General features: G+C 43.2%; 198 protein-coding genes and 6 pseudogenes (2 of these 204 cut by a window edge). 121 read left to right on the top strand and 83 right to left on the bottom strand.

The features are described from left to right. A protein-coding gene (gene nhaR, locus GSF13_RS04525) for a transcriptional activator NhaR (protein ID WP_010603946.1) crosses the window boundary here: on the bottom strand, positions 1–669 show its 5' portion. Its footprint begins 222 nt before the window's first position; only the first 669 of its 891 coding nucleotides appear in the window; it begins with the start codon at positions 667–669; its stop codon lies beyond the left edge, outside the window. Positions 670–847: 178 nt separating this feature from the next. On the opposite strand from nhaR, the gene GSF13_RS04520 reads away from it, so the two are divergent. Both GSF13_RS04520 and GSF13_RS04515 read left to right on the top strand, forming a co-directional pair. Continuing rightward, entirely contained in the window at positions 848–1,153 is a 306-nt protein-coding gene (locus GSF13_RS04520) for a hypothetical protein (protein WP_227388010.1), read from the top strand. Between the two features lie 126 nt (positions 1,154–1,279). After that, entirely contained in the window at positions 1,280–1,705 is a 426-nt protein-coding gene (locus GSF13_RS04515) for a hypothetical protein (protein ID WP_010603944.1), read from the top strand. On the opposite strand, the gene GSF13_RS04510 is transcribed toward GSF13_RS04515, so the two are convergent. Further along, entirely contained in the window at positions 1,697–2,596 is a 900-nt protein-coding gene (locus GSF13_RS04510; RefSeq protein WP_010603943.1) for a response regulator, read from the bottom strand. The two genes, GSF13_RS04515 and GSF13_RS04510, sit on opposite strands and share 9 nt — an antisense overlap. 92 nt (positions 2,597–2,688) lie before the next feature. Between GSF13_RS04510 and GSF13_RS04505 the strand changes: the two genes are divergently transcribed. From GSF13_RS04505 to arfB (GSF13_RS04480), 6 genes and pseudogenes are all read left to right on the top strand, one after another. Beyond that, positions 2,689–3,492, top strand: a complete 804-nt coding sequence (locus GSF13_RS04505) for a chromosome partitioning protein ParA (RefSeq protein ID WP_206471724.1) — start codon at positions 2,689–2,691, stop codon at positions 3,490–3,492. A gap of 242 nt (positions 3,493–3,734) precedes the next feature. Next, entirely contained in the window at positions 3,735–5,006 is a 1,272-nt protein-coding gene (locus tag GSF13_RS04500) for an efflux RND transporter periplasmic adaptor subunit (protein ID WP_010603941.1), read from the top strand. Between the two features lie 11 nt (positions 5,007–5,017). Then, on the top strand, positions 5,018–5,707 hold the full coding sequence (locus GSF13_RS04495) for an ABC transporter ATP-binding protein (RefSeq protein ID WP_010603940.1): 690 nt from the start codon (positions 5,018–5,020) through the stop codon (positions 5,705–5,707). Positions 5,708–5,716: 9 nt separating this feature from the next. Continuing rightward, positions 5,717–7,048 (top strand): ABC transporter permease, encoded by a 1,332-nt coding sequence (locus GSF13_RS04490; RefSeq protein WP_010603939.1) that lies wholly within the window; start codon positions 5,717–5,719, stop codon positions 7,046–7,048. Between the two features lie 10 nt (positions 7,049–7,058). Next, positions 7,059–8,267 (top strand): FtsX-like permease family protein, encoded by a 1,209-nt coding sequence (locus tag GSF13_RS04485; RefSeq protein ID WP_010603938.1) that lies wholly within the window; start codon positions 7,059–7,061, stop codon positions 8,265–8,267. A 78-nt stretch (positions 8,268–8,345) separates the two neighbouring features. Next, positions 8,346–8,570 (top strand): annotated as a pseudogene (gene arfB / locus GSF13_RS04480) (alternative ribosome rescue aminoacyl-tRNA hydrolase ArfB); the annotation flags it as partial. A gap of 125 nt (positions 8,571–8,695) precedes the next feature. Here the strand turns inward: arfB (GSF13_RS04480) and arfB (GSF13_RS04475) are convergent. Beyond that, positions 8,696–9,109, bottom strand: coding sequence for an alternative ribosome rescue aminoacyl-tRNA hydrolase ArfB (gene arfB / locus GSF13_RS04475; RefSeq protein WP_010603936.1), 414 nt, complete (start codon positions 9,107–9,109; stop codon positions 8,696–8,698). A 373-nt stretch (positions 9,110–9,482) separates the two neighbouring features. Between arfB (GSF13_RS04475) and GSF13_RS04470 the strand changes: the two genes are divergently transcribed. The 3 genes from GSF13_RS04470 (at position 9,483) to GSF13_RS04460 (ending at position 11,084) form a co-directional block, all read left to right on the top strand. Further along, positions 9,483–10,361 (top strand): hypothetical protein, encoded by an 879-nt coding sequence (locus tag GSF13_RS04470; RefSeq protein ID WP_211865354.1) that lies wholly within the window; start codon positions 9,483–9,485, stop codon positions 10,359–10,361. Between the two features lie 88 nt (positions 10,362–10,449). Continuing rightward, the gene (locus GSF13_RS04465; protein ID WP_211865352.1) at positions 10,450–10,617 is read left to right on the top strand and encodes a hypothetical protein; all 168 of its coding nucleotides are present in this window, start codon (positions 10,450–10,452) and stop codon (positions 10,615–10,617) included. A 131-nt stretch (positions 10,618–10,748) separates the two neighbouring features. Then, positions 10,749–11,084: a hypothetical protein gene (locus GSF13_RS04460; RefSeq protein ID WP_206471730.1), complete on the top strand. Its 336-nt coding sequence runs from the start codon at positions 10,749–10,751 to the stop codon at positions 11,082–11,084. Positions 11,085–12,499: 1,415 nt separating this feature from the next. Here the strand turns inward: GSF13_RS04460 and GSF13_RS04455 are convergent. The 5 genes from GSF13_RS04455 to GSF13_RS04435 are packed head-to-tail and all read right to left on the bottom strand — an operon-like array spanning position 12,500 to position 17,526. Continuing rightward, positions 12,500–13,549: a sulfate ABC transporter ATP-binding protein gene (locus GSF13_RS04455; protein ID WP_211865350.1), complete on the bottom strand. Its 1,050-nt coding sequence runs from the start codon at positions 13,547–13,549 to the stop codon at positions 12,500–12,502. Beyond that, positions 13,546–14,385, bottom strand: coding sequence for a sulfate ABC transporter permease subunit CysW (gene cysW / locus GSF13_RS04450; protein ID WP_202947504.1), 840 nt, complete (start codon positions 14,383–14,385; stop codon positions 13,546–13,548). Before cysW ends, GSF13_RS04455 begins: the two co-directional genes overlap by 4 nt. A gap of 44 nt (positions 14,386–14,429) precedes the next feature. Continuing rightward, the gene (cysT, locus tag GSF13_RS04445) at positions 14,430–15,278 is read right to left on the bottom strand and encodes a sulfate ABC transporter permease subunit CysT (RefSeq protein ID WP_206471837.1); all 849 of its coding nucleotides are present in this window, start codon (positions 15,276–15,278) and stop codon (positions 14,430–14,432) included. Between the two features lie 5 nt (positions 15,279–15,283). Then, a complete protein-coding gene (locus tag GSF13_RS04440; protein WP_206471731.1) occupies positions 15,284–16,297 on the bottom strand; it encodes a sulfate ABC transporter substrate-binding protein in 1,014 nt (337 codons plus the stop codon). A 26-nt stretch (positions 16,298–16,323) separates the two neighbouring features. Continuing rightward, positions 16,324–17,526, bottom strand: coding sequence for a porin (locus tag GSF13_RS04435; protein WP_211865348.1), 1,203 nt, complete (start codon positions 17,524–17,526; stop codon positions 16,324–16,326). A gap of 186 nt (positions 17,527–17,712) precedes the next feature. Between GSF13_RS04435 and GSF13_RS04430 the strand changes: the two genes are divergently transcribed. After that, positions 17,713–19,200 (top strand): sigma-54 dependent transcriptional regulator, encoded by a 1,488-nt coding sequence (locus tag GSF13_RS04430; protein ID WP_211865346.1) that lies wholly within the window; start codon positions 17,713–17,715, stop codon positions 19,198–19,200. Positions 19,201–19,524: 324 nt separating this feature from the next. Here the strand turns inward: GSF13_RS04430 and GSF13_RS04425 are convergent. Further along, a pseudogene (locus GSF13_RS04425) lies at positions 19,525–20,446 on the bottom strand (ISAs1 family transposase). 70 nt (positions 20,447–20,516) lie between these two features. Between GSF13_RS04425 and GSF13_RS04420 the strand changes: the two are divergent. Beyond that, positions 20,517–20,714, top strand: a pseudogene (locus GSF13_RS04420) (aminoacyl-tRNA hydrolase); the annotation flags it as partial. A gap of 19 nt (positions 20,715–20,733) precedes the next feature. Here the strand turns inward: GSF13_RS04420 and GSF13_RS04415 are convergent. Then, on the bottom strand, positions 20,734–21,093 hold the full coding sequence (locus GSF13_RS04415) for a hypothetical protein (RefSeq protein WP_010603927.1): 360 nt from the start codon (positions 21,091–21,093) through the stop codon (positions 20,734–20,736). A 912-nt stretch (positions 21,094–22,005) separates the two neighbouring features. Here GSF13_RS04415 and GSF13_RS04410 point away from each other — a divergent pair. The 10 genes from GSF13_RS04410 to GSF13_RS04370 all read left to right on the top strand — a co-directional run bounded on the left by GSF13_RS04410 (position 22,006) and on the right by GSF13_RS04370 (position 35,023). Then, positions 22,006–25,224: a TonB-dependent receptor gene (locus GSF13_RS04410; RefSeq protein WP_211865338.1), complete on the top strand. Its 3,219-nt coding sequence runs from the start codon at positions 22,006–22,008 to the stop codon at positions 25,222–25,224. 106 nt (positions 25,225–25,330) lie between these two features. Then, a complete protein-coding gene (locus tag GSF13_RS04405) occupies positions 25,331–26,221 on the top strand; it encodes an alanine racemase (RefSeq protein WP_249122640.1) in 891 nt (296 codons plus the stop codon). Then, a complete protein-coding gene (locus GSF13_RS24590; RefSeq protein ID WP_249122639.1) occupies positions 26,209–26,556 on the top strand; it encodes a hypothetical protein in 348 nt (115 codons plus the stop codon). The genes GSF13_RS04405 and GSF13_RS24590 overlap by 13 nt, the downstream gene beginning before the upstream one ends. Before the next feature lie 13 nt (positions 26,557–26,569). Further along, complete coding sequence (locus tag GSF13_RS04400) at positions 26,570–27,442, top strand: MurR/RpiR family transcriptional regulator (RefSeq protein ID WP_211865336.1); 873 nt, start codon at positions 26,570–26,572, stop codon at positions 27,440–27,442. Further along, entirely contained in the window at positions 27,442–28,908 is a 1,467-nt protein-coding gene (locus GSF13_RS04395) for a D-aminoacylase (RefSeq protein WP_211865333.1), read from the top strand. Before GSF13_RS04400 ends, GSF13_RS04395 begins: the two co-directional genes overlap by 1 nt. A gap of 29 nt (positions 28,909–28,937) precedes the next feature. Next, complete coding sequence (locus GSF13_RS04390) at positions 28,938–29,324, top strand: RidA family protein (protein WP_010603922.1); 387 nt, start codon at positions 28,938–28,940, stop codon at positions 29,322–29,324. 37 nt (positions 29,325–29,361) lie between these two features. Next, on the top strand, positions 29,362–30,792 hold the full coding sequence (locus tag GSF13_RS04385) for a sodium:solute symporter family protein (protein WP_211865331.1): 1,431 nt from the start codon (positions 29,362–29,364) through the stop codon (positions 30,790–30,792). Beyond that, on the top strand, positions 30,789–31,742 hold the full coding sequence (locus GSF13_RS04380; RefSeq protein ID WP_211865329.1) for a sugar kinase: 954 nt from the start codon (positions 30,789–30,791) through the stop codon (positions 31,740–31,742). The genes GSF13_RS04385 and GSF13_RS04380 overlap by 4 nt, the downstream gene beginning before the upstream one ends. Positions 31,743–31,746: 4 nt before the next feature. Beyond that, the gene (locus GSF13_RS04375; protein WP_249122638.1) at positions 31,747–34,116 is read left to right on the top strand and encodes a family 20 glycosylhydrolase; all 2,370 of its coding nucleotides are present in this window, start codon (positions 31,747–31,749) and stop codon (positions 34,114–34,116) included. A gap of 7 nt (positions 34,117–34,123) precedes the next feature. After that, positions 34,124–35,023 carry an SMP-30/gluconolactonase/LRE family protein gene (locus tag GSF13_RS04370; RefSeq protein WP_174169671.1) on the top strand — a complete coding sequence of 300 codons (900 nt, stop codon included), beginning with the start codon at positions 34,124–34,126 and terminating at the stop codon, positions 35,021–35,023. A 294-nt stretch (positions 35,024–35,317) separates the two neighbouring features. Here the strand turns inward: GSF13_RS04370 and GSF13_RS04365 are convergent, their stop codons facing one another. From GSF13_RS04365 to GSF13_RS04350, 4 genes are all read right to left on the bottom strand, one after another. Further along, positions 35,318–35,743, bottom strand: a complete 426-nt coding sequence (locus GSF13_RS04365) for a hypothetical protein (protein ID WP_174169670.1) — start codon at positions 35,741–35,743, stop codon at positions 35,318–35,320. A gap of 251 nt (positions 35,744–35,994) precedes the next feature. Next, positions 35,995–36,408, bottom strand: coding sequence for a hypothetical protein (locus GSF13_RS04360; RefSeq protein ID WP_211865327.1), 414 nt, complete (start codon positions 36,406–36,408; stop codon positions 35,995–35,997). Between the two features lie 126 nt (positions 36,409–36,534). Further along, positions 36,535–37,167 carry a hypothetical protein gene (locus GSF13_RS04355; protein WP_174169668.1) on the bottom strand — a complete coding sequence of 211 codons (633 nt, stop codon included), beginning with the start codon at positions 37,165–37,167 and terminating at the stop codon, positions 36,535–36,537. Between the two features lie 300 nt (positions 37,168–37,467). After that, positions 37,468–38,427, bottom strand: coding sequence for a DUF3137 domain-containing protein (locus tag GSF13_RS04350; protein ID WP_211865325.1), 960 nt, complete (start codon positions 38,425–38,427; stop codon positions 37,468–37,470). Between the two features lie 1,496 nt (positions 38,428–39,923). Between GSF13_RS04350 and GSF13_RS04345 the strand changes: the two genes are divergently transcribed. Then, positions 39,924–40,835: an AraC family transcriptional regulator gene (locus GSF13_RS04345; protein WP_206471740.1), complete on the top strand. Its 912-nt coding sequence runs from the start codon at positions 39,924–39,926 to the stop codon at positions 40,833–40,835. Between the two features lie 70 nt (positions 40,836–40,905). On the opposite strand, the gene GSF13_RS04340 is transcribed toward GSF13_RS04345, so the two are convergent. From GSF13_RS04340 to GSF13_RS04270, 15 genes are all read right to left on the bottom strand, one after another. Beyond that, a complete protein-coding gene (locus GSF13_RS04340; RefSeq protein WP_206471741.1) occupies positions 40,906–42,783 on the bottom strand; it encodes a hypothetical protein in 1,878 nt (625 codons plus the stop codon). Next, positions 42,780–43,916 carry an NAD(P)H-binding protein gene (locus GSF13_RS04335; protein ID WP_211865323.1) on the bottom strand — a complete coding sequence of 379 codons (1,137 nt, stop codon included), beginning with the start codon at positions 43,914–43,916 and terminating at the stop codon, positions 42,780–42,782. Before GSF13_RS04335 ends, GSF13_RS04340 begins: the two co-directional genes overlap by 4 nt. Before the next feature lie 96 nt (positions 43,917–44,012). Continuing rightward, positions 44,013–46,163 (bottom strand): TonB-dependent receptor, encoded by a 2,151-nt coding sequence (locus tag GSF13_RS04330; protein ID WP_211865321.1) that lies wholly within the window; start codon positions 46,161–46,163, stop codon positions 44,013–44,015. A gap of 269 nt (positions 46,164–46,432) precedes the next feature. Continuing rightward, entirely contained in the window at positions 46,433–49,762 is a 3,330-nt protein-coding gene (locus tag GSF13_RS04325) for a hypothetical protein (RefSeq protein ID WP_206471744.1), read from the bottom strand. A gap of 9 nt (positions 49,763–49,771) precedes the next feature. Next, positions 49,772–50,647 (bottom strand): ABC transporter ATP-binding protein, encoded by an 876-nt coding sequence (locus tag GSF13_RS04320; RefSeq protein WP_206471745.1) that lies wholly within the window; start codon positions 50,645–50,647, stop codon positions 49,772–49,774. A gap of 23 nt (positions 50,648–50,670) precedes the next feature. Continuing rightward, positions 50,671–51,501, bottom strand: a complete 831-nt coding sequence (locus GSF13_RS04315) for an ABC transporter ATP-binding protein (protein WP_206471746.1) — start codon at positions 51,499–51,501, stop codon at positions 50,671–50,673. 8 nt (positions 51,502–51,509) lie between these two features. Beyond that, positions 51,510–52,583, bottom strand: coding sequence for an iron ABC transporter permease (locus GSF13_RS04310; protein WP_206471747.1), 1,074 nt, complete (start codon positions 52,581–52,583; stop codon positions 51,510–51,512). After that, positions 52,580–52,852 (bottom strand): iron chelate uptake ABC transporter family permease subunit, encoded by a 273-nt coding sequence (locus GSF13_RS24895; protein WP_282961444.1) that lies wholly within the window; start codon positions 52,850–52,852, stop codon positions 52,580–52,582. The genes GSF13_RS04310 and GSF13_RS24895 overlap by 4 nt, the downstream gene beginning before the upstream one ends. A 35-nt stretch (positions 52,853–52,887) precedes the next feature. Beyond that, positions 52,888–53,592, bottom strand: a complete 705-nt coding sequence (locus GSF13_RS24890; RefSeq protein WP_211865319.1) for an iron ABC transporter permease — start codon at positions 53,590–53,592, stop codon at positions 52,888–52,890. 19 nt (positions 53,593–53,611) lie between these two features. Next, positions 53,612–54,568: an ABC transporter substrate-binding protein gene (locus GSF13_RS04295; protein ID WP_206471749.1), complete on the bottom strand. Its 957-nt coding sequence runs from the start codon at positions 54,566–54,568 to the stop codon at positions 53,612–53,614. 182 nt (positions 54,569–54,750) lie between these two features. Next, a complete protein-coding gene (locus tag GSF13_RS04290; protein ID WP_206471750.1) occupies positions 54,751–55,533 on the bottom strand; it encodes an alpha/beta fold hydrolase in 783 nt (260 codons plus the stop codon). After that, positions 55,526–60,055 (bottom strand): non-ribosomal peptide synthetase, encoded by a 4,530-nt coding sequence (locus GSF13_RS04285; RefSeq protein ID WP_206471751.1) that lies wholly within the window; start codon positions 60,053–60,055, stop codon positions 55,526–55,528. Before GSF13_RS04285 ends, GSF13_RS04290 begins: the two co-directional genes overlap by 8 nt. Next, complete coding sequence (locus tag GSF13_RS24885) at positions 60,052–61,452, bottom strand: non-ribosomal peptide synthetase (protein ID WP_211865317.1); 1,401 nt, start codon at positions 61,450–61,452, stop codon at positions 60,052–60,054. The genes GSF13_RS04285 and GSF13_RS24885 overlap by 4 nt, the downstream gene beginning before the upstream one ends. Further along, positions 61,449–69,743 (bottom strand): non-ribosomal peptide synthetase, encoded by an 8,295-nt coding sequence (locus tag GSF13_RS04275; protein WP_211865315.1) that lies wholly within the window; start codon positions 69,741–69,743, stop codon positions 61,449–61,451. The genes GSF13_RS24885 and GSF13_RS04275 overlap by 4 nt, the downstream gene beginning before the upstream one ends. Positions 69,744–69,805: 62 nt before the next feature. Next, the gene (locus GSF13_RS04270; RefSeq protein ID WP_206471753.1) at positions 69,806–72,802 is read right to left on the bottom strand and encodes a salicylate synthase; all 2,997 of its coding nucleotides are present in this window, start codon (positions 72,800–72,802) and stop codon (positions 69,806–69,808) included. Positions 72,803–73,320: 518 nt separating this feature from the next. Here GSF13_RS04270 and GSF13_RS04265 point away from each other — a divergent pair. From GSF13_RS04265 to GSF13_RS04250, 4 genes are read left to right on the top strand one after another with little or no spacing between them, the layout of a single operon-like run. Next, positions 73,321–74,832, top strand: a complete 1,512-nt coding sequence (locus tag GSF13_RS04265; RefSeq protein ID WP_211865313.1) for an ABC transporter ATP-binding protein — start codon at positions 73,321–73,323, stop codon at positions 74,830–74,832. A gap of 23 nt (positions 74,833–74,855) precedes the next feature. Continuing rightward, positions 74,856–75,134, top strand: coding sequence for a hypothetical protein (locus GSF13_RS04260; RefSeq protein ID WP_211865305.1), 279 nt, complete (start codon positions 74,856–74,858; stop codon positions 75,132–75,134). Continuing rightward, positions 75,135–76,886, top strand: a complete 1,752-nt coding sequence (locus GSF13_RS04255; RefSeq protein ID WP_211865303.1) for an ABC transporter ATP-binding protein — start codon at positions 75,135–75,137, stop codon at positions 76,884–76,886. 36 nt (positions 76,887–76,922) lie between these two features. After that, positions 76,923–78,125 (top strand): MFS transporter, encoded by a 1,203-nt coding sequence (locus GSF13_RS04250; RefSeq protein WP_211865301.1) that lies wholly within the window; start codon positions 76,923–76,925, stop codon positions 78,123–78,125. A 125-nt stretch (positions 78,126–78,250) separates the two neighbouring features. Here GSF13_RS04250 and GSF13_RS04245 read toward each other — a convergent pair whose 3' ends face one another. The 4 genes from GSF13_RS04245 to GSF13_RS04230 are packed head-to-tail and all read right to left on the bottom strand — an operon-like array spanning position 78,251 to position 81,440. Next, positions 78,251–79,489, bottom strand: coding sequence for an ATP-binding protein (locus GSF13_RS04245; RefSeq protein WP_211865299.1), 1,239 nt, complete (start codon positions 79,487–79,489; stop codon positions 78,251–78,253). Positions 79,490–79,496: 7 nt separating this feature from the next. Continuing rightward, entirely contained in the window at positions 79,497–80,186 is a 690-nt protein-coding gene (locus tag GSF13_RS04240) for a response regulator (protein WP_010603913.1), read from the bottom strand. Then, entirely contained in the window at positions 80,186–80,575 is a 390-nt protein-coding gene (locus GSF13_RS04235) for a DUF3019 domain-containing protein (RefSeq protein ID WP_102058268.1), read from the bottom strand. Before GSF13_RS04235 ends, GSF13_RS04240 begins: the two co-directional genes overlap by 1 nt. Further along, on the bottom strand, positions 80,565–81,440 hold the full coding sequence (locus GSF13_RS04230) for a MipA/OmpV family protein (RefSeq protein ID WP_227388037.1): 876 nt from the start codon (positions 81,438–81,440) through the stop codon (positions 80,565–80,567). The genes GSF13_RS04235 and GSF13_RS04230 overlap by 11 nt, the downstream gene beginning before the upstream one ends. A 210-nt stretch (positions 81,441–81,650) precedes the next feature. Between GSF13_RS04230 and GSF13_RS04225 the strand changes: the two genes are divergently transcribed. Beyond that, positions 81,651–83,654: a beta-propeller domain-containing protein gene (locus tag GSF13_RS04225; RefSeq protein ID WP_211865297.1), complete on the top strand. Its 2,004-nt coding sequence runs from the start codon at positions 81,651–81,653 to the stop codon at positions 83,652–83,654. Between the two features lie 91 nt (positions 83,655–83,745). Here the strand turns inward: GSF13_RS04225 and GSF13_RS04220 are convergent, their stop codons facing one another. Genes GSF13_RS04220 through GSF13_RS04205 form a run of 4 tightly spaced genes read right to left on the bottom strand, consistent with a single transcriptional unit; the run spans position 83,746 to position 86,873 of the window. Then, positions 83,746–84,999: an ATP-binding protein gene (locus GSF13_RS04220; protein ID WP_211865295.1), complete on the bottom strand. Its 1,254-nt coding sequence runs from the start codon at positions 84,997–84,999 to the stop codon at positions 83,746–83,748. Next, positions 84,999–85,691, bottom strand: a complete 693-nt coding sequence (locus tag GSF13_RS04215; protein ID WP_211865293.1) for a response regulator transcription factor — start codon at positions 85,689–85,691, stop codon at positions 84,999–85,001. The genes GSF13_RS04220 and GSF13_RS04215 overlap by 1 nt, the downstream gene beginning before the upstream one ends. An 8-nt stretch (positions 85,692–85,699) precedes the next feature. Continuing rightward, on the bottom strand, positions 85,700–86,071 hold the full coding sequence (locus tag GSF13_RS04210; protein WP_102058272.1) for a DUF3019 domain-containing protein: 372 nt from the start codon (positions 86,069–86,071) through the stop codon (positions 85,700–85,702). Between the two features lie 10 nt (positions 86,072–86,081). Then, on the bottom strand, positions 86,082–86,873 hold the full coding sequence (locus tag GSF13_RS04205) for a MipA/OmpV family protein (protein WP_010603906.1): 792 nt from the start codon (positions 86,871–86,873) through the stop codon (positions 86,082–86,084). A 250-nt stretch (positions 86,874–87,123) separates the two neighbouring features. Here GSF13_RS04205 and GSF13_RS04200 point away from each other — a divergent pair, with 250 nt between their 5' ends. Further along, positions 87,124–88,281: a serine hydrolase domain-containing protein gene (locus tag GSF13_RS04200; protein ID WP_102058273.1), complete on the top strand. Its 1,158-nt coding sequence runs from the start codon at positions 87,124–87,126 to the stop codon at positions 88,279–88,281. Between the two features lie 46 nt (positions 88,282–88,327). On the opposite strand, the gene GSF13_RS04195 is transcribed toward GSF13_RS04200, so the two are convergent. Continuing rightward, the gene (locus GSF13_RS04195) at positions 88,328–91,363 is read right to left on the bottom strand and encodes a TonB-dependent receptor (RefSeq protein WP_211865291.1); all 3,036 of its coding nucleotides are present in this window, start codon (positions 91,361–91,363) and stop codon (positions 88,328–88,330) included. Between the two features lie 336 nt (positions 91,364–91,699). Between GSF13_RS04195 and GSF13_RS04190 the strand changes: the two genes are divergently transcribed. The 3 genes from GSF13_RS04190 to GSF13_RS04180 all read left to right on the top strand — a co-directional run bounded on the left by GSF13_RS04190 (position 91,700) and on the right by GSF13_RS04180 (position 95,326). Beyond that, positions 91,700–93,757 (top strand): winged helix-turn-helix domain-containing protein, encoded by a 2,058-nt coding sequence (locus tag GSF13_RS04190; protein ID WP_227388040.1) that lies wholly within the window; start codon positions 91,700–91,702, stop codon positions 93,755–93,757. Positions 93,758–93,825: 68 nt separating this feature from the next. After that, complete coding sequence (locus GSF13_RS04185) at positions 93,826–94,299, top strand: peroxiredoxin (protein ID WP_010603902.1); 474 nt, start codon at positions 93,826–93,828, stop codon at positions 94,297–94,299. A gap of 280 nt (positions 94,300–94,579) precedes the next feature. Beyond that, on the top strand, positions 94,580–95,326 hold the full coding sequence (locus GSF13_RS04180; RefSeq protein WP_174169645.1) for a phytanoyl-CoA dioxygenase family protein: 747 nt from the start codon (positions 94,580–94,582) through the stop codon (positions 95,324–95,326). Between the two features lie 59 nt (positions 95,327–95,385). On the opposite strand, the gene GSF13_RS04175 is transcribed toward GSF13_RS04180, so the two are convergent. From GSF13_RS04175 to GSF13_RS04160, 4 genes are all read right to left on the bottom strand, one after another. Continuing rightward, entirely contained in the window at positions 95,386–95,793 is a 408-nt protein-coding gene (locus GSF13_RS04175) for a hypothetical protein (protein ID WP_174169644.1), read from the bottom strand. 12 nt (positions 95,794–95,805) lie between these two features. Next, complete coding sequence (locus GSF13_RS04170; protein WP_211865287.1) at positions 95,806–96,222, bottom strand: hypothetical protein; 417 nt, start codon at positions 96,220–96,222, stop codon at positions 95,806–95,808. A gap of 880 nt (positions 96,223–97,102) precedes the next feature. Beyond that, entirely contained in the window at positions 97,103–97,543 is a 441-nt protein-coding gene (locus GSF13_RS04165; protein ID WP_206471839.1) for a GNAT family N-acetyltransferase, read from the bottom strand. A 162-nt stretch (positions 97,544–97,705) separates the two neighbouring features. Beyond that, positions 97,706–100,450 (bottom strand): methyl-accepting chemotaxis protein, encoded by a 2,745-nt coding sequence (locus tag GSF13_RS04160; protein WP_211865285.1) that lies wholly within the window; start codon positions 100,448–100,450, stop codon positions 97,706–97,708. Between the two features lie 197 nt (positions 100,451–100,647). Between GSF13_RS04160 and GSF13_RS04155 the strand changes: the two genes are divergently transcribed. Then, complete coding sequence (locus GSF13_RS04155) at positions 100,648–101,373, top strand: YebC/PmpR family DNA-binding transcriptional regulator (RefSeq protein WP_010375669.1); 726 nt, start codon at positions 100,648–100,650, stop codon at positions 101,371–101,373. A gap of 70 nt (positions 101,374–101,443) precedes the next feature. Here the strand turns inward: GSF13_RS04155 and GSF13_RS04150 are convergent, their stop codons facing one another. Continuing rightward, positions 101,444–102,262 (bottom strand): hypothetical protein, encoded by an 819-nt coding sequence (locus GSF13_RS04150; protein WP_249122637.1) that lies wholly within the window; start codon positions 102,260–102,262, stop codon positions 101,444–101,446. A 173-nt stretch (positions 102,263–102,435) separates the two neighbouring features. Here GSF13_RS04150 and GSF13_RS04145 point away from each other — a divergent pair, with 173 nt between their 5' ends. The 9 genes from GSF13_RS04145 (at position 102,436) to GSF13_RS04105 (ending at position 106,172) form a co-directional block, all read left to right on the top strand. After that, the gene (locus GSF13_RS04145) at positions 102,436–103,362 is read left to right on the top strand and encodes a hypothetical protein (RefSeq protein WP_102058280.1); all 927 of its coding nucleotides are present in this window, start codon (positions 102,436–102,438) and stop codon (positions 103,360–103,362) included. Between the two features lie 18 nt (positions 103,363–103,380). Beyond that, positions 103,381–103,752: an SH3 domain-containing protein gene (locus tag GSF13_RS04140; RefSeq protein WP_211865281.1), complete on the top strand. Its 372-nt coding sequence runs from the start codon at positions 103,381–103,383 to the stop codon at positions 103,750–103,752. A gap of 573 nt (positions 103,753–104,325) precedes the next feature. Then, positions 104,326–104,547, top strand: a complete 222-nt coding sequence (locus GSF13_RS04135) for a calmodulin (protein ID WP_010375679.1) — start codon at positions 104,326–104,328, stop codon at positions 104,545–104,547. Positions 104,548–104,606: 59 nt separating this feature from the next. Continuing rightward, positions 104,607–104,828 carry an EF-hand domain-containing protein gene (locus GSF13_RS04130; RefSeq protein ID WP_010603892.1) on the top strand — a complete coding sequence of 74 codons (222 nt, stop codon included), beginning with the start codon at positions 104,607–104,609 and terminating at the stop codon, positions 104,826–104,828. A 73-nt stretch (positions 104,829–104,901) separates the two neighbouring features. After that, the gene (locus GSF13_RS04125; RefSeq protein WP_010603891.1) at positions 104,902–105,123 is read left to right on the top strand and encodes an EF-hand domain-containing protein; all 222 of its coding nucleotides are present in this window, start codon (positions 104,902–104,904) and stop codon (positions 105,121–105,123) included. A 68-nt stretch (positions 105,124–105,191) separates the two neighbouring features. Continuing rightward, complete coding sequence (locus GSF13_RS04120; protein ID WP_017218753.1) at positions 105,192–105,413, top strand: calmodulin; 222 nt, start codon at positions 105,192–105,194, stop codon at positions 105,411–105,413. Between the two features lie 50 nt (positions 105,414–105,463). Beyond that, positions 105,464–105,685, top strand: coding sequence for an EF-hand domain-containing protein (locus tag GSF13_RS04115; RefSeq protein WP_010375683.1), 222 nt, complete (start codon positions 105,464–105,466; stop codon positions 105,683–105,685). Between the two features lie 49 nt (positions 105,686–105,734). Then, the gene (locus tag GSF13_RS04110) at positions 105,735–105,956 is read left to right on the top strand and encodes a crotonobetainyl-CoA--carnitine CoA-transferase (RefSeq protein ID WP_010375684.1); all 222 of its coding nucleotides are present in this window, start codon (positions 105,735–105,737) and stop codon (positions 105,954–105,956) included. Positions 105,957–105,965: 9 nt separating this feature from the next. After that, entirely contained in the window at positions 105,966–106,172 is a 207-nt protein-coding gene (locus tag GSF13_RS04105; protein ID WP_010375685.1) for an EF-hand domain-containing protein, read from the top strand. A gap of 103 nt (positions 106,173–106,275) precedes the next feature. Here the strand turns inward: GSF13_RS04105 and GSF13_RS04100 are convergent, their stop codons facing one another. Both GSF13_RS04100 and GSF13_RS04095 read right to left on the bottom strand, forming a co-directional pair. Further along, complete coding sequence (locus GSF13_RS04100) at positions 106,276–106,791, bottom strand: hypothetical protein (RefSeq protein WP_010603889.1); 516 nt, start codon at positions 106,789–106,791, stop codon at positions 106,276–106,278. Positions 106,792–106,878: 87 nt separating this feature from the next. After that, positions 106,879–107,322: a GNAT family N-acetyltransferase gene (locus GSF13_RS04095; protein WP_211865278.1), complete on the bottom strand. Its 444-nt coding sequence runs from the start codon at positions 107,320–107,322 to the stop codon at positions 106,879–106,881. 166 nt (positions 107,323–107,488) lie between these two features. Here GSF13_RS04095 and GSF13_RS04090 point away from each other — a divergent pair, with 166 nt between their 5' ends. The 5 genes from GSF13_RS04090 to GSF13_RS04070 all read left to right on the top strand — a co-directional run bounded on the left by GSF13_RS04090 (position 107,489) and on the right by GSF13_RS04070 (position 112,212). Further along, the gene (locus GSF13_RS04090; RefSeq protein ID WP_211865276.1) at positions 107,489–108,520 is read left to right on the top strand and encodes a nitronate monooxygenase; all 1,032 of its coding nucleotides are present in this window, start codon (positions 107,489–107,491) and stop codon (positions 108,518–108,520) included. Positions 108,521–108,677: 157 nt separating this feature from the next. After that, positions 108,678–109,640 carry a phosphatidylinositol transfer protein gene (locus GSF13_RS04085; RefSeq protein WP_206471768.1) on the top strand — a complete coding sequence of 321 codons (963 nt, stop codon included), beginning with the start codon at positions 108,678–108,680 and terminating at the stop codon, positions 109,638–109,640. A gap of 242 nt (positions 109,641–109,882) precedes the next feature. Continuing rightward, the gene (locus GSF13_RS04080) at positions 109,883–110,800 is read left to right on the top strand and encodes a triacylglycerol lipase (protein ID WP_174169637.1); all 918 of its coding nucleotides are present in this window, start codon (positions 109,883–109,885) and stop codon (positions 110,798–110,800) included. Next, positions 110,797–111,645 (top strand): lipase secretion chaperone, encoded by an 849-nt coding sequence (locus tag GSF13_RS04075; RefSeq protein ID WP_102058287.1) that lies wholly within the window; start codon positions 110,797–110,799, stop codon positions 111,643–111,645. Before GSF13_RS04080 ends, GSF13_RS04075 begins: the two co-directional genes overlap by 4 nt. A gap of 111 nt (positions 111,646–111,756) precedes the next feature. After that, entirely contained in the window at positions 111,757–112,212 is a 456-nt protein-coding gene (locus GSF13_RS04070) for a hypothetical protein (RefSeq protein ID WP_206471770.1), read from the top strand. Between the two features lie 78 nt (positions 112,213–112,290). Here GSF13_RS04070 and GSF13_RS04065 read toward each other — a convergent pair whose 3' ends face one another. After that, positions 112,291–113,223: a LysR family transcriptional regulator gene (locus GSF13_RS04065; RefSeq protein WP_206471771.1), complete on the bottom strand. Its 933-nt coding sequence runs from the start codon at positions 113,221–113,223 to the stop codon at positions 112,291–112,293. A 111-nt stretch (positions 113,224–113,334) separates the two neighbouring features. Here GSF13_RS04065 and GSF13_RS04060 point away from each other — a divergent pair, with 111 nt between their 5' ends. Continuing rightward, on the top strand, positions 113,335–114,447 hold the full coding sequence (locus tag GSF13_RS04060) for a VarG family subclass B1-like metallo-beta-lactamase (protein ID WP_206471772.1): 1,113 nt from the start codon (positions 113,335–113,337) through the stop codon (positions 114,445–114,447). Positions 114,448–114,738: 291 nt separating this feature from the next. Here the strand turns inward: GSF13_RS04060 and katG are convergent, their stop codons facing one another. The 3 genes and pseudogenes from katG to GSF13_RS04045 form a co-directional block, all read right to left on the bottom strand. After that, positions 114,739–116,961: a catalase/peroxidase HPI gene (katG, locus tag GSF13_RS04055; protein ID WP_211865274.1), complete on the bottom strand. Its 2,223-nt coding sequence runs from the start codon at positions 116,959–116,961 to the stop codon at positions 114,739–114,741. A 331-nt stretch (positions 116,962–117,292) separates the two neighbouring features. After that, positions 117,293–118,065: pseudogene (locus GSF13_RS04050) on the bottom strand (class I SAM-dependent methyltransferase). A gap of 102 nt (positions 118,066–118,167) precedes the next feature. Next, a complete protein-coding gene (locus GSF13_RS04045) occupies positions 118,168–120,186 on the bottom strand; it encodes a S9 family peptidase (protein WP_211865272.1) in 2,019 nt (672 codons plus the stop codon). A 166-nt stretch (positions 120,187–120,352) separates the two neighbouring features. On the opposite strand from GSF13_RS04045, the gene GSF13_RS04040 reads away from it, so the two are divergent. Continuing rightward, positions 120,353–120,766: a VOC family protein gene (locus GSF13_RS04040; protein WP_174169629.1), complete on the top strand. Its 414-nt coding sequence runs from the start codon at positions 120,353–120,355 to the stop codon at positions 120,764–120,766. A 119-nt stretch (positions 120,767–120,885) separates the two neighbouring features. On the opposite strand, the gene GSF13_RS04035 is transcribed toward GSF13_RS04040, so the two are convergent. From GSF13_RS04035 to GSF13_RS04020, 4 genes are all read right to left on the bottom strand, one after another. Continuing rightward, positions 120,886–121,416 (bottom strand): GNAT family protein, encoded by a 531-nt coding sequence (locus GSF13_RS04035; RefSeq protein ID WP_174169628.1) that lies wholly within the window; start codon positions 121,414–121,416, stop codon positions 120,886–120,888. A 62-nt stretch (positions 121,417–121,478) separates the two neighbouring features. Continuing rightward, positions 121,479–122,207: a 5-oxoprolinase subunit PxpA gene (locus tag GSF13_RS04030; RefSeq protein WP_174169627.1), complete on the bottom strand. Its 729-nt coding sequence runs from the start codon at positions 122,205–122,207 to the stop codon at positions 121,479–121,481. A 9-nt stretch (positions 122,208–122,216) separates the two neighbouring features. Beyond that, positions 122,217–123,017 (bottom strand): DUF1445 domain-containing protein, encoded by an 801-nt coding sequence (locus GSF13_RS04025; protein WP_174169626.1) that lies wholly within the window; start codon positions 123,015–123,017, stop codon positions 122,217–122,219. A gap of 12 nt (positions 123,018–123,029) precedes the next feature. Beyond that, positions 123,030–124,826 carry a glycoside hydrolase family 3 N-terminal domain-containing protein gene (locus GSF13_RS04020; RefSeq protein ID WP_211865271.1) on the bottom strand — a complete coding sequence of 599 codons (1,797 nt, stop codon included), beginning with the start codon at positions 124,824–124,826 and terminating at the stop codon, positions 123,030–123,032. Between the two features lie 483 nt (positions 124,827–125,309). Between GSF13_RS04020 and GSF13_RS04015 the strand changes: the two genes are divergently transcribed. From GSF13_RS04015 to GSF13_RS03960, 14 genes are all read left to right on the top strand, one after another. Beyond that, positions 125,310–125,654 carry a VOC family protein gene (locus GSF13_RS04015; RefSeq protein WP_010603872.1) on the top strand — a complete coding sequence of 115 codons (345 nt, stop codon included), beginning with the start codon at positions 125,310–125,312 and terminating at the stop codon, positions 125,652–125,654. 348 nt (positions 125,655–126,002) lie between these two features. Further along, the gene (locus tag GSF13_RS04010; RefSeq protein WP_249122636.1) at positions 126,003–128,228 is read left to right on the top strand and encodes an EAL domain-containing protein; all 2,226 of its coding nucleotides are present in this window, start codon (positions 126,003–126,005) and stop codon (positions 128,226–128,228) included. A 194-nt stretch (positions 128,229–128,422) separates the two neighbouring features. Next, on the top strand, positions 128,423–129,337 hold the full coding sequence (locus tag GSF13_RS04005; RefSeq protein WP_211865269.1) for an alpha/beta hydrolase: 915 nt from the start codon (positions 128,423–128,425) through the stop codon (positions 129,335–129,337). 52 nt (positions 129,338–129,389) lie between these two features. After that, a complete protein-coding gene (locus GSF13_RS04000) occupies positions 129,390–130,325 on the top strand; it encodes an alpha/beta hydrolase (RefSeq protein WP_211865268.1) in 936 nt (311 codons plus the stop codon). An 18-nt stretch (positions 130,326–130,343) separates the two neighbouring features. Next, on the top strand, positions 130,344–131,240 hold the full coding sequence (locus tag GSF13_RS03995; protein WP_211865267.1) for an AraC family transcriptional regulator: 897 nt from the start codon (positions 130,344–130,346) through the stop codon (positions 131,238–131,240). 99 nt (positions 131,241–131,339) lie between these two features. After that, positions 131,340–131,828, top strand: coding sequence for a Plug domain-containing protein (locus GSF13_RS24580; protein ID WP_249122635.1), 489 nt, complete (start codon positions 131,340–131,342; stop codon positions 131,826–131,828). A 95-nt stretch (positions 131,829–131,923) separates the two neighbouring features. Next, positions 131,924–133,867: a TonB-dependent receptor gene (locus GSF13_RS03990; protein WP_249122634.1), complete on the top strand. Its 1,944-nt coding sequence runs from the start codon at positions 131,924–131,926 to the stop codon at positions 133,865–133,867. An 86-nt stretch (positions 133,868–133,953) separates the two neighbouring features. Further along, positions 133,954–134,370, top strand: a complete 417-nt coding sequence (locus GSF13_RS24575) for a glycoside hydrolase family 20 zincin-like fold domain-containing protein (protein WP_249122633.1) — start codon at positions 133,954–133,956, stop codon at positions 134,368–134,370. A gap of 8 nt (positions 134,371–134,378) precedes the next feature. Then, positions 134,379–136,238, top strand: coding sequence for a family 20 glycosylhydrolase (locus GSF13_RS03985; protein WP_249122632.1), 1,860 nt, complete (start codon positions 134,379–134,381; stop codon positions 136,236–136,238). Between the two features lie 142 nt (positions 136,239–136,380). Beyond that, positions 136,381–139,125 carry a family 20 glycosylhydrolase gene (locus GSF13_RS03980; protein WP_211865265.1) on the top strand — a complete coding sequence of 915 codons (2,745 nt, stop codon included), beginning with the start codon at positions 136,381–136,383 and terminating at the stop codon, positions 139,123–139,125. Between the two features lie 87 nt (positions 139,126–139,212). Further along, positions 139,213–139,788: an RNA polymerase sigma factor gene (locus GSF13_RS03975; protein WP_010375741.1), complete on the top strand. Its 576-nt coding sequence runs from the start codon at positions 139,213–139,215 to the stop codon at positions 139,786–139,788. A 23-nt stretch (positions 139,789–139,811) separates the two neighbouring features. Continuing rightward, entirely contained in the window at positions 139,812–140,855 is a 1,044-nt protein-coding gene (locus GSF13_RS03970) for a FecR domain-containing protein (protein ID WP_206472692.1), read from the top strand. Between the two features lie 74 nt (positions 140,856–140,929). Continuing rightward, positions 140,930–143,602, top strand: a complete 2,673-nt coding sequence (locus tag GSF13_RS03965; protein ID WP_211865263.1) for a TonB-dependent receptor — start codon at positions 140,930–140,932, stop codon at positions 143,600–143,602. A gap of 109 nt (positions 143,603–143,711) precedes the next feature. Then, complete coding sequence (locus GSF13_RS03960; RefSeq protein WP_039496335.1) at positions 143,712–144,227, top strand: hypothetical protein; 516 nt, start codon at positions 143,712–143,714, stop codon at positions 144,225–144,227. A gap of 187 nt (positions 144,228–144,414) precedes the next feature. Here GSF13_RS03960 and GSF13_RS03955 read toward each other — a convergent pair whose 3' ends face one another. The 4 genes from GSF13_RS03955 to GSF13_RS03940 form a co-directional block, all read right to left on the bottom strand. Beyond that, positions 144,415–145,203 (bottom strand): hypothetical protein, encoded by a 789-nt coding sequence (locus GSF13_RS03955; protein WP_211865261.1) that lies wholly within the window; start codon positions 145,201–145,203, stop codon positions 144,415–144,417. A gap of 2,824 nt (positions 145,204–148,027) precedes the next feature. Beyond that, complete coding sequence (locus GSF13_RS03950) at positions 148,028–148,390, bottom strand: hypothetical protein (protein WP_102058308.1); 363 nt, start codon at positions 148,388–148,390, stop codon at positions 148,028–148,030. 8 nt (positions 148,391–148,398) lie between these two features. Continuing rightward, positions 148,399–148,941 carry a peroxiredoxin-like family protein gene (locus tag GSF13_RS03945; RefSeq protein WP_017217775.1) on the bottom strand — a complete coding sequence of 181 codons (543 nt, stop codon included), beginning with the start codon at positions 148,939–148,941 and terminating at the stop codon, positions 148,399–148,401. Positions 148,942–148,950: 9 nt separating this feature from the next. Next, a complete protein-coding gene (locus GSF13_RS03940; protein WP_017217774.1) occupies positions 148,951–149,547 on the bottom strand; it encodes an NAD(P)H-dependent oxidoreductase in 597 nt (198 codons plus the stop codon). 143 nt (positions 149,548–149,690) lie between these two features. Between GSF13_RS03940 and GSF13_RS03935 the strand changes: the two genes are divergently transcribed. From GSF13_RS03935 to GSF13_RS03925, 3 genes and pseudogenes are all read left to right on the top strand, one after another. Then, positions 149,691–150,047 (top strand): helix-turn-helix domain-containing protein, encoded by a 357-nt coding sequence (locus tag GSF13_RS03935; protein WP_017217773.1) that lies wholly within the window; start codon positions 149,691–149,693, stop codon positions 150,045–150,047. Between the two features lie 11 nt (positions 150,048–150,058). Continuing rightward, positions 150,059–150,229 (top strand): annotated as a pseudogene (locus GSF13_RS03930) (DUF479 domain-containing protein); the annotation flags it as partial. 620 nt (positions 150,230–150,849) lie between these two features. Further along, positions 150,850–151,743, top strand: a complete 894-nt coding sequence (locus GSF13_RS03925) for an alpha/beta hydrolase (protein ID WP_211865259.1) — start codon at positions 150,850–150,852, stop codon at positions 151,741–151,743. Between the two features lie 211 nt (positions 151,744–151,954). Here GSF13_RS03925 and GSF13_RS03920 read toward each other — a convergent pair whose 3' ends face one another. The 5 genes from GSF13_RS03920 to GSF13_RS03900 form a co-directional block, all read right to left on the bottom strand. Next, complete coding sequence (locus tag GSF13_RS03920) at positions 151,955–152,266, bottom strand: cupin (protein ID WP_211865257.1); 312 nt, start codon at positions 152,264–152,266, stop codon at positions 151,955–151,957. 300 nt (positions 152,267–152,566) lie between these two features. Next, positions 152,567–153,349, bottom strand: a complete 783-nt coding sequence (locus tag GSF13_RS03915) for a hypothetical protein (RefSeq protein WP_211865255.1) — start codon at positions 153,347–153,349, stop codon at positions 152,567–152,569. 274 nt (positions 153,350–153,623) lie between these two features. Beyond that, positions 153,624–153,992, bottom strand: coding sequence for a VOC family protein (locus GSF13_RS03910; protein WP_211865253.1), 369 nt, complete (start codon positions 153,990–153,992; stop codon positions 153,624–153,626). A 128-nt stretch (positions 153,993–154,120) separates the two neighbouring features. Then, positions 154,121–154,933, bottom strand: a complete 813-nt coding sequence (locus GSF13_RS03905) for a response regulator transcription factor (RefSeq protein ID WP_211865252.1) — start codon at positions 154,931–154,933, stop codon at positions 154,121–154,123. A 719-nt stretch (positions 154,934–155,652) separates the two neighbouring features. Further along, positions 155,653–156,996 (bottom strand): sigma-54-dependent Fis family transcriptional regulator, encoded by a 1,344-nt coding sequence (locus tag GSF13_RS03900; RefSeq protein WP_211865249.1) that lies wholly within the window; start codon positions 156,994–156,996, stop codon positions 155,653–155,655. Positions 156,997–157,253: 257 nt separating this feature from the next. On the opposite strand from GSF13_RS03900, the gene GSF13_RS03895 reads away from it, so the two are divergent. From GSF13_RS03895 to GSF13_RS03860, 8 genes are all read left to right on the top strand, one after another. Further along, positions 157,254–158,828, top strand: a complete 1,575-nt coding sequence (locus GSF13_RS03895; protein ID WP_010603850.1) for a cytochrome ubiquinol oxidase subunit I — start codon at positions 157,254–157,256, stop codon at positions 158,826–158,828. Beyond that, positions 158,825–159,958, top strand: a complete 1,134-nt coding sequence (gene cydB / locus GSF13_RS03890) for a cytochrome d ubiquinol oxidase subunit II (RefSeq protein ID WP_010603849.1) — start codon at positions 158,825–158,827, stop codon at positions 159,956–159,958. The genes GSF13_RS03895 and cydB overlap by 4 nt, the downstream gene beginning before the upstream one ends. Before the next feature lie 10 nt (positions 159,959–159,968). Continuing rightward, a complete protein-coding gene (gene cydX, locus GSF13_RS03885; RefSeq protein ID WP_010603848.1) occupies positions 159,969–160,085 on the top strand; it encodes a cytochrome bd-I oxidase subunit CydX in 117 nt (38 codons plus the stop codon). Further along, positions 160,078–161,739 carry an ABC transporter transmembrane domain-containing protein gene (locus GSF13_RS03880; RefSeq protein WP_211865247.1) on the top strand — a complete coding sequence of 554 codons (1,662 nt, stop codon included), beginning with the start codon at positions 160,078–160,080 and terminating at the stop codon, positions 161,737–161,739. The genes cydX and GSF13_RS03880 overlap by 8 nt, the downstream gene beginning before the upstream one ends. Continuing rightward, positions 161,729–163,348, top strand: coding sequence for an ATP-binding cassette domain-containing protein (locus tag GSF13_RS03875; protein WP_211865245.1), 1,620 nt, complete (start codon positions 161,729–161,731; stop codon positions 163,346–163,348). Before GSF13_RS03880 ends, GSF13_RS03875 begins: the two co-directional genes overlap by 11 nt. Beyond that, a complete protein-coding gene (locus GSF13_RS03870; protein WP_211865243.1) occupies positions 163,341–163,970 on the top strand; it encodes a hypothetical protein in 630 nt (209 codons plus the stop codon). Before GSF13_RS03875 ends, GSF13_RS03870 begins: the two co-directional genes overlap by 8 nt. 419 nt (positions 163,971–164,389) lie before the next feature. Next, on the top strand, positions 164,390–164,602 hold the full coding sequence (locus GSF13_RS03865) for a cold-shock protein (RefSeq protein WP_211865241.1): 213 nt from the start codon (positions 164,390–164,392) through the stop codon (positions 164,600–164,602). Between the two features lie 341 nt (positions 164,603–164,943). Next, on the top strand, positions 164,944–165,147 hold the full coding sequence (locus GSF13_RS03860) for a hypothetical protein (protein WP_102058312.1): 204 nt from the start codon (positions 164,944–164,946) through the stop codon (positions 165,145–165,147). 221 nt (positions 165,148–165,368) lie between these two features. Here GSF13_RS03860 and GSF13_RS24570 read toward each other — a convergent pair. The 5 genes and pseudogenes from GSF13_RS24570 to GSF13_RS03835 form a co-directional block, all read right to left on the bottom strand. Further along, positions 165,369–165,530: pseudogene (locus tag GSF13_RS24570) on the bottom strand (transposase); the annotation flags it as partial. 140 nt (positions 165,531–165,670) lie between these two features. After that, on the bottom strand, positions 165,671–166,825 hold the full coding sequence (locus GSF13_RS03850) for a glycosyltransferase (RefSeq protein ID WP_211865239.1): 1,155 nt from the start codon (positions 166,823–166,825) through the stop codon (positions 165,671–165,673). 27 nt (positions 166,826–166,852) lie between these two features. Beyond that, positions 166,853–168,427, bottom strand: coding sequence for a hypothetical protein (locus tag GSF13_RS03845; protein WP_211865237.1), 1,575 nt, complete (start codon positions 168,425–168,427; stop codon positions 166,853–166,855). Between the two features lies 1 nt (position 168,428). Further along, on the bottom strand, positions 168,429–169,607 hold the full coding sequence (locus GSF13_RS03840; protein ID WP_010603837.1) for a radical SAM protein: 1,179 nt from the start codon (positions 169,605–169,607) through the stop codon (positions 168,429–168,431). 69 nt (positions 169,608–169,676) lie between these two features. After that, the gene (locus GSF13_RS03835) at positions 169,677–169,916 is read right to left on the bottom strand and encodes a hypothetical protein (protein ID WP_010603836.1); all 240 of its coding nucleotides are present in this window, start codon (positions 169,914–169,916) and stop codon (positions 169,677–169,679) included. A gap of 418 nt (positions 169,917–170,334) precedes the next feature. Between GSF13_RS03835 and GSF13_RS03830 the strand changes: the two genes are divergently transcribed. Continuing rightward, positions 170,335–170,601: a LuxR C-terminal-related transcriptional regulator gene (locus GSF13_RS03830; protein WP_211865235.1), complete on the top strand. Its 267-nt coding sequence runs from the start codon at positions 170,335–170,337 to the stop codon at positions 170,599–170,601. Between the two features lie 195 nt (positions 170,602–170,796). Here GSF13_RS03830 and GSF13_RS03825 read toward each other — a convergent pair whose 3' ends face one another. Next, positions 170,797–171,672, bottom strand: coding sequence for a trypsin-like serine protease (locus GSF13_RS03825; RefSeq protein WP_249122631.1), 876 nt, complete (start codon positions 171,670–171,672; stop codon positions 170,797–170,799). Positions 171,673–172,069: 397 nt separating this feature from the next. Here GSF13_RS03825 and GSF13_RS03820 point away from each other — a divergent pair, with 397 nt between their 5' ends. The 14 genes from GSF13_RS03820 (at position 172,070) to GSF13_RS03755 (ending at position 183,805) form a co-directional block, all read left to right on the top strand. Next, positions 172,070–172,564: a hypothetical protein gene (locus tag GSF13_RS03820; RefSeq protein ID WP_211865233.1), complete on the top strand. Its 495-nt coding sequence runs from the start codon at positions 172,070–172,072 to the stop codon at positions 172,562–172,564. A 207-nt stretch (positions 172,565–172,771) separates the two neighbouring features. Then, positions 172,772–174,190: an MFS transporter gene (locus tag GSF13_RS03815; protein ID WP_211865231.1), complete on the top strand. Its 1,419-nt coding sequence runs from the start codon at positions 172,772–172,774 to the stop codon at positions 174,188–174,190. Positions 174,191–174,300: 110 nt separating this feature from the next. Further along, positions 174,301–174,939, top strand: coding sequence for a thermostable hemolysin (locus GSF13_RS03810; protein ID WP_211865229.1), 639 nt, complete (start codon positions 174,301–174,303; stop codon positions 174,937–174,939). Then, positions 174,932–176,407 (top strand): AMP-binding protein, encoded by a 1,476-nt coding sequence (locus GSF13_RS03805; protein WP_206472389.1) that lies wholly within the window; start codon positions 174,932–174,934, stop codon positions 176,405–176,407. Before GSF13_RS03810 ends, GSF13_RS03805 begins: the two co-directional genes overlap by 8 nt. 13 nt (positions 176,408–176,420) lie before the next feature. Further along, complete coding sequence (locus GSF13_RS03800; protein ID WP_211865227.1) at positions 176,421–177,104, top strand: iron-containing redox enzyme family protein; 684 nt, start codon at positions 176,421–176,423, stop codon at positions 177,102–177,104. A gap of 73 nt (positions 177,105–177,177) precedes the next feature. Next, positions 177,178–177,894, top strand: a complete 717-nt coding sequence (locus tag GSF13_RS03795) for an SDR family oxidoreductase (protein WP_211865225.1) — start codon at positions 177,178–177,180, stop codon at positions 177,892–177,894. After that, a complete protein-coding gene (locus GSF13_RS03790; RefSeq protein ID WP_010603827.1) occupies positions 177,891–178,547 on the top strand; it encodes a hypothetical protein in 657 nt (218 codons plus the stop codon). The genes GSF13_RS03795 and GSF13_RS03790 overlap by 4 nt, the downstream gene beginning before the upstream one ends. After that, positions 178,544–179,206 carry a response regulator gene (locus GSF13_RS03785; RefSeq protein ID WP_010603826.1) on the top strand — a complete coding sequence of 221 codons (663 nt, stop codon included), beginning with the start codon at positions 178,544–178,546 and terminating at the stop codon, positions 179,204–179,206. The genes GSF13_RS03790 and GSF13_RS03785 overlap by 4 nt, the downstream gene beginning before the upstream one ends. Next, a complete protein-coding gene (locus GSF13_RS03780) occupies positions 179,206–180,537 on the top strand; it encodes an ATP-binding protein (RefSeq protein WP_174169586.1) in 1,332 nt (443 codons plus the stop codon). Before GSF13_RS03785 ends, GSF13_RS03780 begins: the two co-directional genes overlap by 1 nt. Next, positions 180,524–180,883: a cupredoxin domain-containing protein gene (locus tag GSF13_RS03775; RefSeq protein ID WP_010603824.1), complete on the top strand. Its 360-nt coding sequence runs from the start codon at positions 180,524–180,526 to the stop codon at positions 180,881–180,883. The genes GSF13_RS03780 and GSF13_RS03775 overlap by 14 nt, the downstream gene beginning before the upstream one ends. Next, complete coding sequence (locus GSF13_RS03770; RefSeq protein WP_102058325.1) at positions 180,873–181,604, top strand: hypothetical protein; 732 nt, start codon at positions 180,873–180,875, stop codon at positions 181,602–181,604. The genes GSF13_RS03775 and GSF13_RS03770 overlap by 11 nt, the downstream gene beginning before the upstream one ends. Beyond that, positions 181,594–182,301: a hypothetical protein gene (locus tag GSF13_RS03765; RefSeq protein ID WP_174169585.1), complete on the top strand. Its 708-nt coding sequence runs from the start codon at positions 181,594–181,596 to the stop codon at positions 182,299–182,301. The genes GSF13_RS03770 and GSF13_RS03765 overlap by 11 nt, the downstream gene beginning before the upstream one ends. A gap of 112 nt (positions 182,302–182,413) precedes the next feature. Next, positions 182,414–183,244 carry an alpha/beta hydrolase gene (locus tag GSF13_RS03760; RefSeq protein ID WP_206472395.1) on the top strand — a complete coding sequence of 277 codons (831 nt, stop codon included), beginning with the start codon at positions 182,414–182,416 and terminating at the stop codon, positions 183,242–183,244. A 351-nt stretch (positions 183,245–183,595) separates the two neighbouring features. Continuing rightward, positions 183,596–183,805, top strand: coding sequence for a cold shock domain-containing protein (locus GSF13_RS03755; RefSeq protein ID WP_010603820.1), 210 nt, complete (start codon positions 183,596–183,598; stop codon positions 183,803–183,805). Between the two features lie 128 nt (positions 183,806–183,933). Here the strand turns inward: GSF13_RS03755 and GSF13_RS03750 are convergent, their stop codons facing one another. Next, the gene (locus GSF13_RS03750) at positions 183,934–184,377 is read right to left on the bottom strand and encodes a hypothetical protein (protein WP_174169583.1); all 444 of its coding nucleotides are present in this window, start codon (positions 184,375–184,377) and stop codon (positions 183,934–183,936) included. A 178-nt stretch (positions 184,378–184,555) separates the two neighbouring features. Here GSF13_RS03750 and GSF13_RS03745 point away from each other — a divergent pair, with 178 nt between their 5' ends. Next, positions 184,556–184,897, top strand: coding sequence for a zinc ribbon domain-containing protein YjdM (locus tag GSF13_RS03745; RefSeq protein ID WP_010603818.1), 342 nt, complete (start codon positions 184,556–184,558; stop codon positions 184,895–184,897). Here GSF13_RS03745 and GSF13_RS03740 read toward each other — a convergent pair. Beyond that, the gene (locus GSF13_RS03740) at positions 184,894–185,886 is read right to left on the bottom strand and encodes an integron integrase (protein ID WP_206472397.1); all 993 of its coding nucleotides are present in this window, start codon (positions 185,884–185,886) and stop codon (positions 184,894–184,896) included. The two genes, GSF13_RS03745 and GSF13_RS03740, sit on opposite strands and share 4 nt — an antisense overlap. 418 nt (positions 185,887–186,304) lie before the next feature. Here GSF13_RS03740 and GSF13_RS03735 point away from each other — a divergent pair, with 418 nt between their 5' ends. The 6 genes from GSF13_RS03735 to GSF13_RS03710 all read left to right on the top strand — a co-directional run bounded on the left by GSF13_RS03735 (position 186,305) and on the right by GSF13_RS03710 (position 193,894). Further along, positions 186,305–189,085, top strand: coding sequence for an ATP-binding protein (locus GSF13_RS03735; protein WP_211865223.1), 2,781 nt, complete (start codon positions 186,305–186,307; stop codon positions 189,083–189,085). 239 nt (positions 189,086–189,324) lie between these two features. Beyond that, positions 189,325–190,863, top strand: coding sequence for an IS1182 family transposase (locus tag GSF13_RS03730; RefSeq protein WP_211865221.1), 1,539 nt, complete (start codon positions 189,325–189,327; stop codon positions 190,861–190,863). A gap of 208 nt (positions 190,864–191,071) precedes the next feature. Then, the gene (locus tag GSF13_RS03725; RefSeq protein ID WP_211865219.1) at positions 191,072–191,338 is read left to right on the top strand and encodes a hypothetical protein; all 267 of its coding nucleotides are present in this window, start codon (positions 191,072–191,074) and stop codon (positions 191,336–191,338) included. A gap of 169 nt (positions 191,339–191,507) precedes the next feature. After that, on the top strand, positions 191,508–192,800 hold the full coding sequence (locus GSF13_RS03720; protein ID WP_017216662.1) for an AAA family ATPase: 1,293 nt from the start codon (positions 191,508–191,510) through the stop codon (positions 192,798–192,800). A 20-nt stretch (positions 192,801–192,820) separates the two neighbouring features. Then, the gene (locus GSF13_RS03715) at positions 192,821–193,327 is read left to right on the top strand and encodes a hypothetical protein (RefSeq protein WP_211865217.1); all 507 of its coding nucleotides are present in this window, start codon (positions 192,821–192,823) and stop codon (positions 193,325–193,327) included. Between the two features lie 84 nt (positions 193,328–193,411). After that, positions 193,412–193,894, top strand: coding sequence for a hypothetical protein (locus tag GSF13_RS03710; RefSeq protein ID WP_211865215.1), 483 nt, complete (start codon positions 193,412–193,414; stop codon positions 193,892–193,894). Positions 193,895–194,072: 178 nt separating this feature from the next. Here GSF13_RS03710 and GSF13_RS03705 read toward each other — a convergent pair whose 3' ends face one another. Then, a complete protein-coding gene (locus GSF13_RS03705) occupies positions 194,073–194,390 on the bottom strand; it encodes a RidA family protein (RefSeq protein ID WP_226899045.1) in 318 nt (105 codons plus the stop codon). 174 nt (positions 194,391–194,564) lie between these two features. On the opposite strand from GSF13_RS03705, the gene GSF13_RS24880 reads away from it, so the two are divergent. After that, positions 194,565–195,659, top strand: a complete 1,095-nt coding sequence (locus GSF13_RS24880; RefSeq protein WP_052258321.1) for a methyl-accepting chemotaxis protein — start codon at positions 194,565–194,567, stop codon at positions 195,657–195,659. Positions 195,660–195,667: 8 nt separating this feature from the next. Here GSF13_RS24880 and GSF13_RS03695 read toward each other — a convergent pair whose 3' ends face one another. After that, a complete protein-coding gene (locus tag GSF13_RS03695) occupies positions 195,668–196,393 on the bottom strand; it encodes a transporter substrate-binding domain-containing protein (RefSeq protein ID WP_211865213.1) in 726 nt (241 codons plus the stop codon). Positions 196,394–196,412: 19 nt separating this feature from the next. Continuing rightward, positions 196,413–197,153, bottom strand: coding sequence for a transporter substrate-binding domain-containing protein (locus GSF13_RS03690; protein WP_249122630.1), 741 nt, complete (start codon positions 197,151–197,153; stop codon positions 196,413–196,415). A 246-nt stretch (positions 197,154–197,399) separates the two neighbouring features. Here GSF13_RS03690 and GSF13_RS03685 point away from each other — a divergent pair, with 246 nt between their 5' ends. From GSF13_RS03685 to GSF13_RS03650, 9 genes are all read left to right on the top strand, one after another. Next, positions 197,400–198,074 (top strand): GntR family transcriptional regulator, encoded by a 675-nt coding sequence (locus GSF13_RS03685; protein WP_174169697.1) that lies wholly within the window; start codon positions 197,400–197,402, stop codon positions 198,072–198,074. 14 nt (positions 198,075–198,088) lie between these two features. Further along, the gene (gene prpB / locus GSF13_RS03680; protein ID WP_010603812.1) at positions 198,089–198,967 is read left to right on the top strand and encodes a methylisocitrate lyase; all 879 of its coding nucleotides are present in this window, start codon (positions 198,089–198,091) and stop codon (positions 198,965–198,967) included. 78 nt (positions 198,968–199,045) lie between these two features. Then, a complete protein-coding gene (gene prpC, locus GSF13_RS03675; RefSeq protein WP_017217742.1) occupies positions 199,046–200,167 on the top strand; it encodes a 2-methylcitrate synthase in 1,122 nt (373 codons plus the stop codon). Positions 200,168–200,241: 74 nt separating this feature from the next. Further along, entirely contained in the window at positions 200,242–202,836 is a 2,595-nt protein-coding gene (acnD, locus tag GSF13_RS03670; protein ID WP_211865211.1) for a Fe/S-dependent 2-methylisocitrate dehydratase AcnD, read from the top strand. 2 nt (positions 202,837–202,838) lie between these two features. Beyond that, a complete protein-coding gene (prpF, locus tag GSF13_RS03665; protein ID WP_211865209.1) occupies positions 202,839–204,014 on the top strand; it encodes a 2-methylaconitate cis-trans isomerase PrpF in 1,176 nt (391 codons plus the stop codon). 148 nt (positions 204,015–204,162) lie between these two features. Then, a complete protein-coding gene (locus GSF13_RS03660) occupies positions 204,163–204,579 on the top strand; it encodes a LysE family translocator (RefSeq protein WP_249122629.1) in 417 nt (138 codons plus the stop codon). Next, entirely contained in the window at positions 204,558–204,761 is a 204-nt protein-coding gene (locus tag GSF13_RS24555; protein WP_249122628.1) for a hypothetical protein, read from the top strand. The genes GSF13_RS03660 and GSF13_RS24555 overlap by 22 nt, the downstream gene beginning before the upstream one ends. 84 nt (positions 204,762–204,845) lie before the next feature. Next, the gene (locus GSF13_RS03655; RefSeq protein WP_010603808.1) at positions 204,846–205,451 is read left to right on the top strand and encodes a GNAT family protein; all 606 of its coding nucleotides are present in this window, start codon (positions 204,846–204,848) and stop codon (positions 205,449–205,451) included. Positions 205,452–205,475: 24 nt separating this feature from the next. Then, a complete protein-coding gene (locus tag GSF13_RS03650) occupies positions 205,476–205,823 on the top strand; it encodes a 2OG-Fe(II) oxygenase (protein WP_010603807.1) in 348 nt (115 codons plus the stop codon). 5 nt (positions 205,824–205,828) lie between these two features. On the opposite strand, the gene GSF13_RS24550 is transcribed toward GSF13_RS03650, so the two are convergent. From GSF13_RS24550 to adhP, 3 genes are all read right to left on the bottom strand, one after another. After that, on the bottom strand, positions 205,829–206,158 hold the full coding sequence (locus GSF13_RS24550; protein WP_249122627.1) for an ATP-binding protein: 330 nt from the start codon (positions 206,156–206,158) through the stop codon (positions 205,829–205,831). Next, a complete protein-coding gene (locus tag GSF13_RS03645) occupies positions 206,131–207,429 on the bottom strand; it encodes a sensor histidine kinase (RefSeq protein WP_249122626.1) in 1,299 nt (432 codons plus the stop codon). Before GSF13_RS03645 ends, GSF13_RS24550 begins: the two co-directional genes overlap by 28 nt. Positions 207,430–207,606: 177 nt before the next feature. Beyond that, positions 207,607–208,620, bottom strand: coding sequence for an alcohol dehydrogenase AdhP (adhP, locus tag GSF13_RS03640; RefSeq protein WP_102058341.1), 1,014 nt, complete (start codon positions 208,618–208,620; stop codon positions 207,607–207,609). A 93-nt stretch (positions 208,621–208,713) separates the two neighbouring features. Here adhP and GSF13_RS03635 point away from each other — a divergent pair, with 93 nt between their 5' ends. The 14 genes from GSF13_RS03635 (at position 208,714) to GSF13_RS03570 (ending at position 221,505) form a co-directional block, all read left to right on the top strand. Continuing rightward, positions 208,714–208,881 (top strand): hypothetical protein, encoded by a 168-nt coding sequence (locus tag GSF13_RS03635; protein WP_174169572.1) that lies wholly within the window; start codon positions 208,714–208,716, stop codon positions 208,879–208,881. Positions 208,882–209,035: 154 nt separating this feature from the next. Then, positions 209,036–210,325: a class I SAM-dependent methyltransferase gene (locus tag GSF13_RS03630; RefSeq protein ID WP_174169571.1), complete on the top strand. Its 1,290-nt coding sequence runs from the start codon at positions 209,036–209,038 to the stop codon at positions 210,323–210,325. 44 nt (positions 210,326–210,369) lie between these two features. Beyond that, positions 210,370–210,729, top strand: coding sequence for a GNAT family N-acetyltransferase (locus GSF13_RS03625; RefSeq protein ID WP_239422047.1), 360 nt, complete (start codon positions 210,370–210,372; stop codon positions 210,727–210,729). Continuing rightward, positions 210,729–211,328 (top strand): Crp/Fnr family transcriptional regulator, encoded by a 600-nt coding sequence (locus GSF13_RS03620; protein WP_174169570.1) that lies wholly within the window; start codon positions 210,729–210,731, stop codon positions 211,326–211,328. Before GSF13_RS03625 ends, GSF13_RS03620 begins: the two co-directional genes overlap by 1 nt. A gap of 70 nt (positions 211,329–211,398) precedes the next feature. Further along, positions 211,399–211,845 (top strand): isoprenylcysteine carboxylmethyltransferase family protein, encoded by a 447-nt coding sequence (locus tag GSF13_RS03615; protein WP_174169569.1) that lies wholly within the window; start codon positions 211,399–211,401, stop codon positions 211,843–211,845. Between the two features lie 24 nt (positions 211,846–211,869). Beyond that, positions 211,870–212,031 (top strand): I78 family peptidase inhibitor, encoded by a 162-nt coding sequence (locus tag GSF13_RS03610; RefSeq protein ID WP_010603803.1) that lies wholly within the window; start codon positions 211,870–211,872, stop codon positions 212,029–212,031. Positions 212,032–212,102: 71 nt separating this feature from the next. Further along, positions 212,103–212,387 carry a hypothetical protein gene (locus GSF13_RS03605; RefSeq protein ID WP_211865207.1) on the top strand — a complete coding sequence of 95 codons (285 nt, stop codon included), beginning with the start codon at positions 212,103–212,105 and terminating at the stop codon, positions 212,385–212,387. 20 nt (positions 212,388–212,407) lie between these two features. Next, positions 212,408–212,611 carry a DUF1289 domain-containing protein gene (locus tag GSF13_RS03600; RefSeq protein WP_211865205.1) on the top strand — a complete coding sequence of 68 codons (204 nt, stop codon included), beginning with the start codon at positions 212,408–212,410 and terminating at the stop codon, positions 212,609–212,611. Between the two features lie 200 nt (positions 212,612–212,811). Further along, on the top strand, positions 212,812–214,062 hold the full coding sequence (locus GSF13_RS03595; RefSeq protein ID WP_206472571.1) for an HlyD family efflux transporter periplasmic adaptor subunit: 1,251 nt from the start codon (positions 212,812–212,814) through the stop codon (positions 214,060–214,062). Between the two features lie 12 nt (positions 214,063–214,074). Then, positions 214,075–214,791 carry an ABC transporter ATP-binding protein gene (locus tag GSF13_RS03590; RefSeq protein ID WP_211865203.1) on the top strand — a complete coding sequence of 239 codons (717 nt, stop codon included), beginning with the start codon at positions 214,075–214,077 and terminating at the stop codon, positions 214,789–214,791. A gap of 1 nt (position 214,792) precedes the next feature. After that, the gene (locus GSF13_RS03585) at positions 214,793–217,189 is read left to right on the top strand and encodes an ABC transporter permease (protein ID WP_211865201.1); all 2,397 of its coding nucleotides are present in this window, start codon (positions 214,793–214,795) and stop codon (positions 217,187–217,189) included. Between the two features lie 4 nt (positions 217,190–217,193). After that, on the top strand, positions 217,194–218,576 hold the full coding sequence (locus GSF13_RS03580; RefSeq protein WP_206472566.1) for a sigma-54 dependent transcriptional regulator: 1,383 nt from the start codon (positions 217,194–217,196) through the stop codon (positions 218,574–218,576). Between the two features lie 13 nt (positions 218,577–218,589). Continuing rightward, positions 218,590–219,846 (top strand): ATP-binding protein, encoded by a 1,257-nt coding sequence (locus tag GSF13_RS03575; RefSeq protein ID WP_206472564.1) that lies wholly within the window; start codon positions 218,590–218,592, stop codon positions 219,844–219,846. A 144-nt stretch (positions 219,847–219,990) separates the two neighbouring features. Further along, on the top strand, positions 219,991–221,505 hold the full coding sequence (locus GSF13_RS03570) for a cell surface receptor IPT/TIG domain-containing protein (RefSeq protein ID WP_211865199.1): 1,515 nt from the start codon (positions 219,991–219,993) through the stop codon (positions 221,503–221,505). Positions 221,506–221,594: 89 nt separating this feature from the next. On the opposite strand, the gene GSF13_RS03565 is transcribed toward GSF13_RS03570, so the two are convergent. From GSF13_RS03565 to GSF13_RS03535, 7 genes are all read right to left on the bottom strand, one after another. Then, positions 221,595–222,803 carry an MFS transporter gene (locus tag GSF13_RS03565; protein WP_211865198.1) on the bottom strand — a complete coding sequence of 403 codons (1,209 nt, stop codon included), beginning with the start codon at positions 222,801–222,803 and terminating at the stop codon, positions 221,595–221,597. Between the two features lie 472 nt (positions 222,804–223,275). Then, positions 223,276–225,309: a S9 family peptidase gene (locus tag GSF13_RS03560; RefSeq protein WP_211865196.1), complete on the bottom strand. Its 2,034-nt coding sequence runs from the start codon at positions 225,307–225,309 to the stop codon at positions 223,276–223,278. A gap of 352 nt (positions 225,310–225,661) precedes the next feature. Continuing rightward, the gene (locus tag GSF13_RS03555) at positions 225,662–226,651 is read right to left on the bottom strand and encodes a sensor domain-containing diguanylate cyclase (RefSeq protein WP_174169560.1); all 990 of its coding nucleotides are present in this window, start codon (positions 226,649–226,651) and stop codon (positions 225,662–225,664) included. Between the two features lie 28 nt (positions 226,652–226,679). Then, positions 226,680–227,765: a 5-methyltetrahydropteroyltriglutamate--homocysteine methyltransferase gene (locus tag GSF13_RS03550; protein ID WP_211865194.1), complete on the bottom strand. Its 1,086-nt coding sequence runs from the start codon at positions 227,763–227,765 to the stop codon at positions 226,680–226,682. Positions 227,766–228,291: 526 nt separating this feature from the next. Continuing rightward, positions 228,292–228,915, bottom strand: a complete 624-nt coding sequence (locus GSF13_RS03545) for a hypothetical protein (RefSeq protein ID WP_211865192.1) — start codon at positions 228,913–228,915, stop codon at positions 228,292–228,294. A 298-nt stretch (positions 228,916–229,213) separates the two neighbouring features. Beyond that, on the bottom strand, positions 229,214–230,254 hold the full coding sequence (locus GSF13_RS03540; RefSeq protein WP_010370114.1) for a methionine synthase: 1,041 nt from the start codon (positions 230,252–230,254) through the stop codon (positions 229,214–229,216). Positions 230,255–230,282: 28 nt separating this feature from the next. Next, positions 230,283–230,686, bottom strand: partial view of a DUF1852 domain-containing protein gene (locus tag GSF13_RS03535; protein WP_211865190.1) — the end only. It continues 574 nt past the right edge of the window; the window shows 404 of its 978 coding nt (coding positions 575–978); its start codon lies beyond the right edge, outside the window — the gene reads right to left on this strand; the stop codon is at positions 230,283–230,285.

Below are 230,686 nucleotides of genomic sequence, written 5' to 3'. Positions count from 1 at the left end.
ACCAGCCACTTTAATTTCTATATTTTGCTCTTGGAGCCAAAATTGAATCGAGTTAGTTACAGGGCTGTGCTTTGCTGGAAGAATGAGCGACTGATCTTGTAACGATTTTGGATAATTTGCACTGAGTTGCTCACTGTTTGAAGCTGAACCATATAAGCCAATTTGACTTTTTCCAATCTCGTGGCAAAAAACATTAAAAGGAAGGTGACTATCAAGTGGCTTATCTGCAAGCACGATATCGAGCTTATGCATGGCCATCTGAGCTAGCAATTCTGATTGTTGACCGTCAATACAATGTAAATTGGCAACTTGCTCATTTTCTATCAGTGGAGCAAGCCACTTTGAAACCAATGATTTTGGAATCGCATCAGAAATACCAACTTTTAATGTACGATGTATGGCTGTTGCGCCATCTTGTGTTGTCTCCAACCACTCTTTTGCAATCGAAAACATATCATCCGCATACTGTTTGGTTAAAATGCCGAAGTCAGTCAATCTGAGACCTCTTCCTTCTCTTATGAATAGAGGTTTCCCAAGGCGTGCTTCCAAACTAGATAGTTGCGCACTAATTGTTTGAGGTGTCAAATGAAGGACTTTGCTTGCACCAGCAATACTGCCTTCATTGCTTACTTGCCAAAAATAGTAAAGGTGATTGAAGTTTATATTCATATTGTTCGTAAAAATCTTACTTTAGGTTAGATATAATCAGCTTTTCTCTTTTGGTGAACATTAGTAGATTTGATCTCACGGCGCAAGTATAAGTTGAGAGAATGTAGCGAAAACGCTTTGATATTCGAGTCATTCTAAGTTTTCAATACAGTAATATTTGATGCGATTGTCTGAGGTAATGATGAAACTGAATCTTGTTGGTGTAAATGAACCTATAGCGGTGTCAAGTAAAGTGGTTTTCACTAAAGCGATAAATGCAGCGTTAAGTGGTTATACAAACAATATTCGAAAGATAAATGTACGAATTGAAAAACAGGTGGATAAGCAGGTTGGCAGGCTTACCTTATGCCAAGTTGAGCTTTTGTTACCTGGATTACCGACGTTAAAGGTTAAGACCAAAGGTAAAACCCTGCTGCAGGCGTTAAACCGTGCATTAAGCAATTGTAAGCAAATCTTAAAACAGAATTATTTTAAGCTCAGTTAGTTTTTGAGGCTGAGTGATTCCATTCCCAAGCACTTGCAGCGGCAAGGATGCCGCGCAATTTTTTACTAAAGATATTCGATAAATTACCGATATGTAGGTCAAAGGAATCATGTTGGCCAAACAACAATGAACGTTAACTTTTTAATTCACTCCCCAATTCAATCAGCTACGAGTCAGAATGAGCAGGAAGCCAAAGTTGAAGAGACGAACTCGCCCAGGCCTCTTAGGTTATCTGAAGAAGATATGTCTAAATTGTCTGGAGAAGAGGTAAAGGAAGAGCAAGAAGAAGCCGCACTGCCTCCGCATATCCAAAAAATGGTTGAAAAGCTCGAAGAGTTAAGAGAAAAAATTAAAGAGGAACAAAAATTACTTGATGAATTAAAGGCAAGTGACTCTTATTCCGATGAAATGAAAGCTGAGTTGGTGACACAAAAACTTGAATTTATACTGCGCATGCAGAGCCAAGTTGTTGAGTTGACGAAAAATATTCAAGAAGCGCTAAAAGAAGCCGGGATCAGCGATCCGGGGGTCTTGTTAAAAGCACTAGCTTAAAAGTCCGACCAATAGGATTTTCCCTTGCGCCATGTTTGGGCGTTGGCAGCATATATCTATCCTCATATTTGAAGCAGTTTTATACAGACGCTTCAATTTAGGAAAAGGTTTAGTGACTAGCTGTAGGGCTTTTACTCTTAGACTTCTTCTTGTTATTCCATCCAAAAACGCATAAGAAGTTGAGTTTAATGCTGAGTGGCAAGCGGTTAACATGTGCTCTGTGATCTGGTGTTGATGAATGGCTTCAAATCCTGCCTGATCTGTTAAATTTCCAGTGGAAGCGGCGAGCACACAAACTGAATACACATCAAATATCCCTATTGCGCGTACCTTCTGACTACTAGGATCCTCGTATGCAACCATGACGCAAGGCAGGTTATCAGGATCATACTCCATTTGATTAATCTGATAGAGCCTCAGTTCAGTGTCGATATGTTTATTCATAAGTTTTTCAAGTTGTCCAACTTGAGGCAAAGGAACGCCTTTGTGCAGAGTATGAATTTCCCTTGTTTTTGAGCTTTCCTCTGCGGCTTTGACCAAGGGCATGATTTTATTGTGGAGGTCATCATCTGCAAATGGTTTAGACAGCACAAATGCCGCTCCGTAATCAAGGGCTAGCTTTATTTGCTCGCGGTCGTCGACAGTGGTTACCATTGCCATGGTCACACCCAGTTGTTTCTGTTTGATAGCTTTAACTAATGCGAGTCCCGAAATATCAGGCATATGCCAGTCAGTTAATACAATATCAGGATGCCAAGAGCCGATGATTTTCAGGGCTTCTTTTGCACTTTGTGCTTTCTTTATCAACAACTTGCGATATCTAAAACGTACTAAACCGCGACGAATAATCTCAAGTGTTGCCGCACTGTCATCCACGAGCAATATCTTCACAAATTACCACTTTATTGAAAAATATAGATTTATTATAGGCACGATTTTTAACCAATACTAAAATGAAAGTAAGAAAATAATGAGTGTGCAATATGTTTCTAGGTAAACTACCAATTGATGTATTTATCTATATGACGGTAAATATCGGGCTGCTGATATTGGCTTTTTGGTTCTATATTTTGCTGTTAATCCTCCGAGAGTTTAGGCTCTTTGCAAAGGCTGCTGGTGGATCTGGGACATCCAACCCAGAGCAACAGTATCTACTCCAACATTGTCGCGAAGCGATAAATAAGTCGATGAAGTTTGTTGAAGATAATCAACATACCATTCAAGAGTTGGCTAATTTACAAGTCCATTTAGAGCAGCAATTAGCAGAGGTTAAACGCTCTACACAGGATCATATCTCGACCGAAGAACAAACTCGCATGGACGATTTAAACAGTAAGCTACTTAAGTCGCATCGATTAATAAAGAAACTTAGGGGGGATCTGTCGAAGAGTTTAGAGCGACTGAAGCAAACAAGAAGAAAACTTTATGACCAATATGAATCTACAGAGGAATTACAAAAAGAAAATGACACATTAAAGCAGCAGTTGGAAGCTTCTAAAGCGATGGGAGGTACGTCCGAGCAAGAATTGGAGCAATTGGTCGCTACCTTTGAGAAGGAGCGTCAAGATATGTCTCTAACGATTAATGAATACAAACGACAAATAGCCGAACAAAATCAGGCTTTGCAACAGCTAATGGTGCAAGAGCAAGAAGTAGAAGATGGGCCAAAGCTTCAGGCTATCCAAAAAGAGTTGGAACAAACGCGAGAAGCATTAGAGCACTTGTCTAAAGAAAAAAAGTTTATCGAGAGTCGGTACTTAGAGGTTGTCAAAAATCAAACCAAATAGTTAACAAAATGTTTTATTTCTCGTGACATTAGTCTTGGCTTTGTGTAAGGTTTAGGCACTCAGGTTACCAGATTTGTTTTAAGCTTTTGAGGTCTACTTCGCTAGATAATTCATGCTTTGGTATTAAATTGTTGGCTTCTAATAATTAAACGAAGAGATGTGATTGTGGTGGAATAGTTAGTAATAATGCTCCAAAAATACATAGTACTCAATAGCTAAGGCAGTGGTAAAAGGATTATTTCATGGCCTATATTCCAGATACGAGCGCTCAAGACTCGGTGGTTGAAAGACCAAAGAAAAATAGATTATTCATAATAGTAATTGGTATTTTTATATTAATTGCTGTTTTTTTTATGACCCCCATTTTTACACAGTGGGCAAGCGGTCAAACAGCTGTTTCTAGCGATAAAGTTCACATAGCATCAGTGAAGCGAGGTGACTTCATCCGCGATATTTCTGTTCAAGGTAAAGTCGTGGCAGCGCGGCGCCCCACTATATATAGCCCTGCTCAGGGAACGGTTACCTACTTGGTAGAGTCTGGTGACAGTGTGGTGGAAGGACAAGTCCTCGCCGTTCTAGATAGTCCTGAGTTGAAAAGCGAATTTGCACAACATCAAGCACAGTTAAACAAGTTAGAAACGGAACTTCAAAGGCAAATTATTCAAGCCAAAAAGCAAGACTTAGCACAAGAGAATTATTTAGGTAAAGCGACTGTTGTGTTAAATGCAGCAAAGCGGGAGATGCGCCGTTCTGAGAACGGTTTGAAAACGCAAGTTGTAAGTGACATTGACTATCAAAAAGCCAAAGATGATCTCGAAAACGCAGAGCGTGAATATCGCCTAGCAATTAAAGAAGTGGAGTTACAAAAAGAAAGCCAAAAATTTGAGATCCGTACCAAAGAGTTAGAGTTTGAGGCGCAAAAAGTAAAAGTGGTGGAGCTTCAGAGGCAAGTTGCTGCTTTAAAAGTACTTTCGCCGGTAGGTGGATTAGTTGGTAACTTGACGGTAGAGCAAAAAAATACAGTCGCCAAAAATCAGCCATTACTTAGTGTGGTGGATCTCTCAAAGTATGAGATAGAGGTGCAAATCCCAGAAAGCTATTCAGACGACCTTGCGCTGGGAATGTTGGCTGAGATAAGTCTTAATGGAGAAGTGTATAGTGGAGAAATAGTTGCTATCTCTCCAGAAATTGAAAATGGTCGAGTTGAAGGGAAAATTCGATTTAAAGACGACACCATTCAGGGGTTAAGGCAGAACCAAAGGTTAACGAGTCGAATTGTGATTGAACAAAAGCAAAATATTGCCTATCTACCACACGGGCAATACATAGAAGCCTATAACGGACAGTTTGCTTACGTAGTAAAAGAGGGTTCTGCAATAAAAACACCAATACAAATCGGATTAAGAAGTATTGGGCAAGTAGAAGTACTTTCGGGGCTTAATGTTGGCGATCAGGTGATTACCTCTGACGCGCGAATCTTTAAAGACGCTCCCAGTGTGAAAATAATTCAATAAGGAGCTGTAATATGCTATCCATGCGTCACTTATCCAAAGCTTACTATACCGATACAATAAAAACTCAAGCCTTACAGCCATTTGACTTACGTATAGAGCAGGGGGAGTTTGTTTCAGTAGTCGGCCCATCGGGTTCAGGAAAAACGACTTTTTTAAACATTACAGGTCTGTTAGAGGATTTTTGTGACGGGAGTTATGAGCTAGATGGCATCAATGTTGAAAAGTTAAGTGATAAAGCTAAATCTAAACTACGTAATGAAAAGATCGGTTTTATTTTCCAGAGCTTTAACTTACTTCCGGACCTCAACCTTTACGACAATGTTGATATGCCTCTTCGCTATCGTAAATTATCTTCAAAAGAACGTCATGAAAGGATCATGGATGCGTTGAATAAGGTGGGCCTTGCCTCACGTAAGGAGCATTACCCATCGCAACTATCAGGAGGTCAACAGCAAAGGGTCGCGATTGCTCGTGCAATAGCTGGTAAACCTTCATTTTTACTTGCTGACGAACCAACGGGTAATTTAGATAGCAAAATGGCAGATAGTATTATGGAATTGCTCATGGATATTAATACACAAGGAACGAGTGTAGTGATGGTAACGCACGATACGCATCAAGCAGCCAAAGCACAGCGCATTATTGAGATCCGTGATGGCGTGATAATTGAGCGTAAACACTGTAACAAAGCGATTGCTTAGGGATAAGTTATGTTTGGCTACTATCTTAAATTGGCACTTATTTCATTGCGAAAAACGCCGTTTTTATCATTTTTAATGGTGGTCACAATTGCCGTTGGAATAGGTGCTGCAATGACGACTTATACGGTTAGTTATTTATTGGCAAAAGACCCTATTCCTTCTAAAAGCGACAAACTGTTTAATGTTCGCCTAAATAGTTATGGACCTGATAAACCTTTCAATATTTCTCAAGGAAAGGAAGTCCCGCCTTTTATTCTTAGCTACCAAGATGCGATAAATTTGCAAAATGCTAAACGTGGTGTGAGGCAAACACCTCTTGCTAGTTTCAAGATGATGTCTCGAGCGACCGAGCAGCCTATTACTGATGCAAAGATGACGTTAATAAGAAGTGCTTATCGTGACATGTTCGGTATGTTTGAGGTGCCATTTAAATTTGGAGGTGCATGGGATGAGACTGCTGACAAAGACGGTCTGCAAGTTGCTGTAATAAGCAATGAATTAAATAACAAGTTATTTAATGGAGAAAACTCAATAGGTAAGTCGTTGCTGATAGGTGATTTGCAATACCGCGTCGTTGGAGTGACTGACGATTGGTATCCAGTTCCCAAATTTTTTGACAACAGGACCCGTGCCTTTAATAAACCAAGGGACATTATTATTCCATTTCAGGCACAGATAAATAATCAACATTGGACTAGCTCTGATGTTTCTTACCAGTGTTGGAAAGAACCCGCTGATGACTCTTTTTCGGCTATTTTGGCATCTGAATGTGTTTGGGTCTCATATTGGGTAGAGTTAAGCTCAGCCGCAGCGAGAAATCAATATATGGACTTTTTGGTTAACTATTCGATGGAACAAAGAGAATATGGCCGGTTTTTACGAGAACCTCTACATCAACTATTCAATGTTAAAGAGCAGCTTATTGAAAGAAAAATCATTAAGGATGATGGCAATGTGGCGGTTTGGTTGGCATTTGCATTTCTGATTGTTTGTTTACTGAACTGTATGGCTATGATGGTTGCCAAGTTCCATGCTAGGTCTGGCGAGGTTGGGCTTCGCAGAGCTGTTGGTGCTTCAAAGCAACATATTATCGCTCAATTTACTGTTGAAACCTTCATTATTGGCTTAGTGGGAGGGGTGTTAGGCTTGATATTGGCTCAGATTGGGTTGAGTATAACTGCGCAGTTGTATAGTCACTTATATGCTGAAATGTTGGAAATGACACTAAGTATTGTTGTTATGACGATTGTACTTGCGGTAATAAGTGCGGTTACTTTTGGCTTGCTACCGACGCTACGTGCGGCAAAAGTTCAGCCATCAAGTCAGCTGAAATGCCTGTAGGAGTCTTCCAATGAGAGATTTATTGCCAATTTTAAAAACTTTAAGCAAAAATAAAGCATCGCCATTGTTGCTCGTCCTGCAGATTGCGCTGACATTTACCATTCTAGTAAACACCATATATATGATGGTAATTAAAGAGCAAGAACTGACAAAGCCTACTGGGCTTACGGAGCAGCAGTTGTTTAGTTTTAGCACTAATCTTGAAGGTACTGATGAAGAAAAAAATGCGGCGCTTGATACTGATCTTGCAGACATTCGTGCGTTAGCCAGTGTTGAGAGTGCAAGTACGATTACTAGTATGCCGCTTACTAATTGGGGTCGCTCACTAGATGTTGGTTTCACCCCTGAGGAAGATGAAAGGATAACTCACGCAGGCTACTATGGTTCGGATGACACCATCGTTGATACACTCGGATTGCGTGTCGTAGCAGGAAGAAATTTTAAATATAATGACGTGATACACAAATACTTTGATGGTCACTCTGAGTCCGCAAGTGTTTTAGTCTCGCAAGCTTTAGCGCATAAAATTCGCCCGAACGATTGGCGTAGCGTGGTTGGAGAAACTATTTATGTTGAATCGGTACCGCAAAAGGTTGTGGGTATCGTTGAAACTATGAAGTCTCCTTGGCGGTTCTGGTATGCGTACGATATGACTGTGATTGGATCTATTAGAGAGCATTATGAAGAAACAATTATTGTTGTTAGAGCGAAACCAGACCAGCGAGAAACAGCAATGGCTGAAGTTCAAGCATTATTACTTAAAAAGCCTGGTCGCCAGGTTGATGCGTTTAAGTCCTTTGAACAAATAAAGACAGAGAACTTGCAGGCCGATTATGCAGTGAGCCAAACATTAAAGGCGGTAATTGCTGCGTTGGCATGCGTTACTATGTTAGGAATATTTGGTCAGGCAAGATACACCGTTCATAAACGTCGCAAGCAAATCGGTACTCGACGCGCGCTCGGGGCGACTCAGGCCGATATTCTACGCTACTTTATGATTGAAAATGCGGTGGTGTCTTTATTTGGTATTACTCTGGGTATAATCATCGCAATCACTGCAAATATTTACTTGGTTAATTACTTTGGGCTCACCAGTGTACCCGGTGATTATTTGATTGTTGGTGCGATTATTATGCTCGTTGCTGGTCAGTTAGCTGTTACTTACCCCGCAATGGTTGCTGCAAAAGTACCACCTGCTATTGCAACTCGTACAGCATAATCAGTTTCAGTGCTCGTTGCTGCTATTTCAAGCCTTCAGTTACTTTGCTAAAATGGCAAACGGAGGCTTGAAAAGACTATGCTTAAAATCTCAAATAACGTCACGCTTGCAGAGTGGGAAATCGATATTTCCGCTATTCGCGCACAAGGTGCGGGTGGACAAAACGTCAATAAAGTCTCCAGTGCCATTCATCTTAGGTTTGACATCAACCGCTCAACATTGCCTGATTTTTACAAATCGCGGCTACTTGCACTTAAAGACTCAAGAATTACCAAAGAAGGTGTCATTGTGCTTAAAGCACAATTTCCCAGATACCAATGAAATACCCTTTATCTTGTCAATAACCACAAATCAAAAGTCTACCATGTCAATTTTCCTACTGTACTGGCTATCACATTTTAAGTAACAATCGAAAATAAACCTGTAAATTAAAAATTCACTTTTTTTCTTAGAGCTTTAGCAGCCCCACGTTTAGTTTTACTATCTACACGACGTCGCTGAGAGGCTTTTGTTGGTTTCGTAGCTCTTCGAACTTTTTGCACAATTGTGGCTGATAAGATTATTTCTTTTAATCGCTCTAAAGCAGCCTCTTTATTTTGTAACTGAGTTCTATATTCCATAGACTTTATGATGATAACGCCATCAGAAGTAATGCGACTATCCGAAAGTTTTAATAACCTCTCTTTATGAAATGTAGGTAGGGTGGACCTTTTAATATCGAACCTCAGGTGTATTGCGGTTGCAACTTTATTGACATTTTGTCCTCCATTACCAGCCGATCTTATCGCATTGAGTTCAATTTCCCAATCTGCAAGTGTTACTGAGTTTGAGATTGTTAACATGATTTCACCTGATCAATTCGATTATTTTGGGGTTTATCAACTCGACGCTAGTCGTGATTAGAAAGATTTTAAGAATAACAAATTAGTCTCTGCAAACATACTGACATCTAACAAAGTGCTATGTTTTTCAAATTGAAATTCAGGAAGTATCGACCCAAAAATTTCAAGGCAGGTTCGCTCACTTCAAGTCTTTTAATCCCGAGCCTCGCACTCGCTGCGCTTTTTGTAACTGAACGCGTGTAACTGTAAAGTTAATATTGCCCCAGTTGGTAAGTGTTGATATTTTGAACAAGTGCTTTTCAGAGTACTGATGGCGCAACACAATCTCACTTAATAATGCTTTGGCTGAGTGCCAATGTGCTAAGGAAAAAATATGAACATACAATCAATTGAGTTGGTGTTAGCTAACACCAATGCAACTGTCGTTCGACAAAAACTTCCTCGTACCACCTACGGTTCCAAAGACGCCATAATTCAAATCATTCGCGATGCAGTTGATATGGAAGAGTCCATACGAAACATTTATGCCTTTGCTTTAGAAGGGAGACCTGGTGCCTGCCGTGATAGTTATCTGGCATTTCTGGTTGAATATCAAAATGACCATTTTGATTTTTTTGATGACAGCGAAATGAACATGGGGAATACATCAAGAGAGTACGAAGTCATATCAATAGTGCAGCATATGTCACTGTTGGCAAATCCTAACCATCTGCTTTATTCAGTCAAGCGTCTGTCATATCAATTAAGAGATTTGCCGCCACTTCAAGCCGCTTGCTTGGTTAAGAGCCAGTCATTCAAACCCTTATTGCCTAATTGGCAAACATTTCTGGCTACTTTCAATAAAGGCCAGCAATTATCTCCCAAATCATCTTATCAAGCGGGTGATTGGGAAGCTCTTTATGATGAATCAAAAGCTGCATTGAGAAGTATCAATGTGTGTTCTATTCACCAATTTATCGGAAACTTACCAGAATATGAGCAGCTAAATCTAGGGATGATACGAGGCCATGAGTTTCGAGTGTTTATCAGCACCAAGGGAAATGAATGCCAGATTTGTTTTGTGCCCGTTGATAGTGCTTACACTGTTTATCAGCAAATAGAAAACCATTTAACTGAATTTGTATACGGTGATTTTTTACCAGAGTCTATCGTTCGCAGCGCTGGTCAAAGGCTGTTGTCTCTTAATAAAACAGAACTAATACCCGCTAGCCAAGATAATTTGCATTGGGTGTTTAGGAAATATCCAGCCTGAATTTGATTTTCAAAGTTACCAAAACAATACCTTGTTGCCAGGTTGGCTTTTGCAGCAAGGTGCTTAAGTTTTACTAGGAATAATAAAAATGAAATTAGAAGCAGCCCTTATTGGTCTTGTAGGTGTCATTATTGGTGCTATATTAGCCACAATAAAGGATTGGTGGTTTCATCGCGCAAAAGAAAAAAGAAGACCAGACTTACTTAGCCATTCAGGTCAGCTGCTTATTGGAACGTTTTACTTCAGGATGCCTTGAGGTAGCATACGATGATGGCCTTTTCCAAGCTCAAAGAGATGAAAAAGGTTGCCTTTCGCCTCAGGTAAAAACACCTAATTTTGAGCCGCTAAATAAAAGTCGATGTTAACTGGAAGTCTTTACCAACAAACTTGATTAATAAAATATTAAGATTATCTGGCCAAGTTGATGATGCAATTGCCTATATCAGAGCCGCGTGGGAGTACGCTTCTTATCCTCCTGACTTTGAAGAGCTTTTTGAAGCTCGAATAGAAAAGTATGCAGAACTTGGCTTAATAGCAATAGCACTCGTAGAAGAGCTTCAAGGGTTAGCCAAATTTACTAGCTCGACAGATGCAGATGACTGGGATCCAAAATCTCTACTACAACAAGCTTATAATAAAGTAAAAGATGAAATTAATGCCAGAAATCAGCATTATCAGCTTGTTGCTCAACAAATGTCAGAGCATCTTAATGTCAAAAGTTAAAATGCGATAAACGACTCTAAACAGGCATAAAAGAAGAATCCTATTCCTAAAAACAACTGATAGTACTTTACTGTTCAAGGGCTTAGAAGCAGAATATATTCTGATAGCCGATATTAACTACATAAATAACCTGAGCTGCGGATAATTAATGCCTTTCTAGCAGCCAGTTTTAGCGCTAACTGCGTTGAATTCACTTCCAATAGCCAGCTATTGGTGCGTAAATTCGCCTTGCCTACAGGATGTAGGTACCTTAGCGAGAGCAGGACGCGGAAGCGGTGTTTTCCCTAAAACTCTCTGGCTAGACAAGGAAAAAACTAAGTTGTGCTTTAGAAACAATGAGTTGGAACATTCCTTATCCAAACCTCAGGTTAAATAGTAAAATTGGTATATAGCCTTATCAAGAGGTGCTAAAACTATCACTATAGTAAGCTCAGTCACAATACTTCCATAACACAGTGTATTTTAGATTAGCGAATTTTCAGCAGATCGAATTACAACTGGGGCGTATTTAGCGACACAGTATTAAAGCCATATCTGCGCTCATATTCATCTACACTTGCTACCAATAAGAAGCATACAGTTATGTGAAATACTGTTGCCGGTGCAAAGTGTAATGGAAGACTTATCAGGGAGACCTAGTTAGAGATATTATTCAATACAACTAAAGAGATTGAAATGCCAAGAAAAATTACACTAGAATTTAAATGTGAATATGCGGGAAATGGAGGTAGTGCACGAACGTGCCATCATTTTAGGGAGGATTAACGCTGTCGCGGGACAAGGCTCTGGGGTGGACTCATTGAAAATAGAAAGCCAATCAGAAGCCAACAGTTATTGACTGCCGGTCTTGTACGTATTCAGACATTGGATAACACCATTACGGGTGGCCATCTACCAAGCGCTAGACACAACCTATTGTTGGGTGAAAGGCCCATATGGCGTGGCCAGACTACTTGGATTAAACGCCAATACGGTTTTTCTGATTAAAATCTACGATCTCTAAAATGGTAGACCGGTTTTATTGGTGAGCCCCGGTCAGCTAGTCATAATAGCCTCAATCCAGTCTTTTCAGGCCGCGCACCACGACTTTGGCGAATGTATGTGCATTGCCAGAAGTCTGTGTTCGATCCTTGATTCCTGTACTTCTGCATTGCCTTGCATTTAAAACAGCTTATCTGAATGAGTAAACCACAATGAAACAAACACAAGCCGTGATTATTGGCGACAGCCTGGTAGGGCTTTCCGCATCGTTATTTCTATCGTACCGCAATGAACAATAGCTTATTTCTTAGCTGCACCGCGTAACAGTAAATTAAGGTATCCGAATACCCCTCTTTCTATAGGGTAATTTAAAGGTATTGAATAAGTATCAATGAGCAGGCACATAACCTGCCCTTAATTGGTACCTCAATTTTTTATGGGAAAGAGGTTAGAAGCGGTAATTCTAACCACACCTGATCGCCACTTTTAAGCCCTTTTAATTGATATTCATGCCTAGGTAACTCAACTTCTATTAACTCATCTAACTGTGGGATCCTTATTTCAAGTCTCGTTAATGGACCAATCGATAAGGACCGTTCAATTTTGGCACTAAGCGAATTATCTTCTAAGCAGTGAGTCAATAATGTGATTTCATGAGGCCTAGCATATACTGTTTGCATGTTTTCTTGGTCAAATATAGATGACACGATCGGTTTTCCACCTGCATCTGTTAAACCTTTCAAAGCAGTCGCATTAAATCGATTTGAAGAGCCTAAAAATCGGTATACAAATTCTGAAGCTGGTTTATCATATACTTCTTCAGGCGTACCGATTTGCTCAATCCTTCCTTCATTCATTAAAACAACTTTATCAGCCACTTCAAGCGCTTCTTCTTGGTCATGTGTGACAAATAAGCTAGTTATATGTAATTCATCATGTAACTTACGTAACCACCTTCGCAACTCCTTGCGCACTTTAGCATCTAATGCCCCAAATGGTTCATCCAAAAGTAAATATTGAGGTTCAATAGCAAGAGCTCTTGCCAGTGCTACACGTTGCCTTTGACCTCCCGATAATTGTGCAGGATAACGATCTGCTAACCAATCAAGTTGAATTAATTCTAATAATTGCATTACCCGCTTTTGAATTTCCGACTCGGATACTCTTTGACTTCGAGGTTTAGCACGTAAACCAAATGCCACATTTTCAAACACGCTCATGTGCTTAAATAAAGCATAATGTTGAAAAACAAACCCTACCTGCCGTTCACGGATACCTTTGCTTTCAACATCTTCTCCGTTTAAATACACTTGTCCAGAATCAGGTGTTTCTAAACCTGCAATGACGCGCAGTAAACTTGTTTTACCGCAACCGGAAGGCCCTAACAGAGCAACCAACCCTCCTTCAGGAAACACCACTGATACGTCATTTAATGCAGTAAAATTGCCAAAATGCTTAAATAGGTTTTTTACTTCTATACTCATGACTTCACACCTTTATAATTCAAGTTTCCTTTAAATATTTCTTTTAATACGAGGGTTATAATAGCTAGAAGCGCCAAAAGAGATGCGCATGCAAATGCAGCCGTAAATTGGTATTCGTTATAAACAACTTCAACATGCAGCGGTAAAGTATTCGTTAATCCTCGAATGTGTCCTGACACCACAGATACAGCACCAAAGTCACCCATTGCTCGGGCATTACACAATATAATGCCGTATAAAAGAGCCCACTTTATATTTGGTAGTGTGATCCTATAAAAAATAGTCCATCCAGAACCGCCTAATACACGTGCTGCTTCTTCTTCATCACTGCCTTGGCTTTGCATAAGTGGAATTAATTCCCTTGCAACAAATGGGAACGTAACGAACAAAGTTGCAAGCACAATACCAGGAACTGAAAAAATAATTTGAATACCCCACTTTGATAAAGTATCACCAAACCAACCTGAAGACCCAAATAGCAGAACGAAAACTAAACCTGCGATAACCGGGCTAACTGAAAAAGGTAAATCAATCAACGTTAACAAAAAGCGTTTACCCGTGAATTCAAACTTAGCAATACACCATGAAGCAGCGATACCAAACACAACATTTAATGGTACGACAATAAGTGCAACCAATAATGTAAGCTTTATTGCTGAAAGCGCATCTGGCTCAGTGATTGATGCAATATACAAAGACCATCCATCTCTAAACGCCTCTAGTAAAACCATGCCTAATGGAAGTAATAGACAAAACCCGATGAATATAAGTCCTATTGTGATCAATAATCGTCGAATATAAATAGGCTCTGTAGTCGCACCTTTATTTACCGTCATTGAGGGTCTATCTATTACAGCAGGATGGTTAATTTCATTAGCCATTATTCTATTACTCCACTTATGCGTTTTTCTCGATATTCAATCCACCCTTGAAATACGTTGATGAATAAAAGCATGACTAATGAAAAGCTCAACATTGCACATGCAATTGCCGTCGCCCCTGCATAATCATATTGCTCCAATTTCGTCACAATGAGTAAGGGAGTTATCTCCGTGAGATAAGGGATATTGCCAGCAATAAAAATGACCGAGCCATACTCTCCCACACCGCGTGCAAATGCTAGTGAGAAGCCTGTTAAGAGTGCCGGAACGATGTGAGGTAAAATTACTCTACGAAAGGTATAGCCGCGATGTGCACCTAACGCAGCTGAAGCTTCTTCAAGTTCCTTCTCGAAATCTTCTAATATTGGCTGTACTGTTCTTACAACAAATGGGAAGCCAATAAAGACTAGTGCGAGAGTAATTCCTATAGGGGTGTAAGCGACTTTAATTTCCCACTCTAATAACCGACTGCCGATGGCTCCATTTGGTCCATAAATAGCTACCAAGGCGATCCCTGCTACCGCTGTAGGTAAAGCAAAAGGTAAGTCTATAAACGCATCAATAATACGTTTTCCCTTAAAGTCATAACGTACAAGTATCCACGCTACCAGGGCACCAAACAGTAAATTAATTAGTGCGGCAACTAACGATGCCCCAAAAGTTAACTTATACGATGCGACAACCTGAGGATCAGTCACAACAGACCAAAATTGTGTCCATGTTAATGTCATCGTCTTGGCGAGAAGTGCCGCCATAGGTAACAGTACGATGACACTTAAATACATCAGCGTGTATCCCAGGCTTAAAGAAAAGCCTGGAATGACTGAGTGCTGTTTTAAACGACTCATTTTCATTATTTAACACGCTTATAAATCTGATCAAAAACGCCGCCATCACTGAAATATGTTTGCTGTGCTTTTTGCCATCCACCGAATGCATCATTTACATTTATGAGAGACACATTAGGAAATAACGCTAAGTCAGCCGGATCAGCATATTCAGGCTTCACTGGACGATAGAAGTGCTTAGCAGCTAATCGTTGAGCAATAGGACTATAAAGAAAATCGAGATAAGCTTTGGCTTCATTTGCGACACCATGGTTTTTAGCATGTTTATCAACAACAGTTACGGGAGGTTGAGCTAAGATACTAATTGATGGCACGACAATCTCAAACTCGCTCGCATCTTTTAGATTATGCGTTGCAAGTAATGCTTCATTTTCCCAAGCCAAAAGTACGTCCCCAATACCATTACGCACAAATGTATTTGTGGAGCCTCGCGCACCAGAATCAAGAACGGGAACGTTCTTATAAAGCTTACTGACAAAGTTTCTCGCCGACTCATCATCACCGAAGTGTTTCTTTGCAAACGCCCACGCGGCTAAAAAGTTCCATCGTGCGCCGCCTGAAGTTTTAGGGTTAGGTGTTATAACGGATACTGAAGACTTTATTAGATCAGGCCAGTCCTTAATATTCTTTGGATTCCCTTTACGAACAAGAAATACAATACTGGAAGTATAGGGTGCACTATCATTCGGTAGCTCTTGTTGCCAATCAATATTAAAAAGCCCTGTTTTTTCCGATATGGCATCGATGTCATAAGACAGAGCTAATGTAAGGACATCTGCTTGTAGGCCATCGATCACAGCCCTAGCTTGTTTTCCAGCACCGCCATGGGATTGCCTAATGGCAACATCTATGCCTGTTTTTTGTTTATAGTCTGCTATGAAAGCTTGGTTAAACTCTTTATAAAATTCACGTGTTGGATCATAAGAGACATTCAGCAATGTCTTTGTTTCTGCTTGAACTTGGCTAATAAACAGTAGGCTGATCAATCCTGATAGTTTTAGAAATGACTTTAAATTCATAATTTTATCCCTTTATTGTTTGTAGTTTAATAATTAAGTTGCAGCCGTGCTGATAGCAGTTTTTCGGTATCTCGATCACCGCCACTAGCGCCTGCCCTAAAGCGGGTATGCTCATAATTGAAAAGTAGCTTCAAGTTATTGTGTGCATACCAGCTTAAGCCGATTGCCGCAGAGTCTGCTTGTTGTATAGAACGAGAAAGGTCAGCATGATATGTAAATACATCATCATCTATATCAAGAGAGCTAAGGCGACCTATAACCTCCCATGCTCCATAAGAAGAGGTGGGTTTAATGCCTTTCCAGCTATTTTTTTCACCTGTTAATGACCAACTTGTAACCCATTGCCAACTTCGGTTATGAATAGACTGCTGTTGCCCGAGGTCATTATTAAGTTCTGAATTTGAAAGGATGTACTCAGCAAAGCTACCAAAACGACCATTAAAATAAGTCAGGTGAGGTGCAAATCGTCTTTCGTGTCCATCCCTAAAGCTATTCTCCTTATAGCGGAAAATAGTACGTCGGCTCGAAGTTTTATAGGTTGATAAATCAGTGTTATCTGATGTTTCACTTAAACTAGCCGCAACACCAACCCCTAATCCTCTAAATGATTCTGGTTGCCAATGAGCACGAATAGTAACCGCTTTGCCACTATCAGAGTCACTACTGGTATCCTGCCTATCACCGGCATTGTTACTAACACCGATACTATATTCGCTATGTTTTGTTTGATAATTCCATGCCACACCAACATCACGGTTTGGTACCAAATTATCTGTCAAACCGCGTTCAATAAATAACAACCGAGATCCTGATTGCACTCTTTCTAGGCCAATAGGCGATTTAAATTTACCAATTCTCCAAAAGCTGTTTTCTCCAGCCCTCCAATCAATGTAGGCATCTAATAAACTTCCATTATTACCATCCCCAAATTCAGGTAATATTCTGAAACTAATACTGTCAGTTAGCTGGCCTTTAGCATCAATTCGAGCTCGTCTAATTAAAAATGAGCTCTCATCTACATCGTCATCAAAAATAAAGCGACCATCAGCTTGGATTAATGCCCCAACTTTAATTTTTTTGCTCCAATCACTTACTGATTTGCTCTTTAATTCAGCCAGTTGTTCTTGTATTTCTTTAATTTGATCGGATTGGCTTGCGGGCGCACTGTTCGCTGATGCTGAATTAATGATCAGCAACAACGAAACGATAGCTACTAAAGGTTTTGTCATTGTTATTCCTATACTTGTTTAATTGATTTCATTAAAAACATTGCATAGAACTGACCAACATATAACTTATTGATATTAAAGCTTATAACTAAAAGTTTATTTTTGTGTGTTTATATATAACCGCAAATTCGTTATATTTAACGAAAACGTGTAATATAAAACCATAATTTAAATTTGAATATTGCTATGTTACTTTCACAAAACTCCCTACTCATGCTTTGGAAACTAGTTGCGAAACAACCTAAACTTTCGCAAGTCATGCCAGAATTGCTTAGACAAATACAGCAAGAGATCCCCATTGCCGGGTTGAAAGTGTTATACATAGAACAATATCCAGTGAAGCTTCGCTTTTTAGGGAGTGCTGGATCCAATGAAAATATAGATAAATATCTAATAGATAACGTAGAAGGATGGCTAATTTCTGATAAGAAGTTGCATATTCTTCCAGCAGCTGAGATGGAAATGCAAATCTTAGTTTGCACAATGATGACTGAAAGTGGCAAAACGATTTTGCTTACCTTGAGATGTAATTCATCACTCACACTTGAAGTACACAATAACTTATCGGAGATTTTATCCATTTTCCTTGCGGCGGCGGAAAATGAATTAAGACTGGATGATTTGAATCAACTTAAAAATATTTCGGAATCAGATAAATTATCATTATTACAGCGCACTGGCCGTGACTCAGTCAAAGACCATATCGTGGGGATATCTCATGGACTGGCCGAAACAATGCATAAAGTCAATTTAGTCGCGCCGTCAGATTCTACAGTATTAATTTTAGGTGAAACTGGTTCTGGAAAAGAAGTGATAGCCAGAGCAATACATCAACAATCATCAAGAAAAGATCAACCGTTTATTCGTGTTAACTGTGGTGCTATTCCACCTGAGTTAGTTGACTCAGAGCTTTTTGGCCATGAAAAAGGTAGTTTTACAGGTGCCTTAGAAAATAAGAAAGGCTGGTTTGAAAGAGCAAATCGCGGAACGCTATTTTTAGATGAAGTAGGTGAACTTCCGTTATTTGCTCAAGTAAGACTGTTACGCGTTCTTCAAGAAGGAACATTGACTCGGGTAGGAGCGGAAAGCGAAACATGGGTTGATGTTAGGATTATTGCTGCAACCCACAGAGATTTACAACAACATGTGCATAAAGGGCTGTTCCGAGAAGATTTATGGTACCGCTTGCATGTCTTTCCTATTTTTATACCGCCTCTAAGGGAGAGAGTTTCAGATATTCCTGAGTTAGCAACGCACTTTATCAAGCGAGCCTCTAAAAAACTTGGATTGCCAATTCCCTATATTACTGAGTCACAGCTTCAACAATTGTGTGAATATTCATGGCCGGGAAATATTAGAGAGATGCAAGTAGTGATTGAGCGAGCCGTAATTCTCGGTGAAGGTAATCGTCTCGAGTTAGTAACAGCATTAGGCAACATCAAAACTAATAAGCAAACGACAGCCCTCGAACCTATACTTTCTATCGAAAATGATGCCAGTCAACTTTCGCTTGATGAAACAATCATAAAGGTGATAAAAGAAGCCTTAAAACAATCCCAAGGTCGAGTTGATGGTTATTTCGGAGCAGCTAAGATACTTAATATTAATCCGAATACACTACGCTCAAAAATGCGAAAATATAAAATCACTATAGAAAAGAAGGCATCTAATTAACGAAGCTTTCTTAGATTATTTACAGAGGCAAAATAAAAACTTACATACATAGAAAGACACAACAAAATATCTCCGTAAATTGCAATTGTCTTCCACCATGGAAAAATAGCTAATATAGGATAGAGACTAAGCCAAAACAATGTGTATAACGCAAAGATTAACAGAGTAGATATAAGCATACTTGTTACAAGGCGGTGCTTTTCTTTTACAAGAAAAATTCCAATGGAGATATAAAACGATGCATTAAAAATAGCTAATAGTCCCCTAAAGTTCCATGCTGATATCCCTAACCACCAACCCAGGGGCGGAGCGTACTTTGATTACTTATAAGCCAAAGAACACCTGTGCCCTAAATTTGTCGTTCCAGCCAGCAGTTTTCAATTTGCTACGTTGACTCGGTAAGCCGCATTCACACTGCTTGAGCATATTCATTACAAAACGCCTGAATAGGGCCATATTTTCCACCGCACCATCGAGACAAATTCTTGATGAATCCTCTTTAAAAACAACATCTAATACATAGTGCTGATAGTTCTCTATACGCCAGTGTTGACGGATGTAGTGGCCTAGCTCCTTATTTTTTGGTGACATTGAGCTGACGTAGTAGCTGGTATCAATACTGGTTTTACCGCCGCAGGTTCTGCGTTGTTCTACCGCAATGATGCTGCGAATTGTCGGCCAACTCACCGCTAACGCTTCGTCTAATTTTGGCTTGAGTTGATACACTATCCGCGTCTCTGTGCGACCATGTGCTTGCTGCTTTACCTCGGTTACGACATGCTCTTTACCAGCATCGAATACGCGTTGAAATTGATCGGTTACAGCCTGATATAGCTTGGGCTGATTCTTTTTAACCTGCACCACAACATCGGCTTTTTTCGCAGCGATCATTTCAAGTGTTTGCCGTTGACAATGTAGCGCATCCACTGTGATAACACTGCCCTTAATATCAAGCACTTCAAGCAATTGCCGCACAACACTTATCTCGTCTTGCTTGGTTTCAGTGGACTGTTGTGACAGTACTAACCCTGACTCTGTATCGTATGCAGTAAGAAGTTGTAACGCCGTCTTTTTATCGCCGCAACCAATCCTCCTTTGACTCGCCATAGAGCTGGATATCTTGCCAACCTTCAGCACCTGCCATGATGGCACTAATAACAAGGAAAATGACATCAACTAAGTCGTGCTTTTTGTTAATATCAGAGCGAGTTTCTTCTACAACTGTAAGGTGTTCAATCAGGTTCATTGGTTGCGCCTAGCAATGGGATTGGCACTATTTGATCATAAATTAGCTAACAGTGCGATCCCGCCCTGGGAAAGCACAGAGCTTTCGCACCCAAGAGCAAAACAAAGAAGATGCCTTGGAGCGGCTAAAAACACTGATCCTCGCGGCCACCAAAGTTGAAAAAACACGCAGAGCCACCAAGCCAACAAAAAGCTCGCAAAAGAAACGCCTGAATCAAAAGACCAAACGGGGCCAAACCAAATCATTGAGGGGGTCGGTCAATTGGTAAGGGTTTAATTGAACTTAGCCTAGTTGTTGAGGATGGTTTTGTTTTTCTTGTATCTAATAAAAGCAAGGTTTGCCATCAAAATTAAAAACCCAATACTTAAATAACCCAAAAACAATATGAAAGTAAATGAGGTGATTTTTAAATCAACACTGGATGCTATTAGTAGAAGTATATTGGAAAGAATACTCGACACAAAGATGGTTACAGCTACTGTATTAGCATGTTTTAATCGCTCAGAAGAGGCTGACAGTGATATTAGCGCTACTATAAACCAATGATAATTTGAAAAGGCTTCCTCTTTCACAACAATGGTGTAAATCATTGTTACGATGAAACCAAGCATCGGTAACAAAGCTACAGAATTTAAAAATTTACTCATAATGTCCTCTTGAGTGTATATCGCTAAGCAGATTGCTCTTCCCCAAAAGTAACACCGTTTGGCGTTTTTACTGGGATCCTAAATCTAAGAATAATACTACAATTATTGGTGCTAATTTGGCAAAACATGTTTTGCCGACAGATCATCTCAATAAATAACCTGAGCTTCGGATAATTAATGCCTTCCTAGTAGCCAGTTTTAGCGCTAACTGCGTAAATTCGCCTTGCCTACAGGAAGTAGGTACCTTAGTGAGAGCAGGACGCAGAAGCGGTGTTATCTCTAAAACTCTCTGGCTAGACAAAGAGGTAAATTAACCTGAGCTGCGGATAATTAATGCCTTTCTAGCAGCCAGTTTTAACGCTAACTGCGTTGAATTCACTTCCAATAGCCAGCTATTGGTGCGTAAATTCGCCTTGTTTTCCCTAAAACTCTCTGGCTAGACAAGGAAAAAACCAAGTTATTCTTTAGAAGCAATGAGTTGGAACATTCCTTATCCAAACCTCAGGTTAAATTAAGTTGCGCGTTAACAGCAATGAGTTAACTCATTCCTTTTCCAAACCTCAGGTGAAATAGATTCATAGTTATTTGTCTCGAAGGGGGTGCTGATTTACTTTGAAGTCGCTCTGAGTGGTCCCCAAGCTCGTTACTTTCCTCCGAAGAAAAATCTATTTTATTGCTTTTTATTTCAATGCAATAGCATATTTCGTCAATGTTTTCATAAAAAGTGTTTGCTTTTTAGTCTGTAATGTTAAAAAGTAACAGTGTAATCTTTAGTTTTTGTTAGTAAGTAACATGTGATGTGTTAGGGGCGTTTAGAGCACGTCACTGTGTGGTAGGTTTTTGGGCTGTGGTGCTAGAGATGGCATTGCTGGCTTTTTCACTGGTTTTTAAAAAGAAGAAAGGAACAAAAAAATGTCAAAACTAGTCACCGGTATTGGTAAACATAACCCTAAACGAAGCAAACTGAGCCTTGTGGTTTCATCTGTACTTCTTGGGTTTTCTCCACTTTGGGTTGCCGCCGAAACTGTGGGTCAAAATGACAGCGATGTCAAATCTGCGACTGAGAACGAAGCAGTTGAAGTCATTGAAGTTCGTGGGATCCGAGGCAGTATCAATAGTGCCCAAAACATCAAGCGCTTCGCTGATACGGTCAAAGACGTGATCACGGCGTCGGATATCGGGGCATTACCAGACAAATCGGTGACTGAAGCGCTGCAGCGTGTGCCGGGTGTTACGATTGAGCGATTTGCATCGTCCGATGACCCTAAACATTATGCTGATGAAGGTACAGGCGTGTTGGTTCGTGGCCTAGACAGGGTTCGCTCTGAGGTGAATGGCAGAGACGCTTTTAGTGCAAATCCGTCAGGCGGTCTGAGCTATGAAGACTTTCCTGCTGAATTGCTAGGTGCGGTAGAAGTGGTTAAAAACCAAACTGCGGATCTTATTTCAGGCGGTATATCTGGCACGGTGAACCTTATCACCCGCAAACCATTCGACTCTGATGAGCGGCTTATCTCGTTCAATGCAAAGGCCAACTATGGCGACTTTAGAGAAGAAGTGACGCCTTCGTTTTCAGCGTTGTTTTCCGACAGTTGGGAAACCAGTGCAGGTAAGTTCGGATTCTTAATTGCGGCTTCCTCATCAGAATATCAGACTCGAGGAGATGGTGTTGGCCTTGGCAATTTCCACTCTCGAGGCGATTCCTTTATTCCTACCTTGGATCAATGGGGTGGCATAACCGGTGTTGATCCATCATCGCCTGTGGATGGCCCCGCTTTACCAGGGCAACCAGCTGGCAGTGTATGGCATGTGCCTGTCGCTATCCATATGAGCACGGCAACTAATGACCGTGAACGTACCGGCTTAACCTCTTCACTGCAGTGGGCAAATGCTGATGAGACCATAGTTGCGACATTAGAGCACATTCGATCAGAAGCGTCTCTTGAGTGGAACGAGCGCCAAATAGGACAAGCAGCTCAAGGCTTTAAAGGTTTTATGGGGTCTTCACAAAATTGGAGTGAAAGTACGGAAAGTGGCCATCCTCTCACTACAGATGATGGTTTTGTGACTTCCGGTATTGCACTTGGCGTGAGCCCCGAAACGCCATTCTTTTATCGTAGCCGCTGGAATTACAACGAAAATACCGTGAAGGACACTTCATTTAAGCTAACGTTAAAACCAATAGATAGGTTGACTGTCGATTTTGATTACCAGCGGATCGACTCCGACAAAGAGGTGCAAAACTACAGTATGTCGGGTCAAACACGGGGAAACCATGTTCATGTTGTCTCGCCTTATTTCCTCGATATGCGTGGCTCAAGGCCGACAGTAGAGTTTCTCAGTGACAATATTCTAACGGCAGGTTGGTCACCCAATGAAGATTGGAATGGACCTGTGCCTAACCTGTTTTTGGGCAGCGGTATGGAGCAGGTTGAGCACAATACCGCAGAATCAGACAGCGTTAAACTGGATTTTAAGTATGAGCTAGACGGTCATTTCACGAGTGTCAGTTCCGGTTTTTATATGTCAGATAAAGACCTAACGGTGCGAGATACCGCTTACGAGGGCTGGTCTGCAATTGGCACCCCTTGGATCCAAGATGACCGAAATGCCGCCGCGGCGGTAAATCGTCCAGAATTATTTGAGCGCGTTGATTTTTCAGATTATTACAATGGTCAGGTGTTACAGGGGCCGGTCAATAACTTCTTGTTCCCAAGTATGGATCTGGTGAAAAACTACGCCGACTCTTTGCGTCAAGGTTGTCGTGATGGTTGGCACAATGCCACCAACAGTGCGGCAAACAACGGCACATGCTCTGGCACTTATGTACCTTATGCAGACAAACCCAATCGCGTTGAAGGCCCATTCGCCGCACACAATATAAGTTCGACCAACGAGAAGCGTACTGAATTTTACATTCGCGGTGATTTTGACTTCGAGTTTCAAGACATTCCAGTGGTGGGCAACATTGGCCTGCGCTACGTAAACTATCAACTTGAGTCTACGGGCGCTTTGGTGCAACCCGCCCTCATCAAACGTGGTGAAGAGGGGACATCACTTAATAATGTGATGCAGCAGGCAGAATATAAGCGATATTACGACATTGCAGGGGGAGAGTCCGAACTCAGTACCGTTGATGGCACAGATTATAGCACTTTGCTTCCGAGCTTAAATTTGAGTTTTGGTGTATCAGAAGACGTAGTGGTGCGATTTGGTGCATCAAAAGCGTTGTATTACCCAAGTTTAGTTGATGCCAGAAATATCAGTATTCTTAACTTGGATTACACTCGCGTGCTACAAACTCCCGGCGCTGATTACGACGAGGCAACTAACCCCGTTGTTGGGCTAGACGATATCAGTCTAACGGCGCTTTCTGGGAATCCATATTTAGAGCCTGAAGAAGCAATTAATACTGATTTAACTACCGAATGGTATTTCGCGTCCGCAGGTTATGTGACGGTAGGACTATTTCACAAAAAGCTAGATAATATAATCCGTAGCCGCGCCTTTGATCTTGATGTGTCTTATGGCGGCGAAGATTATGATGTCTCTGCTTATGGCCCTGCTAACACTGGCTCTGGCACCATTCGTGGGATGGAGTTTTCCTACTCACAATTCTACGACATGTTACCGGGTGCATGGAGCGGTTTAGGTTTGCAACTTAACTTTACCTATATCGATCAAGATGGACTTGAAGACCCAAATGAAGTCTCTAAAGGCACGCTTGGTTTCGATGAAAATGGAAACCCGCTAACCGATAATCGGAATACCTTCCGAGTGTTTGGAGGTTTGCCGCTACAAGGTTACTCTGACCAAAACTTTAATATCATTGGTATGTATGAGTACGAGGATATTTCTTTTCGCCTTGCATACACTTGGCGCTCTGAGTATTTGCTCACACTTAGGGAATCTGAAGAGTACGTCCCTGCCTATGCAGAGGCGTCAGGTATGATGGATGCAAGCTTGTATTACACCATCAACGACCATTGGAAAGTGGGTTTTGAAGCCAGCAATTTATTGGATACGGAAACCAAAACCAAGTATCAGATGGACCAAGCTGGGACAAAAACGCAGGCACTTAACTTTACCACGGATAGACGTTTTGCATTGAGCGTCCGTGCGACTTTCTAACGTCAGCAAAGGCCAAGTGCAGCTTGGCCTGATACCAATCGCAGTAAGTCAATGCGCTATTTTGACGTGGAGAATTAATGTTTAAACTCAAGGATTTGAATAAACGATGACAATATTAGCGAAAGGCACTGGCGACCCACTGCAACTAGAAGAGAGCGGCTGGGATATTCTCGCAGAGCAGGTCAGTTTGCCAGTTGCAGTGATAAAGCAAGACGCCATCAACCACAACGCGAATTGGATGGCGAATTTTGCAAAGGAAAGCCAAGTATTATTGGCACCCCACGGCAAGACGACGATGTCTCCAGCGCTATTTACACTACAGCTTGAACATGGCGCATGGGCCATCACGGTAGCGACCGTACCACAAGTTTCCGTAGCCATAGTTGCGGGCGCAAAACGAGTGATCTTAGCGAATCAACTTGTTGGCGAATATCATATGAAGCAAGTTGCTAGCATGCTTACTGATACTGACGTTGAGCTCTATTGTTTTGTTGACTCTATTGCAAATGCCCATGCCTTAGGCACATTTTTTACTCAGCATTCGCTGTGTATTTCCATTTTACTCGAGGTGGGAGTTGAAGGTGGTCGCGCTGGTTGGCGCAATCTTGCAACGATAGTGCAGCTAGTCAATGTATGCCAACAGTATGCTAGTTTAGAGGTAGCTGGCATTGGGTTTTATGAAGGCGTGATCCACGGCCATAACGCCGAGCAAAGGATTGCCGCATTCGTTGACTCAGTAATAAAAACGGCGGCAGATTTACGACAAAAAAACGTGTTTTCAAAGGCGTTACCTATTATCACGGGGGCGGGGTCTGCTTGGTACGATGTTGTGACAAAGACACTAAACAAAAGTGAACAGGCTCAGCAATTTCGTTTTGTGATCCGTCCCGGTTGCTATCTTATTCACGATACCGGGATCTATCAGGATGCGCAGCAAGCCGTGTTATCACGGAGCAATCTCGCTTGCGGTTTGGGGAAAGTTTGGTGTCGAGCTTAAGTATATGGGCTTACGTGCTTTCGACTCCAGAGCCGGGCGTCGCGATAGTTGGTATGGGTAAAAGGGATGTCGCATTTGATGCTGGCATGCCCACACCAGAGCTGATTTACTCTCCGCCGTCAAAGCAGCTGTGCTCATTAGGCGGCGCGGTAAAGGTCGAAACAATCATGGATCAACACGCTATGGTAAGTATTGCATCTGGGTGCGAGGTACAGATTGGCGATATGATCTGCTTTTCGACTTCTCATCCTTGTTTGACCTTTGATAAGTGGCGACAAATTGGTGTTGTCGAGCGAGATTGGGTGATCACCCAAACCATTTCTACCTATTTTTAATTGAGGCGAAGCTGTGGACATTATTAGCAAAATTAAGGAAGGTTTGGGGCACTTTAGCCCTGCGGAAGAAAAAGTCGCTCGGCTTATTTTGGCTGAGCTTAACTTTGCCGCAAGCGCATCCATTAGTGAGTTAGCTGAAAAAGCACAGGTCAGTCATGCCAGCATCACACGGTTAGCGCGTAGCTTAGGCTGTACCAATGTACGTGACCTTAAGTTTCAGCTGACACAATCAGCCGCAATTGGTGAGCGTTTTACAAATCCTGAGCCAATTGAAAAAGAAAAGATTTCTCATGTTTATACCTCTATTCAGGAGATCCTTACGCTCAATGCGGGACTCATCGATGAAGCGGTTGTGGAGCAGGCGAGTGAAGTGATTTGCGCCACACGTCATTGCTTAATTTTTGGGGTTGGTGGTGGTAGCAGCCTGATGGCACAAGAATGTCAAAATCGCTTATTTCGCTTGGACGTACTTAGTAATGCTCACTCCGATCCTATGATGATGCGCATGGTTGCCGCAACGGTGAACAAAGGGGATGTGGTGATTTGCCTCTCGCTTAGTGGTGTTTCTCCTGATGTGAAAGCGGCGGCGCTTATCGCCAAAGAGTATGGTGCTGAGGTTATTGCTATTTGCCCAGTGAGCGACTTGGCGGACATTGCCGATCACCACTTAGCCATCAAAACTCAAGAAAGTGATTACATCTTTAAGCCCAGCGCTGCACGCTATGCCATGATGGCAGCGGTGGATATCTTGTCGAGCGAAGTTGCCATGCGTAATCAAAAGCGCTCAAGAGAAAAGCTCCGACGGCTTAAAACCCAGTTAGATCAGCATCGCGATAAAAACAGCAATATGCCACCTGCCGATAAACGCTTTCCTTTGGGGGATTAATGCTGAGCTCATCTCTTTATGTTGATACCCTCATTCAAGGCGCGACGGTGTATTTTGAACCAGGCTCTGAAGCACAAGTGGTGGATGTCGCGATTAGCAAAGACAAAATTGTTGCGCTTGGCAACTGTAGCCATTTGCAAGCACAGCAATGCATTGATGCCACGGGCTTAGTGCTCGCGCCGGGTTTTATTGACGTACATACCCATGATGACCTTGAAGTGCTGCGAGGCCCACATATGCTGAGCAAAGTGAGCCAAGGTGTCACCACCGTCATTGCCGGTAATTGTGGCATTAGCGCAGTGCCTTATTGTGCAGATCAAGCGCCGCTTGACCCCATTAACTTACTCGGGGAGCAGCCAGAATTCGCCTATCGTGAACTACAGGATTATCAACACGCCTTTAATAAGGCTGCACCGAGTGTCAATTTAGCCATGTTAGTTGGTCATACAACGCTCAGAGCGCAGGTCATGACAGATTTATCTCAAGCCGCCAATGCGCAAGAACTTGAACAGATGAAGACCTTGCTGCATCAAGCGATGGCGCAGGGGGCGATAGGATTTAGTACAGGCCTTGCTTATTACAATGCTAAGGGGGCAAGTCAAGCCGAAGTGAATGCGTTGGCCGAGGTTGTTACACCATTTGATGGTATCTATACCACGCATTTACGCACGGAATTTCAAGGAGTCATCCGAGCTATGGACGAAGCCTTTGCGACGGCAGAGCATGCCAAACTGCCGCTGGTTATTTCACATATAAAATGCGCAGGTAGAGAGAATTGGGGCAGAGCGTCTGAGGTATTAGCGCATTTTGAACAGCATAGGCAAACACACCTAGTGAGCTGCGATTGCTATCCTTACGCCGCGAGTTCAAGCACCTTAGATCTTAATCAAGTGACGGAGGAGACGGACATTTTTATTACTTGGTCGGAGTCTCATCCAGAACTTGCACAGCAAAGCTTGGCAAACATTGCCACGCAATGGCAAGTGTCTCAGCGTGATGCTGCAAAGCGCTTGCAGCCAGCGGGCGCTGTGTATCACTGTATGCTGGAAGATGATGTGCAGCGGTTTGTAAGTTATGAACACAGCATGGTGGGGTCTGATGGTTTGCCGTGCGATCCGCATCCGCATCCGAGACTGTGGGGGACATTTCCGCGGGTGCTTGGACATTACTGTAGAGAACAACAATCGCTGCCGTTGGCATTGGCTATCCACAAAATGACAGCGCTGCCAGCGGCGCGCTTTAAGCTGCGGCAACGTGGCAATATTCAAATTGGTTATTTCGCCGATCTGGTGTTATTCGACCCCAACCGGGTGTTAGACCAAGCAAGTTACAGTAATCCAAAACAACTTGCCTCAGGCATTGTGAAGGTTTGGGTGAATGGCAAGCTCAGCTATGTTGAGGGCGCGAATGCAGACACCATTGTCGATTTCGGCCGAGCAGGACGATTTTTAACGCGTCAAAACTAATAAAAATCAAAAATCATCAAGAGGTTAACATGACAATAAGAAGAATAGGTGCTGAGGGCGGCACGGGCACTGGTGGACAACACTTACCCTTTGCGCGAGCAGTTGAAGCTGGCGGTTGGTTAAAGGTCTCTGGGCAAACGCCAATGCGAGATGGTGAAGTGGTTGAGGGTGGCATTGTTGAGCAGTCGCGTCTGGCCATAGAAAACTGCATCGCGATTATGACCGAAGCAGGTTATGGCCTTGAGCATGTTACGCATGTCTCTGTGGTATTAACTGACGCAAGATATTTTCAGTCCTTTAATAAGGTTTTTGCAGAGTATTTTTCAGCGCATCCTCCTGCGCGAATTTGCATGGTGGCCGACTTAGTCGTGGATTGTAAAGTTGAGGTTGATGTCACCTGTTACAAAGGCGAATAGACGTTATACGAACAACAATGTTCACAGGAGGAGAAGCATGACGGATAGTCAGCAAGTGTATTTGCTTATTTTTCTGTTGTATTTGTCTGCCATGATAATGGTGAGTTGGCTAGCATCTCGGTGGCAACGGTCAAATTGCGACTATTTATTAGCTGGGCGAAAAGTACCGCTGATGCTGACGCTAGGCACCACCGTTGCCACTATGGTCGGCACCGGCTCGTCGATGGGAGCGGTCGGCTTTGCCTATCAACACGGTTGGGCGGGCACGCTTTATGGCATTGGTGGCGCGCTAGGTATTTTATTGCTAGCTTGGTTGTTTGCGCCGGTTAGGGCTGAGCGCTTCGCGACAATGAGTGAAGAGTTAGCAAGCTATGTAGGTAATCACCAAGTCGTTAAAAAGCTCTTAGCAATATTGATTTACGCGTCAAGTGTTGGCTGGCTGGGTGCACATTTGATTGGCGGGGGCATGTATTTAGCTTGGCTCACAGGGCTAGATGAGCCCAGTGCAAAGCTGATTATTGGATTGGGACTTGCGGTATATGTGACCTTAGGCGGATATTCGGCGGTAGTCTGGACGGATGCTATTCAGGCCGTTATTTTGTTTTCGGGCTTTTTGTTGATGACCTACTTTGTAGTCGAGGTGGTCGGTGGTTGGCAAACGCTAACCCGTGCTTCGGTTGCAGCGGGAGCTGGGCTCTTTTCATATCAAAATATTGGTTTGTTGCCTGCTATTTCAATGGCGCTGGCAGTGCTGGTGGGCGTATTGGCAACACCATCGTTTAGGCAGCGGATCTACTCCGCCAAAAGCATAAGCAGTATTCGTACGTCGTTTATTATCTCGGGATTACTTTATTTAGGGTTTTCATGTATTCCTGCTGTGATTGGTATTGGTGCTTATGCAGTTAACTCGAGTTTAGACAACCCTTCATTTGCTTTTCCCTATTTGGCGTTAACGGCGATGCCGGTGTTGATTGGCGGCTTTATTTTATTGGCGGGTATTTCCGCAACGCTTTCTAGTGCCAGCTCCGATGCCATTGCTGGAGTCAGTGTGTTGGTTGCTGATATTTATCTGACTTGGTGTAAGGGAAATATTGCGCCACACAATCCGCTTTTGGTCTCTCGTATTGCCATGTTGACTACCGTATCGCTGGCATTATTTATGGCGGTGCTGTCGAGCGACATTATCAGCTATATCACCAAAATGATTTCCGTTATATTAGCGGGGCTTTGTGTGATGGGGTTATTGGGGCGCTTTTGGCAAGGTTATACTTGGCAAGGCAGTTTAGTCACCTTGATGGCAGGTTCAGTGGCTGCCCTGCTTGTTGGTATGAATGACGATTGGCTGGCTTATTTTGGTAACCCGATTATTCCTGCGCTGATCAGTGCTTTGGTGTTTGGTGTATTGACGAGTGTGGTGACAAAACCCAGTGTTACCGCATCGTCCGAAAAAACGGAAGTGACATCATGAAAGGCGCAATAAAACAGTTGGTGTGCTTTGGTGAATGTATGGTGGAGCATAGAGCTGACGGTACTAGCTCGTTTGGCGGTGATACCTTTAACACGGCTTGGTACATGGCTCAGTTACTCAAACAAAGCAACGATAACCACATCGCAGTCAGTTTTGCCAGCGCCATTGGTACGGATAAGGCCAGTACAAACTTGCTTGATATGTTATCAAACACCAACATCAGACAAGACTATATTTCGCTTGAACCACATAGCGCGCTTGGCGAGTACTGGATTACGCTCGATGAGAAAGGAGAGCGACGCTTTACCTTTGCCCGTGAACACAGCCCTGTAAGGCATTATTTTAAGCGTGATGAGACCTTAACTCAGGCACTTCACAACAAGCTTATTGATGCGATTTATCTCTCTGGAATAAGCCTTGCTATCTTATGTGAGTCGCAGAGAAAGCACTTATTTGAGGCGTTAGTTGCGTTTAAAAACCGAGGTGGGCTCATATTTTTTGATAACAACTATCGCCAAACCCTTTGGCGTAGTGATAACCCAAAATTGAGTTATCAGGCTGTAATGGCGCTGGCAGACATCGCATTTTTAACCGACGAGGACGAATATGCAGTGTATGGCTCCGCAAATGTGGACGAAATAATCGCAGAGCATAAAAAGCAAAGCTCACAACTCTTAGTTATTCGCCAAGGTGCTCAGCCATGCGTGATCGCGCCACCTAATAATTCTTCACCTATTTATATCGCGGCGCAAAACATAGCGCCGCAACTTATCTTAGATACCTGTGGTGCAGGAGATGCATTTGCGGCAGGGTTTTTAGCGCATTGGCTGAAAGGTTGCGATTTGCAAATGGCTGCGTGCTTTGCACACCAAGTTGCCGCCGAGGCTATTCAGCATCACGGCGCGCTGATATCCGCCGACTTTCTGCCAAAGCTTGTTACTCAGGAATAGTGTAATGATGAGAATGTATTTTAGTCTTTTTTTATTCACCGTGTTGTTGCCGATTTTAACTGCAAAAGCAACGCCACTGTCGCTTATGCCCATGCCGCAACAAGTGAGTATGACCGAAGGCTCGCTGGTATTTGAAAACGAAATCAAGGTTGCGATACACGGCTTTAGTGCGCAGAGGCAGGCATTTCTGCTCCCCAGAATGCAGCAATACATTGAGCGCATTACTGGAAAACCTATCCCTTTACGGGTAGTAAAGCGTGGCAAAGCGGACTTAACCATTCGCGTAGAAAATATCGAAACCGAGTTACAGTTTCCTCAGCTGAATATGCCAGAAGACTACCAGCTTCATATTGAAAAGGGTGGAATAGTGCTTAGCGCAACCTCCGTTTTCGGCGTGCAGCACGGTCTTGCTAGCCTATTACAATTGGCTCAGAGTAATACATCGAGTCAATTCATACTCCCCTATACAACGATCAGCGATAGTCCCCGCTTCCCTTGGCGTGGGCTACTTATTGATAGTGTTCGCCACTTTATGCCAATTGCGACAATAAAGCGCCAACTCGATGGTATGGCCGCGGCAAAGCTAAACGTTTTGCATTGGCACTTAACTGATGACCAAGGCTGGCGAATGGAAAGTAAGGTGTTTCCTAAGCTGACTCAACTGGCCTCAGACGGATTGTATTATCGTCAATCAGAAGTGAAAGAAGTGATTGAGTATGCAAGCCTTTTAGGGATCCGCGTGGTGCCTGAATTTGGTATGCCGGGGCATGCAAGCGCGATTGCCGTCGCTTATCCAGAGCTGATGACTAAATCGCAACCTTATGAGATGGAGCGCCATTGGGGAGTATTTAAGCCACTGCTAAATATCGCAAGGCCTGATGTGTACGCCTTTATCGACGATTTACTGGCTGAGATGACGAGTCTATTTCCAGACGGCTACCTGCATATTGGGGGTGACGAGGTAGAGCCTGAGCATTGGTTGGAAAGCCCTGAAATACAGGGGCTAATGGAAAAACATGCGTTGAAAGACGGTCATGACCTGCAAAATTACTTTAATACTCGTGTACAAAAGATTATCGCTAAGCACCAACGTGTGATGATGGGGTGGGATGAAATTTTTCATCCGGCGTTGCCTAAAGATACTGTCGTGCAGTCTTGGCGTGGTCATGATTCGCTAAATGCAATTGCAGAAGCAGGTTATCAAGGCATTTTATCAACCGGGTTTTATATTGATCAGCCGCAGTATTCATCATTTCATTACCGTAACGACCCACATCCGGTTTTACCGACAGTGGATCTCACTCAGCCGCGAGTATTAAGCTTAGCCTTTACGGTCCCACGCCTAAAAGGCAGCGCAGTCAAAGGCGAGCTTGTGGTGTTGGGTGGACAAGTGCTTATAAAGCTTAATAACAATCGCCATCAGTTAGTACAAACAGATAGGCCAATTACTAGCAAGACTCAGCAATTTACCGCAGCCATGGATAGTTGGATGGGACCGTTACAGTTTGAGTTTAATACAGCGCAGCAACAAGGCGCGGCAATGATTGGTAATAGCCGTTATCCGCTCACACTTGAGGCGCTTGAAAAACCACAGCCTGTCGAGGTTTCAACACCGTTAAGCCAAGTAAACGACGGGCGTATTTTAGGTGGTGAGGCGACCATTTGGAGCGAAATGGTCACCGAACATAATCTTGATATCAGAATATGGCCGCGACTTTTTGTGATTGCCGAGCGTTTATGGTCTGCTAAAACGCTTACGGATAGCAAGCAGATGTACGCGCGATTGGATCATATAAGCGATTTTGCACATAACGTCATTGGCTTAGGTCATAAAACGCAGCAACAAGCGGGTTTTAGTAGACTTATCAGCACAACCTTGGATGAGCCAAAGCGCAAGGCTACGCTTGAATTACTCACTCATCTTGCAGAGCTTGTAGAGCCAAGTCACTATTACACGCGTCACCATATTAAGTTCTCAAACGACGAGTATCACCAGTTTGCAGCGCTTGATAAATTTGTCGACTATGTTGCGGTTGAAAGCCGGCAGGTGAGGCTACTTGAGGAGCGAGTCGCAAGCTATATCGCTGGTGATAACACTGCGTTAGCGCACATTGGCGCGATATTGCAACGTTGGCAAGCGGGGCTTGAGGCGTTAACACTGTTACAGCAAAGTCCCAAACTTACAGAAGCACACTCAACGGCGTTAAAGGTGACGCAGTTTATTGAATTGAGTCAGCAAGTGCTTAAGGTTTGTAAAGGGGCTTTACAGGCTCCGCACCTAGATAGCCATCTGCTAGCGCTGCAAAATTTAACGGATGAAGTGGTTATAACTGGAATATATCCAGTTCGAGCGCTTTACCTTCATTGTAAATAGGAAAGTCATGAGAAAAGTCATATTCAGTTTATTTTTGCTACAGAGCAGTGGTTATGTAGCTGCCAACACGGTTGTAGATACACAAGATTGGATAACGGATGGGGTTTTCACGCAAGGTATTGAGGGACCTGCGGTGGATGCTGCTGGCGTGTTATATGCGGTTAACCATCAACAGCAAGGCACTATTGGTAAAGTGACTGCGCAAGGCAGAGCGGAAACCCTGCTGACGTTAAAAAATGGCTCTATTGGTAACGGTATTCGCTTTGATAAGCAAGGAAATATGTATATAGCCGATTACGTCAATCATAACGTGCTCAAAGTCACCAAAGCAGCTCTTGCACAAGGTGGTGATTTGTCACAATCCGTGTCGGTATTTGCTCACGATAATCGCATGGATCAACCTAATGACCTTGCGATCATGGACAACGGAATTCTTTTCGCCAGCGATCCTAATTGGCAAGCCAGTAGCGGTAAACTTTGGCGTATAAATACAAACGGAGCAGTAACCCTATTAGAAACGGATATGGGCACCACCAATGGCATTGAAATTAGCCCTGACAATAAAACACTTTATGTGAATGAAAGCGTGCAGCGTAAAGTATGGCGCTATGAGTTAGACGAACAAGGCAATATTAGTAACAAACAATTATTTATCTCGTTTACCGATTTTGGCTTAGATGGTATGCGCACGGACAACCAAGGCAATCTTTATATCGCCCGTTATGGCGCTGGTGTGGTCGCTGTAGTTTCACCTCAGGGCAAGCTAATTAAAGAAATTAAACTGAAAGGCAAGTACCCGACCAATGTGGCTTTTGGCGGCGAGGAAGGTAAACGCTTATTTATTACCATGCAAAAACGCGGCGCTATCGAGATGGCTGAGGTAGAGTTTGCAGGGAGAAAGAAATAGTTGGGTTACAGGTGCATATATTTTTCTCCTTGTTACAACAATATTGCAAAGAAGCGCCCATCAATATCTTTACATGTACGCAAAAAGCTTTGCTTTATATAGGAAGTTTATAATGAATAGATAAGTGTTTTTGTATATTCCGCTGTTCTATATATTTCATAAAAATTTCCTGTTTAGGCAAGTGTTTAAAATTCATAGTGAGCGTTACAGTATTTTACTCACTATGAATTATAGGTTTTAAAGTCAGGGTGTACTGCGTTATAATCGAACGCCAATGCCATCAATCTAATTAAACTAAGCTGGTTGAACCAAAATACTATAATTCTTCCTCATGGCATCCACAATAAGCTCAATTAACATCACAAATAGTTTTTGTTCGACCCACTCTGGAAGATATGGTATGTCGAATTTGCCATTCATACGTGATCCAAGCACTGATGCCAATTCCTTTGCATCTTCATCAGAGATACCATCCGAAGTATCTTTAACCAAACCATAAAGTTCATTAGGTAGGTTTTGATATAATAAGCGGTCAACCAGCTTTACAATTTTTACGAAGATAGTTTGCTCGGTCCCTTCTTTAATAAAGGGTATATTAATCTTTTCGTTTAATTTTGTAGCCAACACTTCAATTTCTTCATCGGATAGCATTTCTATTTTATTATCCATTTCTGCTTTAACTATTTCGCGTTGTTCAGTGGTTAATGTAATGGTTGTCATGGCTCTCTCCTTTCGTGCTCCATTAGTTATAGAAGGCAGGTATTGGAGCAACGTATCTGCCTTTAGGAAGCTAATCTACTAGTGATAGCAGTACGATGTTGTAAATTAATTGATGAAGCATGGTCTACTAGGCTTTCCTTTGACCTTATTACTTTATTCTGTAGCAACACGAAAGTATTTTTGTACACTCTAGGCCGGAGAATGTTAATTCTGCTCATTTAAATCTCCCAATTCCTGTTTTGTTACTATATCTAAAACATCCTTTGGTGTTTCTGAGATAAAAAATCGAAATATAAACCTGGATCATCAACAATAGTAAAGTATATGATTTTTGTGGTAACTTCAGGGTCAACTGAAGTAGAGGTTAAATCTCTTAAAGCATCAAAAGTAATTTTATTGTATGGTTTCGTTGTATAAACATTTTTTACTTCCCTTAGGTTTTCTGATTCTAAATTTCCAAATCGACTTAACGTAAAGACTTCGTTATCAGAAAGGTTTACGTCAACGGGTCTAATTCCGTTGTTTTTTATTGATATTATGACTTCAATACCGTACTTATTCATTTGAGCTACGCTTAATTGATAAATATCAATTACAAACTCTAATGCTACTTGTTTTGATTCAACTCGGTGCAGTTCTTTCAATGCCCAAAGAACTGCAATCATAGTTACCTAGTTGTGCCATACTTCAGAGTTAATTTTTCTTCGTTCTATCTTGTCCAAAACTTATCCTCCAATAATGAAAGTAGTCTCAAATCGTAACTTTTAACTATTTTCAAGCTGAGATGAAAATCAGTCGATATCATCACTGTCACAAGAGTGAGGCATCTTTCTGTTTTTTAAACTGGTACATAGAGCTTGACACATGGGCTTACTTAATTGATAGGTATCGAGGTTGTGCATACTTACTAGGATAGACTCGGCTAAGTCCCCAGAAATATAACTGAAGTCACATTTATTGCTGGAACGGGTTTGGTCTCTAGGGTGTATCAATCCAAAGGAATGATTTCTTTCGTGAATAAGCGTATTTGCAATTGCGATTGTTTTTCGGTCTAATCGCCACTTATTGAGGGTTGTGGTGTTTGTGTTAGGCGTCGTTTTTGCCGTTGTTGAAGACCACGGGTTCCATTTCCACCAGAATCTAATCTCCTCTTCGCTGTATGGGCCGTCATTTTCAAATTTATATAATAGCCATTCAGTGGGAGTGCTATGAATTGAAATTTCTTCCATATTAGTGGGAGTCCGTTTATCCCACTCTATGGCACTTTTGCTTTCAAGCTCTCTTAGTATCTCTTTGAAAAGGGGGTTGCTTAAAGCAGATTTTTGCATTGCAACCGCATCAGAGACTTTTGAAGGAAAGTTTTTCGTTCCTGTCGTTGTGCACCCTGTTATTATTATCACAAGTGTCATTAAAGCTCGTTTCATCTCTAACCCCAATCGTTAATTAGTAACATTACAATTTAATACTGACCGACATAGCCATCTTTCTGCTGCATTTAGATTCGTTCATTCAGAACATTAAAAATTTGTTAGTGTAAAAAGACGACGAGTATTCATAGACTCTTAAAATCTTAAAACGTAACTGAACCTGTTTATACGGCTTGCATGCAGCCCAAGAAACCCGATGGTATAGATATTAGCCTAGTTACTGGGAAATTAAATTACACTAAATTACACTTGTGGTAAGTGATTGATTTTTTTGTGGTTACAATAAAAAGCCTGCTGCTAGCGAACCAGACTTTTTGCTAGGTTTTCAATCAGTAAGAATTGTTTGGCTATGTCTTCGGCCCAGCTGGGATCGTATTCTTTTTGTAGCTTTTTAGGGCTAAATAGGTTGGCTCCATAGTCAAGAGAGATCAGTATATCGCTACCTTCTATAAACATTTGGGCTTTTACTTCGGGGATTTTTAACCCTTTTGGTAGGTGACTGGATGAGAAGAACGTTTTGACTTGCGACAATTGCGCCATATATTCTGGCGTGAGTACTTCGCGGCAGGTTTCTTCATCTTTAGCATAGACTTGATACTCTTTTTCAAAGTCTTTTTGTTCAAATTTAACTCGCTGTAATCCTTTTAAAGATTGACTTCGATTTATCAGCATGTTCCAAAGCCCCGCATCTTGTAACACTACGATTGGAGTATCTACAGGTTCAGGCATACTCAGTTTTATAACTGCACCATTAAACAAACGTTTGCTGTCATTGTTCTGGTGATGCGTGCGTATATGCACTTCAGTAAAGTAAAAGGGAATGCCATTTACTTCGCCGTTAAATCCATCTTCAGCCACAGCTCGGCCTCCTTTGGCTAATATACCTGCACTGATAGCTTCCTCGCAGATAAGTAAATTACCGCCGACTGAATATTCTAAGTTAAGTGCTGAAGCAATTGGCGCCATCATATAAGCTCTAGTTAACACACCCTTAGTGAAAGACTTAAGAGAATGTTTTAACAAAAAGCAAATAGGAATTATTGAGATTAAGAGAAAAGGCGCAAGAAATAGTAAGGGGATTGCAATACCAACCGCCCACCATTTATAGCGCTTAAACGACTTCAATTTATTGTCAAGATCGCTATCAAAGCTGGATGTGGTTTTATCTAAATTGTAATAGGCCTCTTTTAACTGCATCTCAACGCCAGCTAGGCGTGGATCAATATGATGCAGAGACCTCTGTTCTAATAATGGCATAACTTTTCCTTGTAAGTCGCAATGGAGATTGAGAAAAAATTGTACCTTGTAATACTTTATAAAGTAAGTGATAAGAGTGGTGAATATAATAAAAGGCGAGTTCAACTTTTTACGTGACGTCTTTCACTAGGGCGTTTTGACCTTTGCTGTTTGATTTTTATTCTTCTGAGTGTGTTTTGGTCACGACACTCGACTTGCAGGGCATAAACCAGTTCGTACGCAAGCTTTGGCCTATTTAACTCAAACCCATGTCGAACATAAATTGAGTATCCGAATACCTGAGTGTTGTTTACTATCGTCTCGTCAATAAAACCTCGGGATTCCCCGTTGCTTTTAATGGCTTGTTCGCGATAGGAAATGGGACGGTATCAAGATGAATGACGCAAATTTTTCTGGATGCTTAATCCCTTTTTATTATTATCAATGGTCAAGTGAGGTTTGATTTGGCACTTCGACACAGGCAGCGAAATCTATGATCACAAAAGTATCTGAAAAAGTCATCATCTCACATTGGCATATGGTTCTAAGGTCGTTATTTTCCTTGCCTATTGTTGTTAAAAACACTCTATGGTCAATCTACACCTTATAGAAGCGTCATGGTAAAGGGCCAAAATTTCATAAGGAAATATTAAAAACCCGCATAACTTTAGGTGCGTCGGGCTTTTAGTTTATTTATATAAATTGGATAAGATTAAAAATGATAACTGACAAATACCGCGGTGTTACTAATACTACTTTTGAAACAAACTAATGGTTGTAGTCAACACTCAAGGCGATAGTGTCGCTCAAATGCCAGTAGGCTATTACTAAAACAATGCACAGCATCCCACCTTGGCTTAGATACACGACTTATTTAACCTCTGGCCTATTGCAACAAATTTAACGCAGTAGAAAGGGATAACAGCTGCTAGAAAACATATTGTTATCCCGAGTTCAGGTTATTTATCAAGGCTGGCAGTCAAATTACCGCTTATTATACAGGTGCACACAGTCTTTTAGTTTGGGTAGTCGTGACTATGGATAACTAACTCATTTATAGCAGCCTGTTTCGGCGCCAACAGCTGAAATTGGTATAACACCTCAGATTTGGTACCTAGACTTTGGCAGGACACGAGAGCGAAACTATCCCTAAAACTCTCTAGTAAAAGAAGGAATGCTCTAACTCTTTCCTTATGCAAATCTCTGGTTGAAAATTGTATTTTTTGGAATTTCTTATTGAGAATGATTTTTATTAGTGTTAACTTCTTAGGGAACATAACTCAGAATTTGTTTTTATCGTTTTTCATTTGTTAATATTTTGTTGTTCTGATGCGGTTAATAATGGGTGATGTAATAGATAGCTATATACGACTGAATAACTAAAAGTGAAATTCATTCTTATCTGACTTGTTGATATGGTGAAACATCCGGCTGTTCTCGGTAACTTACATGTTTCTCTAAAGGAAGTATTAGCTACAGATGCCTGAGTGATACGGGGATTGGAAGGGGGGTTAAAAATGACTATGTGTAGTGACATTGAAATAAGTACAGCGAATAAACAGCAGCATATTGATAATGTGGTTGGGCAGAATTTTGTGCAGTTGATGCCAGGGCTTTCTGTGAGCCTATCTTCAGCGCAGGATTTGGGGGCGGCAGATACTAAACATGTATTTCCTGGCGATGACCAATATATTCACATTAACAATGTTCTTGCGGGGAAGTTTGAAGCGACGGTCGGTAATACGCTTTTACAATGTGAGTGCGGAGACTTTAATATTGGTTTTTCGGGTGGGGAGAATTTTTGTGCTTACCATAGTAATGATTTTAGTAACTTAGAGATCATGATAAAACCCGAAGTGCTTAATGAGCTTGCTGGTGAAGAGCTCAGTGGGGTAGATCTAGGGAAAAGTATGTCATTCTTTGTGAAGCAAAGTGGCCCCAGTAGAAAAGTCAGCACATGTGCGAACCGTATTCATAAGTTGATAAAAGATCAAGAAGCCAACCCTCTGCTGCTGCATTCCGCTACGTTAGACTATCTATATTGGCATCTCACTGCACTGAAATCAGTTGACACGAGCAACCAACTTCCGCTTCGAGAGAAAAAGCAGCTTATTGCAGCTAGAGATTTTTTATTATCCGATCTTAGTTGCCCACCTACCATTTCAGATGTGGCTAAGGTGGTTGGATTAAACCAGTGTAAGCTAAAAAAAGGTTTTAAGGTACTATTTAACAATACGGTTTATGGTTGTTTCCAAGAAGAAAGAATGCACAAAGCAATGAACCTATTAAAAGACAATAATGTAACCGAAACAGCCGTCTCGCTGGGTTATAGCAATGTAAGTCATTTTAGCGTGGCTTTTAGAAAACAGTTTGGGGTGTTGCCTAAAGAAGCGAGACTGAACCTCGCTCCCAGTATTGTTTGTGGTTAATCACTTTTGAGAGTATGTCCTGCGGGCTTTGCCCGCAACACATAAATCCATTCTTCATCGCCTTTTTCCGTTAGCCCATGGCTTGGAGCGTTAGCGTTTTACTCAAAGTGATGTCAACAACACCTTCACCTTTAAAGTTCCAAGTTATGTTCAAATTACTCTGACTGGCTAAAAAGGCTAGTGCTTCTTGCTCCATTTCTCTCACCATGTCTGCAAGCTCAGGGCAACCGAGCTCTTTAAACATAGCAGCATACGCACAGTCGGTGATAGAAATGCAAATCGTTGTGGAGTCAGCCTGTGATTCGCTTAGTGTAAATAGGCCAAGTTTGGCGTAGTTTCTAAGCCAAGTGAGCCAGTACTCTAAAATCACATCCTCTTTGTTTTCGAATATATTAAAGGATTCAGGATTAGGCCATAGCCAGCGCATTTCCATTTTGCCTGTCTCTAGAAACATGTCACGATATAATCGGTAGGCTTTATCCTGCCCTAGTAGTTTCCTCGCGTTGCCATAACCTGAGCTAAACATACTCATATCTTTAGTGATGGACTTCCAGATTTCGGTATATTCTCCTTGGTGTCTATCGCGCCAGTGCTGTAAGCCTTTATTATCTCGACGCCATGCTAACAGCGTAGAAATTACAAACTTTGCAAAGCTATACCTACTGGTGGCCTCTTTAAGTGCTCGCCATATCTCTGATTTATAGAGATATTCTTGTTGCCTTTTGGCCATTTTTGGATGTTGCTTTGTTACTGTATACCAATTTAACCCCAAATTTCTGAGACTATTGATGTCTGATGATACGCTGTCTACCCAGCCAAACTCTTGATCTGCTCGATGTGTGTTCTGGGTGTTTGCAGGTTTTGCCGTGACACCATATAAAGCCAATGTTTGCAGTAGCTTTTGGCGCGTTTTATAAGACAAATGCTCTACGGCTTTGACGCCATAGCTGTCAAAGAACACATTGTTTAGCCAACACTCAACCACAACACATGCCATCTTGGCGGTTAGTTCATAAGAAGAAATAACCCCGTGTAACATTAGCCCTGATTGCGGATTATTGTCTGGGTAAACCCATAAACAAGTATCGGGATCTGACTCTTTTTTGGTTTTGAGCTTTTGCCCATTGTTAAAAAACATCTTGGAGAAAAATGTATTTTTACGTTCGCCTAAGCGATATTTACTCATAAACTTTGCAAATCCAAGCGTTAGGTGTTGGATGTGATAACGACTATCTAGGTGCTTTATGTCTAGGTCTTCAGCAACATACTCACAACCAAGCCCAGCGACTTCAGGTGTTGCAAATGGAATTAGGTCGGCTGGCTTTTTCAATGCTGGAAAAGCAAACTGGTGTTGTGCGTCCTGCCAAGGCGTCTCAACCTGCTTGCGAGTCCCTTCTCGCCAGCAGGTTAAGTGATTGGTAAAGCTTGCTAAAATCGCTTGTGGACTGGTCTCGCCGCCACCATAGGCTGCGCCCATATACAAACGACATTGATAATAGCCCGTTGCAGATGCTTTTTTATGCGCAAGCTCAGTTAACAGTAGTGTTGAAATACCAGGGGAGAAGCCCATACCTGTGAGTAGCAAACGTTGTTTTGATTGGGCCTCAGTATTCAGTGCGTGTATTTGATCTGCAGCCTGTAGGCTATCATTAATGTCGAGGGCATCTATATTCGCGTTCAAGCACAGTTGATGCGCCTGTAGGGCAAATTTATCCATTGGACCCAAAGCAATCACAGCTAAGTCGAACTTTTTGAGTGTTTCAATGCTTTTGGCTTTGTCATTTATATCAAAAGGAACAAAGTTAATATGCTCTGGCAATATGCCCGCTTTTGGTGTTCGCCGTGCCGCACAGCTTATTTTCAAATCTGAGAGGCGTTCACTGAGTAAGTTGATAATGCGCCTGCCCGACTCACCTGTACCTCCCAAGACGATGATATTTTTACTCATGCAGCCTCCTGTTTGGTGTTGTTGTCTGATTTAGAAAGAATAAGCCCTGCAACGACACCTGCTTGTTCGAGATCTTTTATAAAATGATTGGCATCAACAGCTTCATGTAGCATCATTGGACCTGTTTTGGTGATTTGATTGTTTAATAATTGCTTAGCCGTTATGCCGATGATAAAGCCTGTAGCCTGATAGGTATCTTCTAGAATGATTTGGCCATGGTGTACGCGGTTGTCAGCACATTTAATTTGGGCATCGACGGCGTAAATTGGGTCGAGCTTACGCATATCTTTAGCTGAGGCCTTACATAACCATCGCGCCGCACGAGCGATAGTTTTATGGTTTTTGTACATCTTGAATATCTTGGCAATCATGCAAACAAACATAGCGCGTGGTCCTAGATTAGCACCGTAGACTTTAGCTGTTTGTATGTCATGTTCGTTGGCGAGTTGCACAATTTCTTCTGCATAAATCAACATAGTAGATGCGGTGCCTATGGGAGCAGGAAAGTGTGCTTTAGTACCAGCTTTTGAGAACTTTTCACGTTTAACTTGCTGGTTTTCCAAGTAGCAAAAGCCACGTTCGTGACCAAAGTCTCCTAACCCATTTATAATGTCCCATGCCGAATTGTAGCTCCAAGCGTCTCGGCCAACGTATTGCACTTCTAAGGATTTGATGTCCGCTCCACGGCTACATTGTTGAATAAGATAGGCGGGGAATACGCCTGATAAGCCCGGTAGCAAACCGACGTTGATGATGAGCGGTACTTCACTACTGTGCTTCTTTTCATGCTCGTGGAGAGACGCGTACACTGGATCGTAGCCACCAGCATCAATAATTGGTACGCCTAACTCTTTACAGGCCAATACTATTTGATCGCCAATAATGCCTGAGGGGCCAACACAGGCGACGACCAGATCTGTATTCTTTAACTGAGTTTTTAAATCGTCGGTGTTTTGGATATCTAGTTGTACTGTATTTATTCGGTCTTGATGTTGCGAAATTGCACTGGGTAATGAGGCTTTTCTACGTGAAGCAAACGTAAGTGCGGCTTGTGTATGCTCAAGTAAATACTCAGCTGCTTTTAAGCCTACTTGACCTGTACCACCGAGCAATAACACGGATTGAGCTTGCATGGTAACTCCCTTAATAAGCGTATCAACGCATTGATATTATTTATACAACGTCACGGTGGCGCTTAGTGCGTGCGCCACTTTCCACTCGTCATTGGTTTAGAAATTAGTACCTACAGTGAGGCCTATGGTTCTCGGGTTTCCTGCTTCTGCCGTGACACCGAAACCAAAGTTAAATTCAACTTTTGAGTAATATTCATCAAGCGCATTCTTCACCCATAAGTGCGCGTACCAGCTTTCGCTTTCAAGTCCTACTTTGGCATTTAAAAGGTGATATGCAGATTGCTTCATTTGGTTACCTGCATCAAAGTAGTGATCGCCCATATAAATGTTTTCTAACTGTGTGAATAAGGTGAAGTCGCTGTTGAGTTCTGTACGATTGCTAATGGACAGGTTGGCACTGATCTTAGGCGTGTTTGGTAAACGATTATCGGAATAATCTTCTATTGCACCAGTTGCAAAGTTCACACTTTCATACTCGCTATAAGTGGCGTCAACATAACTACTTGAGAAGCCAATGGTCCAATCCGGGTGAGGCTGGTAGCGCGACTCAAATTCAACACCCCGGCTGGTACTTTCGCCAGCGTTATCAGTGATAATGGTTGTGTTTTCTAACATCTGTTGCACTTGTTGGTCGTCTAAAGAAACGTAAAATGCAGTGATTGAAAAGCTCAGTTGGTTTTCTAGCGCTAGTGCTTTATAGGCGATTTCATAGTTATTACTGTATTCAGGCTCAAAGCTAGGCTTGCTTAAGTTGGGATATAAAGTGTCAAATCCTCCTGCTCGGTAACCTTTACTCCAAGACGCGTAAACAAGGTCATTATTGGCAGTTTGATAAGAGAGGGCTAATTTGGGTAGAACTTCGCTGAATTCTTCCTTGCCACCGTGTTGCGAGGTTACTCCAGTGGACTGAGAGTCGATGTTAATATCGGCTTCTCGCTGTTCTTTATGGTAGCGTAAACCTGCAATGACGGTAATATCCTGAGTGATTGCGTAGTCAACCTGGCCAAATACTGCCCAAGCTTGGTCATCTTTCCCGATAATCGAACGATCAATCATGGGTCCACTACCTGGGTACATAGAGGAGAAGTTTAGATCATTTCTTGTCGTACTCTGGGTATCTGATTGATAGGCATAGAACCCGACTAGCCAATGGTAGTCTTCAGTATTTTTAGAGCTCCAACGCATTTCATGGGAGAGCTGATCAAAGTCGTCCTCAGAGTGACTATGGAACTGATATCCTGCGTCATTGCCTGTATCTTGATCCGCGGTGTTCAGGTTATCCCAGTCACGCCAGCTTGTGATCGAGATGAAGTTTACATTGTCACCGCTATAATCCAGTGTAACCGAAGCCCCAAGTGCATCGCGATCGTCAACTCCTTCAAAATCATGTTCTATGTGATCTGGGTTGGCTTTGATACGCTCAAGTTGTCCCATCGCATACGAATCGCCACGAAAACGTTCATAATCCACCACAAAATTGGCTTCAAGATTGTCTGACGCGATCCATCTAAGTTTAGCTCTTGCACTCAGATCGTCGCGTGCACCAAAGTCTTTATCTAAGTAGGTATTTTCAAGATGTCCATCGGTGTTGTATGCCGAAGCTGATAAGCCGAGAAATAGATTATCCGCAGTCAAGGGGGTATTCACACCTAATCTAACCCGCTTTGAGCCAAAGTTATCTGCAGAAAAGGCGCCTTTGAACTCCGGCATTTCGTCTGGTTGTTTGGTGATGATATTAATAACACCAGCCAGAGAATTGCCCCCATATAGTGTGCCTTGAGGGCCCCTTAGGACCTCAATACGCTCTATATCCACAAGGTCCAAATCAAAAATACTATTGCTACTATAATTCACGCCATCGACGTAAAAACCTATGGTGGGTTCGGTGAATAAACCCGGGCCTATGCCACGAATAAATACATTACTGTCTCTTCGGCCACCCCAGCTATAAACGTGAACACTCGGGATCGCTTGTCCAAGATCTGTGATTGAATAGGCTTCAGAGTCGACTAGTTCTTGTCCAAAAATAGCCGTTACGCTAGAAGCAACTTCCATAATATTCACGGTACGCTTTTCAGAAGTAACCTCAATTCGTTCCAAGTCGATATGTTTGGCTTGATCATCAGCAAATACTGCTGAAGAGAAAACGCCTAAACTCATTGCTAACAAGGTACGCGAAATGTGATAGTTGAGTTTAGAAGTGGAGAAGAGAGATTTGGCCGCAGACGTCAGCTTATAACGAAACATAGTAATTTAGCTCCTAGTAACAACGAATAGTAGAGTAGTTGGGCATTGAGTTATGCTGCGCTAGAAATGGGTTTTTAGGCTTACTTCTCGTCAGCGTTGACCATTTGGTCGGCCCTGTTTTTATTGCCCGTTATTGTCTGAATAAGCAAGGAAAGCCACTACCCGAAAACGGCCATTACCCCTCTGTGCGGTTTTTTTTAAAGGTAGCGAACAAGGCTGATAGTAATTAGGGCGCTTATGTGGCAGCCCTAATCGTTTGTAATGGGGGTTTACAGAGATAGATTTTGCACTTTTGCGTCATGTAGCGTCATTTGGTGAAATAATATATCTAGTTGTTTTTCATGTTTAGGTTGATTTACGGCTTGCAACAGCTTCAGGTACAACTGTTGTGCCGATATGGGCTGTGAAGCACTCTGCACTCGATAATGTGCTAGGGTATCATTGATCACATTGCTAAATTGCTCATTATCAATGAGCTGTGACACTTCATAAACAACAAGCTGCGATTTACTTTTGGCGTATGGTTGGTGCGTCAATGCTAAGGCGTTTTTCTCCACACCGGACTCTTTAGTACGTGCTAATAAGTAGTCATTTTTAATGCTAGCCAATAGTTGTTGTGTTGCTTTGCTACTCAATCTTGATTTGGTCAGCGCAAACCAAGTTGGCACTCCCTCAGACAGTATGGGGTAACCTGCGGTGTTTGCGATTGCGATATTCTGCCACCAAACCTGAGCAACTGCATCGTGTACGGTGTATTCTAACCAGTCGGAACTGGATGGATCATGATAATTGTGTTGCCAAGCGGACATTTCGGGGATAAGCACTAAATTTGCGCTAACCGTTTGTTCTCCCATACCCTGAGGTAACGCTGCTATTTTTAAGCTGTTGTATGGGTAGGTTCCAAATATTGCTTCGCCTTGTTCAAGTGCATGTTTTGCTCGTTGTGTCATGGAATGTAGAATGGCTTCATCGGTGTTAAGATAAAACAGTTCTATGGGAATATCTTTGCCGGTTTTTGCGCTTGTCCATGTAGACTGGTGAATTTTGTATCCGGCGCTCACAATGACAGGATCCCAATGACTCGCGGTCATTGTTTGAAATTCATAGCTGTGGCGCTGTCCTTGTGTTTGGTGTTTCTGCAGATCCCCCGGCGCCACAACTACTTGATTGTTGGGGGCGTCAATTTTTAGTTTATAGGTGAGCAGATCGGCGTCGTCGTGTTGGTACAAGTCTAGTGTTTGTGATTGGCTGAAAAAGTCTGGTGCCAGCGGGTCGAGGTTAAACTTCTCTCGTAACACGTTGTCTTTGATGATGTTGTTTTTCTCGAACCCAATGGAGGGCCAAAAACTTGCATCAATATAGCTGGCATTTTTTGTCACTTTGCCAATGTAATCAGTTGCGTGATTACTATAGCCTTGATATTTGACTGAAGCCGTAAAACTGAGCTGACTTTGTTGCTCATGAATGAGAGGCGTACTCAAGCCCCAAACCGAGGCATGATGCGTTTTGTCTAAAGCGAGCAGTGAAAGCGCTTGACCAGAAAGTAAGATTTCATCAAAAGCGGTATAGTTGTTGGTGTTGAGTAGCAACTGCTCGATTGCATTCTGGTGTGAATTAACCAGCGTTAAGTTGGCCGTGTATTGTATAGCGCGCTGATTTGGGTGTAGCGATATGGCAATTTCAGCGTGGCGAATTTTAGGCTGCGGTTGTGTATCGAATTGCCGGTATTGGTTTTCGTAGTCGGCTTGCACAGCATAACCATCGGCTTGTGTTTCAAATTGACCGTTAATGATCATCTCTTGATGAATTGAATAGGCTTGATAGCCAAAAACTGTGCCTGACAACAGCATAATAGCCAGTGATCGCGGTGTAACCTTTTGTGGTAAAGCTATTAATCTTTCTTTAAAAGGTGCAAGCACTCCTCGTGTCCACAGCCAGCTACTTAATACTAGCAATACACAATAAAAACTGAGCCAGTAGAGCATAAGATTGAGATCTCTGATGATAAATTGCTCGGTAGATGCAATTTCGGAGAGTTGAGCAATAGATGGCCATGCCCATAAATACATAAAGTTCTCTATCGCGTGAGTTTCATTGAATATCGCAGGAGAAATACAGAGCACCACGGCACATACCTGTGCGGCAACTTTAGACTGCAATAGCCCGTAACTAATGATGGCTATAAACACGTAAGCGAGCATTAATGGCAGCAAAACAAGCGTACTCAAATGCAATAAACTTTGCCAATCGGGGTCAAAATAACCTTGTATAAATTGTGTACCCAATAAGCCTGAAATAGGCACTAGCATTAATACGAACGCAACAAGAACAGCGCAGATTATATGGCTCAAAGGAGCTTGCCAATCGGGCGTTGGGCACACAGCGACCAGCTGTGCGGTATTTAGCTGGTGGTCTTTGTGGCACTGATCAACTATAAAAAAAGCGGCGGCAAGCATGGTAAAAATCAAACTGGGATAAATTAACACGGGAAGCAGCGTGTGCGTTCTTGGCAAAATAGCTGCGCTGCCCTCCATGCCCGGCAAACGGTAGCTTAAACCGGCGATGATCAGCATCAACGAAAGCGTCAACATTGATAGGTAAAACGCCTTATTAGTAATGATTTGGCGAGCTTGAAGATAACCGGAGTAGGCGCTGAATTTAAGCCAGTAGACTGTGGCTTTATTGGTTATCAAGGTTAATGGGTTCATATTTAGTTTGCTTGAACTGTGCGTGTGTTGTTGCGCTTTTGCAACGGGTTTTGCTGAGGCTTTTTTGTTGTTACTGGTTCTAAATTTCGTTAAATCGAAGCGCCACCATGCAAATACTAGCAAAGCTAATGCTAGTGCTAAATAAAGCAAACGATTGTAAAGTAACGCCCCATCTAAACTTAAAAACTGGGTCATTCTTTGCTGTGCCGTCCAGTAAAAGATTTGTCCTTCAACTGTAACCTTACCCAATGGATCAACAACTTGCAGCCAAGGGGCTTGTGGTGCGCCGTCACCAAACAAAGCGGTGATAATGACAAACGAGCCAACGGCTATCATCATCGCTGCATAAGCTGGTGTAGCGCGTCCAGTGAGTGCCGTGAGCGCAAACGGAATAGCGGTATAAACAATGCAAGCTGGGAGTACCCAAAGCAGTATAGCGTGTAAAATATGGGGCAATGAAGTTGCTATAAAATCACTATCTGGGTAGAGTCCAAAGAGGCTTGAGATCAGAGGTAAAGTCACCATGGCGATGACAACTGAGCTCATGACTAACAGCACAATAGCTAAACTCGCTAAATATTTACCGATAAAATAGTGTTTGCTATTGATATCAAAACTATACAAATAGTCTGCAGTTTTAGAATTAAGATCCCTGAGTAATGTTGGGACTACCAGTGCGCTACCCACCGTGGCAGCCCAAAATGTGTAGTACATAAACAAGTAGTAGATTGCATATGGCGAGTTGCGTGCAACCCTGCCACTTTGCATGAGTGTATCCCATTCACCGCCTAACATTTCTCGGTAGCCCATGGCTATCATGGCTATTAAACAACCCCAAGTGGCTATGGAGCGTAGTCGATATTTTAACTCAAACAAAAAACTGGTGAACATACATGCTCCTTAAACCGCAAGTTCAGGGACGTAGCTGAAGTAAAAGTCTTCTAGGTCCGCAGTGCTTTGAATAAAGTTTGCGGTGGGTGCGGTGTCGTTTTGGATAGTGGCTTGGATGTTGCCTTTAACAATACGTGTCGAAATCACTTTGTAATTGTCTCGTAGTGTTTTCAACTCATTTCTTGATACTGATTTGTGCCAAATCTGGTGCTCTATTGAGGCGACGAGCTCATCGGGCTTGCCGCGTGCCAGTAGAGTTCCTCGGTTGAGGATCCCCATATCATCACAAAGGTTAGTGACGTCTCCTACAATATGTGTGGAGAGGATCACGATGGCACTGTCAGTGAGTTGGTGCAAAATACTATAAAAGCGGTTGCGCTCTGCTGGGTCTAGTCCCGCGGTTGGTTCATCAACAATGATGACCTTAGGGTTGGTCAATAAAACTTGCGCTATACCAAACCGCTGGCGCATACCACCTGAGTATGTATCTACCGCTTTATGACAATGCTCTGTGAGGTTAACCAGCTCCAACAATTCATTAATTCGACTTTTTCGTTCCTTGGCATTGTGAATACCCTTTAAACGAGCGAAATAGTCCAGCATATCGGTGGCGGATGCATTTGCATAAACACCAAAATCCTGAGGCAAGTAGCCCAGTTGACGACGGAACTCAGCAGGGTTTGTGAAGATATCTTGCCCATCAAAATATATTTTGCCACTGTCGGGCGTTTGTAGGGTGGCAATGGTGCGCATAATACTGCTTTTACCAGCTCCGTTGGGACCAAGCAGGCCGAACATGCCCTTGCTTATGGTTAAATTGATATCTTTTAGTGCGTGAACACCGTTTGCATACGTTTTTGATACGTCACGAATTTCTAATTCCATTTCATTAGCTTCTGTTGTTGATTTTAGATTGCGACACTGCGCAGTGGTGCCGCTGAATTAGAGGTAAATTGATCCTCTGTTCCAAGTGGTAAGCACAGCGGCTTAGTTATCTGGCCATAGCACTGAGACACAATTGCAACATCAATGTTGAACAGCCGTTTAATGATTTGCTCTGTGACGACTTGTTGCGGTGTGCCATCAGCTATTATCGAGCCATTGTTAAGAGCGATAATTCGGTCACTGAATTGACTGGCTTGATTGATATCGTGTAGCACCATCACAATGGTTTTGTGTTCATGAATTTGTAACTGCTTAAGTAATTCTAAAAGCTGAAACTGATGACCTAAGTCTAGATAAGTCGTGGGTTCGTCTAGGAGTAAAATTTCAGATTGCTGTGCCAAGGCCATTGCTAACCATGCTCTTTGGCGCTCACCACCAGATAAATGCTGTAACGGCTTATGTTGCAACGCGTCAAGTTTGGTCTTTTTGAGCGCCCAAGTAATGGCATCCTGATCATGTTGCGATAATGTCTTGAACATTCCTAAATAGGGAAACCGACCATGACCAACAAGCTGTTTAACGAGCATACCACTTGGAGCTTGTGGACTTTGGCCAAGTAATGCGAGTTTCTTTGCTAGCGTTTTAGGGGACCATTGGTGAAGCGGCTGTTGCTCCAAAGAGATAGTCCCTTGCTGCGGTTGAATGAGTCCGCCAAGTAGTTTAAGTAAGGTGGACTTACCACTGCCATTTGGACCGACAATTGCGGTGATCTGATGACGTGCAATAGAGACCGACAAGTCTTTTAGCACCGGCCTATGTTGATAATGTAAGGTTATTTGATCTGCATTTAACATGATAAATCCTAATTTTGGCGGCGGATCAATAACAGCAAGATGGGAATGCCCATCAAGGTGGTTAGCGTGCCTGTGGGGATCTCCAAAGGAGAGATGAGCGTTCGGCTTGCAATGTCTGCCGCCAGCGTTAATGAAGCCCCAGCTAACATACAGACCACCATCAGGTGGGGGAGGCTGGTACCTAAGCCGAGTCGGTTAAGTAGCACTTTGGCAAAGTGTGGCACAATTAAACCAACGAATCCGAGTGGACCCGTGATTGCGGTGGCACTGGCCGCCAGTGCTACCGCAATCAATAAGCTAATTAAACGCCACCTAGTGACGTTTAGCCCTAAAGTTCGTGCGGCATCGCTATCTAATTGCAGTATCGACAAATACTTTAATAATGCGAAGCAACCAAGCACGCCAACAAATGTCCAAGGAAGAAGCAAAAACAATTGGCTAAAGTCCCTGCCATACAGGCTACCTGCCAACCAAATCAAACTGGTTTCTGTACGATTCCCTCCCCATGCCAAAATGGCCCACATAACTAAAGCATTCAATATTGCGCCTATCGCCACTCCGTTAAGTGCCAATTGATTAGGCTGTAGCTGCTGTCGCCAACTAAGTTTCAACACCAAAGCCGTAGCTAGTACCCCACCGAGCAATGCTACAGCGGGAAGCCAAGCAAAGTTAAAATTGAGATCACTGAAGCCGAATGCATGAAGTTGAATATAATCCACTACAAGTAAGCAAAGTACGATAGCTAAACTCGCGCCACCATTGACTCCTAATATACTAGGGTCGGCAAGAGGATTGCGGATCACGGCCTGTAAAATTAGTCCTGCCAGAGCAAAATGGATCCCAACCAACATGGCTAACAATGAGCGAGGTAAACGCAGCTGCCATAGGATATTCGAATCACTATTTTGTGGTATTGAGGTAATTAGTATCTGCCAAACAGATTGCATCGACAGTGGTACAGACCCCATACATAGCGCGGTAAAGAATAAGCAAATAAGTAGCGCGATGAGTGAGGTTAATAGACCATAAAAAGGCCAAGGCTTAATTTCTCGGCAAGCGGGCATAGTCATTGTTCGATTCATATAGACGCCTGCTGATAGCGAGATTGGATGAGCCAAACTAAGCTTGGTCCACCAAACAGCACGCATAGTATACCCACAGGGATCTCCTGATAATTTGCCAGTAAGTCGGACAGACTGACAAGCACAGCACCGCTTAGCGCGCTGCCAAATAAGACATAGCGGTACTCATAAGCCAAGTGCTTGGGCAGTAAAGTGCGGCACAAGTGAGGAGCAACCAGCCCCACAAAAGCGATGGGGCCCGTAACAGCCACGGTGGCAGATGTTAGCACAACGGCAACGGTGAGCGTTTGAATACGCCAGCGTTTTACACTTCCCCAATACTGTTTACGACATCGCTATCGAGTTGTAAAACGGTGAGCGGACGGGCTAAAAGTGCACATAAAATAACACCGAGTAATGCGATAGGAGCTAATAACGAGACATGTTGCCAAGTGCGATTTGCAACGCTGCCAAGCAACCAATAAAACAACCCTCTAGTGTCAGTGCTTACCGAGATTAGTAGCAAAGTTGTTGCGGCGGCGCAAAACAGAGAAACGCATAAACCAGATAGAATAAGATTCACAGGCTCTAGTTTTTGCTTCCAAGAAAGCCATAGTGTGACTGACATCGCCAAAGCACCGCCAAATATACCCGCTATAAATTGGAAGTAGGTACTTAAACCGGTAAAAGTGAGGACCAGTACAATAGCCAATGCGGCTCCAGAAGAAACGCCGACGAGGCTTGGGGATGCGAGCTCATTTTGTGTTACTGCCTGAATAATGGCTCCTGCTATGCCAAGTGTTGTACCTGCAATGATAGCCAATGTTAGACGAGGTAGTCTCAGCTCCCAAACGACAAAACTAGCTTGTGACTTTGATGGGTTAATAAGTACTGACCAAACTTCTTTTAATGTGAGCTGATAGTCGCCGATTGTTAAAGACAGCAGTAGGCTGAGTAATAACATACATACGCCGATTAGATATAAGCCAGTGGGCGTTGTAGCGAAGCGAGGTCTCTCTGAGTTAATCATAGCGTGCTTACATTACCTGCTATAAATGACCAAATTGCATTGGTGTGGCCCGTGCTTTATTAGCTAGGTCGCTTGGTGGGGCAAATTGGTCAGGGTGCAATAGATGCGCTAATTCTTGTAAGACGAGCCTTCTAGCAATTGGGCCGTGGGGCATCACGTAATGGTCTGCGACTCGGTAGGCGCGGCCATTGGTAACGGCTTTGAGCTGCTTCCAAACTGGATGTGATTTAAAGGGCCCAGGTTCGCCTTTGAAGGAAATAATTACATCAGGGTTAAGCTTTAGCAAAGACTCCATTGAGATCGGGGCGGAATCAAGTTTTTTTAAGCCCGGCTGTGGAGAGGTGCCGACGCTATTTTTACCTTTGAGAGTTGCCATCATTTCAACGGTAAAATGATGGTCGTAAAATGCATAAGGTACATCTGACCAATGCCACAAAAACACCACAGATTGTGCTTTTAGAGGTGTAGCTGCAAAATGCTTGAGCTGATCTGCAAATACTCGGTTTAATTCAGCACCTTTTGCTTCCTTGCCCAGCGCTTTAGCCGCAGAGATTATAGCCCGATCTGAGTCGGATTTGGTGACCAAGTCATAAGCTAAAAAGGGACTGATTTCCTCAAATTTGGCTTCAAATGGCTCGGTGTAGGTACGCAGTCCGATGGTGAGATCGGGTTTTAGCGCAGTCAACACTTCCAAGTTCGTCTCATGAATTTCACCAAGATCTAGCATATGTTTAGTTTGCTCACCGAGGTAGGGTGACATCTGATGATTGAGTGTTGAGATCGCTACAGCTTGCATACCTAGAGCACTGAGTAAATCAGCACCAAATACTGAGACCGCGGCGACCTTTTTGGGTGAAGTGTTAATAGTAACAAGTTTGTCGCGGTCATCTTTCACTACGACAGGAAACTGAGCATTAACGCTGAGAGACGATAATGTTGATAAACATGCACAAAATAGCAATATGAAGCGACGCATTAGCGTTTCCTTGCGAATAATTGGGTTGGTTTAATAGGTACATTTTGCAATGCTTAAAAACCCAGCACTACCCACATCGGATTTGTAATCCCCAAAAGAGATAATTTTTAACAGCGCTGGAAGAAGGAGCTGGGGGGCAGCTCCTAGTTTGAACAAACTTTATCCTCAAGGGGGATTGATTACTAAGGTGCACACAACCATGTTTTTTGTACAGGGAACAGCGTGCCCAAATGGGTCAAAATAGCCTCAACATGATTGGCTAAGTAGAAATGGCCACCTTCGTAGACCTTAATGTTGATGGGCTGACTACTCACTTGTTGCCAGGCTTGGGCTTCTTCGTAGGTGAGCTCGGTATCAGTTGACCCGAGCATCACGGAGATTGGAAGCTGCAATTTTGGTGCATTGAGGTTTGGTTGATAAGTCTCAATTAACTGGTAATCATTGCGCAGCAACGGCAACATCATCTCTAGTAGCTCTGGAAGGGCATTGAGATCAATCTCCGTACCATTGAGACGTTTAAGCTCATTAAGCATGACTTCATCGGGGGCTTTGTGTACTTCGGTCGCATGGTGGCAACTAGGTCCTTCAACAGCAGACACCACCAGTTGAGTTGGAGGCGGATAGCGATAGGCCTGAATGCGCTTGGCAAGTTCGTAAGCGATACCGCCGCCCATACTATGTCCAAACAAGATATAAGGCTTGTTGAGTATTGCTTTAAGACCTGTGGCCAAGTTGCCGACCAAACGATCCATGTCCGAAATCAAAGGCTCAGCCATGCGGTTTTCACGACCTGGATATTGTACAACCACGACTTCTAAATCTGAGTCGGCGATATTAGCCCAGTGACGAAAGTAGCTTGCACTGCCCCCTGCATGAGGCAAAATGATTAACCGTTTAGCGGCATTGGGGCGTGCTTTAAAAATGCGGTAACACGCACTGTTGTTGGTGTATGTGGTATTAAGCATTGTTGTACTTCTGTGTAAGTGGCTTTAGGTAATCGCGGCTGACCGCAAAGTTTGGGAGACTGAATTGGGCCAATATGGATTTTAGGTTATCTGTGGCGTATTGGTGGTGACCACCTGAGTCCATACCTTGCTTGAAGTAAAGCTCAACAAAGCTGCGCACAAAGTTGTCATTGAGTTTGTCTTTCCATGTTATAAAATCAAGTGGTTGAATATCGCAACCGAGTTCGTTAAACCAATTATAGATCTGTGCAACATCGGTACTTTGGTCTGACACTAAGTGGAAGTTACTGTTTTGGCCCGTCGCACCTTTCACTATGGCCGTGATGCAGGTTGCCACATAGTCTACGGGAACAATGTTTACCGCCAGCTCGGACGCAGGATAGGCGTGAATATTCAAGCAAGCACGATAAAATTTTAAGAATGCATCATCATTAATAAAGGGTGTTTCTGTGGTTGCCCAAGTGATGGTTCCGGGACGTAAAATATTGACTGGTACGCCGTGTCTTCTCGCTTCAGTAAATAAGGTTTCAGCCATAATTTTTGACTGCTCATACGTTAACTCCACTTCACGCCATGGCACCACTTGGGTATGTTCTACCACAGGCTGAGGTACATCACTTGGTAACGCGTGGTGTACTCCGATAGTAGAAATATAATGCACTGGCTTCACTTGATGCGAGCTTGCTAAGCGGATAATTTCACGGGCGCCTTCGACGTTGGTTGGGTAAAGAGCAGAAAGCGGATCCATGAGGTTAATGATCGATGCATTGTGAACTATCACATCCACTTGTGCACTTAGAGCTTGATAGTCTGTATTGCTTAAACCAAAGTAAGGCTCGGACATCGTACCGCTGATTATCTGAATACGCTCGTGAGGTATAGCTGTAGGCAGGCCTTTTTCTGCAGCGGCCTGCTCTAAGCGTGAGAATCCATGCTGAATATCATCACAGCGCATCAAGCATAGAATACGATAATCCGTAGTATCCAATATTTCGCGCAAAACATAGCTACCCAAATACCCCGTGCTGCCAGTCAAAAATAGGGTTTTTGGTTCGGAATTCGAATCATACGGTAGGGCATCTGCAAGGCCTTCGAGTGCTTCAGTAGCCATGCTGTTTAAATCAATACTCTCAAGCCATGCTTGTTTTGCTTCATTTGCTTTTGCCAGTGCTTCGGACATTTCGCTGAATACGGCATGATTGAAAATCAGGTCAATATCTGCATCAAAGCCTGCTGCTAGAAATGCGCTTAGCAGGTTGATGGCATTTAAGCTGGTACCACCAAGTTGGAAAAAGTCATCGTGACGCGATACCTCCGTCACGTTGAGTAAATCACGCCAGATTTGCGCCACGGTTTGCTCAACATGATTGTCAAATGGTGCTTCATATTGTGTTGTCAGTTGCTGCTGTAATTGCGTCAGTTGTACTTTAAGCTGTTTTCTATCAACTTTACTGTTTTGACTAAGAGGAAGTGTGTCTAAGGTAAAGAAATGCGTCGGTAACATGTATTTAGGCAACTTGTCATTAAGTAAGGTGCCCAACTCACTGAACATGATTTCGCTATCGGTTACTTCTTTGACAACCAGTGCCGCAGCTAAGTTACCATCAGTAGATAGATTGACCACCGCGACGTCTTTTACAGCTGGGTGTGCGGCAATAGTTGACTCTATTTCACCCAACTCAATACGATGACCATTGATTTTGACTTGGCCATCTTCGCGCCCTTGAATGGCAATGATGCCGTCATCCATAATGCAGCCTAAATCGCCAGAGCGATAAAGCCTTTCACCTGTTTGTGGATGTTTAATAAATAGCTCAGCAGTTTTTTGTTTATCGTTTAAATACCCTAATGCCAAACCATCACCTGCAATATACATTTCGCCGGTGACCCAAGTTGGGCAAGGCTCTAGTCGGTCATTTAAAATGTGAATTTGGTGGTTTGCTAGTGGCTTACCATAGGGTACTGAAGCAGCATCATCCGCGATGTCTTTGACAGTGTGCTGGACACACCAAATCGCAGTTTCTGTAGGGCCACCTTGGCTGTTCAGGTCAATATGAGGCAGTTGTTGGATTACTTGCTTTGCAAGTTGGACAGGGATCCAATCGCCAGAAAGCATGGCCAGCCTAAGTGTACTGAGCGTCTGATCTTCCGCCCATGGCAAACTGGTCATCAGCATTTGCATTTGCGCAGGCACCGAATTCCACAGACTGACCTGATGCTTGGCTATCACTTGATGCCAGTGGTTTGGATCTCCTCGCAGCTCTTGAGCTGGTAATACCAAAGTCGCCCCTGCTGAGAGTGTACCAAAGATATCCCAAACTGAGAGATCAAAGCCGTAGCTCACCAGTCCTAAGGTTTTATCTTTCGGGTTGATATCATACAGGCGATTAATTTCCAGCACGGTATTCAGTGCTGCGCCGTGCGATAGCTGCACCCCTTTTGGCTGACCTGTCGTACCGGAGGTGTATATTACATAAGCTGGCGCTTCGACAAAAATTTGCTGCTGTCGACGTTGCGTGAATATTTCCAATAAACCTTGAAGGTCCTGCTGCGGAATAGCCGGTAGTAATTGATCAAATGCAATAACAGTGACATCAGAGCCAAAGTCTAGGTTAGCATATTGCAACTCTGTGAGTACGATTTTGGCACCTGAGTTAGCGATGATTGATTGCTGACGAGCAAGCGGGTGTTTTGCCTCAATAGGTACATACACACAATCGGCAAACAATACAGCAAACACTGCTGCAATTTGTTGTGTGCTTTTGTCTGATACGATTGCAATATGGTCGTTCGGTTTTACCGAGTCGACAAAGGTGAGCCTGATTTGAAGTGCCAACTGTGCAAGTTGTTGGTAACTCATTTCGCCGTTTTGGTCGATCACCGCAATTTGATCAGGGGTATCTAGAACATGTCGTGCAAATCCAGAGTGCAAATATCCTTTAGCTTGTTCTGTTTTGGTGTCGTTTAGCGCGGTGATGTGTAGTTGCGTTTGCTTTGGCAAACTCACCGGGCTGGTGGACTGCCATAGTGCTTCATTATTAGCCAGCTCGTGTAATAGTTCACAAAATGCTTGATGTGCTTGCTCAATCACACCGGCTTGGAAAATCCCTTGGCGGATATCCCAATCTACGATCAGCTCTCCACTGCGCTCCGTTGCTTGACAATCAAGCCAGACTTGCGGCGTTTGAGTAATTCCGTAACGCAACTGTGCATCATGCATAAATTGGTTGCTGTCTAACTCATCACCTGACAAACCAAGGGTGCTAGTGTAGACAATTGGTACTATGGTATTGCTTTGCTGTATTTGGTTCATAGCTCGTAATACTTCAACGCCAGTAAAGTCGCTGTGTTCCAAATCACGCCAAAGTTGTTGCTGTAACTGACTTGCCCGCTTGGCGAAACCCGCTTGCGGATCTGGCGATACCCCTAACACGTTTACTGCGATAAAGTCGCCAACCACGCCACGGACATCTGGGTGCACATTGGCGCGATTCAACATAGTGAGGTTTAAACAAAAATTAGGATGGCGAGACCAGCGTCCAATTACCTCTGTAAATGCGGCTAATACAAGGCTAGAAGGTGTTAGTTTATGCCTTGCCGCTCGTTCGCCAAGGCGCTGCCAAAGGGTGGGGTCTAACTTAAAATGTAAGCGAGAAAACGCGACGCTTTCCTCGTTGCTTGTACTTTTTGCTCTTGGTAGCTCGGGAGGGGCTGGCAGCGTTTTAATGCGTTCTAGCCAATAGGCTTTGTGCTGTTCATAGCGCTGTGCTGTTTTAGGATGTTCTAACAAGGCTTTGCGTGCGATAACAATATCTCTGTACGAAACCCCCAGAGGCGCAAGAGCACGCTCTGGATGGTTATATAATTCACCGAGTTCGGCGAGCATAATTTGAATGCTAGCAAAATCGGCGATAAGCAAGTCGATAGAAAAATGTAGAATTGACCCTTCACCGGTTTGGCTAAGGTGTAAGTCATATTGTGGCCATTTATCCGGTTGATAGTGGCGGTGAGCCAACTGTTCACGCAGGCCTAATAGTTTTTGCTGACGAGTTTGCTGGTCAAACGCTGCAAATTCATGCACGCGGATCGCTTTTGGCGTAACCTGTGCGATAATTTGTTGAGTACCATCAAGGTTGATAATAGCGCGTAGCATATCGTGGCGCTCAACTAACTTGTGCCAAGCCGTTTGCAGGCGTTTTGCATCAATATTCGGTAGGTCCAACTCAATGTAACTATGACAGCCAACACCACCATACTCAACGGCATTGTTACGGCCAACTAAGTAAGCGACCTGTAAATCGGTTAGTGGAAACGGCTGATAGCGGTCTGCATAATTAGGCTCTATAGCTGCCATTACAGGGTCGCTTAAATAGTCGATAAGCGCTGCTTTGTTGTCTTGTAATTGTGTTTTTAGTGCCGCTGTCATTACTCCAGCAGGGGCCTTAAATTTTAAGTTGCCTTGATCGGCCCACAGGTAAACGCCGCGGCTTTCGAAGTCAGCGATAATACTGGCGATTGTCATAATGTACCCTCTTCAAATAGTTCATCTGTGTCAGAGGTTGTGCCGCTTAGGTCACGCCAAGCTTGTGTTATGGCATTAGCGAAGCTGGCAATACTTGGGGCGCTAAATAGTGCTGTAAGTGACACAGATGTTGGAATAATGTGTTGTTGTTGCAGTGTTTGGATAAGCTGTGTTGCGCTCAAGCTATCACCACCTATGGCAAAAAAGTCGTCGTGGCGAGAGAGCTGAGGGCGTTTTAAAAGTGATTGCCAGATTTTTGCAAGCTGTTCTTCAAGCTCACCTTCAGGCGCCTCGAACTCAGCTTGCTTTAGCTCCAATGCCATAAATTCATTGAGCAATTGCTTTCGGTCAATTTTACCGTTGGCGCTTAGCGGTAATGTCTCAAGTTCTAATAAATGGCTGGGCACCATGTATTCTGGAAGTTGCTGTTCCAGTTGTGCAGTAATTACCTGTGTATCTAGCGTGGCTTGGGCTTCCTTAACAAAGGCGGCAACGAGCTTTTTCGGCTCACCAATCGTTAGTGCAACACCGCGACTTAAGCCTTTAACCTGAGCCAAGGCGGCGTCGATTTCACCAAGCTCAATGCGATGTCCGCGAACCTTAACTTGGTGATCAATTCGGCCTAAGAACTCGAGGTTGCCATCCGGCCAGTAACGACCGCGGTCACCCGTGCGGTACCAACGCTTACCATCAGCCATCACAAAGCGCTGAGCTGTAAGTTTTTTGTCTCCTCGATAGGCAGTGGCAAGGCCCATACCGCCGATCCACAGTTCACCTGCAACCCAATCTGGACAATCACGGCCACATGGGTCTACCACACGATATGTTTGGTTCGGGAGCGGTTTACCGTATGGAATAGATGACCAATGTTCAGGCAACTCACCTTTTACCTCACAGCTGTTTGACCAAATGGCTGCTTCAGTGGCACCACCCATGGCAATTAATGGGATCTGTGAGTGAGTCTTGGCTTGTAATCTTGGCGGTAAATCTAGGCCAATCCAATCACCCGATAGCATCACTTGCGAAAATGGCAGTGGGCGTGCATCGTTTTCAGCAACGACCAGTAGCATGTCGAGCAATATCGGCACTGAATTCCAAGTAGTGACATGATGTTGATGCACTAGTTCAAGCCACGTAGCTGCGTCTCTACGGCTTGCCTCATTGAGTAATACAACACTGCCGCCAACGCTTAACAAGCCAAATAGATCGTATACCGAGAGATCAAAATCCAATGCAGAAACAGCAAGTACTCGGCTATTGCTGTTGATAGCATAGTGTCGATTTAGCTGGTCAATGGTATTTGCAGTCGCTTGATGACACATTTCGACCCCTTTGGGTTCACCGGTAGAACCTGAGGTAAAGATCACATATGCGGGTGCATCTGTTGCTACTGTCAAGGGGTTGCCAGTGGCGTAAAGTCCTCTGCATCCGTTACATTGAGGCGAGTGACACCCTGCTCAACGTCTTGGTTGATGTGTGCTTCGTTCGTAAGTATCCAACGGATCCCCGCAGTGCGATGAATTTTCGCTTGACGGCTGGTGGGTTGATGAATACCAATTGGCACATAGCAGCCTCCAGCGGCCATAATGCCAAATACGGCAGCAACCTGATCTACCCCTCTTGGCAAGCTCACTGCCACCGCTTCACTTAGCGATAATCCTCGTTGAGTAAGTAAGTGGGCGATACGCAGTGCTTTATCTGCCAATTGGCCATAGGTTACTATTTGCTCATCAGCTATCAGCGCAACGGTATCGGGGTGCTGACGGGCATAGTCAAACATCGCTTGGTGTAAAGTACGAGGCGTTTGTTCAGCGTTGGTGCTGTTTACTCGGTCTCGCACCAACTGTTGAGATTTGGGTAATGCGTGGCTAAATGCTGTATCCGTTGAAATAGATACTTCGTCCAGTAATGTTAAGAAACGGCTAAACATATTGTCTAGCAACTCAGCTGGAAACAGTGCATCGACGGCATCCCAAGATAGAATTAGCTCACCTCTGAACTCATACATTTGATGATCAAGCCAAACCTGTGGGGTTGCTGACAATCCGCCATCGGTAAATTGTGGTAAATCTTCATTGAAAGAGTCTGCTAGTAAGTCGTCAGCCATTCCTAATGTACTGGTAAAGACAATGGGCAATGCAGCTGCGGTGCGCCCCATAGTTCGGCTGCGCTCTCTTTGCACCCACACAGATGAGACTGCTCGGTGATCAAGTACATCAGCAAGTTGCTCTTGTAGTTGCTTTGCATGTTGAGCAATTGTGATGTGCTCGTCAGGGTGGTAAGCAAGGGGGGCCAGAGACGTAAAATCACCAACAATACTGCCAACTTCTGGATGTACATTTTGACGATCAAATAGAGTTAAATTTAAGGTATGTGGATGGCCACCACTGTACTGACTGAGTACTTCCGCATAGGCACTCAGCACTAAAATACTTGGTGTTACATTTTGCGAGCGAGCCGCTTGTTTAATGGCTTGCCACTTGGCTTTTGGCAATCTTGCACTGCGGCGAGAGAATTCGCTGTGTTCAATTTGCAGTGGATCTTGTGCCAGTGGTAGTGCCGCAGCATCCGGCAAGGTAGATAAACGTTCTTGCCAGTATGCTTGGGCTTCATCTATGGCTTGCTGGCTATGTTGAACTTGGGTGACATAGTCTCTAAAGGTTGAGGAAAGTGGCGTTAGCTCAGTATCTGGCGCTTGGTATAAAGCAGCGAATTCGCGCAATAACAGCATGATGCTATAGCCGTCTAATGTCATGTAGTTAAACATCAAAGCAAGACGCGTACGCTCAGTTTCACCCGCTTGATACCTTGCAACTTTAATCGTTATCGCATCATGTAAATGTTGGCTATTTTTAGTTTGCCACCATGCGTGAATTTGCGTTCGTGCTTGGTCTAAACAGGTGTAAGTCATTGGATCGATATCCAATTTTGGTATGCCGCTTTGCTGCAACACAACCTGTTGGTTATTATCGCTCACTTGGGCGCGCAACATATCATGGCGTGCATACAGCTTTTTCCATGCGAGCATCATTCGCTCGGTATCAAGCGTTAAACTATCGAGTTCGAGTAAGTAGTGAGTGCCGCAATTAAGCGGGAAGCCCGGGGTTTGGCCTAACCAATAAGCACTTTGTACTTCAGTCAGTGCAAATGGTTCAAACTGATGTTCGGGTCTAGCTACAATTTGCTTGCACTGTGTGGCTTCATGCATCTCAAGTGTTGCTGCAAATGCACCAAGCGTTGGGCTGGCAAACAAAGTGCGTAAAGGTTGCTTGGTCGACAACCCTTGTTGGGCGAGCTGAGTTAGGAATTGGGTCGCGACCAGCGAATCGCCACCGAGTGCAAAAAAGCTGCTTTCTAGGCCAACATTGGCAACCCCAAGTAAGTCTTTCCAAAGCTGTGCAACTTGAAGTTCGTTATCTGTTTGTGGCGCTGTTACAGCCACTTCAACGCTAAGTTGGTCGTCAAACTGGGTAGCAAGTTGTTTTCTATCTACTTTCCCATTAGCGCTTAGTGGCAGTGCATTTAAGGCTAAGAAGTGACTCGGTACCATATAATCTGGCAAAGAAAGAGCAAGTTCTGTTTTTACTGCATCGAGAGCCAGTTCTGTGCTTTCATCCATTACCAGTGCAGCAACCAACATTTTAGGCTCGCCAATGGTTAATGCCACTCCACGAGAAATGCCTTTAATACGGGCGAGAGCCGTATCAATTTCACCCAGTTCAATACGATGACCGCGTACTTTCACTTGGTGATCTATACGCCCTAAGAACTCAAGGTTGCCATCTGGCCAGTATCTACCTCTATCGCCGGTACGATACCAACGAGTACCTTCGTGGTTGACAAAGCGCTCAGCTGTGAGCTTTTGATCTCCCCGATACGCACTAGCAAGGCCTGCACCACCTATCCATAGCTCACCTGCAACCCAATCTGGGCAGTCGCGTCCGTAGGCATCGACGACACGGTAGGTTTGGTTCGGTAGTGGTTTACCGTAAGGAATGGAGTTCCAGTGAGCTGGAATGTCGCCCTTTACCTCACAGAAATTCGACCAAATAGCTGCTTCTGTTGCGCCACCCATAGCGATAAGTGGAACTTCGGCTTTGTTTTTGGCTTGTAAACGCGGTGGAATATCTAGGCCAATCCAATCACCTGACAACATCACTTGTTTGAAAGGCAGTTGCCTGTCATCTTGCTCTGCAACGATGAGCAACATATCCAGCAGGACGGGTACAGAGTTCCAGACAGTGATATTATGTTGGTGCACGAGCTGTAACCATTCGCTGGCATCGCGGCGGTTTTCATCACTGAGCAACACAACTTGGCCCCCCACACCGAGTAAGCCAAAGATATCGTATACCGACAAGTCGAAATCCACTGCAGACACTGCTAATACACAGCTATGTTTATCAATTTTATAGAGTTGATTGATTTGATCTATGGTGTTTGCGGTTGCCTGATGGCACATTTCCACCCCTTTTGGTTCACCAGTCGAGCCCGAGGTAAAAATAATGTATGCAGGTTGTTCTGGTGATACTTCTATAGGCATTGCTTGTGGTGTACTTGCTGTAGCCACGTCCAACCTTATCACTGACTCGATGGATTCGACTTCTAAGTGATCACTGTCAGTAAGCACTAATCGGATCCCTGCTATACGATGTATTTTTGCCTGACGACTCGCAGGCTGATGGATCCCGATTGGCACGTAACAGCCGCCCGCAGCCATAACTCCCAAAATAGCCGCAATTTGATCTATGCCACGTGGCAAAGTGACTGCAACAGGTTCTGCTAGTTCGAGCTGATGTTGCTGCAATAGCGCTGCAATACAGAGCGCTTGCTCACATAGCTGTGCATAACTGACATGCGAGTTTTCAAATACTAGTGCCGTGTCGCCGGGGTTTTGCTGTGCGTGCGCAAAAATAGCATGGTGCAAAGTGCGTGGTGTTTGTGGGCGTCCGGTGTGATTTACCGCGAGACGTGTATGCGCTTGTGCATCAGGTAATGGTAAGGACATCTCCTCTTCCCAACTGCTATGACACAGCTTTTCAAGCGCACCAACATAGCTGTTGAACATGTCATCAATCATACCGGCTGGGAAAAGTGCATCCACCGCATCCCAAGATAGAATAAGTGAACCATCAAATTCGTATAATTGATGGTCGAGCCAAACTTGCGGTGTTTGTGATAAACCTCCAGGTACAATCTTGGGGAAATCGCCGTTTGAGTTTTCAAACAAGCCGCCACCAAGACCCAAGGTGCTGGTAAATACCACAGGCAGCGCTGCTGATGTGAGTGTGCTATGGCGAGCTTGTTCGCGCTGGATCCAAATGGATGAAATTGCTTTGTGTTCAATGGCCTGTGCAATTTGCAGCTGCGCTTCCTGTGCTTGTACCAATAATGAGTTACCAACATTTTTACGAAATGCGATGGGGGCTAATGTGGTGAAGTCACCAAACACTTTATTGATATCCTCGTGCACGTCTTGGCGGTCAAACAGGGTTAAATTGAGCGTGTGATCACCTTCGCTCCAGCGTCTCAGCACATTGCTGTAGGCCGTTAATAGTAGTACTGAAGGGGTAATGCCATAGGATCTCGCTTTATTTTTAAGTGCTTGCCAAGTAGTCGCATCTAGTTGTGCTTCGCGGCGCACAAATTCAGGTTTAGTAATATTTTGTGGGTCTTGTGCCAGTGGTAATTGTGGCGCAGGTGGTAAGGTATTAATCTGTTCTCGCCAGTATGCTTGTGCAGCTATACGCTCTGCATCATTGTGTTGCACTTGGATCACGTAGTCTCTAAACGAAACATTAATCTCAGGCAAGTGATAAGCGGGATCGTTATAAAGGCTTGCAAGCTGATCTAGCAGCAATTTAATACTAAATCCATCGAGCGTTAAGTAATCAAAAATGATCCCTAAACGGGTCTTATTAGTACCATAATTTACGGCGCAAATACGGTGATTAGGTAACGTCACTGACTCATTTTGGTCGTGGCTTTGTAGCGCCTGTTCACAAACTCTACGCCAAAACTGGTGGAGATGATCCCGAGCAGCATTGGCGTGATTATTGGTTTCTGATTTCAAGCTCACTTGTGCAATAGACACCGCAGGTAAATGAGACAGCAGTTGTTGCTGACCATCTGATGTGATCACTGCTCGCAGCATCTCATGGTGCTCAACCAGTTGGTCCCAAGCTTTTGCCATACGTTGAATATCGACATTTTCTCCCTCCAACTCTAGCAAATACAAAGTGCTGCAGTTAAGCGGCAATCCCGGTGTTTGGCCCATCCAATAAGCACGTTGTACCTCGGTGAGAGAGAATGGTGCATAACGATTATCTAGATCTGCCACTATTTCGAGTTTTGTTATCGGCGCGATGCTTTCTAAACGCGCTGCGTAGGCGCTTAATTGAGGAGATGAGAATAAGTCGGGCAGTGGTTTTGGAGATGCCAAACCTTGTTGTTTGAGCTTTGCAATAAGCTGAGTCGCAATTAAGCTATCTCCACCTAACTCGAAGAAATGGCTTTGCTGACCGATTTGCTCAACCCCCAGTATAGACCGCCATATATTGGCAAGGCATTTTTCGTTGTCTGTTTGCGGCGCGGTTAAACTCAACGCACACTGCTGCTGCGTGGCAGCCAGCTGGTTGACAAGTGCTTTTCGGTCTATTTTACCATTGCTACTGAGTGGCAGCTGCGGTGCAAATTCGATATGGCTTGGCACCATATAATCTGGCAGTAGCTTGTGTAATTGGCGTTGTATGGCAGCGTTATCTAACGTGTTTTGAGCAGCTAAGACCACAACACTCGCTAGGCTTTTAGGCTCGCCAATGGTCACGGTAACAGCGCGCTGAACACCATTAATATTGGCAAGGGCTGTATCAATTTCACCCAACTCAATACGATGCCCGCGTATTTTGACTTGATGATCGATGCGTCCTAAAAACTCGAGGTTGCCATCAGGCCAGTAACGACCTTGGTCGCCAGTACGATACCAACGCTCGCCATGTTGCTCAACGAAGCGTGCTGCCGTTTGTATGCTATCACCACGATAACAAGTTGCTAGACCAATACCGCCAATCCACAGCTCACCAGGAACCCAGTCTGGGCAATCTTGACCGTGCTTATCAACAACGCGATATTTTTGGTTTGGCAGAGGTTTACCGTATGGGATTGAATGCCAATGCAGTGGCAGTGGTGAGCGAACTTCACATCGGTTTGACCAAATAGCTGCTTCTGTTGCGCCACCCATTGCAATAATAGGTGGATTGGTGGCGCTGATATGTTGTAGCCGAGGAGGAAGGTCTAAGCCTATCCAATCACCAGACAACATCACCTGCTCAAAGTGCAGTTGGCGGCTATCTTGTTCCGCCGTGGTCAAAAGCATATCTAGCAATATCGGAACAGAGTTCCAAATAGTTACCTTGTGTTGATGTACCAGCTCAAGCCATGCTTGTGCATCACGGCGCTGCTGCTCATCAATAACGACTAGCTGTCCGCCAACACTTAACAAACCAAAAATATCATATACAGAAAGGTCAAAATCAAGCGCTGAAACCCCGAGCGCACAGCTATCTTGGCCAATTTGATAGTCTTTATTGAGCTGATAAATGGTATTGGCAGTGGCCTGATGACTCATTTCAACCCCTTTGGGTTCACCTGTAGAGCCCGAGGTGAATATGATATAGGCGGGATTTGCAGGGTCTGTGATAACAGCTGATTCAAGTGGCTCAGCTAAAAGCGCTTGTTGAATATCAATACATTTTACTGCTGGGTCATGTTCTGGATCGTCACCAATAGCAATTGCTAGCTTGACCTCTGCGGTTCGATGGATCTTTTCTCGCCGTGATTGAGGCTGGTGAGGTCCTATAGGCACATAACAGCCACCGGCTGCCAGTACTCCAAGTATCGCTATGATCTGCTCAGCGCTTCTGGGTAATGTTACGGCTACAGGTTCTGCACCATTCAGCCCTTGTTGCTTCAAATAAGCGGCTATGCGTAGCGCTTTTTCAGCGACGGTGCGATAGCTTAACCGTTCGGTGTTGAATATTAATGCAGTCTTATCTGGGTGTACCTGAGCACCTCTAAAAAATGCTTCATGCAATGTATGTGGGGTATAAGGTGCATCGGTGTTATTGGCTGCTTTGCGTTGGATTTGCTGATACTCTGGCAGGTCAATAAGATGTAATGCGTGCCATGCGCTGCTATTTGCCGCTAGGTTTTCAAGTAATGCAACATAGCTTGCAAACATGGAATCAATTAGCGACTCTGGGAAAATCTCATCCACAGCATCCCATGCCAGCATCAAACCTTCATCAACTTCATACACTTGATGGTCTAACCACACTTGCGGCGTCTGCGAGATCATATAGTTAAATTGACCCAATACCGTGTCTTGTTGCGACAGAAGTGGGGTGCCTAAGTTACAGGCAAATACGATAGGTGCGCTCACACCCTGTGCATAACCGTGTTTTACTAAATCGCGTTGGATTTGCACTGCGGAATAATCACTGTGTGCAACGTTTTGGTGAAATTGGCTTTGTATTGCTTTTGTATGATCAATAAAACCTTTAGCTTCACTAAAATCACAATCTAAAAGCAATAGATTGGTGAAGTCGGCAACCACGTTTTCAATGCCTGGGTGCTGAGTCTTGCGATCAAAAAGTGGTAAGTTCAGTGTGAATTTCTGCTCGGTACTAAATTTGGCAAGTACGTACGCATAACTAGTGACGAGCAACATAGCGGGCGTCACTTGATGCTGTTGTGCGGTATTTTTAAGCGTCTTCCACTGGTACTGGCTCAAGGTGTGCAAACGGCGAGAAAATGTTGGTCGAGTGATCGCTCGAGGGTCGCAACGAAGGGGAAGCTGTGGGCCCGAAGGTAGAGTTGCTAAACGCGTTTGCCAATAAGCTTTGTCTGCTTCAAACTTATCTTTATTTTGTGCATTTTCAAACGCTAGATACTTTGCGAAGCTCCAGTGTGGATCCGTGTTGAGTGTACCGCCATGATAAAGCACCGCGAGATCTTTTAATAAGATATTTAAGCTCTGCACGTCAGCGATCAGTAGGTCTACATCAAAGTGGATCCGACATTTTCCTTCGGGAAGTAAACTCAATTCCAGCCCAAGGGTTTGACCATACTCAATACCTAATTTTCGGTGTGATAGACGGCTGCGGATTTGTTCTGCCGCTTTAGTTGCCTCATCAAGAGTTAGTGACCTAAAGTCGTTAATTGCAAGCCCCGGAGTGGGAAGCTGTGAATGCACTTGCTGGGTACCAGATTCAGTAAACTGCGCACGTAGCATGGGATGATAGTGATAAAGTGCATGCCAAGCTTGTTCGAGCCTAATTGGATCGATGTCTTGATTGTCTATTTCCAGATAGGCGTGACAACCGACGCCACCAAGCTCTTGCTCATCTTGGCGACCAATCCAATAGGCATATTGCACGTCAGTGAGCTCAAACTCTGCGTAGGGATCTATATCGGGTAGTTTAGGGGCTTCAGTAACTTCGACATCAGTATCAATTTGCGTACATAAAAGTGTTATCCAGTCGCTAAGAACTGGTTGTTCAATCAGTTTTGAAAAGGTCACTTTTGCGCCTTGTTTTCGCCACTGATTGACCAAACGCATCATATGCATTGAGTCTAAGCCAAGTTCAATAAGGTTGGCATCTAGCTTGTCTTCAAGCGGTGTTTGCACAAACGCTTGTACATGTTTTAACAGCTGTTTCTTATTTAGGGGGTCTTTACCTGTGCCATGTGTTAGCCCTGCGCCTCTTCTAACGTTTTTTCATCAATTAGGTAGTTGGCGATGCAACTGAGTTTTTCGATGGTTTCTGTCAATTCACGCTCAGGCTTAGATTGATCAATGACACCAGCGCCAGCTTGTAGCCATGTACTGTTATTGGCGCGATAAATTGAACGCAGCACTAAAGCTGAGTCTATAAACCCGTCATTATCTACAATCATTACACAGCCGCTGTACCAATCTCTGCTATTTGGTTCAAGGCGCAATATGGCTTCTATGGCCTCACGTTTTGGGATCCCTGACGCCGTAACCGCAGGGAAGAGCGCTTGAAATGCATGCCATGGGTTTTTACCATTACTTAGTTGACCGCAGACGCGAGAGGCTAGGTGTTGTACACTGCCGCGACGGCGCACAGCCATAAATTCACTTACCGAAATTGAACTGGGTTCACATATTTGCTCCAATTCTTCTTGGGCTAATTTTACTGATACAGCGTGCTCGGCTATTTCTTTGGTGTCGTTAAGAAGTTCTTCTCGCAGCTGCTGCTCTTCTTGTGGTGAGTTACCAAGTGAGCGAGTACCAGCTAGGGGCTGTGTGCTGATATATCCCTTGTTGCTGGCTTCAAGTAGGGTTTCTGGGCTGAAACCTGCAACTGAAAAGTCGTTTAGCTGGTAGAGGAATGAGCGTGCAGGCGAATTATGTAAACGGCCGTAGCGGAAGCTCTTATTCAAGCAAATGCTGTCTGGTACATGAATACGGCGAGACAAGATCACTTTTTGATATTGCCTGTTGCAAATTTCTTCGATGGCTTTAGCAACCGATGTTTTGTATTCATCTTTATATTGCGTGTTGATCTGTGGTGTTTTTAGAGGCTTAAGCGCAGCCGTACTTTCCGTTTGTAGGCATGATGTATCTGCTTTTAACACTAATGTTTCAAGCGCTTTGAGGTCAGCCTCAGTCAACGCGCGTAATGTCGCTTTATTTGCTTCAAGGCGTACCTCTAGTTTTGGCACAAATAATTGCAAAGACTTTTCATGCTCAGTACATGTTTGAATACCGTGAAATACGCTGGCTAGTTCAAACTTAGCTACGCCATATAAGCGCCAGTTTTCGAATTGAATACTTTGCAGGGCCTGCGCCATCAGCTCGGGAAAAGGCTTGCCATTAAAGTGTTTTGTCTTTTCACCTTGTTGTAAGGTTATTTCGTTGCCGTTAGAGTGCAGTTCAGCTACTTTGCCAAGGCCAACAGACCAAGCAGATTTACACTCGTATACGGCTTTAAATGGATGATTACTGAGCTCAGAAATACTCGGGGCTAACTGCGCTAAAGTTGACTGGACAGAGATGGTTTTTTCAACATAGGGTATTGGTTTTAACTGATTCATGGTGGTCTCTACATACTCATCTTCAGCACGTTTTATTAGTGCTTTTTTATTTATCTTTCCTATAGCAGTGAGTGGCCAAAAGCTGAGCGAAATGATTTGATCTGGATATTTAAAGCGCGCAACCTGCTGTTCTTGCAGTAGTTGATAAACTTCACTGAGGGTAACAGGCTGACTAGAAATAATGCAGGCACAGCTACGTTCGCCAAGATATGCGTCTGGTACGGGCACTAGTATGGCTTCATCAATATAGGGGTGGGAGAGCAGGCGTTGTTCTATTTCTGCGACAGCGATTTTTTCTCCTGCTCGGTTAATCTGTTCTTTGATCCGCCCTTCAACAATTAGGTTACCAGCTTGGTTCATACGTACTAAATCACCCGTACGGTAAAAGCCATCGGCGGTAAAGGTTGTTTGGTTATGTGCTTGTGCTTTGTAGTAACCCGCGATGGTATAAGGACCTTTGGTTTGTAGCTCACCAACGCTACCTCGTGCTACGGGGTTGTCTTGTTCGTCAACAATGCGTATTTGATCGAGGTCGCAAAGTGGACGACCTTGGGTATGCATCACTTCATTTAACGGATCATCCAGGCGGGTGAAACACAGTAATCCCTCGGCCATACCAAACACTTGTTGCAGTTGACAACCAAGTACATCAGGCACTTGTGTCGCTTGCTCGGTAGTGAACTTAGCACCACCCACTTGTAACAGTTTCAGGCTACTTATATCGGTTTCATCCCATTGTTTAGCCTCAAGCCATAGTTTCGTTAAAGCGGGTACCAAAGCGGTGTGAGTAACTTTGTGTTGTTCTATAAGTGGAAACGCTTCGTCTGGCCCAGGTGTTGGACACAGCACCACTGTTCCACCCTGACAAAGCGTGCCAATGATCCCGGGACATGCCAAAGGGAAATTATGGGCGATTGGTAAAACCGCTAAATAAGTGGTTTGCTCATCAAATTGACATAGCTTGGCAGAAGCTTTGGCATTGAAGTAATAGTCATTGTGACTGCGTGGAATAAGTTTAGGGGTACCTGTAGTACCACCAGAAAGCAACATGAGTGCCGTGGATGTTGGATCAATATTAGAAACCTGCATGGGCTCGGTGCTGTCTAACTGAGAAAGGGATGTATACGGGGTATCGCTTGGTGTATCACTCGTGACCAAGACATGCTCAATACTTGAACATTTGGACACAATACGTTGGGCCATGGCAATATAATCGTGACCCAAATAACTGCTTGGCACTACGTATGCTACAGGGTTACTGAGTTCACACAACGCTACAATATCGGACTCACGCTGCGCGGGCATGGCTAAAATTGGGATGACACCTAATTGGAACATTGCGAAGCAACTAATTACAAAATCGAGAGAATTAGGCAATTGCATCATCACGTGGTCGCCGGCTTTTAAGCCGATATTGCAAAATCCAGCACGGCGCGCTACCACGCGTTGCTCAAATTGAGCGTAAGTGAGCTCAGTTTCACCTTCAATCAGGGCGACGTTATCTGAAAATTGAGACCGCCAATCGGCGACAAGGGAACCAAGACTTTGTTGCTGCCAAATATTTTTTTCAATATAGAGGTCTTGCTCAACCTTCGGTCGGACTGGCGTATCAGTTGTTGTTTTCACTATTATTCTCCGGTTATGAAGCACGGTCGCGGTTTATTTTTTGAGTCGAGGCAACTGCGAGTGTTATTTGTCATGAAGTTTTCTTGCCCAAAAAATATGTTTTTGGACAATTTGTTCCCACCCCAAAAAGTTGTTGTATGCCCCTATCGGTAATTTTTTCGGGAAAATTTGCGTGGATATCAGAGAACTTATACTTATTTCCGATCTGGGGGATATTGAACGGATGAGGGGAGCGTTGTCAGGGTTGCTGCAATAGGCTTAGCGCTATTTTTTATTGTGCTTAGATAAATCACGGTGTGGTAAAAGTGGCAGCATAAACCAGAGATACAAACTAGGTATTTGTTCTAGTCTTTAATGATTGACTCTGCTGTTCAAGTTGCACGTTTGGTTGAAATAAACCTGATATCTCTAAAAGCTATGGGATCGGCAAGAGCATATTTGCGTTGTTGCACGATTTTAATACCGCTTAGGGTTAGTTTATACGACAGATTTTTAACCGCATTTAAAGGAGTAGGTATATGCGTGTTGAATCGCATGAAACCGAGGGACATTGCAGTCCCTGGTCAATTATTTTTGCTATCTGTGCACCTTATAAAGGCAAAATGTTGATAGCTTTTAGCCTAATGGTGCTTGTCACTTTGCTTGAAATCGTGCCTGTGTATTTGTTATTTCTTTCTATTCAAGCCTTACTTAATCCTTTATCGGCTTCGATTGAACAATTGTTATGGATTGCTGCAGGGATTTGTGGCGCGATTTTATTGAAATCTGGGTGTGCTATGGGCGCCTATTACTTCAGCCACCAAGTCTCTTTTAAGGCGCTCACTAAAGTTAGAATGACACTCGCAACCCAATTGGCAAATATGTCGTTGCTATGGCTCAGTGCTCAAAACCCCGCCGTTTTAAAACAAAATATATTGCAAGATGTTGAGCATATTGAAAACTTTATAGCCCATCAAAGTGTTGAGTTGTTTAACGCAATCCTTACACCTTGTGTCGTCTTTACGGTGATCGCATTTATAGATTGGCGGCTTGCACTCAGTGCGGTTGTTGTTGTGCCGCTAGCATTTTTTGTTAGTGGTTTATTTATGCATAAAACAGCAGGTCAGTACGAGCGGTTTAGCCTTGTGTCAGAGGATTTGACCACGACACTAAGTGACTACGTTAAAAATATGCCGTTGATGAAGCTATATAATTTAGACAGTAAACGATTTGCCGTTTTAAATCGAAAGTTGGATCAATACCAAAAGTTGGTACTCGAACTCACCGGCCAAACGGTACCTGGCTGGACGTTATACACCGCATTGCTGAGTGGATCTTTTGTTTGCTTGCTACCCGCAGCGATTAGTTTACATAGTGCGCAAAGTGTCACTACTGAGCAGGTTATTTTAAGTATATTATTGGCTGTTGGCATGCTTAACCCAATCATCAAAGTGAGTCGTTTTTTTATGGAAGCAAACGAGCTGCTCGCTGGCGTTAAACGGATCACGCCTATCTACATGGCGCGCTTTTCTAATTCAGCTAGCACACCTGTTAAAGTTGATAAAAGGTTGCCGCTGATGCAGTTTCATCACGTGGATTTTGCTTACCAATCTCATCAGGTTTTGGCGGGCGTGCACTTTAAGCTAGTACCCAATTCATTGAATGTTATAGTCGGTGCATCTGGTAATGGTAAATCCACGCTTGCGATGTTGGCATGTGGTTTATTGTCTCCTTCATCAGGTAAAGTGCAACTATTCGGGCAGGATGTGTGTTTAATGAGTGACAGTGTCCGATCACACTTTATGAGTGTGGTGACGCAAGAGTGTTATTTATTTGAGGGTACCCTACGAGACAATATTTTGTTTGGCCGTAACCATATTAGCTCCGATGCGATAGAGCGCGCCATTATGGTCGCTCAACTAAAGCTTTGGATAAGTCAATTGCCTGATGGCCTCGAAACCCAGGTACAAGTACGCGGACAAAATTTGTCTGGGGGAGAAAAACAACGTATTGCTATTGCACGTGCTTTGGTGGCCGAGCCCCTTTGGTGATTTTAGATGAAGCTGCGGCCGCAATGGATAATGTGACACAATCTAAATTCTATCAGGCTATTCAAACGTACTATCCAAACACCACTTTCTTGGTGATCACCCACAAGTATTTAGGTCTTGAAAATATCGGTCAGATCCTTGTCTTGAAAGAGGGGAAAATTGTCTCACAGGGAACTCATGGCGAATTGTTGTCGAATTGTGATTATTATCGTCACAGCTGGTTGCTACAACAAAGCGAAGGAGAGCAACAAAGTCCGATGAAAGACTCGTCAAATTTCCAACCTATACATTATGAGATTTAAATGGACAGACAAGCATTATTGAGTATTGGTCGTGTGATAGAGCATGCAAGCTCTGGCAAGTGGCGCTTTTATACTGGCGTTGTTTTTCGAGTGTTGGAACGTAGTGTGGCAATTGCACCGCTGCTGTTATGTTTCCACTGGCTACAACAGCAGTTTTTAACCACGCCAAAAATGATGCCTTGGCTTTCAACACCTGTGGATTATTTGATGGCGCTAGGTGGTTGCTTTGTGATGCAACTGATATGTGCATATATAGGCCAGTATCAGAGCTTTGTCGGCAGTTATCAGGTTGTTCATGCGTATCGTATTAAATTGATTAATCATGTACGACATCTGCCTCTTGGTCGTGTGCGACGCACCCATAGCAGTGAGTTTTTAGAAATGCTCACTGAGGATATAAAGAAAATTGAAGGTATTTTTTCCCATATCGCTCCCGATCTGATTTCTGCTTTGGTGACACCTGTGATTGGTCTAGTGGTGATGTTATTTATCAATCCTATTTATGCCCTTAGTGCATTGATACTATTGCCTTTAGCATTTTGGGTAATGGAGGTGTCGAAACGAAAGTTTGTGCAAGTCGCTAGCGCTAAGCAGCAATCATATCGGCAAAGTGCCAGCACTATTACCGATTATATTGAAGCGTTAAAAACCCTCAAGTTATATGACCAAGCACAAACATGGTTGTCCCATCTTGCCAAGCAGCTAGAGAAAACAAAGCAGCATAGCCTACAAGTGGAAATGTGGGGAGCCGGCCCCGTATTAACCTATCGCATAGTGCTAAATATGGTGCTCAGTATGTTTGTGATAATGCTAGCCATAGCCTTACCCGAGCAGCGTTTTTCAGGCGTAGATTTTACCACTATTCTATTTGCCCTGCTGCTAATCAAACTACTTGAACCCCTTCAAGAAGTTGGCGAATATCTAACGGTTTTACGTCTGGCTATGCAGTCTGAGCGCAAGCTTGAGGTTATTCTAAATGAGCCTGTGTTGGTAGAGCCAGATAGCCCCCAATTACCAAGCAATTTTGATATAGAGTTTGAGCGAGTATCGTTTCAACACGGGGCTAAAAAGGTCATAGATGATGTGAGTTTTTGTGTGCCACAAGGCACGACAATGGCCATTGTCGGTGCATCTGGTAGTGGCAAGTCTACATTATTAAATTTGTGTGCCCGCTTTTTTGACCCTAATTCAGGTTGTGTGAAAATCGGTGGCCTAGATCTTAAAGATATTGGCTCCAAGGGCGTGCATCAGTTAGTTAGTATGGTGTTTCAAGATATTCAGTTAATCGATGCCAGTATTGTTGAAAACATTCGTATTGGTCGGCTAGATGCCAGTGATGAAGAAGTAAAAGACGCGTGCAAAACGGCTAACTGCTTAGAGTTTGTTGATACGTTACCAAATGGCATAAATACCCGAGTAGGCGATAGTGGTTTATTGCTATCTGGCGGTCAAAGACAGCGTATTGCAATTGCCCGAGCACTATTAAAAGATGCACCTATTGTACTGCTTGATGAAGCCACAGCCTCACTTGATCCTATTACTCAATCAGAGGTAATCATCGCCATGAATAACCTGTTGCACAATCGTACCGTGGTGACCATTGCACATCGGCTTTCTAGTATAGAGGGTGCTGATCACATTATTGTACTTGAGCAAGGTAAAGTAGTGGAGTCGGGTTGTCACCATCGCCTGTTAGCGCAGAGGGGGCACTATACATATCTTTGGAATACGCAGGCTATGCAATTTGTGTAAAAGGAGTTTGTATTGCCATCATCAAAAGGAAACCAAATGACTAATTTAGCCAGCAATGAGGGGATGCCAGAGGCGGGTGATGCATTTAGCCTGAAGCCGCTGATGTTTGAGACATTTGTTTGCACTATGGCTGTGATGGGGTTTACTGCGTTAGCAGGTCCTATTGCCCATGTGATTGGGCTCAAAGCATGGCAAATTGGCGCGGCGATGACAGTTGCTGGAGTTGCTTGGGTTATTATGGCACGGTTCTGGGGAAGCCTTAGTGACCGAAAAGGTCGGCGCCCGGTGATACTCTTTGGGCTTACAGGTTTTGTCATTAGCTATGCATTTTTAGCAGTCTTTATCGACTTTGCGATGCAGACCGCATTAGTGCCCGTGCTTGCATTTTCAGGCATAGTGGTTGGACGTGGATTCGCTGGGATGTTTTATGCTGCGGTACCTGCGACTTGCGCCGCTTTAGTCGCGGATCATGTTGTGCCTAAACAACGCGCGGCAGCGATGGCGGGGATTGGTGCGTCAAGTGCGGCTGGTATGGTGATTGGTCCTGGGTTTGTTGGACTACTTGGGCCTTTTAGCTTAAGTATGCCTTTGTATATTTCCGCAATGTTGCCCCTTATTGCCCTGATTGTTCTTTGGCGGGTACTGCCAAGGTACGAACGACATGCAAAACCCAGCAACAATCGCGTTCGTTTAACGGATGTAAGGCTACGTCGACCTGTTACCGTGGCTTTTATAGCAGCTTTTAGTGTGGCTGTTGCGCAGATCACAGTTGGCTTTTTTGTCCTTGATAGGCTTAAGCTTGACCCTGCTGACACTGCACGTGCTGCAGGGATTGCACTTGCGACTGTTGGTGTGGCACTGATTATCGCGCAAGTAGCACTCCAGAAGCTTGAATGGCAGCCTGCGCGACTAATCCAATTCGGCGGAGTCATCGCTGCCGCTGGATTTGTGTCTGCGATTTTTGCATCAGCGCCTATCTTGCTCTGGGTTTGCTATGGTGTCGCTGGCTTTGGTATGGGATGGATATATCCGTCTGTCTCTGCTTTGGCTGCCAATTCGGTGGAGGCTGATGAGCAAGGCGCGGCGGCCGGAACGATTTCGGCGGCGCAAGGACTGGGTATTGTAGTTGGCCCGGTTATTGGAACTGTTATTTATGAAATTGAGATTGGGTTGCCGTATGGGCTAATAGCAGGAATGCTATTATTAGTCGCTCTGATCCCAGCTCGCACTCGCGCTTAATCACCCAAAATTCGGGATAGTTACTTGCTCTTTAGCCGTTGTTATCTCTTAGGGTAGCGTCCGTCAACTTCTATATGCCTTGAATACACGCACATAGGTCAGCAGGTGTGCGTGTGATCAGAGTTTCAAGATGAAGCGCGGGGCAAAGTCAGCGTGAACTTCGCGCCGCCAAGTTCGGAAAACCCAACATAGCAACTGCCGCGATGCCAAGTGGCGATTTTACGCACGATAGCCAACCCGAGGCCATAACCACCGTTGTCTTTACTGCGACTTTCATCTAAGCGAGAGAAGGGAATAAAAACCGATTCCCACTGAGATTTAGGGATCCCATCGCCATCATCCTCAATATGAAGATAAGCGTTGCTTTTGTCACATTCAAGACTAATTTCGATGTTTGAACGACCGTATTTATCGGCGTTTTGCACAATATTTTGAATGGCTCGAGAGAGATAGTGAGCGTTACCTGAGACGATAACCTGCGTGCTCTTTTTATTAAGAGTTATTTGTTTATCGGTGAGCTTACTGAGTTTGTTTATCTGGTCGTCGACAAGCGCGCAAAGATCTAGTGGTGTTACCTCAAGTTTATCTACTTCAAATTCAAGCCGTGCGTAGGCTAGCATTTCATCAATCATGGCCTCCATTTCGACCACATCATCCGCCATATCATTTGCTTGCTCACGGCTTTGCTCTGGTAACATGGCGAGAGCAAATTTGAGTCTGGCAAGTGGGGTTCGCAGGTCGTGAGAAACCGCATTAACGAGTAGTTTTTGATTTTCAATTAGCCTTGCGACTTGAGATGCCAAATCGCGGATCTGCTCGGTTAAATTTGAAATGGCAGAAAACCGGGAATGTCGGGTCGCTTTGGGCAGTTGACCTTGAGTGAGATTTTCGGTGATATACCTCAGTTGCAATAGATCAAGCCACAAGGGCCGTATCCACAGCATAAGTAAAAATGCGAGCACGGCATAAGAAAGCAATTTGATGACCCATTGTTTATTGGCAGCTGAAGCGGCTGGTGCTAATGGCCCTAGCTGCATCAGTAATGTTGAATCAGGTACTTTGAAAGTCAGCCATGCGCTACCTTCATCGTCAAAGCTCGTTAAAATACCACCTTGAACTAAAGTGCCGGCTTGCTCTGGAAGCCAAGCGACATCGTCCATGTTGAGTATTTTCACGGTTTCCGACTCTTGGGGTAAGTTGTGTGAGGAAATACTCGCTTTGAGCGTATTAGCGACTGCTTTTGCGTGTCGTAACTCATCGGGTGCGGAGTGCACCCAATGAGACCAAATAGCTTCGCTCACTTGGTTAATAACGACAATGCTGGTAAACACAGCCAAATAGAGGCTGAGTAATAGCTTTAGCACAAATACACTAGCCCCAAGCAGACTTAGAGCAGAGGTAGCCCTTGCCCCACACGGTAATAAGCCTCGCGGGTTGCTCTAGATTGTCGCCAAGTTTTTTACGTAAACGGCTAATACGTACGTCAACGCTTCTATCTAATCCGTCATATTCGCGGCCAACAACATGTTTATAGATATAGTCTCGACTCAGCGTTTCGCCCGCATGGCCTGCCAATGTCTTTAGTAAATCAAATTCATAACTGGTTAGTTCAACTTCGTCACCTGCCAAGTAGACCTTACGGTCCGATTTATCTATTTGTAATTCCCCTAAGGTAATGGAGTCAGACTGAACTTCATCATTTTGTGTGCGTCTTAATAGCGCATTCAAGCGGGCAAGTAGCACATATGGCTCAACGGGCTTGATAATGTAATCATCAGCACCAATTTCAAGTCCTTTTACATGGTCGAAGTCGCTATCTTTGGCGGTAAGAAATAAAACCGGCCCTTTAAAATCACCGCGTGCAGCTTTGCAAATAGAAAAACCATCAAGGCCTGGAAGCATAATATCTAAAATTAAAATATCTGGTTTTTCGGCTTCTATCGCTTTAATGGCGTTAATACCATTGTGTAATTGAACGACTTCAAAGCCATTATGGATTAAGAACTTTGCGGTTAACTCCGCTAGTTTTACATCATCTTCGACAAGTAATACCTTGGCCATTAAAACACACTCCAATCGCTTCTGAGTTTGCGTCTATATTGTTGGTTGACGCTTGTGTGTACTTCAATATTTTGTTTTGCAACAACGTTATTTTTAGCATCTTTTAGGGTAAAGAGCATGGACTTTGAGAGGTGGATAATTTGTGTTGATTTTGCCTCCTTGGCCTGCTCCCAGCATTGTAATTTTTGTTTTTCCTGAAATAAACAGAGGTCCATTTTAGCGGGCGATTGCCAAGCAATTTTTGCCGTCATTTCGCAGCGTTGCCCTGCTTGTTTCACCATACATGTAATAGGTTTTATTTCTAATTTAATGCCATTGTTGGGTTTGGTTAAAGCTTTACTTGGTGCGCTGAAAATTATAATTGTGATTAAGTACAGCCTAAAATTCATATTTTCCCCCGACAAAAACCGTCGCGGTATAGCTATCCTCGACTATCGGGCTATCTGTCATTGTGCTATCAAGTTGCTGATATTTAGCGTTAAATTTGAAGGTCCAAGACTCACTTACGGGATAAGAGTAGGCAAAGCTAACATAAGGCTGGAAGCTTGAACTGCCTTTATACCATAGCTCACTATTCGGTGTATCCGCTTTGTCTATGCCGTAGTAATAGTCCACCAGTTGTCGACTTTTCCATTTTAGCCCTGCTTTAATAAACACATAAGTGTTAGGTGAATTATTGAACCTAAAACGATAGCTAACCCCAACATCGGCATTATAACCTTGATAAGTGTTGGTGATATCGGTGAGCCATGATGCGCTGATTTTTACGCTATCACTTATTATCCAGTGGGCTAAAACGCCGCCATCTATGGCCCATTTTCTCGATTCGATATCGTCTAAGGAGATAGCGGTTTGCTCTGCGGCAAATTCACCGCCAGGTAGCTCATTGCTGGCATCAAACCCCATTTTTTGCACGAATATATTACTAGGGTGAAATTTTTCGAAATAGGCCTGCTCGGTATTAAACGTGCCGATCAAGCTAAGATCAAATTTATCAGTGTAGTGAAAGGTATAGCCCAAAGTCCCATTATCAAGAAAGAGGTGTTCACCGTAATAACTAATATAGGGCACAACAACCAAGGGAATATTTTCACCGTCATGGAGTGGGTTGGAGATCACGCCGCCGCCAAGCGCAATGCCAAATCGCCATTCATCGACTGGCGTACACTCGCTGTCATTGGCGTCACATGGCACCACCGTGGCATTTACCTGAGTGGTAACCAGCAAGGTTAAGGCCATTAATAACTTATTCAACTTGGAACTCCAGTTCTGAATTTGGGCTTTGCACTGGCTTTTTAGAGGTGTCAATCAAAGCGCATTATTACTACCAGTGTAATTTACCAGTCGCTGTACAAATTACCAGAAAGGGTAACATTAAATAACAAAACAAGTTGCCAAGATAACAGAAATTTTAGTGTGAAAGTTTAGGCTTACGTTGGCACTTAACTTACAAGGAAACATATCATGAGATGCAAAATTTGGCTCAGTCTTCCGCTTGCCGCTAGCCTTTGCGCATGTGGTGGTAGTAACGACAATGATGAAGATAAATTACCAGAACTTAACGCGCTTAATAATAGCTCTGCGCCGTTGAAGTCAGCTTCATCAGCTCAGTTTAGTCAGTTTATCAAAAACGGCATTTTCGTTGCCAGCGGTGGGTTGAATAATGGCGATGATTTAGAAAATCCATCAGCAACCACAGATAATGCACCTTACTCAGGCACCAATCAACTGGTTGAAGGGGTATCAGAAAGCGACCGGATTAAATTCGATGGCCGTTACTTATTTATCGGCGGCTCGACCAGCGTTGCATACACGGATACAGACAGTAAAACCTTCGTTAGGATCTTGGATACTGAGGCTACGGATGTCCCTACACAAGTTAATGAATTAGCGGTATCAGATTCAGAGTTTGCAAGCCAAAATCTTTACCTTAAAAACAATCAACTCATCAGCGTATTAATGGACTATGAGTATGACTTTGCTGATGGTATGTCTGAACTGGATGTTCAACCTGAAGTAAATTATCAAGGCGTGATTGAGCTTGCTTTTAGTAACGTATCCCTACCCGCACAGGCTGAGGTCGAAAAACGCTTTCAAATTGATGGTTCATTAGTTGGCAGCAGATTAATCGGTGACAAACTCTATGTTATCGCCGACCACACTATACGCTACAATGGTTTTAATAGCGCTGACAAAGTAGCAAGCTACAATCGCTTAATGGATACTAACATTAACGATTTATTACCCCAATTTAGAAATTTAAAGCAAGGAAGTGTAGCGCCACTGGTTGCCGCAGATGGCTGTTATTTGCCAGCAGATGCTACCACGCAAGATGGATATAATGGCTTAACAACAGTCACGGAAATTGACATTCGCAATCCTGATGAGGTGAAAACAACTTGCGTCAGCACGCGCACCTTTGGTTTTTATATGTCTGCAACAGCAGTGTATCTTTACAATTACTCGTTTAATGGCAGTGATGGTGATGTCAACACATCAATCTGGGATCCATCAGGCATAGTATTACATAAGTTATTGTTAACGGACGAAGGGGTGACATACCAAGCAACAGGTGAGGTGGAAGGTCAACTTGCTCGTGTCAGCGAGACGATGGCTGCGACTCGATTTGATGAAAAAGATGGCGTTCTGCGCGTAGTAACGAGTCAGTATGATACAGATATCGGTAATAGCCATAAGTTGTATATGCTCAAACCAGAAGGGAATGAACTCAACACTGTGGCGACGCTACCAAATAGCCAAAATCCAACCCCTATTGGCAAGGTTAATCCGGATACGGGGCTTGTGGATGAAGATATTTATGCGGTTAGATATTTTAACGATACAGCTTATATCGTGACCTTTAGACAAATAGATCCTCTCTACGTTCTGGACTTATCTGACGCATCACAGCCTAAAATCGCGGGAAGTATAGAGATCCCCGGTTTCTCTTCTTATTTGCACCCTGTTGGTGACGGTTTGCTTCTTGGGGTAGGTCAGCATCTTGGAGACCCTGATGGAAACGTGCAGCCCGGCACCAAAGTGAGTTTGTTTGATGTTGCAAATCCTGCTGAACCCAAGCTATTAAAAGATCATACATTTGCAGGGGGGTTTACACCGCTGGAATATGATTATCGCGCTTTGGCCATGCTAAAAGACAATGCCTCAGTAACTCGGTTCACTTTGCCGATTGTTTACTGGAATACAGAGCAAGTGAATGAAAGTAGTTATAACTGGTATAGCCAAAACGATCTCGCCGCATTTGAAATTATCCACGGCGTGGACTCAACACTCAGTTATCGCGGGAGTAGCCGTGCCGAGGTAGCAACGCCCATAGCGAGTGACAAAGCACTCGGGTATACCGAAGCAGATAGAGGGCTTATTCAGGCGGATAAACTGCTTTATATCCATGGCAACTACGTGTGGCAGAGTAATTGGCAAACGCCTGCTGACAACAGTGGACCACATTAACCTAACTCCCTTTGAATATTAGGTTGTTGTACACTGTTTCGTTGCCAAGCGGTGAACTGTAGCACTGCTTACCACAGCTTCAGAGTTAACGTTACTTTTGCTGAGTCTGTATCAGCGAAACAGTGATTTTGGCCCCGCCCAGCGCGGGGCTTTTTTGAATTACGATGGTACCACCAAAACGAGTGACTATACGTTGCACAAAGGCCAAGCCAATTCCATACCCTGATTGTGATTGAGAATCGTCGCGATAAAATGGTAGTAACACTTTGTCTCGAACCTCGTTACTTATACCTATCCCGTCGTCTTCAATAATAAACTTAACCTTGTCATTATCGACTCGGGTTTCTAGTGATATTTTACCGTTGGCATATTTTATCGCGTTAGATAATAAGTTATTGATTAGCATGCGTAAGTACTGACCTTCACCGATTATCCAGCAAGGTTTTGACGAAAGTTTTAGTGTTAAGTCATGATGGTGGGCGTTATTGGCTAACTGGTGAGCCATCGCATTCAAGTCAACAGGCTGAAGTTCGACGTCGTCAAGGCGGTGCTGCAATCTTGCGTAATCTAAAATAGCATCAATCACTTGCTCCATTTCATCAAGGTTTTGGTTGATCCTATCTTCGTACTGTGCCCGCAGCTCATCATCATGAGTTTCAACCAGTGTGTCTAGCCCCATTCTTACCCTTGCAAGTGGCGTACGTAGTTCATGAGAAAGTCCGCTGCTTAATAGCTTCATGTCAGTCATTAACCCGGCTATTTGTCGTACCATTTGATTAAACGCTTGCTCAATATCCTTTAAGTACCATACCGTACCGACTTGCACGCGGGCGTTGAGTTCGCCTTTACCCAGCTGATGTGCGGCATTTTTGAGCTTTAACAGCCTAGCAATAAATGGGGATAAAAAGGCGACGACAACAATCAGAACGATAGTGTAAAACAACAAGGTCATGAGCAGGCCATATTTAGTCTGAAATTGCTTCGGCATTGTCAGGATGTAGATGTTATCTTGGCTTGTAAGTATGCAAGCGCTTACTGATGATTCGCTTTCGAGGTAAATAAGTCGCTGTTGTGAGAGTGTGCTGCTTAAGCTCGCAGGGAGTGGATAGTCGGCCCTTGGTATAAGTTGAGCGGTTATTGTTTGGTGCAGTGGAAGCGCAGTAATTTGTGACTCAGGTATGTTGTCTTTAGCCATTGCGGCAATAATTGGTGCGGTTGTGCTAAGTGGATCGTAATGCGCTTCATTACTCTCGGAGGATGCGGCGATAAGCTTATCAAACACCTGACCTGTGATAACGCTTGTAAGCGTTAAGATGGTCAGTAAAGCAAACACAAAGCGCCACATTACCACACGTCCTTCGCCAACTGATATCCTTTACCCCATACCGTCTTTATTTTAAATGGGTTTTGGCCATCATCACCTAGCTTCTTTCTCAGTCGCGAAACACGCAAATCTATAGAGCGGTCAAACCCATCATAATCAAATCCTCTGAGTGCTTTAGTAAGCTCATCTCGGGTAACAATTTTTCCGGCTTTACTGGCAAGTACCCAAAGCGCATCAAACTCATTGCTGGATAAGTTAACTGGCTGCTTTGCAAGGGTAACGTTCCTATCTTCTTTATTAATGTAGAGTGTGCCAAACTCAAGTGTTGCTTTGGGCGCTGGGTGTTGAGGTTGATGACGCCTTAATAGCGCTTTGATACGAGTTTCTAATAACCGGCCTCTTACAGGTTTTTTGAGGTAGTCGTCAGCCCCCATTTCTAAGCCGATAATTTCGTCAATTTCCTCATCCCGTGCGGTGAGCATTAATATTGGAATGCTGAGCGACAGACGCAGTTGCTTGCAGACTTCAAAGCCATCTAAACTTGGCAGCATACCATCTAAAATCACCAAGTCGGGGGGAGAGGCTAAAACGTGCTCCAGCCCGTCTTGACCATCATGATATAGCCGCACTGAAAATCCTTTGGTAGAGAGGTAATCACTCAGCCACTGGGCCAACTCTTTATCGTCTTCTATTAGGACTAACTCGGCTACCACAACTACTCCTAGAAAAGTCGCCAACGCACGGCGTTACTTTTTTGTTGTTTAAACACCCAAGCATATTGCAGAGCATAGCTTGCGAGAATATCCTTGTTATCTTCTAAGGTAATGAGCAAATCTTTCTCAACTAAAATCTCGCCTTGCCAACTCGCGGTTTTTTGCTGCTGCCAACAAACCAGCTCTTTTTCATCGGCATGGAGACAAAAGTTACCGGTCACAGAGGTTTGCCAGGTCACTGAGAGGTCGATAAAACATTGCTGACCTTGTTCGAGCGCAACACATTGCCCTGGTTTTACGGTCCATACGGGGACCTTAATTTCTTCTTTCGCTTGAGTTTGCATAGCGAGTAGGGCTAAGCCAAATAGTCGTTTTTTCATATTTAGCTCCTTAAAATACGTAGCTAAGTGACAGGCCAATGCTTTCACCGTGCTCAATTCTATCGTTAAAACTGACAATTGCTTTAGTGATAGGGCTATCCATAATACCTGATGCATATTTGGTGTAGCTGACGTGGCCATCGACTATCCAATTTTCTGTTAAAGCGCGTGAAAATCCGAGCTTTACCCCAAGATTAGCCCCACCTTTGGCATCGTAATCTTTAAATGGTGCGCCACCGTAGTAATAATCTAACATGGCCGAGTTTCGGTATTGTGCACCGACTGCGCTATAAAAGTGCCAGTTTTTGTATTGCCAAGGCTTAGAGATCCATAATGAAGCGTAGCGACCATCTGAATAATCTGAGTTAATCACTTTTGGTGCAACAATAGCTCTAATTTGTAAGCCAAATACATTCCCTGTAGCTCTTACCCCAAGATAAGACGAAGTGTTTAGCTCATAGCGAGTCCCGCCAAAACGGTAATTTATTCGCCCATGAGCGGTTGAGAGTAGGGCATCAAATTCCCAATTTTCTGTTTCATAAAACTGATAACCGAGTGCAAGTGCTGGGTCATACTTCTCAGCGCGGCCTGGAAACTCGACAAATAGACCATTACTAAAATAGTAGGCGCCATGTACAGTGGGCGAAAGCGAGGTCTCGGCATTATTGTAAATATCGCTGTTGTAATTGATCCCGTAACCAATGGCCAAATAGCCGTGACCTTCTTTTTTTGCGTCAGTGCTTTTGGCCTGCGCTGCACTTGCGGCCATAAGTGAGGCTGCAATCAATAAATGTGTTTTCATAGCAATTTCTATTAGTTATTAATTTGCTAGTTACTGTAGTGAGTGTAAGCGAGTATAGCTGTATCGACTTTCTGCAAGTTGTATCGAATTGTATCAAGCTTGTTCTGGCCTTCCATAATTAATGGTCTGACATTATGCATGAAAATAAAGGAAGTCGTTACTGTTTGATACATTTTGAAAAAGTCAGAGACAGCATGGCGTACATACCTTAGTTATTGTTTTATCACTTAAACGAAACGAGGTATTTCTCATGAGAACACTAAAACTGGTCACATTATTGTGTGGTGGACTGTCATTATTTGGCTGTAATGATAGTCAGTCGACGTCTAACCCTAAACCGAGCCCTGTCTCTCCTCCCGTAGCCGAAGTTGATTTTCAAGCGATGCTCGAACAAAGTGTTGAAGCGGGTATCCCTGGTATTGTGCTCTATATTGATTCGCCTACGCTTCAATTTTATGGTGCTGCCGGGTTAGCAGATAAAGAAAATACGATACCCATGACCACGGACGCTAGGATCCCAAATGGCAGTGCGGGTAAAAAAGTAACTGCGCTCTTAATGGCGATGTTGCATGAACAACAGTTATTAGATCTAGATGCACCGATAAGTGACTATTTGTCTCACGAACTTTTACAACAGATAGAAAACAGTGACGAAATGTATGTTCGGCAGTTACTCAATCATACGGCTGGATTATATGATTATCTCAATGATGCTAACGGTGAATTTTTTGCTGCAGTATTACAACAGCCAGACTTAATAAAAACGGACAGCTTTGCACTGCAGTTTGCTCTCAATCAAGACGCCAATTTCAAACCCGGAGCTGCGTGGAAATATTCTAATACTGGATATTTATTGGCGGGTCTAATTATGGATAAAGTTTTGGGGGAGCATCACTCAAAGGCGATGCGTGAGTATATCTTTGAACCATTTGGCTTAAGTAGTATGAGTTATGGAGGGATCGAAAAGGCGTTTGGTGAAATTGCATCAGGGTACTTTGTTGATGATGAGGGCAATGAAATTAATACGCAACCTTACTATGCCAATATTGGTGTGGCTGATGCACCGATTGTATCGACGGCTAAGGATCTTGGTGACTTATTTAAAATCATGATAACGAGCCCAGATATTCCCGCTAATGTGCGTGAGCAATTGCTAGGAGAATCCGTATGGGTGGATACTGATGTCACCGGACAGCAATACAGCATGGGTATCTTTAGTGAGCACGTCGGAAATGAACCTGTTTATCATCATAACGGTGCTGAGATTGGGTATGCGACGTTAAATTGGTATCTGCCGTCAAAAAACATGGTTATGAGTGCAATTATTAATTGCCAAGGCTACAACCAATGCAATGCAGAGATTGACAAAATCTCAGATAAGTTACGCGATACACTTTTTGGTTTGTAAAGATAAGGGGCTACTCAGTGGTAGCCCCTCGGATCAATGCAGAAGTCTAAAACTGGTATTTTGCTCCAATAAACGCAAAACGGCCAACACCTGAGCCATAGGCGCTATCAAAATTACCTGTACCGCCGACGATGAACGGACCTTTTTCGTCGAACAGGTTATTCACACCACCATAAACAGAGAGAGTGCGGTTATCGCCTAGCTCCATGCTGTAGTTTACCGTTAAGCTATGAGTCGTTACTGATGGCAGTGCACCTTGCCATAGGGGCTCTGGATTGGCTATACAGGTTGTTTCGCCTGTTGCACAGCGTTCATTATTCTTCTCGATAGCAGCTTGCCAGTCTTCATATCTCGAACGGCTGGCTTCCACTGCACCTTTATATTTTGTGCTAAAGCGTACACGCCAGTCATTCTTATACCAAGTTAGTGAAATAGCGCCTTTGTCTTCAAAGATATCGGTGCTGAGGTAGCCTTCATAAAGGTCTTCGTATTGTCCATCAGGACCCGTACTGGTGATTGAGTATTCGATAACATGTGTCCAGTCTGCTTTCACCTTAAAGCTACCGTAGTCGCTAGCGTCATACACATATTCGAGTGCGATGTCGTAACCTTTAGTGCGGATCTCATCGGTATTAATGACACGTTGATTAACTTCATAAATCTGGCCTTCTTCATCGCGTTTAACATCACGACAAAACTCGTTACTGTCACCGAATTCCATTGATGATGCATAACAGAACTTAATGATGTCTTCGTTAGCAAGTGAGCTTACCGCATCATCAATTTGAATGTCGTAGTAATCTAGCGCAATTCTAAAATCCGGTGCAAAGGAAGGCGCTAAAGATAAACCAATGGTGATGGTATCTGCGGTTTCCTCAAACAGCTCGCTATTTCCTGAGTTGGGTGAGTAGCCGTTATTTTCGTCTTCAAAAGTACCGTCAGCGGCGATAGCGGCTTGTATTCCCGCATCTTTGCGGCAGTTGTCGTGGCCTGCATCTGTTGACGTCGCGGTAACACCATCACAGATATCATCAAAGCTATCATAGTCTCCACGAGGTGGTGACATTAGCTCTGTTATTGTTGGAGCTCTCATTGCTCGAGCCCAATTAGCACGAATAGAGTAGCCTTCGATTGGTTCGTAAATGAAACCTGCTTTGTAGCTTTGGATTAATCCCGTATTTGCCCAGCTGTAATCTGCAATACGTGCAGAGACCTCAGCGCTAAGCGATTTTGCCATTGGCGCGTCTTTTAATAGCGGTAACGATAATTCACCGAAGATTTCACGAACGCTGACATCGCCTTCAAATGTGGGCACATAGTTAAACGTTACGCCACCATTTGGCACGTTGGTCGATACGCTCTGTGTATCTTTTCGATATTCAAAACCAAAAGCTGAAGCAACGGCGCCTGCTGGAAGTTCAAATAAATCACCAGTAATAAAGCCAGAAATAGTCACTTGGTCTATATCAGTCGTAATAGCGGGATTAGCGCGAATATAATCCGCCGCTTCAGGTGTGATCGAGCCTTCGCCGAAAAGGTTGACTGGTACACAGCCTTGGCTACGTGCTTGCTCATCTTTACACTGAACCGTACCATCATCAAGGCGTTCAGCATTTAGCGCTTGTTTGACTCGTGCAACGTAAATTTCGTTACTGCGGGTTTGCTCTTGCTTAAATTTGCCGTAGCCAACAGAAACGTCCCACTCCCAGTCATTCCAAATATAACCACGTAACCCACCCCAAGATCTGATAGTTGTTCTCTCATTACTAGTGATTATATTTCCCACTTCGGTGAATAGCCGATCCCACTTCACGCCTTTGGAGCTAGCCTCTGCACGAATTGCTTCTGGCATATAGGGGTTATCATAAGGAATCCGACCCATACAGTCTGAGCCAAATTGACTGCTATTTGGATCATAGGTAACAATCGCATCACATTCATCCTCGCTTTCAGGCGACTTTACGTTGCGCGAGGTATTTCGGCTGTATTGCATTTGAAAGTAAGCTTCAGTACCCGAGTCAAACTCATACTCTGTTTTTACTGCCGCAGAGAGGTCTTTGTCCGGTACTCTCAACATAGTGAACTGGTTGATGTGGATACCATGGAGCTCTTCTTGCCAATCGTCGCGTAAGGTTGTGCCATCATACCAAAAACCTGAGTTTGGCTTAGTGCTACTTGACTCATCAAATACACCACCAGGGATAGAGTCGCTCAAACTAGTCCATTGTGATTTATCAATATCTTTCATGCAACGGTAAGCGCTTTTGGTATCTGGATCGTAGTTTGCTGTGAGCATTACATTGCACATACGATCATCATCATAATCCCAGCTATCTTGTTGCTGAGCACGTTTCCTGTCCCAGTAGCTCAATCCTTTTTCTTCGTCGTATGAGGTACTAATGAAAAGATAGCCTCTGCCATCATGGTAAGTTGTGCCGTAGTCCGCACTTATTGTGTATTCCTGAGCGCCACCTTCGGTACTTTCACCGCCTCGGGCACTAAATGTTGCCCCTTCCTGGTCTTGTTGAGTAATAATATTAACGACACCTGCAATGGCATCGGAGCCATACGCTGCAGAAGCGCCTCCAGTGATAATTTCAACTCGCTCAACCATACCTTTAGGGATGGTTGATAGGCTGACATAGTTACCCGAATAGCTGTTGGATACGACTCTTCTTCCGTCGATCAAAGTGAGTGTTCGGCTAACACCCAATTCGCGCAAGTCGATAGTTGAAAGTCCGGTATTTTGCACACTGCTTTGCGAGTTACCATTACCGGTCCCCTCACTCACTTGGGGCATTTCTTCAAAAAGAATATCTGAAAGCGAACCTAAACCTGCATCATTTAGCGACTCGGCTCCCATTGTGGCGATAGGGGTTGACACTGAAAAGCTATCACGTTTGATGCGGGAACCGGTGACGACGATCTTTTCTAGTGATTTATCTTCATTTTGTGCTTTAACTACCGCATTATTTTGTTCAACTTGCTGACGGTCGATTTGTTGCTCTTCGGCAGTTGCCATATTGCTGCAGGCGAGCGCGATAGATAGGGCGAGTAATTTAATATTATTGTTAGGTGACACGGGAGTCCCTCTTTTTTAATTTCTGATTGTTGTTTATTTTTGGGGCTTGAAGAAAGAAGTACGTATCTTATTGTGCTGATTAGACTACAAAAAACTACGGCTTCTCATTTTACCCATTGTGACTATCGCTAATGTTCACGCAATAAATTCGACATCTATTCTTTGACGTTTTTATCTCTATTTAATATCTATTGAAAAATAAGTATTAAATTCAATTGTTTATATTGTTTTTTGAGGGTGGGAGTGAATTTCTATCATGATGTTTATCGCGTTAATTTTGTCTTTTGGTGGCTAATTTAGGTATGATTTACATCGTGTTTACTCATGGTTGGAAAAATGCAGCACAGCGCGACTTATCAGTTACTACATGTCAATATTGATCCGGTTGGGCATATACTATCCAGTAAAGGACAGGTATGTTGCGTGCAACCAAAATTTATTGAAGTGCTGACGGTACTAGCGCGTGCTTATCCGAACGTTGTTGCGAGAGAAGAAATAATAAAAGAGGTTTGGGGAGGGAATCTATTTGTTGGGGAGAAAGCACTTACCAATGCCATTTGGCATCTTCGCAAAACTTTCAAAGCACTGAGTAGCGCCAGCGAAGATGGGCGTGACAAGGAAGATTACGAAATAATAGAAACGATAAGAAAGTCTGGATATAGATTAAAGATTGAACCCATTTTTATAGAAGCCTGCGATACACCCACTAAGCAAAGCTCGACTTTATCGACGCAAGCAGTTGGTGTTGTGGCAATATTATTGATTGTATTTATTGCCTTTCTTTATTTTCAAGTTTTCCAGCCTAAGCAACAACTTGAAGAAGTAACAGACTTCCCAGGTCGTGAGTTATTTCCTAGCACCTCTCCGGATGAACGATACTTGGCATTTGCATGGCGTAAGTTTGGGAGCCATGCAGGGTTATATTTAAAGAACTTACTGAAACCAGAAGCCCCTCTCAAGGCGCTAACTGATGGTCCTGAAAATGCATCCGTGTCAGTATGGAGCCGAGATAATCAAACTTTATTTTATATAGAGAAACATGCAGGGAAATGTACCATCAAGTCGTTACATGTAGTGACGGGTAAAAAGTCAAAAATAGCAAACTGTGTTGCAGACATAACAACCGTTTTAACTTATTCCGCAGAGAAAAACCTCCTTGGATTTATCGCCAAGCAGCCAGCTGGTAACCCAAAAGTAACCTTATTGAATTTAAATGATAAAACAGCAACTGAGTTGGGCTGTGAGTTAGATTGTCAGGGGAGTGAGCTTGAGAGCATAGCTCTTTCACCCGACGCCAAGCGAATAGTGATTAGTCGAAACCTACCCAATGGGCTTGAGAATTTATATTTAAAAAGTCTAGAGACTGGGAAGGAAATTACTCTACTAAGCGGGCATGACGATTTACGGGGAATAAGCTGGCATCCAACTGATGATTATTTAGTTGTATCATCGATTGAACATGGTGCTCGTACGGCCTATAAACTGGCGCTCGATGGTAAAGTGTTAGGGACGCTACCATTTGATGGCCTAAGTTACCCAAGCTTTAGTCGTTCTGGATATTTGTATTTTCATGATTGGAATATTAATACCTCCATTATGAAGCTTGACCTTAATGCGCAAGTTGCCAGTTCACCCTTTCCACTATTACAGTCACAAACTAGTTTTCGTTATCCCAGTTACTCATCGGTATCGGAGCGTTTACTTTTCGTGTCCAATCAATCAGGATTTGATGAAATCTGGGTTTCTAATTTGGAAGGTGATCAACGAAAACAGCTGACTGCGCTGGGACTACAGGCAATGCATCCTGCTTGGTCCCCGGATGGTACTAAAGCGATTTTCACGACAAAGTCACATAAAGGAAGTCAACTTCAACTTTTGGACATGGTTACTCAACAAGTGACACGGTTAGAAACAGGGCTTAAATATCACGGTAAACCCAGTTGGTCTCAAGATGGCAGCTCAATTTATATTTCTGATGGTAATAATGTATTTCGCGTTTTTGTTGATTCAAAAAGCGAACCAGTGAAGTTAACGGCGGGCACCACCGTAGTTGAACATAACGGGGTGTTGTATGTATATAAAAGCGAACCGCAAGAAATGTGGCGTATGGAGATTACAACTGGAGACAAAACGCTTTTATTTAAAAATGCACATTTGGCCTCAAGTGCAAGTTGGTCTGTTTCTGATTCAGGGCTCTATTATTTGTATGTTCAGCGTGGTGATTTTCGTATTAGCTATTTTGACTTTGCCAATAATGCGCACAAAGATATTATCCGAGTTCCAGAGCGCAGCTTTAGCCGAAGTCGCGGTCTTACATACATAGCAGAAAAACAATGGCTGCTATTTACCGGTTATGAAATCCCGCAAGTGGATATAAAACGAATCCAAATGTAGCACTAATAGTGACTTTTGGTTAAGTAACAAAATATAGGCATTTAGCCCTAATTTTAAGGACGTAAACAATGATTGAAGTTGGAAAAAAATTACCACATGCAGAGCTGAGCGAGCTCACCTCTGACGGTATGATTCATCATGAAGTAACGACACTTTTTTCAGGTAAGAAAGTTGTACTTTTCGCAGTTCCTGGTGCCTTTACACCAACTTGCTCAGCATCTCATTTACCTGGTTTTGTCGTGAATGCAGATAAGTTTTTTGAAAAAGGTGTTGATATTATCGCATGTATATCAGTAAACGATGCCTTCGTAATGAAAGCTTGGGGTGATGCACAAAATGCAGAAGCAATTATGATGCTTGGAGACGGCGATGCAAGCTTTACCAAGGCGTTGGGGCTCGAAATGGATACCGCAGCATTTGGCGGTGTGCGTTCGCAGCGTTACGCTATGATTATTGAAGATGGTGTTGTGACAAAGCTCAATGTAGAACAACCTAAGCAATTTGAAGTAAGTAAGGCTGAAGTCATTTTAGACGCGCTGTGATTGCAAAATTTAAAAGCTAGAGTCAAACAGCGAAGCAATCAGCCTGCAATCCGTAAATGATGCTTTAAAACTATATGCTCTAAGGTTGAAGCCAATTGTTTCATGACTCTTGCAACAACATTACCTTGTTTATATCACCAGATAAACCCCATGATATATGATGTTGGTAATCCAAACCTCAGGTTAAACACACTCCATAAATGGAAGAGTACGATATGAGGCAAAATGAAATTGGTTTAGTTATCGGAGAGTTTTCTGCAATGTCAGAGGTCGATAAGTGATGGGAAAGTCGGTTCATAATTTTGATGAGTGTGGTTACGTTCTAAAACCCAAGTTTATATCCTCCACTGAGCTTAATAAGATAAAGCAGGTTGTTTTAGCATTCCATCGAGCCTGGCAGAATGATAATAGTGACTTTTATCAAAATAAGGCAGTCAATTCTGCTTATCTTACCGCACCAAAGTATCTAGACGAACAGCAAAGGCTTGTCCTTTTTAAATTTATTGCCTCTGCTTCACTCTTTAAGCTCGCGTCAACGATATTCACGCGTGAGTTTGGGTTTATGAATACTCAACTATTCTTTAATCCCGTGAATGCAAGCCAACTAAATTATTGGCATCGAGATCCTCAATATCATTTAACCATTGAGGAGCAAAAACAAGCATTGTTGTTGGGGCCTGAAGTTGTTCATTTTCGGTTAGCATTGGAAGATGAACCAGGAATAGAGCTGATCCCGGGTACTCATAAACGTTGGGACTTACCTCAAGAGCTAAATGTCAGGTTAGAACAGGCAGGGTATCGAAACCATAACAATCTACCTAACAGTGAGGTTATAGCGCTAAAGGCCGGAGATCTTCTTGTATTTTCAGCCAATATGATACATCGAGGTGTGTATGGAAAAAATCGTTTAGCATTGGATGTGTTGCTATGTGAGAAGCGCCCAGAACTAATGACTTTTATGAGAAATGATTGCCTGCCAAATAGTATGCAGCTTGCTGAAGTAGATTACCCCAATTTATTTTCTTAGTTTGGTAAATAAAAATGAAGCTTTATATGAATGCAAAGCTTCATTTTTATCCATTGACACTATCTAGAACGATTTCCAGTTCCATACAAAGCTTGTGCGCATTCGTTAGTGTCTTTCCAAGTTCCATCTTTGTATAAAACTCGGGTTACGCAAGCTCTAGCATCTCTGAAACTACTCGAGTCTCTACCGTTATCTTTAAACTGACAGTATTGTGTTGTACCACAATCCCAAACGCCTGTAGCGGACGCACTGTAGTTCCATCTAACCTGCTCAATCGGTTTTGTCGATTGAAAACGGAAGCTTACAGTAGGCTTTGGTGACATAACATCATGAGTTACACACATATCTTGCCACTCTTGTGGGGTACTCGTAGGGCTAATTACACATTGTACACTTTCTGAGCTTGAGGCGTGGCCTGAAAAGACAGAAGTCGTGAGAAATAACAAGGCTGATATTGAAAATTTCATACGCATAACCCCTTAGAATGGATTGCTTGACTGCTTTGAGTAATGCCCATTAGCGCAATGGTTTGTATTTTCCCACGTCCCATCTTTATAAAGTACTTTTGTTACACAGGCCGAAGCATTGTAGAACAAATCGTTATTTTGTCTGCCACTATCGCGGAAGCTACAGTATGTACTGCTACCACAGTTCCAGCTCCCTGTAGCGGATGCACTATATGACCAAACCACATCTGCAACATCTTTGTCTGCAATGAATCTAAATGCAACGGAGGGACGGTCTGTGTTAGCCATCGCTGAACAGAAGTCGGGTTCAAAAAACTGTTGTGTACTAGTTCCACCGATCAGGCACTCAACGTGTGCTGCTTCAGCTTGCTGTGAGTAGGTAGTTGTAGCGAGTAAAAGTAGTGTGCTTGAAATTATCGTTTTTTTCATTTTTATATTCCTTATAATTCAAATTATTATTGGTTTGTGATGAGCTCTAGAACCTAGAACCTAAGTTATAAATCGCAGTTGCGCATTCGTTCATACTTTTCCATGTGCCATCTTTGTAAAGTACTCTGGTGACACACGCTGTTGCATCTCTCAAAGGTGAGCTGTCGAGCCCATCATCATAAAAAACACACTCAGTGCTTGGACCACAGTCCCATCTACCAGATAATGGTGTGCTGAAACGCCACGTCACATGCTCTACAGGTTTGGATGGTTCAAATTGAAAGCTTACGTAGGGTCTCGAGGATGTTACTCTTTGGCTCCCACAAAAATCGGGTTTCATTTCCTGAGGGGTACTCGTAGGGCTTACAGCGCACAGCACTTGATCTGCTAGTGCATTAGTCGAACAAATTGCTAATCCGAATAGAGCGGAAGTAAGTAATAACTGTTTTATCATTTTTTCTCTCCTTGTTTTTGTTTTGTTACATTTATTTTATTTTGTGTGCGATTGTCAATTTAACTTTAATTACATAAATTTGATTGGGTTGGTTTTTGTACTGAAAAGCGGGACTTTAGATTGAAAAATAGCCAGTTTAAAGATGGAGATAAATTTTATTGTGCTTCTTATTTAAATAGTAAATGATTGTAAATGGTCAAAGTTTTTTAACGATCAAGAGATGGCCTTAATGAAAGTGATTAGCTCGGGTTACTAATACTTGCCAAGCAAACAGCTTTAGTGCGTTTACTTTCAACTGCTCGTTTACTGTATGTAATGTGATTGTATCGATTTCTCTGATTTAAATATCAGTATGCTAGGTGTTTTCTAAGTGCTCTGGCTAGACAAAGATAAATTATGGGCCCGTTGCGTAGGCCCATATTTGAATTAAGCTGACGTTAGAAGTCGCATTCGTAGGATTGGGTAAGGCTTTCCCATATCGTCAGTTGGTGAGCGCTCATACACTTCAAAACCTTTAGCTTCATAAAAGCCGACGGCTTCGGGGTTTTGCTCATTGACATCAACAAACTGCACATTTTGTGTTTCAAGCGCAAAGTGAAGCAGCTCAGTTCCGACACCTTGTCCTCTGCATTTCGCCAGTACAAACAACATCTCGATCTTTCGGTCATGTATACCGATAAAACCGACGATATTCGCATCGCTATTTTTTACACAGTGCAGCGTAACGTTTGGAAACGCCTGTTCAATAATAATAGGTTTAAAATAAGCGATATCCGCCTCAGTGATAAAATCATGAGTGGCTCGCACAGAGTCTTCCCAAACAGCCAGTAGTTCTTGGTGATCGCTTGGTGTAACTGGACTTATCATCATTTTTCCTTTTGTTTAATAAAACAGTCCAAATGGGTAAAGCGATAAACAAAAGGAAGATTGGCCAGCGGGACGAGCATAACATACCCGATGCATGAAGGGTACAACGGGTATATTCAGATAAATTACTTGTATGTGGTTGTGTAGATAGTGCGCCCTTAACTATTCATCTAGTTGAAAAAATGCAACCTGATCGGTAAGTAGTTTGGCTTGATTTTCCATATTTCTACCTGAACGAGATGTTGTTTCAACCAGAGTAACGTTCTGCTGAGTAATATTATCCATTTGCGCGATGGTGGTGGAAACCGCAGCTATCCCTTCAGCTTGCTCTTTCCCAGCGTTATCTATGTCAGCCACCATTTTGCTCACCTCGGCAATTGATTGCATTAGCTCATCGAAAGTCGTGCCAGACTCGTATACAAGTTTGCTGCCTTGCGCCACAGCATCAACGCTATTTTTGATCAATGCTTTGATTTCACGTGCCGCTGATGCACTACGTTGAGCAAGGTTTCTTACCTCTCCGGCAACCACGGCAAATCCGCGTCCAGCCTCACCAGCCCGGGCTGCTTCAACGGAAGCATTGAGTGCTAAGAGGTTGGTTTGGAAAGCGATTTCGTCAATGACACTGATAATGTCAGAGATTTTCGTGCTGTAAGATTCGATTTTACCTACTGCGGTAATGGCATCATCAATCGATGCTTTACCTGAGTGTGCTTTTTCTCTAACAATAGTCGCTTTCTCTGCGGCATTGCTTGCGCTACTCGCATTCTTTTTAACCGTAGCGGTAAGCTCTTCCATAGTAGCGGCGGTTTCTTCTAAGCTCGCCGCTTGATTTTCAATGCGGCTATTGAGTTCTTCGTTGTTATTCGCGATTTGTTTAGCTACATCAAACACTTGCTCTGCACCGTTGTTTATGGTGTTAACTAAATCACTTAATTTGTCGAATAATCCGTTCATCGCTTGTTGCAGCACCGAGAACTCGCCACCTAAGCGGTGGGTGATCCTATGTCTTAAATCACCTTGTTCCATTGCCAAGATAGCATCTTTAATATGTTCAACCGCTTGTTTTTGTTCTGTGATATCCGTTGCATATTTAACGACTTTAAAGGGGCGGCCTTGTTGATCGAGGATAGGGTTATAAGACGCTTGGATCCATACCTCTCGACCTTGTTTTGCCAACCTTAAGTATTGTCCTGAGTCGAACTCACCTCGGTTGAGCTTTTGCCAAAATTGCTGGTATTCAGAGCTAGTGGCTTGTTCGTGTGTAGCAAAAATACGGTGATGTTTACCTTTGATTTCGTCAAGTGAGTACCCCATCGTATCTAGGAATGACTCATTGGCCCATAAAATAGTACCATCCATTGCAAACTCAATGACGGCTTGTGACTTACGAATGGCTTGAAGCTGACCATCAAAATCAGCAGCAGTGGCCTTTTGCTCGGTAATGTCCGTTGCGAACTTAACGACTTTTATCGGCTTGCCTTGCTCGTCTAAAATTGGGTTGTAGGTGGCACTAATCCAGATTGCTTTGCCACCTTTGCCGAAACGGTGAAACTCTCCGGCTTCAAATTGGCCCTGTTTTAAACGCTGCCAGAATGCTTTGTATTCACTGCTTTGCGCGTAAAAGCTGTCGACGAACATGCTGTGATGCTTGCCAATGATTTCTTCTTTCTTGTAGCCCATAACAGACAGGAAATTTTCATTTGCTTTTAAAATATTACCTTGCAAATCAAACTCGATAACAGCTTGCGAGCGATTGATGGCTTTGAGTTGTCCGGCAAAGTCGAAAGACGCCAGTTTTGCTTGAGTAATATCGGAGGCATATTTGACGATTTTGTCCAACTGGCCATTTTCGTCATAGATGGGGGTATAGGTTGCTTGGATCCACAGAATGTTTCCTGATTTGGTTAGGCGTTTAAACTCACCTGATTGATGTTTACCTTGTCGTAAAGCGTGCCAAAAGTCTTGATATTCGCTGCTCTCAGCTTCTTCTTGTGCCACAAAGAGTCGATGGTGTTGACCTTGTATTTCACTTAATGTGTAACCAACCGCATTTAAAAATAGCCTGTTTGCAGTCTTTACGTTGCCGTAAGGGTCAAACTCAATAACGGCTTGAGTTTGTTTGATGGCATCAACTTGCCCTTGAAAGTCAGCGGCTTTTGATTTTTGTGCGGTGATATCTGAGGCATATTTTACGACTTTGATAGGTCTATTGTGTTCATCAAAAATTGGATTATAAGTGGCTTGGATCCATATCGTTTTACCTGATTTTGTTTGCCTTGCGAATTCACCTTCAAAAAATTCGCCATTATTTAAGCGTTGCCAAAATGCTTGATATTCCTCACTGGCTGCGTAGTCATCCTTAACAAACAGACTGTGATGCTTGTCTTGTATTTCTTCTAAGCTGTATCCCATAACGGACAAAAAGTTGTCATTCGCGCTCAGCACTTTACCGTGCATGTCGAACTCAATAATCGCAAAGGACGCTGATAAAGCTTGTAAATTTGCACTCATGTTGGCAATGTTGGTGAGGTAATGACCGATGTCAGTCGCAATAACTAAAATTCTGCCTTCTTGAGTACGTGATAGCTCCAGTAACAACTTCTTCGGTTTGTTGTCATTCGCTGTATTGAAAGAGAGCTCAACCTTTGCATGTGCTTGCTGCTCAAGTTTAGCGAGTCCACGCTTAAGTACGGCGGCATCTTCTGAGGTGTGACATATAAAAGCGAGTGACTTCAGCTCGTGGGTAACTGGGTATTCGAGTAAACGGTTAAAGGCTGGACTAACCTGAAAAATATCTGTTTGATAATCCACTTCTAAGTAAGGGGTTGTTGCCTTAAAGTGTTGAAATAGCGCTGTATCTTGTCCATCTTGCTTTTTTGCTTTTCCCAAGCCAAACGTAATCATATATAAGCCACCCGTAGCGGTAAATTTTAACAATATTAACTATAGTAAAGTTGCTTAGGTCCGCCACAAAATAGCCGCAAAACAAGCATATAATCGTGCGACTTAAAGCAAATTACCATCACGGATAATAAGGGTATAGCCGTAACTCAAATGTCTTGGTAAAATCTTCGCCAATTTTTATAAAAACGAGCATTAAGATGGGCAGAGCATTTGAAGTCCGCAAAAACGCCATGGCAAAAACGGCGGCGGCAAAAACAAAAGTAAACTCAAAATACGGAAAAGAGATTTACGTTGTTGCTAAAAATGGCGGCGCAGATCCTGAAACGAACTTGTCACTACGTCGTTTAATCGACAAGGCAAAGAAAGATCAAGTTCCTGCACACGTTATTGATAAAGCAATCGAAAAAGCGGCAGGCGGTGCAGGTGAAGATTACACGCCAGCGCGTTACGAGGGTTACGGTCCAGGCAACAGCATGATCATCGTTGACTGTTTAACAGACAACATGAACCGTACTATCAAAGATGTTCGCTTACCGTTTACCAAAACTGGTTCAAACTTAGGTAACCCAGGTTGTGTGGCGCATATGTTTGACCACTTTGCAATCTTAGGATTTGCAGGTGATGACGACGAGTCAGTTTTGGAAGCGCTAATGATGGCTGATGTTGATGTTACTGACGTAGAAGTTGAAGACGGCCAAGTTTCTGTTTTCGCACCTCACACTGAATACTTCAAGGCGAAAACTGCACTGACAGAAGCGTTTGAGGGGATCACGTTTGAGGTAGACGAAATCACTTGGGTGCCGCAAACTCACGTAGAAATTGAAGATCCAGAAGCAATCGAGACATTCGAAAAGCTAATCAATATGCTTGAAGATGTGGATGACGTACAAAACGTTTACCACAATGCGATTGTCAAAAGATAAGCCGCTTATCGATATAGCGCGGCATATTGCGCAAATAGTTAAGGCCGACATCGTTCGGCCTTTTTATTGCCTATGCTTTACACCTCGCGACATTAGTTTTTATCATGGCAACAGGAAACAATAATAGTAGCGTTTGCGAACCAATATAGATGACCCAATTAACGTGCCTTGCAATAGGAAAGTAGCCATCCCCTTGGTTTGCGAACAGCCAAAATTGACCGATAATAGCATCCGCTAGCATGGCTAGGATAAAGCCGCTGGCAACTGCGTAGTTGGTTTTTTCGTTGAGTTTAAGGTTTTGAAAAATAAGCCAAAAACCAATAACACCGAGCAAGGTCACTAATAAGCTATAACTTGCGCTCAACAGCAGGGAGTATTGGCTTATGGTGGGTAGGTACATCATTTTATAGCTAAGCGACGATAACGTAATAGACACCACAACCAACACGGTCGCGGTTGCTAATGTTAATGCAAATTCCCGCCTTAAAAATCGAATAAGCAGTCCAAGTAAAAGCCCATAGCCAAGGGCAAAAAACCAAATGGAGTCGATCAAGTAGTCATGCCTTATGGTTTGATCTTGGCGATGATAAAGCTCAAAGAAATTGAAGTTGACGATATCTCCGCAAGTACATAAGAGCAGGGCTATCCAACAGAGTTTTATGTCTTTGTGCAAACTGCTGGGACTAGCAGCCAAGCTTGTTTGGCGAACATGCCACCCTAATCGCAGCACAAGAAGTAGTGCGGCTGATGGTAAAATCCATTGAAATAAGGCTTGGTGACTTTGCCAAAGTGGGCTGCTGCCAAGCAAAGACGTCACGGTCGCAATGCCAAGTAAAAGCAATGTGATAGGTTTATAGTGGACGGTTTGCAGTATATTATTCACGGTCATTCCTTGTTGGCAATCATGGCAAGCTGTTTGGGGGCTCGTTTCTGCCACCTTAAGCAAAGTGTAATAATTATCCGCGTAATTGCCTCTTGCTGTATCAATTTACAGTACAATCATTTACAGTATTTGTCTTGCAGATCTATTACATTGCTACTTTTTATAAGGGTAACTCGTTCATGTCTAATCTTAAACTCAATATAGCGCTTTCATGCTCAGTTCTTGCATTGGCTTTTTCTGGGTTTAATGTCATTCAAACCAAATTAGCAACCTCTCCTGTGGCAACGCACGTGTATCAGAGTCCTACTCAACAGCCTCACTATAATGCAACTCAGTATACGCAGGGCACTCAGATTTCAACTGACGAGTCTGAACAAATTGCTCAGTTAATGGCTCGGATCAATAAACTTGAAACGAGGTTACAGGCGTTGTCGATGGAAAAGTCTGATTTACTTTCTGAGCAAGCGCCGGATGAGTTTGAGTCTTTAATCTTCTCTTTGATAGAAAAGCGTGAACAGCAGAAAATCGATGAGATGAAAGCAGAAAACCCGATTTATGGCTTTTATGAAGACTTACCCGAAGACTACGAAATGCGGATCAAAACTGATCCTGAGTACGCAAGTCAAATCAGTAACGATTTAAAACAGAAAATTCTAAATAACAGTTTACCGGCGGCAGAACGTTTAGCGGCAATGAGTCAGCTGCAAATGAACATGTTTATGCTAAATCGCAATGAATTAGAGCAATATGATTATCAAGCAGTAGAATCTATCCTCAATATGACGCATAACATGAGTGATGAAAAGTTGAGGCTACAAGCGCTTGAGCTCGTGTCGCGTACACCTATCGTTGATGAGCGTTTATCACAGTCATTCGTGAAAATGCTAGAGCAAGAGCCTAATGATTACGTGAAAAGTCTCGCAGCAGAAGGATTGATGTCACAGTACTTCCAGTCAGGCGCTGATCCAAAGCAGCAACAAAGGATCGCACAAGATTTGCTGTCTCTCTACGAAAATGCATCGGATCCTAAGGTTAAAGCCATCCTCAAAAACTTGATGGGCGATGAGCGTATGCTAGAAGAGCTAAAGCGCCAGTCTAATGGCTGACGTACATGGAGTTAAAACTTGGAAAATAAGCAGTTAGATATCGAATACGAAGTAATCAAGGAACATATCAATGAATTTCCGACCCCCATCACGTTTAAACAAGGTGCGAGATTGACCGTTGGTGAAGAATATGAGGGCGAGGAGGGGTGGGACAATTGGTTTTTCTGTGAAACTGAGGAGCAAGTGTCTGGTTGGGTACCTGCTCAAGTGTTTCGCTTAGTCAATCCCAAACAAGGTGTTGCATTAATGGACTATACCGCTCAGGAACTATCGGTAGTTCAAGGTGAACACCTGTTGGGGCATAACCAACTCAATGGTTGGATGTGGTGCTCAAGTAAAAAGTCAGAGCTGCAAGGTTGGGTACCGCTTCGTAATCTAACACCAATCTAGCGGATGTTGCTTTTTAGCAACACCTCTCTTTTTTCTCTGCTACTTTTTTAAAATACTTCTGTTTTTCGTCAGTTTCCTGCTCACTCCGTCACTTTTATAGCAATTGCTTTGGGATGAAAACCTATTTTAATGTGTTGATTTTTAATTCTTTTTATTTGTTTTCTGATTTTTTAGGAAAGATAAGGAAAAATTTTCGATATTTTTATAAAAATTTTTTCTGGCGACTCTGCTCAATACCGAATGTGAATGATTGTCGCATGAAACTTAACCGCTTTGGGCTGCACTTACACCCTAATTTTTTAAGGTGTTGCTTTTATGCGACAGTTTAACTTATTGAAAATAAATAAGTTTTAATTTTATCTCGACATCTCCTGTTGCTAAATGGCAACAATCTCACTGAATCCATCCTTAATGAAAATTCATCTTTGTTTTTAACTTGTTGATTTTTATATTCTTTTAAACTTTGGCATCAAAGTTGGAATAGTTATCTCGAAAGCAAAAAACATTCGCTTCAACACAAACCAACGTAGAGAAGCAGAAACGACAAGTTTAGAAATATGAGAGGAACTGATTATGAAAACTTTAGCAATCGCACTATCAGCAGCTGTACTTTCTTTCGCATCAGTAGGTGCTCACGCAAACTCTGAGTTTGATAAATACGATGTTGATGGAGATGGTTACATCTCACTAGGCGAATCAAAAGCAAATCCAAATTTGATGGCGCAGTTTAAAGACCTTGACGCCGACCAAGACGGCCAATTAAGCCAGTCTGAGTTTGATAACTTTGAAGGCTAGTCACAAGCCGACGACATAATAGCAGAGTTTAAAATATACCCCAATTTAAGGAAAAGATTATGAAAAATGTATTAGCAGCACTATCTATCGCAGGTTTATCAATGGTTTCAGCATCAGCACTAGCTGGTGGCGATTTTGAAAAATTGGATACTGATGGCAACGGTTCAATCAGTGTAGCAGAAGCAAGTGTGAGCGCTTCATTAACTGAGCAGTTTGCAGATCTAGACACTAACGCAGATGGTGAGCTAAGTAAGTCTGAATACGCAAATTACGAAGGCTAATTTAGCACTGAGTTTAACAATGGGTTAGGCCACGTGCCTGACTCAAAAAATAACACAATTGAAGGATTAGATTATGAAAAACGTACTAGCAGCACTATCTATCGCAGGTCTATCAATGGTTTCAGCATCAGCACTCGCTGGTGGCGATTTTGAAAAACTAGATACTGATGGCAACGGTTCAATCAGTGTAACTGAAGCAAGCGTGAGCACTTCGTTAACTGAGCAGTTTGCAGACTTAGACACTAATGCCGATGGTGAGCTAAGCAAATCTGAGTACGCGAACTACGAAGGTTAATCGCTAGGTGGGCGTAGCGCCCACTGCCTTTAACACCATTACGAAAACGACAGAAGGATTGGACTATCATGAAAAACGTATTAGCAGCACTTTCAATTGCAGGTTTAACATTCGCTTCAGCTTCTGCATTAGCTGGTGAAGATTTCACTAAATATGATACTGACGGTAACGGCACTATCAGCATGACTGAGGCAAAAGTAAATCAGTCCCTTGCAGAGCAATTTACGCAACTAGACAGTAATGCCGACGGTGAGTTAAGCGAGTCTGAATTCGCAAATTACCAAGGCTAATCAAGCCGTCCAAAAGCAAATCATATTTAGGAAATTTTAGGAGCAGAATGATGAAAAATGTACTTATCGCACTATCAATCACAGGTCTAACATTGGCTTCAGCAAATACTATTGCTGGTGAAGATTTCGCAAGCTATGACACAGATGGCAACGGTGCTATTAGCATGAGCGAAGCAAAAGTAAATACAGCGCTTATCGAACAGTTTAAAGACTTAGATGTAAACGCTGACGGAGAACTAAACGAAACTGAGTTCTCTAACTTTAAAGGTTAATTTGCGACTAGAGCCGCAATGAGAGACGGGCATAGTGAGGAGAATGGCTATGAAACTTAGAACGGTATGTGCAACGACCATAGGTGTATTGGTGAGTACGATGGCACTGGCAGCAACCTTGTCATTTCAAGATGTAGACAAGGATAAAGACGGGCAGATCAGCCAGCAAGAAGCATCAGTATCATCAACACTACTTGGTCAGTTCGAGAAGCTAGATGCAGACAAAAATGGTCAGCTAAGTGCTTCTGAATTCTCTAACTTTAAAGGCTAGGAGGTCACAATGAAAAAGTTAGCAACAGCAATTACAGCCGCCACAGTACTTTTTGCCGGCTCAGCAATGGCAGCAGAATTTAACGATTTTGACTTAGACAAAGATGGTTTTATTTCTAAAAGTGAAGCGTCACTGTCAGAATCTCTTGCTTCAATCTTTGATAAGCTCGACAGCGACGGAGATGGCAAACTGTCTGAGAAAGAATTTAATCAGTAAGCAAGTGGCAATCCAAAGCGCCACGCCTCCCCAAGCTCGACTTTGTGGTCGGGCTTTTTTATTTCGAGCTACTAGACAGCTTAAGGTGTAGATAGGGAATAGATTAACTTAATTCATTGATCCAACGAAGCTCGCGGATCCATTTCTGCATTTTAGGAAAGCCTTGCTTTGGGCAAGTCATATCCCACGCACTGAGTAATGGGTAGCCGAATCCGTTTCCTTCCTTAAAAGCAATTACGAAGCTAGCGCTAGCGCCTTTATAGCCATCCTTATGTAATACGACCTCTAGAGGCAATCCAATATATTGGATGGCGGCAACCGACCAAGCAATGGCGGCCATTTCTTCGCCTTGCATGGCTTGTTTCTCTCGGCCATTTTTTAAGCCATTTTTATACACATCTTCATGAAGTTGGCCGCGGAATATTGGCTCGCATACGGCGATATGGCCAGCTTCGTGCAATATATCACCTGGATATCGCAATTTCTCATTATCAATATAGAGCGTGCCCATTACCGTTTTTAGACCCGGTAAAAACGTATTTTCCTCGACTTCATGAAATCGAAAAGGTAGCTGGATTTCGGTGAGAAAATCACAAATGCGTTTAGTATGCTCGTGCATGGTAATTCCTTTAATTGGCCAACTTACATTTTTAAGTGAGTTTAACCTAATGTTTCATTTGCGCAAATTACCATAAATTACAATTTATTATAGAGGTAGCTTGATCACCGCTAGCATCTCACCATCGTCTTCATTGATTCCAATTTCTTGAAAGCCAAAACTTGCGTAAAATGGTTTGGCAACGGGGTTACTTGGTACATAACAGATTTCTATGGTGGCAAGGTTTGGTGTCTGCTTGATTTCTTCGAGTGCGAGGGTGAGCGCTTTACGCCCAATCCCTTGTTGCTGAAATTGCTGATCAACCATAAAGCGCCAAATGGAGATGTGCTCTATACTCTCTTGTACCCACATTAGCATCCCAACAGCTTCATCATCTTGATAAATTGCGCGTGTGGTATAGCCATCATTAAATTTTGATTCCACGATGGAAAACATGTTGCAGGCTACCAAATCTTGCTGCTCAGGGCTGACATCTAAATCGCAAATGGCTTCGTAGTTTTGTTTATCAATGGCTCTTAGAGAGATATTCATCACGGCGTCCTTGTATTGTTATAGAAACACTATTTCAAATATGGTTGTTTTGGCAAGAGAAAGTTTGCTTTATTAGCCGCACAATCATTGACCGTTAAGCGCTTCTTCCCCACACTGGAAAGCACCTTCGGCTTTATGTCGTTTTGCCTAAAACAAGGACCTTGTGATGCAGCTTACCACATTACTCAATATCTCCATTCCTATGATCCAAGCGCCAATGGCAGGCGTGCAAAATTGGCGCTTAGCGGTTGCAGCGACCAATGCCGGAATACTCGGTTCAATCCCTTGTGGGATGCTGAGTAAAGAGCAGGTCATTGTAGAAATTGAGCATTTTAAAGCATATGCTTCAGGCCCATATAACCTTAACTTTTTTTGCCATGAGATGCCGGAGCCTGACCCTTATCAGCAAGATAAGTGGAAGAAAAAGCTGGCTTCATATTACGATGAGCTTGAGTTAACACCTACTGATGAAATGGGGATCTTAAGACGCCCATTTGATAGGGAAATGGCTGAGGTCATTGCGCCTTATAAACCTCCCGTGATCAGTTTTCATTTTGGGCTTCCTGATACTGAACTGGTCGAGCTCGTAAAATCGTGGGGGACGACTATTTTGTCTTCCGCAACGACCTTGGAAGAGGGAATATGGTTAGCTGAAAATGGTGCAGACATTGTGATAGCGCAAGGGATTGAAGCGGGTGGGCACAGGGCAACCTTCACCGAGACAAAACTTGAGTCTCAACTGCATACTCGACAATTGGTAACTATCCTTAGTGATGCGCTATCTGTGCCTGTAGTGGCTGCCGGGGGGATTGCTTCTCATCATGATGTTACTATGATGCACGAATTGGGTGCCTGTGGAACACAAATCGGCACTTGCTTCTTACTGTGTGATGAAGCAAGCACCTCTTTGGTACATCGTGATGCACTTAAATCACTGGCTGAGCCGTCTGCCGTGACCAATGTGTTTTCTGGTCGCCCTGCCCGTGGGATTGAAAATCGGCTAATGATAGATCTTAACTTCATTAACGAAGACGTACCGACTTTTCCATATGCATCAGCTGCTTTGACGCCATTGCGCGCTGCTGCTGAAAAGCAAGGATGCGGCGATTTTAGCCCCCTTTGGGCAGGCGTTAACCGCCAAGGTTGCATGGAAGTCAGTACACAAGAGATGGTAGAACATCTATGGAATGTTAAATAAAACATTTAAGTTAACAAATTTGACACATTTCGAGTTTATGCTCTAGCGTTTTATGACAAGGCCAACTCTGTTGTGCCTTGCTCTTTGTTACCTACGTAAGTCGATTATTTGCTTGGGTGACGTATTCGTTATGACAATAATAAACACGGAGTCGTGCATGAGACATTCTATTTTAACCGCAGCGTTATTTGCCTCTTTTTCATCACTGGCAACCCCTACTTGCCCAAGTATTACCGCATTAGAAACCCATTATGCTGCACCTAATATGGTCAAGCGTAGCTTTTCTAGCTCGTTTAACAAATACTTATCTTGGTTGCCGAGTTACCATATGGTGCACGATCAAGTAACCGCTGCCGGTGCTACAACTCAGATCACTGCTAAATTTGACTACGGTAGCATCACTCATAAAGACTTGGAATTCGAGTCGGTGGAGTTTTACTACCGTGCTGAGTCGGACACAAATTGGCAGTATCTTGGTGAGCAAACCACCAATGGCGATGGCAAGGCGTTTATCACCTTGCCCGAGTTATCGGCAGGGCAGTATCGTATATACGCAGGCGTACCAGCTGATGGCACCGGTGCACAAGGTTATGTCACGGTTGTTGAGCCAGGTACTCAAGCGGTCCTGTTTGACATCGATGGCACATTAACCGAATCCGATGCCGAGCAAATAGGCGACTATACAGGAATAGATCATGCCGACCCCAAAGATGGCGCCTATGATTTAGTTCGTCACTATCTTGATTTGGGCTATCAGCCCGTATTCTTAACAGCCAGAGTGTATTGGTATGCTAAAGGGACGCGCGGTTGGTTAAATTGGATGGGCTTACCGCAAGGCTTTCTACGCACATCACTCAGTAATGAAACCAGTTTGTTTAAAACAGCAGAATATAAAACTGCGGAGATTAATCGCTTAAAGGCGCAGGGCATTGATGTCGTTCGTGCTTATGGTAATGCCAAAACAGATGCTGAAGCCTTTATCAAAGCGGGGATCCCAGCTTCAGAGGCGTTTACTATTGGCTCTGATGCCGGCTATTACGGTACCACAGCTATTACCGGCAATAGTTACCAAGTGCATTTAGGTGAGCTCACAACTTATCCTCATGCTGACTGCTTGTAGACCTTACCCTCGATTGAATCTAATTTTTAGAAATTCGCGAAAGGAGCCGTATTTTGGCTTCTTTTGGGGGTACCCTGTGCGTGCTAACCTCTGGGCCTAGGTACTAACTTACACTGCCATTATTTACTTTTGTTTACGTAACATTCATCAAAATTTCATTTTTCACACTATTCTGGCTTGACCTCTGACCATTGTAATCTAAAGTTTATTTGTTACTAAATTGTAATAATTGGAGCAAGTACATGAAAAGGTTAATTCTCAGCGCCCTGCTTGGGTTGCTATCGATCGTTACCTCTCCCGCCCACAGCGGTGAGGAATTAGAGTATCCCGTGGTATTAGTTCACGGTCTGTTTGGTTTTGATAATCTGCTCGGAGTAGATTATTTTTATCGCGTACCACAAGTGATCCATGATGAAGGTGGGCAGGTTTATGTTGCAGAAGTATCATCAGCCCATAATTCAGAATTGCGTGGTGAGCAACTACTAGAGCAAGTTGCGTTGGTTCGAGCATTAACGGGTAAAGACAAAGTTAATTTAATTGGTCACAGCCAAGGTGCGCAAACTATTCGCTACGTTGCCTCAGTTAAACCTGAGTGGGTGGCCTCAGCGACTAGTATTGGTGGCGTAAACTGGGGTAGCCGTTTTGCTGATGTTGTTCGCGGTGGAGTAGACAATGGTTCATTTTCGGAGCAGTTTTTAGCGTCGCTTGCTAACGGCCTTGCGGGGTTGATTGATTTGCTATCTGGTAAAGCCACCGCACCAAAAGACGCACTCGAAGCACTAGGTGCTTTGACCACGGCTGGCACATTAGCATTCAACCAAAAATACCCAGAGGGTGTGCCAAGTCATTATTGTGGCGAAACGCAAAGTCTAGCGAGCAATGGCGTGCATTATTTTTCATGGAGTGGCAGCAAAGCATGGACCAACGTATTTGACCCCGCTGACAACGCACTTGCACTGTTCTCTCAAGTTTTTGATGAGGCCAACGACGGCCTAGTATCAGCTTGTTCTAGTAATTTAGGTCAGGTGATCAATAACCAATTCAAAATGAACCATTTAGATCAGGTAAACCACACCATTGGTATTCATCACTTGTTCGAAACAGACCCATTAACCGTTTATCGCCAGCATATTCGCCGCTTAAAAGGTTTGGCGCTATGAAAAAGTGGGGCCTTTTGCTAATCATTTTGACTATGCTGTCGCTGGTTTATATCGAGAGTGAACAGCAAGAGACGCCGCGTCATGTTCCCCGGTTCGCGGAGTTATCTGAGCTGAAAAATGATGCGCATAAGGTCCCACAACCCACAAGGAGTGCATCTGTAAGCGTACATTGTGAGACCATTAATAAACAGCATAAGCATCAAATCGACGATTGGCTTTTTGAGCTACAAAACCATAACCAAGCCGAGCAGTGGCAAGCTTATCTGGAATTATTACCACAATGCCTTCACGAAGTTGCAGGTCTCTACGTGCAATTTAAGCAGGCCTTAATTGATGTGGATACGCATCTTAATCTACTAGAACGTGTTGAGCTGCTACACGCACTGCAGCGGCAATTTTTTACGGATGAAGTGATAGCAGTTTGGTTTGAAGATGCTAATGCGTGGGATACTCAAGCTTTGAGTCGCTGGCAAATTTTGTCAGACGCATCTATATCTGAATCGCAAAAGCAGCAATTAATTGAGACGCATATAAGTGGGCTTCCAAAGCGTGAACAAGTGTTATTTCAAACCTCAGCCCAGTTACACACCCTAAACGCAAACTGGCAGCAAAAACACTATAACGAACTAAGTGCTGAATATGGCGATAAAGCCGCAACTCGTATACTTGAAGTCCAGAAGCAACAACAGCATTGGCAGCAAAAACTACAAAGCTTTATGCTGCAAAAGCAAAATATTCTAGCCGAGCTTGGTGATAGCCAAATCGCAAAAGAAAGAGTCGAGTTACTACTCAAACAAACCTTCACGGAGAACGAGCAAAAGCGAGTTGCTGTATTGGTTAAGTGATAATTTTTTAGTTATTGATAAGATGTATAGGCCGGTTACATGGAGCAGCCGAACCAGCAGCCATGAGCCCATCTTGATAACTGGTCAATACAATCAAACAAGCAGTAAAACATGAAAATTGAACCAAACCTGTGGCAGCTTTATTTACAAGTATATTTTCAACCGTTACGGCCAACCCGCTTTGATACACGGGGCGCTATCTTGAGCCTTTGGAATCCACATGGAAACGTACTTTGTGAAGATAAAAATCAGCGCTTATCACGATTTTGGCAAGGGGCTTTACAACGCGCAAATGTGCCTTATCAGTTGCTGTGGGGCGGTGATCAGCAAATGCAATATCGAGAGTTAAGTGTTTATATAAAGTGTGATTTAGCATCGGGGTTTCGGTGGGCGGCACGATTAAACCAATTGGGATTTTATTTTGTCGAAAATAATCACTTGCACCTCTATAACAGTAGCGATAAAGCACAAAGCGATGTGGTGACGGATAAGTTCGCATCTCGGCTTTGCTTTGTAGCATTGCCTAAAAATAACTCTGGATGTCTAGCTGCGCGAGGCGCTGTTTAGCCGTTTAATAACAGGGCTATCGATAAAGATAATGCTCAGTTGAGAGATCGAGTGAAGAGGCGATTCAATCAAGTTGCCTCACGCCGTTTCACCGATTTCTTCATCCACCAAGCTTTTTATTTCCTGCCTCACCCACTGGTGGATTGGGCTATTGTGATGAATGAGATGCCAAAATTGTTCAACTTGAAAATCGGCAGTGTGGAACGGTAAATCGGCTACCGTGATGTCATAACGTCTACTTAAATGAGTGACCAGACGCTTTGGTAAAGTGGCAATCAGATCCGTGTTAATCAATAACTCCGGCACCATCGAAAAATGTGGTAAAGATGCCACTACTTCTCGCTGAGCATCCAACCTTTTTAGCTCATGATCCATATCCGTTTTGCACAAGCCATTACCAGAAACGATGAGATGTCGGCTCTGGCAATAGCGCGCTAACGTCATAGGCTGATGAGCCCATTGATGCTGACAACACATTACTATGGCATAATTGTCATTAAATAAACGCTGTTTAAATACGTTGGTGGGTGTCTCATCTGTGGAATACAGTAATAAATCCGCCACCTTTTCCAAGTAGTCATGAAGCGGTATAAACGAGTTGTAAGACACAATTTGTAATTTCAAATTTGGAGCTCGCTGTTGCAAGCGCGCCAACAATTTCGGCACAATCATCATCATTTCGAAATCCAGCGCCCCTATAGTGAACACGCCCGAGTATTGCAGAGGGTCAAACTCATCATCCACCAACATATGACGAATAGTAGTGAGTGATAGCTCCAGTTCGCTACGAAGGCGCTCGCCTTTTGCAGTTAAACGGTACTCATTTTTCACCTTTACCAACAATGGATCACCAAATTGCTTTCGCAAGCGCATCAGGGCTCGGCTCACTGCTGGCTGGCTCATGTTTAATGCATGAGCGGCTTGACTAATATGCTTGTGGATCAACACCTTCTCTAAGATCGTTAACAGATTTAAGTCAATACTGCGTAGATTCAACTCAGGTACACCCATGCCATCACCGTATAAAATTATGCGTAAATGATCTACATACTATAACAAACATGCATTTTTGATATGTTTGTTTTTGTTTTATCTTTTTTTCATCTTATTGAGGAGAGAAAAATGAAACTACCCACCCTAGCTTTAACCCCTATTGCTGCTGCAGTGTTTACTTTTAATGTCAGTGCGTTAGGCCATGACCATAATAACCAACACGCGATTTTATTCCCTGGTGAAACGGCTCAAATCGAAGTTGAACCATCAGCAAAGCACTCGCTGAAAATCGGCCAAAAAATCAATAACCTTTATGAACGCCAGTTTGATGACAGTAAATTCACTGTACAGAAATTGGGTAAAAACACCTACTGGATCGGAGTAAATTACTACAACGCTACCGTTGTGGTGTCCAAAGACTCGGTGTTGCTGATTGACCCTCTTGGTGATGGTCGTATTGATGCGCTGTTTCGAGGTATTCAATCCATCACCAATAAGCCGATCACAGCTATTATGTACTCTCATTATCACCTAGATCATGTAGGTGGAGGTAATCAACTTATTGACTTAATTAAGAAAAATTACCCAAGGGTGGGGCGTGTCCGTGTTATCGCGAGTCAAACCGTTGCTGACAAGATCAACCTTCACGCTGAATTGAACGAAAACGGTGTGAGAACCCCTAAAGTTCCTGCACCAAATGAAGTGTACGATTTGAAAAGAGCTAGAACGGTCAAATTTGGCTCAATAAGGCTGAAGATGATGGCACCAGAAGGTTCTGGTCACACACCAGATAACACGATGATTCTAATTCCAAGCGATCGCGTGCTGCATTTCGCTGACATGATTAACCCTGATCAACTGCCGTTTTACAATTTCGCGGGAGCGGAAGATTTCCATGGTTACGAAGTGGATCTACAAAATCTTCTGAGGAAACCGCTCAGTAAGCACTGGAACTTTATTAATGGCGGCCATGGCAATATAGGCTCAAAAAAGGACGTAAAAGATCTGCTGGAATACATTGCTGATGTTAGAACGGAAGTCGGTAAACAATTAGAAGTTGCGCCCTACACCCCAATTTTTAGTGACGGCAACCACTTCGTTTGGTTCAAACGCTGGCAAGAAGAGATCATCAATAATGTGCATTCCGAGCTAGCGAACAAATATGGGCACATGTATGGTTTCGATTCAGGTGCGGTGGAAACCCACGCAGCCATCATTTTGGCTGATATGATTGATCATTAAGTTCACTCGGCGCGCTAAGCGCCGATTTTTTGTGCATCAACTAAATTGAAGAATCGGCTCTCTACCTGTTGCATAAAGCCAACTCCCCATGGTCAGTCAGGTAAATTATCAACCATATTTGTCTACCCGGGGGGTCTCTAGTACCTGAAACTAATTTACAAATTGTCTGGTGAAAACACTGCGGGCATGTGGTGCGAAAATGCATGTTGGCTAGATTTTGACTTTGGTAGGTGTGCAGCACGAATAAAAAACAGGGCCTGAATTAGGCCCTGTTTGCGCTACTTAATTGGTTTATTTTAAGTCAAAGCGGTCTAGTTGCATTACCTTCACCCAAGCGGCGATAAAATCGTCTACAAACTTCTGTTTGGCATCGTCCGATGCATAGACTTCGGTAATTGCGCGAAGTTCAGAGTTAGAACCAAAGATTAAATCAACCGGTGTTGCCGTCCATTTTATCTCTCCAGTTTTACGGTCACGACCTTCGTATAGACCCTCCTGACCTTCTACCTTTGACCATTTGGTCGACATATCTAGCAGGTTAACAAAGAAGTCGTTGCTTAACTGACCAGGTTTGTCAGTAAATACACCGTGCTCTGCGCCTTTGTAGTTTGCGTCTAAGCTACGTAGGCCGCCTAATAGTACCGTCATTTCAGGTACAGATAGGTCCAGCATATTGGCCTTGTCTACTAACATTTCAGTTGGTGACATAAATGCCTCATCACTGTAATAGTTACGGAACGCGTCTGCCTTTGGCTCAAGATAGCTAAATGATAAGACGTCCGTTTGTGCCTGTGAGGCATCGGTACGGCCCGGTTTAAACGCTACATTTACTTTGTAGCCCGCGTCGTTTGCGGCTTTTTCAACTGCTGCAGAACCACCTAACACAATCAAGTCGGCAATAGAGACCGCTTTTTTGCCAGCACGCTTATTAAAGCGGGTTTGAATGTCCGTCAATGTAGCTAGCACTTTGTTTACTTCGTCAGGGTTGTTTATCTCCCAACTTACCTGAGGCTCGAGGCGTAAACGGCCACCGTTTGCACCACCACGCATATCAGTAACACGGTGGCTAGATGCTGCCGACCATGCCGTTCTGATCAGTTCTTGCTTTGTTAGACCTGAGTTCAAGATTGATTTTTTCAGGGCGCTTATGTCCTTACTATCAATCATCTTGTAATCCGCTTTTGGAATTGGATCTTGCCAAGTCAGTACTTCGCTTGGTACTTCTGAACCCACATAACGGGCTCTTGGACCCATATCACGGTGGGTCAATTTGAACCAAGCCTTCGCGAACGCCAACTCATATTGCTTTGGATCTTTGCGGAAGCGTTCAATGACCTTACGATATTCAGGGTCAAATTTTAATGCTAAATCCGTGGTGAACATTATTGGTGCATGGCGTTTACCTTCAATGTGGGCGTCTGGCACTAGGTTTGCCGCAGCTTTGTTGTCAGGGATCCATTGGGTCGCACCTGCTGGGCTTTTTGTCATTACCCAGTTGAAGTTCATTAGGTTGTCGAGATAATTGGTTGACCATTGAGTTGGTGTGACCGTCCAAGCCCCTTCTAAACCGCTTGTTGTGGTGTCTGCACCTTTACCCGTGCCGCATTTATTTTTCCAACCTAGACCTTGTGCTTCAATCTCTGCTGCGGCTGGTTCTTTACCCACACAATCAGATGGCTTTTTCGCGCCATGTGCTTTACCAAAGGTGTGACCACCCGCGATAAGTGCGACCACTTCTTCGTCGTTCATGGCCATGCGACCAAATGACATGCGAATATCTTTTGCGGCAAGTAATGGGTCTGGTTTACCGTGTGGACCTTCAGGATTGACATAAATAAGTCCCATTTCAACGGCTGCCAATGGACCCTTTAGCTTGCCTTTTTTGTCACGACGCTTGTCTTTTAAGAAAGCATCTTCTGGCCCCCAATAAACTAAATCAGGTTCCCAATCATCTTGACGGCCACCTGCGAAACCAAAGGTCTTAAAGCCCATTGACTCAAGCGCAACGTTGCCTGCTAAGACCATTAAGTCTGCCCACGATAGGCTACGGCCGTATTTTTGTTTAATCGGCCACAATAATCGTCTTGCTTTGTCTAAGTTCGCGTTATCAGGCCAGCTGTTTAACGGATCGAAACGTTGTTGGCCACCTGCCGAGCCACCACGGCCATCGTGTACACGATAGACCCCAGCGCTATGCCATGCCATACGGATCATAAAGGGACCATAATGACCCCAGTCGGCAGGCCACCAGTCTTGCGAATCAGTGAGTGTTTGCTCAATGTCTTTTTTGACTTGCTTAAGATCTAGTTTGCTAAATTCAGCGGCATAGTCAAAGCTTGCGCCATAAGGGTTGGATTCTGGGCTGTGTTGTCTTAATGGGCTTAGGTTTAGTTGTTCTGGCCACCAAAATTGGTTGGTTTTCGCTTCGCTCATTGCAGCAAAGCTCGGGGCTGATAGCGTTGTTGTTACTGCGAGCGCTACGGCAGACAACATCGTTCTAGATTTTCTATTCATGGGGTTTTCCCTCGTAATTAAAGTGTGTCTCAAACTGCGTGTTAAACTTTAGTTCACAAATTAAAAAGAGAAAATCCAGAAAAACAAATTGGTATGTTCGGAAAAATAAATCGATAAAAAATCTAACTTATCAAAGTGTTATATTTATTTTTCTATAGCAAGAATATTTTTGAAGTAAAACTTTAATTTAGTCTTTTGCAATAATTGGCTTAAAACAGAAAGCTTGTAAGATCATATTGAATTTTGGTAGCTAGCTAGGTGCGCAAAGTTAGTGCTTAATAGTCTCGTAATTGTATTGGGTATGAAAAAATATACGGCGGAGTAATGAGTCCTACTCCGCTTTATTCGCCAATATTGAAAATAGCAATGGAACTTGATGCCCTTTACTCAATAACTGAAAGCCTTGTCCAGACACTGCCTCTAAACCTTCAAAGCAGTTATATGGACTAAAAGGGTGCTCATCGAAGTGGGTAATTGTAAGACCAGCTTGCATTAAGGACTGTATCACTTCGGCGATTGAGTGTGGCCAAGTCGCAATGGTTTGTTTGCTATCTTGGTGGTTTTCGGTATAGGTTGATTCTTCGCTAATATCAGGCTGAGTTTGTGGGAAATAAGGGTAACCCAAATGAAGGTCAATGCTTGGGTGAAACTCCACGAAACAAAACTGACCGCCGGGCTTCAATGCACGGGCAATAGTGGCAGCCCACTGAGATAAATCTTGCAACCAGCAGATGGTGCCATAGGATGCAAAGACAATGTCGAATTGTGTGGTATTCTCAAGCCCAAATTGCGCGATATCCTGACAGATAAAACAGGCATCAAGCCCTGTTTGTTGAGCCAATGTATTTGCTCGGGTAATGGCTTCTGTCGAAAAGTCGACACCTGTTACCTTAGCCCCAGCCTTGCGAATGACAGGCTATCTAAGCCGAAGTGACATTGTAGGTGAAGCAGACTCTTGCCTGATACATTACCAAGTAGCTCACATTCTATGGGATTGAGTGAAGAGGTACCTTGTAAAAAGCGATTGACGTCATAAAACTCAGAATCAAAATGTGCCTTGGCTCGTTCTTCCCATGCCGCACGATTGAGAGAGACATAATCCATATTGAATTCCCTATTTTTGTGGATTTTCTTTAACAATAAACAAGTTAGATAAATTAGTAAAGAAACCGAGGCAAGGCTGCCCCGGCTTGGTTGGGATCCCGTTTATTTCTTCGGATCGTGCTTGTCGAACCACCACTGAATATAAGCCACTTTGTTTAGCAGGTTGGATGGCCTTTTGGTGATTCCGTGTGAGGCATCTGGAATTCTGACCATAGCTGTTTCTACACCTTGTAGCTTAAGCGCCTGATAATACTGCTCAGTTTCTGAAATTGGCGTACGATAATCCGCTTCACCTGTCAGTAGCATGGTTGGGGTTTTTACATTACCCACATAGCTAATAGGCGAGCGTTTCATATAATGTTCCATGTGCTCCCATGGTTTTCCTGGGAACCAGTAGTCCGCAAAAAATGGATAGAAATCTGCAGTTAATACAAAGCTATACCAGTTAATCACCGGCTTTGCTACGACCGCTGCTGCGAATCTATCCGTGTGACCGACAGTCCACGCAGTGAGTACGCCGCCACCTGAACCGCCCGTAACAAACAAGCGGTCTTTGTCTATATAGCCTTCGCCAATCAGGTGATCGACACCTGTCATTAGGTCGTCAAAGTCATGGCTTGGGTAGTTATGGTGGATAGTTTGAGCAAACTCTTTGCCGTAGGAGTCGCTGCCTCGTGGATTCATGTAAAGCACGACGCTGCCTTGGGCGGCAAAAAGTTGTACTTCGGCGCTAAAATGTGGGCCATAGTTTGCAACTGGGCCACCGTGGATCTCAAGTACGAGCGGATACTTTTTAGATTTATCGAACCCAGGAGGGTAGGCGACCCAAGCTTGAATTGGCAGTTGATCATGTGTCGACTTTAGCCAAACTTCTTCAACTTTTGCCAGTGTTTTATCGCCAAGGGCATCTTCGTTAAGCTTTGTAATTGGTCTTGGCTCGCCGCGTTTTACAATTGCGACATCGGCAGGGCGCTGGGTATCTGCAAGTGTAAAAGCCACTAGTCCACGATCACTGATGGTATAGTCACCACCTGAATAGGGGCGACCAAAACTAACACTACCAATGGCATCCGTTATCTGCTCAAAACGCCCTTTTAGCGGCTGGTAGCCAAGTGTGGTTTTCCCTTCACTGTCGTAACTTACATAGACGCCACGGCTGTTGGCGGCCCAAGTGATAGAGGCAAGGCTTCTATCTAAATCGGCTGCATAGGTTTTGGTTTCGCCTGATTTGAGATCTTTGACATAGAGTAGGCTATTCTCGTAATTGGTTTTTTTATCATCATAACCAAGGTAAGCCAGATAGCGGCCATTAGGTGACACCTCTGGGTGATTATCTGGGCCAACTCGGTCAGTTACCGCTGTGATTTCAAGCGAGTTTAGGTCTAGCTTATAGACTTCGCTGTTGGTTGGGTTTAATTGGTTATCCTTGTGGCGATTAGCCGAAAAATACAGTGCCTTTGCGTCATCAGCAAAACTCAGTTCGCCGCCATGATCAAAGTTGCCTGAGGTTAACTGTTTTGCGTTGCCACCGTTGGCGTCAATTTTGAAAATATGATTAAAGCCCGGTTCGGTATAACCAGCACCGTCGGCGCGATAATATACCTCATCGATAAATACGGGTGGTTTTGCCCATTCTGCCCCCTTGGGTTTTCCTGTAACAGATACCGGTGGTGCCTTTTGGCTGGGAACAAACTGGCTAAAGTATAAGCTTTTACCATCTGGTGACCAATATAGTCCTGATGGTCCATGAGCTAAATTGCTGATCTTGGCAATGGCACCGGTTGCTAACCATTTCACATAAATTTGGCTGCTACCGTCGCGAGTAGAAACAAAAGCGATGCGATCATTACTGGGCGACAGCACAGGAGAATAATCCATGTGCAATCCAGAGGTAACTGGCTGCATTGCATTGGTAGCAAGGTCTACAGACCAAATATTACCGACTTTTCTATCACTTTTGATATCCATGCGGTTTCGCACGAAGAAGACTTTGTCACCGTCATTGGTGATGTCAATTTGATTAGCATATTCAAGATTAAATATATCGGTTGGCTCAAGCGATGCGGCTTGCACAGCGCAAGCTGAGCTCGCAATCGCGACGCCTGCTAGAAAGTATTTCATGACTCATCCTGTTTCTAATTATCATTTCCACTATGCGCCATATTGCAGCTTAATCAACTCTTTGCGGTGAACAAATTAAAAGTCTATAAAAAAGTGCTTTACCTCAACTTAGCTTGCGGTTTTATCGTTGCCAGCAGTTAGCGAAATTTATAATGAAGAGGATGATATGTACTTAGAACACGTAAATTTGGTAGTTAGCGACCTAGAAGAGGTGCTTCACTTTTATCGCGCCGCATTTCCTCACTGGAAAGTTAGAAGCAAAGGGCAAGGCGAGTGGTACGGCAAAGCACGAACATGGCTGCATTTTGGTGATGACTATCATTATATAGCGTTTAGCGATCACGGTGAGGGTCACAACAGAGCACTCGAAGGTCACCAAGTCGGCTTGGCACATTTTGCCTATGTGGTTCAAAGTATCGAGCGTGTCGTTAATAGGCTAACCGAAGCGGGTTATGCGGTCGATAAAGTCGGAGCGCAGCATCCACACCGAAAAAACGTTTACTTTATTGATCCAGCTGGATATGAAATTGAGTTTGTGGAATATATGAGTGATCTGCCTTCTGAGCGTAATAGTGATTAACTTGCTAAGAAGCATGAGTGTTACCCATGTTATAGCTATAGCGGGTGGTTAGAATGAGGGAGATCTAGCGTTTTTAAAAACAAATGATCCGCCCTCATTTGGTGAGTACCGCTCTGTTATTACTTAAGCAATCCAAACTTCTCGTCATTTACCCACTCGCCGTTAATTTGGAAGTTATGTTTTAGCGTGCCTTCAAGCTCAAATCCTAGTTTTTTGAGTAAATGGTGAGAGGCTTGATTTCCTTGCGTAACGGTGGCGATGAGCTTGTGGTAATTACATTCGTGCAAGGCAAAATCAATGACGGCTCTAGAAGCTTCAAAGGCGTAACCTTTTCCTTGAAACTCGGGGGAAAGCATAAAACCTAACTCGGCCTGTTGAAACGGTGTCCACATACTTAAAAATCCGTGTAGCCCGATTGGGGTCGCTGTGGCCGTTTCTTCAATCACTAAGGTGAGCCAGGTGTTATCTTCTTTGTGCCACTGCCCAAGTCCGGCGCTTAAACCACGGTTAAACTTTTCACGCAGCGTAGCTTCATCGGTAATCTCACCGATGAAACGCATGACATCTGGTTGTTGATGAAGTTCTAACCATAGCGGCCAATCTGTATTAAGTATAGGTCTTAAGGTAAGTCTTTCTGTTGTGAGCTGCATGTAAAGTCCTTTCGCTTAGTTAACTTTCACTTATTAAACATGTACGGCCAGACTATCACAAATTATTGATTTATCACGTTTCTTATTTCTTCAATTAAGGCAATGCTCGCCTCGTTGTCACCGTGAACGCATAAGGTGTCGGCACGTAAGGAAAGTGACTTCCCACTTGCAGTTGTAACACTGCCTTGCTGGTGTAATTGCCTAACTTGTGCAAGTAGCGCTGATTTGTCATGCACTGCGCCCGCTTCAGAGCGGGGAGTCAGTAAGCCTTCATCGGTGTAAAGCCTATCGGCAAAGGCTTCAAAAATCAGTGATACGTTATAGTCGTCGGCGAGTTGTTGGTGACTTGCTTGTTGCGCAGTGGCTAGCACCATCAACTTAAGCTCACTTGGATAGTGTGAAATGGCCCTGATAACACAGCTTAATATCCTTTGTGACTTCATCATATCGTTATAAAGTGCGCCGTGTGGTTTTACATAACTTAGCGTCAAGTCTTGCACCTTTGCCATCCCTTCAATTGCGGCAATTTGGTAATGTAAGGTGTTGATGATCTCTTGCTCAGAGAGCTGCATTGAGCGGCGGCCAAACCCTTGGCGGTCTGGATAGCTTGGATGTGCGCCAAGCGTCACTTGATGCGTGTTGACCAGCTTTAGTGTTTGCGCGAGTACATCAGGATCTCCTGCGTGAAAACCGCAAGCGACATTGGCCATGTCGATATGTGGCATTACGTGTTCGTCTAACCCCATTTTCCAAGCGCCAAAGCTTTCACCCAAGTCGCAATTTAATAACATGCTTATTTCCTACTTCGTTACTGCAAGCTCTAAATCTTGTCTATCTGTCACCAATAAATGGTGTGGACTATTCATAATACAAAACTCAGGTGCCGCTTTTGCTATGGCTAACTGAGCTGTTAGGCTGGAACCCCAAAAAACCGGAAGCTGCCCCTCTTTACAAATCAATGGCTCGCCAAAATTAGGCTTGCTCAGATCTTTGATCCCGACCTCATTAGGTTCACCAAAATGAAGTGGCAACGCATAGGGAAGTCGGCTCAGCGTTGCCGCTTGAATGGTACTAATAAGATTTTGCTTGGTTAATGGGCGCATCGCCAATATTTGATTCGCCTCGTACTTATCTACTGAGTTGCAAGGCAGATTACTGATGTAGAGTGGTAAAGGCGTGGTTGGATTCGCCGATGGCGGGTTTATTCCATACTGCGCGAGTAAGTTATCAAAAGAAAGATAACTGGCAAAAGCAAAGGTAACTAAATCGTCGCGCCAGTGCTCTTCTATATTATGGCATTCTTGGGCGAGCTGGCCATGCTTTAAAATCTGATACTTGGGGAGGTGGTAGCGAATGTCTATATCTTTCCCCAAAGTGTCAAAGTTAAAATTACCCGGCTCGCTGGGCGGAATAATTAGCTTGCAAACAGATTGATTACTCTCACAAAAGCGAAAGAATGAATATGCTTCGCTTTGTGGCAAAATAATCACATTACATTGTGTGAACCCAGGCACGAACCCTTTAGTAGGGCCCGTATAATCACCATCCTTGATCAATTTTCTTATTGCATGTGGTGCACTTAAAGAAGCACTGGGATCCATAGATTCCTCCAATTAGTGGTTTACTGTAACAGGCAGTGAACCTTCCGCATTCGCTATTCCTAAAATCACTTTGGCCAGCGCCGTGTAGGCAGGCCCAGCTACTTTTTTATCATGATTTACGTCTACATTATAAGCATAACTTGCTAATACTGCGTTACTAAGAGGGCCAAAGGTACTAATTTCGTATGGTGCTCTTAGGCTGATAAATAGCTGCTTTTTACCCAGTTTCTGACCGTATTGCAGTAATGCTTTCAGCGCCTCAGGTTGTACATTACGCGCCACCCCATGCTCTCGTAACTTTTTTACATCGTCCATGCCGCCAATTTCTACCGCACTTTGCGGTGGTGATGCATGTGCGGCGATTATCACGTCGGCCTGTTTAATTGCATCATGTGCAATGTTTGGGTCGTAGGCTTGTAGGCTTGTACAAGAAAGTGTGAGCGAGTTTTTGCTGTATGTTTGTAACGCTTGCTCCAGTGCAAAACATTTTTGTCTGTCAGGCATGATAAGGTGAACAACTTGTGCGTTATCTCTGAGCGGCAATACACCATCATTTTTTACTTCGGTGATAGCCGCTAGTGCAAGCTCTGCTTCTAAGCGACGATGGCTTGGATTACCCAGTGTTGAATTGGCAATGGCCAAAGAAGCGCTCGATTGCGGCAGCTTTGTCTTGAGCTTAGCGATACGGGCCATAGAACTGCTAAGTTGTGCTTGGTTTAGTTTATTGGTATCAAGCGCGTCGGCTAGCTGAGCCATATATTGCTCAAAGCGTTTGATGTCTGCACGATTGCGAATAGCAATAGGCATTAGCGCGATATCCACGCCGGCATTAAACGTTTCAATTGTAGCATCGACTGGGTTAAAAAAGTCGCTGATCCCAGCCATATCTAGCGCATCGGTGACGGTCACGCCTTGGTATCCCAACTCGTGTCTCAGTAGTTGTGTCATGATCTGATAAGACATAGTCGCAGGCCTTATCATGCTCTCACCTTGAGAGTTGACGACTTTACTGTTGTCGAGCGCCGGATATTGAATATGGGCAGTCATTATCATGCCAGGAGGCGATGCTTTGATTATCTCGGCAAAGGGCAATAAATCTTGCTGGTTAATTTTGTCGCGGTCGTGATCAACACGAGGTAGTCCCGTGTGGCTATCAACATGTGTATCACCGTGGCCAGGAAAATGCTTTAGCGCAGAGAGAACGCCTGCGGCCTCAAATGCTTTTACCTGAGCAAGACCTAATTTGGCGACCACTTTTGGATTTTCCGAGAATGAACGCACATTGATAACCGGATTGTTCGGGTTGCTGTTCACATCTACCGTTGGGGCGAAGTTTACGTTGATCCCTAAGCTATTTAGCTCCTTTCCAATTGCGCTTGCCACTTTGGTTGCGTAAGTATCACCCCGTTTTGGATAGGTTGCCCCAATACTCATATTGCCGGTAAACGACGTTGCTTGTTCACGATTTATTCGCGCAACACGGCCACCTTCTTGATCGATGGCAATAAATAAAGGAAGTTGACTTTTACTTTGTTGTGCCGCACTTTGCAAAGCATTGGTTAGACTGACGATTTGCGCGGTGTTTTGCACATTTTCGGCGAACAAAATAGCGCCACCGATGTCATATTTACTAATTAATTCGGACAGCTCAGGCGGTAAAGTTGTCATCGCTGCTCTACAATCTCCACTTGGCCTTTTGCTTTCACCGCAGTAATAGCGGAAATCGAGCATAAGCTTTTGTCCAAGCATTTGCGAAGTGGTCAGTGGCACTTGTGCTGCTGTTGCGTGAGCTGAAGTGATGAAACTCATGAATGTGATAGTTCCTAAAGTAGTGAGCAGAGATAATAATCGCACAATCAATAATAAACGCTGAATAAAATTGCCTACACTTTAACATTGATTTAGAAGCGACTACAAAATGCTTTCTATTAGGGCCTGTTGCTCTTTCAAGTTTGTTTTTGCAGCAGTTTGATTGGTATTTATACAAGGCAGAGCCAGCGTAGCATAGTCATTCTATGTAAGTCTGGCGATAAAGACTTTGTGCTCCTGCAAAGTCACCTTACCCCACATCCTTGTGGGGCAACACAGAAGAAATGCTAATCAAGCGCTGCCCTTTGGGTTCATCTGAGTGCGCTTTGTTCATTGTTGCTCAACTTTTGCCTAGATTACTAGGCGGCAAGTCGAGCGTCGCGACCAAAACACACTCAGAAGAACAAAAATCAAACAGCAAAGGTCAACAGGCCCGAGGCGATAACAGCATAAATGAAGCACAGATTTTAAAAGGAATAAAAGATGAACAACCATATAAACTATGTAGAATTAGCAGCAAAAGACTTAGTAGCAACACAAGCTTTCTTCGAGCAGGTGTTTGATTGGCAATTTGAATCTTACGGGCCAGATTATATTGCGTTTGCAAATTCAGGCCTTGATGGCGGCTTTTTCCGAGCCGATGTGTCTTCTAAACAAGCGCAAGGTGGAGCGCTCGTAGTGTTGTACAGCGATGAATTGGAAGCCGTACAAAGCAAAGTAGAGCAAGCGGGCGGAGAGATAAGCAAGGCTATATTTGAATTTCCTGGCGGTCGTCGCTTTCACTTTATTGAGCCGAGCGGCAATGAATTTGCGGTGTGGTCTAAATAACTTGAGTTTAAAAATAATTAGTTGACATATTCCTTATTCAAACCTCAGCTTAAATAACCAGGCGATGTGCTGTAAAGCCCCTTTACAGCACACGTAAATACTGAAGTTTTACTGCAATAATCTTTCGTTTTCAGAACAGATAAAAACTTGAATTCGTTGCTATTGTGAACAATAGTTATTAAACACTGATGCAAACATCTCTTTGTGTTTGATACCTGCTTACTGCGTAATCAGCCGATAGACTTATCTAACGAGTTTAGATTCAGCGTAGAAGTGCCGATAGCAAGGGCAATCATTTTACAAAACACCGCTAAATGCATCTTCACCATACTTAGGTTTGATTAGGCAATGAGACGGATATTCTTAGTTGTTGGTATTTTACTCTCCTTAACCATGCTTATGGCCGATAAATTGGGCTTATTCTTACTGTCACCAGTGACTTTTATCATCATCATCGCTTTAGTTTTTTTGTTTGTAGCACTGCTTTGGTGGCAAGCTCAAGATACTAAAAAAATTATGGTTGATGATGACTCTACCGTGCCACAAGCGGTGTTAGACAGCGATGGCGTTATTCTACAAGCCAATGACCAAATGCAATCCATACTGGGTGTTGGCAGCACAGTAATAGGGTTAAAACTTGAAAATTTAATCGCTGTGAGCGGTAACATCCATAGCGAGGGGAAGAGTGGTGCAATAAGCATGTTCGAAGCGCTTGTTATGCAAAGTTATGGTAATTGCACGACTAAACACAGTGGCAAAGTTATTAGTCCTGTTACTTTACCAATTAAAGTCGCGGATACCGTTACAGGGTATCTCTGTTATTTTAATACTAGCAACAGAGAAAACCGCCTCGCTCAAGCACTAGAAGAAGAAAAGGAATTGCTCGAAGTGACGCTGAGCTCTATTGGTGATGGCGTGATCTGTACAGACGTAAATGGCGTGATCACTTATATTAATCCAGTCACAGAAGCCATTCTCGCGATGTTAAATGAAGAAGTGGTCGGGCGGCGATTTGATGATGTGATGTCTATGTATCACGAAGAAACCAAAGCTTCGGTGAATCAATTCCCTGAACTTTGCCTAAAGCAAGGCCATACCATTTGTTTACCTGAACTCACTTCCATCACCAATCATCTTGGTCTTACCTTTGCTATCCAAGATTCCTTCTCTCCTATTATAGCTAAAGATGGCAGCTACCTTGGCACTGTAATGGTCTTTCAAGATGTGACAGAGTCGAGATTGATGGCGAAAAAAATGAATCACCTAGCTCATCACGATGCATTAACTGGGTTACCCAATCGCTTATTGCTGCATGACCGTTTAGTGCAGGCTTGTAAACGAGCCAAGCGCATGAGTCACCAGTTTGCTTTGGTATTTATTGACGTCAACAAATTCAAAAAAATCAACGACTCACTGGGGCACGATTATGGCGACTTATTACTCAAAGAAATTGCGAGTCGATTAACTCAGCAAATTCGAGGGTGCGACACCGTTGCCAGAATGGGGGGCGATGAATTTGTGTTACTCATTGACGGGATCCAAGATAAAAAATACGTACGTAAGGTCGTGAGCAAAGTATTGAGTAGCGTTAATGGACAATATTGTTTGCGCCAAGTTAGTCTAAAAGCCACGGTGAGTGCTGGCGTTGCAATTTACCCTGATGATGGTGACAACACGGAAGCTTTGTTAAAGCATGCTGATACCGCAATGTATCGAGCTAAAAAAGCCACACAAACGGAGTTTCAATTTTATAACGCACGCCTAGATCACGAGTCGGAGCAGCGTTTAGTGCAAGAAAGTCGGATCATTCAGGGATTAGATAATCGAGAGTTTATTCCTTATTACCAGCCTATTGTCGATGCGCATACCCGCAAGATTAAAAAACTTGAAGTGCTCGCAAGGTGGCAGCAAGATGACCAATTGTTGGTACCTGAAGATTTTTTTGAAGCGGCATGTGATGGCGATCTGATGGTAGAAATTGGGCAACAGCTCAGAGCACTGGCCTTTCTGGCGATGAAAACATGGTTTTACGAGTACGATAATCTCGTGGTTAGCTTTAATTTTTCGCTTGCTGAACTAACCAATAAAACTGTAATAAAAAACTTTATGGAGCAGGCTGCGCAACATCAGTTGCCATCTCGGCAAATTGAAATAGAAATCAAAGAAGTTGACCTGATAGAGCTACTTGATAAAGCACCGGAAGTGATGGCGGAATTGGAGCAAACCGGTATGCGGATCTCGATTGATCATTTTGGTGTTGGGCATACCAGCATGCTGTACTTGCAAAAACTTACGTTTGAAACCATTAAAATTCCACCGGCTTTCCTTGCGACCCCTCAGTCGGTTGCTTCACAAAATGATATTGCAAAATTGATTGTACAGATGGCAAAGAGCTTGGATGTAGAATGTGTAGCGGTAGGTGTTGAGACCGCGTTGCAAGCTAAGTCTCTTAATCTCAATGGCTGTCACCTTATCCAAGGCAACCACCTTTTTGCTCCCGCCCCAGAGTCAGAGATCACCCCGATTCTCAGTACCCATATGAGCATAGAAAGGCGCAGATTAGGTCAAAACTAGGTACATTCTAGTAACTCAAATCTTTATCGTTTATGCGGTATGTAAATAAGTACTTTTCGTTGAAATAGACAAACACCTCATCATTTTAGGCAAACATTCATAATTACGCTTACCTATACTAGATAGCAACAAAGCGCAGTGTTCTTGGCAATGTATATCAGCGCATTAGTCACATTTATTTTTGAGGGTTTCACATGAACAAAGTTACTTTTCCAAACACAAATGGCTTAGCTATCACGCTTTCAGGTTTACTCAATTTACCTACAGAGTTTGACGAGTTGAAGACTTATCCTGCCATTGTTGTTTCTCATCCCGGTGGTGGCGTAAAGGAACAAACTGCTGGCACCTATGCATCTAGATTGGCGGAGCAAGGGTTCGTTACCATCGCCTACGATGCTTCATATCAAGGGGAAAGTACGGGTGAGCCTCGTCAATTAGAAAACCCACATGTGCGTACCGAAGATATCAGTGCTGTGATTGATTACCTTACGACCCTGCCATTTGTTGATAACGATCGAGTTGGTGTCATGGGGATTTGTGCTGGCGCTGGCTATTCGGCGAATGCAGCAATCAATGACCAAAGAATTAAAGCGGTTGGTATGGTCAGTATGGTAAATATTGGACAAATGTTTAGAAATGGTTGGGATAATAGCGTAGCTGATGCACTTGCTATGCCTTATATTCAGGCGGGGTCTGACGCTCGCTCTGCTGATGCAAATAGCGATGAAACAGCAACAATCCCTTTAGCACCCCTTAGAGAAGAGGATGCCCCTAACGAAGAACTTCGCCAAGCGTGGGAATACTATCATACAGCGCGAGCCGCACACCATACTGCGCCAGGTTTTGCAACTGCGCGAAGCCTGACTCAAATCATTACATACGATGCTTTTTTTAAGTCTGAAGCCTTCCTTACCCAACCTCTACTTGCGGTAGTTGGCAGTGTTGCAGGTAGCAAATGGATGAGCGATGACCTGATAGCAAGAGCGGCTTCAACAGACAAAGCCATGCATGTTGTTAACGGAGCAAACCACATGGAATTGTACGATGGCGAAGCGCAAGTCAATGAAGCCGTAAGCGTGTTGACAGCGTTTTTCAAACGTACGCTTTAGGTTTGGCTGTAAAAGGGTAATTACCACTCGTTACTTGGAATTGGAGATAACAATGGTTCAGCAAGAAATTACGTTTAGAAATAAAGACATGGCTTGGGATATCGCCGCACTGATGCTAACCCCAGATGACTTTAATCCCTTGAACAAATACCCAGCGGTAGTGTCAGTACATCCGTTTGGTAGCTGCAAAGAGCAAACGTCGAGTGCTATCTACGGACGAGCACTGGCCGATGCTGGCTATGTGGTTATTGCTTACGATGCCAGCTTTCAGGGTCATTCGGGAGGACTACCGCGATTCAAGGAAGATCCGCATCAGCGTGTTGAAGATATTAGCCATGCAATAGATTATCTTGTTACCTTAGATTTCGTGGATGCAAACCGTATTGCTTCACTTGGGATCTGTGGCGGCGGTGGTTATGTATTTAATTCAGCGCTTACAGAGAAAAGGATAAAAGCCGCGATCGGTGTGACGCCCGTCAACCTTGGTCGTTTGTTCCGTGAAGATTTCTCTGAATTTAATCCTTTAGGTACGCTTGAAGCGATATCACAGCAGCGTACCGCGGAAGCATTGGGGGCTGAAGGGCAAGTAAATGAGCTGCTACCGCCAAGCCTAGAATTTGCTAAACAAAACGGCTTAACGGAGCGTGATGTTTTTGAAGCGACCGAGTATTACAAAACAAAACGAGGCCAAGCTGAGGGCGGTGCAACGCGGATGTTGTTTTCGCACGCGCACAAAATTTTAAGTTGGGACGCGTTTGCATTTGCTGAAACGTTGATGACACAGCCTATGATGGCCATTGTTGGCCAAAAGATAGGTGCATTTGGCGCTTATCGTGATGGTAAGGCAATATACGGGAAGTCATTTGCTTCGGCAGACAGGCAATTGGTTGAATTATCAGAGTGGTCTCATTACGATCTTTATGATCATCCAGAAGCCGTTGCGTTAGCCGTGGAGCAAATTATTCCATTTTTAGCTAAGCATGTGTAAGCACTAAGGGGGAGTTAAATGGTTGAGGATTATCGTGAACTCGTGAAACCACTGGTACAGCGTGTACTGCTGTGCTGTAAAAAGTCCGGAGATCATGAGAGCCAAGTACAAAAGCTTTCTATGCATATTCGCAGTGCCCCAACAGAGCCATTACATTGTATTTATACGTTGAGTTTGGCGGTGGTGCTTCAAGGTACAAAGCAAATCTCGATAGATAACGAAATTTTGTTTTGCTCCGCAGGCCAAGCTATGCTGACGACGTTTGATTTACCGCTCATTTCTCATGTGACCGAAGCCTCTCGCCATCACCCCTTTGTTGGTATGCTTGTTAAACTCGATTACAACCTTATTTTGCAAACTGCGGCGGAGCTCAACTTAAGTAAGCCCGCAAAGCAGTCAGTCTCCAAATCTATCTCAATACATCATATTGATGCAGGCTTAACCGACGCATTGTCTCGATTATTTTCTCTTGAGTACGACGCAAATTTAAGAGATAGCTTAGCGCCGCTTATTGAAAAGGAAATCGTCATTAGATTGCTACAGGGGCCGCATGCTGAGATCTTAACTCGGTTGGCTTTTGAGGGGTCTGCAAGCAGTCAAATTGTAAAAGCAGTGAGCTGGCTTAAAACCAACTTTATGCGACCAATTGAAATCAATGAACTGGCAGACCGAGTGCACATGAGTGCGTCTTCTTTTCGGCAGCATTTCAAAAGTACCACAGGCACAAGCCCATTACAGTATCTTAAAACCCTGCGTTTACAAGAAGCGCGAGAGCAAATGTTGATTAATGGTTTAGATGCCAACCAAGCCAGTGGTGTGGTGGGTTATGAGAGCCCGTCGCAGTTCAGCCGTGAGTACAGTCGATTATTTGGATTACCACCGCAAAAAGACATTCAAAGACTTAAATTGAGCTAAGTTTAATAAAAATATTCCTAAAACTTTCCCTTCGTTCGTTTATAGATTTACAGAGCTTCACTCACTTGCTCTGCCAACAACAAGAATGAAGGGAATACCATGAGCAATAATACATCTCGTTATAACAAACATCTTATTGCGCTTGCTATCAGTGGCGCGTTATTGGGTTCGCACACAGCGGTTGCACAAACACAAGCACAAGAGACGCAAGAAACTACAGAAAAAAAGAAACTACTCGACCTTGAGCGAATTGTCGTGACTGGCAGCGGTGGGCGTGGCCAAACTAAGTTGGAATCATCGGTCTCAATTACCACATTAAATGCCGAACAGTTGGCGCGAGAAGCACCGCTAGGTACGGCGGATCTACTGGAAAGCGTGCCAGGCTTTTGGGTTGAAGATTCAGGTGGTGAAACCAACAATAATGTTGCGCCTAGAGGACTACGTGGCGGTGAAGGTTTCCGTTACATCGGCGTTGAAGAAGATGGGCTACCAGTGGTGTACGACGGCGTATGGGTTGATTTTTATCAGCGTCAAGATATCACGATTGAACATATGGAAGCGGTTCGTGGGGCACCTCAGGTCTACTGACCACAAATGGCCCCGCGGCGTTAGTAAACTTTATTACCCGTAAACCGGATGATATTGAAGAAGCGACGATCCGCTTAACTGCTGCCGATTACGGCATGTATCGCGGCGAGTTCTTTTATGGCACACCCATTAGTGACAACTGGAAAATGTCGATAGGTGGCTCTTATCGTCGTTCTGATGGTGTGAGAGACACAGAGTTTACCGCAGATCACGGCGGTCAACTTCGACTCAATTTAGTGCGTGAGTTCGACAAAGGCCAACTCACGCTGTCTGCCAAACACCTCAATGACCATACCACTTTCTTTGTGCCTATTCCGCTTAGAGATCAAAGCGACCCTAAAGGCATTGCTGGTGTTGACCCACAGCATGGCACCTTGATTGGTAATGGTCAGCGCTTTTTACACTATTTACAGCCTGATGGCAGCTATAAAACACGAGACCTTAAAGATGGGCAGCATACCAAGTTTAGTACGCTGGGCTATCACTTAGATTGGGAGTTAAGCGACCGTTGGCTGCTAAATACCGCTGGCCGTTACTCACAGTTTGAAAACGACATGTATATTTTGCTTAACTTCGATAACTCGACACTCGTCAATGCCAATACCCGACTTGGACAGCAAGATGTGCAAAATATGCTGGACCAGTTTGCCAGTGATGGCGCCGTTGCCGCACGGTATCGATACGTCGATAGTGGTGAAATACTGACAGATGTTAGCAATTTAAACGGAAACGGCTTAGTCACCACAAGCTACCCGCTTTATTCGCGCTACGATGCTGAGCAATTTGTTAATAAGCTCAATTTTACCTATGAAGGTGATCAGCACACGCTGACCATTGGGTGGTTATTTGCCTATGTAGATGCGGATTCCTTGCCAGTTGATAAATGGGAATCGCAGTTTTTAACGGAAGTAAAAGACAATGCTCGATTACTCGATATTGTTGCAGTTAACAGTAATCAGCAAGTGGTTGGTCAACTAACCGAGCACGGCTCAACAGGTTATGCTCCTGGCTGGGGTCAGGCAAGCGCTTTTGGTACCAGTACTTCCAACTCTTTATTTATTAATGAACAATATCAAGCAACCGATAACCTTCGTATTGACGGTGGTGTACGGATTGAGTGGTTGGAGCTAGATAGCACCGCCTCCGCAACCACATTTGCACAGCCTGTTGCGGGCGCTTTTGACAGCGCTGGTAATGACATAGATAACAATCTTGCCAACAATTACGTCGATATGCCGTCACACAAATTCCTGTCAAAAACTCGTAGCGAAACCGAAACCGCATGGACGGTGGGATTCAATTATACCTTCTCGGATGATGTGTCAGTATTTGGTCGTTATGCCGACGCCTTCGAAATGCCAAGGTTAATGAGCTTCGGTCAGAATATTCACTCAGGGGTTGATGCCGACTTTAATGACAGCGTTAATCTAACCTTTAGCGAGTTGGGTGTTCGCTATGCTGGTGATTCAATTGGCGCATCACTGACCTTGTTTAGAACTAAATTTAATGACTTAGTGGAACGTAATTTTACCGGCAGCGATGGTGAAGTGGCGAATCAAACGATAGACACTGTCACCGATGGTCTTGAGTTTGAAACAGTGTGGCAGGCGCATGACAATTTACAGCTTGAGCTGACTGGCGTGTTGCAAGACCCAAAAATGGAAGGATTTACCGGAGCATTTGCACATTGGGAAGGCAAGCAAGTGAAGCGCACACCCAAAGTGCAGCTTAGGTTAACGCCAACCTACTACTTTGACGATGGTGATATCTATTTAACTATTCACCATTTAGGGGAGCGTTACTCAGATGGGGAGAATAAGTTTGAGCTCCCTGCCTACACCACAATCGATATGGGGGTGAATTATCGCTTTACCGACGCGGTTGCGCTGCATGTGAAAGCGACAAATATCAGTGATGAGCTCGGGTTAACCGAAGGAAACCCGCGGGCCATCAACGATGTTCAAGCAGGATACGACTATTACTATGCTCGGCCGATCTTAGGACGCACCATCAGCGCCTCGCTGACGCTTAATTTCTAGTATTTCCCTTGCTAATTTGCACACAGCCCAGTGCTCATTAGTTCACTCAAGCCCGCTAAAAGCGGGCTTTTCTCAGGAAGTTATTTATGAACCAGAGTGTCTTTTATACATTTTTGCAAAGCAGTTTATTACTGTTTTCTTTGTTGCTCACACCACTTTGTGCAGCGCTACAGATCACCCCAAAACCACTGAGTGCTAGTGTTGGTAATGGTCACTTTAACCTTACCCATGACAGTAAAATTACCTTTAACCAGCAGCAAGCTCAACGCGTTGCGCAGCAATTAGCGACCTTTTTACGCTCGCCTACGGGCTATCAGTTGCCAGTGTCTCAGGCTGATAGCACAACTAAAAATAGTATTGCCTTTAAGATTGTCGATGCACCGCTATCTCAAGAGGGATATGCGCTGAGCGTTACACCTGAAAGGGTTGAAATACAAGCGAATACTGCGACCGGATTATTTTGGGGATGCAGTCACTGCGACAATTACTCCCTGCTGAGATAGAGTCGCGTATGCCCATCAATCAGGCGAATTGGGCAATACCTGCGGTAGAAATAAAAGATCAGCCCCGATTCTCATACCGTGGCATGCATTTAGATGTAAGTCGGCACTTTTTCGATGTGGCGTTCGTGAAGCGTTATATCGATTGGCTGGCGATGCATAAATTCAATGTCTTTCAGTGGCACCTAACCGATGATCAAGGCTGGCGAATCGCCATTGATGCGTACCCTAAACTAACCGAGATTGGGGCAACACGGCCTAATACCGTGGTTGGCCATACCTATGATTATCAACCATTGTTTGATAATAAAACGGTATCGGGCTTTTATACCAAGGCGCAAATTAAGGAAGTGATTGAGTACGCGCAGGCGCGACATATTGAAGTGATCCCTGAAATCGATATTCCAGGGCATAGCAGTGCGATGCTTGCCGCATATCCCGAGTTATCTTGCCACCAGCGCGCAGTAAAGGTGCAGCCGCAGTTTGGGATTTTTGAAGATGTGCTTTGTCCCCGTGAAGACGTGTTTGCGTTTCTTGCTGTTGTATACAAAGAGGTTGCCGAGCTATTTCCGAGCCAATATATCCACATTGGTGGCGATGAGGTGATAAAAAAGCAGTGGTTAGAAAGCCCCGAGGTGAAAAAGTTGATGCAACAGCATCAGTTAACCACACCTGAGCAAGTGCAAAGCTATTTTATTAAACGGGTCGCTAAAATCGTCCAAAATCTTGGTAAAACGGTGATTGGTTGGGATGAAATATTAGAAGGAGGGGTAGCGGATGACGCCGTGATCATGTCTTGGCGGGGCACGGAAGGAGGCATCCAAGCTGCAAAAATGGGCCATCAGGTGATCATGAGTCCTTATCAATATATTTATTTTGATGCTTATCAATCGCGCAATCTTGATGAGCCCAAAGCCATCCACGGGCTTTCAAGTCTAAAAAACGTTTATCAATATGAGCCACAGCCGAGCCACTTAAGCGCTGAGCAGCAAGCCTTTATTATTGGTGCGCAAGGGGCACTTTGGACTGAATATATAAAAACACCTCGTCATGCCGAGTATATGCTGTTTCCGCGCTTGAGTGCGCTGGCCGAAACATTGTGGTCGAATAAAACACAAAAGTCGTGGTCTGATTACAGCCAATATCGGTTACCCGCGCTTATAAAACGCTACCAGAAGATGCACCTCAATACCGCTTATAGTAGCCATAAGCCTATTATTTCAAGCGAGATTAATGGGCAGCAGCTCGTCGCCACCATCACCTCTGAAATTGCCGACACGGCTATTTACTATACCTTAGACGGCAGCGAGCCAACGCTACAATCGCAGCAGTATCAAAAGCCGCTAGTGATAACTGACGAAACGCAGCTTCGCGCCCGCAGTTATGTAAGCGATTTGGGGCAATTGGTAGGCGATGCGCGTTTAACGCTTTCACCTCATTTAGCGCTTGGAAAAGAAATAACGCTTGCCTCGCTAGCTGCCGAAGGCTCAGCGATTAAGCTGCAGGATGGTCAATTTGCTTATGATCAATTTTACAGCGTTGATGATTACGCGATTTTTTACGATACCGATCTTGAGGCGGTTATTGACTTTGATGCGTCAACGCAAGTGCAGCAGGTTAAGCTGGGCTTTGACAGCGGGCGACATAGACAACTGCACCCGCCAACACATATTCAAGTGCTGGGTTCAAGCGATAAACGGCAGTGGCAAACGTTAGCTGAGGTTAATAATCCGCGTGGGCCCATGTCGGTGTTGTCGTTTGCTCCTGTAAGTGTGCGCTTTTTAAAGGTGGTGGCCATTAATAGTAAGCAATCTGACGATATTCAAATCCCCAAACTTCCCCTGTATATCGATGAAATAGCGGTATATTAATCACACCAGCCCTAATACTAAATACGTAATTAGGGCATTATTTATGATTCCATTCCCAACTTCCTCGGCTCAAACGTTTACATAGATAGAGTGGCAGCAGTACGCGCTCTATCCGAACAATAACAATATTTTAGGAGCCAACATGTTTGCAAAAAAACAGATAATTACTGCCTCACTGTCAGGCTTAGCCTTGTTGACTGCGAGCCACTATAGCGTCGCACATCCTCACCCAGATAACTTAGTATTACGCTGGCAAGTCGTGGATCATGGCATTGGAGAAAACATCTTTCTTGGCAGTCTGACGATTACTAATAATGGTCTTGAGCCATTGGGTGAGTCTGGCTGGGCGCTTTATTTTAGCTCGGTAAGGCCGCCTGCAAGCGTACTACCAGACTCAGATCCAAATGGTCAGTATGCGCGCCAGCATATCGCCGCACAGAATCTAAGTTTAGAAAATGCCGATGACGCAAAAAGTGGTGATTACTTTGTACTTAAGCCCACAGCGGGTTTTGCCCCCATTCAACCGGGTGAATCTCGTACTATTGAAATCGTTGCACAGTATTGGCAAATGCTGAAAAACGACTCACCATCGGGTTTTCACATTAGCTACAATAGTCAAGCGCCTCAAGCTGTGCTGGTGGACGTGATGATGAACCCAAGCGATCCAAAACAAACAAAGCAAGCGGTTAACGATAATATGCCGGTGCAAACGTCCGCCATCCGATTCGCCGAAAACAGCGCGACGCACATGGCATTGCCGCTGAAAAATCGCTTGGTTCCGCAGCCCCATTCAGTGGTAACACCGAATGATGAATTCTTAACTTTGATGAGCCAATTAACCAGTATTTCAGCGCCAGCTTCACTGGCTAAAGAAGCCACCTTCTTACAAACGGCACTGCGCGATATTCTGAGTGGCACATTTGCGATTAATAGCACCGTGCAAAATGGCCCGAACCTTATCAAGTTGCAGCTAGACCCAAATCTCGATACCAATCAAGACAATCAGCCGGACGCAAGTGGTTATAAGCTTGAGGTCGATGCATTTTCGGGGATCACCATTACTGGAAGTGACGCCCAAGGGGTGTTTTATGGTATTCAAACACTTCGTCAAATGATCCCAACCACTGTGTATAAAACGGCTAAAAACTCAGCCACTTTGTCCGACAATGCCGTACTACCCGCTAGCACTATTTTGGATGCACCACGGTTTGAATATCGAGGCATGATGCTGGATGTGTCGCGTAATTTCCAAAGCAAAGAAACGGTATTTAAGTTGTTAGACTTAATGGCTTTTTACAAGTTAAACAAATTTGAAATTAACCTTGCCAACGATGAAGGTTGGCGACTAGAAATTCCCGGTATTCCTGAACTCACGGAGTTTGGAGCAAAGCGGGGATATGACCTGAGCGAAAGTACGATGCTGCATACGTTTATGGGAGCTGCCAATGGATTTGCGCCAGGAGATGGGATTGAAAATAAACCCACGGATGAAACAGCTGCAAACTTAGGTACCGCGCCTAGTTATCAAGGCTTTGAAATTGCTCAGCAAAACTTTCTCGGTAAAGGCTGGGGCTACTACACGGTGAATGATTTTAAAGAAATTCTTCAGTATGCCGCTGACCGTCATATTGATGTGATCATCGAATATGATTTTCCAGCCCATGCGCGCGCAGCAATCAAAGCGATGGAATATCGCTACAACAAATACAAAGATAGCGACCCAGCTGAAGCAAATCGTTTTAGATTGATTGATCCGCTCGACCAGTCGCAGTATTACACCCCACAATTTTATACCGACAACTTTGTGAACCCAGCACTTGAGAGCACCTTTACTTTCCTCAACCATGTGGTGAAAGAAACTCGCGCCATTTATGATGCCGTGCCCGATGCGACATTGACTCGGCTGCATGGCGGTGGTGACGAGCTGCCACATTTAGGTCCGAATGAATGGTGGGCGCAATCTCCAGCGGTCGATCAAAACCCAGCTACAGCAGGCAAAACCGATGCAGAGCTGTTTGACTACTTCTTTTTACGCTGGAAGCAGATAGTCAATCAGCATGGTTTTGATATGGCAACTTGGGGCGATGTGTTGTCGCACAATGGTACGGGTAATGTTAGTTACGGTGAGATATTCCCCGTGTTTTGGAATAACGTGTGGGGTTGGGGCAATGAGCATCAGGCCTACAAGTTTGCTAACCAAGGTCACAAAGTCGTGCTGGCCCATGCGACAAACTTGTATCTTGACCTTGCGTATAACAAACATCCTGATGAAATAGGCTATCACTGGGCAGGTTACACAGATACCAAAAAGGCGTTTGAATATCGTCCGTTTAATATCTACGCTAACGCCGAGCATGACAAGCTGGGCAACCCAGTACCGTGGGACCCAAAATGGGTGTTACTGAGCGAAGCGGGTAAACAAAATGTTCAAGGTATTCAGGCGCAACTTTTTGGCGAAAACCAAAAGTCACCAGAAATTCTTGATTATATGACTTTCCCGAAATTACTGGGGGCCGCTGAGCGTGCATGGGTGCAAGATATGCCAGCGCAAGGCGCAGCGACTACCGAGGCTTGGCACACCTTTACCAACACTTTAGGACAATACGCTCTACCACTATTGGACTATTACCAAGTGGTCGATATTAATGCTCAAATACCACAGCAGGTCGGGGTAAATTATCGTATTCCATTACCTGGAGGCGCGATTGAAGGTGGTAAGTTAATCGTCAATACCCGGTTTGTTGGCATGGCTACGGAGTATTCGATTGACCAAGGCGTAACATGGCATCGCTATGAAGGGCCTGTGACATTGACCGCGTCATCTAAAGTACAACTCAGAACGGTGAGTGATTCGGGCAAGGTAAGCCGAGTCGCAACGGTTAATTAAGCAAATTGGTTTAAGCAACGCCAGCGAACCTATTAATTTATGGGTTCGCTGCACGCTAACACAAATGGAAGAGTAGGATGCGTATTCATGCCACCGTTATTATCTTTTAAGCGTAAAGCAGTCGATACCACTACGGTAGCTGCAAACGACGACCTTGCACGTCGTCAACAGGTAGAGGAGTTGTTTTTAAAACAACAGCAAAAGCTGATCCGCCACATTATGGGCAAAGGGTTAGACAAACGAGAGGCGGAAGACGTTGCCCAAGAGGCGTTTGTGAAATTGCTTGGACTTGAGCAGGATAATGTCAGCAACTATATCGCCGCGTACTTGTATAAAATTGCAACCAATTTGGCCATTGATAAGCTGCGGCGTAAAGCGCGTAGCCCGTTTGATGACCGTGAGCACGATAGCGATCAAATGCCACAACCTTACGCAAGTGCTAACCCTGAACAAAACCACCACAACCAAGAGCTACTTAAAGAAATGGAAAAGTCTCTCGCAAGCTTACCCGACAAATGTAGGCTGGCTTTTTTATTGTATAAAATACGTGGTCAAAGCTATGAGGAGATAGCTTTGACCTTACAGATATCCCCAAGTATGGTAAGAAAATATGTATTACGTGCAGTTCGTCATTGCTACCAGCAGTTACAGCATGAGCTTTGATCATGAGTGTTAAGGATATAAACATGATTCCATTATCTGACGATTTAGCAATAATTGAAGAACAAGCCGCTGATTGGTTATTAGTCTTAGACGAGCAGCAGATCTCACCTCATGACAGCACTCAATATCCACAGCCGCTAAACGCTTGGCTAGCTGAAAATCCGCTACACAGTGATGTGTTCAACAAAATGTTGGAGCTTTGGACGCTTTCAGCCCAACTTGACGATGACTATGTTACTCAGCAGCTTGCACAGCTGGATGCACAAAACACCACGGCTGTAACTGACATTAAGCCACCATCCAAACGCCTCGCTCAGCCTTGGTATCTTGCGATTGCCGCGACTTTACTGCTGGTTGGTTTGGTGACTTTTATGGCACCAGAGCAGCCACTACAGCAAGCACCTGTTGCCAGTGCTAAGCCAGCCCCTGTCGATACAGTGTACAGCGAGTTCTTTCAAACCAAGGTCAATGAGCATCGCACCATTACGCTTGATGATAATAGTCAGGTTGATTTAGGGGCCAATAGCCAATTGGCTGTTCGCTACAGCAACACTTCAAGAGAACTACTGTTGTACCAAGGTGAGGCGCTGTTTAGCGTGAGTAAAGACAAACAGCGACCGTTTATCGTGCGCTACCAAAACAGCCAAGTTGAGGCGCTAGGCACAGTGTTTAATGTTCGCGCCAATCCGGCTTCAATTAGAGTCGATGTGCTTGAGGGCCGTGTGGCTGTGACTCAGCAACAAGCGATCAAATTGACCCAAGGGCAAGCGGTAGAAGTTACACAGCAAGGCGAAGTTACCCGTAGTAAAGCCCAAGGTGAAGCGTTGACCATGGCGTGGCAAAAAGGCTACTTAGTGTATCAAAACGCAGAATTAGGCAATGTGCTTAATGATGTGTCGCGATATAGCGAAATCAAAGTGAAGTTAAGCGATCAACGCCTAGCAAAGCTGACCTACAACGGCACCTTTTTAACCACTGAAATAGGCGATTGGCTCAACAGTTTAGAAAAAATTTATCCAATCACTGTGATGCAAAAAGGCGAGGAATACACCCTAATCGCAAATTAGCTAAAAGTGTCATAGCAAAGTCACAATATAAGTGGTACAAAGTTTATACAATAATAAAGACATTGATTTAAACTATGTTATTCAAGCTATTAATCCCGCTGTTAGCGTGGTTAATATGGTTTGGTGGCGTTGCATTTGCTACCACGGATCATCAATTTAACTTGCCTCAAGCGACTTTGCAGCAGCGTTTACTCGATATTGCTGCGCAAAGTGGCTGGCAGTTAAGTGCAGCCGAAATTCCAGATAACATTAGTGTTGAGCAGGTAACTGGCCGCTACACCCTCGAACAAGTCTTGCTTACCAGCTTTCAACAAGCGGCCTACGACTTTTCCCTAGACCCTGAGCAGCAGCGTATTTTTGTGACTCCTAAAAAACTTGAGTCTGCACAACACTTTGAGCGTATTATCGTAACGGGTGTAAGCGGCAAAAACCGTAGCATTTTAAACTCGTCTATTTCAATCACTCAGCTTGCAAGCCTACAACTTGAAAAACAAACGCCGTATTCCAGTGCAGAAGCGCTTAAAAATATCACCGGCTTTTGGGTTGAAGACTCGGGTGGCGAAACGAATAATAATGTTGCGCCAAGGGGACTTAGAGGCGGCGAGGGGTTTAGATTTATCAGCCTGATGGAAGATGGGTTGCCCGTGACCTATGACGGTATTTGGGGGGACTTTTTTTTACGTCCAGACCTAACCCATCAAGCCATTGAAGCGGTGCGGGGCGGCAGTAGCGGTATTTTTACTGTGAACGGGCCTGCGGCAATGGTGAACTATATCGGCAGGCGAGGCTCAGAAAATCCTTTTAATTTAGTGAAAGTGAGTCAGGGATTGAGCTATGACTACACTCGTTTTGATGGCGTGTTTAGCGGAGCGTTGAATGATGAATGGTTTTATACGGTAGGCGGGTTTTATCGTATATCCGACGGTATTCGGGAGCCGGGTTATCAAAGCGACTTAGGGGGCCAAGTGAGTGCGCGCATGAGCTGGTTAACCGATGCATTTGAGCTTGATTTTAGCTATAAACATTTAAACGATAAAACCAGCTTTTACGCGCCTTTAGTGATGCAAAACAGCGGCGAAATTCGAGAGCTGGCGAGCCTGCCTTATGACGATGGAACGCTACTGAGCGACGATCTCAGGTCGCTCACCTTCTTCACTCCGGAAGGACGCGTGCAGCGTGACTTAGAAGACGCTCAGCAAACACGCCTAAATAGCTACACTTTACTATTTAATACGCCGCTTTTTGAACACGTTAACCTGAGCAATCGTACGCGATTTTCAAGTTTAAACAATGACTTGTATACCTTAATGAATTTGGGCAACCAAACCATAGTCGACGCCACAAGCCGATTACAACACGCCGATATCACCGAATTTAAACGCCACTTTGCAAATAGCGCATTGCGCCCTCGATACTTACGTTATTCAGATAACACCTTAGTTGCCAACCCTGCAACGCTTAATGGTAATGGTCTCGTGACCGCTAGTTATCCTTTATATTCACGTTACAGGCAACAGCAGCTGGTAAATCATTTTAGTGTGGACTATCTCGACGCGCAGTGGTCACTGACCCTCGGCCATATTTACGCTCGAAGTGATTTCGACGAGTTACCACTAGATAAATGGCTTGGCGCGTTACTAACGGATGTAAAGCATCAACCAGAACGGCTGGACATCGTACTGGTTGATGGGCAAGAAAATGTGATTGCCAATTTTACCGAGCAAGGTTTTTTATCTTACGCCGGTCCCGTTTATTTAAGCGGTAGCGGCTTGTCTCAATCACATTCGCTGTATGCCAATATTGACTGGCAGCTCACTGAAAACCTTAGAGTTGATTTGGCACTTCGTAATGAACATCTGAATCTCACCAGCACGCTACTTGAAGGGGTAAAGTCGTACACCGACTCATCAAAAGCCACTTATTCTCACTACCTCCCAGCTACCACTTTACGTGATTCCTTTACGCAAAATGCGCTCAGTATTGGCGCAAATTACCAAATCGGCGACGCTATGGCGATATTTGCACGTTATTCCGACGCCTTTGAAATGCCACGGCTCATTAATTACGGCAATGGCCGCGGGTGGGCTAAAAGTGAAGAGGAGCGTGCACAACAAGATTTTGGTCAACCCATTCGCTTGGCGTTAGGTGAAGTTGGACTGCGTTATCAAACCGCTGATTGGCAGTTTAGTGGCGCGTTATTTGAGACCAAATTTGATCCGCTCCCGCTCACGGTGTACCGTGGTGCGGCTACGACTCAACAAGCCGTTTCAATCAATACCCAAACACGAGGGCTGGAGTTCGAATTTGACTATCAATATAGTCCGGCCTTGCAATTTAGAGCGATAGGTGTGTGGCAAGACGCTGGGTTTTATGGCATTCCCAAGCAATTGCCACAAAGCGAATTTAATGGCAATCAAATAACACGCACGCCGGAGTTACAACTACGACTAACGCCGGAATACAAAGCAGGACCTATTACCGCGGCTATCACCTGGTCGTATGTTGGTAAACGCTATTCTGATATCGCTAATCGTTTTGCCTTACCAGCCTATCAAACATGGGACTTATTTACCGAGTTGGCAGTTAATGAACAGCTCAGCGCACAGCTTGAGGTTAAAAACCTCACCAATGCTATGGGGCTAACTGAGGGCAATCCTAGGGATGATTTAAGCCACCAAGAGGCTATCTTTTATACTAGACCCATTTTTGGTCGCACCATCAAACTTTCGTTAAGTTATCAGTTTTAAGCGACACCGCTATTATTCGAGCAATTCTATTCCTTGACTTAAAGTGAACTTGAAGTTGTATGCTCCTCTTAACCGAATGACAGTGACCAAACGATAAGAGGCAGAGGCAATGCAAAATAGCTTAGATAAAATCGTCAATGACATAAAAGCCAACTGGAGCGGGCTAAATTCAAGCACCACAGTAACTGTACGTGAATTGTTAAGCGAACTTACTCAGTCTCCACCGCACGAGCCTTGGCTTGCGAGCATTATGCGTGAAAGACTAGCATCAAAAACACTCTACCAAGACCCTGAATATGGTTTTATGCTGCTAGTCCATGCAGAAGAAAAGGGCACGTACCGCCCGCCTCATGATCATGGCGCAGGTTGGGTATTTTATGCTGTGCAATCTGGCGAAATGGAAATGACAACTTACAAACCCATCACCACAGCAAGCGGCGAAACCCACCTCGTATCCCGAGGAACAGACACGCTCAAAGCCGGCGATTGCCGAGTGTTTCTACCCGGCGATATCCACGACACCCGCTGCTTAACAGATAACTTCGTTCAATATCGTTTAACCAGTTGTGACTTCAAAGAAGAGAAACGCTCAGGACGGATGATCCAGTATTTGAGGGAGGTGTAGTGGTTTGCCAAAACTCGAGGCGATAGTGGGTTTAATTGTCGTTGCTGATATTTAATCATGCAGTTTTGAAGGGGCTATAGCTGCTAAAAGCGAGGAACAGACGGTCGATCTAACTCATTCTTGGGCAAAAACATGTTAGAGCCTAGGGTCGACTTTGTGCCAAAGCCAGTCCGGCAACGTGCGCTTGTTAAGGCTCGGCACCACCTTCAGGTTCGATTGATTCAGGCGACGAGTCATCATTATCAGTAACAAGGCCAATGAGAAACTGAACTGGCTTTGTAAGTGCCTTATGTACTTTTAATGCTTTAGCTGTAAAAGAGTCGACTTTATCTATCAGCTTACCTAGTCGTTCGATAACATCAGGCTCCGAAGCAGCCACACTTGATAATTCACCCTGATTGGTTACTACCATACCTATGGTTGACTGGAGAGACTGTTTAAGGCCTTTTGCACCATTAATTTTATACATAGAAAGTGCCGTGCGTAAGCGTTCTATCTCTTCTAGAAGGGTAATCCTTATTCCTCCGTCCAATGAGCTACTTAGAACTGCGCTAAATAGTTCATCTATTAGCTTAGTGACTTGCGCTAAGTCTTCGTCTTTCAGCTGTTCTTCATTGTAGATCGATGACAAAAGTTCTGAGCAAAATTGGAGTCTTGTCATTACCCCATCATTAAGCTGCTGCTTTTGTGCTTTCCAGGTTGTGTTAAGTTGTAGAGGAAATATAGCCCTTTCAATTTGCGGGAATGATGATAGGTACAATTCTTTGTTTACACCTTCATTCATGCCGATAAGTCTCTTCACCTCTTCTCCAAGCTGATATACCTCAATTACCTTTCTAGTAATCGTGGAGTCATCACTTTCATCTTCGTCTAGAACCTGAGCCCACACTTGACGAACTTTTAGATCATCTCCTTTGCTTTTCGCTTTACGTAAAATCTCGTAATAACGACCAGCTGGATTATTGATATCTATCACTTTATCTCCTTAGTGATTCGAAAGGTTTAACATTTTAGTATTTATGCGACACGCAGTTTGTGTTGCATAATCGCTTGTTGGACTGAGTCGCTACCTGCTCGGTGTGTCCGAGTTGGTGTTGTTTATGCGATGGCTTACTTAGAAAAAGTAGGCTTTTTGGAGGTTCTCACTTTCCTAGCTAGTGTTATGTAAGCTTTCCGTGCATCGCTCAGCGCTTATTATGTATTCATTACACCTAAATTTGGCTTGATAAGCAATTATATTTTTTACGCATACTGAGGCCGCTAGCCTGAGCAATTAAGCAGGTTAACTACTTGATTTTACACAGCAGTCCTAATCAAACATACCCTCCTTGGCTAATATCAAAGCGCATCCATGCGCTTCTCGTTCATTCTTTTTAAACGACGAAAAAGAACGAACCAAGAAAACGTCGCCCCAGCATCACACTCAATCCTCAAATCCTAAGCCGATATAGTGCAACCGCCTTGTATGGCACATCCATGATGCCAGACAAGACTTGGCCGACATCCTGTCGGCACATTGCATATCGGCTTATGCTTTTCGGGTGTGATGGAGGGGGAATCGCGCTGTCTGTTAGTTCTGGTTTTATCTCCTGAAGCAGCTAAGTCGCTTACAAGCACCACAAGAATTTATCAGCGCCTTGTGTCTCCCTCATCACACCCGAAAGTAAAGTGCCAATGAGTCATTTCAACGCATGGATGCGTGAAAAGCTGTGACAGGGGCAAGGATGGCCCTTACACAGCGGTGACGTTCATATTGGCAATTTACTTGAGGAGTCAGTGTGATGTCGGGAGTGCCCTTTCTTTTGCATACTTGTTCTTTGGGCATCAAAGAAAAGTATGTCGTAGCCCATGGATGGGCGTCGAAACCAGTCAGGAGGACAGGCTGACTTAACTCATCGTCTCGAGTCTTTTGGAAAAGTCACCTTCCATGGTACGTATCAAAGCGCATCCATGCGCTCCTCGTTCATTCTTTTTAAACGACGAAAAAGAACGAACCAAGAAAACGTCGCCCCAGCATCACACTCAATCCTCAAATCTTAAGCTGATATAGTGCAACCGTCTTGTAAGGCACGTCCATGATGCCAGACAAGACTTGGCCGACATCCTGTCGGCACATTGCATATCGGCTTATGCTTTTCGGGTGTGATGGAGGGGGAATAAAGTTGCTTGTAAGATCTTCTACGCTTTTCGGGCGTGGTATTGACCGTTGTTTCTGGTTTAATCTACTAAAGCAGCAAATTTGCCTGCAAGCACCAAAAAAATTTTCAGCACAGTATGTCTCCCTCATCACACCCGAAAGTAAATTGCCAATGAGTCATTTCAACGCATGGATGCGTGAAAAACTGTGACAGGGCCAAGGATGGCTCTTACACAGCGGTGACGTTCATATTGGCAATTTACTTGAGGAGTCAGTGTGATGTCGGGAGTGCCCTTTCTTTTGCATACTTGTTCTTTGGGCATCAAAGAAAAGTAAGTCGTAGCCCATGGATGGGCGTCGAAACCTGTCAGGAGGACATATTAGCCTTACCCTCCATGGCTAATATCAAAGCGCATCCATGCGCTCCTCGTTCATTCTTTTTAAACGACGAAAAAGAACGAACCAAGAAAACGTCGCCCCAGCATCACACTCAATCCTCAAATCCTAAGCCGATATAGTGCAACCGTCTTGTAAGGCACGTCCATGATGCCAGACAAGACTTGGCCGACATCCTGTCGGCACATTGCATATCAGCTTATGCTTTTCGGGTGTGATGGAGGGGGAATACGTTGCTTGTAAGATCTTCTACGATTTTTATGATGAAGCTGTTTGCAAGGGTTATAAAAGCTATCAGCATAGCCTCCTAATTAACAGTCTAAATAGTTTTGTGGGAGGTGGTTCACCCGCCGAGAAGTTATGCTTTTCTGGTGTGGTTAAGGGGGGATTAGTTTTGGCTGCGAGTTCTAGTTTTTCTCTCAAAAGCAGCAAATTTGCCTGCAAGTACCAAAAAAGCTCTCAGCACCGTTTGCCTCCCTCATCACACCCGAAAGTAAAGTGCCAATGAGTCATTTCAACGCATGGATGCGTGAAAAGCTGTGACAGGGACAGGGATGTCCCTTACACAGCGGTGACGTTCATATTGGCGATTTGCTTGAGGAGTCAGTGTGATGTTGGGAGTGCCCTTTCTTTTGCATACTTGTTCTTTGGGCATCAAAGAAAAGTATGTCGTAGCCCATGGATGGGCGTCGAAACCAGTCAGGAGGACAGGCTGACTTTACACATACTCTCGAGTTATTGGAGAAATCACCCTCCTTGGCTAATATCAAGGCGCATCCATGCGTTTCTCGTTCATTCTTTTTAAACGACGCGATCGAGCGAACCAAGAAAACGTCGCCCCAGCATCACACTCAATCCTCAAATCCTAAGCCGATATAGTGCAACCGTCTTGTAAGGCACGTCCATGATGCCAGGCGAGACTTGGCCGACATCCTGTCGGCACATTGCATATCAGCTTATGCTTTTCGGGTGTGATGGAGGGGGAATAAGTTGCTTGTAAGATCTTCTACGATTTTTACGATGAAGCTGTTTGCAAGGGTTTCAAAAACTATCAGCATAGCCTCCTAATTAGCTGTGCGGATAGCTTTGTGGGAGATGTATGGACTCCTCCCCCTTATCGGGAGCAAGAGAAAATAAGTGACCCCCATCACTATAGTAATTAGTGGTGGGGGTCAGCGATTTGCTTTTAAGCGACCGTAGTCAATTACACGCTAAGGACAAACCACATCAGAAACGATATCAATGTTGATTTGTGTCTTTGACATGATTATTTCTTCTCCACGATAATTGCGGTGATTGTTGTATCACCAACATTTTTAACTTGATGTTCCCATTGGTCATGCCACATCACGTAGCCATCCGGGATCTCCAAGGTTATGTCTTTTTCATTCGTTGTTATCGTCGCCTTGCCACCTTTTTCGAAGTAAACAGTCTCAGCATTGTGTTTATGCCAGTTATCCTGTTCCCCTGGTTTGAGTGTCATTTTAAGTACGGTAACCTCTTCGTTCTCTAGCAGTAGTTGATATTGGTTTGGAGATGCAATGTGTGCAGCCTCGACCTTCGTGTCTTGTGCAAACGCATTTCCAAACAATAGGACTGAAGTAACAGCAGTAAATACAACCTTTTTCATAGGAATTCCTATTTATGCATACCACGAATAGGGTAGTTGTTTGCAGGATTTCGTATCCAACCTAAGCCACTAATCAATGACTGAAGTTCAGGTCTTACAAACGGGTTGTTTGAAATATCTACTACGTGAACTTTTCCTTCATTATTGACAACAAATAGCCCCGGCTCAGCAAATGGATGATCAGTTTCTTCAGGCGATCTTGGATCTGATATAAACAACCCAAGTTCTTGCATTTGTTCAACAGTAAGACCGTATGCGATAGGGAAAGTCACATTAAGTCTTTCCATATGACTTTCGAGTTGTTCTTTACTGTCACCAGAAACGGCTATCAAATCTACGCCTGTTTGAGCGAGTTGGTCTTTCGCACTTTCTAACTGGTTTAAGTAGCGAGTACAAAGTGGGCAATGCTGCCCTCGGTAAACAACAACCATCTTCCAATCCAAACCATTTTCAGGCGTAGACAACTTTTTAATATCACCATTTAGAAGTTTGGTTTCAATTGCAGGAAAGTCTGAACCTGCATGAAGCTTATTGGTATAATCAATGCTCATGACTGTTCCTTAAAAATGCTTGTTAATGTGCGTTTCGAAACGTTTGAAGTCGTTTTCAACATCTGCGTTTTTCATCACATCAAAGCACGCAAATGTTTCCATTGGCTTCATTCCAAAGAACTTGAAGTTCATGTGCATAGGGAACATTAAATCGTCGATTGATTTCCCATCGAAGAATTCTTCTGGATCATTAAAGGCTTCTTCCGGCGCATTAAAGGTGAGAGACATCATGTATTTGGTGTTGGTTAACGTGCCGCCCTTACCATAGTTTTTCTTTGGTGATTCTGCTGTGCGACCGTCGCCAACACATAAAGCTCCTCCCATGCCTGCTGTGTATACTTCATCCATATACTTTTTGAATGACCAAGACACGCCCATCCAATTGCTTGGTGTTTGCAAAAATACAATGTCTGCCCATTGATGAAGTGCTAATTGCTCCTCCACATCGTACCCGTCACTCATTGTTACTACGCGCGTGTTATAACCTTTATCTTCCAGCATGGTTATTGCCTTATCAATCAAGGCTGCATTTAGCTTACCTTCAGAGAATGGGTAATATTGGTGGGCATTAATAATTAATACGTTTTTAAGATCAGTAGTGCTCATAAAACAACTCCAAACTAAATTTCAGCAAAAATAAGTAAGAGAGACACTCTCCTACTCAATCAATGTGTGGTATATTTTAGTAACCTGATTTAAGTTATCAATTAGTATACTTTTAGTAACCTAGTTGTTTTTTAGGAAAACTGATGGAAAGTGTCGTAAAAACAGACAGTAAAGGTAGAAAAAAAGTTTTAAATGCATGCACTGAACCCTGTGCTATCGAAAAAGGCATGCGTTTAATTGGCGGAAAGTGGAAAGGTTCCATTATTTATCACCTTAAAGATGAACCTGTAAGGTTTAATGACTTAACCCGTATGCTTGGCGGTGCCAGCAAAAAAATGGTCGACCAACGCCTAAAGGAACTAGAAAGTGAAGGGATGGTTCGTAGAAAAGTGATAAGTGACAGACCTGTCGCTGTAACTTATGAATTAACCGATTTTGGCAAAACCGCACTGAGTATTTTAGATGAACTCAGGATCTGGTCAGAGTCCCATCAAATTTAACAGTAGCTACTTTGAATTATTTAGCACAGCCCAATGCAGATTCTTATTTTGGAAATCTGCTTGGCGATTTTGGCGGAACAAGGCATGTAAAAAACTTGCCACTCACAGTGAAAAAGGCATTGGATAATCATTATCTAGTCGATAAATTTATAGATAACCATACAAAAATAACTGATGCAAAAATAACTGACACCCATCACAATTAGCAAGCGGCGATTGCCGAGTGTTTCTACTTGGCGATATCCACGACACCCGCTGTTTAACAGATAACTTCGTTTAATATCGTCTAACCAGTTGTGACTTTAAAGAAGAGAAACGCTCAGGACGGATGATCCAGTATTTGAGTGAGGTGTAGTGGTTTGCAAAAATTCAAGGCGATAGTGGGTTTAATTGTCGTCGCTGACATCTAATCATGCCGTTTTGAAGGGAGTTATGGCTGCTAAGAGCGAATTTGAGACTGTAGGCGCTCTTCTTGGGAGAGTCTTCGATGCTGCATAGCAGACGTTCAACTAACTCATTTATGCTACAAAATCCGTTAATATAAATGAACTAAGGGCCCGATTTGAGCAGGAACGGGCATTCAAAATATCCCTTCGTGTAGTTCACTTAGGCATGGGCTTACATTTTCAAAAAACGACCAATTTCACACGGGTTTTCAATAGATGGTCAGTATGACTAATTAGTGGTCATACTGAGTACTCTAGTCGAAAATGAGAATATTAAAGAACTGAAATCATTGGTTTTTATGTTGGCGCAAACCTTGCTGTCTCAAGGTTTCTTTAATTTCATTATGGATTAAAAAATGAGAAACCTCGGATATTTTTTGTTTTTACTAATTTTTGCGTCAGGTTGTACTACAAACAATAGAGACCAAAGTCACACTCTCAACGAAGAAAAACACCAATCAAATGACGTTACTATTGTAGAAGAGGTCGTTTTTGAAAGCGAAGGTGTAAAATTATCAGGGAGCATGTATATACCTAAAGATGCACGAGCTGCGGTAGTATTAGTGCACGGCTCTGATCCTGTCCCACGAATGACTAAGTTAGCACAGTCACTGGCTAAGAGAGACTTACTAGTTTTGACGTACGACAAGCGTGGGGTTGGTGAATCTGGTGGCGTTTACGTAGGACCTCAGGTGGGAACCAATAATATAAGTGTTGATAATTTAACTTTGCTTGCGAAAGATGCAAGTGCTGCGGTAGATGTGGTTCATGGCTATGACAAAGAGTTATCGATTGGACTTATTGGCGCGAGTCAGGCTGGCTGGATTATTCCAATTGCCGCACTCAATAATCAATCAGTAGAGTTTATGGTTCTCTTCAGTAGCCCTACAATCACAACTCTGGAACAACTTAGATTTCAGTTTTATACAAATGGTAGAGAAGACTTTTGGGAAACTCATACTGATGAAGAATCGCGTGAACATACGTTAAATGATCCTGACAGATATGATTTTAAAGCAACGGACCCGAAAATTTCTTTGAATTCTTTATCGATACCTGGGCTCTGGCTCTTCGGAGAGCAGGACATACAAGTCCCAGTCAAAATGTGTATCGAGCAACTGAATAGGATGAAAGCTAAAGGCAAGCCTTTTGAATATGTATTATTTCCATCGCTAGGCCACAATACTAATAAAGCTGAGCCTCTAGATATTGCGATACAATGGATAAAGCAAAATAATTTTTCCCACTAATTCGCAATTGTTGTTTTGCTGATGTTGATCAAATAGAAGAGCGTAGTTAACTAATGGCTCAAATGTGACGAAGCGGCTATGCCGAGCGTCACTGAGCTCTCTTGCTGCTAGGTCGACTTTATGAGCACCCTAAATGAATCTCCGCTTCTGACAGTTCAAGTTTAGACTTATCCAGTTTAACGGATATCGGTGTTTAACACCGACCCTAACCTTATACGCTGCCTTCGGATTCTATGACCAAAATTCTCGCCTCGCCACGAGGATGAGCAACATGCTCGGTGCCAATTGAAGCATAAAAAATATCACCAGTTTGCAAGAGGGCTGATTGTTCAACGCCATTCTCTTTATAAAACATTTCAACCGCGCCATCTAACACGACAAAGACTTCTTCACCATCATTAACATGCCACTTATAAGGCTGATCAGTCCAATGTAGGCGGGTTGTAATACCATTCATATTGGCGATGTCTTTTGCGCCCCAAGCGCGTTGTGCTGTGAATGTTTTGCTTCTAATTATTTCCATGGTACTTCTTATTTTTGAATTGCTAATATTCTCAAATTTTTACGTTTATAGGCTTTGTTGCGTTTGATGAATAGACTGTTACGTAAGGTAGTACTCAAAAAATCAAGAGCAGTATATTGCTTGGTGCTTTATGCAATGTCCAGTTAAAGGGCTCACAAACTATAAAGTTATTTTATCCAGCATAAGCGCAAATAGTGTTAGACTTCACTGTGATCAACTGAGCGATCGTTTTATCCTCTTTCTCATTGGCTAATGCCACTTTGGCTTTAAATTCAGGTGAGTGGTTTCTACGCTTTCATGTCATGGGCATACAAAAGCACTAATGTACCACCTTGTTTTTTGGCTAGTTAGTTGCTGCTTGAACACTGCAGGATAACCTTTTTCTAATAGAACACTTTCGGCCAGTTTTTCTAAAGCATTAGCTTGGACTATTTCATTTTCACTACGTCTAATTGCATAACCTGAGATTCTGTATCCCGATCGAGCATTTACGGACGAAAATAGCTCTCTAACCCTGACTCTGCCTTTTGCTCCTTCCATCTCAAGTTGTTGCTTTATAAACTCTGCTTGTTCTTTAGCGCTAGCTCCAGATGTCGAACACCAAAAGATATCATAATCCCAATCTTCCCAATCAAAAGAAGGTTTAACGCTTCTGTCTGTTCTTAAATTACTATCTTCTTCTATTTGAAATTCTTTCTCTTTTGCAATTATTTTTGCAGTTTCTTGCTTGATCATTGGTGTCCCGCCTGCTTCTAAAACGCCTAACAAGCGGCTTCTTAATTCACCATCCACCATAACTAAAACAAACTGCTTCGCTACTTCCTGCTTTCGCTCGTTTTTTTCTTCTAAAGATAGCTGAACGAGATCATAAATTTTGAAATTAAATTCTCGTTCGGCATTTATCCTCTCACGCTCATCGCGCGCCTCTTTAATTGCAATATCTACGGCAGCAACCTGCTCCTTCAACTCTCGATCTAAATTTGAGACCGAAAAATTTAAAATAGCTACCATTGCAGCTATTGTGACCGTAATAAGAGGTATAAAAACGTTTTGTAAAAATGCACTAAAAGATTTCCAATTCACCTTAAAATCCTCCAAAAATCCCAAATTCTTATAATGGGTTCTTATTTGCGTCCTTTCGAATATCCAATCCTGACGGTACTCTTATTGGCACTTGAATACACCGAGTCAATTAGTTGAGTCAAGGTTATGCTTGTTGTCGGTTGCTTCGACCAAACACCGTAAAGCAAATATAGCCACTCTTTCGTAGTTCCGCTGTCATTCGTGCCGACGAAACTTAATTTATTCGTTTTCGGTCGTAGTAGTCTGGTTGTGCACAACGAAAATATTACCGAATTCATTTCGGTGAGTGCAGGCCTAATCGATTGCCTTCTGTATCTAAAAATAACGCGAAAAAGCCGCTTTCGTCTGCATGTGGGGTTTTGGGGGTCAGTATTTTCCCACCGTTTTCTTCTACTTTTGATAGCACTCGTTGTAGGTCTTCACCTGCGTTTAAATATAGAGTGACGCCGGTGCTGGAAGGAGTGTAACCTTCACTTTGAACAATCACACCTACGGTAGATTGCCCCTCGTACGGGAAGAGTGCCATTGTCATTTCAGGCATATCTATGGTTTCAATGGAGACAGCAAAAATGCGGCCGTAGAATTTTACGGCGCGCGTTATGTCGGTTGCTGGAATTTCAAAAATTGATGCGAAGCTGTGCATGTTGTCGTCCTTATTTTATTGTGTGTCGGCTAGCTATTGGTGACTAGGCTGGACTCGTTTAAGGTTCAACGAGTTCGACTTTAAGATAGCGTGGGGAGACAACAATTAATTGTAAAAAAGCGACAGGACTATTTATAGAAAAGCCGTGAAAGCGTCATGCTTTCGTCATCGAGAAACGCTCGCGGGTTTACCCCCGTGAGCGCTTTAAAGTCCTTAATAAAGTGAGACTGATCATAATAATTGCTTTTGTACGCGATGTTAGTGAGGTTGTCTTCACGATTTATGAGGAGTGTTAAAGCGCTTTGCAAGCGTACAAGTTTACTTAAATGTTTTGGACTAATACCGACAAGGTCTAAAAACTTCCGCTCTAGTTGGCGCCTTTTATTGGGATTTGATTTGGTGATTGCATTAACCGATATATCGCCATTTTGTGCAAAGATAATGTCTACCGTTGTTTTTATAATGTGCTCAATTGTCCGCGGGTCGCTAAGCTTGTGAAGGAGAAAGGCCTCTAAAATCTCAATCCTTTGGCTTGTGTTTCGCGCTTGGATGATATCGCTTTCAAGCTTCGCGGCCTCATCGTGCTTAAATAATTCGTAAATCGATGTTTCCTTATTTATTAAGTTTTTTATAGGTTTCGAAATAAAGTGGGAAAAGGCATAAGGAAAAAAGCTGGCTGCAAAGGTGTGAACGTATCCGGTTGGTTGAATATAAAAAGGTGAAACGGTTTGTCCAAGCACCATTGCGCGCGGTTGCAGTATGTAGTCATGTTCTGATGTATAGCGCTTAATATCGTCGCCCAATATAAAGGCCAGTTCAATGCAGCCGTCGGGGACAATGCGTTGCTTTGCGGCACCTTTATCTGCAGTAATCTCCAGTGTCCAAAAGCAATTGATAAATGAAGATAAATTTTCACAAGGGAAAAATGTTTTGTAATCCATAAAACCTCCGCTTCTAGCTATGGACGGTTGAAGCTTACAGCAAATAAAAACTAAGACTCTGGTAAATTTTGCAACCGTTTTATGGTCTGCTTTTTAGACGCGCTTTACCTGCTACAGGCCTTTATTGATATGCTTATTTATCCAATCTTGGTAATAAGATACACGTGTTAATACTGCGGTTGAACCGTATTTGCCTAAAGTATAATTTCCAAATCACCCTCAATTTCTTTCCACGCTGCTAATCCAACCAATACTGGTGTTGAGCCTTGATAAATGATTGCTGCGCCGCTGCTATATCTAGCTAAAAAATAAGTGACAGCCATCACAATTAGCAAGCAGCGAAACCCACTTCGTATCCCGAGGAACAAACACGTTCAAAGCCGGCGGTTGTTGAGAGTTTCTACCCGGCGATATCCACGGCACCCGCTACTTAACAGATAACTTAGTTCAATATCGTCTAACCAGTTGTGACTTTAAAGAAGAGAAACACTCAGGACGGATGATCCAGTATTTGAGTGAGGTGTAGTGGTTCGCATAAACGCAAGGCGATCGTTGGTTTAAGTGTCGTCGCTCAAATCTCGGTTGTTCAACAGCTCGTTTTAGAGCCGAAGGATGGCTCTGTGCCAAAAGCTGACGGCGGGCATCTATATCATGCACGGTGCAAAACTTGACCCCAGGTCTCAAAGCTCTGTAGATTTTTAGCTATCACTGAGAATGTATTAACTGTTTTTGCTAGTAAGCGACAAACCACATTTAGTGAGTTTGCGATACAAGGTGCGGCTACTGACACCAAGTTTAAGGGCCAGCTCTTCGGTGCTACCTTGGAAATGTTCGATCGCTTTTTTTAAGTAGCTTTGCTCGGCCTGCTCTAACGATATTACATCAAATACCTTGTCATAATTCAGTTGTGCTAAATCTGCGTTAGGCTTTGCTGTATGCTGCAAATTAGCTATGTTTTCGAAAGGGATGTCGGTGTCGTAAATGACATCGTCATCGGCCAAAATAGCTGCTTGTAATACAATACTTTTTAGCTCTCGAATATTACCGGGGTAGGCATATTGCGCGAGCTTTTTAAGTGCCGCTTCACTGAATTGTTTGTCTTTAAATTCAGAGTGTTTTAAAAAGAACTTAGCTAATAACGCGATGTCAGCTTGACGGGCTTTCAGGGACGGTAAATTTATCGGGAAAGTGGCGATCCGATAGTATAAATCTTTTCTAAACTCGCCTTTTTCAACCATTTCTAACAGGTTTTTATGGCTTGCACAGACTAATCGAAAGTCTGTGCGTTTTTGTCTTAGGCTGCCAACCGCACGAAAGCTTTGTGTTTCAATTAATCGCAGCAGTTTTACTTGCATATTGAGTGGTACATCACCAATTTCATCAAAAAACAAAGTGCCACCTTCAACAATTTCGACCAAGCCTTTCTTTTGGCTTGTGGCGCCAGTAAACGCGCCTTTTTCGTGACCAAATAACTCAGACTCAAATAACTGTTCGGGTAAGCCGGAGCATTCAATTACAATAAACGGTTTATCTTTACGCCTACTTGCATCGTGCAACGCGCGAGCAACTAACTCTTTACCTGTGCCGGTTTCGCCTTGTAATAATACCGAAATTTCGGTTTTGGCAGCGCGGTTTACTTTATTGATCAGTGCTTTAAAGGCGTCAGACTGACCAAGCATTTTATTCTTTTGCGCTTTTACTGAGGCAAAGTCGATTTTATCGAGGATCTCAACAAAGCCCATTAATATATCGTTTTCGTCAAAAATAGGCTTCATCACAATATCGCAATATTGCTTACCTAAATGGGTATCGTGAATATGCACGACACTGGTTGGCTTATTGGTTTTTTTGCACTCTAGCATGGGGCAAGCTTCACCCATCTGATCGCAGGGTTTACTGGCCTTATGCGATATGGCAAAGCAGGTACTTTTACCCAGCTCAATCGGTGTTTGATAGGTATCACGATAGGCGTTATTCACTGCCACAATGACATAGTTTAGGTCAATAAAAATTGCTGGTTTATCAATAATATTGATTAAACCTTGGATCACCGAATTTGCCATATCGCACACTTGCCCAAGTTAGTTCGTTACCGTTTTACTAAAAATGAGTGTACTGTAAAAAAATAACCGTGACAAAAATGTCTTTACACTCAATTTGTCTGACAAAAATGTCGGTTGATGAGTTTATCTTTATCGAATGAATTTTTGAAATGTAAAATTAACTATTAAAAACAATGCATTATTTATTTTTTGACTATACCCAAGATTGGTATGTTTTCTGCCATATCAGGAAGTAACCTAATCTAAAGGAGTTCGAAATGAATGAAGCATTGGTCGAATTGTCTCGTTGGCAATTTGCACTCACCGCCATGTTCCACTTCATATTTGTACCGCTGACCTTGGGCCTGAGTTTTATGCTGGCCATTATGGAATCGGTTTATGTGATGACGGGCAAAGAAATCTATAAGACCATGACTAAGTTTTGGGGAAAGTTATTTGGTATTAACTTCGCCCTAGGTGTGGCAACGGGTTTAACGATGGAGTTCCAGTTTGGTATGAACTGGGCATATTACTCGCATTACGTGGGTGATATTTTTGGTGCGCCATTGGCAATTGAAGGGTTAATGGCGTTTTTCTTAGAATCCACGTTCGTTGGCTTGTTCTTTTTTGGCTGGGATAAAATGTCAAAGGTCAGGCACCTTATGGCAACCTGGCTTGTGGCGTTAGGCTCTAATTTTTCGGCGCTCTGGATCTTAATTGCCAATGGCTGGATGCAGCACCCAGTAGGTGCAGAGTTCAACTTCGAGTCGATGCGTATGGAAATGACCAGTTTTGCTGAGGTGATGTTTAACCCCGTTGCGCAAGTTAAATTTGTACATACCGTATCAGCAGGTTATGTAACAGGCGCAATGTTTGTGTTAGCTATTTCAAGCTATTACCTTTTAAAACATAAGCATATTGCCTTTGCGCGTCGCTCATTTGCGATTGCTGCAAGTTTTGGTTTAGCGTCAATTTTATCGGTGATCGTGCTCGGTGATGAAAGTGGCTATGAGCTTGGCGATGTACAAAAAGTAAAACTCGCGGCAGTTGAAGCCGAATACGATACCCACCCAGCACCTGCACCATTTACGCTTTTTGCTATCCCCAACGATGAAAAAGAAAAAGCCGAATATGCGGTGCGCATCCCTTGGCTGATGGGCATTATCGCGACGCGCTCGCTTGATGAAGAGGTGATGGGCATTAAAGAGCACAAAGTGCTGCATCGTGAGCGTATTTTATCTGGATTGGTTGCTAAAAATTTACTCGATACCGTGCGCAGTGGTAACGCAACTGAAGCGCAAATGGCGCTGTTTGAAGCACATAAAAAAGACTTGGGCTATGCCATGTTATTAGAGCCATTTACCAATGACTTTGTCAGCCCAAGTGAAGAAGCCATCGAAAAAGCGGTAAATTACAGCATTCCACCTGTTGCACCACTTTTCTGGAGTTTTAGAATAATGGTGTTCTCGGGCTTTATTATGCTATTCGTTTTTGCCGCTGCATTTTACTACAGCACTAAACATCAAATCACCAAACCTAAATGGTTGTTAAAACTGGCGCTGTTCTCTTTACCTCTGCCTTGGATTGCCTCTGAAGCGGGTTGGTTTGTCGCAGAGTTTGGTCGCCAGCCGTGGTCAATTGCCGAAGTGCTGCCTGTGCATGCTTCGGTATCAAACTTAAGCGTGGGCGAAGTGTGGTTTACCTTAATTGCTTACACCAGTTTTTATGCGGTGATGTTTGTTATTGGCTTCTACTTGATGAAGAAATACGCCAAAAAAGGGCCTGTACCAGAGCAACAAAGCACGCCTTTCGATGGCAATGCGCAACTATCGGCTGAAGGAGCACAATCATGATTGATTATGAATTTTTACGCTTAGTGTGGTGGGGTTTAGTAGGTGTATTGCTGATTGGCTTTGCCATTACCGACGGGTTTGATTTAGGCGTGGGTGCACTGCTTACGTTAGTTGGAAAAAGCGATGAAGACCGTCGCGTGATGATCAATACAATCGGCCCTCATTGGGATGGTAACCAAGTGTGGTTTATTACTGCTGGCGGCGCAATTTTTGCGGCGTGGCCACTTATTTATGCAGCGGCATTTTCGGGGTTTTATATCGCTTTAGCGCTGACACTAATTGCCTTATGGATGCGCCCAATAGGCTTTGACTATCGCAGTAAATTGCCGAATAAAACCTGGCGCACAGCATGGGACTGGGCGCTATTTTGTGGCGGTTTAGTACCTGCGCTTATCTTTGGTGTGGCGTTCGGTAATTTACTACTAGGCGTACCATTTGAGTTTGATAACACCTTGCGTCCGACTTATACCGGCAGCTTCTTTGGCTTGCTTAATCCGTTTGCCATTTTAGCAGGAGTGGTATCGGTCGCTATGTTGTTGACTCATGGCGCTAACTGGTTGCAACTTAAAACCGAGGGGAATTTACTCGCGCGCGCGCGCATTGTGTCGTTCTATTTGTCATTAGTGACTGTGTTGCTCTTTATGTTAGCGGGTGTGGTAGTTGCCAATATTGACGGTTATGTGATCACCTCAAGTGTTGATCCTTTAGCAACATCAAACCCACTGACCAAAACGGTTGAAGCGGTATCGGGTGCGTGGCTAAACAATTACAGCACCTACTCGTGGATGCTAATTGCCCCTGTACTTGGCATTTTTGCGGGGCTTGGCTCAGCGTGGTTTAGCAAGCAACAACGCGGTGGCTGGGCGTTTTTAATGTCGTCATTGATGATGGCGGGCATTATTTTAACAGCAGGCGCAGCCATGTTCCCGTTCCTTATGCCAAGTAGCAGCATGCCAAACGCGAGTTTGACAGTGTGGGATGCCACATCGAGTTATTTAACGCTCAAAACCATGTTTATCGTTGCCTGTATTTTTGTGCCAATTGTATTGAGTTACACCGCATACAGTTTTTATGTGATGCGTGGACGCATTAAAGCGCAAGATTTAGATAAACCACACACAATTTATTAAGGAGTGGCTTATGTGGTATTTCACTTGGATTCTAGGTGTTTTATTAGCATGTTCTTTCGGCATTATTAATGCGATGTGGCTAGAAGCCACCGAAGACATGGACAGAGACGACACAAGCGATGATTAAACACAATCACGCAGCAACTGGCGACATGGAGGTCGCCGCTACCGAGTTGTTACATAGCCAGCAGCAAAAGGTAAAAAATGCGCTGATGGGTGTTTTAGTACTCAAAAGCAGTGCCTTTGTATGCCAGCTGGCGGCTTTCGCAGCATTTAGCTTTTTAGTGGCCAGATTGCTCGCAAGTGATGCAAATACTCTGGTAATGAGTCATTTCTTTAGCGCCAAAACAGGCTATGAGTGGGCGCTTAATTTATTAGCTGGGGCGTTAGTTTCAAGTTTAGTGCTGAACCTTTTTGCTCATAACCGCCTAATGGCATTACAAGCAACCAGCTTAGCCGATTTAGAAGCGCAATTACATGGCGCTTTTAAGCAAGGGCAGCACGCGTTAGTTCGTCAACATAGTCATTTTTACTGGCAGCAACTAAGCACCGAGCACCTTCATGCGATGTTGAAATTTATCAGTGAATTTCAATTGCAAAAATGGCTTGCGGTGGTTACGCCTTTGTTATTGCTTGGCGTGATTGCTTATGTGAACTGGTTTGTATTTATTATTTTATTAGTCTGTTTGCCTGTGGTGCCGCTGTTTATGATCATCATAGGCAAAGGGACAAAGCACTTACATAACACCTATTTTGTGGCATTTGAGCGTTTAGGCAGTATGTTTGCCAATCGCTTGAGCAATATTGAATTGATCAATGTATTTTCTGCCAGAGGCGCTCAAACACAGCGCCTTGAGCAAAGCTCAAACACGCTTAATTCCAGTACTTTGAAAGTGCTTCAAGTGGCTTTTTTAAACCAAACTGTTTTAGATTTTTTTTCGACGCTGTCGATGGCGCTAATTGCCGTTTATGTCGGGTTTAACCTATTAGAAGAGATAAACTTAGGGCCCAAACTGGTGTTTGCAGATGGGTTATTTTTACTCATTGCTGTGCCTACGGTGTTTAGCGAACTTAAACAGTTAGGCAATTTATACCATCAAAAAGCCGCAGCCCAAGTTGCGGCATCAGAGCTGGCTAGTGTGCTTTGTAACAGTCAAAAAAGTTCTGATATATCACTTTCTCCTAGCATTGATTGGCATGACTTTCAGGTCGTTAATACGGCGGTTTTTGCAAAGCATTTATTTGTTGAACGTGGCCAGCATATTTGGTTAAGTGCTCCCTCAGGTGCTGGGAAAACACTGTTATTTGAAGCGCTTAGCAAACAGCGCCAAGCAAGCCACCAAACCACACAAAAAGTGGCGCTGCTGACACAATCTCCCTGTATTTTACGCGGCACTGTGCGCGACAACTTAACGCTCAACAGACCAATCTCTGATAAAGCGCTTTTTACAATGTTAGAAAAAGTTGAGCTAATGGCTTGGTATAAAAATTTAAAACAGGGACTTAATACGCCTATGGACGAGTGTCCGCCACTTTCTGGCGGTGAAAAACAGCGCTTGAGTTTAGCAAGGCTATTATCGTGCGATGCCGACCTTTATTTACTCGACGAACCCACTGCGTTTTTAAGTGACGCGCAACATTTGCGACTCTGTCGTTTAATTGAAACGGTTCTAAAAGATAAAACCGTTATTTGGGCATGTCATAAGCCGCAGTCACAGCGCTGGTTTAGTCAAATTTGGCACATCAACGAGTTTGGCGAGGTGCTTTGTCATGCAAACTAATACATTAAAAACCAACTTCTTGGCGCTGCTACTGAGTGTGGCTTATAGCCTAGCGGCAATGGGGTTATTGCTGGTTTCAAGTTGGTTTATTGCCGCGGCAAGTGTGATGGGCAGTAGCTTAAATTACATGTTACCCGCCGTTATTATTCGGGCCTTAGCGCTTATTCGAATTGCATCTGGCTATGCGGCACTATTAGTTGGTCACAGTGGCTTTTTTAAATCGTTACAAGCCAAACGAATGACGCTATTTGCAACAAGTTTGAATAACTTAAGCTTGCTTGAACAGGTTAAAAACAGCGCGCAGGTTGAGGCAATGAGCACCACCACAGAGCAACAAGCTGCGCTTTGGATTGCTTGGGTAAACCAAAATGCTGCGATGTTTATTACCTTACTGTTGTTAAATGTTAGTGTTTACTTGCTTATTCCAAGTCATCTTATTTATGTGCTGTGTGTAACGATTGCTTTTATTATAGTTTATGCGCTGCTCATTGTGTTTGGCTTAAAACAAGCGGTCAAAATTGCCAAACAAAAAGAGCGCTTTGTCACTGTATTTGACGATAAGTTACACAGCTCACCGCTTTGGCATCTTCAAACTGAGCTGCTAGACAACCAATTTGCATCAACCTCTAAGCTGTTAAAAGCACAACAAACACAGCAAAAGGCGATGTTTTACGGCCAACTCTGTTTACAGCTTTTCGCCATTTTAGCTTTATATCTGCTTTTTAAGCAGTATGCTGGCGCGGCATCGCAAAATGCATTGTTTATTTTAGTGCCCATGTTATTGCTAAGCATTAACGATTGGCTGGGCAAGCTACTGCAATCGCAAACAGGGCTGGTAGATTTTATTCAAGCCAAGCAAGATAATGCTAAAAAAGCTGTCGCAAAGACTGTCGATAAACAGCCACAGAAGCAAGCACAATCATCGTCACCAAAAATTACCCGACATAGCCAAGCGATTCATACGCTGAGCCTCGATAATGTAACCGCTTGCAGCGTGCAACGATTTCCCATTTCAATCGAAATAAATAATGCCGGTTGCTATTTATTTGAGGGCAGCTCTGGGACTGGTAAGTCTTCCCTATTAAAAGCAATTGCGGGACTACAGCCATTTCAAGGCAGCATCTCGTTTAACCAAGGCAACATCGTCCAACAATTAGGCAAACTACACGAGCGCATTGTGTACTGCGGGCAATCATCACCCGTATTAGATGGCACCTTAGCTGAAAACCTTTCTTTAGGTCATGAAATAGAGCAAGACATACAAAAGCAGGTACTCAATGACGTTAATCTGTCTTACCTAGGCGTATTAACGCAATGGCTAGGCTCGGGTGGAAGACAGCTCTCTGGTGGCGAAAGACAGCGGCTTAACCTCGCACGAGCGTTATTATTTAAGCCCGATGTGGTGCTACTAGATGAACCGTTTGAAGCGCTCGATAATTACAATATTTCACTTATGGTTAAGCTTATCAATCAGTTGAGCAAAACCGGTATCGTGGTGATTGCTAGCCATATTGTGCCGGATACACTAACGCTTAATCAGCGTATTGATATTGAGAATATCCCCTTGCTTTCGAAGGAAAATGGCTCGGAGGAAAAGTGCTATGGCTGAGTCATTAGGTGTAATTGAGATAGTTTATGATAACCAGCTAATTGCTTATCTGATTAGAGATACGTTAACGCCTTATTGTGCGGTGATTGCATTGGGTATTTCTGATCAGAAAAAACACGACTATATGGTTGAGCGACTTGAAAACTGCCCGTGCGAAATACAGTGGTGGCTAATCGCCCGTGATGCAAGTTTACAACTAAGTTGGGTTAACAAGTTAGTGCTGCGATTTACAGGGCAATTGATGCTAGCAAAAGCGTGTTTAATAAATACACCAAACAATGCCGCGTTAGATTTAAGTAATAGTGACACGCTTGAGCATAATGAAATACTGCACTTAGGCCATTTGATGCTCACGATTCAATATATCAAAGCAAATAGCCTGAAAGTATCGCTACTTGTTTGTGACAACATGGTGTTTTGTCTGCCATCAAATGCACTACAGCTTTCATCCACTTGCATGGGCAATGTGCTTAAACAAAGCAACATCAAGTGGGATAAATTTAGTGAAATTTACAGCCCTTCCTTCACAGTAAGTCGGCCTTTATCGACTTCAAAACTTACTTTTTGGCAACTCGAAGCACGGCTAAGCCGTAATAACTTAACCGACACTTTAAAAAACTAGCTAGGTAAAGAAAATAAGTGACACCCATCACGATTAGCAAGCGGCGATATCCACGACACCCGCTGCTTAACAGATAATTTTTTTCAGAATCGTTTAATCAGTTGTGACTTTAAAGAAGAGAAACACTCAGGACGGATGATCCAATATTTGGGTGAGGTGTAGTAAGCATCTATAGTCGAGGGTGTAATGCTAAAGGTTTTGCTGTTGATTTTGTTGAATAAATAAAATAAAAAAGAAACTTATATCTATTAGGCATATTTCGTGTATAGTGGGTGACTCAATAAGTTACCTATTAATGTAACATTTAGTTCAAGTTCTTCTCAGTTTCCTTTCGAACCAGTTCGTCATATATGCTCTGCGATATCTTTTCCTTTATTACATACTTAGTAACTAATATTTTTTAATATATCGAGGTATATATGTCTAGCAGGATTTTAGGTTCAGTAAAATGGTTTAATGAGTTAAAAGGTTTTGGCTTTATTACACCAGAAAATGGTAGTCCAGATGTTTTTGTTCACTTTAAATCAATTGTAAGCGAAGGCTTTAAAACACTGAATGAAGGTCAAAAAGTGGCCTTTGATGTTGAGCAAGGGGCTAAAGGTCCAAATGCTGCTAACGTTACTTTAGTATAAGTGGCGAATAGACTGGAGAGGACTTCCAGTCAATATCCATCTCTCAAAGTAAAAGTCCATTTCAATATTAACACCATAATTTCATAAAACTCCATTTAATCGATGTGCGTTTTTTAACTCACATAGAAAGGGAGTTTTATGCGTTTTCGTTCATATTATTTTGTTTTGAGAGGTAGGATTTTAAATTGAAAAGGCAGTCGAAAAAAAAGAGTGGCGAAGACGCGGCTCTTGATAAAAGTAAGTCAAATAATATTCACGTTGTAAGAAGAAAAATCGAAGATATTCTGTCTGAACGAGAGCGAAAGAAATTATTGGGGCTTTGATTTAAAGAGAAGTGAGTTATGGCTAGACCAAGAAGACAAAGTAGTAAAAAAACACGGAAAGAGGATTTTGAAGGTAAACTTGAACAAGTGGTAGGTGAATATCGTCAAGCAAAAGAAGTACTTGATGCTCTTGCGGAAGATACGGTTGAGTATAGCGAGCAGAAAGATAAGTGTGACAAGCTCTTTGCGCGTGCTGAACGTTTCATCAATAGGCAGTCTTAAGACTCATAAACTTCAACATTAAAGCAAATGACAAGGCATGTATCTGCCTTTAATCCCGCTTTAAATTTGCTTACCTGAGTTGCAAAGTTCAAGGAATGAACCAAAAGCTAATATAGAAAAGTTAGCGTTTATCTTAACCAACTCATCTGAACAAACCCTACATTGTAACTTCTGTAACCGTAGAGCTTGCGAAAGAGCGTGTAGGCCATTTCTGTCACCAGCTTTCGATCATCTACATTTGTTAGCTTCAACGCCACAATTTCACCTATGTGATTGACGATCAAATGCAGTGTAAATCTAAACGATCAGACCATGGTGCCTTTGCTATCCTGAGCAATGCTTTCAAATACCTTATTTCTCTTGGCGCGAATGACGTGACAGACCCTCGCAATAGGTTTCAACTAACTTATTCACGCTCGTTTCTTTTGGTCGAATGAACTGGTCAGGAAGTGAGCTATTCGTTCCTTTGATTTTTTAAATTCTTATCCGAAGTCAAGATTAAGTTAAATTGGTTAGGCTTAACTTATGACTCTATCGCTGGATAGTACTTATTAAGCCAGTCTAATTCTGCTAACTCTGAGTAATCTTGTTGCAACGTTTGCTCTCTAGTTTGATGTCTAAAGTTTCTTTTTAGACTTATTAAGTAGCTTGAATACATTTTTGCAACGCGTTCCATTGAGTAGTTGTTTTCAGCCCATTCTCTACAATGTTTTGAAGAAATTTTATCTATATTTTTGGTTGCCCAGTAAAACTGCTCTTCGTTACGACACCTAAATCCTGTGAGGCCATGTAGATTATTTTCTGGAATGCCGCCCCAATCACTAGAAATTACAGGTGTACCACTCAACATGGCTTCGATCATAACGCCCCCAAACACTTCAAGAACAATAGTTGGCAGAAAGAGAGCTTTGGCCTTTTTAAGTAAATGCTTTCTTTTATTTAAATCAGCATAACCCACAAACTCAACATGGCTTGGAATTGTTTTATAACTTAGGTGATTGATATCTCCCGGACCTGCGACAATAAGCTTAGCGTTGGCTTTTCTCGTTGCTTCAACAGCTATTACTAAACCTTTATTGGGATCCATCCTACCAAGATATAAAAAATAGTTATCTTTAGCTTCACAGTATTCGAAATCATCACAATCAAAATAGTTTGGTATTACTGCGTCGTAACGTTTGGGATGTGTTATCCCCAATTGACCGTAAACATAGCTCATATGAGCATATGACTCGAATATTTTAAAAGGAGCAAAGCATCCCTTGCCATCGTAGCCGATGCCTGGTTCTATGATGAAACATTTTTCCTCGAATATGGATACCGCTTCTTCCATACTATTACCCCAAAAGCATAAAATAGCGTCTCCAGCTTCAACTCTAATTTCTAGTTCTCGTTGAACATTTTGTTTAAATTTATGATGAGCGATGTCCAATGTGCTGTGATTGCAATAACTATCTTGCCAACTTTTACCGCCGTATGCTTTAGTTAAAATGTCGTCGGTCGTCACCGTTACATGTTCATGGCAGTCAACCTCTGATCGTTCATGACCATAATGAATGATCTTAAAAAAAGGTTTCATCATTTTGCAGAATTTGACGACTTTTTGCGTGAAGGCGCAAAACAGATAGTCCTGATTTGTTGTTACGGTATGAGGGGGGGCTAGTACATGCAATATCATTTGTGTTCTTCCATTATTTTGTTGTTTTTATTGGATTCGAAAGTTCTTAAAGATAGAAGGTGAAAATTTGCATGGTAAATCTGCAGAAAATTCTTTCCCTTCAACAGTTAGGACACCTCTCGTAGAGCATGACTTATTATAGCTATCTAAAAGCAAATATCCGTCGCTTCGAATATCCAGCGAATTTATCTTTTCGATGTATCCGTTTGCTTTTTCGAAACTCGATGGACAACTGGAATGTTGGTATATTCTTACTCGCTCTTCGCGAGTTTCGAATGAAAAAAAGCCATCACATGCCGACGTCATAAAATGCCTAAAAATTGCTTTTTTTAATATGTGGTTAGGAGTGGATTTATTAATTATTATTTCACCGATTAGCTGCTGATAGCTTTTTATTATCGCTTCTTCGGGTGGGGGAGTTGAGTTGCCAGAAGTGAGCGCACCTAACGCCGTTTTACTTTCAGGAGATATATTACTCACGAAGTGATTGAGACTATTTTCTCGAGTGTTAAGAAGTTTTTGTCGCCAGTAGTGAAAAAATTGTTTTTCCCCAATTAAGTGATGTAAAAATGCATGTCCGCAGCTATAGCGGCCTGGCCAATACTGCGTTCCCGGTATTACCTTATAGCTATGCTCAAGCGAACAGGTGAGCTTTTGAAGATTATTTTGTGTGTCAAACTGCTCCCTATCGATGAGCTTTAAATTGAGCTTGGCTATATTTGCTGCGAATTCAGCACCACCTTCGCTAAGCCAGTGAGGTTCATGACTGTCATTACTTGTCCAAATATGGAATACTTCGTGAGCGATAAATTGTTCTAGGTGTTGAGCAATAGCAGGGCTAAAGTTGAGGTAACGTTTACCACCAAACCTTAAGACAAAAGTGTTACCATTATGCACCCCGCCATCATAAAAATCAGACTCTGGACTCTCGAAGCTTGCAACAATGGTTAACTTTTTATCATTTGATAGTGCTAATTCTTTACTGTAATAACTGTGAAACTTTTTGAAATTTTCAGTTATCAGATCACTTAACCATTGTGGTAGATTATCATTGAAGATGAAGTTGAATTTACTTTTCTTACTGACGAGCACTGATTCTTCGTTAAAGTTAAATATTAAAAAGTTATTTTTCTTCTCTACACTTACCAGTTTTTTGTCTTTTTCTGCGAAAAAAGTGATGCAATTTTCTTCTAAACTTTCCCATTCGTCATCTGGCTTTATTTTCATTGCAATTGGAGTGATTGCGGTCATGAATACGCCATGAGAGTCTCCTAAATTCACGTATGGCGCGTATGTTGCGTTAATATACTTATTTAAGGGGGATAGAAGGAATGAGGTAGTTAAGCCTTTATCATTCATTAGAACTATGTTACTACTATGATGAGCTATATTTTCCCTCTGGTTAATATTTAAAAATGCAGATTCTGTTTCTTTCGATGCGTTGAGTTTCAATGCAGTGTAAGGTTTGCTAGCTCGATATTCGACCTGCAATCCTTTTGGGCTTTGTTTAAGTATTAACTTTACAGGAAAAGTACAGCTCTCTTTTGCGAAACTAGAGAATGAAAGTATCATCGAACTAAAAAATATAAAAATCTTAATCATTTTACTTCCCTTCTATAATTTTAAGGATTTCATCTTTAGGATAGCCATTGGAGACTAAATGCTGAGTAATTTCAAAATATAATGCACTTATTGCCTCGCAAAACACGGATGGGTTATTAAACCCGTTGTTTTTACTGTATCTATTTTCTAAGTCTCCGCCTCTGCAGAGCTTCTCCCATACACAGTCTTTACAGCCTTCAGGTGTTTCTTTGTAAATTTTATCTATCTCTTTAAAAATTTCGTGTTCCAAAAATGATCTTAATGTGGTTTCTTTTACGTTGCTTGTTGGCGCCATTTTTCGCCATTCACTCGTTGGAATGAATGAATCATCAATGGTTATCGTTCCATCTGATTGAATACAAATTATTTGATTGTTTATTATTTCTTTTCGATCATATGGTCTATTGTCTCCTCCTTCCCTCTTTTGAAATATTCTAAATTTGTCTTCAATTTGACGTGTTGAAAAATTATTAGTTTCTCTCCAAAGATTAAAAATATCGAGCACTGCTTTTTTATAATCATTGATTGTTGTATTGTTAGGGAATGGGTCGTCATGACTTATATCTGGGAATAAGAAGCTTAAATTTTTTATATTTAAATCTTCAACTAAGTGCTCAGTGATTTTTTTATAGTCAAAGGTGCCATTTAATACGCTAATGACACCAGGCTGAGTAAGTCGTCCTTCGGAGGCCGCCTTGGTTATAAGTTCAGTGCCCGCCTTTATTTTGTCATAAGAGCCTTTACCATTGTGGTCGATTCTGAATTTATCATTGAAGCTCTTTGGGCCATCAATACTTAAGCCTGGACTCACCTGATATTTCTCGAAGAGCGTAATCCACTCTTCAGTAACTAGAGTTACATTAGTTTGTACTGATAACTTCAACTGGGTATGCTCAGACAGCCCTTTACTTAGTTTTTCACATAAATCTGAAAACTTTTTAAGCGGGAGCATCAAAGGCTCCCCACCATGTAAAGCTATCTCGATAACAGAAATCTTTATTTCTTTTAATGAACGAAGGAGGAAGTCAATTAAGTCATCAACGGTTTTGCCTGAAATTAATGCAGGTCTATCTTTGTAAGAATCATCGCCACCAAAAAAATAATAGCAATATGTACATGCTAAATTACATCTTTCAGATACTTTTAATATAACCTGCAATCTATCTATAGACTTTAGCATTATTATCTCTTTCTATTTTTAGGCTAAAAGTAGCCCATGCTTTTGCATTACATGGGCATAGATTTATACTTATGAACAGCGCTGGCTGTAACTTCCAGAACCTTGAGTGTAACCACTCCCATCATTTCTCTGGTCGTAACTTCCTCCATTTTGTCCATAGCCAGGATTTGAGCCACCACACTGGGCGTAGTTTCCACCTGAAATGGAAGGTAATACTTCAGGCTCTAGTAGCTTAGTCACTAGTGGGCTTTCTGTTACCTTTCCCTCGTGTTGTTGTAGTTGGTTGAATAAATTACTTTTTTCTATCATGAGCTTTCCTTGTAAAAGATTGTTATTAATATCTCGAATTACAGAAGTCTATGTCTGGAGGCATTACTTCGTAATTCATTCGTAGTGACGTTGTCATATCAATCAGCTCTTATTGGCCTTAAAAGTTAATAATGTTTACTTTTGTACCTTAATGCTGAACTTTTAATTTATCAGTACGTAAGTTAAATGAAACTATCTAAGTGGGTAGTTTTGAGGCGACCAACTTTTGCCAAATGGTTATAGCTGCTGAGGAGTTGCGAGTGATGCTGTTGCGCTGAAAATTGTTTGATGTATACCGCTTCAGATAACAGCTGCTATCAATATGAAAGTAAATGAAGGGTTGTTTTTATTGAGGTGAAAGCATTTGAATGTTAATGTTGAGTTTAAAGGTAATTTTTATGTGATCAAGGAGGTGGGTATGTCTTGCTGTTTTTCTAAATTATCAAGCCGAGAGCGTGATGTATTACTACTTTTATTATCAGGGAAGTCCTATAAAGACATTGCATTTGAGCTGCATGTTTCATCAAATACCGTGAAGTTTCATTGTGGAAACATTTACGACAAGCTGGGTGTTGCCAATAGAAAAGTGCTGTCGGCTAGGTACTTTAGACATGATGTATTGGAGCAGAATGAGGCTGTAAATGATAAACTACAATACAATGACGCCAAAGAGCCTATCATTTAGCTTGCTATTGTTTATTAAAGCTCAAAGGGAAGCAGAGACAAGCTTAAATTTAACAAAGACTTGTCACTACTTGGCAAACCATTCCTGTAAGCTTTTAGTCGCAGTGGCTGTTTTATCACAACGATCAACATACCTTATTACCTTCGTAAATTTAGCAACCGCCTTATGGTTTGCTTTTTAGACGCGCTTTACCTGCTACTGGCCTTTATTGATATGCTTATTTATCCAATCTTGGTAATAAGATACACGCGTTAATACTGCGGTTGAACCGTATTTTCCTAAAGTATAATTTTCCAAATCGCCTTCAATTTCTCTCCATGCAGCTAATCCAACCAATACCGGAGTTGAGCCTTGATAAATGATTGCTGCGCCGCCGCTATCTCCTGAGCCTATAGTGCCTTCTAACGGTAGCGCATCGGTTCCTTGTTCGAAGGTAAATCTGAGCCAGTGTGCTTTTGCTTCTGTGATCACGTTGTTGTAAACATGCATTTGATAGTCGTCTTGAGTGAAAGCCCAATCTGAGAAAAATTTGGTGACTTGGTACCATGCATAGGTAGTTAAGCTTGGTCCCTCAGAGTCGTGCTCTTCACCCGTTATTCCCGTTCCGATAGCGCCGCGACCAAACCCGGTTATTTCCATGCCTAACTCTTCATTTCCCTCATATATAGCGATGGGTTGAATGTGTGTCACAGGCTTACTTAAGCGAATTAACGCAATGTCTTTGGCGTTATTTAGCTGCTCCATAAGCGGTGCCGGGTCGCCTTCACTCCAATCACCTTCTACCTTTTTGTAATCCGGGTGAATAATGATTTGTGCGATTTGATTTTCAACGCCATGTACCATGATAGGTTTGTCTTGGTAGTCATACATAAACGTATAAATGACGTGAGCTGGTGCCAATAACCAATGCTTATCGATTAACACCGAACCGCCTTGAAATGGCATATCAACATAAAACTGCGGAATGCTGTTAACCTTATACAAGTCAGGGTCAACATCATGTCTTTTGACAACCGCATGGTTCTGAAAAGAGGTAAACATGAGCAAAAAAATGGCAAGGTATTTCATCATTATTCCTTATTTATTATATTGTTATTATTTCCAAAGTGGCCAATAAATCATCATACTGAAACTTTCTTTTCAATGCATCAATGAATGTACCTATTTTCATACGATGCTCGCTCCCTCAAAAATATCTGCACGCTCACCAGATTAAAATAAATAAAAACAAATGGTTATTGTCATGCTATGACGCCAAAAATATTGCAAATTAGCTGGGAAATATGATTGATAAGAAATGTGACTGGTGCAATCAAGTTTGTGAGGTAACAGCACTAAGGTAAAGTTAATTTACGTGCTCTAGGCTATTTGCCGTTTATGCAATCAAAAGCGAGTTGCTTGCAAGGAGATCTCTGAAAGCTAAATCGCTTTGCGGCAATCACATAAAATAAATTGAAAGGAACAACGCATGATAAGGATGATATTTGCAACTTTTCTATTGCTTTGGGGCATGCAGGTTAGCGCTCAAGAGCTTATCTTATCGAAGGTCGTCAAGTTAAATGTTGACTCACCTATCACTATTTCGCATGTGTCTGAAACGTTAGTGTTGGCGTTTAAAGACAGTGAATTACTTCACGAAACTTTAGATCCGCAAAAGTTTGTACCTGCTGTTGATTTATCTGGGCATGAACATCAATTTGTACGGAGTTTATTTGAGGTCGATTCAAGAATGAAATTGCCTGCTTGGCTCAAGATACTTTCAGAAGAGGTCGCAAGCACCTATCAAATACAGAATGTCCAACAAAAATCTATTCAAGAAATTACGATATTTAGTAGTTACAACAAAGAGGAAACACACGGGATAGCGTTTGTTCTTGAAGCGCAAGTAATTCATAAAATAGAGGTTTTTGGACAACAATTACAGTTTGAAAATGTGATAAATAACATAGCGACAAGGTTTTAGGGATCTAATAATCAAAGTGCTGTGCCGGCGATCCAATCACTGCTGCTCAGCACGTTAAGTTACTGGCTTTCGATTCGCTAAAACTATCTAAGGCTTTGCTGTTAATCCAATCAAGCTTCTAACCTAACCACACGCTTGACCTCAAGTTCACTTGAAGTAGTACAGTCACCTCTTATTAGCATGGCGCAATGGTAGGAGTGGTAACGCATGTTAGAAGATACGGTAAATACAGAGGATCAAACTGCGCTGGGAGCCGGACAAAAGCGGGTGTTGTTCAGCTTGGCTGTGGTACTCATTTTGCCAACGCTTGGCATGAGTAGTATCAATGTCTTGTTGCCAACACTTGCTGAGGAGTTTGGCGTGGGGCAGGCATTGGTGAATTGGGTCGTTGTGGCATATTTGCTTTCGCTTACCGCGTTTATTCTTGGTGCTGGCGCTGTTGGAGATAGCGTTGGCCGAAAAAGGGCGCTTCGCATTGGAATCAGCGTCTTTTGTGTGGGTTCCATTGTCGCTGGACTGAGCGTAAATCTTTGGATGCTGATTGCTGCTAGGCTGTTCCAAGGCATTGGCGCTGCGCTGTTATTATCTCAAGTATTTGCACTGGCAAGCGTTGCGATGCCAAGGCGTAAAGTTGGACTTGCAATGGGGCTACTCGGTACTACCGCTGCGATTGGCACGGCACTGGGGCCATTGCTAAGTGGCGCAATGCTAGAGTGGTTATCATGGCAGTTCACTTTTTGGTTGATGATATTGCTTGGTGGTGCAGCTTACTTTTTAATAGCAAGATTTCTGCCTGATGATGTCGCAAATCCACCTGAGCCGCAGCGTTTTGATGTTATTGGAAGCGTGTGGCTGTCGGCGTCATGCCTATTTTATGTGTTGGCTATGCCATCGAGTAGTTCGTTTAGTCTTGTCTTGCATAGCGTATTTTTCTTATTTTCAGTGGCTTTTATCTACTGTTTTGTACAAAGCCAAAAGCGTGCTCAATTTCCACTTGTGAGTTTGGCTTTTCTGAAACACAAGCTACGCAACACCTCGTTAATCGTGAGCTTTATAGTTGACGCCATCGCGATGTCGACATTAGTTGTCGGGCCTTTTTATCTCACTTATGCGTTAGGGCTAAGCCCGGTTACGGTTGGTCTTATTGTGTCTATCGGACCTTGTATTGCTGCTGTCGCTGGTTATCCGTCAGGCGAGGTGGTTGATCATTTTGGCATCGCGTTTGCCATGTTTTTGGGCTTGCTGATGATCCTCATTGGGACAATTAGCTTTGCAATCCTACCTTCATTATTTGGACTTTATGGCTATGTTGTCGCGTTATTTGTGTTAACTCCCGGAAGGCAGTTGTTTCTAGCGGCTCACCATACCTTTGTGATGACGACAGTAGCCGAAAAAGAAAAGGGCATGGGATCAGGGCTCATTAATTTATGTAAAAACTTAGGGCTAATGACCGGAGCCTCATTACTTGGTGGTGTATTTAGCGTGTTGTTGCAGGTCAAGAGTGCGACCTTGGCAAGCCCTGCACAGCTGAATATGGCATTTTCACTGACCTTTTTACTCGCCGCACTGTTTATTTTGGTCTCGCTCGTTGCCGTATTTGTGATTAGCCGAAAGCAAGCGTTTTAAAACTGGAATGCGTATCTAGAAAAATTTTTCCTCCCTTTTTTCAAGCTTAAGGTTTTCTTAATTTTCGCTTTTTAAAGTTTTTACATCAGAACAGGAAAGGTGTGAAAACGATGGGTGAAGCACTACAAGCAACAAACTCACAAAGTCGTCTTAGATGGGCAAACAAGACTTGCGGTGCGCGCGCTGAATTGGAGCACGCTATCCACAGTGGTTTTGCCAATGCTTTTGGCGCTGACATTCATGAGTATTATCCCCTTTTAAGCCATTTAAACTACCGCCAAAGCGATTGCTTTTTAGGTCTTAGATTTGCAGCCAAAGACGCATTATTTGTGGAGCAGTATCTTAATCGTGCGGTAGAGCAGTGCCTCTCAACGGTTTCAGAGCGTAATCATATCGCAGAACTTGGCAATTTGTTCTCAACCGGCCGAATGGCAACGTTAAGCCACTTCATTGTACTGACTCAAGCACTGCTTGAGAGTGACATCCGCTACTTGGTGTTTACGGCAACCAAACAAGTGCGTGCATTGATGAAGTTATGCCAAGTCGAGGTTAACAAGATTTCTTTGGCACACGGCACTATCGCCTCAGCCAAAGATTATGGCAGCTATTACCAATGTGCTCCCATGGTTTGTTCGGTCGATTTACATCAAGCCCAGCAGGTGATCACAAACACTGAAATGTATCAACACTTACTACAAGGACTCGAGGTGGAAGTCGCGAGCTTAAAAGAGGCATTTTTATATGTGTGATTTCTTAAAAAAACTGCCACATCAAGACAGTGATGTGATTTTACAACAAGGGCAAACTCGTCTCACTTTTGCTGAGGTAAAGTCTTACACGCAAGCATTGGCTGAGCGCTTTATTGTGATGAGTGGCGAGAGTGTTGCGGTCTCTCTAGACAACTCTATCGCTTGGTTATTGGTAGATTTTGCACTATTACAAGCGAATAAAGTGTCTATTCCAGTACCTCATTTCTTTACCACAGCGCAAGTTGAACACACCCTTGAGCAGTCAAAAGCAAACTGGTTGATCAGCGATACCAAGCTTGAAAATAGCGCTGAATATTCGGTGTTAGATGTCTATGGTCAAGCAATCTATGTATATCAAACTAGGTGTGAAAGCACGGGAATCTATTTTCCTAAAACGCAAAAGATAACTTATACCTCAGGTTCAACAGGCGAACCAAAAGGCGTATGTCTGTCGGTTGAAAACCAGCTTGTCGTGGCGAGCAGTTTATGCGAAACCATCGCACTTAATCGGCCTAAGCACTTATGTTTATTGCCGCTACCTGTGTTGCTAGAAAACATCGCGGGTGTGTATGCGCCGCTACTCAGTGGTGGCATGGTTGAGGTAACCGAACTTGCGTCGCTAGGCTTTTCGGGGAGCCAGTTGCTATATCCACAAAAGTTGCTGCAAAAGATAAGTGAAGTACAACCAAATAGCTTAATTTTAGTGCCAGAGCTACTGCGTTGCCTGATAAGCGCTGCACAGCAAGGGTGGCAACCCCCTGCAAGTTTACGCTTTATTGCGGTCGGTGGCGCTAAAGTTGACACTGAACTGCTACAGCAAGCTAAACGGCTGGGCTTACCTGTGTTTCAAGGGTATGGGCTTTCCGAGTCGGGGTCTGTTGTTGCACTGAATACTGGTGAGCAAGATGGCAGCGTTGGTAAGTTACTGCCTCATATTCAGGCACGTATTGTGGCAGATGAGCTAGAGATCAAAGGTAATAACTTTTTAGGTTACTTAGGCGGCGAAGCGATAGCCCAAGATGCGTGGTTAAAAACTGGCGACAGAGTGTCCAAGCGTGAGCAGCATTTTGTCATCGAAGGTCGGCTAAAAAATCTTCTGATCAATAGCTTTGGACGCAATATTTCTCCCGAGTGGCCGGAGTCCGTTTTGCTTGCTTATGTACCTTTACTGCAATGCGTGGTGGTGGGTGATGGCAAGCCATTTTTAACGGCGCTTATTTACACCCCGACACAACTAACAGCTGCTGTGATTGATAACGCCATTGAGCTTGCCAACCAGCAACTCCCTGATTACGCCCAAATAAAATGTTATGTGCGCGTAGAGGAAGCCTTTTCGGTAGGTAACGGCATGCTTACCGCGAACGGGAGACCTAAACGCGACGTGATTTTAGCTAATTTCGCGCAGCAAATTTCAGCGCTTTACTCCCAGAATCAATACGAAGCGGCAGAGCCGGTAGCTTCGGTTTAAAAGGAAAACGACAATGAGTAACTTTTACCAAACCCTACAATCCGAAACGGAACAAGCGCGCCAATATCTACTAAGCGCACCCATTATTCATGATGTTTTTCATGGTCAGATCACCAAAGGCCAATACGTTTCATTTTTACAGCAGGCGTTTCATCACGTAAAGCACACAGTACCACTCCTTATGGCGTGTGGCGCAAGACTAGATGACAGTAAAGAATGGTTGCGAGAAGCGATAGGGCATTACATCGAAGAAGAAATGGGACACCAAGAGTGGATCCTTAATGATATTGTCGCCTGTGGTGTGGATAAAGAAGTAATACGTCATAGCATGCCAAGCTTCGCAACTGAAATGATGGTGTCTTATGCGTACGACAGTATCGCTCGTAAACATCCATTGAGCTTTTTTGGCATGGTTAATGTGCTTGAGGGCACTTCCATCGCACTTGCCGATGATGCAGCTCGTCAAATTGCGAATAAACTTGGTCTGCCTCGTAGCGCATTTTCCTATTTAACATCTCATGGCGCGTTAGATGTTGAGCATATTGACTTTTTTGCAGGGCTGATGAACAAGATCAGCTGTGAAAAAGAGCAAGCGATCATTATTCACAGCGCTAAACAGTTTTATCGCTTGTACGGCGACATATTCCGCAATATTGAAGCGGTGCCTTCAGGTGTTGAATTTGCGGAGGTAGGTTGATGAAAGCAACAAAACTTGCCGTTATCACCGGGGGATCTCGGGGATCGGTCGGGCCATTAGTAAACAGTTGGCCATGCATAATTGGCGTTGTTTGCTGATTGGTCGGGACAGCGAAAAATTAAAGCAGGTGATAGCGGGGTTATCTGGAGAGCACGATTATCTTGCTTTGGATATCACCGCTGAGGACGCTGCGACACAAATCGCGAGAAAAGCGGCGACTATGGGTGGGGTTGACTTACTCGTCAACAACGCGGGCATTAACACCATGGCTGGGTTTGCTGAAATTTTACCAACTGACTTAAAAAAGCAGATGGAGACGAATTTATTGGCGCCCATGCTAGTTAGTCAAGCCTGTTTACCACAACTGATCTCAAGTCATGGCACCATAGTTAACCTAGGTTCAGCGTTTGGCTCTATCGGCTTTCCATATCAAAGCAGTTATTGCGCAAGCAAGTTCGGTTTGCGTGGTTTTACAGAGGCACTGACGCGGGAACTCGATAACCAAGTAGCGGTTAAATATCTCGCGCCACGCGCAACCACAACTGAAATGAATGACGACCGCGCGACAGCTGTAAACCATGCACTAGGCAATCAGATGGACTCGCCAGAGGTCGTCGCACAAGCCTTTATGAAATTGCTCCATAGCAACACCAAACGTGCTGCCATTGGTTTTCCTGAACGGTTTTTTGCGAGACTTAATGGCTTGCTACCAGAGCTTGTTGATAACGCATTAATCAAAAAAGTGAAAACCATCCAAACCATTTTTTCCACTAAGGAGTCATTACGATGAACGCACTAAAAACCTTGTTAGCTTCAGCAACATTACTGGTATTCAGTCAAGGTGCTTGGGCAGCATTTGACGATGATCTTAGCCAAGTCCAAACTAAATGGGCAACGGTAAATTATGAAACCGAGGGCGATGCCCAAGAAAAAGCATTTGAAGAGCTGGTTAAGCAGTGCGTGGCATTTGTTGAACAATATCCAGATCGCGCTGAAGCTTACATCTGGCGTGGTATTGTGCAGTCGAGCTTTGCTGGAGCGAAAGGTGGCTTGGGGGCGCTTGGTCTTGCCAAAGATGCAAAAGCCTCATTCGAAAAAGCCATTGAACTTGATAAAAACGCACTGTCTGGTTCTGCATTAACGAGTTTAGGCACGCTCTATGCTCAGGTCCCAGGCTGGCCAATTGGGTTTGGCAGCGATAAAAAGGCGAAAAAGCTGTTCCAAGAATCATTAGCGATCAATCCGGCAGGAATTGATGTAAACTATTTCTATGCACAGTTTTTATATGACGAACGTGATTATAGTGCCGCACTTGCGCACTTAAAAAAAGCGCAGAATGCGCCAAGCCGTCCAGGTAGAGAAAAAGCCGATGAATACCGTCAAGAAGAAGTGGCACAGCTACTGGCGAAAGTCGAAAAAAAGCTAAAAAGAAGGAATAAATGAGGCTATTACTTGTAGAAGATGATGAGCTACTGGCACAGGGGCTTATCGCATCACTCAAAAAAGAAGGGTATGCCATTGAGCATGCGCCGACGCAAAGACAAGCAATCAGTTTTGTTGAATCTGGTGAATTTGAGCTGGTGGTGCTTGACCTAGGTCTACCCGACGGAGATGGTTTAGCGGTACTCAGGGCGCTAAAAAAAACCAAATCGCAAACCGCTGTGCTCATTCTAACGGCGAGAAATAGTCTTGATGATAAAATTGCAGGGCTGGATTTAGGGGCTGATGACTATTTGGCTAAGCCGTTTGAGCCAAAAGAACTGTTTGCGCGTTTACGGGTGATTGGTCGACGCTTCACCAAACAAGTTAGCAGCACCTTGAGCTGCAACGATGTCGTGTTAGATCTTGCCAGTCACGAGGTGCTTGTAAGTGGTAGCGCTCAAGAATTACCTCGTAAAGAATATATGCTACTCAAGGCGCTGATGGAAAACAGCGGCCGTGTGCTGTCTAAAACTCAGTTAGAATCTAAGCTCTATGATTGGGGAGAAGCTTTGGGCTCTAATGCTATTGAGGTGCATATTCACCACCTCCGCAAGAAAATGCCCGATGGATTTATCAAAACACTGCGTGGCATTGGCTACGTGGTTGGCAAGGGGGCTTAGTGGGCACGAGAAGCTCGCTTGGAGGTGCTTCAATAACGAGAAAGTTGACCCTAATTTTAGTGTCAGCTTTGGTGCTGACTGCATCCATGGCGCTGCTACGGGGTTATCACTCCAGCATGGCGATGGCACAAGCACAATTAGACAGCCATTTAGAGTCCATCGCAACACTCGTTAATGCTCAAGTTACTGCGACTACCTTGCCCAGTGCTGCGGGTAACAACGCATTTTACTTTTTAGTGCTTGAACACAATCAAGTTGTTGCGGGCAGTGAGTTACTTGCTAAGTACAAGAACAAGCTTAAATATCATGCTGGGTTTAGCACCCAAAATGTGGGAGCAACTAGACTCAGAACCTTCAGTGAAGCGTTTGGCGAAAGGCAAATACTGGTAGCAGAGCCGGTACAAAAGCGTTTTGCCCTTGCTGAAGGCATGATTGTCTCCGCAATGACGCCGCTGGTGGTGATTATGCCGTTTCTTGCGGTGTTTATCGCATGGATTATTTATACGGCGTTAAAGCCTTTACGAGATCTTTCTAGAGAGCTTAGACGACGTAACCCCAAAGACTTTACGCAGCTGGCAGTGCAAAGCGACAAAGCGGAAGTGGCAATCGTTATCGCGACGCTAAATGACCTCTTTCAAAAAGTTGAAGTCGCGTATCTTAAAGAGCGTTATTTTGCTTCCGATGCCGCTCATGAGTTAAAAACGCCGATCGCAAGCTTAAAAATCCACCTGCATAATTTAACGCACGATACTAAGCATCCCAGTGCCATTGCTATGTCAAAAGGGCTTGAGCAGCTAAACCATGTGGTTGAGCAAATGCTGACGTTAGCGCGTACAGAGCCAGAACTGTGGCATAAGCAATTTGCGCAGCAAGACTTAGTGGTATTAACTCAAGACTTGATTGCTAACTGTTACCCGAGAATTGAACAAAAATCACAAAATATCAGCTTAGAGGGATCAGAAGCGACCTTAGAGGGCTGTGAGTTCACATTAACCACATTATTTTCTAATCTAATTGGTAATGCTATTAAATACACGCCAATTGAAGGTGACATAGAAGTAAAAATTCAGCAGCATGCGCAGCGGGTTGTATGGCAAATCGATGATTCGGGTTGTGGTATGTCGGATGCGGAAATAGAACGAATTTTTGACAGATTTTATCGCGTTGGTGGAGATAAACACCCTTCAGGGGAAAAAGGGGCAGGTTTAGGAATGGCGATAGTCAATCATATAATTACAATTTACCATGCAGATATCTCTTTTGCTCGTAGTCATTTAGGCGGGCTTAGAGTTTGTGTAAATTTACCGAGGGGGCTGGATGCTAAGGACTAAGGTCTCTTCGCTGTCTTTCGCGCTTGGTTTGCCTTTGGCGACCTGTAGTTTCGCCTTGTGGGCGGAAGAAAGTTATACCATTATTCTTAAAAATCATTTGTTTACACCTGCACAAGTTGAGGTTCCTGCAAATCGTAAAGTAAAGCTCATCATCGAAAATCAAGACCCTCAGGTTGAAGAGTTTGACAGTTTTGATCTTAATCGTGAAAAAGTGCTCTTTCCAAACCGTAAAAGTGTGATTTATATCGGCCCGCTAGCACCCGGTGAATATAGTTTTTTTGGTGAATTTTCACCAAATACAGCACAAGGTATCGTTATCGTGAAGGAGCCAAACAATGCTTCTTAATGCGGTGGTGGTGAGCGTGAACCAATTATTACCAGTAACTGTACTTTGGGTACTATTAGCACAATGTACCAATGCTGCTTTACCACTTAAAACGACACTCATCGCGTTGAGTGCGGGGCTAGTCGGCTGTTTTGGCATATGGTTTTTGGGTGGAGAAATAGCCTCGAGTTTTGATTATCGCGGGTTCGAGTTATTGCAAATAGGACTGCTACTCAGTTTATTTTGCTTAATGATTGCAACAAAACGCACCGGACGTACGGCACTTGCTGCCTTGGCCTTTGGATTAGCCGTGGTACTGTATTTGCACCATTTGGCAAGCTTTGCGTTCTCTTACTCAAAGCCAGCGGATGGTCAAACCCTCGCTATTGGCACCTCGCTCGGTGTGGGGATCTGTTTGAGCTTTTCTATTCTACTCTTCTTTTTCCTTGATTGGTTGAAGAGTAAGCACTTACCTTGGTTGTTGCTATTGTTATTGGCTTTACACGGTGCGAGTAAGGTGTCGATTGCATTGGACTTGGCGCTTCAAGTGGACTTAATTAGTGCCGCCAGACTTGAAATTGACTTGCGACAAATTGTGGACGAACACAGTGTTGTTGGTCGAGTGCTAAGAGTATTAGTGGGGTATGAAGCAACACCAAATGCTGCGACGCTTGCAGGGTTTGGAGGCGCGTTGATTACGTTCTTGGGATGTACATATTGGAGAACAGCGCATGCGAAATAATGTTTTACTCGCGCTGCTGGTGAGTTTCTTTGGGATTGTAGCGTTTAGTGCAAAAGCGGATGGTATGGTGGTGGACAAAGTTTATCATCCATACGTTTTACCGCTTGAACGTGAGTTGGAGTGGCGACTACTATCTCGCCAAACCGAGCAAGGGAATGTGTTGGCACAGCGTTTAGGACTTGGTTGGAGCCTCACCGAGACAATGACCATCGAAGGTTACGCAATAGGTGAGCGTGACGATGAGGGCAATTTTGACTTGGCAGCTTACGAGCTAGAGTCGCGGTGGCAATTTGTAGAGCAAGGGCGCTACTGGGCGGATATAGGCATGTTGTTCGAGCTTGAAAAACGCCATAAATTCGATGCCTATGAAGCTACCGCAGGGTTTTTATTTGAGAAGGAATTTGGCCGCACGAGCCTTACCATGAATGCATTTTTGGTGAGGGAGTGGGGTAAGGACATTGAGGATGAATGGGAATCTGAGTTTAGAGCGCAACTGCGCTACCGCTTGTATAGTGCTTTTCAGCCTGCAATTGAAGTCTATGTCGGAGAAGACTTTTTTGGTGTTGGTCCGGGTTTTATCGGATTGCATCGATTCGAAGGTCAAAAACAGCTGAAATGGGAAGCGGGTTTTATTTCGGAGATCAGCCAATCCGGCAAAGATCATAGCTTTAGACTCGCATTGGAATTTGAGTTTTAAGCGCCGCTTTTACTTTGTTTAAATAAAGGGGAGATGCAGCAAAAATGTCATTAGCTTATGGTGCATCTAGCTGCTAACTTTAGAGTCGAACTATAGATATCAAGGAAACGATATGTATCGCACGCTAACTTTATTGGGGTTGTTGTTCGTTAATAGTGCTTATGCACAGATTGCGCTTGAACGCGATATTCAAGAGCACATCGTGGTTGCGAACAAAGTATCTTTGCAGGTTTATCATGTTGCGGGCAATGAACCTGCCGTTGTTTTTGAAAGTGGCTCTGCAGCGCCTGCCATTTATTGGACACCAGTAATGATGGGTCTCGCGCAGCAAGTACCCAATGCATTGGTGGCCTATAACCGTGAAGGTTATGGCAAAAGCGAGCTTAGCCGCAGAGCCTATAGTATTGATACAGATAATCGTAATCTTCGTGAAGTGTTGAGAACGCTTGATATTCGGCCGCCATTTATTTATGTTGGTCATTCATACGCATACTATGTAATGCAAAACTACATCACCTATTATCCAGAGCAAGTTGCAGGCTTGTTGTATGTTGACCCTGTGACCGTTTACTTCATCGATAAAACCCATGCCTTAGCGCAGGATAAGCTACTTAAACCCTTGAGTACTCTGCCAGAAAATACCTTCGGTGAAGCTCTGCGCCGGGAAACTCAAGCGCTAAGTGAAACCGTTGCGAGTGTTCGGGCGCATCAAGCACCTGATCATATACCATGTCGTGTTATCGTTGCCCAAAGACCATTTGATCCAACTCAGCGCGATGTTAAAGCATGGCGAGAAGGACAAGAAGCATTGGCATCACATTGTGATTCTGAGCTAATTATTGCCAAGGGAAGCGACCACACCGTACCTATGAAAGCCCCGCAAGTGGTTGTCGAGCAAGTGGTGCAATTAATTCGGGAATTAGAGTCAAAAAAGTCTCTCTAGCTTTATGAATATTTTATTGCAATCTCTATTATTTACACAGGGTTAGGGGAATAATGTGTTTAAAAAATAGGGTGTTGAAAAAGCCGTGAAAAAAATATTGATATTTGTCATTAGCAAGTCATATTGATGATTAAAAATACATTGACTTAGGGCGGAATCCCTATATGATGTTCATAGACAGAATTTGAGTCAGTGTTTTAAAATCTCCATTACGTTGTTGTATAAGTGTTTGCTTGTAGTAGTACCGTCCTGAAGTTTTATCCACTCTACAAATTTAGGTCTATGCGCCCACATGGGCATAGCTCATCAATGCGCAGCATTGGTTTTTGTTTTTATATCAGGATTAGTATTATGTCTAACACTCTTACAGGTACCGTTAAGTGGTTTAACGAGTCTAAAGGTTTTGGTTTCATCGCTCAAGAAAATGGCCCTGACGTGTTCGCACACTTCAGCGCAATCAAAGGTGACGGTTTCCGTACACTTGCTGAAGGCGAGAGAGTAGAATTCACAGTAACTGACGGCCAGAAAGGTCCTCAAGCTGAGAACATCGTTAAGCTTTAATCGCTTAATTGATGAAGAAAAAGCAAGCTAAGGCTTGCTTTTTTTGTGCCTAAAATATTGCTATTTGCTCCCTCGGGTTGAGTGAATAATGAACAAACTGGTATAGCGCGGCTAGACAGATTAACCCCTCAAATTAGCATTGTATTTCTGTGTGTCTTGGCGAGATGTTCAAGCGTATTGATCGCCGAAGCATAAATCTCTCGCGATGTTTTATTGAGCCCGCCGCTAGCTGCTGAGATTTCAAATGTACGCTTCATATCACCAAGTAAATTGATTTTTTCGTGAGGATTTTCAGTTATTGATATTGGCGCGCCGATAGCCATCATTTGGCCTGAATCAATAAATCCTCCTTCGAATAGTTCTCGGGACATAGCCCGTACTTCCGCCGCTGAAATGTTGTGAACGTTGTAGTTAGAGGCAATAGTTTGCCAATTATGTTCGGCACTGTTTGCGGTTTGGCTAATAGAGACTCGGGTGTCTTTCTGTACTGCTTCAGCCTCTTTTGGTTGATGCGGGCTATGGCTGCTATAAGTTTCTGGTGATCCAACCTCCTGGGTTTGGCTAACAAGCATAGGTAATCCTTTATATGATGAAATGTAGAACAATAATTGAGCAATTATCGTGCCGCAACATTTTGGGTAGCTATTCTTAATTCAATAGCGAGTTAAAGAAGAATATAGAGGACGCTCCAGTCACTTTTACAGTATCATATGTCCATGATACACAGTCTTAAAAGTGATACGGTTAATTATGTCTTTACCACCTTGCCCCAAGTGCAATTCTGAATATGTTTATCAAGATCAAAGTCAGCTAATATGCCCTGAATGTGCTTACGAATGGGATCCAAACGCGACTGCTACCGAGGACGACATTCAAGTAAAAGATGCCAATGGCACACTATTAGTGGATGGCGATAAAGTCACTGTGATTAAAGATCTTAAGATTAAAGGCAGCTCACAAGTCATTAAGATTGGCACCAAGGCTTTGGTAAGGCGTGTGCTGGATAAAAAAGACCACGAACTTGACTGCAAGGTTGATGGCGTAGGTGAAATGATGGTTACGGCGAAATTTGTGAAAAAAGCAAATACTTAAGTGGGTAAGTGTTCAGAGGTTATGGAGTTTTGAAGTTGCTCCAGTGGGCTGAGGGTGGTGCCAAATCTTGTGCCAATAACATGAGTATATCTTTCAGTTGTACGAATATCAGTGTGGCCCAAAAGCTCCTGAACAGTTCTGATATCGGTTCCGTTGATTAATAGTTGTGTTGCAAACGTGTGTCGGAAAGTATGAGCTTTAACTTGTTTTGGGATATTGCATTGCTTAACGGCGCTCCTTAGCTGTTTTCTAAAAGCGGTTTCGTGTATGTGATGCCGGCAAATATAGCCATCATGGGGGTGCTGACAGCGAGTAGTGGAAGGAAAAAGGTACTGCCATGAAAGATCTTTAGCTGCATTTTTATATTTTTTGATAAGAGATACAGGCAAAGATGTAAAACCAAAGCCCGCTTTTATATCTTGCTGATGTACCATGGTTGCATATTCGATTTGCGCCGTTAATTGCGAATGCAATGACTTGGGCAGCAGCGTATATCGGTCTTTTTTGCCCTTTCCTCTAAATACAAATAGAGTGCTATTAGTAAAGTTGATATCTTTTATTCTCAGGTGTAAGGCTTCGTTTATTCTGAGCCCACAACCATAAAGAAGAGATGCGACTAATTGATACTTGCCATGTAGCTTAGAGATAATCATCATTGCCTCTTCATGAGTTAGTACACATGGGATTGCTTGCTCTTTTTTAGTTAGCGTGTATTTTAACCCTTGAATTTCCCGCTGTATCACATAGCGATATAAAAAAATAAGGGCACACAACGCTTGGTTTTGCGTTGCGCTACTAACTTGCTTGTTGACCGCAAGGTGGTTTAAAAAACGCTCAACTTCTTGATTGCCCATTTGCTCAGGGTGCTTTTTATCATTAAACAAAATGTAGGACTTAATCCAAAATAGGTAGGACTTCTCTGTTCTGATGCTATAGCGTTTTGTTCTAAGCTCTAGCCTAACAGACTCTAAAAATGGTGATCTAGGCATTTTGAATCCTTTGTTCACTGTTTATTTATACAGTTTTAAGTGACAGGTAACAAAATTGCAAGGTAAGCTGCCTAATGTTTTAAGAAAAGATCAATAACGAGAAATAAAAAGGCTCGGATATCTCGTAAGTGCCATTTAAAACTGAGTATTTTTAATATGTTAGCTATTTGCAACTTGTTCTTAGCGAGCCAATTTGTGGCTCGGATAAGTCCCAACTCGTTTTTTCAGGTAATTTGCATGTTGAAATGACAAAGTTTGGCTGGTAACTTACTAAAAATATTAAATAAAGTTAACTTGAATGTTGTATTCATTTCTCTTGTGGATAAGTGAGATATTCAGGAATTCATGCTAATAAGCTGTCATGTGTCCGATAGTTACGTTGTCAGTAAGAAGTTTATAGAATAGAGAAAGGGAAATAATGAAAGTAAGAGATTCCATTACTGAGCTTAAAGAGACAAAGCTTTATACTCAGCTATTATCTCTCGACTCAGAATATGCTGAGCGAATTAAAACATTTGTTCGTGCAATTGAGCCTCTTATGGCGTCAATCAAGAACTATTTCCCATACTATACACGGCATGATGTGCATCATGGTTATCAAGTTGTTCATAGGATGGAGCAATGTTTACTTGGAGCTTGCTTCGATGTTGAGTTGCCAGAAGCCCTTACAGCTCAGGAAATATTTTTACTGATTGCAGCAGCATATGCTCATGATTTAGGGATGGCCGTATTCCCTGGGGAAGAAGAATCATTGAGAGCAAAGCTTGGGCTTAGTTCCCAAGATGGTTGGAAGACTAGTGAAGATCTTCAAAACCATTTAAGGAAGAACCATTCAAATCGTGGTGGCAGATATATAGAGGAACATGCAGAGTCTCTGGCAGTTCCTCGTAACCTTGTTTCGGCTTTGGACCTCATGATGAAGGCCCATAATTATTCCATTCCTCAACTTGAAAAAGAACTTTATCGCCCATTTGCGGCTGGTCAGAAAGAAAGCGACCTAGCTCAGTTAGCAGTAATTGTATGTGTTGCAGACGCTATTGAGTTTAGTGACACACGCGTTGTTGATGGTGTCCTTGAGCAACTGGTGAAAGACCAAAGTTCTCCAGCCAAGATATCGTATGCAGAAAACATGAAGCATGTATGTACCGGAGATAGTCTTGCAGTAGCCCAAGACGGCCGTATTATTGTGAGCGGAACATTTTCCGATGAAAATGTATTGGCGCTTGCCCATCGAACTTTTGACCAAATGGAAGAATGGATTCAAGGTTACAGTGATATTGACCACCGCTCTAATGTTAAGCGCTTGAAAATAAGAGGAGGCACATTTCATCGTGACCTTACACTTAGTCACGGAGAATTTCATCGCCTCGGGGTTAGGTTAAATAAGAGAAATGTCATTGACCTCATCGCATCTAATGCGATTTGGCGACGAGATCAAGGTATAGCCCTTCGAGAATTAGTTCAAAACTCTGTAGAGGCATGTCGGTATAGAGCGCATCATTCTGCGCCGTCAGATAAGTATCACCCAGAGGTACGTGTTGCTTTCAACAGAGACAGCCATTCTGTCTCTGTCTCAGATAATGGTTGTGGGATGTCTGAGCGTACGGTTCTGAATAACTTGTTAACAGTCGGTAGCAGTAGGTCCTGTGAAGTCACATACACTGAAAGTGACTATTCACCAATTGCTCGTTTTGGCATTGGTTTCTGGTCCGTCTTCACTATTTCAGACATTGCTACAGTATCTACTGCGGCATTTGAAAATTACAGAGGCAAGCCCAATGACGCTCAATGTGCGCGGGGTTTCGAGTTTAATGTTCAACTTGAAAATTTAAAAGACTATACGGTTTTTAGACCTGTAGATAGAGCTTGTGGAACTAATATCTCTTTAAAGCTCAAGCCAGACGTAGTCATTGACGATATTTACATTGCGCTTAAGAATCAGATACTTTGTTCAATGGTTTCTTTGACTCTTGAGTTGGATGGAAATGAAGAACGTATTGAGGTAGAGGTACCTGATGTAAATGAAGAGCTACTTTTCGGAGTGCGCCGTCAGAAAGCTAGCAGCTTAGATATTAAGGTCTTTAAATTCCATGAAACAACGCCTAAAGCATCTTTGAAGTTTGGATTGGCATATAGAATGGAAAATAATAAGGCTACATTTACATCTGAGCCGAATAAGAGCATGTTTAATGTGATGGAAGGTCATGGAATACATAGGCAACGATCGGCTATTTGTGGTTTTTCGGTTCCTATTCGAGTATCGTCTTTTTGTATTGACGTACTTAGAGTTGGTACTTATCACATGAACTCACTTACGCCGAAAGGCTTTGAATTTTCTATCGATAGGCAGCAACTCAACAACAATGCCGCAGAAAAGCAATATACTGATGAAGTGCGTAACCTCTTTCATAAGGGGTATCGTAGCTTTCTCAAAAGTACAGAATCTTATGATCCTGAGACGATTCATACCTTACAGAACGAAGCAGCAAGTAACGGCGGAAATGTTTATGATACATTCACGGGTTCGGAACTTGCTATAGCCTATCAAAACTACCCAGACTTAATATGTAACAAACTCACTCCTGTCGAACCAACCTCACGATTGCAAGACTCGGTTATGAATGCAAAGTTTATTAATTTAACTGAGTTGGCTGATATAGAAGGAATAGTCTTTTGCTTACAAGGGCAGCGCAATTTTCAAAATGGCGGGGCTTACTTTCCGTTAGAGAGTCCCCAGGCGTTTGAACTTGCTTATGCTTGCGTTCAGGGATTTGTTAAACAATATAGCCCCAACATTCCAGTCTATATAATGCAACCTGACCGGAATTTCTCTATGCTCTTTGACAATGACCCTTTAGCTTCAGCGAGAGTGTTGCCTATAGGTAACGATTTAGAGGTCAGTCTGCTAAACATCCAGCTAAGCAGAGTTAACTATAAGGGTAGACCTGTCAATGTGGTTCCTGACATAAGTGGGCGCTGGTCTGGTACCATTTATTGGCGAGAATTCCAAACACCTGATGATAAGCCTTATTTATTTCTTGGGCGTCACCGAGTCTTAGTTAAGCCAGAAACTGCACTTCACTCATATCTAAAAAAACTAGCTGATGACAATCGCTTTGCTACTATCGCAAATACAATTCATCTATTACGAGAGGATGAAGCAGGACACAACCCTGAAGCTCTATCTGCGTATGTCTAAAGGAGCTTTGGGTTTAGCTAAAGACACATAACAAAGCATTTAAGAGTGATTCGCAACGCTTGGCCGTTTCGCTTCGCTCAAGTATAGCCAAGCGCCGCTCACACCTTAATGCGGCGTTGAGGCTGTAGAATTACTCTTTTCAGGTACTGGATTGTTGGTTTTAGATTGACAGTTTCTTAACCTTGAATCGAGTTGGTTACTGTGATCTAATAGATATTATTCACCCACGGTAAACTGTTATGGCCAACTACAAGCCTGACTTATCCTGCCAAAATAAATTCATTTCTATCAATTTCGCTGAGCAAATTTTGCCTGGTACATTTGAATATGCCCTTTGTTATATTGTCGAAAATAAACTCGACTTGTCGAGCTTTGACGCGTGGTATAACAATGATAAATCGGGCGCTGCGGCGTATCCGCCCACGGTGATGTTAAAGATAATTTTACTTGGTTATGCTCATGGATTAATTAGTAGCCGCCGAATAGCCAAGGCTTGTGAGAACAATATTCTGTTCATGAGTGTGTCAGGGGATCTTCAGCCGCATTACACATCAATAGCAAGTTTCGTGGCCAAAATGCATGAGCAGATTGAACCGCTATTTACGCAAGTGCTGATGATATGTGATGAAGAAGGCTTGATAGGCCGCAACATGTTTGCCATTGATGGCTGCAAGTTAAAGTCGAATGCGAGCAAGGAGTGGAGCGGTACACTCGATGAGCTAGGCCGTAGAAAAGCCAAATTAGAACGCGCAAGCAAACGCATAATTGAGCGCCATCAAGCGCAAGATGGCTTAAGTGAAGAGCTGGTCACTCAAGACTTAAAGCAAAAAGAAAAGCTAGATAAAAGTGCAGATAAAATCACCGCGTTCTTAGCTACTCACGAAGAGAAAACAGGCAGTAAAGGTAAGCCGGTTAAAAGTAATATTACCGACCCAGATAGCGCGAAAATGACCACGTCAAAAGGCACAATTCAAGGCTATAACGGGATAGCGATAAACGATGATAAACATCAAATTATACTACAAGCACAGGCATGGGGCTCGGTGGGCGAGCAACAAACACTGCAGCCAGCCGTTGAGCAATTAAAACGACAACTTGAAAAACTGAACAGTGATAAATTCTCTAACAAACAGGCCATTAAATTTACCGCAGACAGTGGATTTAATAGTGAAGCGAACCTTGAATTCATGGCGCAAAGTGGCTTTGATACTTACATAGCTGATAACCAATTTAGAAAACGCAACCCACTGTTTAAAGAGAGCGAAACCTACGAAACAGAGCAAGAAAAGCGCCGATTAAAACGCAGTAAAGGCAAGCCACGCTTATTTACCTCAGACGACTTCCATTATGATGAAGCAACACAAACCTGCCGCTGCCCCGCAGGGAACGAGATGTGGCGAAGCGGTATCAATGTAAAAAGCTACAACCAAGAATACACGCGATTCTGTGGTTACTTAAAAGATTGCAAAGTATGTCCACTACAACAGCAGTGCATGCGAAAGCCACCGATAAAAACAGGCCGACAAGTACAGTTTAAAAATGATGAATCACGTAAAAAACTCAGCTATATCGACAAAATGAAGGTTAAAATAGACAGCCCAATGGGGCGACGGCATTACAGCAAACGACTCGGCTGTATAGAGCCCGTGTTCGGCAATATTATGGTAAACAAAGGAATGAATAAACTGACTTTACGGGGTCAAACGAAAGTGAATGCTCAGTGGCAGCTGTATTGCCTTGTTCATAACATAGAAAAGCTGCAAAACACGATGCACTAATTAGAGTAAGCCCTTATCACCTCAAATAAGCCAATCAAACACCTGCAATACCTTCCAAAACGCCAATTAAAGCAACAGCAACCCCTCTTTTTATATTTTACGTAAAATCGAAGTAACTAATTGAATCAAAATGGGAACTCGGCTATGGTTAATGCATCAATAAAAATAAATTAAAACGAGTTATTCTACAGGCTCGTTAACTGTCTCTATGAAATTAGATCAAACTAAAGAATTAATACACGGAACAATTGATGAGTCAGAGCCTTACGAGGCTTTGGTTCATATATTGGAGTCGGTGATAGAGCTGGTGAAAATTCCAGATAATGACTTTTGTTGGTCTTATTGGGAAGATTCAGATCAGGCAGCCAAAGAAATTACAAAATTATTGAAAATGGCAAAGTCGTATAAATTACCAGAGCGAGTTGAGGTTAGTGTTCTGTTTGCGCCAACTGGCCCCCTACAAGAGGTCAGTTGAAGTAGTGGGTGGGCAGAGCCATTTCTTAAAGTGGCTGAGAAATACGATCAAGTAGAGAAACTATTGTGGCCAAACAGTTAACAAGGCCAAGCAGCATCGCCCCTTCGGGGCTGGACCTCGCTACGCTCGGCCGCTGTTGGTGGCGTTAACTCTCTTAAAGGAGTAAGAATTGAAATTAATTTATTTGGATAACTATCGTGGGTTTAGCAATGAATTTATTCCGCTAAATTCAGTAAATTTCTTAGTTGGTGAGAACAGTACTGGAAAAACATCATTTTTATCTTCTTTAAAAGTGCTTGGCTCTCCTCGCTTTTGGTTTAGGCCTTCTTTTGATGACCCAGATCTTCACTTTTCATCGTTTTCTGAAATTGTTAGCAAGAAGTCTCTGAATAAAAAATATTTCACTGTTGGGTTTTATGATTCAAAGAGTGATAGTGAAGACGAAAAGGCAAATCTTAGGCTTATAACGTTTAAAAATGAAGAAGGTATCCCTGCAGTCTATAAATATAGTTTTTTAAGCCCAATCGGGCTTATATCAACGATTATTTCAGATAGCTCTCTGCGCTATAAAGTACAGGATATTGATGAGAATGACGTTGAATCATTGATTGATTATTGTATGGAAGAACATTTAGAAAGCCGACCAAAAGGATATAAGAAATTTTCAAAAGAAGGGTTTCCTAGACAGCTTTTCTTTGCAAATGCTTATCAATTTATAGTTGCCGATATGGCAGGAAAGGACTTACTGAAAGACAAGAAGAAGATCAGTTTCGAAATTGAAGTGAATGCACCTGAATGTCGTTGGATAGCTCCTATTAGAGCAAAGCCCGAGAAAATCTATACAAGCCAATCATCAGATTACTCTGCAGAAGGCAGTCATATCCCTGTAATTTTAAACAAAATACTAGGTAAAACTACCGAAAAGAATGACTCTAAAATGTTAAAAGCTATAAATGAGTTCGGTAAGAATAGCGGACTTTTTGATGCTGTTCGTGTGAAGCGATTTGGTAAAGAGGCGTCCTCACCATTCCAAGTGAATGTTGACTTGGGAGGTAGCGAGCTTCTAGTTTCTAATGTTGGTTATGGTGTTTCACAGGTATTGCCAATTGTTCTTGAGTCTCGCAGGAGAGCTGGGGCTAGCTACATTTCGATACAACAGCCGGAAGTTCACTTACATCCCAAAGCCCAAGCATCACTTGGAGATTTTATCTATGAATCGAAAAAGCTGACAGGCAACAATTTCGTTATTGAAACGCACAGTGATTACCTAATTGATCGATTTAGGTTGCGCACAAATAAAGAAGAATGCTTGGATGCTCAGGTACTGTTCTTCTCAAGAGGTGAGTCAGGCAATAAAGTATACAGTATTAAAATAAATCCAGATGGCAGCTACCCCGATGATCAGCCAAGTCAATTTAGAGAGTTTTTCCTAAATGAAGAGCTAGAGTTGATGAGGTTGTAAATATGTGTTTGGTTATTGATATGAATACTATTCCAACAGTATTTAACCCTGATTTGGATAATCATGAAAAATATAAGCCAGTTCTTGATTGGGTTATAAGTGGTAAAGGTAAAATGGTATGTGGTGGCTCTAAGTACTGGGAAGAATTCAAGCTAATAGGTAAATATATTCGTTTTTTTAATCAACTAAATAAAGCAGGAAAGGTTGTTAAGGTTGATGATGAAGCTGTTGATAAAAAAATGGAAGAATTAATGGGGCTTTGCAACGATGCTGACTTTGATGACCCCCATATAGTGGCACTTTTGATTGTCTCTGGCTGCAAAGTTATAAGTAGCGAAGATGCCCGCTCTTACCCTTACATAAAAAGAAAGGAGTGGTATCCAAAAGGACGGGATGTTCCTAAAATATATAAATCCTCATCCTTTAATAGTGCCTCATCGATTTTATGTGATGGGAATTTAGCTGATGTATGCTTGCCCTGTTTAAAGCTAAAAAAATCTGTTGCAGGTGACTTAATGCCGAGTTAACAAGTCAAAGCACTCGGACGCAGCAAAGCTGCGCCGGTGTTTGAAGCGTTATGGCGCAGGGCAAAATTCAGCTAAGGGAATTAGATGAGTAATAAAGTGAAAGTAGCCTTGAAATGGCTCAAAGAACTCTTGGATTCTGAGGGTGTTGAGTATCAAATTGTCGGTGGGCTAGCTGCAACGATTCATGGTGGCAGTCGTGAAATCGCTGATATAGACCTTTATATCCACAACTCCGACGCAAATAAGGTCTTAGCTCGCGTATCGCAGTTCATATCTAAACCGTTAAGTCATTATGCAGAGTACGGTTGGGATCTAGAGTATTTCCAGTTGGTTTACCAAAATCAGAAAATTGAAATCGGTTTATCTCAAAATACGAAGATACAGTCGGCTCTAGATGGCTCTTGGCATGAGCTTGAAATCCACTTTTCAGAGTCAGTGGTAAAATACTATCAAGACATCGAACTGCCAGTTATTCCAGTACATCATCTCGTAGAGTATAAGCGAATATTGGGTAGGGAAATTGACCTAATTGACATACAAGAACTAGCTTTGAGTTCAGCGCCATAACAATAAACCAAAGACACCCACTGTTGTGGTTCAATAAATCCGGACACTACTTTAGGTGGTATCATTACCACCTGACACTGCTGCGTCAAATACGGCTGTCAAATTTGATCAATATCTAAAAACCAAATCTGACAGATTAACAGTCAGCCTTGTTTAAACTAGGCTTATATTTTTTAGACTAGATTTCTGCAGCAACCACCGAAATCTCAACAAGCAATGCATCACGAGCCATGCTCGCTTCTACACAAGCGCGAGCTGGTGCATAACCTTCAGGCACCCATGCATCCCACACTTCGTTCATTTCTGCAAAATACTTCATGTCTTTAATATAAATTGTCGCAGAAAGAATGTGTTTGCGGTCGCTGCCTGCTTGAATAAGTAGCTCATCAACTTTCTCAAGCATGGTTTCAGTTTGTTCCTTAATTCCTTGCTCTGCGTCTTTACACACTTGGCCACATAAATAAATAGTACCATTATGTTTTACAATACGGCTCATTCGTTGTTTGGTGTCAATTCGTTCAATCACTGTTTTTCCTCTCTAATCGTTACTGTAATCAGCAGGTTTAATAGCGAAATTTTATCCCTTTTCAAAGATATGGGCTACTCTTTACACTAGTAAACCAGTTTCACTAAACCATTCTCTTTTGCTCTTTTTTTGTAGGAGTGTTTGATGTTTTTCAAAAAGGATAACGTAACACAGCTGCTGGCAGAACTGGATTCTGTTAAAAATGATAATACATTACTTCAAGTACGCTTGGATGATGTTGAACGAAGATTACATACTGCCTATGAAGAAGCTGCAGAGGTGGCAAAAGCCGTTGAAATTGAGCGAACTATAGTACAAAACTTCTTTTTATCTTTAGAAATGCTTGATGCTGTGAGGCACGATGTGGCTACTTCAGCTGATCTACTGAAAGGTGAGGAAACGAGGTTAACGGGTAGTTTAAAAGATTTTCAGGGGATCAGTGAAGGGCTAACAAATTGTGTTCAAGTCTTGTGCGGCTTAACAGAACAATCTACACGTTTAAACACGTCATTTGAGCAATTATCGCAGTCAGCATCAGAAATTAATTCATTTGTTTCACAAGTACAGAGTATTGCTGAGCAAACCAACCTACTGGCTTTAAATGCGGCAATTGAAGCAGCCAGAGCCGGTGAGCAGGGCCGAGGGTTTGCTGTAGTAGCAGACGAAGTACGAACACTTGCAGGTCGTTCATCAGAAGCGGCTGAGAAAATCTCTAGTTTAACTAACGTGACAACGCAGCACACTGATAATGCATTTGAACATGTTAAGCAAAGTACAGAAGAGACGCTGGTAGTATCTAATACAGCCTCAGAAATCAATGAATCCGTCGGATCTATGGCTTCAACCTCAAAAATGATGGCCGATGTAATTTCAGCAGCCAGCATGAGCACGTTTGTGCAAACGGTGAAGCTTGATCACTTAGTTTGGAAAGTAAACATTTACAAGGCGATTCGAGAAGGTAAGGAGGGGGATGAAAGCAAATTTGCCGATCATCATCAATGCCGCTTAGGTAAGTGGTATTACGAGGGAGAAGGTAAGGCTGATTTTTCTAATTACGGTGATTATAAACGTCTAGAATCACCTCATGCCAAAGTGCATGAATCGGGAATTAGCGCATTGCGAGCTAGTGCGCGAGGTGACAAAGAGACACTGATCTCTATGTTAGCAAATATGGAAAATGCCAGTATGGAGGTATTTGATTGTCTAAACGGTTTAGATAGTAAAATGAGAGCCCCATAAATGCTGTACTACAGCTCTAAAACGCGTCGGTAAGCTTCTGTTTTACTTATCTTAGTAAATGCACTACGTAGTTTCTCAACGATCGCTAACGGAAGCTGGTTGTTCGTTGCAAGGTAACCTTTTACTGAGAGTGCTTCCACATCGTATAAAAAGGTAAAGTGGTCGGCTGGAAGGTTAAGCTCCGAGGCCATGGTTTTGATATAACGCGGGTCATCAATCACTAAATCAACACGGTTTGTGACGAGTAATTCATATGACTTTTCGATGTCGCTGGTTTGAACAAAGTTAAACCCGAGTGCTTTAAGTGTGCCTTCTGCGATATCACCACGCTGAACCGCTATTTTGTATTGCCTGGCATCCTCAAGTGATTGAATTTTTATGTCCTCGCGATAGCGATTGGTAACAAAACCTAAATGAAATACAGCAACAGGACCAATCCAATGAAAGCTGTCTTCTCTCGCGGGGGTCTTTGCGATGCTATAAATTAAGGTATGTTTGTCATGCTGCGCTAATTTAAAAGCTCTAGCCCAAGGGTAAATAGAAAACTGTCCCTCGAGTTCAGCTGCTTTTAAAATCGCTTTGACCAGATCGGTACTTGAACCTGCAACTTGGTGGTTTTCTATGGTTTGATTGGGTGGAGAAAGTTCCGTAACAACCTGCAATTTAGCCCATAAGGGCAACGGGCTATTCAGCAAAATAAAAAGTAGTAGACGTCCAACAACAGCATTCGTCATTACTAAACAACTCCACACGTTAACGCGTTAATCTATATTTAGCATAGATGGATTTTATTTTTCCGTCATTAACCATTCGTCGCAAGGCGATATTTATTTCCGTTTGTAGCTCAGTTAGATGAGGCTGCAAGCGCATATGTACGGGTAATCGGCTTATTTCATAGCAAGACTGAAATTTGCGATACTTTGGTTGTTGTGAAATATAGTAGTCTGCTGTCACCGAGCCAATCATGATGTAGTCTAAACGCTCATGTTCAAGCTGTGCGAGCAGTTCTTTCTCCGATACATTTTCATAAACTACGATCTTGTCTTCGCCCAAGTGCGCTTCAAAATTATCGTAACGATATCCTCTTACTTTGCCGACCAATGCGCCGTAAAACTGCTCAGGCCTATGCTTGCCTACACAGCGAGATTGATACCCAAGCAGTACTTCGGTTGAGAAGGCATAGTCGATGCTGTAAATCCCCGGAACGTCTGCTTCGGCCCGCCATACTTTATTGATCCCAGGTTCAATATCTATTTTTCCTTGGTCGAAATAGCGCTGTCCTCTGGCGACAGAGAGCGGCATAAACTCAAATTGGTGTGAAGTCAGTTTTGCCAACTCTTGAAAAATGTCGACAAAAATACCTTTGGGTTTTCCCTGTTCTTCAAAATAGTAAGGAGGATTAGCACCGTGATAGACCAGTACGGTATAGGTGTTCGCCTGCGCTAAGCCGCTTATTAGCAGCAGGGAAAGTATTACTATTTGAAAACACCGCATAGTAATCTTCAGGCTAAAGTAAAGGTATCTTCATAATATGCATGATTTTTGAGCGATGCAATTAATCCTTACCTGATACCGTATCGAGATAAATACATCAGACTGATTATTTATCACAAGCTATAAATATGGTGAATACTGCTTATATTTAAAATTGTCGACAATTTGCGGCGAGGCTGGTTGACGTGCGCGTCAACCAGCACTATATTGTCTACAACTTAAATTACTAAGACTGGCTAACTAATGATGAGCTTTTTTGACGAGCAAGCGGTTACTTCTTCTGATAAAGCATTCTTTCGTATGCGTAAGGAAATTGTAGAAGGGGAAATAGCGGCAGGTTCTAAGCTCAGCGAAATGGAATTGTCGACAAAGTATGAGGTCAGCAGAGCGGTTGTTCGCGAGGCAATTAATCGCTTGGAGTCATGTCATTTAGTTGAACGTAAAGCCAATGTAGGGGCGCGGGTTGTTACTCTCACACCGGAAGGGTTAATGGAGCTTTATCAGATCCGTGAAGCACTAGAAGGGATGGCGGCAAGGCTTGCAGCGCAGCACATGACTGACAGTGAAATTCAAGACTTAGAAGGTTTGTTGTCGAGTCAATTCGATGAAGTCAAAAACCAACATTCTTATTATCAAGAAGCGGGCGATCTTGATTTTCATTACCGCATTATTCTTGGCAGTAAAAATGCGAGCCTTATCTCAATGCTAGTCAATGGACTGTATCACTTGGTACGTATGTATCGCGTGCAGTTAGGGATGGCCGGCCCCCGCGTCACTACGGCATTTGACGAGCATAAACATATCGTCCGTGCGATCAGTAATCGCGACCCAGAACTGGCAGAAATACTGATGCGTCGACATATTCAATATTCTAAAAATAATATCGCAACCAAGTTAGCAAGCAATCAATCACACTTTTAAGAGAGAGCATCATCATGAGCGCAGGAAAAAAATTTCGTGAAGCATTAAAAGCCAATAAACCGCTTCAAATCGTCGGCACTATCAACGCATATAGCGCTATGATGGCAAAGAAAATCGGCCATCAAGCTATCTATCTTTCTGGTGGTGGCGTCGCTAATGCATCTTATGGTTTACCTGACTTAGGAATGACATCTCTAAATGATGTAATTGCAGATGTAAGTCGCATTACCTCGGCTTGTGATCTACCTTTAATGGTCGACATTGATACTGGATGGGGCGGCGCATTCAATATTGCAAAAACCATCCGAGATATGGAAAAAGCAGGTGCAGCTGCGGTACATATGGAAGATCAAGTAGCGCAAAAGCGTTGTGGTCACCGTCCAAATAAAGAAATCGTGTCGACAGAAGAAATGGTTGACCGTATTAAAGCAGCAGTTGATGCGCGCACCGATCCTGACTTTTTCATTATGGCAAGAACAGATTCGTTTGCACAAGAAGGGCTAGAAGCGGCAATTGAGCGTGCAAAAGCTTATGTCGCGGCAGGCGCTGATGGCATTTTTGCAGAAGCGGTACAAACTGAAGAACACTATCGCGCATTCAGCGAAGCACTTGATGTGCCCATCCTAGCGAATATCACTGAGTTTGGTAAGACAGAACTTTGGAACAAAGCTGAGCTGGGTGAGTGGGGCGTAGATATGGTGCTTTACCCACTGAGTGCGTTCAGAGCGATGAACAAAGCGGCGGAGCTGGTATATCAGTCTATTTTAGAAAATGGGGACCAGAAAGCGGTACTCGATACCATGCAAACCCGAATGGATTTGTATGATTACCTTGGCTATCACGATTATGAGCAAAAGCTCGATGCATTATTCGCCGAAGGTAAAAATAAGTAAAAAATTAAAGCTGTTGAGGGTTGCTCAGCAGCACAAAATATCAATACCCAGCAGGTAAAAAATTCAGGAGACAATAATATGGCTAAAGTACTAAGTGGCGCGGGCCTTCGTGGTCAAGTAGCAGGAAAAACAGCACTATCAACGGTAGGTAAGTCGGGCTCAGGTTTGACTTATCGTGGCTACGATGTAAAGGATCTAGCTGAAAATTGTCAGTTTGAAGAGGTGGCTCACCTTATCCTTAAAGGTAACTTACCAAATCAAGCTGAACTGGACGCTTATAAAAGCGAACTAAAAGCAATGCGCGGTTTGCCGCAGGCGTTAAAAGAAGTATTAGAACGTATTCCTGCTGATGCACACCCAATGGACGTATTACGCACGGGTTGTTCAATGCTTGGCAACCTTGAAGGTGAAGCAAGCTTTGATGAGCAAGGTAAAGTAACTGACCGCATGCTAGCAAGTTTCCCTAGCATTATTTGTTATTGGTATCGCTTTAGCCATGATGGCGTTCGTATCGATGTAGAGACGGATGACGACTCAATCGGTGCACATTTCTTACACTTATTGCACGGCGAAAAACCAAGTGAGCTACATGAGCGTGTGATGCATGTATCACTTATCCTTTATGCAGAGCATGAGTTTAACGCATCAACCTTTACAGCGCGTGTTTGTGCGTCAACGCTTTCTGATATGCATTCATGTATTACTGGTGCGATTGGCTCTCTACGTGGCCCACTTCATGGTGGTGCAAACGAAGCGGCAATGGAAATGATTGAGCGCTTTGAATCTGCGGATCACGCAGAACAAGAAATGATGGGTATGCTTGAGCGTAAAGAAAAGATCATGGGCTTTGGTCACGCTATTTATTCAGAATGTGACCCTCGTAACGAAATCATCAAACGTTGGTCTGAAAAACTAGCGGCAGATGTGGGTGATACGGTACTTTACCCTGTGTCTGTACGCTGTGAAGAAGTCATGTGGCGCGAGAAAAAACTATTCTGTAATGCCGATTTCTTCCATGCATCAGCTTATAACTTCATGAAGATCCCGACTAAATTGTTCACACCAATCTTTGTTATGTCACGCTTAACAGGTTGGGCTGCACACGTTATGGAGCAGCGCGCAGATAACCGTATCATTCGTCCATCGGCGGAATATACTGGCGAGGAGCTACGCCCAGTTCCAGCCATATCTGAGCGTTAATCGAACACTGTTCGAATCTATTCTGGCGGTCGCCATGGCCGCCTGTTCTCCGTCACCGATTGTTGGAAGTTGTTATGAATACTCAATTCCGTAAACGTTTACCTGATTCTGAGCTTTGCTATTACGATACAAAAGAAGCGGTAGAAGCCATCAAACCAGGTAGCTACGAGACTTTACCTTACACCTCACGCGTCCTTGCTGAAAACTTAGTACGCCGCGCTGAGCCTGAAAAACTCAATGATTATCTTGAACAAATTATCGAGCGTCGTCGCGATTTGGACTTTCCGTGGTTTCCAGCTCGTGTGGTTTGCCATGATATTTTGGGTCAAACTGCGCTAGTCGACCTTGCGGGTTTGCGTGATGCTATCGCTGAAAAAGGCGGCGATCCGGCTAAAGTCAATCCAGTCGTACCGACTCAACTGATTGTGGATCACAGCTTGGCTGTAGAGCACGCCGGTTATGAAGAAGATGCATTTGAGAAAAACCGCGCGATTGAAGACCGTCGAAATGACGACCGTTTTCATTTTATCAACTGGACCAAAACGGCATTTAAAAACGTTGATGTGATCCCGCCAGGCAACGGTATTTTGCACCAAATCAACTTAGAAAAAATGTCGCCAGTTATTCAAGCGCGCGACGGTGTTGCCTTCCCTGATACGCTTGTTGGCACCGACAGCCACACGCCACACGTTGATGCACTTGGTGTTATTGCCGTTGGTGTGGGTGGCCTTGAAGCAGAAAGCGTGATGCTTGGCCGTGCTTCCTACATGCGATTGCCGGATATTGTTGGGGTTGAAATCATTGGCAAACGCCAACCGGGGATCACCGCAACAGATATCGTACTGGCGATCACTGAGTTTTTACGTAAAGAGCGCGTCGTTTCTAGCTACTTAGAGTTCTTTGGTGAAGGTACGCAAGACCTTAATTTAGGTGACCGTGCGACAATTTCAAACATGACACCAGAGTATGGCGCAACCGCGGCCATGTTCTACATCGATGAGCAAACCATTGATTATTTGAAGCTCACAGGCCGTGATGACGAGCAGATCAAGCTGGTGGAAAAATACGCTAAGCTAACAGGACTTTGGGCTGATTCCCTAGAAAACGTGCAGTACGAGCGTGTACTTAAGTTTGATTTGTCGACGGTGACGCGTAATATTGCCGGTCCTTCAAATCCGCATCGCCGCGTTGCAACTAACGACCTTGCTAATCAAGGTATCGTTAAAGAGATTGAAGCGCCAAAAGATGGCTTGATGCCAGATGGCGCGGTGATCATCGCTGCTATCACCAGCTGTACAAATACCAGTAACCCACGCAACGTAGTTGCCGCAGGCTTGCTAGCACGTAATGCCAATAAATTAGGCCTTGCTCGTAAACCTTGGGTGAAAACGTCTTTTGCACCGGGGTCAAAAGCGGTACGTTCTTATATGGAAGAGGCAAAGCTTCTACCTGAGCTTGAGCAGCTCGGTTTTGGTGTCGTTGCTTTCGCTTGTACGACTTGTAATGGCATGAGTGGTGCACTTGATCCGAAAATTCAACAAGAAGTGATTGACCGTGATTTATATTCAACGGCAGTGTTATCGGGTAACCGTAACTTTGACGGTCGAATTCACCCTTATGCAAAACAAGCCTTCTTAGCTTCACCACCGTTGGTTGTGGCTTATGCAATTGCAGGCACCGTGCGCTTTGATATTGAAAATGGTGTTTTAGGTCGCGACCAAGAGGGCAATCCGGTCACGCTTAAAGATATCTGGCCAAGCGATGAAGAAATCGATGCGGTGATCAAAGAAAGCGTAAAACCAGAGCAGTTCCGCGCCGTTTATGAGCCAATGTTTGACCTCACGGTAGACTATGGTGAAGACAACGACCCACTTTATCAGTGGCGTCCAACGAGTACCTATATTCGTCGCCCTCCTTATTGGGAAGGGGCACTCGCGAGTGAGCGCACCATGAAAGGCATGCGTCCATTAGCGATTTTAGGGGACAACATCACGACTGACCATTTATCGCCATCGAATGCGATTTTGGCAAGTAGTGCGGCGGGTGAATATCTGGCCAAAATGGGTTTACCTGAAGAAGATTTCAACTCATACGCCACACACCGAGGTGATCACTTAACGGCGCAGCGTGCGACATTCGCCAACCCCAAACTGTTAAACGAAATGGTGGTAGAAAACGGTGAAGTAGTACAAGGTTCACTGGCGCGTGTTGAGCCTGAAGGCAAAGTCACCAGAATGTGGGAAGCCATCGAAACCTATATGGAGCGTAAACAGCCGCTGATCATCGTTGCAGGCGCAGATTACGGCCAAGGTTCGTCTCGTGACTGGGCTGCAAAAGGTGTGCGTTTAGCTGGCGTTGAGGTTATCGCCGCAGAAGGGTTTGAGCGTATTCACCGTACCAACTTAATCGGTATGGGTGTACTACCACTTGAGTTTAAAGCGGGCACGACCCGTAAAACGCTTGAGCTCGATGGTACAGAAACCTATGACGTTGAGGGTGAACCGGCACCAGGTGCTACATTAACTCTCGTGATTAACCGTCAAAGTGGTGAGCGTCTAGAGGTGCCTGTGACTTGTCGATTAGATACCTTTGAAGAAGTGTCTATTTACTCTGCAGGTGGTGTACTGCAGCGCTTTGCTCAAGACTTCCTCGAAGCGGAAGGCGTATAACCATGAGTCAATTTCAGCCGCAAATTAAAATTCCTGCCACTTATATGCGTGGCGGCACCTCTAAAGGGGTGTTCTTTAATTTAACAGATTTACCCGAGTACGCGCAGCAACCGGGTGAAGCGCGAGATAACTTGTTGCTACGTGTGATTGGCAGCCCAGATCCTTATGGTAAACATACCGATGGCATGGGCGGTGCAACTTCTAGTACCAGCAAAACGGTGATCTTAAGTAAAAGCGACAAAGCCGACCATGACGTGAATTATCTTTTTGGTCAGGTTGCTATCGACAAACCATTTATTGATTGGAGCGGAAACTGTGGCAATTTAACTGCTGCGGTGGGGGCATTTGCAATCAGCAATGGCTTAGTCGACGCGAATAAAGTGCCAGAGAACGGCGTCGCCGTCGTTAAAATCTGGCAGGCGAATATTAGCAAAACCATAGTAGCGCATGTTCCAATCAGCAATGGAGAAGTGCAAGAGACGGGCGACTTTGAACTGGATGGCGTAACTTTCCCAGCAGCAGAAGTGGTGGTTGAGTTTATGGATCCAAGCGACCCAGATGTTGATATGTTTCCGTCGGGCAATCTCGTCGATACGTTAACTGTGCCTGATGAAGGCACCTTTGAAGTGACCATGATAAGTGCCGGGATCCCAACGCTTTTCTTCCGTGCTTCCGATTTAGGTTATGAAGGTACAGAGTTACAAGAAGTGATTAATGGAGACTCAGGTGCACTAGAGCGATTTGAAAAGATCCGTGCTTATGGCGCAGTTAAAATGGGTTTAATAGGTCATATTGACGAAGCGAAAGTTCGCCAACATACCCCAAAAATTGCCTTCGTTGCACCTGCTAAATCTTATGCAGCATCGAGCGGTAAAGCGGTGGAAGCCAATACCATCGACTTAAACGTTCGCGCCTTATCTATGGGTAAGTTGCACCATGCGATGATGGGAACTGCCGCAGTGGCGATAGCAACCGCGGCGGCAATTCCTGGCACCCTAGTTAACGAAGCCGCTGGTGGTGGTGATCTTAACTCCGTGACCTTTGGACATCCGTCAGGCACCTTAAAGGTTGGCGCTGAAGCACTGCAAGAGTCTGGTCGTTGGCAAGCTAAAAAAGCCGTCATGAGCCGCAGCGCTCGCGTGCTAATGGAAGGCCGAGTTCGCATCCCAGAGGCGTAGCTCCATACTAAATTAAAGGCTCTGTTCCCAAGAGCCTTATTCTCTACATAAGAAAACTCCCGAGTTGTTGCTTGGTCGTTAAAGTGTGCCTGTCATTCGGCTTTTTCTTTGATTTCCACCATGCAGACTTGAAATTCATAAGGACGATATGATGTTTGAAGCTTTACTTTCTGTGGCAATCACAACCGCGGTGTTGCTTGGCTCTCCCGGTCCAGCGCCACTTGCGCTGGCTGCAACGGGGGCGAGTCAAGGTGTTAAAAAAGGCTTCCCATTCTTAGCAGGTATTTTGGCAGGATTGCTTGTTGCGGTGATCTTTGCAGCCACTGGAATTGCAGGGTTACTGGTGAGTCAGCCTCAGGTGACGCTTGTACTCAAATGGCTTGCAGCCGCCTACTTAATTTATGTTGCCTACAAAATTGCAGCAAACAACGCGGCGCTTGGCAGTGCAGGTGCGCAGCTACCGAGCTTTAAAGATGGGTTTATTCTTAACCTCCTCAACCCAAAGCCTACGCGGCTTGTATCGCTATTTTTGCGACGGCTTCGGTGCCGGCAAGCTCAAACCTAGTTGCTACGCTACTTGCTGCGAGCGTGTGCTACGTGGTGGCGATAGTGGTCGACACAATGTGGCTGGTATTAGGTGGTGTGATTTTTAAAACACTGAATGGTGAGGCAGTACTCAAGCGGATCCGAGTTGGCTTTGCGTTGACTTTGATTGTGCTTGTTCTTTACGGGCTATTTGTCGTTTGAGGTTGATGGGAAGTCACAGGCATAGCTTTTAGACTTGAATAGATGTAATAATCTGAGTTATGCAACCGTCACTCAGAAAAGCCAATGATCGCCCCACCAGATGAAAACAACGTCCCCATAAGTGACATCCGTGTTGAATTTTCGGACTCGGCATTTGCTTTGAGAACGTTAAGAGCGGGTGAATATCAACGGTTGGAGCGTCTGTTTTCGCTTAGATATGGTGAAGAGTACGATGCCGAAGAGTTATTAAAGTTACGACAACAAAGAGTGCTAGTACCTTTTTTACAAGCAGCTGAAGATAAATCAAAGCACTGTATTTGTGTGCGGCAAACTCAAACGCGCGAAATGCTTGGCATGATCTTAATTACAGTCGATGACTCAGCGGCCAAAAAAGTGCTGGTAGAAGAGAGTTGGTTTATCCACGATACTCTGTTCGACAAGGTGTTTTGTTTATTCGTGACAGAGTATTTGAATACGCTAGGTTTCGCTTTGGTTGAATTTAGAGTCGACGAGCGTAATGATTTAGTACGCCGGTTGGTTGAGCAACTTGGTGCGTGTTTTGATGGCATATTACGTCGTGCAGGTGTTTATCGGAACGAGTGCTTCAACCAAGCTGTGTACTCTATTTCTCAGGAAGAGTGGCAGTGCGTTGTTCCTCTGTATTCTATTTACAAAGCATTGCCACAATAATAATGAAGCTTAAAGTGTGCATTTATGGAAAGTAAAGCAAAGTATTTTCGCTGGCAACTTGGCAGACAACAGTCCGGCTATCAAAAAATGTTACTAGCAACCGCGATGTGGCCGGTTAAGTTTGATATGTATTTACTGAAGTTTCCGACTGGATGCGAAGTACCACCGCACACCGATAAAGTCGTTTCAGGGAAGCATTTCAGGCTAAATATTGTTTTAAAGCGGGCGAAGTTAGGCGGTGAATTTAAGTGTAAAGATCCGCTCTATAGCAGCAGTCGCATCAAACTTTTTAGACCCGATAAATCAGAGCATTCTGTTTCAAAAGTAGAAGCGGGTACTCGAGTGTTGTTAAGTATCGGCTGGGTCCGTTAGCGCGACTAGCTCGGCAACTTGATAATGATGCATGTTCCGGAATTAGATTCTGTTTCACACTCAATTACGCCATTAAAATACTGAGTGACAATAGCGAGCGCAACACTTAGCCCTAAGCCCAGGCCTTTTTGTGTGCGATTACCGACAACAAAAGGATCAAATACTTTATCTTTGATTTCATGTGGAATACCGCCGCCATTGTCCGTGACTTTAATCGTATATCCAAGTTTTGAGGCTTGAGCCGATATAATCACACATGGGCTTTGCACTGAGTTATCAGCAAAGGCGTGGTAAAACGCATTTTCTATTACAGGTTGGAAAATCTGCTGTAACAATCTCTCTGGGCGGTGATAGCAAGTGCTTCGGGAATATCTAAAGTAATATCAATATGTGGGTGTTGATTGGCAAGCTCACTCACACAGTGTGCGATAAGCGGTTGTAAGTAAACTGGCTTTACTTCTCCTTCAAATCCAGTATTAGTGATAATTTTTAGCTTGTCGATAATACCGGTTATCCGCTCGGTACTATTGACGACGAGCTTGGCACAGCTTTCAATATTTTCTATCGAATGCAATAAAGCAGACTTAGCGATTTCATTTTTATTTACCCTTTGTCTTACTCCTTCTACAAGCAATAGTTGGTTACTGGAAGCGGTCATGGCGACGCCAATCGGCGTGTTAATCTCATGGGCAAGTCCTGGGATCAATCGCACCAGCGTTGCTGACTTTTCGGCGTTTATCAGGCGTTTTTGAGTCTCACTGAGTTCGCTGATCGCGTGATTAAGTGCTTTGTTTTTTTCTATTAACTCTTCAGTTTGGCTTTTTACCTCCGTATTTAGGTAATCAATAATACTTTTACGGATGGCCGAACGAGAGTTGTACAACGCGATGAGACTAAGTAATAGCAAGATAAAGCAAACAAACGCGGCACCATAATAGGATTTTACCTTTTTATTGCTGCTTGCAAGGAGTGAGCTGAAATCCCGCTCTCTGCGTTCTAAAAAGGCATTGATGTGCGTCATTATATGTACTTTACTTTGGAGGTAAGCCTCGCTGTACAAAATCTTGAGGGCCTGTTGATTTTTCCCTGCTACCACTAATTCAAAGGCTTCACGCTCAAGTGACACGAGTGCTTCACTTTTATCCTCTGCATTTCGCAACATAGTTAATTCATCCGTAGAAACTCCGTTTTCTAATAATAATGTCAGCAGCGCTTTTGGTGCTTCTTTTTCAAATGGCGCCTGATCCTCTTTGACCAGCAACATGTCCCAATAAACGCGGTGCAAATGCTTAGGGCGAGGGGAAGTGCCGTTACGGATCGTTAAGATCTCATCAAAAAATTGCTTAAACTTAGGGTTGCCTGTGGCGGCATAAGCCCGCGCCATCATGGTGAGTTGATCTGAGCTGAGTCTTAACTCTTGGGATAAACGAACAAGATTAAAATTTCTTTCTATTTCTTGCTCTTGCGCTTCTTTATTGACGAATGCTAAAAATGTGAACACCACAGAAAGAAAAAAAAGCAGCATGGAGAGCGCTGATATATGGTAGAAGTACTTAAAGCTAAACGACTGACTTGGGTGAAGTATGTTGCTTTGACTGGCTGCCATGTATTCAACGTTGTTAAGACTCGAATACACAAAGTATAGTTAACCTAAGCTCGGAATAACAATTTGTTCTCTGGCCGTTGTCATCCCTCGTTCTGGTTGGTCGTTCTAGGCTTTTGTCACTTTGCCGAAGTGAGAAAGCAGCCAAATGGCTATCAAGTATTTGGCTGCTCGATGGGTCTAGTCGAAAGTAAGTACGATCCTGCCGTTAATGTCGCTATTGAGCATATCGTCAAATATATCGTTGATTTGCTCAAGTGGCTTGGTTTCAATAATGGCCTTTACCTTGCCTTCAGCGGCAAACTGCAAGCATTCAGTGAGATCTTGACGGGTACCAACGATGCTGCCAACAACACTGATACCTTTAAGAACGGTATCAAATATAGGAATAGGCATTTCCTCTGGTGGTAAGCCAACGAGCACGCAAGTACCGCCTCGCTTCACGCTGTTAAATGATGTCGTAAAGGCAGGCTTTGAGACCGCGGTACAAACTACGGCTTGGACTCCTCCTAGCTTATTTTGCATCAACTCTGCGGGATCGCTCTGCTTAAAGTCGATACATAAATCGGCGCCAAGCTCTTTTGCTAGTGCTAACTTTGATTCGCCAGTGTCAACTGCAACTACATTCAGCCCCATTGCTTTGGCGTATTGCACTGCTAAGTGACCAAGGCCTCCTACACCAATAATGGCAACCCATTCACCGGGTTTAGCTTTCGATACTTTTAGTGCTTTATAGGTGGTGACGCCCGCGCAGAATAGAGGAGCGGCATCGACAAATGACAAGCCTTCGGGGATTTTTACCACGTAGTTGGCATCGGCTTTACAGTACTGTGCGTAACCGCCGTCGACGGAATAGCCACTATTTAACTGCTCTGGACATAAGTTTTCGTCGCCTTTTAGGCAGTGTTCACAATGACCGCAGGCGCTATGAAGCCAAGGTACACCCACTCTATCACCAACGGCTAGGTGTTTAACATCGTCAGCTTTTGCGATAACAGTACCCACACCTTCGTGACCAGGCACTAGTGGTAATTTAGGCTTAACTGGCCAGTCACCATGACAGGCGTGTAAGTCGGTGTGGCAAACGCCACAGGCGGCTATTTCAACGATGACCGATCCTTGTGTAAGTTGCGGTTTCTCAATTTCTTGAATTTCTAACGGTTGTTTAAATTGGTGCACTAACGCTGCTTTCATCTTTTTGCTCCTTGATTGAGTCGATGGTAGCTTAGCAGCTATAACCAGAAACAACTTGATCCGAAACAATGAATGAGATGAGAGTAAACAAAAATGGCGAGCACAATGCTCGCCAATTCATTACTTAATTACAAAAAAGTAGGGTGTTATTTTCTTCTACGTAGCAGCGCCAGTGGTGCAGCTAGTAGTAACCAAGATAGTGAGTCATTTGAAGGTGTTGATGTTGGATCTGGTGTAGGTGCTGTCGAAATGATGAATTAAGCGCTACTTTTATATTGTTGATTCAAACTAGAAAACCGATCACGGTGAGTTGTTTTAAGGTTTTTATTGCAAATATATACACTCTATCTTTAAATGATACTTTAAATAAGAATAAGTACTTAATACGACAGCGTTTTATATCATGGGAAAGCATATGGATCTAAATAGCTTTAAAAGCAGGTGTTTAACAGGAATTTTCGCTGCAAATAAGGAGTCTCCTGAACTGACAACTTTGTTTGACGAGTTTGTCAAATTCTTTGGTACACTGAGTGGAGTTGATACTCAGTTTGATATGAATGATTGGAGTAGTGTTCATACTGAATATGGTGTTGCTATTTCTCCTGTTCAGGCAGCTAAATGCTCTCAAGAACTGCTGCGCAGTTTGATTTTTATGCAAGGTGTAAAAGCGGCTATCGAAGATAAACAGCAAGAAGGGTTATCTGAAGTTCATATTTTATACGCAGGCACTGGTCCTTACGCCACGTTGCTGCTTCCATTGTTAGCACTACATCCCAACCTTCCTGTTAGGGCAACCCTGATTGACATACATCCAGAAAATATAGCTGCGGTAAAAAAGTTAATTGATGCTTTTGATGTAGAGCACCGTATCGAACGCTTGGTTTGTTGTGATGCATTAAAATGGCAGGATGAAGAAAAATGTAGCTTTGATATCGTGATTTCTGAAACGATGACAGCATTACTAAAAAGAGAGCCACAAGTTTGGATCTTCAAGCACTTATTTCCCTACCTAAAAGAAGACGGTATTTTGATCCCTGAGTCTATCGCGTTGTCGGCAATGTTAAATAGAAAAGGGGAGCAAATACACGTTGGAGAATTTTTTAACTTACAGAAGTCTTCGGTACAGAAGCTCAGCCGTGGTGACGATACGTTATTACGTGGGGAGTTGATTATCCCGGATAGCCACCAGCCTGGAGATGGCTTTAAGTTGCAAACGGATATTATAGTCTATGGCCATTATGTCCTTGGTGAAAATGAATGCAGCCTCAATATTCCTTTTACTATTCCATGTGAGGCGACAAATTTATCTGCTGGCGCTATTGTTAAATATGAGTACACCAATTATGAATCTCCTGAGTTCGTATTCAACTTCCCAGCATCGCCGCGTTTTGTGCAAGATAATCACCTTGCACCAATAGATGAACAGGGGAAGCTTGGCCTTGTCGGAATAAAAAGTGCTTTTCAGCATTCTCAGCTCATCAAGTATGGTAAGAATGTGGCGATGCCTGAAAATATTTGGTTATGTCAGCAAGCTTTATGTGAGGCTTGTGATATATCACTCCAAGATTGGCTATCGCAACTTTATCAGTCAGCTACATTAGAAGTTTTTGAAGCATGGTTGATCGAGCAAGAATCGAGGTTACAGGATAGCCTTTTCATTAATGAACTTAATTCAAAGCTCTTACTTAACTATAAAAGCGAATGAGATGCTCACATTAGTTCAAGGGGTTTTTTACACAACCTCCAGCTTTGAGCAATTCGCTGCTTGTTCATCAGCAGTTATTTTCTGAGCCCAACATACACTATTTAACAATCCACTCAGATAGTGAAATAGTTGGCTTTATAATTTTAGCCGTTGAACCAGAACTGAAAAGTGTTGAATTTTGCCGGATTGTGGTTGCTAAAAAGGGATTGGGAATAGGGCAAGAAGCGATAAATCAGATGGAAAAATACGTGTTAGAGGAGTTGCGTATAACGCGAGTTTGGCTAGATGTTTTTGCAGATAATACGCGAGCGCAGCACATATACCAAAAGCTTGGATATCAGCAGTTCGATACGATACCTTACGACAATAAAATCCTGTTAATATTCGAAAAGCACTTACACTAATGTCTAAATCAAGTAACGAAAATTATCAAAAATGGTTAGCTGTATATGGGCGGTTGGTGGATTTCTCACTTGAGGATTGGCTTCTTATGGCTCCGTATATAAAAATCGGTCATATCACAGCCGATACGATGCTATTCGAACAAGGTGAGAAAATCTCGAGTGTTTATTTCTTATTAGATGGATATGGACGTTATTTCTACCTAGATGAAAAGGGTAATGAACGGAACAAATCTCTGCTACAGAAGGGCGGGGCATTCTCTTGTTTATCTTGTTATCTAGAAGAACAGCCGAGTCCATTTTCAACGCAAACGCTAACAGACTGTGTTATTGCCGAAATTCGCTATGCTGACTTAGTCACTGTATCTGAGCAAAACCTCAACTGGGGACGGTTTGTGCGCAAAATTTATGAACAGTTAGTGCTTAAAAAAGAGAAACGCGAAGCGGCGTTACTCCAGTTAAGTGCAAAGGAAAGGTACTTACGCTTTATCACAGAAAATCAAGCATTAAGCCGCGCGGTTGCTTTGCGCCATATCGCAATGTACCTTGGGATCACGGATGTATCGCTGTCGAGAATTAGAAAAGAGCTTGGCTTAACATAGGTTAAGGCACAGCAACAAAATTCGCATTATCTTATCTCTAATTATTGTTCTAAAGGTAAGGAATAACATCATGAAAAAGCTACTGCCTCCTATTTTACTGTTTTTATTTGTCATATTGATGCCTGTGGTGTGTTGGTTGACTGCTGCACCACATTTTATTTATTACCCTTTAAATCTGTTAGGGTTAATACCGATTGCTTTGGGGTTTGCACTGGCCAAGTCGGGCAGCATGATATTCGCGAGGGAAGAAACCGATATTATGACTTTCAATAAGCCTGATAAATTAGTGGAGGCTGGGGTATTTCAATATACCCGCAATCCCATGTACCTAGGTTTTGTCATTGCATTACTAGGCTATGCCGTATTAATCGGTGGTGCACTCGTGTCATTTTTGTTTGTGACTGCTTTTTTACTTATTGCCGACAGATGGTACATTCGATTTGAAGAAAAAATGATGGAACAAACTTTTGGAGATGCCTATTTACGCTATCAAAGGAGAGTGCGTCGTTGGCTTTAAACTTCCAGCATAAATAAGGGTTAAATGGTGCAAGATATTGATTATTCAAAATCCCTACAAACAATCGTTGGTAAGGTGGTTAGAGTGTACCAATCTGGAGATATGCTTACCCAAGATCATCAACCTCAGCGACTTAATATTGAGTTAAACGACGCGCAACAGGTCGTGCGTATGTGGTGGGGATAGCCCCACCCAGTTTGTATATTGATTGATGAAGATGATGTATTTCGTCCAATAAAATGACTAAAGGTAACAAGATGCATATTGGCCTAGTTAAGGTATTTTTTGTTTTAGCCACGCTCACGAGCCTAGCTGTCTATGCCGTTAGCTACGATGAAATAACAGATATAGATGCGCTAGCGGCGCATTTTGATGAGCCCACTTTTGAACAACACTTCTTAGAAGAAGACATGGAGTTTATTTGGCTTTACTTTAAGGATATTGACCATTCCTTTTTAGTTAATACCGAAACGGGAGAGGTCTGCCATCATTTTAAAGGCAAAAAGAGAGAGTCTTGTTTTCCGGCAAGCTATTTTGAGTAAATCTGTATAAAGGAGCTGCGATGTCACACTCAAGTTGTAAGTTGGTTCAATCTCCTTGCATCAGAAAGTGTTGTTTGGATGATAAAGATGTGTGCTTAGGCTGCTTTAGAACGTTGGACGAAATCACCAGCTGGACAAGTTACAGCGAAGATGAAAAGCTCAAAGTCTTAGCGCGTTGTACGAGGCGCAAACAGCAACATGCTCAGAAATATAATAGGAATTGACCTCTCTATAATGACAAAGCAAAAATAGCTCAGCTTTTGTCTCGCTTTTGGCACAGTCATTACTGTAGTCGTGTCTCATTTTCGAGACATGCTTTATCGGGTATTATCTTAATTTATTTTTATGTTATTGATCTATAATTAGAAAAAGTTTGGCCTGAAATTTGATTCATCAACTGTATTCTCAAAGTGGAGTACAAAGTATGGATATAAAACTGGCGAAAACAAAGCGCATGCCGATTAAGAAGCTCGCGTTGCTTGTAATTGTGCTACTTGTGGTCGGTTTGGTGTTTTTTGCCAAAGCGTATACCCAAAGTGCATCAAACGTGGTTTTCCAAGAAGAGTTAATCGTTGCTACAGTCCAACAGGGCGAGTTTGAACTCAGTGTTAAGGGACTTGGTAGTCTTGCATTGGAGAAGCGCCATTTGGTTACTAGTAGTAGTGGCGGCAAAGTAGTTGAAGTGCTGGTTAAACCGGGTGAAATGGTCACTCAAGGTACGCTACTTGCTCGGCTTGAAAACCCATCACTGCGCGAAGCGCTCATTCAAAAACATAGCCAACTTACCAAAATTTCAGCACAACATGAGGCCGAACTTGCAGAGTTAAAGGCCAAAGTGCAAGAGGCCCACACCGCACATCATGATGCTTTGTTGGGTTATAAAGCAGACAAAATTCAGTGGCAGGCGCAAAAAACCTTAATAGAAAAGGGCAATAGTACTATCTCTATGCTTGATCATCAACGCAGCGAGTTTGCAATGCAGCGTAGTCAAAAGCAAGTGGAGTTACAGCAAGCTAGGGTTGCCACTCAGCAACAAGTACAGCAGGCAAAAGCCAAAGCGCAGCTGGCTGAGCAAGCAAGCCTACGATCCGAAATTAAGCTACTTGAAGAGAATATCGCAGCGCTTGATGTGCGCTCGCCAATCACTGGACAAATTCAGGATGTGCTGATTGAAGTGGGCATGCAATTGTCTAATACCAGTTCAGTTGCAGAGGTGGCAGATCCGCGTTTGCTGGTTGCTAAGATAAACATCGCGGAACTAGATGCGCCGCATGTACAAGTTGGGCAGTCGGCTACAATCGATACCTACACTTCGCGTTTTAACGCCATCGTAAAACGTGTTTCCCCAAAGGTCACCAATAGCCAAGTTGAAGTGGAGCTGAGCATTGAAGGCGCTTTGCCAAGAGAAGCCAGAGATAAACTCAACATTGAAGGGGTTATTGTAACGAGCTATAAACCCGAGGCTATATTCGTCGCAATGCCGGCTAATGTCATTGCAAATAATCAAGCGAGCGTGTTTGTTGTTAATAAACATCTCGCGACGAAAAAAACGGTTAAATTTGGTCAGCGTTCGGTAAACTACATCGAAGTGCTTGAAGGCCTTAATAAAAATCAAACTATCATTATTTCCGATATGGAAAAGTATACTCAAGATAGCCAAGTGCTAGTGCGTTAACAGGACACTATTATGAACTCAGTCATTCAACTTAATAACATCAAAAAGCAGTTTCAGACGGATGAAATTGCAACTCAAGCACTAGACGGTATTAATCTCGTGGTAGAGCCCGGCGAGTTTGTGGCTATAACGGGACCTTCGGGGTGCGGCAAGTCTACGTTACTGTCAATTTTGGGCCTGATTGATGAGCCAAGTAACGGCGAGTATTTTATCAGCGGTAACCAAGCATTTAATTTGAGCTCAGACGAGCGTGCTCATATTCGCGCTAACCATATAGGCTTTATTTTTCAGGCATTTAATCTTATCAGTGATTTAAATGTACTTGAAAATGTCATGTTACCGCTGACTTATATCGGCGGCATTAGCCAAAAAGAAATGGAGCAAAAAGCCAAAGATGCACTGGCGATGGTGGGGTTAGAAAACCGAGTCAATCATTTTCCCTCTCAACTTTCAGGTGGTCAGCAACAGCGGGCCGCAGTTGCAAGAGCGTTGATTAACAGCCCCGACCTCATTCTCGCCGATGAGCCGACTGGTAACTTAGACTCAAACAATGCCCAGCAAGTGCTAGGGTTGTTGAGCGAGCTTCATGCTGCTGGCAAAACGATATGTATGGTAACGCATGATATTGAATCAACGACCTACGCCAGCCGGGTGATCTCAATGCTTGATGGCAGTATTTTACGAGATAAAAAGCAGCTTGACCGTGTAAGTAAAGTCGTTGGAGCTTAGTATGGGATTACTTTTAGATTTTCGCTATGCGCTGAGAAACATCGCAAAATCAATGCGATTTACGTTATTGATGATGTTTATTATGGTTGGTAGTTTGACCATATCATTGATTGGCTTTAATTATATTTATACCGTGGCATTCTCACATAGCCAAGTAGGGAATGGCAGCTCTGAAATCAGGATCTTCAAGGTTCGCAACCCTATCAGCACGCAAAATCGATTTGAATATAGCATGCTGCCACAACTACGAGAACTTGATGAAGTTAAGCAACTTGAGGAGTGGCTTTATATTGCACCTGTGAGTGTTTGGGTAAGTGACGCTGAGCGAGGAAATCATTATCGAGGCTCCTATGTTGATGAGCGCTTTTTCCAGTTTATGGATATTAAGCCTGAGCTCGGGCGATTTTATACCGCTGAGGACTTTGTGGGATCAGCTCAAGATGTAGTCGTGATTTCAGACTATCTATGGTCGCATTTATTCCAAGGTAGCGAAGATGTTATTGGGCGTACGATGATCGTTGATCAAAAGCCCTACGAGATAATCGGCGTGATGCCCAAACGTAATAACTTCCCGATATTTTCTAAACTCTGGCTACCGCTTAAAGGTAATAACGCAGCACCTGCTGATGCTATTGATATTATTTATAAGATGCCAAACGAGGTGGTAGAGTCAAAGCTGGAGCAACGCTTAAGTTTATTCTTCACTGACTATGCAAAGCAACGCGCTAGTCAGTCAGAGCTCGAGGTGGATAAAACAGTTCGAGTTGAATCAATGACTTTAGTAGAATACAACACTGATGGTGAGGCGATATTTGTATTTACCCTATTTATGATAGGTATCGTACTTATTTTGCTTATTTCCTCAATCAACATTAGTAACTTACTCTTTGCCAAAATAATCGAGAGACAAAAAGAATCGGCTATTCGTGCCGCGATTGGTGCGAAAAAATTAAGAGTTGTTCAGCAGCATGCCTGTGAGGGCTTTATTTACTGCTTTAGCAGTTGGGTAGTGGCGCTATTGCTAACGGATCTCGGTTTGCGGGCACTGAACTTTGTTATTAATATGATGATTGGTGGCAAAATGCCGTACTGGTGGTATTGGCAATTAAATACCATCACTATCTTGGTGTCATTGTTGTTGATAAGCTTTGTATTTACTATTGCTGTGCTGTTACCTGCAGTGAAAACCGCTAACTTTAACATCAATGATGTACTGCGAGACGGCACGCGAGGTGCAACCGGCAAACAGGCTGGATTGATGTCAAAACGGCTATTGTCTTTGCAGGTGACTTTAGTGAGCTTTATGCTGATGGCGTCGAGCACCATAGGTTATGTGATGTACTCTATGGCGGGAAACATCGACGGAGAGACTCTCAAAGGGGTGCATTCCACTGAGCTGCAATTTCAAGCTGAAAACGAATTTTCGAGTGATAAAGCGGTCGAAATGGCAAGCGCGTTGGTTGTGGGTATGACACTGGATCCTGCTTTTAAAGAAGGGCGCGTGTATCAGCGTGAGATTGAACTTGATGTGCAAACAAGCGAAGGCGAAGTCTACACCGATAAAATCATAAATATTGAAGCTGTAACTCATCTTTTCAAGCGCGAACTGCAAAGCGGCAGAAACTTTACCGCACAAGACAACACAGAAGCGGCACCCGTGGTGATCATTAGTCAGTCTCTCGCAAAGGCTTTGTTTGGCAGTGAGGAAGTATTGGGGCGCTCACTGATGTTACGTGATGCAAAATGGCCAAGTGCTAAAATAATTGGCATAGCAGTGGATGAAATGAGCGTTGTCGCCAGTGAACGTCGTCATGAGGTCTATTTTAGTTTTCGTCAATATGCGCCAAAGGATAACGCTATGGCGGTTAAATTCGTCACTGAACTGCCGCCAAGCCAAAGTTACGAAGCGTTCTATCGTGTGTTAGGTAGGCTTTCAAGTAAGCTCGAAACTAGCTATGTTTTTGATCACTACGACAACCATCGCTCTATGATGGGGGCATTCACTAGCATCATTTATGTGTTTTTGATTGTGGGTGGATTTGCCTTAACGCTTTCTTTAATCGGCATTTATGCCATGGGCCTTAGTAATATTAATCAATCTAGCTATGAAATAGGCATCCGCCGTGCGCTTGGCTCCAAAGATCGCCAGATCATGTTGTTATTTATCAAGAAAAATCTAACCCATACCGTTACAGGGCTGACTATTTCTGCATTAATTTTCTATATCTTGTGTTATCTTGCTGTAGACTTTTTCCGTGGTATTGTGCCGTTTAGTGTTATGTTTGGTGCGGGTAGCATTACTTTGCTACTGGTATTTGTTGCGGTATGCCTTGCGCTTTATATCCCGGTGAAACGCAGCATAAAAGTCCAACCTGCGGTTAGCTTAAGAATGGAATAATAATTTGAAAAAGGTGTTAATAGTAGACGACTCGCTTGATATTCAGGCGAGTCTGAAGTTTTTACTTGAGGATGAAGGCTACGCCTGTCACGGTGTGGTGACACCAGAGGCAGCATTTGATTATGTCAGTACACAGGAAGTGGACTTGGTGCTATTGGATATGAACTTTACCCATGACACCACCAGTGGCAAAGAAGGGTTGGCGGCGATTGCTAAGCTCATTCAAATAGATCCGCTTTTACCCATTGTGGTGATGACTGGTTGGGCGACATTAGACCTTGCCGTTACTGCCCTAAAGCAAGGAGCGGCCGATTTCATTGAAAAGCCATGGGATGATGAGCGCCTTGCTCATAGCATCAAAGTACAAATCGAGAAGCGAGCTGACAGACAACATTTAGCGCGGCTATCTGCTGAAAACGAACGCCTTAAACAGCCCCAACAAACGATCAACTTTGTTACGCAAAGTGAGAAAAAACAGCGTGTGCTGACACAGCTCACCCAGTTGGCACAAAGCGATATGAACATCTTGCTGACCGGTGAAAATGGCACAGGAAAGAGCTATTACGCACAGTATGTACACGAGCATTCAAGTCGTGCTGGTGGCAGTTTTATTTCGATTAATATGGGGGCAGTGAGCGACGAGCTATTTAACTCTGAGTTATTTGGCCATAAAAAGGGGGCATTTACTGATGCGAAAGCAGATCGAGTGGGTGCATTTACACTCGCAAGTAATGGCTCGTTGTTTTTAGATGAAATTGCCAATTTATCTTTGCAATCTCAAGCAAAGTTGCTTCAAGTGCTAGAAGAGCGGAAGTACGCGGCGGTTGGCAGTCACAAAGTTTTGGATAATACTGCGAGAATAATTTCTGCCACCAACTGCCAACTCAATGAAGCGATTGCCAATAACCAGTTTCGCCAAGATTTATATTATCGATTAAATACTATAGAAGTAGAAATACCGCCTTTAAGAGCGTGCCCAGAGGATATCTTGCCATTAGCAGAGCGTTTTTTAATGCGCTTTAGTCAAGATTACAAAAAACCACCACCAATCATTATGCCTTGTGCTGCTAAAGCACTGAGTGCTTATGACTTTCCTGGCAATGTAAGAGAGCTTAAACATATGATGGAGCGCGTGGTATTTACATGTTCAAACGCCCGAGTATTTGCCAGCGATTTGGCGCTCAGTCCCACACCGCACTCAGCGTTGCAATCGGTGAATACTGCTACTGTGAGCACATCAGAAAATCACGATTTAACGCTGGATGAAATTATTGAGCAAGCACTATTTAAAAGACTGGAATTTCACGGTGGTAATGTATCAAAAGCGGCGAAGAGCTTGGGACTATCGCGCAGTGCGTGGTATCGCAAAATGGATAAATATGAGTAGGAGATAAGCAAGCTTGTTTTATCGATTTGGACACTGGTTGTTAAGTGCATTACTACTCGTTATTGCTAACGTTCTGCTCCTTGTGCACAATTACCCGGTTGCACTCGTTATATTGCTAGATTTGGTATTTGCGCTGTGTTTTGCACTGCTTACTTATAAATATAGCTCTACAAGACAAAACACTATTAATCTCATTGATACCTTGTTGATATCGCTTCGCCAAGGCGATTATGCTCTAAGAGCGGCACATGGCAAAGACGCACAATTATATTCAACGGTGGAACACTTAAACGCGCTTGCACAAACCATGCAAGCCGATCAGCGAGCGCTGGCAGAGCAAAGCGACCTGCTAAAGCAAATCATTGAAAAGCTTGATTGTGCACTTATCGTGTTTGACAAACAAAGCGTTGCATTTGCCAACAGCTACGCTGAGCGCACCTTTTTTGACTGTTACAAAGACGATGCCTGGCGCTGGTTTCAGTCATTACAAACTCAGCAAAAACAAGGAAAGGTTACGGTGATGCTTGATGGTACCGAGCATGCTTTTTTGCTTGAACACGACAGCTGCTACATTGCCAATAAACCTCACACTTTACTGGTTTTAAAACAGCTCGATAGTATTTTATATCAACAAGAAAAAGACGCCTTACAGCGGTTTGTCCGTATTTTAAGTCACGAGATCAATAACACCATAGCGCCGATTGGTACGATAGCTCGCAGCCTAACCAAGCGCCTAGACCGTGAGTTAGATTTAGAAAGGTTTACTAGTGGGCTGTCACTCATCAACGAGCGCGCCAATTACCTTAAATCTTTTATGGGCAACTATGCCTCACTTGCCAAATTACCTCCTGCGCATAAGCAGATTGTTGCACTCAGTGAGTTTTGCACTCAGCTACAAAGTATCTACCCTCAGCTAAAGGTAGAAAGCACAGCGGACCTGCTCGGTTTTTTTGATACGAGTCAAATCAAACAGGTGCTTTGCCATCTTATTAACAATGCCCAAGAAGCGTGCACACCTTCGCCAGAAGTCACACTCAACATCATCCCCGATGCATACAAGTTAGCGTTTACGGTCACAGATACTGGCCCCGGTTTTTCCAATCTAAACGAAGCTGCTGAAGCATTTTACACCACCAAAGCTGATGGCAACGGCATAGGCCTTATGCTCTCTCGCATTATTATTGAAAACCACGGTGGACAACTCAAACTAGGCAATAACTCAAGCGGTGGTGCAAAAGTCAGTTTTAGCGTAGAGCGGGGTGGGAGTTGAGTGCTGAAAGTAACAAGCAAAAAACGAAGACACCCAGTGTAATGTATTCAAAATAATTAGTGAAAGAGTACAAGTATGAAGCGGGTCGCAGGGTGAAAAATTTGAAAGACTTTAATAAAAAAACAACATTAATAAGGATTGTTTATGACATCACGATGCATTTTATTGGCACTTGCACTGGTTAGTACAATTGTGTTTGCAACTCCACATAATAGCTCGCTTGACCCAACTAAGGGAACTTGGCAAAACAAAGATGAAGATGGTGATGGTGTGTTAGACGAGCATGATGAGTTTCCATTTGACAGTCAACGCGCTCGTTATCCCGAAATTGTCGAGATTGAACCTAATGATAACCCCAGCAATGCGGTAAAAGTTGCGCATCAACTTCCGTTTAAAGTAAAAGGGGTTATTTCAAATGCGGGTGATAATGGTGATTTGTACCAATTTAGTGCAAACAAGGGCGACTATATCTCAGCTCGCATTACCTATAGCTCCGATAATTTTAAGCCTAAAGTGTATTTTTCCGAGCAAGGTGGTTTTGTGATCAACTCATCGCAGATCCATACCCATAGCGCACTCAAAATGGCGCATATCCTGACTAAAATACCCCATGACGGAAAATTCAATTTGAGCGTCATTGATGATTTTTCGGGTGGCGCGCCGGACTATTCCTATGAAATTTACGTATTTAAAGATAAGGACACCGACGGTATTGATGATCATGCAGAATATGCAATTGGTGTTGAACCAACTCGTATTGATACCGATAGAGACTCTATCCATGACTTCTATGAATATTATGTAAAGCAAGGTGCTACACTCGATGAGGACAATAACGGGGTAATTAACTTATTAGACTTAGACAGTGATGGCGACGGCATTAGTGATGAGCGCGAAGGCTCAGGAAATGCAGATCAAGATGATAAATTAAACTTTTTGGATCTTGATTCTGATAATGACGGCATAGCGGATGCCGACGAAAAACTCAACGCGAAAGGATGGCCGGAAGACTCTGACAAAGACGGGGTTGAGGATTTTATCGATCTCGATAATGATGGCGACAAAGTGTTAGATATTTATGACGCCGAGCCGTATGAGCGAGTGCGAGGCTTTAGATTAAGCGATTCACCGAGTGTACAAATATCCTCTCAAGCCGGTTATTACAATGGCTATTCATTACCTCGAATTTATCGTATCGGCGATAGTGTTGTATTTACTGGTGATGACTTTGCCGGGCTGGAGAACCCAAAAGTGGTTATCTATAACGGTGAAGAAATTTATAATATCGCGCCAACATCGCACACTAACTCAGAGCTAATCTTTGAGCTCAATCTACCATTTCGCAAATATAAGGCATTTATTTACACTCGAAATAAGCGTTCTAATGAAGTGCGATTAAGCCCATACAAAGCGGGTTCACCGTTAATATTTGGATATGCCTCAATCAAAGTTCAAGAAGGTGAGCAATATGAGCTTAAGGGAGTGGGGTTTGATGATAAAACCCGCATCATAATGGGAAATAAAACACTTGTTCCTTCAACTCATACACCATCTAGTCTTACATTTACTATACCAACTGGTATAACAAAAGGCATATTACAATTAACGAATAATGTTGGAACGAGCAATAAGGTTCGGTATCGGCTGCAAGCACGCTAAAAAATAAACAATAGCAGACTAAAGAAGATTAAAACACCCACCGCAAAGATAGAGAAAAAACGGTTCAAGTTTGTCGTGGGTGTCAGCCATTATTCTACTTGGGACTGCATAGTCACATATTTATTATATGATAATTGAAGTGTTACCAAAACACCTCCAACAATAAAACATACCCAACCAAACGGTGCAAAAGTAGAGTATGAATCACTATATTGACCTGCAAAGTAACTAGCTAGCGAAGTAGCAAAGAAAAATATGGCATAGCTTGTACTTAGTAATGGCTTGAATCCATGTTTAGCAATAATTGACATAAATATTGCCGAGCAAAATACCTCCGCAATAGCTTGAAGTATCATCACAAAAATGATGAAGTCTTTTACACTTGAATTTTTTGTAATGCTGTAATTAAGTAGATGCCAACTTAATGAAAATATAATAAAACCAAGTGCGACCTTATACCAAGAGCTGACTTTAAAAAACCACCACAAAGTAAAACATACAACACAAGTAGCGATAACTGTCTTAGCATTTATCGAAAAACCCAACCCACTCATTATCTGAGGAAATGCTTGATATAGATTTCCGCCACCAATTTCAAAATAAGACCAAAATAAAGTCGACAATAAGAAAATGACAATTACTAAGCCAACTCCACTAAAAAAGTTACTGCCTTGATTTTGGGTGGCTACATTTGCTTTATGGCTTTGCCGTGGCACTGCTGAACGCTGACTATACATGATGATAAATACAAGCGCGCTAACTGCCGCAGCCATTATGAAGGCTACTGACCAACTCACGTTTTCAACCAAAATACCTATTGTCATGGGCCCTATAAATGCGCCCAGATTTATCACCAGATATTGTCCTGTAAAAACGCTATCGAGTTTGCTCGGCATTTTTTTCAATTGGTGGGCTATTATTGTTGGAATGTTAGGATTGAAGAATCCAGAGCCTAACGCAATCAATCCAGCCGAATATAAAAGGTGTTGGCTCTCTACGAATCCTAAACTTAAATATCCAAAAAACATTAATAAAATGCCCAATAAGGTAGATTTAAATGCTCCCAACAAAAAATCTGATAAAAGACCTCCAATAAATGTTGCCAGATAAACGTACATAGTGAACTGACCGTAAAAATCAAGCGTCTTAGATTGGTCCCAACCAGCCCCACCATTTTGGTCCATTAAAAACAGAATAATGAAGGCTCTCACCCCATAATAAGCTAACCGTTCAAGACAACTAGCTAATAGTATCCACCCAACAGATTTACTAATTGGAGCGTTTTTTATGACTTCCACTCTTAATCCTTTTTTATATTTTTATATTTTTATATTTTTATATAAATTAAATTTATGCTAGTTGCGAGGTTTTGGGCTCATATTATTATACGTTGTAATATAATTTGCTAGCTTTCTAATTCAAATGGTTTTAAAGCTCGAACACCACCCCACCCCCAATTATCAAGCAATCTTCTACTGAATACTATTCATGAGCATGTTTGGTGTAGTTAAAACCACTCATGGTTGCGCACAGCATGGACACATCATCCTGCTGAGCGCTATGGGTATATAAAGTGATAGAAAAATAACAAAAGAAAATAACAAAGACACCCACCACATTAATTTTATGCGGAGCAAGCATACAAGATGAGACTAAGTGCTTTTATGTCTCTCTAAAATAGAGTCATTTTCAGAGTGTGAGGTCTACAGGATACATGAGTAATATGGCCTGTAGACCTCAAGCTAGATTATCGAAATAAGCAAATGACGTTTACTTCTTATATTTTTCAAACCAAGCTAGGGTATGTTCAATCTTACTGATCATCCGAGAAGGACGGCCTGCAATTCCATGTGGCGCACCTGGAATTTTGACCAGTACAGAATCAATTTTACGTAGCTTAAGTGCTTGGTAGAACTGTTCGGTTTCGGCCATTGGCGTGCGCAAGTCTTCTTCACCCGTCATTAGCATGGTTGGGGTGGTTACGTTGCCAACGAGCGAAAGCGGTGAGCGTTGCCAATAGTGTTCCATATGCTCCCATGGCATACCTGGGAATTGCGTTGGAATTTGACCAAGGCCACTGTCAGCGGTAAGCACTTTACTCAGCCAGTTGATCACAGGCTTTACGACAACAGCAGCGTTGAAACGGTTAGTTAAGCCAATTGCGTAGGCTGTTGCGATACCACCTGCAGAACCGCCAGCAATAAACAGATTATCTTTGTCGATAAAGCCTTTCTCAAGCATAGCGTCTACCCCTGAGTTATGATCGGCAAAGTCTTCTTTCGAGCTGTATTTGTACTTGAGCAACATCGCAAAGCGCTCGCCGTAAGAGCTGCTGCCTCTGTGATTGTCGTAAAATACCACATAACCTTCGGCGGCATAACGCTGTAATTCTGCTGAGAAATGGGGGCCGTAGGCTAAGTGTGGACCACCGTGAATTTCTAGTAGTAATGGATATTTTTTGTTTGGGTCAAAATTTGGTGGCGTAATATACCAGCCCTGAATTTTCTCCCCGTCGAACGACGAGCTATACGTGATCTCATGCACTTTACCAAGGGTTTTATGTGCAAGTAGGTCTTCGTTAAGGCGGGTTAATTGCGCTACTTTGCCTTTTCTTGTCGTGATTGCGATGTCAGCAGGGCGCTCACTCGAACCCTGAGTAAAGGCAATTTCTCCATCAAAGTTAGCACTAAATTCACCGCTTAGATAAGGGCGACCAAGGGTTGTGCCTGAGAGCGTATCTGTGATGTCGGTAATTTTGCCTTTTGTGGTGATGCTCGCGAGCTTTCGCTTGCCGTGGTCATCGTACGTCATCGCCAGTCTATCACTGCTAATCCAAGTTGGGTTTTGGATTGAGCGGTCGAAGTCTTTGGCAATCATGTGGGAGGTTTTGTCCTGCCAATCCATAATATTCAGCTTGCTATTACGGTAAGGGTTTAGCGCATTCGATGCACTAAGATAAGCCAGCTGTTTACCATTTTCGGAAAAACTAGGTGCGTACTCACGACCAGGAGCCGACGTAAGCTGGGTGATATTACGGTTAAAATCAACTTCGAATAAGTTGCCTTCTAGACGCTTGTATTCCCAGTCAGCAATGCGGTTTGCTGAAAATACAATGGCCTTAGCATCTGCTCGCCACGCGAGTTTCCCACTATGGTGATAATTACCAGAGGTTAATTGGCGTGGCGTGCCGCCTTCACTCGGTAACACGAAGAGCTGGCGATAGCCCGGTTTGATAAGGCCTCGGCCATCTGCTTGGTAGTAGGCTTTGTCGATAACAATGGCAGAGTCGGACCACTTCGCGCCTTTTGGTTTTTCTGGCATCTTGGCAATGACTGCTGGCTTTTCAGCAACCTTTTGGCTAAAAGCCAGCCATTTGCCATCTGGTGACCAAGTTAAGCCACTGATCCCAGATTGCAACTGTGTAAGTAGTGCCGTACGGTTTTGAGCAAGATAATGCACATGAATTTGTGTGCTGCCAGATACATTGCTCACAAAGGCGATTTTGCTACCATCCGGCGACCAGCGAGGTTGACTGTAATTGTTTTCATCAGAGAAGAGTGGTGATTGTGCGCCTGATTTCGTATCGACCAGCCACAGGTTTTGTCGCTTAGCATCTTTCATCACGTCATTATTGTTACGCACATAGACAACTTGAGTACCATCTGGGGATATTTGTGGGTCGTTTGCATATTCCAGTTCAAAAATGTCTTTAGCCTGTAATCCCACCTCAGTTTGTGCTAGTGCTGGCAATGCAGCGCAAGCCAGTAAAGTGCAAATAAGCGTCCGTTTCAATTCAAAAGGCATATCGCCACCTTCAATATAATTTTTATGTGGGCTTCATAGTTATTCAGGTGTAATTCAATGTCACCTAATACGCGATAGAATGAAATAAAAACTCGGTGTATCAAATGAAGGGGAGTGTAAGAAGGTTGTTTACGAGAGACAAAGAATAGTTCTGCTGGATACAATGCGTACCTGTGAATTATCCGTCGTTCATTAACTTGATTTTGGTATGATCTACGTGGCGCTCTGGTCATGACGCAACAATAACGTAAAACTGTCATATGAGTGACGTACCTAACATAAGGATTTTTCACGATAATATCCAAACCTCAGGTTAAATAGCGTCAATAACCGCATTAAGTCTGCATTTGCGCTATTCAGGCTCTACTCGTATGCAGTTTCTACCTGCTTTTTTCGCTTGGTATAGGGCTGAGTCAACTCGCTTTAGCATCTCAGATAGGTCTTGACCATCTTGTAAGCTGCCTACGCCAAAACTGGCTGTGATCTTGTGTGGGCAGGATAATTGAATGGCTTCAATCGCTTTACGGATCCGCTCTGCTACTTTCTGTGCATCGTTGAGATAGGTGTTGGGGCACAAGATAAGAAACTCTTCACCTCCCCAACGAGATGCGATGTCCGTTGACCTTAGACTATTTTGAATTTCCTGCGACACGAGCACCAACACTTCATCGCCGATATGGTGGCCAAACCTATCGTTCACTTGTTTAAATAGATCTAAGTCTAGAATAATCGTGCTAAGGGGAAGGCCTTTAGTTAAGCACTCTGTCGTTTCCTCGTGTAGTGCCTGATTCATTTTTCTACGATTGTATAAATTGGTTAGTTCATCCTTATTCGATAGCACTTCCAATTGTGCAGCCTTGACTTTATCTTGTGTGACATCCTGCATCAGGCCAATTGAATTAAGTGGTTGGCCAATGCCGTTTAGTAGCGTTTCACAGTGGTGTCTTACATAAAGTGTGGAGCCGTCAGCTCTAGTTACAACATGCTCAAATGTGGTGCTTCCACCGTGAACAAAAACATTGTGGAGCTGCTGTTTTATTGCTAGCTCGGCGCTTGGATCTAGTGCATTGATAAAGTCGCCCCACTGTGTAATGGCTTCGCCATCAATACCGAGCATGGCAGCAAGTTTATCGCTCATTTTAACGCTGTAGGTTAGGTGGTTAAGCCGCCACGTACCGACATTAGCAAGCTTTTGAATATCCAGCAGAGCTTTTCTGTCGTATTCGTTCTCACGTAACCTTTGTTGCAGCTTGTGGTTTTCTATTTCTAACGCCAGAACTTTATCTTCAAGTTTAGTAATTAGATCTGCGTCATCCGATTTAGATGGAAATACTTCGCTCATGCATAGTCCATTGGCTAATTCAATTTTTCTACGCACGTGTATTGAGTGCTTCTTCGGCCATTTGTGTGCCGACTAGTCGCGATTTTATTTTTTCATATACGATTTCTCTGGTTGTTGAACTATCATCAGCGAATGGCGAAAAACCGCAATCATCACAAGTGCCTAGCTGTGGAATAGGAATAAATTCACTCGCCAGTAACACGAGATCTCGTACGGATCCGGGGCTCTCAATTTCGCGACTATTCGGGTTAATCACGCCAATAAATACACGTTGGAAGGGCTTGAGGATGCTGCCTATCAGCTTCAGGGTTTTCTTGGGGTTCTCTTCACCTCTAAGTGCAACGTAGAAGCTTCCTGCATTAATGTCGAAAAGCGTAGGCAGCAGATATTTATAGTCAATGTCGGCGCTATGGGTTGCATCAATATCAGCACCCGGACAGGTATGAATACCAATTCGTTGCCGTTCGCTATCACTAAATTGGGCGAGACATTTATTGATTAACTCAACAAAGGACTTGAGGGTCTGACCTGACGGGTCTAGTTTTAAAGACAGCCTCGCTTCTGTAAAGTCAATTTGTACTTTGTGTGCACCCAGTGCTAAGCAGCGTTTTACTTCGCCAACATGCTCAGTTATCAAATCACTGATAAAACTTTCGTGATCGTAATTTTCAATCCCGTGAGATGGATAAACTAAGCTCAACATTGAAGGAGAAATAACGGCTTGTTTGACGGGCACAGTTGCGTGTTTGAGTGCGAAAGCGAGAAATTCATCCGCCGTATGTTGATAGCGAAATGGCGGTACTTTAAGGTGTGGCGCAAAGACCCGAGAGTGACCATCGTTAAAATCAACGAGCAAGCCCTGATCTGAGTAGCAAGGTGAATCGTGTAAGCAATAGTGAGCAAAACCATCAAACTTTCTTTGCTCGCCATCACTGACGATCTGACAACCAATCGCTTCGAGCTCTTTTATCACTTGTTGTGTTTCACGCTCTGCAATTTCGTTTAAAACTGCGTAACTTATCTTTCCTTGCTTATAGTCCCTGTAAGCGCTTATTAAACAGGGGTTTCGAGGAATTGATCCGATTTGTTCGCTGGGGATCTGGAACCGCGCCATCGTAGTCTACCTTCTCGAGTTGCTTATTCTAAGTAAAACGATAAAAAGCCATAAATAATCAAACAAATGTGCGCTTATAGCAATCCAGTTACTTTGTCTGCTTTACAAACGCACAAGCGCCAATGTGAGTATAGGATCAAATAGATATAATCGCCTTGATTACATGGGATTTTACCTGATGAGATAATCTTTGGTGGGTGCTTTTGAGTGAGGCAAGGAGGTGATTTGAGGCTAACTTTAAAAATAATGAGTTAGCTTCTCTTTTATCTAAATTTCAGATTGAAAACAAACTGACTTATGAGAAGGCCATTTTATCCGTACTTTTCAAGTCAAAAAAGCGTGTTAGGTGAAGGGGGAAATAGCGGATTTATTAAGTGTATGAAAGTAAATGAAAATTGATAATATTTTTAGTAGATGTTCGTAAGCAATGAGAGTATTTCTTGCCCTTTAGAGTTTCAAATGCTCTTTCTGGGTTTATATAGCACCTTTACTTCCCAGCCGTTAATTAACGGTAAGCTACTTAAGATTATCGTATTATCTCCTGAGCTTGGTCGGGTAAGAAGTCACCTACTTCCATTACGTCATTGCCCAAAAACGGACGTCTTTTTTGTAGTGTTTCAATTGCTTTAATGATTTGCCAATCTTTTGAGAGCTCCATGTATATTGCTTTTCCTTCCGTTTTAATAACAAGCTCATAATAGAGTTGAGTGGGTGCAGATTTCCCGCCATCTTCCAAAAATAAGATTAGTCTGGCTTTGGTTCTGGCTCTTTTCTCTTGTGATTCAAAACTGATTGACCTTAAAATTAAATCACTACCATAGGCTAAATAAGTTGGTTTTAAGGTGAAGCTCTCAGAATTCATTTCATTATTTATTGTTATGTGAAGTATTTCATTGCCCGTGTAGGGGATTGACCGGCTTGTATCTCCGATAGCGTATTTAGCACCATCCTCGTATTCAGCATCTATTCTTTTGTCTAGTTCTGCGTTCTGGATTATGGCACGTAATGTACTTTTTTGTACGTCATCCAGACTAAGTGCTTTTAGAGTTGTAGTTTGAACATACAAATTTCTTTCGGTATCTAAATCCTGCGTGTTACTCTGTGCGCTATGTACGCAGAGTAAAAGCAATAGGAGTGCAATAGTTTTCATACAAATGATATCCTTATTGTGTTATTAGCTTGTAGATACTAACACCTGTTTAGCAAGTATAAACCTTATTTCTTGGTTGCATTAGGCTTGATGGTTTAAATTATAAATTAGAGAATAAATTATATGGATGCTCCAATGATAACAAGAGCGAGTAGAAGTTACCTGGTGAGTTTAAGTAATAAACCGTCGTACTGAACACTGATTAAGGTTGTAAAGCCGCACCACCTATCATTCCTTGAAGGCGGCACATAATTTAGGTTTTATTTAGCAGCTAAAACTATTGTTAATTCAGTATTTATCAAGCTGATTTTTTGGCTAATAGCTCTTGGCGCACAAGTTCAGCCCCTGCGCTCAATGCAGCTAGCTTACCTCTTGCCACTTCACGAGAAAGTGGTGCCATACCGCAGTTAGTGCATGGGTAGAGTTTGTCGGCGTCAACAAACTCAAGCGCTTTGCGTAGTGTGTTGGCAACTTCTTCTGGCGTTTCGATGGTGTTGGTTGCAACATCAATCGCACCAACCATCACTTTTTTACCACGGATCAACGCTAACAAGTCGATTGGCACGTGAGAGTTATGGCACTCTAAAGAGATGATATCGATATTGGATTTTTGTAGCTTAGGAAACGCCTCTTCATATTGACGCCATTCTGATCCTAAGGTCTTTTTCCAATCGGTGTTGGCTTTAATGCCGTAGCCGTAGCAGATATGCACTGCGGTTTCGCATTTGAGTCCTTCAATGGCACGTTCAAGCGCCGCAATGCCCCAGTCGTTGACCTCATCAAAAAAAACATTAAACGCCGGTTCGTCGAATTGAATGATATCGACTCCAGCGGCTTCCAGCTCTTTGGCTTCTTGGTTAAGGATCTTAGCAAATTCCCACGCTAGCTTTTCACGGCTTTTGTAGTGGTCATCATACAGCGTATCTATCATCGTCATCGGACCTGGCAATGCCCATTTGATAGGTTTGTCTGTTTGGCTGCGTAAAAACTTGGCATCTTCAACAAAAACCGGCTTTTGGCGAGATACAGGGCCCACCACGGTTGGAACACTGGCATCATAGCGGTCGCGAATTTTTACGGTTTGACGCTTCTCAAAGTCCACACCGCTTAGGTGTTCAATAAAAGTGGTTACAAAGTGTTGACGGGTTTGTTCGCCGTCACTCACGATATCAATCCCTGCAAGTTGTTGCTCTTGCAAAGCAATACGTAGCGCATCGTTTTTGCCATCAATAAGCTCGTCGCCCTCTAGTTTCCAAGGTGACCATAGGGTTTCTGGCTGAGCAAGCCAAGCGGGCTTAGGTAGACTGCCAGCAGTAGACGTTGGTAATAGTGTTTTCATAATAAATGCTGTTCCATATTCCCGTTGATTATAAAGCGTAATTTGCAGACCACTGTTCAAGCACGGTTTGGTAAGGCTTGATAAAATGCTCTTCGGCAAATCGACCTTGTGCAATCGCCAACTGGCTGCGCTCTTCGCGGTCATAAACAATCTGTGTTAATGAATGATCTAGGTTTTTCAAGTTTGGCTGATAGCACTTGCCTGCAACCGCATTGGCGTTGTAAATCTCAGGGCGGTAGATCTTTTGGAATGTTTCCATGGTGCTGATGGTGCTGATCAACTCCAGATTGGTGTAGTCATTCAGTAAGTCACCAAAGAAGTAAAAAGCCAAAGGTGCAACGCTATTTGGTGGCATAAAGTAGCGCACCTGTAAGCCCATCTTTTTGAAATATTGCTCAGTTAATGATGACTCATTTGGCTGATATTCAAAGC

The sequence above is a fragment of the Pseudoalteromonas sp. M8 genome (assembly GCF_018141365.1).
Classification (GTDB): Bacteria; Pseudomonadota; Gammaproteobacteria; order Enterobacterales; family Alteromonadaceae; genus Pseudoalteromonas.
The sequence above is the reverse complement of the archived record's forward strand: the minus strand, read 5'-3'. Positions and strand labels throughout refer to the sequence as shown.

Coding starts and splice junctions, on each gene's coding strand:
- GSF13_RS03795 (WP_211865225.1), top strand. CDS start 177,178: ATGCATAATTGGCGTTGTTTGCTGATTGGTCGGGACAGCGAAAAATTA.
- GSF13_RS04430 (WP_211865346.1), top strand. CDS start 17,713: ATGTTACTTTCACAAAACTCCCTACTCATGCTTTGGAAACTAGTTGCG.
- GSF13_RS03730 (WP_211865221.1), top strand. CDS start 189,325: ATGGCCAACTACAAGCCTGACTTATCCTGCCAAAATAAATTCATTTCT.
- GSF13_RS03830 (WP_211865235.1), top strand. CDS start 170,335: ATGTCTTGCTGTTTTTCTAAATTATCAAGCCGAGAGCGTGATGTATTA.
- GSF13_RS03845 (WP_211865237.1), bottom strand. CDS start 168,427: ATGATTAAGATTTTTATATTTTTTAGTTCGATGATACTTTCATTCTCT.
- GSF13_RS04030 (WP_174169627.1), bottom strand. CDS start 122,207: ATGTTATTAAATTGCGACTTGGGTGAAAGCTTTGGCGCTTGGAAAATG.
- GSF13_RS03900 (WP_211865249.1), bottom strand. CDS start 156,996: ATGGCAAATTCGGTGATCCAAGGTTTAATCAATATTATTGATAAACCA.
- GSF13_RS04090 (WP_211865276.1), top strand. CDS start 107,489: ATGCAGCTTACCACATTACTCAATATCTCCATTCCTATGATCCAAGCG.
- GSF13_RS03870 (WP_211865243.1), top strand. CDS start 163,341: ATGGCTGAGTCATTAGGTGTAATTGAGATAGTTTATGATAACCAGCTA.
- GSF13_RS03695 (WP_211865213.1), bottom strand. CDS start 196,393: ATGACGAATGCTGTTGTTGGACGTCTACTACTTTTTATTTTGCTGAAT.
- prpB (WP_010603812.1), top strand. CDS start 198,089: ATGAGCGCAGGAAAAAAATTTCGTGAAGCATTAAAAGCCAATAAACCG.
- GSF13_RS04020 (WP_211865271.1), bottom strand. CDS start 124,826: ATGAGTTTCATCACTTCAGCTCACGCAACAGCAGCACAAGTGCCACTG.
- acnD (WP_211865211.1), top strand. CDS start 200,242: ATGAATACTCAATTCCGTAAACGTTTACCTGATTCTGAGCTTTGCTAT.
- GSF13_RS24575 (WP_249122633.1), top strand. CDS start 133,954: ATGAACCAGAGTGTCTTTTATACATTTTTGCAAAGCAGTTTATTACTG.
- GSF13_RS04175 (WP_174169644.1), bottom strand. CDS start 95,793: ATGAAATTTTCAATATCAGCCTTGTTATTTCTCACGACTTCTGTCTTT.
- GSF13_RS03645 (WP_249122626.1), bottom strand. CDS start 207,429: ATGGCAGCCAGTCAAAGCAACATACTTCACCCAAGTCAGTCGTTTAGC.
- GSF13_RS03880 (WP_211865247.1), top strand. CDS start 160,078: ATGATTAAACACAATCACGCAGCAACTGGCGACATGGAGGTCGCCGCT.
- GSF13_RS04185 (WP_010603902.1), top strand. CDS start 93,826: ATGATTGAAGTTGGAAAAAAATTACCACATGCAGAGCTGAGCGAGCTC.
- GSF13_RS04060 (WP_206471772.1), top strand. CDS start 113,335: ATGAAACTACCCACCCTAGCTTTAACCCCTATTGCTGCTGCAGTGTTT.
- GSF13_RS03995 (WP_211865267.1), top strand. CDS start 130,344: ATGGTTGAGGATTATCGTGAACTCGTGAAACCACTGGTACAGCGTGTA.
- GSF13_RS03630 (WP_174169571.1), top strand. CDS start 209,036: ATGGATCTAAATAGCTTTAAAAGCAGGTGTTTAACAGGAATTTTCGCT.
- GSF13_RS03635 (WP_174169572.1), top strand. CDS start 208,714: ATGGCGAGCACAATGCTCGCCAATTCATTACTTAATTACAAAAAAGTA.
- cysT (WP_206471837.1), bottom strand. CDS start 15,278: ATGAGTCGTTTAAAACAGCACTCAGTCATTCCAGGCTTTTCTTTAAGC.
- GSF13_RS03745 (WP_010603818.1), top strand. CDS start 184,556: ATGTCTTTACCACCTTGCCCCAAGTGCAATTCTGAATATGTTTATCAA.
- GSF13_RS04500 (WP_010603941.1), top strand. CDS start 3,735: ATGGCCTATATTCCAGATACGAGCGCTCAAGACTCGGTGGTTGAAAGA.
- GSF13_RS04395 (WP_211865333.1), top strand. CDS start 27,442: ATGCTGAGCTCATCTCTTTATGTTGATACCCTCATTCAAGGCGCGACG.
- GSF13_RS04120 (WP_017218753.1), top strand. CDS start 105,192: ATGAAAAACGTATTAGCAGCACTTTCAATTGCAGGTTTAACATTCGCT.
- GSF13_RS04355 (WP_174169668.1), bottom strand. CDS start 37,167: ATGAAACGAGCTTTAATGACACTTGTGATAATAATAACAGGGTGCACA.
- GSF13_RS03740 (WP_206472397.1), bottom strand. CDS start 185,886: ATGCCTAGATCACCATTTTTAGAGTCTGTTAGGCTAGAGCTTAGAACA.
- GSF13_RS04165 (WP_206471839.1), bottom strand. CDS start 97,543: ATGATAAGTCCAGTTACACCAAGCGATCACCAAGAACTACTGGCTGTT.
- GSF13_RS04235 (WP_102058268.1), bottom strand. CDS start 80,575: ATGAATTTTAGGCTGTACTTAATCACAATTATAATTTTCAGCGCACCA.
- GSF13_RS04070 (WP_206471770.1), top strand. CDS start 111,757: ATGAAAATTGAACCAAACCTGTGGCAGCTTTATTTACAAGTATATTTT.
- GSF13_RS04335 (WP_211865323.1), bottom strand. CDS start 43,916: ATGCAAGCTCAATCCGTGTTATTGCTCGGTGGTACAGGTCAAGTAGGC.
- GSF13_RS03650 (WP_010603807.1), top strand. CDS start 205,476: ATGGAAAGTAAAGCAAAGTATTTTCGCTGGCAACTTGGCAGACAACAG.
- GSF13_RS03945 (WP_017217775.1), bottom strand. CDS start 148,941: ATGAGCATTGATTATACCAATAAGCTTCATGCAGGTTCAGACTTTCCT.
- GSF13_RS04320 (WP_206471745.1), bottom strand. CDS start 50,647: ATGGAATTAGAAATTCGTGACGTATCAAAAACGTATGCAAACGGTGTT.
- GSF13_RS04135 (WP_010375679.1), top strand. CDS start 104,326: ATGAAAACTTTAGCAATCGCACTATCAGCAGCTGTACTTTCTTTCGCA.
- GSF13_RS24880 (WP_052258321.1), top strand. CDS start 194,565: ATGTTTTTCAAAAAGGATAACGTAACACAGCTGCTGGCAGAACTGGAT.
- GSF13_RS04105 (WP_010375685.1), top strand. CDS start 105,966: ATGAAAAAGTTAGCAACAGCAATTACAGCCGCCACAGTACTTTTTGCC.
- GSF13_RS04310 (WP_206471747.1), bottom strand. CDS start 52,583: ATGAATCGAACAATGACTATGCCCGCTTGCCGAGAAATTAAGCCTTGG.
- GSF13_RS04080 (WP_174169637.1), top strand. CDS start 109,883: ATGAAAAGGTTAATTCTCAGCGCCCTGCTTGGGTTGCTATCGATCGTT.
- GSF13_RS03905 (WP_211865252.1), bottom strand. CDS start 154,933: ATGGATTACAAAACATTTTTCCCTTGTGAAAATTTATCTTCATTTATC.
- GSF13_RS04170 (WP_211865287.1), bottom strand. CDS start 96,222: ATGAAAAAAACGATAATTTCAAGCACACTACTTTTACTCGCTACAACT.
- GSF13_RS04520 (WP_227388010.1), top strand. CDS start 848: ATGATGAAACTGAATCTTGTTGGTGTAAATGAACCTATAGCGGTGTCA.
- GSF13_RS03835 (WP_010603836.1), bottom strand. CDS start 169,916: ATGATAGAAAAAAGTAATTTATTCAACCAACTACAACAACACGAGGGA.
- GSF13_RS03985 (WP_249122632.1), top strand. CDS start 134,379: ATGCCCATCAATCAGGCGAATTGGGCAATACCTGCGGTAGAAATAAAA.
- GSF13_RS04385 (WP_211865331.1), top strand. CDS start 29,362: ATGACGGATAGTCAGCAAGTGTATTTGCTTATTTTTCTGTTGTATTTG.
- GSF13_RS04205 (WP_010603906.1), bottom strand. CDS start 86,873: ATGAAAACACATTTATTGATTGCAGCCTCACTTATGGCCGCAAGTGCA.
- GSF13_RS04010 (WP_249122636.1), top strand. CDS start 126,003: ATGAGACGGATATTCTTAGTTGTTGGTATTTTACTCTCCTTAACCATG.
- GSF13_RS04455 (WP_211865350.1), bottom strand. CDS start 13,549: ATGAGTATAGAAGTAAAAAACCTATTTAAGCATTTTGGCAATTTTACT.
- GSF13_RS04015 (WP_010603872.1), top strand. CDS start 125,310: ATGAACAACCATATAAACTATGTAGAATTAGCAGCAAAAGACTTAGTA.
- GSF13_RS04470 (WP_211865354.1), top strand. CDS start 9,483: ATGAACATACAATCAATTGAGTTGGTGTTAGCTAACACCAATGCAACT.
- GSF13_RS03590 (WP_211865203.1), top strand. CDS start 214,075: ATGAACTCAGTCATTCAACTTAATAACATCAAAAAGCAGTTTCAGACG.
- GSF13_RS03660 (WP_249122629.1), top strand. CDS start 204,163: ATGATGTTTGAAGCTTTACTTTCTGTGGCAATCACAACCGCGGTGTTG.
- GSF13_RS03690 (WP_249122630.1), bottom strand. CDS start 197,153: ATGCGGTGTTTTCAAATAGTAATACTTTCCCTGCTGCTAATAAGCGGC.
- GSF13_RS03600 (WP_211865205.1), top strand. CDS start 212,408: ATGTCACACTCAAGTTGTAAGTTGGTTCAATCTCCTTGCATCAGAAAG.
- GSF13_RS03990 (WP_249122634.1), top strand. CDS start 131,924: ATGTATCGCGGCGAGTTCTTTTATGGCACACCCATTAGTGACAACTGG.
- GSF13_RS03685 (WP_174169697.1), top strand. CDS start 197,400: ATGAGCTTTTTTGACGAGCAAGCGGTTACTTCTTCTGATAAAGCATTC.
- GSF13_RS03980 (WP_211865265.1), top strand. CDS start 136,381: ATGTTTGCAAAAAAACAGATAATTACTGCCTCACTGTCAGGCTTAGCC.
- GSF13_RS04000 (WP_211865268.1), top strand. CDS start 129,390: ATGGTTCAGCAAGAAATTACGTTTAGAAATAAAGACATGGCTTGGGAT.
- GSF13_RS04380 (WP_211865329.1), top strand. CDS start 30,789: ATGAAAGGCGCAATAAAACAGTTGGTGTGCTTTGGTGAATGTATGGTG.
- GSF13_RS03540 (WP_010370114.1), bottom strand. CDS start 230,254: ATGAAAACACTATTACCAACGTCTACTGCTGGCAGTCTACCTAAGCCC.
- GSF13_RS03560 (WP_211865196.1), bottom strand. CDS start 225,309: ATGCCTTTTGAATTGAAACGGACGCTTATTTGCACTTTACTGGCTTGC.
- GSF13_RS04390 (WP_010603922.1), top strand. CDS start 28,938: ATGACAATAAGAAGAATAGGTGCTGAGGGCGGCACGGGCACTGGTGGA.
- GSF13_RS04130 (WP_010603892.1), top strand. CDS start 104,607: ATGAAAAATGTATTAGCAGCACTATCTATCGCAGGTTTATCAATGGTT.
- GSF13_RS03585 (WP_211865201.1), top strand. CDS start 214,793: ATGGGATTACTTTTAGATTTTCGCTATGCGCTGAGAAACATCGCAAAA.
- GSF13_RS04190 (WP_227388040.1), top strand. CDS start 91,700: ATGCAGCACAGCGCGACTTATCAGTTACTACATGTCAATATTGATCCG.
- GSF13_RS03805 (WP_206472389.1), top strand. CDS start 174,932: ATGTGTGATTTCTTAAAAAAACTGCCACATCAAGACAGTGATGTGATT.
- GSF13_RS04485 (WP_010603938.1), top strand. CDS start 7,059: ATGAGAGATTTATTGCCAATTTTAAAAACTTTAAGCAAAAATAAAGCA.
- GSF13_RS04265 (WP_211865313.1), top strand. CDS start 73,321: ATGCGTGTTGAATCGCATGAAACCGAGGGACATTGCAGTCCCTGGTCA.
- GSF13_RS04200 (WP_102058273.1), top strand. CDS start 87,124: ATGAGAACACTAAAACTGGTCACATTATTGTGTGGTGGACTGTCATTA.
- GSF13_RS03970 (WP_206472692.1), top strand. CDS start 139,812: ATGATTCCATTATCTGACGATTTAGCAATAATTGAAGAACAAGCCGCT.
- GSF13_RS03570 (WP_211865199.1), top strand. CDS start 219,991: ATGACATCACGATGCATTTTATTGGCACTTGCACTGGTTAGTACAATT.
- GSF13_RS03920 (WP_211865257.1), bottom strand. CDS start 152,266: ATGGAAATAATTAGAAGCAAAACATTCACAGCACAACGCGCTTGGGGC.
- GSF13_RS03760 (WP_206472395.1), top strand. CDS start 182,414: ATGTATCGCACGCTAACTTTATTGGGGTTGTTGTTCGTTAATAGTGCT.
- GSF13_RS04315 (WP_206471746.1), bottom strand. CDS start 51,501: ATGTTAAATGCAGATCAAATAACCTTACATTATCAACATAGGCCGGTG.
- GSF13_RS04495 (WP_010603940.1), top strand. CDS start 5,018: ATGCTATCCATGCGTCACTTATCCAAAGCTTACTATACCGATACAATA.
- GSF13_RS03965 (WP_211865263.1), top strand. CDS start 140,930: ATGTTATTCAAGCTATTAATCCCGCTGTTAGCGTGGTTAATATGGTTT.
- GSF13_RS03550 (WP_211865194.1), bottom strand. CDS start 227,765: ATGGCGCGGTTCCAGATCCCCAGCGAACAAATCGGATCAATTCCTCGA.
- GSF13_RS03850 (WP_211865239.1), bottom strand. CDS start 166,825: ATGATATTGCATGTACTAGCCCCCCCTCATACCGTAACAACAAATCAG.
- GSF13_RS04285 (WP_206471751.1), bottom strand. CDS start 60,055: ATGACAATCGCCAGTATTATCGCTGACTTCGAAAGCCGCGGCGTTTAC.
- cydB (WP_010603849.1), top strand. CDS start 158,825: ATGATTGATTATGAATTTTTACGCTTAGTGTGGTGGGGTTTAGTAGGT.
- GSF13_RS24580 (WP_249122635.1), top strand. CDS start 131,340: ATGAGCAATAATACATCTCGTTATAACAAACATCTTATTGCGCTTGCT.
- GSF13_RS03865 (WP_211865241.1), top strand. CDS start 164,390: ATGTCTAGCAGGATTTTAGGTTCAGTAAAATGGTTTAATGAGTTAAAA.
- GSF13_RS04370 (WP_174169671.1), top strand. CDS start 34,124: ATGAGAAAAGTCATATTCAGTTTATTTTTGCTACAGAGCAGTGGTTAT.
- prpC (WP_017217742.1), top strand. CDS start 199,046: ATGGCTAAAGTACTAAGTGGCGCGGGCCTTCGTGGTCAAGTAGCAGGA.
- GSF13_RS04330 (WP_211865321.1), bottom strand. CDS start 46,163: ATGTTTCGTTATAAGCTGACGTCTGCGGCCAAATCTCTCTTCTCCACT.
- GSF13_RS04340 (WP_206471741.1), bottom strand. CDS start 42,783: ATGAGTAAAAATATCATCGTCTTGGGAGGTACAGGTGAGTCGGGCAGG.
- GSF13_RS04505 (WP_206471724.1), top strand. CDS start 2,689: ATGTTTCTAGGTAAACTACCAATTGATGTATTTATCTATATGACGGTA.
- GSF13_RS04350 (WP_211865325.1), bottom strand. CDS start 38,427: ATGCCATTATTAGAACAGAGGTCTCTGCATCATATTGATCCACGCCTA.
- adhP (WP_102058341.1), bottom strand. CDS start 208,620: ATGAAAGCAGCGTTAGTGCACCAATTTAAACAACCGTTAGAAATTCAA.
- katG (WP_211865274.1), bottom strand. CDS start 116,961: ATGAATAGAAAATCTAGAACGATGTTGTCTGCCGTAGCGCTCGCAGTA.
- GSF13_RS04115 (WP_010375683.1), top strand. CDS start 105,464: ATGAAAAATGTACTTATCGCACTATCAATCACAGGTCTAACATTGGCT.
- GSF13_RS04515 (WP_010603944.1), top strand. CDS start 1,280: ATGAACGTTAACTTTTTAATTCACTCCCCAATTCAATCAGCTACGAGT.
- GSF13_RS03655 (WP_010603808.1), top strand. CDS start 204,846: ATGATCGCCCCACCAGATGAAAACAACGTCCCCATAAGTGACATCCGT.
- GSF13_RS04035 (WP_174169628.1), bottom strand. CDS start 121,416: ATGCAGCTCACAACAGAAAGACTTACCTTAAGACCTATACTTAATACA.
- GSF13_RS03610 (WP_010603803.1), top strand. CDS start 211,870: ATGGTGCAAGATATTGATTATTCAAAATCCCTACAAACAATCGTTGGT.
- GSF13_RS03925 (WP_211865259.1), top strand. CDS start 150,850: ATGAGAAACCTCGGATATTTTTTGTTTTTACTAATTTTTGCGTCAGGT.
- GSF13_RS04075 (WP_102058287.1), top strand. CDS start 110,797: ATGAAAAAGTGGGGCCTTTTGCTAATCATTTTGACTATGCTGTCGCTG.
- GSF13_RS04210 (WP_102058272.1), bottom strand. CDS start 86,071: ATGAAAAAACGACTATTTGGCTTAGCCCTACTCGCTATGCAAACTCAA.
- GSF13_RS03940 (WP_017217774.1), bottom strand. CDS start 149,547: ATGAGCACTACTGATCTTAAAAACGTATTAATTATTAATGCCCACCAA.
- GSF13_RS03960 (WP_039496335.1), top strand. CDS start 143,712: ATGCAAAATAGCTTAGATAAAATCGTCAATGACATAAAAGCCAACTGG.
- GSF13_RS03615 (WP_174169569.1), top strand. CDS start 211,399: ATGAAAAAGCTACTGCCTCCTATTTTACTGTTTTTATTTGTCATATTG.
- GSF13_RS04260 (WP_211865305.1), top strand. CDS start 74,856: ATGGATAATGTGACACAATCTAAATTCTATCAGGCTATTCAAACGTAC.
- GSF13_RS04440 (WP_206471731.1), bottom strand. CDS start 16,297: ATGAATTTAAAGTCATTTCTAAAACTATCAGGATTGATCAGCCTACTG.
- GSF13_RS04360 (WP_211865327.1), bottom strand. CDS start 36,408: ATGATTGCAGTTCTTTGGGCATTGAAAGAACTGCACCGAGTTGAATCA.
- GSF13_RS03770 (WP_102058325.1), top strand. CDS start 180,873: ATGCTTCTTAATGCGGTGGTGGTGAGCGTGAACCAATTATTACCAGTA.
- arfB (WP_010603936.1), bottom strand. CDS start 9,109: ATGTTAACAATCTCAAACTCAGTAACACTTGCAGATTGGGAAATTGAA.
- GSF13_RS04290 (WP_206471750.1), bottom strand. CDS start 55,533: ATGCTTAATACCACATACACCAACAACAGTGCGTGTTACCGCATTTTT.
- GSF13_RS04225 (WP_211865297.1), top strand. CDS start 81,651: ATGAGATGCAAAATTTGGCTCAGTCTTCCGCTTGCCGCTAGCCTTTGC.
- GSF13_RS04040 (WP_174169629.1), top strand. CDS start 120,353: ATGTACTTAGAACACGTAAATTTGGTAGTTAGCGACCTAGAAGAGGTG.
- GSF13_RS04240 (WP_010603913.1), bottom strand. CDS start 80,186: ATGGCCAAGGTATTACTTGTCGAAGATGATGTAAAACTAGCGGAGTTA.
- GSF13_RS03860 (WP_102058312.1), top strand. CDS start 164,944: ATGGCTAGACCAAGAAGACAAAGTAGTAAAAAAACACGGAAAGAGGAT.
- GSF13_RS03785 (WP_010603826.1), top strand. CDS start 178,544: ATGAGGCTATTACTTGTAGAAGATGATGAGCTACTGGCACAGGGGCTT.
- GSF13_RS03935 (WP_017217773.1), top strand. CDS start 149,691: ATGGAAAGTGTCGTAAAAACAGACAGTAAAGGTAGAAAAAAAGTTTTA.
- GSF13_RS03820 (WP_211865233.1), top strand. CDS start 172,070: ATGATAAGGATGATATTTGCAACTTTTCTATTGCTTTGGGGCATGCAG.
- GSF13_RS04415 (WP_010603927.1), bottom strand. CDS start 21,093: ATGAGTAAATTTTTAAATTCTGTAGCTTTGTTACCGATGCTTGGTTTC.
- GSF13_RS03750 (WP_174169583.1), bottom strand. CDS start 184,377: ATGCTTGTTAGCCAAACCCAGGAGGTTGGATCACCAGAAACTTATAGC.
- GSF13_RS04295 (WP_206471749.1), bottom strand. CDS start 54,568: ATGCGTCGCTTCATATTGCTATTTTGTGCATGTTTATCAACATTATCG.
- GSF13_RS03875 (WP_211865245.1), top strand. CDS start 161,729: ATGCAAACTAATACATTAAAAACCAACTTCTTGGCGCTGCTACTGAGT.
- cydX (WP_010603848.1), top strand. CDS start 159,969: ATGTGGTATTTCACTTGGATTCTAGGTGTTTTATTAGCATGTTCTTTC.
- GSF13_RS03775 (WP_010603824.1), top strand. CDS start 180,524: ATGCTAAGGACTAAGGTCTCTTCGCTGTCTTTCGCGCTTGGTTTGCCT.
- GSF13_RS03620 (WP_174169570.1), top strand. CDS start 210,729: ATGTCTAAATCAAGTAACGAAAATTATCAAAAATGGTTAGCTGTATAT.
- GSF13_RS04220 (WP_211865295.1), bottom strand. CDS start 84,999: ATGTGGCGCTTTGTGTTTGCTTTACTGACCATCTTAACGCTTACAAGC.
- GSF13_RS03555 (WP_174169560.1), bottom strand. CDS start 226,651: ATGAGCGAAGTATTTCCATCTAAATCGGATGACGCAGATCTAATTACT.
- GSF13_RS03815 (WP_211865231.1), top strand. CDS start 172,772: ATGTTAGAAGATACGGTAAATACAGAGGATCAAACTGCGCTGGGAGCC.
- GSF13_RS03735 (WP_211865223.1), top strand. CDS start 186,305: ATGAAAGTAAGAGATTCCATTACTGAGCTTAAAGAGACAAAGCTTTAT.
- GSF13_RS03840 (WP_010603837.1), bottom strand. CDS start 169,607: ATGCTAAAGTCTATAGATAGATTGCAGGTTATATTAAAAGTATCTGAA.
- GSF13_RS04155 (WP_010375669.1), top strand. CDS start 100,648: ATGGGCAGAGCATTTGAAGTCCGCAAAAACGCCATGGCAAAAACGGCG.
- GSF13_RS04125 (WP_010603891.1), top strand. CDS start 104,902: ATGAAAAACGTACTAGCAGCACTATCTATCGCAGGTCTATCAATGGTT.
- GSF13_RS03715 (WP_211865217.1), top strand. CDS start 192,821: ATGAATACTATTCCAACAGTATTTAACCCTGATTTGGATAATCATGAA.
- GSF13_RS03950 (WP_102058308.1), bottom strand. CDS start 148,390: ATGAAAAAGGTTGTATTTACTGCTGTTACTTCAGTCCTATTGTTTGGA.
- GSF13_RS04410 (WP_211865338.1), top strand. CDS start 22,006: ATGTCAAAACTAGTCACCGGTATTGGTAAACATAACCCTAAACGAAGC.
- GSF13_RS03975 (WP_010375741.1), top strand. CDS start 139,213: ATGCCACCGTTATTATCTTTTAAGCGTAAAGCAGTCGATACCACTACG.
- GSF13_RS03710 (WP_211865215.1), top strand. CDS start 193,412: ATGAGTAATAAAGTGAAAGTAGCCTTGAAATGGCTCAAAGAACTCTTG.
- GSF13_RS04045 (WP_211865272.1), bottom strand. CDS start 120,186: ATGAAATACTTTCTAGCAGGCGTCGCGATTGCGAGCTCAGCTTGCGCT.
- GSF13_RS04160 (WP_211865285.1), bottom strand. CDS start 100,450: ATGATTACGTTTGGCTTGGGAAAAGCAAAAAAGCAAGATGGACAAGAT.
- GSF13_RS03895 (WP_010603850.1), top strand. CDS start 157,254: ATGAATGAAGCATTGGTCGAATTGTCTCGTTGGCAATTTGCACTCACC.
- GSF13_RS04095 (WP_211865278.1), bottom strand. CDS start 107,322: ATGAATATCTCTCTAAGAGCCATTGATAAACAAAACTACGAAGCCATT.
- GSF13_RS04065 (WP_206471771.1), bottom strand. CDS start 113,223: ATGGGTGTACCTGAGTTGAATCTACGCAGTATTGACTTAAATCTGTTA.
- GSF13_RS03765 (WP_174169585.1), top strand. CDS start 181,594: ATGCGAAATAATGTTTTACTCGCGCTGCTGGTGAGTTTCTTTGGGATT.
- GSF13_RS03595 (WP_206472571.1), top strand. CDS start 212,812: ATGGATATAAAACTGGCGAAAACAAAGCGCATGCCGATTAAGAAGCTC.
- GSF13_RS04405 (WP_249122640.1), top strand. CDS start 25,331: ATGACAATATTAGCGAAAGGCACTGGCGACCCACTGCAACTAGAAGAG.
- GSF13_RS03800 (WP_211865227.1), top strand. CDS start 176,421: ATGAGTAACTTTTACCAAACCCTACAATCCGAAACGGAACAAGCGCGC.
- GSF13_RS04465 (WP_211865352.1), top strand. CDS start 10,450: ATGAAATTAGAAGCAGCCCTTATTGGTCTTGTAGGTGTCATTATTGGT.
- GSF13_RS04025 (WP_174169626.1), bottom strand. CDS start 123,017: ATGGATCCCAGTGCTTCTTTAAGTGCACCACATGCAATAAGAAAATTG.
- GSF13_RS04145 (WP_102058280.1), top strand. CDS start 102,436: ATGTCTAATCTTAAACTCAATATAGCGCTTTCATGCTCAGTTCTTGCA.
- GSF13_RS04110 (WP_010375684.1), top strand. CDS start 105,735: ATGAAACTTAGAACGGTATGTGCAACGACCATAGGTGTATTGGTGAGT.
- GSF13_RS04365 (WP_174169670.1), bottom strand. CDS start 35,743: ATGACAACCATTACATTAACCACTGAACAACGCGAAATAGTTAAAGCA.
- GSF13_RS04250 (WP_211865301.1), top strand. CDS start 76,923: ATGACTAATTTAGCCAGCAATGAGGGGATGCCAGAGGCGGGTGATGCA.
- cysW (WP_202947504.1), bottom strand. CDS start 14,385: ATGACGGTAAATAAAGGTGCGACTACAGAGCCTATTTATATTCGACGA.
- GSF13_RS04375 (WP_249122638.1), top strand. CDS start 31,747: ATGATGAGAATGTATTTTAGTCTTTTTTTATTCACCGTGTTGTTGCCG.
- GSF13_RS03755 (WP_010603820.1), top strand. CDS start 183,596: ATGTCTAACACTCTTACAGGTACCGTTAAGTGGTTTAACGAGTCTAAA.
- GSF13_RS04005 (WP_211865269.1), top strand. CDS start 128,423: ATGAACAAAGTTACTTTTCCAAACACAAATGGCTTAGCTATCACGCTT.
- GSF13_RS03605 (WP_211865207.1), top strand. CDS start 212,103: ATGCATATTGGCCTAGTTAAGGTATTTTTTGTTTTAGCCACGCTCACG.
- GSF13_RS03810 (WP_211865229.1), top strand. CDS start 174,301: ATGGGTGAAGCACTACAAGCAACAAACTCACAAAGTCGTCTTAGATGG.
- GSF13_RS04490 (WP_010603939.1), top strand. CDS start 5,717: ATGTTTGGCTACTATCTTAAATTGGCACTTATTTCATTGCGAAAAACG.
- prpF (WP_211865209.1), top strand. CDS start 202,839: ATGAGTCAATTTCAGCCGCAAATTAAAATTCCTGCCACTTATATGCGT.
- GSF13_RS03705 (WP_226899045.1), bottom strand. CDS start 194,390: ATGAGCCGTATTGTAAAACATAATGGTACTATTTATTTATGTGGCCAA.
- GSF13_RS03825 (WP_249122631.1), bottom strand. CDS start 171,672: ATGATGAAATACCTTGCCATTTTTTTGCTCATGTTTACCTCTTTTCAG.
- GSF13_RS03910 (WP_211865253.1), bottom strand. CDS start 153,992: ATGCACAGCTTCGCATCAATTTTTGAAATTCCAGCAACCGACATAACG.
- GSF13_RS04150 (WP_249122637.1), bottom strand. CDS start 102,262: ATGACCGTGAATAATATACTGCAAACCGTCCACTATAAACCTATCACA.
- GSF13_RS03545 (WP_211865192.1), bottom strand. CDS start 228,915: ATGAAAACTATTGCACTCCTATTGCTTTTACTCTGCGTACATAGCGCA.
- GSF13_RS04180 (WP_174169645.1), top strand. CDS start 94,580: ATGGGAAAGTCGGTTCATAATTTTGATGAGTGTGGTTACGTTCTAAAA.
- GSF13_RS04255 (WP_211865303.1), top strand. CDS start 75,135: ATGGACAGACAAGCATTATTGAGTATTGGTCGTGTGATAGAGCATGCA.
- GSF13_RS04435 (WP_211865348.1), bottom strand. CDS start 17,526: ATGACAAAACCTTTAGTAGCTATCGTTTCGTTGTTGCTGATCATTAAT.
- GSF13_RS04345 (WP_206471740.1), top strand. CDS start 39,924: ATGACTATGTGTAGTGACATTGAAATAAGTACAGCGAATAAACAGCAG.
- GSF13_RS03790 (WP_010603827.1), top strand. CDS start 177,891: ATGAACGCACTAAAAACCTTGTTAGCTTCAGCAACATTACTGGTATTC.
- GSF13_RS03725 (WP_211865219.1), top strand. CDS start 191,072: ATGAAATTAGATCAAACTAAAGAATTAATACACGGAACAATTGATGAG.
- GSF13_RS04100 (WP_010603889.1), bottom strand. CDS start 106,791: ATGCACGAGCATACTAAACGCATTTGTGATTTTCTCACCGAAATCCAG.
- GSF13_RS04085 (WP_206471768.1), top strand. CDS start 108,678: ATGAGACATTCTATTTTAACCGCAGCGTTATTTGCCTCTTTTTCATCA.
- GSF13_RS24890 (WP_211865319.1), bottom strand. CDS start 53,592: ATGATTAACTCAGAGAGACCTCGCTTCGCTACAACGCCCACTGGCTTA.
- GSF13_RS04325 (WP_206471744.1), bottom strand. CDS start 49,762: ATGTTCACCAGTTTTTTGTTTGAGTTAAAATATCGACTACGCTCCATA.